General features: G+C 36.7%; 229 protein-coding genes and 1 tRNA gene (2 of these 230 only partly in view). 130 read left to right on the top strand and 100 right to left on the bottom strand.

All coding sequences use genetic code 11. The features are described 5' to 3' along the window. Both M902_RS02595 and M902_RS02600 read left to right on the top strand, forming a co-directional pair. Positions 1-585, top strand: the 3' portion of a protein-coding gene (locus M902_RS02595) for an ATP-grasp domain-containing protein (protein WP_021265896.1). 450 nt of this gene lie to the left of the window's left edge; the window shows 585 of its 1035 coding nt (coding positions 451-1035); its start codon lies beyond the left edge, outside the window; it ends in the stop codon at positions 583-585. Between the two features lie 7 nt (positions 586-592). Continuing rightward, positions 593-1435, top strand: a complete 843-nt coding sequence (locus tag M902_RS02600; protein WP_021265724.1) for a LysR family transcriptional regulator — start codon at positions 593-595, stop codon at positions 1433-1435. On the opposite strand, the gene rlmN (M902_RS02605) is transcribed toward M902_RS02600, so the two are convergent. Continuing rightward, positions 1432-2472 carry a 23S rRNA (adenine(2503)-C(2))-methyltransferase RlmN gene (gene rlmN, locus M902_RS02605; protein ID WP_021266430.1) on the bottom strand — a complete coding sequence of 347 codons (1041 nt, stop codon included), beginning with the start codon at positions 2470-2472 and terminating at the stop codon, positions 1432-1434. The genes M902_RS02600 and rlmN (M902_RS02605) overlap by 4 nt on opposite strands. Before the next feature lie 51 nt (positions 2473-2523). On the opposite strand from rlmN (M902_RS02605), the gene M902_RS02610 reads away from it, so the two are divergent. Next, a complete protein-coding gene (locus M902_RS02610; protein ID WP_021265837.1) occupies positions 2524-3297 on the top strand; it encodes a dienelactone hydrolase family protein in 774 nt (257 codons plus the stop codon). A gap of 52 nt (positions 3298-3349) precedes the next feature. Here the strand turns inward: M902_RS02610 and M902_RS02615 are convergent, their stop codons facing one another. Beyond that, complete coding sequence (locus M902_RS02615; protein ID WP_021266288.1) at positions 3350-4603, bottom strand: hypothetical protein; 1254 nt, start codon at positions 4601-4603, stop codon at positions 3350-3352. Positions 4604-4725: 122 nt separating this feature from the next. Between M902_RS02615 and M902_RS02620 the strand changes: the two genes are divergently transcribed. Further along, positions 4726-5103, top strand: a complete 378-nt coding sequence (locus M902_RS02620) for a thiol-disulfide oxidoreductase DCC family protein (protein ID WP_021266306.1) — start codon at positions 4726-4728, stop codon at positions 5101-5103. Here M902_RS02620 and rlmN (M902_RS02625) read toward each other — a convergent pair. Continuing rightward, on the bottom strand, positions 5098-6135 hold the full coding sequence (gene rlmN, locus M902_RS02625; protein ID WP_040313780.1) for a 23S rRNA (adenine(2503)-C(2))-methyltransferase RlmN: 1038 nt from the start codon (positions 6133-6135) through the stop codon (positions 5098-5100). The genes M902_RS02620 and rlmN (M902_RS02625) overlap by 6 nt on opposite strands. Beyond that, a complete protein-coding gene (locus M902_RS02630) occupies positions 6135-6494 on the bottom strand; it encodes a hypothetical protein (protein WP_021266200.1) in 360 nt (119 codons plus the stop codon). The genes rlmN (M902_RS02625) and M902_RS02630 overlap by 1 nt, the downstream gene beginning before the upstream one ends. A gap of 52 nt (positions 6495-6546) precedes the next feature. Between M902_RS02630 and M902_RS02635 the strand changes: the two genes are divergently transcribed. From M902_RS02635 to M902_RS02645, 3 genes are all read left to right on the top strand, one after another. Further along, complete coding sequence (locus tag M902_RS02635) at positions 6547-7419, top strand: RsmB/NOP family class I SAM-dependent RNA methyltransferase (RefSeq protein ID WP_040314045.1); 873 nt, start codon at positions 6547-6549, stop codon at positions 7417-7419. 6 nt (positions 7420-7425) lie between these two features. Then, positions 7426-7803: a Kazal-type serine protease inhibitor domain-containing protein gene (locus M902_RS02640; RefSeq protein ID WP_021266036.1), complete on the top strand. Its 378-nt coding sequence runs from the start codon at positions 7426-7428 to the stop codon at positions 7801-7803. A 107-nt stretch (positions 7804-7910) separates the two neighbouring features. Beyond that, on the top strand, positions 7911-9500 hold the full coding sequence (locus tag M902_RS02645; protein ID WP_021266091.1) for a methyl-accepting chemotaxis protein: 1590 nt from the start codon (positions 7911-7913) through the stop codon (positions 9498-9500). 8 nt (positions 9501-9508) lie between these two features. Here the strand turns inward: M902_RS02645 and M902_RS02650 are convergent, their stop codons facing one another. The 4 genes from M902_RS02650 to M902_RS02665 are packed head-to-tail and all read right to left on the bottom strand — an operon-like array spanning position 9509 to position 12620. After that, the gene (locus tag M902_RS02650; RefSeq protein ID WP_021265800.1) at positions 9509-10309 is read right to left on the bottom strand and encodes an ABC transporter permease; all 801 of its coding nucleotides are present in this window, start codon (positions 10307-10309) and stop codon (positions 9509-9511) included. Next, entirely contained in the window at positions 10309-11106 is a 798-nt protein-coding gene (locus M902_RS02655; protein WP_021266163.1) for an ABC-2 family transporter protein, read from the bottom strand. Before M902_RS02655 ends, M902_RS02650 begins: the two co-directional genes overlap by 1 nt. Further along, on the bottom strand, positions 11099-12091 hold the full coding sequence (locus tag M902_RS02660; protein ID WP_021266434.1) for an ATP-binding cassette domain-containing protein: 993 nt from the start codon (positions 12089-12091) through the stop codon (positions 11099-11101). The genes M902_RS02655 and M902_RS02660 overlap by 8 nt, the downstream gene beginning before the upstream one ends. Positions 12092-12098: 7 nt before the next feature. After that, complete coding sequence (locus M902_RS02665; RefSeq protein WP_021265969.1) at positions 12099-12620, bottom strand: TrmH family RNA methyltransferase; 522 nt, start codon at positions 12618-12620, stop codon at positions 12099-12101. A gap of 37 nt (positions 12621-12657) precedes the next feature. Between M902_RS02665 and msrA the strand changes: the two genes are divergently transcribed. Continuing rightward, entirely contained in the window at positions 12658-13137 is a 480-nt protein-coding gene (gene msrA, locus M902_RS02670) for a peptide-methionine (S)-S-oxide reductase MsrA (protein ID WP_021266203.1), read from the top strand. Between the two features lie 237 nt (positions 13138-13374). Continuing rightward, complete coding sequence (locus M902_RS02675) at positions 13375-13629, top strand: hypothetical protein (RefSeq protein ID WP_021265950.1); 255 nt, start codon at positions 13375-13377, stop codon at positions 13627-13629. A 13-nt stretch (positions 13630-13642) separates the two neighbouring features. Here M902_RS02675 and M902_RS02680 read toward each other — a convergent pair whose 3' ends face one another. Further along, complete coding sequence (locus M902_RS02680; protein ID WP_021266046.1) at positions 13643-14599, bottom strand: DMT family transporter; 957 nt, start codon at positions 14597-14599, stop codon at positions 13643-13645. A gap of 254 nt (positions 14600-14853) precedes the next feature. Between M902_RS02680 and M902_RS02685 the strand changes: the two genes are divergently transcribed. Then, the gene (locus M902_RS02685; protein ID WP_021265744.1) at positions 14854-15108 is read left to right on the top strand and encodes a hypothetical protein; all 255 of its coding nucleotides are present in this window, start codon (positions 14854-14856) and stop codon (positions 15106-15108) included. Positions 15109-15141: 33 nt separating this feature from the next. Here the strand turns inward: M902_RS02685 and M902_RS02690 are convergent, their stop codons facing one another. Then, positions 15142-17145: a urocanate hydratase gene (locus tag M902_RS02690; RefSeq protein ID WP_021265819.1), complete on the bottom strand. Its 2004-nt coding sequence runs from the start codon at positions 17143-17145 to the stop codon at positions 15142-15144. Positions 17146-17308: 163 nt separating this feature from the next. Here M902_RS02690 and M902_RS02695 point away from each other — a divergent pair, with 163 nt between their 5' ends. Beyond that, positions 17309-17782 (top strand): CarD family transcriptional regulator, encoded by a 474-nt coding sequence (locus tag M902_RS02695; RefSeq protein ID WP_021266253.1) that lies wholly within the window; start codon positions 17309-17311, stop codon positions 17780-17782. Positions 17783-17789: 7 nt separating this feature from the next. On the opposite strand, the gene M902_RS02700 is transcribed toward M902_RS02695, so the two are convergent. Beyond that, a complete protein-coding gene (locus M902_RS02700) occupies positions 17790-18659 on the bottom strand; it encodes a serine protease (RefSeq protein WP_021266237.1) in 870 nt (289 codons plus the stop codon). A 190-nt stretch (positions 18660-18849) separates the two neighbouring features. Between M902_RS02700 and M902_RS02705 the strand changes: the two genes are divergently transcribed. Together M902_RS02705 and M902_RS02710 are read left to right on the top strand one after the other, a co-directional pair. After that, positions 18850-20139: a hypothetical protein gene (locus M902_RS02705; RefSeq protein WP_021265795.1), complete on the top strand. Its 1290-nt coding sequence runs from the start codon at positions 18850-18852 to the stop codon at positions 20137-20139. Next, positions 20132-20602 (top strand): hypothetical protein, encoded by a 471-nt coding sequence (locus M902_RS02710; RefSeq protein ID WP_021266348.1) that lies wholly within the window; start codon positions 20132-20134, stop codon positions 20600-20602. Before M902_RS02705 ends, M902_RS02710 begins: the two co-directional genes overlap by 8 nt. A 36-nt stretch (positions 20603-20638) precedes the next feature. Here M902_RS02710 and M902_RS02715 read toward each other — a convergent pair whose 3' ends face one another. The 6 genes from M902_RS02715 to M902_RS02740 all read right to left on the bottom strand — a co-directional run bounded on the left by M902_RS02715 (position 20639) and on the right by M902_RS02740 (position 25315). After that, on the bottom strand, positions 20639-21142 hold the full coding sequence (locus M902_RS02715; RefSeq protein ID WP_021266008.1) for an NADPH-dependent FMN reductase: 504 nt from the start codon (positions 21140-21142) through the stop codon (positions 20639-20641). A 16-nt stretch (positions 21143-21158) separates the two neighbouring features. Next, positions 21159-22142, bottom strand: a complete 984-nt coding sequence (locus tag M902_RS02720; protein ID WP_021266130.1) for a succinylglutamate desuccinylase — start codon at positions 22140-22142, stop codon at positions 21159-21161. Between the two features lie 9 nt (positions 22143-22151). After that, positions 22152-23372 (bottom strand): threonine ammonia-lyase, encoded by a 1221-nt coding sequence (gene ilvA / locus M902_RS02725; RefSeq protein ID WP_021265765.1) that lies wholly within the window; start codon positions 23370-23372, stop codon positions 22152-22154. Positions 23373-23381: 9 nt separating this feature from the next. Next, entirely contained in the window at positions 23382-23900 is a 519-nt protein-coding gene (locus tag M902_RS02730; protein ID WP_021266128.1) for an FxsA family protein, read from the bottom strand. Positions 23901-24003: 103 nt separating this feature from the next. Beyond that, positions 24004-24747, bottom strand: coding sequence for an SH3 domain-containing protein (locus tag M902_RS02735; protein WP_021266389.1), 744 nt, complete (start codon positions 24745-24747; stop codon positions 24004-24006). Between the two features lie 52 nt (positions 24748-24799). Beyond that, complete coding sequence (locus tag M902_RS02740) at positions 24800-25315, bottom strand: TerB family tellurite resistance protein (protein WP_021265884.1); 516 nt, start codon at positions 25313-25315, stop codon at positions 24800-24802. Positions 25316-25421: 106 nt separating this feature from the next. On the opposite strand from M902_RS02740, the gene clpS reads away from it, so the two are divergent. From clpS to M902_RS02775, 7 genes are all read left to right on the top strand, one after another. Beyond that, a complete protein-coding gene (clpS, locus tag M902_RS02745; protein ID WP_021266523.1) occupies positions 25422-25778 on the top strand; it encodes an ATP-dependent Clp protease adapter ClpS in 357 nt (118 codons plus the stop codon). Positions 25779-25796: 18 nt separating this feature from the next. Beyond that, positions 25797-28133 (top strand): ATP-dependent Clp protease ATP-binding subunit ClpA, encoded by a 2337-nt coding sequence (gene clpA / locus M902_RS02750; RefSeq protein WP_021266344.1) that lies wholly within the window; start codon positions 25797-25799, stop codon positions 28131-28133. A gap of 379 nt (positions 28134-28512) precedes the next feature. Continuing rightward, positions 28513-29031 carry a hypothetical protein gene (locus M902_RS02755; RefSeq protein ID WP_021266390.1) on the top strand — a complete coding sequence of 173 codons (519 nt, stop codon included), beginning with the start codon at positions 28513-28515 and terminating at the stop codon, positions 29029-29031. Positions 29032-29324: 293 nt separating this feature from the next. Beyond that, on the top strand, positions 29325-30800 hold the full coding sequence (gene miaB, locus M902_RS02760) for a tRNA (N6-isopentenyl adenosine(37)-C2)-methylthiotransferase MiaB (RefSeq protein WP_021266179.1): 1476 nt from the start codon (positions 29325-29327) through the stop codon (positions 30798-30800). 94 nt (positions 30801-30894) lie between these two features. Beyond that, positions 30895-31521 carry a hypothetical protein gene (locus tag M902_RS02765; RefSeq protein ID WP_156979696.1) on the top strand — a complete coding sequence of 209 codons (627 nt, stop codon included), beginning with the start codon at positions 30895-30897 and terminating at the stop codon, positions 31519-31521. Beyond that, positions 31509-32552, top strand: a complete 1044-nt coding sequence (locus tag M902_RS15675; protein ID WP_021265937.1) for an aminopeptidase — start codon at positions 31509-31511, stop codon at positions 32550-32552. Before M902_RS02765 ends, M902_RS15675 begins: the two co-directional genes overlap by 13 nt. Before the next feature lie 16 nt (positions 32553-32568). After that, the gene (locus M902_RS02775; protein WP_021266316.1) at positions 32569-33519 is read left to right on the top strand and encodes a RimK family alpha-L-glutamate ligase; all 951 of its coding nucleotides are present in this window, start codon (positions 32569-32571) and stop codon (positions 33517-33519) included. On the opposite strand, the gene M902_RS02780 is transcribed toward M902_RS02775, so the two are convergent. After that, positions 33520-34344 carry a hypothetical protein gene (locus M902_RS02780; RefSeq protein ID WP_040313788.1) on the bottom strand — a complete coding sequence of 275 codons (825 nt, stop codon included), beginning with the start codon at positions 34342-34344 and terminating at the stop codon, positions 33520-33522. Between the two features lie 121 nt (positions 34345-34465). Here M902_RS02780 and M902_RS02785 point away from each other — a divergent pair, with 121 nt between their 5' ends. Next, the gene (locus M902_RS02785; RefSeq protein ID WP_156979697.1) at positions 34466-34888 is read left to right on the top strand and encodes a hypothetical protein; all 423 of its coding nucleotides are present in this window, start codon (positions 34466-34468) and stop codon (positions 34886-34888) included. Beyond that, positions 34869-35267: a hypothetical protein gene (locus tag M902_RS02790; protein WP_021265730.1), complete on the top strand. Its 399-nt coding sequence runs from the start codon at positions 34869-34871 to the stop codon at positions 35265-35267. The genes M902_RS02785 and M902_RS02790 overlap by 20 nt, the downstream gene beginning before the upstream one ends. On the opposite strand, the gene M902_RS02795 is transcribed toward M902_RS02790, so the two are convergent. Then, the gene (locus M902_RS02795) at positions 35247-36044 is read right to left on the bottom strand and encodes a hypothetical protein (RefSeq protein ID WP_021265757.1); all 798 of its coding nucleotides are present in this window, start codon (positions 36042-36044) and stop codon (positions 35247-35249) included. The two genes, M902_RS02790 and M902_RS02795, sit on opposite strands and share 21 nt — an antisense overlap. Before the next feature lie 179 nt (positions 36045-36223). On the opposite strand from M902_RS02795, the gene M902_RS02800 reads away from it, so the two are divergent. After that, entirely contained in the window at positions 36224-37684 is a 1461-nt protein-coding gene (locus M902_RS02800; protein ID WP_021265993.1) for a hypothetical protein, read from the top strand. Here the strand turns inward: M902_RS02800 and M902_RS02805 are convergent, their stop codons facing one another. Beyond that, a complete protein-coding gene (locus M902_RS02805; RefSeq protein ID WP_021266208.1) occupies positions 37685-39313 on the bottom strand; it encodes a ChaN family lipoprotein in 1629 nt (542 codons plus the stop codon). It abuts the gene before it with no gap. A 15-nt stretch (positions 39314-39328) separates the two neighbouring features. Beyond that, on the bottom strand, positions 39329-42157 hold the full coding sequence (locus tag M902_RS02810) for a hypothetical protein (protein ID WP_021266468.1): 2829 nt from the start codon (positions 42155-42157) through the stop codon (positions 39329-39331). 266 nt (positions 42158-42423) lie between these two features. On the opposite strand from M902_RS02810, the gene M902_RS02815 reads away from it, so the two are divergent. The 9 genes from M902_RS02815 to M902_RS02855 all read left to right on the top strand — a co-directional run bounded on the left by M902_RS02815 (position 42424) and on the right by M902_RS02855 (position 59806). Continuing rightward, positions 42424-43182 carry a hypothetical protein gene (locus tag M902_RS02815; protein WP_021266227.1) on the top strand — a complete coding sequence of 253 codons (759 nt, stop codon included), beginning with the start codon at positions 42424-42426 and terminating at the stop codon, positions 43180-43182. Positions 43183-43210: 28 nt separating this feature from the next. Next, entirely contained in the window at positions 43211-43792 is a 582-nt protein-coding gene (locus M902_RS02820) for an RsmD family RNA methyltransferase (RefSeq protein ID WP_021265926.1), read from the top strand. A gap of 51 nt (positions 43793-43843) precedes the next feature. Beyond that, positions 43844-44323, top strand: a complete 480-nt coding sequence (gene coaD, locus M902_RS02825; protein WP_021265952.1) for a pantetheine-phosphate adenylyltransferase — start codon at positions 43844-43846, stop codon at positions 44321-44323. Beyond that, positions 44323-45549, top strand: coding sequence for a pyridoxal phosphate-dependent aminotransferase (locus M902_RS02830; RefSeq protein ID WP_021266287.1), 1227 nt, complete (start codon positions 44323-44325; stop codon positions 45547-45549). Before coaD ends, M902_RS02830 begins: the two co-directional genes overlap by 1 nt. A gap of 64 nt (positions 45550-45613) precedes the next feature. Then, complete coding sequence (locus M902_RS02835; RefSeq protein ID WP_021266197.1) at positions 45614-46615, top strand: hypothetical protein; 1002 nt, start codon at positions 45614-45616, stop codon at positions 46613-46615. A 3-nt stretch (positions 46616-46618) separates the two neighbouring features. Continuing rightward, positions 46619-47752, top strand: a complete 1134-nt coding sequence (locus M902_RS02840; protein WP_021266513.1) for a hypothetical protein — start codon at positions 46619-46621, stop codon at positions 47750-47752. A gap of 115 nt (positions 47753-47867) precedes the next feature. Beyond that, entirely contained in the window at positions 47868-49193 is a 1326-nt protein-coding gene (locus M902_RS02845) for a PhoH family protein (RefSeq protein ID WP_040313793.1), read from the top strand. Positions 49194-49207: 14 nt separating this feature from the next. Beyond that, the gene (locus M902_RS02850; RefSeq protein WP_021265777.1) at positions 49208-49771 is read left to right on the top strand and encodes a PilZ domain-containing protein; all 564 of its coding nucleotides are present in this window, start codon (positions 49208-49210) and stop codon (positions 49769-49771) included. A gap of 237 nt (positions 49772-50008) precedes the next feature. Next, on the top strand, positions 50009-59806 hold the full coding sequence (locus tag M902_RS02855; RefSeq protein WP_021266120.1) for an Ig-like domain repeat protein: 9798 nt from the start codon (positions 50009-50011) through the stop codon (positions 59804-59806). A 75-nt stretch (positions 59807-59881) separates the two neighbouring features. Here M902_RS02855 and M902_RS02860 read toward each other — a convergent pair whose 3' ends face one another. Together M902_RS02860 and M902_RS02865 are read right to left on the bottom strand one after the other, a co-directional pair. Then, positions 59882-60193, bottom strand: a complete 312-nt coding sequence (locus M902_RS02860) for a hypothetical protein (RefSeq protein WP_021265784.1) — start codon at positions 60191-60193, stop codon at positions 59882-59884. A gap of 135 nt (positions 60194-60328) precedes the next feature. After that, complete coding sequence (locus tag M902_RS02865; RefSeq protein ID WP_021266118.1) at positions 60329-60940, bottom strand: DedA family protein; 612 nt, start codon at positions 60938-60940, stop codon at positions 60329-60331. 127 nt (positions 60941-61067) lie between these two features. Between M902_RS02865 and M902_RS02870 the strand changes: the two genes are divergently transcribed. Beyond that, positions 61068-61808: a hypothetical protein gene (locus M902_RS02870; RefSeq protein WP_156979698.1), complete on the top strand. Its 741-nt coding sequence runs from the start codon at positions 61068-61070 to the stop codon at positions 61806-61808. 39 nt (positions 61809-61847) lie between these two features. On the opposite strand, the gene M902_RS02875 is transcribed toward M902_RS02870, so the two are convergent. Then, entirely contained in the window at positions 61848-62450 is a 603-nt protein-coding gene (locus tag M902_RS02875; RefSeq protein ID WP_021266305.1) for a peroxiredoxin, read from the bottom strand. 285 nt (positions 62451-62735) lie between these two features. On the opposite strand from M902_RS02875, the gene M902_RS02880 reads away from it, so the two are divergent. The 4 genes from M902_RS02880 (at position 62736) to M902_RS02895 (ending at position 67794) form a co-directional block, all read left to right on the top strand. After that, positions 62736-63347, top strand: coding sequence for an ATP-dependent Clp protease proteolytic subunit (locus M902_RS02880; protein ID WP_021266245.1), 612 nt, complete (start codon positions 62736-62738; stop codon positions 63345-63347). 40 nt (positions 63348-63387) lie between these two features. Then, entirely contained in the window at positions 63388-64695 is a 1308-nt protein-coding gene (gene clpX / locus M902_RS02885) for an ATP-dependent Clp protease ATP-binding subunit ClpX (RefSeq protein WP_021266518.1), read from the top strand. A 337-nt stretch (positions 64696-65032) separates the two neighbouring features. Then, positions 65033-67441 (top strand): endopeptidase La, encoded by a 2409-nt coding sequence (gene lon, locus M902_RS02890; RefSeq protein ID WP_021265812.1) that lies wholly within the window; start codon positions 65033-65035, stop codon positions 67439-67441. 128 nt (positions 67442-67569) lie between these two features. Then, positions 67570-67794 carry a hypothetical protein gene (locus M902_RS02895; RefSeq protein ID WP_021265707.1) on the top strand — a complete coding sequence of 75 codons (225 nt, stop codon included), beginning with the start codon at positions 67570-67572 and terminating at the stop codon, positions 67792-67794. Between the two features lie 23 nt (positions 67795-67817). Here the strand turns inward: M902_RS02895 and asnB are convergent, their stop codons facing one another. Then, a complete protein-coding gene (gene asnB / locus M902_RS02900) occupies positions 67818-69398 on the bottom strand; it encodes an asparagine synthase B (RefSeq protein ID WP_021265810.1) in 1581 nt (526 codons plus the stop codon). A gap of 128 nt (positions 69399-69526) precedes the next feature. On the opposite strand from asnB, the gene M902_RS02905 reads away from it, so the two are divergent. Further along, positions 69527-69988, top strand: coding sequence for an Lrp/AsnC ligand binding domain-containing protein (locus tag M902_RS02905; RefSeq protein WP_021266003.1), 462 nt, complete (start codon positions 69527-69529; stop codon positions 69986-69988). Here the strand turns inward: M902_RS02905 and M902_RS02910 are convergent. After that, the gene (locus tag M902_RS02910) at positions 69985-70779 is read right to left on the bottom strand and encodes a sulfite exporter TauE/SafE family protein (protein WP_021266345.1); all 795 of its coding nucleotides are present in this window, start codon (positions 70777-70779) and stop codon (positions 69985-69987) included. The genes M902_RS02905 and M902_RS02910 overlap by 4 nt on opposite strands. Before the next feature lie 133 nt (positions 70780-70912). Between M902_RS02910 and M902_RS02915 the strand changes: the two genes are divergently transcribed. Then, positions 70913-74434 carry a hypothetical protein gene (locus M902_RS02915; RefSeq protein WP_021266291.1) on the top strand — a complete coding sequence of 1174 codons (3522 nt, stop codon included), beginning with the start codon at positions 70913-70915 and terminating at the stop codon, positions 74432-74434. A 10-nt stretch (positions 74435-74444) separates the two neighbouring features. Here the strand turns inward: M902_RS02915 and M902_RS02920 are convergent, their stop codons facing one another. From M902_RS02920 to folE2, 9 genes are all read right to left on the bottom strand, one after another. Further along, positions 74445-75026 carry a hypothetical protein gene (locus M902_RS02920; RefSeq protein ID WP_021265776.1) on the bottom strand — a complete coding sequence of 194 codons (582 nt, stop codon included), beginning with the start codon at positions 75024-75026 and terminating at the stop codon, positions 74445-74447. Positions 75027-75035: 9 nt separating this feature from the next. Beyond that, on the bottom strand, positions 75036-75839 hold the full coding sequence (locus M902_RS02925; protein ID WP_021266139.1) for a hypothetical protein: 804 nt from the start codon (positions 75837-75839) through the stop codon (positions 75036-75038). 156 nt (positions 75840-75995) lie between these two features. After that, positions 75996-76493, bottom strand: coding sequence for a hypothetical protein (locus M902_RS02935; RefSeq protein WP_021265805.1), 498 nt, complete (start codon positions 76491-76493; stop codon positions 75996-75998). A gap of 242 nt (positions 76494-76735) precedes the next feature. After that, positions 76736-77296, bottom strand: a complete 561-nt coding sequence (locus M902_RS02940) for a hypothetical protein (protein ID WP_021266467.1) — start codon at positions 77294-77296, stop codon at positions 76736-76738. 1 nt (position 77297) lies between these two features. Then, positions 77298-78083 (bottom strand): hypothetical protein, encoded by a 786-nt coding sequence (locus tag M902_RS02945; RefSeq protein WP_156979699.1) that lies wholly within the window; start codon positions 78081-78083, stop codon positions 77298-77300. 98 nt (positions 78084-78181) lie between these two features. Further along, on the bottom strand, positions 78182-78682 hold the full coding sequence (locus tag M902_RS02950; protein ID WP_021265981.1) for a hypothetical protein: 501 nt from the start codon (positions 78680-78682) through the stop codon (positions 78182-78184). A gap of 241 nt (positions 78683-78923) precedes the next feature. Next, positions 78924-79421, bottom strand: coding sequence for a hypothetical protein (locus tag M902_RS02955; RefSeq protein WP_021265805.1), 498 nt, complete (start codon positions 79419-79421; stop codon positions 78924-78926). Between the two features lie 352 nt (positions 79422-79773). Then, positions 79774-79849: transfer RNA gene (locus M902_RS02960), tRNA-Val, on the bottom strand. Between the two features lie 119 nt (positions 79850-79968). Next, a complete protein-coding gene (gene folE2 / locus M902_RS02965; protein WP_021265930.1) occupies positions 79969-80907 on the bottom strand; it encodes a GTP cyclohydrolase FolE2 in 939 nt (312 codons plus the stop codon). A gap of 241 nt (positions 80908-81148) precedes the next feature. Between folE2 and M902_RS02970 the strand changes: the two genes are divergently transcribed. Beyond that, the gene (locus tag M902_RS02970; RefSeq protein WP_021266029.1) at positions 81149-81358 is read left to right on the top strand and encodes a hypothetical protein; all 210 of its coding nucleotides are present in this window, start codon (positions 81149-81151) and stop codon (positions 81356-81358) included. A 14-nt stretch (positions 81359-81372) separates the two neighbouring features. Further along, a complete protein-coding gene (locus tag M902_RS02975; RefSeq protein ID WP_021265858.1) occupies positions 81373-82206 on the top strand; it encodes a hypothetical protein in 834 nt (277 codons plus the stop codon). On the opposite strand, the gene arsH is transcribed toward M902_RS02975, so the two are convergent. From arsH to M902_RS03000, 5 genes are all read right to left on the bottom strand, one after another. Beyond that, positions 82203-82853, bottom strand: a complete 651-nt coding sequence (arsH, locus tag M902_RS02980) for an arsenical resistance protein ArsH (protein WP_021265729.1) — start codon at positions 82851-82853, stop codon at positions 82203-82205. The genes M902_RS02975 and arsH overlap by 4 nt on opposite strands. After that, a complete protein-coding gene (gene arsB, locus M902_RS02985; RefSeq protein ID WP_021266437.1) occupies positions 82853-83863 on the bottom strand; it encodes an ACR3 family arsenite efflux transporter in 1011 nt (336 codons plus the stop codon). Before arsB ends, arsH begins: the two co-directional genes overlap by 1 nt. A 1-nt stretch (position 83864) precedes the next feature. Then, entirely contained in the window at positions 83865-84281 is a 417-nt protein-coding gene (locus tag M902_RS02990) for an arsenate reductase ArsC (RefSeq protein WP_021266512.1), read from the bottom strand. Beyond that, on the bottom strand, positions 84278-84694 hold the full coding sequence (locus M902_RS02995; protein WP_040314060.1) for a MerR family DNA-binding protein: 417 nt from the start codon (positions 84692-84694) through the stop codon (positions 84278-84280). The genes M902_RS02990 and M902_RS02995 overlap by 4 nt, the downstream gene beginning before the upstream one ends. Before the next feature lie 248 nt (positions 84695-84942). Continuing rightward, positions 84943-86268 (bottom strand): dihydroorotase, encoded by a 1326-nt coding sequence (locus M902_RS03000; RefSeq protein WP_021266153.1) that lies wholly within the window; start codon positions 86266-86268, stop codon positions 84943-84945. Positions 86269-86324: 56 nt separating this feature from the next. Here M902_RS03000 and cysS point away from each other — a divergent pair, with 56 nt between their 5' ends. The 3 genes from cysS (at position 86325) to M902_RS03015 (ending at position 90554) form a co-directional block, all read left to right on the top strand. Further along, positions 86325-87785: a cysteine--tRNA ligase gene (gene cysS / locus M902_RS03005; RefSeq protein WP_021266386.1), complete on the top strand. Its 1461-nt coding sequence runs from the start codon at positions 86325-86327 to the stop codon at positions 87783-87785. Between the two features lie 99 nt (positions 87786-87884). After that, positions 87885-88385 (top strand): hypothetical protein, encoded by a 501-nt coding sequence (locus M902_RS03010; RefSeq protein ID WP_021266215.1) that lies wholly within the window; start codon positions 87885-87887, stop codon positions 88383-88385. A gap of 48 nt (positions 88386-88433) precedes the next feature. Continuing rightward, positions 88434-90554: a patatin-like phospholipase family protein gene (locus M902_RS03015; RefSeq protein WP_021265718.1), complete on the top strand. Its 2121-nt coding sequence runs from the start codon at positions 88434-88436 to the stop codon at positions 90552-90554. On the opposite strand, the gene lgt (M902_RS03020) is transcribed toward M902_RS03015, so the two are convergent. Beyond that, positions 90544-91323 carry a prolipoprotein diacylglyceryl transferase gene (lgt, locus tag M902_RS03020; RefSeq protein ID WP_021265906.1) on the bottom strand — a complete coding sequence of 260 codons (780 nt, stop codon included), beginning with the start codon at positions 91321-91323 and terminating at the stop codon, positions 90544-90546. The genes M902_RS03015 and lgt (M902_RS03020) overlap by 11 nt on opposite strands. Before the next feature lie 57 nt (positions 91324-91380). On the opposite strand from lgt (M902_RS03020), the gene priA reads away from it, so the two are divergent. From priA to M902_RS03040, 4 genes are all read left to right on the top strand, one after another. After that, positions 91381-93417 carry a primosomal protein N' gene (gene priA / locus M902_RS03025; RefSeq protein ID WP_021266099.1) on the top strand — a complete coding sequence of 679 codons (2037 nt, stop codon included), beginning with the start codon at positions 91381-91383 and terminating at the stop codon, positions 93415-93417. A gap of 3 nt (positions 93418-93420) precedes the next feature. Beyond that, positions 93421-94014 carry a LysE family translocator gene (locus M902_RS03030; protein ID WP_021266033.1) on the top strand — a complete coding sequence of 198 codons (594 nt, stop codon included), beginning with the start codon at positions 93421-93423 and terminating at the stop codon, positions 94012-94014. Between the two features lie 103 nt (positions 94015-94117). After that, positions 94118-95584, top strand: a complete 1467-nt coding sequence (locus tag M902_RS03035) for a sensor histidine kinase (RefSeq protein ID WP_021266257.1) — start codon at positions 94118-94120, stop codon at positions 95582-95584. Continuing rightward, entirely contained in the window at positions 95568-96299 is a 732-nt protein-coding gene (locus tag M902_RS03040; RefSeq protein WP_021266119.1) for an ABC transporter substrate-binding protein, read from the top strand. The genes M902_RS03035 and M902_RS03040 overlap by 17 nt, the downstream gene beginning before the upstream one ends. Here M902_RS03040 and M902_RS03045 read toward each other — a convergent pair. After that, entirely contained in the window at positions 96296-97642 is a 1347-nt protein-coding gene (locus M902_RS03045; protein ID WP_021266353.1) for a D-alanyl-D-alanine carboxypeptidase, read from the bottom strand. The two genes, M902_RS03040 and M902_RS03045, sit on opposite strands and share 4 nt — an antisense overlap. Beyond that, the gene (yidD, locus tag M902_RS16295) at positions 97639-97878 is read right to left on the bottom strand and encodes a membrane protein insertion efficiency factor YidD (protein ID WP_084710427.1); all 240 of its coding nucleotides are present in this window, start codon (positions 97876-97878) and stop codon (positions 97639-97641) included. Before yidD ends, M902_RS03045 begins: the two co-directional genes overlap by 4 nt. 69 nt (positions 97879-97947) lie before the next feature. Between yidD and nth the strand changes: the two genes are divergently transcribed. The 3 genes from nth to M902_RS03065 are packed head-to-tail and all read left to right on the top strand — an operon-like array spanning position 97948 to position 100080. After that, positions 97948-98598, top strand: a complete 651-nt coding sequence (gene nth, locus M902_RS03055) for an endonuclease III (protein WP_021265802.1) — start codon at positions 97948-97950, stop codon at positions 98596-98598. Further along, positions 98595-99272 carry an alpha/beta hydrolase gene (locus M902_RS03060; protein ID WP_021265905.1) on the top strand — a complete coding sequence of 226 codons (678 nt, stop codon included), beginning with the start codon at positions 98595-98597 and terminating at the stop codon, positions 99270-99272. Before nth ends, M902_RS03060 begins: the two co-directional genes overlap by 4 nt. Before the next feature lie 4 nt (positions 99273-99276). Then, positions 99277-100080: a DUF2797 domain-containing protein gene (locus M902_RS03065; protein WP_021265871.1), complete on the top strand. Its 804-nt coding sequence runs from the start codon at positions 99277-99279 to the stop codon at positions 100078-100080. Here M902_RS03065 and M902_RS03070 read toward each other — a convergent pair. Further along, on the bottom strand, positions 100057-100425 hold the full coding sequence (locus M902_RS03070) for a hypothetical protein (RefSeq protein ID WP_021265728.1): 369 nt from the start codon (positions 100423-100425) through the stop codon (positions 100057-100059). The two genes, M902_RS03065 and M902_RS03070, sit on opposite strands and share 24 nt — an antisense overlap. A 63-nt stretch (positions 100426-100488) precedes the next feature. Between M902_RS03070 and M902_RS03075 the strand changes: the two genes are divergently transcribed. Further along, positions 100489-101340 (top strand): alpha/beta fold hydrolase, encoded by an 852-nt coding sequence (locus M902_RS03075; protein WP_021266516.1) that lies wholly within the window; start codon positions 100489-100491, stop codon positions 101338-101340. Here the strand turns inward: M902_RS03075 and M902_RS15680 are convergent. Then, positions 101337-102002: a type 1 glutamine amidotransferase gene (locus M902_RS15680; RefSeq protein WP_021266366.1), complete on the bottom strand. Its 666-nt coding sequence runs from the start codon at positions 102000-102002 to the stop codon at positions 101337-101339. The two genes, M902_RS03075 and M902_RS15680, sit on opposite strands and share 4 nt — an antisense overlap. Positions 102003-102415: 413 nt before the next feature. On the opposite strand from M902_RS15680, the gene M902_RS03085 reads away from it, so the two are divergent. Further along, positions 102416-102889 (top strand): hypothetical protein, encoded by a 474-nt coding sequence (locus M902_RS03085; protein WP_021266172.1) that lies wholly within the window; start codon positions 102416-102418, stop codon positions 102887-102889. A gap of 8 nt (positions 102890-102897) precedes the next feature. On the opposite strand, the gene M902_RS03090 is transcribed toward M902_RS03085, so the two are convergent. Together M902_RS03090 and M902_RS03095 are read right to left on the bottom strand one after the other, a co-directional pair. Further along, positions 102898-103086 carry a hypothetical protein gene (locus M902_RS03090; RefSeq protein ID WP_021266057.1) on the bottom strand — a complete coding sequence of 63 codons (189 nt, stop codon included), beginning with the start codon at positions 103084-103086 and terminating at the stop codon, positions 102898-102900. A gap of 181 nt (positions 103087-103267) precedes the next feature. Beyond that, positions 103268-104524 (bottom strand): M48 family metallopeptidase, encoded by a 1257-nt coding sequence (locus tag M902_RS03095; protein WP_021265999.1) that lies wholly within the window; start codon positions 104522-104524, stop codon positions 103268-103270. A 70-nt stretch (positions 104525-104594) separates the two neighbouring features. On the opposite strand from M902_RS03095, the gene M902_RS03100 reads away from it, so the two are divergent. Genes M902_RS03100 through M902_RS03110 form a run of 3 tightly spaced genes read left to right on the top strand, consistent with a single transcriptional unit; the run spans position 104595 to position 106976 of the window. Beyond that, on the top strand, positions 104595-105314 hold the full coding sequence (locus M902_RS03100; protein ID WP_021265889.1) for an MBL fold metallo-hydrolase: 720 nt from the start codon (positions 104595-104597) through the stop codon (positions 105312-105314). Between the two features lie 25 nt (positions 105315-105339). After that, positions 105340-105813: a thioredoxin-dependent thiol peroxidase gene (bcp, locus tag M902_RS03105; protein WP_021266377.1), complete on the top strand. Its 474-nt coding sequence runs from the start codon at positions 105340-105342 to the stop codon at positions 105811-105813. Positions 105814-105845: 32 nt separating this feature from the next. Beyond that, positions 105846-106976: an endonuclease/exonuclease/phosphatase gene (locus M902_RS03110; RefSeq protein WP_021265881.1), complete on the top strand. Its 1131-nt coding sequence runs from the start codon at positions 105846-105848 to the stop codon at positions 106974-106976. A 40-nt stretch (positions 106977-107016) separates the two neighbouring features. On the opposite strand, the gene M902_RS03115 is transcribed toward M902_RS03110, so the two are convergent. Then, complete coding sequence (locus M902_RS03115; protein ID WP_021265870.1) at positions 107017-108024, bottom strand: phosphatase PAP2 family protein; 1008 nt, start codon at positions 108022-108024, stop codon at positions 107017-107019. Positions 108025-108187: 163 nt separating this feature from the next. Between M902_RS03115 and M902_RS03120 the strand changes: the two genes are divergently transcribed. Beyond that, the gene (locus tag M902_RS03120; protein WP_021265774.1) at positions 108188-109285 is read left to right on the top strand and encodes a hypothetical protein; all 1098 of its coding nucleotides are present in this window, start codon (positions 108188-108190) and stop codon (positions 109283-109285) included. After that, complete coding sequence (locus tag M902_RS03125) at positions 109273-109866, top strand: hypothetical protein (RefSeq protein ID WP_021266266.1); 594 nt, start codon at positions 109273-109275, stop codon at positions 109864-109866. Before M902_RS03120 ends, M902_RS03125 begins: the two co-directional genes overlap by 13 nt. Here the strand turns inward: M902_RS03125 and M902_RS03130 are convergent. The 3 genes from M902_RS03130 to M902_RS03140 all read right to left on the bottom strand — a co-directional run bounded on the left by M902_RS03130 (position 109856) and on the right by M902_RS03140 (position 112608). Next, on the bottom strand, positions 109856-110881 hold the full coding sequence (locus M902_RS03130) for a thrombospondin type 3 repeat-containing protein (RefSeq protein WP_156979700.1): 1026 nt from the start codon (positions 110879-110881) through the stop codon (positions 109856-109858). The genes M902_RS03125 and M902_RS03130 overlap by 11 nt on opposite strands. 32 nt (positions 110882-110913) lie before the next feature. Further along, positions 110914-112284: a hypothetical protein gene (locus M902_RS03135; RefSeq protein WP_021266277.1), complete on the bottom strand. Its 1371-nt coding sequence runs from the start codon at positions 112282-112284 to the stop codon at positions 110914-110916. 96 nt (positions 112285-112380) lie between these two features. Further along, positions 112381-112608, bottom strand: a complete 228-nt coding sequence (locus M902_RS03140) for a DUF4911 domain-containing protein (protein ID WP_021266189.1) — start codon at positions 112606-112608, stop codon at positions 112381-112383. A 142-nt stretch (positions 112609-112750) separates the two neighbouring features. On the opposite strand from M902_RS03140, the gene M902_RS03145 reads away from it, so the two are divergent. From M902_RS03145 to M902_RS03175, 7 genes are all read left to right on the top strand, one after another. Next, entirely contained in the window at positions 112751-113479 is a 729-nt protein-coding gene (locus M902_RS03145; protein ID WP_021266107.1) for a tetratricopeptide repeat protein, read from the top strand. An 8-nt stretch (positions 113480-113487) separates the two neighbouring features. Then, positions 113488-115698 (top strand): LysM peptidoglycan-binding domain-containing protein, encoded by a 2211-nt coding sequence (locus M902_RS03150; protein WP_021265785.1) that lies wholly within the window; start codon positions 113488-113490, stop codon positions 115696-115698. Positions 115699-115785: 87 nt separating this feature from the next. After that, positions 115786-118323: a type I DNA topoisomerase gene (gene topA / locus M902_RS03155; RefSeq protein WP_021266484.1), complete on the top strand. Its 2538-nt coding sequence runs from the start codon at positions 115786-115788 to the stop codon at positions 118321-118323. 6 nt (positions 118324-118329) lie between these two features. After that, positions 118330-119250: a DUF368 domain-containing protein gene (locus M902_RS03160; protein ID WP_021265753.1), complete on the top strand. Its 921-nt coding sequence runs from the start codon at positions 118330-118332 to the stop codon at positions 119248-119250. A 91-nt stretch (positions 119251-119341) separates the two neighbouring features. After that, the gene (locus M902_RS03165) at positions 119342-120442 is read left to right on the top strand and encodes a hypothetical protein (RefSeq protein ID WP_021266234.1); all 1101 of its coding nucleotides are present in this window, start codon (positions 119342-119344) and stop codon (positions 120440-120442) included. Next, positions 120430-120954 (top strand): FMN-binding protein, encoded by a 525-nt coding sequence (locus M902_RS03170; RefSeq protein WP_021266334.1) that lies wholly within the window; start codon positions 120430-120432, stop codon positions 120952-120954. The genes M902_RS03165 and M902_RS03170 overlap by 13 nt, the downstream gene beginning before the upstream one ends. Before the next feature lie 8 nt (positions 120955-120962). Continuing rightward, positions 120963-121379, top strand: coding sequence for a hypothetical protein (locus M902_RS03175; protein WP_021265977.1), 417 nt, complete (start codon positions 120963-120965; stop codon positions 121377-121379). Here M902_RS03175 and M902_RS03180 read toward each other — a convergent pair. Genes M902_RS03180 through M902_RS03190 form a run of 3 tightly spaced genes read right to left on the bottom strand, consistent with a single transcriptional unit; the run spans position 121376 to position 123217 of the window. Beyond that, positions 121376-121867 carry a DUF501 domain-containing protein gene (locus M902_RS03180; RefSeq protein ID WP_021265853.1) on the bottom strand — a complete coding sequence of 164 codons (492 nt, stop codon included), beginning with the start codon at positions 121865-121867 and terminating at the stop codon, positions 121376-121378. The two genes, M902_RS03175 and M902_RS03180, sit on opposite strands and share 4 nt — an antisense overlap. Continuing rightward, positions 121864-122595 (bottom strand): hypothetical protein, encoded by a 732-nt coding sequence (locus M902_RS03185; protein WP_021265721.1) that lies wholly within the window; start codon positions 122593-122595, stop codon positions 121864-121866. Before M902_RS03185 ends, M902_RS03180 begins: the two co-directional genes overlap by 4 nt. Further along, on the bottom strand, positions 122582-123217 hold the full coding sequence (locus M902_RS03190; protein WP_052607383.1) for a DUF3943 domain-containing protein: 636 nt from the start codon (positions 123215-123217) through the stop codon (positions 122582-122584). Before M902_RS03190 ends, M902_RS03185 begins: the two co-directional genes overlap by 14 nt. Positions 123218-123292: 75 nt before the next feature. Here M902_RS03190 and M902_RS03195 point away from each other — a divergent pair, with 75 nt between their 5' ends. After that, a complete protein-coding gene (locus M902_RS03195) occupies positions 123293-124303 on the top strand; it encodes a hypothetical protein (protein WP_021266382.1) in 1011 nt (336 codons plus the stop codon). A gap of 64 nt (positions 124304-124367) precedes the next feature. Further along, positions 124368-125957 carry a glutamate--cysteine ligase gene (gshA, locus tag M902_RS03200; protein ID WP_021265919.1) on the top strand — a complete coding sequence of 530 codons (1590 nt, stop codon included), beginning with the start codon at positions 124368-124370 and terminating at the stop codon, positions 125955-125957. Here the strand turns inward: gshA and M902_RS03205 are convergent. Both M902_RS03205 and M902_RS03210 read right to left on the bottom strand, forming a co-directional pair. Next, on the bottom strand, positions 125949-126866 hold the full coding sequence (locus tag M902_RS03205; protein ID WP_021266480.1) for an aspartyl/asparaginyl beta-hydroxylase domain-containing protein: 918 nt from the start codon (positions 126864-126866) through the stop codon (positions 125949-125951). The genes gshA and M902_RS03205 overlap by 9 nt on opposite strands. 174 nt (positions 126867-127040) lie before the next feature. Continuing rightward, on the bottom strand, positions 127041-128072 hold the full coding sequence (locus M902_RS03210) for a hypothetical protein (protein ID WP_156979701.1): 1032 nt from the start codon (positions 128070-128072) through the stop codon (positions 127041-127043). 213 nt (positions 128073-128285) lie between these two features. Here M902_RS03210 and M902_RS15685 point away from each other — a divergent pair, with 213 nt between their 5' ends. From M902_RS15685 to M902_RS03240, 6 genes are all read left to right on the top strand, one after another. After that, entirely contained in the window at positions 128286-128927 is a 642-nt protein-coding gene (locus tag M902_RS15685; RefSeq protein WP_021266493.1) for a GNAT family N-acetyltransferase, read from the top strand. Beyond that, positions 128914-130161: a diaminopimelate decarboxylase gene (gene lysA, locus M902_RS03220; RefSeq protein ID WP_021265852.1), complete on the top strand. Its 1248-nt coding sequence runs from the start codon at positions 128914-128916 to the stop codon at positions 130159-130161. The genes M902_RS15685 and lysA overlap by 14 nt, the downstream gene beginning before the upstream one ends. 9 nt (positions 130162-130170) lie before the next feature. After that, complete coding sequence (locus M902_RS03225) at positions 130171-130725, top strand: hypothetical protein (protein ID WP_021266328.1); 555 nt, start codon at positions 130171-130173, stop codon at positions 130723-130725. A 92-nt stretch (positions 130726-130817) separates the two neighbouring features. Next, positions 130818-131096, top strand: coding sequence for a metal/formaldehyde-sensitive transcriptional repressor (locus tag M902_RS03230; RefSeq protein ID WP_021266199.1), 279 nt, complete (start codon positions 130818-130820; stop codon positions 131094-131096). A 2-nt stretch (positions 131097-131098) separates the two neighbouring features. Continuing rightward, the gene (gene dmeF / locus M902_RS03235; RefSeq protein WP_021265931.1) at positions 131099-132025 is read left to right on the top strand and encodes a CDF family Co(II)/Ni(II) efflux transporter DmeF; all 927 of its coding nucleotides are present in this window, start codon (positions 131099-131101) and stop codon (positions 132023-132025) included. Positions 132026-132179: 154 nt separating this feature from the next. Further along, positions 132180-136250 carry a tail fiber domain-containing protein gene (locus tag M902_RS03240; protein ID WP_040313815.1) on the top strand — a complete coding sequence of 1357 codons (4071 nt, stop codon included), beginning with the start codon at positions 132180-132182 and terminating at the stop codon, positions 136248-136250. Between the two features lie 166 nt (positions 136251-136416). Here the strand turns inward: M902_RS03240 and acnB are convergent, their stop codons facing one another. Further along, complete coding sequence (acnB, locus tag M902_RS03245) at positions 136417-138978, bottom strand: bifunctional aconitate hydratase 2/2-methylisocitrate dehydratase (protein ID WP_021265813.1); 2562 nt, start codon at positions 138976-138978, stop codon at positions 136417-136419. A 166-nt stretch (positions 138979-139144) separates the two neighbouring features. Here acnB and M902_RS03250 point away from each other — a divergent pair, with 166 nt between their 5' ends. The 4 genes from M902_RS03250 to M902_RS03265 all read left to right on the top strand — a co-directional run bounded on the left by M902_RS03250 (position 139145) and on the right by M902_RS03265 (position 144072). Continuing rightward, positions 139145-140038, top strand: coding sequence for a hypothetical protein (locus M902_RS03250; RefSeq protein WP_021266064.1), 894 nt, complete (start codon positions 139145-139147; stop codon positions 140036-140038). 67 nt (positions 140039-140105) lie between these two features. Continuing rightward, positions 140106-141536: a beta-Ala-His dipeptidase gene (gene pepD, locus M902_RS03255; protein WP_021266146.1), complete on the top strand. Its 1431-nt coding sequence runs from the start codon at positions 140106-140108 to the stop codon at positions 141534-141536. Beyond that, entirely contained in the window at positions 141536-141889 is a 354-nt protein-coding gene (locus M902_RS03260) for a hypothetical protein (RefSeq protein ID WP_021266436.1), read from the top strand. The genes pepD and M902_RS03260 overlap by 1 nt, the downstream gene beginning before the upstream one ends. Before the next feature lie 35 nt (positions 141890-141924). Then, a complete protein-coding gene (locus M902_RS03265; protein ID WP_021266411.1) occupies positions 141925-144072 on the top strand; it encodes a hypothetical protein in 2148 nt (715 codons plus the stop codon). Between the two features lie 36 nt (positions 144073-144108). Here M902_RS03265 and M902_RS03270 read toward each other — a convergent pair whose 3' ends face one another. Next, positions 144109-145002 carry a 1,4-dihydroxy-2-naphthoyl-CoA synthase gene (locus M902_RS03270; protein ID WP_021266380.1) on the bottom strand — a complete coding sequence of 298 codons (894 nt, stop codon included), beginning with the start codon at positions 145000-145002 and terminating at the stop codon, positions 144109-144111. 111 nt (positions 145003-145113) lie between these two features. Here M902_RS03270 and M902_RS03275 point away from each other — a divergent pair, with 111 nt between their 5' ends. Beyond that, complete coding sequence (locus tag M902_RS03275) at positions 145114-145410, top strand: hypothetical protein (RefSeq protein WP_021265849.1); 297 nt, start codon at positions 145114-145116, stop codon at positions 145408-145410. Between the two features lie 7 nt (positions 145411-145417). Here M902_RS03275 and M902_RS03280 read toward each other — a convergent pair whose 3' ends face one another. Beyond that, positions 145418-145768: a lipoprotein gene (locus M902_RS03280; protein WP_021265733.1), complete on the bottom strand. Its 351-nt coding sequence runs from the start codon at positions 145766-145768 to the stop codon at positions 145418-145420. A 64-nt stretch (positions 145769-145832) separates the two neighbouring features. Between M902_RS03280 and M902_RS03285 the strand changes: the two genes are divergently transcribed. Continuing rightward, positions 145833-146243: a hypothetical protein gene (locus M902_RS03285; RefSeq protein WP_021265709.1), complete on the top strand. Its 411-nt coding sequence runs from the start codon at positions 145833-145835 to the stop codon at positions 146241-146243. On the opposite strand, the gene M902_RS03290 is transcribed toward M902_RS03285, so the two are convergent. Further along, positions 146244-146723: a globin domain-containing protein gene (locus tag M902_RS03290; protein ID WP_021266065.1), complete on the bottom strand. Its 480-nt coding sequence runs from the start codon at positions 146721-146723 to the stop codon at positions 146244-146246. Positions 146724-146847: 124 nt separating this feature from the next. Here M902_RS03290 and M902_RS03295 point away from each other — a divergent pair, with 124 nt between their 5' ends. The 3 genes from M902_RS03295 to M902_RS03305 all read left to right on the top strand — a co-directional run bounded on the left by M902_RS03295 (position 146848) and on the right by M902_RS03305 (position 148774). After that, positions 146848-147867 carry an ABC transporter ATP-binding protein gene (locus M902_RS03295; RefSeq protein ID WP_021265946.1) on the top strand — a complete coding sequence of 340 codons (1020 nt, stop codon included), beginning with the start codon at positions 146848-146850 and terminating at the stop codon, positions 147865-147867. Positions 147868-147960: 93 nt separating this feature from the next. After that, a complete protein-coding gene (locus tag M902_RS03300; RefSeq protein ID WP_021266319.1) occupies positions 147961-148506 on the top strand; it encodes a YceI family protein in 546 nt (181 codons plus the stop codon). An 85-nt stretch (positions 148507-148591) separates the two neighbouring features. Then, positions 148592-148774, top strand: a complete 183-nt coding sequence (locus M902_RS03305) for a hypothetical protein (protein WP_040313820.1) — start codon at positions 148592-148594, stop codon at positions 148772-148774. On the opposite strand, the gene M902_RS03310 is transcribed toward M902_RS03305, so the two are convergent. Both M902_RS03310 and M902_RS03315 read right to left on the bottom strand, forming a co-directional pair. Further along, complete coding sequence (locus M902_RS03310) at positions 148771-149595, bottom strand: RluA family pseudouridine synthase (protein WP_021266078.1); 825 nt, start codon at positions 149593-149595, stop codon at positions 148771-148773. The genes M902_RS03305 and M902_RS03310 overlap by 4 nt on opposite strands. A gap of 6 nt (positions 149596-149601) precedes the next feature. Then, entirely contained in the window at positions 149602-149904 is a 303-nt protein-coding gene (locus M902_RS03315; RefSeq protein ID WP_021266297.1) for a hypothetical protein, read from the bottom strand. 29 nt (positions 149905-149933) lie between these two features. Here M902_RS03315 and M902_RS03320 point away from each other — a divergent pair, with 29 nt between their 5' ends. From M902_RS03320 to lgt (M902_RS03330), 3 genes are read left to right on the top strand one after another with little or no spacing between them, the layout of a single operon-like run. Next, positions 149934-150833: a radical SAM protein gene (locus M902_RS03320; protein ID WP_021266180.1), complete on the top strand. Its 900-nt coding sequence runs from the start codon at positions 149934-149936 to the stop codon at positions 150831-150833. A 22-nt stretch (positions 150834-150855) separates the two neighbouring features. Further along, on the top strand, positions 150856-151323 hold the full coding sequence (locus tag M902_RS03325; protein WP_040313822.1) for a DUF2489 domain-containing protein: 468 nt from the start codon (positions 150856-150858) through the stop codon (positions 151321-151323). Next, positions 151323-152120 carry a prolipoprotein diacylglyceryl transferase gene (gene lgt, locus M902_RS03330; RefSeq protein ID WP_021266225.1) on the top strand — a complete coding sequence of 266 codons (798 nt, stop codon included), beginning with the start codon at positions 151323-151325 and terminating at the stop codon, positions 152118-152120. The genes M902_RS03325 and lgt (M902_RS03330) overlap by 1 nt, the downstream gene beginning before the upstream one ends. Here lgt (M902_RS03330) and M902_RS03335 read toward each other — a convergent pair. Next, positions 152077-152283 (bottom strand): hypothetical protein, encoded by a 207-nt coding sequence (locus M902_RS03335; protein ID WP_021266340.1) that lies wholly within the window; start codon positions 152281-152283, stop codon positions 152077-152079. The genes lgt (M902_RS03330) and M902_RS03335 overlap by 44 nt on opposite strands. A 91-nt stretch (positions 152284-152374) precedes the next feature. Between M902_RS03335 and serS the strand changes: the two genes are divergently transcribed. Beyond that, entirely contained in the window at positions 152375-153655 is a 1281-nt protein-coding gene (gene serS / locus M902_RS03340; protein ID WP_021266488.1) for a serine--tRNA ligase, read from the top strand. 6 nt (positions 153656-153661) lie between these two features. Here serS and M902_RS03345 read toward each other — a convergent pair whose 3' ends face one another. Next, on the bottom strand, positions 153662-154198 hold the full coding sequence (locus tag M902_RS03345; protein ID WP_021266371.1) for a GNAT family N-acetyltransferase: 537 nt from the start codon (positions 154196-154198) through the stop codon (positions 153662-153664). Between the two features lie 104 nt (positions 154199-154302). Between M902_RS03345 and M902_RS03350 the strand changes: the two genes are divergently transcribed. Together M902_RS03350 and M902_RS03355 are read left to right on the top strand one after the other, a co-directional pair. Then, positions 154303-155412, top strand: a complete 1110-nt coding sequence (locus M902_RS03350; RefSeq protein ID WP_021265826.1) for a ParA family protein — start codon at positions 154303-154305, stop codon at positions 155410-155412. A 2-nt stretch (positions 155413-155414) separates the two neighbouring features. After that, positions 155415-155822: a hypothetical protein gene (locus M902_RS03355; RefSeq protein ID WP_021265962.1), complete on the top strand. Its 408-nt coding sequence runs from the start codon at positions 155415-155417 to the stop codon at positions 155820-155822. On the opposite strand, the gene M902_RS03360 is transcribed toward M902_RS03355, so the two are convergent. From M902_RS03360 to M902_RS03370, 3 genes are all read right to left on the bottom strand, one after another. After that, positions 155805-156125, bottom strand: a complete 321-nt coding sequence (locus M902_RS03360) for a hypothetical protein (RefSeq protein WP_021266444.1) — start codon at positions 156123-156125, stop codon at positions 155805-155807. The two genes, M902_RS03355 and M902_RS03360, sit on opposite strands and share 18 nt — an antisense overlap. Further along, on the bottom strand, positions 156109-157047 hold the full coding sequence (locus M902_RS03365; protein WP_021266077.1) for an HD-GYP domain-containing protein: 939 nt from the start codon (positions 157045-157047) through the stop codon (positions 156109-156111). Before M902_RS03365 ends, M902_RS03360 begins: the two co-directional genes overlap by 17 nt. An 88-nt stretch (positions 157048-157135) precedes the next feature. After that, positions 157136-159016 carry a sensor histidine kinase gene (locus M902_RS03370; RefSeq protein ID WP_021266452.1) on the bottom strand — a complete coding sequence of 627 codons (1881 nt, stop codon included), beginning with the start codon at positions 159014-159016 and terminating at the stop codon, positions 157136-157138. 53 nt (positions 159017-159069) lie between these two features. On the opposite strand from M902_RS03370, the gene M902_RS03375 reads away from it, so the two are divergent. From M902_RS03375 to M902_RS15690, 4 genes are all read left to right on the top strand, one after another. After that, the gene (locus tag M902_RS03375; RefSeq protein WP_021266242.1) at positions 159070-159717 is read left to right on the top strand and encodes a 2-hydroxychromene-2-carboxylate isomerase; all 648 of its coding nucleotides are present in this window, start codon (positions 159070-159072) and stop codon (positions 159715-159717) included. Next, a complete protein-coding gene (locus M902_RS03380; RefSeq protein ID WP_021266367.1) occupies positions 159714-160277 on the top strand; it encodes a peptidylprolyl isomerase in 564 nt (187 codons plus the stop codon). Before M902_RS03375 ends, M902_RS03380 begins: the two co-directional genes overlap by 4 nt. Before the next feature lie 98 nt (positions 160278-160375). Continuing rightward, positions 160376-162235 (top strand): hypothetical protein, encoded by a 1860-nt coding sequence (locus tag M902_RS03385; protein ID WP_021266406.1) that lies wholly within the window; start codon positions 160376-160378, stop codon positions 162233-162235. A 3-nt stretch (positions 162236-162238) separates the two neighbouring features. Next, positions 162239-162898, top strand: a complete 660-nt coding sequence (locus M902_RS15690) for a Type 1 glutamine amidotransferase-like domain-containing protein (RefSeq protein ID WP_021265883.1) — start codon at positions 162239-162241, stop codon at positions 162896-162898. On the opposite strand, the gene M902_RS03395 is transcribed toward M902_RS15690, so the two are convergent. The 3 genes from M902_RS03395 to cmoA are packed head-to-tail and all read right to left on the bottom strand — an operon-like array spanning position 162893 to position 164962. Continuing rightward, positions 162893-163273: a YbaN family protein gene (locus M902_RS03395; protein ID WP_021265761.1), complete on the bottom strand. Its 381-nt coding sequence runs from the start codon at positions 163271-163273 to the stop codon at positions 162893-162895. The genes M902_RS15690 and M902_RS03395 overlap by 6 nt on opposite strands. Further along, positions 163273-164202 carry a tRNA 5-methoxyuridine(34)/uridine 5-oxyacetic acid(34) synthase CmoB gene (gene cmoB / locus M902_RS03400; protein ID WP_021265961.1) on the bottom strand — a complete coding sequence of 310 codons (930 nt, stop codon included), beginning with the start codon at positions 164200-164202 and terminating at the stop codon, positions 163273-163275. Before cmoB ends, M902_RS03395 begins: the two co-directional genes overlap by 1 nt. Before the next feature lie 7 nt (positions 164203-164209). Beyond that, complete coding sequence (gene cmoA / locus M902_RS03405) at positions 164210-164962, bottom strand: carboxy-S-adenosyl-L-methionine synthase CmoA (RefSeq protein WP_021265954.1); 753 nt, start codon at positions 164960-164962, stop codon at positions 164210-164212. A gap of 169 nt (positions 164963-165131) precedes the next feature. Here cmoA and M902_RS03410 point away from each other — a divergent pair, with 169 nt between their 5' ends. From M902_RS03410 to M902_RS03420, 3 genes are all read left to right on the top strand, one after another. Next, entirely contained in the window at positions 165132-165776 is a 645-nt protein-coding gene (locus M902_RS03410) for a hypothetical protein (RefSeq protein WP_021265887.1), read from the top strand. Beyond that, positions 165773-166525 carry a response regulator transcription factor gene (locus tag M902_RS03415; protein WP_021265752.1) on the top strand — a complete coding sequence of 251 codons (753 nt, stop codon included), beginning with the start codon at positions 165773-165775 and terminating at the stop codon, positions 166523-166525. The genes M902_RS03410 and M902_RS03415 overlap by 4 nt, the downstream gene beginning before the upstream one ends. A gap of 106 nt (positions 166526-166631) precedes the next feature. Next, positions 166632-168086, top strand: coding sequence for a nitrogen regulation protein NR(II) (locus M902_RS03420; RefSeq protein WP_198011852.1), 1455 nt, complete (start codon positions 166632-166634; stop codon positions 168084-168086). 7 nt (positions 168087-168093) lie between these two features. On the opposite strand, the gene grxD is transcribed toward M902_RS03420, so the two are convergent. Continuing rightward, positions 168094-168483, bottom strand: coding sequence for a Grx4 family monothiol glutaredoxin (grxD, locus tag M902_RS03425; RefSeq protein WP_021266492.1), 390 nt, complete (start codon positions 168481-168483; stop codon positions 168094-168096). A gap of 88 nt (positions 168484-168571) precedes the next feature. Beyond that, positions 168572-169225, bottom strand: a complete 654-nt coding sequence (locus tag M902_RS03430; RefSeq protein WP_021265909.1) for an alpha/beta hydrolase — start codon at positions 169223-169225, stop codon at positions 168572-168574. Between the two features lie 109 nt (positions 169226-169334). On the opposite strand from M902_RS03430, the gene M902_RS03435 reads away from it, so the two are divergent. Then, entirely contained in the window at positions 169335-169970 is a 636-nt protein-coding gene (locus tag M902_RS03435; RefSeq protein WP_021265766.1) for a 50S ribosomal protein L25, read from the top strand. Positions 169971-170045: 75 nt separating this feature from the next. Here the strand turns inward: M902_RS03435 and grxB are convergent, their stop codons facing one another. After that, the gene (gene grxB, locus M902_RS15695) at positions 170046-170693 is read right to left on the bottom strand and encodes a glutaredoxin 2 (protein WP_021266138.1); all 648 of its coding nucleotides are present in this window, start codon (positions 170691-170693) and stop codon (positions 170046-170048) included. Between the two features lie 82 nt (positions 170694-170775). Here grxB and M902_RS03445 point away from each other — a divergent pair, with 82 nt between their 5' ends. Further along, on the top strand, positions 170776-172662 hold the full coding sequence (locus M902_RS03445) for an MFS transporter (protein WP_021266040.1): 1887 nt from the start codon (positions 170776-170778) through the stop codon (positions 172660-172662). Between the two features lie 16 nt (positions 172663-172678). Here the strand turns inward: M902_RS03445 and M902_RS03450 are convergent, their stop codons facing one another. Next, on the bottom strand, positions 172679-174679 hold the full coding sequence (locus M902_RS03450; protein WP_021266352.1) for an alkyl/aryl-sulfatase: 2001 nt from the start codon (positions 174677-174679) through the stop codon (positions 172679-172681). Between the two features lie 114 nt (positions 174680-174793). Beyond that, entirely contained in the window at positions 174794-176785 is a 1992-nt protein-coding gene (locus M902_RS03455; protein ID WP_021266278.1) for a transketolase C-terminal domain-containing protein, read from the bottom strand. A gap of 242 nt (positions 176786-177027) precedes the next feature. Here M902_RS03455 and M902_RS03460 point away from each other — a divergent pair, with 242 nt between their 5' ends. From M902_RS03460 to M902_RS03485, 6 genes are all read left to right on the top strand, one after another. After that, positions 177028-177267: a hypothetical protein gene (locus M902_RS03460; RefSeq protein ID WP_021266157.1), complete on the top strand. Its 240-nt coding sequence runs from the start codon at positions 177028-177030 to the stop codon at positions 177265-177267. Positions 177268-177333: 66 nt separating this feature from the next. Beyond that, on the top strand, positions 177334-178764 hold the full coding sequence (locus tag M902_RS03465) for an aldehyde dehydrogenase family protein (protein WP_021266397.1): 1431 nt from the start codon (positions 177334-177336) through the stop codon (positions 178762-178764). A gap of 18 nt (positions 178765-178782) precedes the next feature. Next, positions 178783-180453: a hypothetical protein gene (locus tag M902_RS03470; RefSeq protein ID WP_021266527.1), complete on the top strand. Its 1671-nt coding sequence runs from the start codon at positions 178783-178785 to the stop codon at positions 180451-180453. Then, entirely contained in the window at positions 180453-181172 is a 720-nt protein-coding gene (locus tag M902_RS03475; protein ID WP_021266356.1) for a glycerophosphodiester phosphodiesterase family protein, read from the top strand. Before M902_RS03470 ends, M902_RS03475 begins: the two co-directional genes overlap by 1 nt. 8 nt (positions 181173-181180) lie before the next feature. Then, entirely contained in the window at positions 181181-181837 is a 657-nt protein-coding gene (locus M902_RS03480) for a hypothetical protein (RefSeq protein WP_021265918.1), read from the top strand. Between the two features lie 8 nt (positions 181838-181845). Further along, positions 181846-182376: an NUDIX hydrolase gene (locus M902_RS03485; RefSeq protein WP_021266281.1), complete on the top strand. Its 531-nt coding sequence runs from the start codon at positions 181846-181848 to the stop codon at positions 182374-182376. Between the two features lies 1 nt (position 182377). Here M902_RS03485 and M902_RS15700 read toward each other — a convergent pair whose 3' ends face one another. Next, positions 182378-182899 (bottom strand): NYN domain-containing protein, encoded by a 522-nt coding sequence (locus M902_RS15700; RefSeq protein ID WP_021265982.1) that lies wholly within the window; start codon positions 182897-182899, stop codon positions 182378-182380. After that, complete coding sequence (locus M902_RS03495; RefSeq protein ID WP_021266097.1) at positions 182883-186839, bottom strand: hypothetical protein; 3957 nt, start codon at positions 186837-186839, stop codon at positions 182883-182885. The genes M902_RS15700 and M902_RS03495 overlap by 17 nt, the downstream gene beginning before the upstream one ends. Before the next feature lie 203 nt (positions 186840-187042). Between M902_RS03495 and M902_RS03500 the strand changes: the two genes are divergently transcribed. After that, complete coding sequence (locus M902_RS03500) at positions 187043-188395, top strand: hypothetical protein (RefSeq protein WP_156979702.1); 1353 nt, start codon at positions 187043-187045, stop codon at positions 188393-188395. Between the two features lies 1 nt (position 188396). Here M902_RS03500 and M902_RS03505 read toward each other — a convergent pair whose 3' ends face one another. Both M902_RS03505 and M902_RS03510 read right to left on the bottom strand, forming a co-directional pair. Further along, positions 188397-190160, bottom strand: coding sequence for an ABC transporter ATP-binding protein (locus tag M902_RS03505; RefSeq protein WP_021266462.1), 1764 nt, complete (start codon positions 190158-190160; stop codon positions 188397-188399). Between the two features lie 144 nt (positions 190161-190304). Next, positions 190305-190682: a hypothetical protein gene (locus M902_RS03510; protein WP_021265940.1), complete on the bottom strand. Its 378-nt coding sequence runs from the start codon at positions 190680-190682 to the stop codon at positions 190305-190307. Between the two features lie 103 nt (positions 190683-190785). On the opposite strand from M902_RS03510, the gene M902_RS03515 reads away from it, so the two are divergent. Both M902_RS03515 and M902_RS03520 read left to right on the top strand, forming a co-directional pair. Further along, positions 190786-191400, top strand: a complete 615-nt coding sequence (locus M902_RS03515; protein WP_021266238.1) for a winged helix-turn-helix domain-containing protein — start codon at positions 190786-190788, stop codon at positions 191398-191400. A 44-nt stretch (positions 191401-191444) separates the two neighbouring features. Beyond that, the gene (locus tag M902_RS03520; RefSeq protein WP_021266055.1) at positions 191445-192050 is read left to right on the top strand and encodes a helix-turn-helix domain-containing protein; all 606 of its coding nucleotides are present in this window, start codon (positions 191445-191447) and stop codon (positions 192048-192050) included. 2 nt (positions 192051-192052) lie between these two features. On the opposite strand, the gene M902_RS03525 is transcribed toward M902_RS03520, so the two are convergent. From M902_RS03525 to M902_RS03570, 10 genes are all read right to left on the bottom strand, one after another. Continuing rightward, positions 192053-192880, bottom strand: a complete 828-nt coding sequence (locus M902_RS03525; protein WP_021265924.1) for an Fpg/Nei family DNA glycosylase — start codon at positions 192878-192880, stop codon at positions 192053-192055. A gap of 66 nt (positions 192881-192946) precedes the next feature. After that, a complete protein-coding gene (gene xerC / locus M902_RS03530; RefSeq protein WP_021265894.1) occupies positions 192947-194233 on the bottom strand; it encodes a tyrosine recombinase XerC in 1287 nt (428 codons plus the stop codon). A 2-nt stretch (positions 194234-194235) separates the two neighbouring features. Beyond that, complete coding sequence (locus tag M902_RS03535) at positions 194236-194502, bottom strand: hypothetical protein (RefSeq protein ID WP_021265801.1); 267 nt, start codon at positions 194500-194502, stop codon at positions 194236-194238. Continuing rightward, positions 194486-194782: a hypothetical protein gene (locus M902_RS03540; protein WP_021266521.1), complete on the bottom strand. Its 297-nt coding sequence runs from the start codon at positions 194780-194782 to the stop codon at positions 194486-194488. The genes M902_RS03535 and M902_RS03540 overlap by 17 nt, the downstream gene beginning before the upstream one ends. Beyond that, the gene (locus M902_RS03545; RefSeq protein ID WP_021266220.1) at positions 194779-195999 is read right to left on the bottom strand and encodes a hypothetical protein; all 1221 of its coding nucleotides are present in this window, start codon (positions 195997-195999) and stop codon (positions 194779-194781) included. Before M902_RS03545 ends, M902_RS03540 begins: the two co-directional genes overlap by 4 nt. Positions 196000-196175: 176 nt before the next feature. Beyond that, positions 196176-197015, bottom strand: coding sequence for a hypothetical protein (locus tag M902_RS03550; protein ID WP_040313834.1), 840 nt, complete (start codon positions 197013-197015; stop codon positions 196176-196178). 130 nt (positions 197016-197145) lie between these two features. Continuing rightward, positions 197146-197523 carry a hypothetical protein gene (locus M902_RS03555; RefSeq protein WP_021266024.1) on the bottom strand — a complete coding sequence of 126 codons (378 nt, stop codon included), beginning with the start codon at positions 197521-197523 and terminating at the stop codon, positions 197146-197148. Beyond that, on the bottom strand, positions 197524-198066 hold the full coding sequence (locus M902_RS03560; protein ID WP_021266343.1) for a hypothetical protein: 543 nt from the start codon (positions 198064-198066) through the stop codon (positions 197524-197526). A 37-nt stretch (positions 198067-198103) separates the two neighbouring features. Then, positions 198104-198397 (bottom strand): helix-turn-helix transcriptional regulator, encoded by a 294-nt coding sequence (locus tag M902_RS03565; protein ID WP_156979703.1) that lies wholly within the window; start codon positions 198395-198397, stop codon positions 198104-198106. Between the two features lie 61 nt (positions 198398-198458). Then, positions 198459-199064, bottom strand: coding sequence for a recombinase family protein (locus tag M902_RS03570; protein ID WP_021266241.1), 606 nt, complete (start codon positions 199062-199064; stop codon positions 198459-198461). A 79-nt stretch (positions 199065-199143) separates the two neighbouring features. On the opposite strand from M902_RS03570, the gene M902_RS16300 reads away from it, so the two are divergent. After that, on the top strand, positions 199144-199317 hold the full coding sequence (locus tag M902_RS16300) for a toxin-antitoxin system HicB family antitoxin (protein WP_021266126.1): 174 nt from the start codon (positions 199144-199146) through the stop codon (positions 199315-199317). Here M902_RS16300 and M902_RS03575 read toward each other — a convergent pair. The 4 genes from M902_RS03575 to M902_RS03590 are packed head-to-tail and all read right to left on the bottom strand — an operon-like array spanning position 199304 to position 202018. Next, positions 199304-199927 (bottom strand): hypothetical protein, encoded by a 624-nt coding sequence (locus M902_RS03575; RefSeq protein ID WP_021266206.1) that lies wholly within the window; start codon positions 199925-199927, stop codon positions 199304-199306. The two genes, M902_RS16300 and M902_RS03575, sit on opposite strands and share 14 nt — an antisense overlap. Beyond that, positions 199920-200489 (bottom strand): hypothetical protein, encoded by a 570-nt coding sequence (locus tag M902_RS03580; protein WP_021265935.1) that lies wholly within the window; start codon positions 200487-200489, stop codon positions 199920-199922. The genes M902_RS03575 and M902_RS03580 overlap by 8 nt, the downstream gene beginning before the upstream one ends. Continuing rightward, positions 200486-200899: a 4-fold beta flower protein gene (locus M902_RS03585; RefSeq protein WP_040313837.1), complete on the bottom strand. Its 414-nt coding sequence runs from the start codon at positions 200897-200899 to the stop codon at positions 200486-200488. Before M902_RS03585 ends, M902_RS03580 begins: the two co-directional genes overlap by 4 nt. Positions 200900-200947: 48 nt before the next feature. Next, positions 200948-202018, bottom strand: coding sequence for an RES domain-containing protein (locus M902_RS03590; RefSeq protein ID WP_021265779.1), 1071 nt, complete (start codon positions 202016-202018; stop codon positions 200948-200950). Positions 202019-202107: 89 nt separating this feature from the next. Between M902_RS03590 and M902_RS03595 the strand changes: the two genes are divergently transcribed. The 9 genes from M902_RS03595 to M902_RS03635 all read left to right on the top strand — a co-directional run bounded on the left by M902_RS03595 (position 202108) and on the right by M902_RS03635 (position 210923). After that, positions 202108-203562, top strand: coding sequence for a potassium channel family protein (locus M902_RS03595; RefSeq protein WP_021266425.1), 1455 nt, complete (start codon positions 202108-202110; stop codon positions 203560-203562). A 16-nt stretch (positions 203563-203578) separates the two neighbouring features. Further along, positions 203579-204562, top strand: a complete 984-nt coding sequence (locus tag M902_RS03600; protein WP_021266124.1) for a hypothetical protein — start codon at positions 203579-203581, stop codon at positions 204560-204562. Further along, entirely contained in the window at positions 204559-205554 is a 996-nt protein-coding gene (locus M902_RS03605; RefSeq protein ID WP_021265809.1) for a hypothetical protein, read from the top strand. The genes M902_RS03600 and M902_RS03605 overlap by 4 nt, the downstream gene beginning before the upstream one ends. Positions 205555-205951: 397 nt before the next feature. Continuing rightward, positions 205952-206248 carry a YHYH domain-containing protein gene (locus tag M902_RS16305; RefSeq protein ID WP_084710433.1) on the top strand — a complete coding sequence of 99 codons (297 nt, stop codon included), beginning with the start codon at positions 205952-205954 and terminating at the stop codon, positions 206246-206248. 114 nt (positions 206249-206362) lie between these two features. Further along, positions 206363-206956, top strand: coding sequence for a hypothetical protein (locus M902_RS03615; RefSeq protein WP_021265875.1), 594 nt, complete (start codon positions 206363-206365; stop codon positions 206954-206956). Beyond that, positions 206949-208679, top strand: coding sequence for a hypothetical protein (locus M902_RS03620; RefSeq protein ID WP_021265965.1), 1731 nt, complete (start codon positions 206949-206951; stop codon positions 208677-208679). Before M902_RS03615 ends, M902_RS03620 begins: the two co-directional genes overlap by 8 nt. 11 nt (positions 208680-208690) lie before the next feature. Beyond that, positions 208691-209239: a hypothetical protein gene (locus M902_RS03625; RefSeq protein WP_021265771.1), complete on the top strand. Its 549-nt coding sequence runs from the start codon at positions 208691-208693 to the stop codon at positions 209237-209239. Positions 209240-209570: 331 nt separating this feature from the next. Next, complete coding sequence (locus M902_RS03630) at positions 209571-210005, top strand: hypothetical protein (RefSeq protein WP_021266094.1); 435 nt, start codon at positions 209571-209573, stop codon at positions 210003-210005. Between the two features lie 198 nt (positions 210006-210203). Next, positions 210204-210923, top strand: coding sequence for a hypothetical protein (locus M902_RS03635; RefSeq protein ID WP_021265949.1), 720 nt, complete (start codon positions 210204-210206; stop codon positions 210921-210923). A gap of 166 nt (positions 210924-211089) precedes the next feature. Here the strand turns inward: M902_RS03635 and M902_RS03640 are convergent, their stop codons facing one another. Continuing rightward, positions 211090-211383, bottom strand: coding sequence for a HigA family addiction module antitoxin (locus M902_RS03640; RefSeq protein WP_021266243.1), 294 nt, complete (start codon positions 211381-211383; stop codon positions 211090-211092). 8 nt (positions 211384-211391) lie between these two features. After that, on the bottom strand, positions 211392-211685 hold the full coding sequence (locus M902_RS03645; RefSeq protein ID WP_021266192.1) for a type II toxin-antitoxin system RelE/ParE family toxin: 294 nt from the start codon (positions 211683-211685) through the stop codon (positions 211392-211394). Between the two features lie 634 nt (positions 211686-212319). Between M902_RS03645 and M902_RS03650 the strand changes: the two genes are divergently transcribed. The 3 genes from M902_RS03650 (at position 212320) to M902_RS15705 (ending at position 214619) form a co-directional block, all read left to right on the top strand. Then, entirely contained in the window at positions 212320-213069 is a 750-nt protein-coding gene (locus M902_RS03650; protein ID WP_040313842.1) for a hypothetical protein, read from the top strand. A gap of 209 nt (positions 213070-213278) precedes the next feature. Continuing rightward, a complete protein-coding gene (locus tag M902_RS16420; RefSeq protein ID WP_021265978.1) occupies positions 213279-213434 on the top strand; it encodes a hypothetical protein in 156 nt (51 codons plus the stop codon). Positions 213435-213653: 219 nt separating this feature from the next. Next, the gene (locus tag M902_RS15705; RefSeq protein WP_021266182.1) at positions 213654-214619 is read left to right on the top strand and encodes a cupin domain-containing protein; all 966 of its coding nucleotides are present in this window, start codon (positions 213654-213656) and stop codon (positions 214617-214619) included. Positions 214620-214635: 16 nt separating this feature from the next. Here M902_RS15705 and M902_RS03660 read toward each other — a convergent pair whose 3' ends face one another. Then, positions 214636-215592, bottom strand: a complete 957-nt coding sequence (locus tag M902_RS03660) for a hypothetical protein (RefSeq protein WP_021266507.1) — start codon at positions 215590-215592, stop codon at positions 214636-214638. A gap of 225 nt (positions 215593-215817) precedes the next feature. Here M902_RS03660 and M902_RS03665 point away from each other — a divergent pair, with 225 nt between their 5' ends. Then, complete coding sequence (locus M902_RS03665; RefSeq protein WP_021266405.1) at positions 215818-216327, top strand: hypothetical protein; 510 nt, start codon at positions 215818-215820, stop codon at positions 216325-216327. Positions 216328-216336: 9 nt separating this feature from the next. Here the strand turns inward: M902_RS03665 and M902_RS03670 are convergent, their stop codons facing one another. Next, positions 216337-217302 (bottom strand): tRNA-dihydrouridine synthase family protein, encoded by a 966-nt coding sequence (locus M902_RS03670; RefSeq protein WP_021265751.1) that lies wholly within the window; start codon positions 217300-217302, stop codon positions 216337-216339. A gap of 359 nt (positions 217303-217661) precedes the next feature. On the opposite strand from M902_RS03670, the gene M902_RS03675 reads away from it, so the two are divergent. The 5 genes from M902_RS03675 (at position 217662) to M902_RS03695 (ending at position 222341) form a co-directional block, all read left to right on the top strand. Then, positions 217662-218219 carry a hypothetical protein gene (locus M902_RS03675; RefSeq protein WP_021265892.1) on the top strand — a complete coding sequence of 186 codons (558 nt, stop codon included), beginning with the start codon at positions 217662-217664 and terminating at the stop codon, positions 218217-218219. A gap of 352 nt (positions 218220-218571) precedes the next feature. Continuing rightward, positions 218572-219027, top strand: a complete 456-nt coding sequence (locus tag M902_RS03680; RefSeq protein WP_021265864.1) for a hypothetical protein — start codon at positions 218572-218574, stop codon at positions 219025-219027. Between the two features lie 162 nt (positions 219028-219189). Continuing rightward, entirely contained in the window at positions 219190-220320 is a 1131-nt protein-coding gene (locus M902_RS03685; RefSeq protein WP_021265956.1) for a DUF1624 domain-containing protein, read from the top strand. 11 nt (positions 220321-220331) lie between these two features. Next, the gene (locus M902_RS03690) at positions 220332-221291 is read left to right on the top strand and encodes a calcium/sodium antiporter (RefSeq protein ID WP_021266045.1); all 960 of its coding nucleotides are present in this window, start codon (positions 220332-220334) and stop codon (positions 221289-221291) included. A 129-nt stretch (positions 221292-221420) separates the two neighbouring features. Next, positions 221421-222341, top strand: a complete 921-nt coding sequence (locus M902_RS03695; RefSeq protein WP_021266255.1) for a glutaminase — start codon at positions 221421-221423, stop codon at positions 222339-222341. Between the two features lie 126 nt (positions 222342-222467). Here M902_RS03695 and M902_RS03700 read toward each other — a convergent pair whose 3' ends face one another. Continuing rightward, on the bottom strand, positions 222468-223517 hold the full coding sequence (locus M902_RS03700; RefSeq protein WP_021265923.1) for a peptidase MA: 1050 nt from the start codon (positions 223515-223517) through the stop codon (positions 222468-222470). Between the two features lie 489 nt (positions 223518-224006). On the opposite strand from M902_RS03700, the gene M902_RS03705 reads away from it, so the two are divergent. Then, entirely contained in the window at positions 224007-225374 is a 1368-nt protein-coding gene (locus tag M902_RS03705) for a HAMP domain-containing sensor histidine kinase (protein ID WP_156979704.1), read from the top strand. Here the strand turns inward: M902_RS03705 and M902_RS03710 are convergent. Further along, positions 225354-226190, bottom strand: coding sequence for a protein-L-isoaspartate O-methyltransferase (locus M902_RS03710; RefSeq protein ID WP_021265732.1), 837 nt, complete (start codon positions 226188-226190; stop codon positions 225354-225356). The genes M902_RS03705 and M902_RS03710 overlap by 21 nt on opposite strands. Before the next feature lie 166 nt (positions 226191-226356). Between M902_RS03710 and M902_RS03715 the strand changes: the two genes are divergently transcribed. The 3 genes from M902_RS03715 to M902_RS03725 all read left to right on the top strand — a co-directional run bounded on the left by M902_RS03715 (position 226357) and on the right by M902_RS03725 (position 229133). Continuing rightward, complete coding sequence (locus M902_RS03715; protein ID WP_040313845.1) at positions 226357-226968, top strand: hypothetical protein; 612 nt, start codon at positions 226357-226359, stop codon at positions 226966-226968. After that, positions 226969-228162, top strand: coding sequence for a DEAD/DEAH box helicase (locus tag M902_RS03720; RefSeq protein ID WP_021265998.1), 1194 nt, complete (start codon positions 226969-226971; stop codon positions 228160-228162). A 131-nt stretch (positions 228163-228293) separates the two neighbouring features. Then, a complete protein-coding gene (locus M902_RS03725) occupies positions 228294-229133 on the top strand; it encodes a class I SAM-dependent methyltransferase (protein ID WP_021266326.1) in 840 nt (279 codons plus the stop codon). On the opposite strand, the gene M902_RS03730 is transcribed toward M902_RS03725, so the two are convergent. Beyond that, the gene (locus tag M902_RS03730; RefSeq protein WP_156979705.1) at positions 229130-230494 is read right to left on the bottom strand and encodes a hypothetical protein; all 1365 of its coding nucleotides are present in this window, start codon (positions 230492-230494) and stop codon (positions 229130-229132) included. The two genes, M902_RS03725 and M902_RS03730, sit on opposite strands and share 4 nt — an antisense overlap. Before the next feature lie 152 nt (positions 230495-230646). Here M902_RS03730 and M902_RS03735 point away from each other — a divergent pair, with 152 nt between their 5' ends. Beyond that, positions 230647-230686: the beginning of a universal stress protein gene (locus M902_RS03735; RefSeq protein WP_021266464.1), read on the top strand. 875 nt of this gene lie beyond the right edge of the window; only the first 40 of its 915 coding nucleotides appear in the window; the start codon lies at positions 230647-230649; its stop codon lies beyond the right edge, outside the window.

Here is a 230686-nt window from a genome sequence, read left to right on the forward strand (position 1 = left end):
AAGGCCAAGGTGACAAAGATATCGAAGAAGTTAAAATTTCCACTTATTGTAAAATGTCTTTATCAAGATGCTTCTTTGGGAATTAGTTCTGCTTCAATCGTAAAAACACCGGAGAAGGCAATTGAAAGAATTATTTATCTCATGGATAAGTACGATGAAGATGTGATCATTGAGGAATTTATTGAAGGACGTGAGTTCTTTGTTGGAGTTATGGGAACAAAGAGATTGAAGGTACTACCGATTTTGGAACTCTCTTTTAATAATATAGAAAATCCGCTCGCTCAGCTCTACTCTGAAAAAGCAAAATGGAGCATGAAGTATCGTCAAGAAAAAGGGATCGAAACTGGCCGGGCATTAATTTCAAAAGAGTTGGAAGATAAAATTATAAAAATATGTAAAAGAGCTTATAAGGTTTTAGAGCTGACAGGTTATGCTCGTGTTGACTTAAGAGTTTGTCCAGCGGGGGAACCTTATATTATTGAGGCCAATCCGAATCCTAATGTGGCCACTAAAGACGAGTTTGCCATGGCCGCAAAACTTGCTGGATTGGATTATAAGAAACTCATAAGTGAAATTATAAAGTAGGTGTGAGATGTCATTGAAATTAGATGATTTGAAGAACTTTATTGTGGTTTCTGAGTTAAAGAATGTCACACGAGCTTCTGAGCAGCTAGGTTTAACTCAGCCAGCTCTAAGTTATTCGATCAAGAGGCTAGAGGAAGAGCTTGGAGCGCCAGTTTTTATTCGTCTAAAAAGTGGTATTGAACTTACAAAGTTTGGAGAAGAATTTCATCATCGTGCTAATAAGCTTTTACAAGACTGGCAAGATGCTAAAAATATTTTCAATAAAGAGGGGGAAGATATTGTTGGTGAGTTTAAAGTTGGAATTCACCCTTCTGTTGCAATTTACTCTCTCCCAATTGTATTACCTTTAATTTATAAAAATTTTCCGCGCTTAAATTTCAGGCTCATTCACGACTCTTCTCGCGTGATTACTGGTAAGGTAATCAATTTTGAAGCTGATTTTGGTATTGTAGTTAATCCTATAAAGCATCCAGATTTAATTATTAATGAAATGGGAGTTGATGAAGTTAAGCTATTTGAATCAGATCGTCCAAAGAGAGAGAATAATAAATTAATATATAACCCTCAATTGGCCCAAAGTCAGGACTTACTTAGAAAGTTAAAAGATAATTCAATCTTAATTGATGGACATATCGAAAGTGACAATTTGGAAGTCATTGCAAAGCTTACAAGCGAAGGTGTGGGGATAGGCCTTCTTCCAAGTCGAGTGGCCTCTAATTATAAGAACCTTGTTCCGATTAATGATTCTCCAATTGTTAAAGATCAAATCTCATTGGTTTATCGTGTCGAGATGAAGAATTCTTTATTAGTTAAGGATATCTTAGAGATTGTAAAAGACTCTTTAATTTAAGAAGGCAAATTAAGCTTTTCGTATTGTGTTTTTAACTGGCCACAAGCTGCTAAGATATCATCACCTTTAGTTTCTCTAACGGTACAAGTAAGTCCTGCTGCTTGTAGAGATCTTTGAAACCATTCAATATGCTCATCACTTGGGCGCTTAAATTTACTTTCAGGGTATTCATTAAAAGGAATAATATTAATCTTTGATTCCTTCTTAGGAAGGTTTTCAATCAATCCATCAATATCTTCTTGAGTATCATTAAGATCTTTAATTAAGAGGTACTCATACATGATTCGTCGAGAGTTCTTAACAGGAATTGATCTCAGGGCCTCAAGAAGGTCATCAACTTGGTAGCGCTTATTAATTGGCATCAGCTCTGAGCGTAGATTATTTCTAATAGCATGAAGAGAGATGGCCACATTGACGTCAGGTAGCTCTTCCCATTGCTTGATCTTCGGGACAAGTCCTGAAGTGGAAATCGTAACCTTATGTTTACTTAGAGCGATTCCAAGAGGATCTGTTAAAAGGTAGCAGGCCTTCTTAACATTTTCGAAGTTATGAAGTGGTTCACCTTGACCCATAAAAACAATATTTGAAATCTGATACTTCGGGTCGACATTATCTTGCATCCATTTAGAGACAGTTAGGTACTGACCGACAATTTCAGATGTTTGTAGGTGTCTTGTAAGCCCCTGAGTGGCCGTGTGACAAAAAGTACAACCAATGGCACAGCCGACTTGTGACGAAATACACAGAGTCGATCTTAGGCGCTTATCATTTTCACTTTCAATAAGGACTGCCTCAATTGAGTTCTTATCATCTAAACCAAGCAGAAATTTTCGCGTTCCATCTTTGGAAAGGCCCTGCCAAAGAATCTTTAGTAGCGATAGGTCATATTCCTTTGCCTTTTCTCTAACAACGCGTGGGGCATTTTCCCATGTGTCAGGATTAAAATTTAACTTTTTATAGACCCACTTTCCCATGATTTTTGCTTCATCATATGGGAAACTTTCTAAAGTTAAATTATATAGGCTTGTTTTTGTCATAATGCATAATTATCTGATTGCGTTGTGGCAGTCAATATTTTAGGAGGAAAAATGAGAATTTTACTGCCAATTTTGATGGCGATGGGCTTTGTAAGCTGTTCTTCTGTGACAACGAAGGATGTTGACTACAAAGTAGGGGATAAGAGTTATCGAGGTTATATGGCCCTAACTGGAGATCAGGATAATAAGAAGCCAGGAGTTGTCGTTGTTCACGAGTGGTGGGGTCATAATGATTATGCGAGAAAGCGTACAGACCAGCTTGCTGATCTTGGTTACAATGCTATTGCCCTAGATATGTATGGAGATGGAAAAACGGCAGATCACCCAAAAGATGCAATGAAATTTTCATCTGAAGCCTTTAAGAACCCTACGCTTCTTAAAGCAAAATTTAATAAGGCCGTAGAGCTTTTAAAAGATCAGCCAAGTGTCGATGCTGATCGCATTGGTGCTATCGGATACTGCTTTGGTGGTGCTGTTGTCCTCTTCAACGCAACTCAGGGCGCAGACCTAAAAGGAGTGGTTTCATTCCACGGGTCTTTATCGGGTATTAAAAAAGTTACGAAAAACTCTAAAGCAAAGCTTTTGGTTATTAATGGGGCCGATGATCCGTTAGTAACTAAAGATGATATCACCAATTTCAAAAAGGTCATTAGAAGGTCGCAACTGCCAATGAGGTTTGTGAACCTTCCAGGTGCTACTCATGCCTTCACAAATCCAAAGGCAACGGAGAATGGAAAGAAATTTAATCTTCCTTTGGCCTATAATGAAAAGGCTGATAAAGAGTCTTGGGATTTAATGCGAGAGTTTCTACAAAATACACTTTAAATAAAAAAGGCCGCTAATTGAGCGGCCTTTATATATTTTTTCTTTTTACTATTTATTCACAAGCTGGAACTTCTACCCAAAATCTATCTGCATGGTAACCATCTAGCGTATAATCTTCAAAGCTAAATTGTCTTGTCAACTTCTCATCAACTTTGATTGTTTTCCAATTTGTTGTCACGGCGTTGTCACAATCAAGAGCGATATTTGCAAGATCAAGAGTTGCTAGGAATTTGTTCTTAAGTGGTAAGTTTACCTTACAAGCTTGGAAGCTTCCTTTTTCACCTTCTGTTGCACAAGTTGTTGCTTTATTTGTAGTAAGAACCATTAGGTTAGAATCTTTTCTAAAGATTGTAATATCTTGAGTGTCAGCATCAAAAGCAGTTCCATTGTTAACTAGTGCTGTCTTAATTGTTTCTTTTAGTTTTTCAATTTTATGACCTGTCTTGTGAAGGCCACAATCTGCTGGAGTGTTAGCATTGAACTTTGTCTGACATGCAAAGTTTTCAGCTAGTGCAACACCATCTCTGTCACTTACTTTAGTTCCAAAGTCCGCATCACCTTCAATTTTTCCGTGTAGCATACCTGCAACTTTTCCATCAACTAGTACCGGAGATCCCGTTGAGTTCCAGTCGATTGCACAGTTAGAAAGAACAAAGTTCTTTGAATCTTTTGATCCGTTAATTGTAGTTAGTAGTGAATCCGTTAGACCGTTACACTTCTTCTTTGCTCTTGTGTATTTACCTTCAGAAACAGCGTAGTTAACTTCATACCCTTTTTTAAAACTTGTTAGTTCAAAAATCTTATTCTCTCCACCGAAGTTGATACCTTGGTTAGTTGTTTCAAGGAATCCTACTTTTGATTTCTGCTTTGTCGAAACAAGAACAATTTCTGAATATTTTTGGTTTTCAATTGAAGAGCAAGTATATGTAAAGCCTTTAAGGTCTTTGAAAGCAACTTCTGAACAAGCTGAATCTAGCCAGTCTGAGTATGATTGATCTTTTTGTCTACTTGGAAGACATTTCTTAGCTGTTGCAATTAGGTTATCGCCTACAAAGAATGCCGCACATGTTTGAAGCTTTCCACGATTAAGTTTACCCATTAATAAAACTTGGTCGATACAACCATCTCTTGAGAAACGGTCACATACGAAATTAGCTCCTGCAACTTCTGATGCAATAGCGTCACCTTTTAGTCCTTGGCTATTAATAGTTGGCCCCTTGTCCTCATAAATACTTGAACGGTTACCACATGAAGTTAGGTTTAAAAGGGTTATGGCACTAACACCAAGAAGTAGAATTTTCTTCATAGATTGCTCTCTCGATAATAGGGTAAAAGTTGGCAAAATCTAGCATAATAAATATGAACAATGTAGTTCTAACTCAGCAAATATAATTTTTACAATTTGTCAGATGGTGTAGAATAGATAGTATGAATATTATCTTTATCGACGGTAAGTGCTTAATATGTAATGGCCTTGTCAAGATTATTTATCGAATCGATCACAAGAAGAGGGTTAAATTCTGTCACCTGCAGGACCCTAAAGCGCTAGATTATCTTCAACAAGATTTTGTTAAGAATCTCTCCACAGTTGTTTTCTATCAAAATGGTGAGGTTTCAACGAAGTCAGATGCCGCGATTGCGGTAATGGTAGAATTAGGCCATCGCTATTTTAGGGTTTTTAAAATAATTCCGAGGCCACTAAGAGACTGGCTCTATGAAGTCGTTGCGAAAAATCGCTACAGACTTGGTAAGGAGTTAGAGACTTGTCCAGTTCCTGATAAGGATTTAGCAAGTCGCTTTCTATGAGTCTTGTGATGTCAATTGTCCACAGGCCGCTAAAATATCATCGCCCTTTGTTGTGCGAACCATGGCGTGAAAGCCGAGCTCTATTAGGCCTTTTTTAAATTCTTCGACGGCCGCCATTTCTGGCCTCCTGTAAGGAGCTCCTGGAAATTCATTAAATGGAATGAGATTAAAAATAACGGGCATCCCTTTTAAGAGTCGACCAATTTCTTCCACATGCTTCTTTGTGTGGTTTAAGTCGCGAATAATTAAGTATTCAAAAGTTAGGAATTGGCGCTTCATTAACTTGATCGTCTTAAGCTCATCTATTAATTTATCAATAGGGTAGGCTTTATTAAGTGGTATGAGCTCATTTCTTTCTTCATTAAATGGAGAGTGGAAGCTGAGAGCAAAGTTAACGCTTCCTAGCTCACTGAATCTTTTTATGCCTGGTAAGTATCCGGCCGTTGAAAGAGTAATTTGTCTTGGACCTAATCCCATGCCTTCTTTTGTCTTTAGGATTTCAATGGCATCCGCAACATTATCTATATTATGGAGAGGCTCACCTTGTCCCATAAAGACAATATTAGGAGCAGCTTGATGGCCTTGAAACTTCTCTTTGATATAGGCATAAGCTTGTAAATATTGAAGAATAATTTCTTTCTTCTCTAGCGAACGTGTTAACCCCTGCGTTCCTGTAAAACAGAATGAGCATTTCATAGCACACCCAACTTGAGAAGAAAGGCAAAGTGTATATTTCTTTTGAAAGGGAACACAGACTGTTTCCACTGTTCGTCCATCACTAAGTTTAAATAAAAGCTTAACAGTCTTATCATCAACTGATTCTTGAATCTTAGCGATTTCAAGTAGGTCAAAAGAATATTTTTCTTCTAATAGCGAGTAGAGTTTTTGAGGTAGACCAGTAATCTCTTTAAAGGATACTGCCCCATGCTTATAAACTTGGGTATAGATTGTTTGAGCATGGACTCCGGTAAATCCATGCTCAGTGATGAAGTCTTCAAGACTCGAAAGTGGGGTTGAAAAGAATGACTCTATTAGATCATCCCCATTTTCTTTGCTTGCTCCATCATTTGCTCGCGCTGCTCTGGAGACATATTCTGTAACATATCTTGCATTTTTTGTAGCTCTTCTGGCGACATTTGAGACATCATCTCTTGTGCCTTAGCATACATATCTTGCTGATTTTCAAATTTCTTCATCGTAAAAATGATTTTTTCTGGGCCAATTTCACTGTCGATCATTTTCTTTTCTCTTAGTTCTTCGAGAACCTTATTTAGGCTTAGGCCTTTACTATCTGCAACTTCATACATCTTTTCAGTAGGAAGAGATACCTTCTTTTCAGGGAAGCCATTGGCGCTTAAATTCTTGATAATTTGATCAATAAATTTTTCCATTTCATCATCCTTTTCTTTGCTCGATTAGGTCATATTTAGTAACATGATGCGCATGAAAAACCAAGCTGTAGCAACGAAAGGCCCTGAGGGCTTTGAATATTTTTACTCACAAATGTGGGGACCCCGATGGAATTCACTTAAAGATTCTTTTACTAAGAAAGAAGAGAAGGCCTATCGTCGCAATAAATGGTTTTCAGGAGAATTTATTGATTCTGAAGAACTAATTGCTGGGGTGTATGCCAAGGGAAAAGTAACGGAGTCTAAAGATCTTAAGTCTCATTACGTGATGGATGCTGCCAGTGTTATTGTTGCTCGTAACCTCAAACCAACTCCTGGCTCCAAAGTTCTTGATATGTGTGCGGCACCTGGAGGGAAGAGCTTAGTCCTATTTGAAGAAATGGAAGGTAGGGGACACCTGGTTCTAAATGAACTTTCACGTAACCGAAAAGAGCGTTTACGACGAGTTGTTTCAGAATATATTCCAGAAGAAATGAGAGATATTATTGATATCCGTGGTTTTGATGGCAATAAGTATGGGCTTAATTTAAAAGATGAATTTGACTTTGTTCTACTAGACGCCCCTTGCTCTGGAGAACGTCATACTTTAAACGATCAAAAATATCTTAATATGTGGTCAAAAAAGAGAACTAAAAATCTTGCTGGCCTTCAATATTCCCTACTTTGCTCTGCCCTTTTAACACTGAAAAGTGGCGGAGAGGTTCTCTACTCGACATGCTCTATTTCTAGTCTAGAAAATGATGAAGTGATTGCTAAAGTCTTAAAAAAGAGGGGCGATCAAGTTGAGCTTGTTCATGACTTAGATACTTTTGGTTTTGGAGAAAAAACTGAATATGGTATAATTTTTCTACCTGATAAAGAGGGGGCCATTGGTCCACTCTATATGTGTAAACTTCGAAAAAAGTAGGTTGGTATGAAATTTTTCTTGGCCCTAGTTCTTACTATAAATAGTTATGCATTTAAATGTACAAAGGAATACCGTCCAGTTTGTGCAAATGGAAAAACTTTTGCGAATCGTTGCATGGCCCAAATGGTCGACGCCGCGAATATTAAAGAAGGCCCTTGTTCTAAAGAGGGAAATAAAGCCGAAAATAAAAAACAATTAAGGCCACAATCAACTTCACCTATGAAGCCTCATCGTCCACAAGTAGAAGCTCCTTGTATCTGTACAATGATTTGGATGCCTGTGTGTGGAGTGGACGGTAAAACTTATGGTAGCGCTTGTAATGCTAATTGTGAAAAAGTGGAAATAAAACATCAAGGTGAATGTGAAAAGATTGAAACACACTAAAATTACTACAGATTTCCTTTAGACTTTCTCACGCTTTAGACTAACTTATGTTGTTTTTCTTAAGTTATTAAAATTCTGACCGAAAATATCTACTGGTTGGAGGATTAATGAAAAACACGAATTTCAAAGTTAAGCTAATTTTATTATGTGTCTTTTTATCTGTTGTTAGTATTGTAATTAGTACTGTTTCATATTTTGGCGTAAGTGATTTAAACGGCCAATCAAATTTTTTTAGCGAAAATATCATTCCTAGAAATTTATTATTAAGTGAAATGGATGTGAGTTATCAAAAAACACGAATTCAAGTCAGAACACTAGGGCTTAGTGACATAGATAGCGAAAATAGAAAAATAGCGATTTCGAATACAATGGAAATGATTGAGAATTACGAACTCGCTGCAAGTAAATTACAAAAAAAAATTACAAATGCCGAAGAACAAAAAATCTTTGATGATCTTCAAGATCAGTGGGTGGACTTTAAGAAGGTTGGTGCCAGAGCGCTAGAGCTTGCACAAATTAATAATTCCGCAGCTAAAGCTGAACTACAAGAAATCTTCTTGGTTCATTGTCCTGAGGCTGCAGAAAATTATCAAAGAGTTTTAGATAAGTACAATAGCCGCTTATCGAAAGAAGTAACTTCTTCAGCTGCAGTTGTAAGTTCAACGGCAAGTCGCTTACAGTTAACAATTGTTATCGTTTCATTAGTTGGTATATTACTAGGTTTCTCTATTGGCGTAATATACGCTTCAAGTATATCTAGAAAGATTAAAGCTACAATCTCTGCGCTTACTAATACATCTATCTCTCTTACGAAAAGTGCCAAGAGTATTGCTACAACTTCAAATGAACTTTCTTTGTCAAGTGAAAGACAAGATTCATCTCTTCAAGAGTCTTCAAGTTCTTTAGAAGAAATAAGCTCAATGGTGAGAATGACTGCTGATAATGCAAAGAAGTCTAATAATCTAGCTGAAGAGAGTTTAGACAAAGCCGCTGTCGGTAAAAAGATTGTAAAGAATATGATAGATTCAATGGGCAATATTGATGGAAATATCGATGTAATGGTTGGGGAATTTTCTGAAAATAACAAGAAGATGCTTCATATAGTAGAGTTAATAAATCAAATTGAAGAAAGAACTCAAGTGATTAATGATATTGTATTTCAAACAAAGCTACTTTCGTTTAATGCTTCTGTTGAAGCCGCACGAGCAGGTGATGCCGGAAAGGGGTTTGCAGTTGTTGCGGAAGAAGTTGGTAAATTGGCCCAAATGAGTGGTAATGCTTCAATTGAAATTTCGGAAATGGTTAGTACGAGTGTTCACGAAGTTAATTCAATTGTAGAAGAATCAAATATGAAACTTTCTGGACTTGTTCAAAAAGTTAAAACTAGTGTTACTTCGGGTTCTGAAGTGGCCAGTCAATGTGGACAAATTCTTGAAGAAATTGTTTCAAGTGTAGAAAACGTTACCAACTCTATAACTGAGATAACATCTGCAACTTTTGAGCAGTCTAAGGGAATAACTGAACTTCAAGGCTCGATATCAAGTATAGATGTATCTTCAAAATCAAATACTGGTATTGCAAAGGGAGCGTCAAATATTGCAGATCAATTATTAAATGAAGTTAGCTTTGTAAATCGCTCTATTGGAGAGATTGAGCTTGTTTTCTTAGGTGAAGAAGAAAGAAAACAAGCCGCTTAACTCAGAGGCTACGAAGAGGCCGAGTCATAGACTTGTAGTCCTCGCTCCCAAAGTTTTAATAAGATAAACCAAAATACACCGGTGGCAACTACCATGATAAGAAGGTAGTGCCACTTATTCATATCTAATAAGAAATGAATAGGAGCAGAACCAACTAGAAGTATTGGAATAAGTGTCGAAAATACTCTCTTTGTCGTGACTCCATAAATAAGGTCCGGCCAGCGCGAAAGTTGCTGCATCTGCATCCTAAAAAAGTTAATTCCAACACCTTCAACAAGCCAAAACATTGCACAGCTGATGACGAATTCAACGACAGAAAGCAGTGCAAGTGATAGGACTAACAGAATAGGAATAAGTGCCCATTGAAATATGTTAAAGCCGTTAATGTTTGCATAGTAACTGAAAACCGCAATTGCAGGAACTAGTGTAGGAATTGATGAAGGTCTTATATTGCGAAAGAAGACACTGAAGATCGAGCTAAGAGGTCTTAAAATTGTATAATCTAATTGACCTGACTTTAGATCATCACTGAAGCGCCAAAAATTCTGACTTAATATAATCATATGAAAACCATCAACAAGTAAGACATAAGATAGAAATAGCATGAACTGATTTCTATTCCATCCCATAACCATATCCACGTGATCAAAGATAAAATCAACAGTAAAGTATGCTGAACCAAAGAACATTAGATCCATCATAACCATCAAAACAAAACTTGTACGAAAACTCATCGCAACTGCCGTACTTGTTGAGATAAACTTCTTATATACTGATAAGTAATGCTTTACTTCTGAACCAATACTCATTACATCCCCGCCGCTGTATAAAGTCTAATTCCACGCTTCCATGTTAGAGTACAAATGACGCTGACAAGAAGTAACCAAGGTCCTAAGACACTAAAGAAAGATGTATAACTCACGGCCTCTCCCATAAAGACTTTAATTGGATAGTAGGTTAAATATGGAAAGGGTGTATACATTAGGATCTCTCTAAAGAAGTCCGGATAAAGCTCTAAAGGAATAATTGCGCCTGAAAGAAATACTGTAATCATTTGTAGCATTACTCTTAAGATCCATGTCTCTTCTAACCAAAAGGCCATCACTCCCGTTAAGTATTGAAGGGAGAACCAAAAGAGGCTGACAAAGAGACAGACACCAACACCGTTTAGGAGTGTAGGGAGTTCGACACTTGGTAAAATACCAATTATTGAAAACAAGAATATTGCAAACCCTGTTACAAAGAGTTGAATAACTTGAAAGCCTATAAATGAAGCCGTGTGAAACTCCCAGAAGTTAAATGGATAGATGAGATAAGTAGAGATTCTTCCCATTCTAATATCAAGGGCCAGATTAAGTGCAGTGTGACCTTGGGCAAGTTGAGACACAACGAAGGCCCAAACATGGTAAGTTAGCATGGCCTTAAGTGTATAGCCTTTAATTGTATCACTACCGGTACTTTCAAAAATGGCCGTCCATAGATTGTACTTAATAAAAAGAAATACTAGTGCTGGTCCAATAATTTGAAGGAAGAAGTTAAGCCGATAGGCCGTGTACTTTACAATGGATATCTTAATGGTTTGCCACCATTTTATAAGATTAGACATTACTTAGAATCTCCGGGTTCTCCATGATCTTCTTCATCACTTTCTCAATAGGAAGTTTTTCAGTATGAAAATCAATAACTGGATACTTTGATAAGATGGCCGTAGAGATTTCAGAGAGTTTTTCTTTATCAACTCTTAACTCAACACTTAATCCATTATCTAGAAAATCACAATCAAGATTCGACCAAAAGTCTTCATTGGTATCAATTTCTTTATCAAAGCTGAAGTAAACAGATTTTTTATCACCAAGAATCTTTTCTAAATTTTGAAGTGGCCCATCATATGCTTTTTGTCCTTTTGAAATAAGAACAAGATCTTTACAGAGGGCCTGAACATCCGCCATATAGTGAGATGTAAGAATAATCGAGAGTTCATTCTTAGCATGATATTCTTTTAAGAAGTTTCTCATATTTTCTTGGGCAACTAGGTCGAGTCCAATTGTAGGCTCATCTAAGAAGAGAACTTCTGGTTCGTGTAAGAGTGAGGCCATGAGTTCTAGCTTCATTCTTTCACCAAGGGAAAGTTTTCTTACATGAATATGAAATAACTCAGTCACATCTAAGAGTTCACCCATATAACCAAGTTTCTTTTTAAATTGATCATCTGGGATTTCATAATATTTTTGAAGTAATTGGAATGAGTCCATTGCTGGGATATCCCACCACAACTGTGATTTTTGCCCCATAACTAGCGCAATCTTCTTTCTAAACTCTTTATCACGTTGCCAAGGTTTGTATCCTGCAATTGTGACCTCTCCACTTGAAGGAACAATAATTCCTGTCAGCATTTTCATGAGGGTAGTTTTTCCTGCTCCGTTAGGACCTAATAAACCTTTAATTTCACCTTTTTCTACTTTAAAGCTAAAATCGTTTACAGCATATTTGGTAATTGGATTACGATTGAAGAATGACTTAATACTTCCTTTAAATCCTTCTTCTTTCTTATAACTTGTGAATTTCTTTGTGAGGTTATTTGTTTCAATCATTTTAATCTTACTCGCTAGCGTGTTGGTTAGTGTATTCGTACATGACAATACTTGCCGCAATGGAAACGTTTAATGATTCAGTCATTCCGTATTGCTTAATCTTAAGTCTTTCGATTCCTGGCATCTCTTTAAGTGGGCCAAACTCTTCATGGCCAAAAATAAAGGCCGATTTTTTAGGAAGCTCACTCTTATTTAAATAAGTTTTTGCATTTGAGTCTAGAGTTAGGGGAGTGTAGCCTAGTTCTTTAATACGCTTAATTGAATCTTCGATATCCTCATAGAAGAAAGTCTTAACTCTTTTTAGAGCACCTTTTGCAATTGTGACATCAAAGAATTTTGTTCCAACAATATGGACTTCGTGAACACTGTAGATTTCACATGACCTCAATATTTTACCAATATTAAAACCACCCTTAAGATGATCTAAGATAATGATTATTTCGTGTTGCCCATGAACGGCTTTTTCTTTAGCTATCTCTAGTTCTTTTTCAAATTTCTTTTCTAAGAATTTTCTTGTTTTCTTGCTCATATGTCGGTTAAATTACGAAATAAATCGGAGGTTTGCAATGAACAATATCGAAGTTGCAGTATTTGGAGCAGGGTGTTTTTGGGGTGTCGAAGAGACCTTTCGAAAGCTTGCGGGTGTTATTGAAACCGAAGTTGGCTATGCTGGTGGAAATAGTGATCAGACGACTTACGAAGAAGTTTGTACTGATACGACTGGACACGCTGAAGTAGTTAAAATTACTTACGATCCATCCATAATTAAATTTGAAAATCTTTTAGATGTCTTCTTTAATAACCATAATCCTACAACGCTTAATCGTCAGGGAGTTGATGTTGGCTCGCAATATCGAAGTGTGATCTTCTATGGTAACGAGGAGCAAAAGGAAGCTGGAGTAAAGGCCATAAAAGAGCTTGAAGAAAGTGGTTGCTTTAAAAATCCTATAGTAACTAAACTTGAATTATTGAATAATTACATCAAAGCTGAAGAGTATCATCAGAAGTACTTGAAAAAGAAGGGCCTTACGAGTTGCTCGCTATAAATTTTAATGAATTTATAAGTCCATGTTTTTATTATTACTGACATAGGAAGATGGCACTTTTAAATTATCTAAATCAATAAAATAGCTACGATTTATCTCTTTGTTCATAATTTAACTATCTGTAATTAGATAAAATAAAATTTCTCGTTAGATTTAACCAAAACCTTTGCATAATAGCTAAATAGCCAAAGCGGCTCCAGGGGGTTGCCGTTTTGTAAAGTGACGAGGAGAGCACAAATGAATATTGAGAACTTTAGAGAGACTTTTATTGCCCATGCTAGAGATGAGATTAAATCAATTATTTCTCAATCAAAAATTAAAGGTGAGTTTAATAGTAGTGTCTTTAATGAAAAGCTTGAAATAATTTGGTCAGAGGCGCAAATAAATGGTCTGACAGAGTATGAGTTCGCAACAATTGTTGAAGAAGTCATCCCTACTCAAATCGACAATATTATCTTTCCATTTAATAACGATATACCATTAGCAGCTTAGAGCTGTTTTATAGTTATACTCGGGTATCGTTGACAACAGACGATGCCCCGGTATTTTCTATTAACTCACTATCTTCGCTTTCATCTTTTTTAATATTAGTAAATCTTGGAACAAGTGCTACTGATATAATAATGACGATTGAACCAGCAATGGCTGTTGGATCTAGCGTCTCTCCAAATAAGATATAGCCAAATAATGCTGCAAAGATTGATTCACTTAAGAAGACTAGTCCAACAATATGGGCCGGAATACTTCTTTGTGCCGTAATCTGAAGGGAGAAGGCAATAAGTGAAGAGAAGATTGATAGAATTAGAAATCCCCACAGAGGAGAAGGAAAGTTTAAAGGGGAGTTCGTGTAAAGAGCTGTTAAGCTCGTTGGCCCTTCATAAAGTAGAGCAAAAACTAAACCCATGATTCCCATAAAGATACATTGAAGGAAGTTAAAGCGAACGGCTTCGACATTATTGGCATAACGATCCGTTGCAATAATGTGTAGAGAGAAGAAAATTGCTGATGCAATTACAAAGATATCTCCCATATTAAAATTACTAAAATCCATTCCATTCATCATCATAATTCCAAGCATTGATGTTGAAAGTAGAAGCCAGAATGTTTTACTTACTCTCTGCCCAAAGAATATTACAGAGATTATTGGAGTAATAATAGCGTAGAAGACGGTAAAGAATCCGGCCTTCGCCATTGTCGTCATGGCAATACCAACAGTTTGAAGCTGCAGGGCCATCATTAGAAGTGCGGAGCAAACTAGCCCCCCTAGAATTTCATCTTTTTTACTGATAATTTTTTTAAATTCATTTCTAAAAAGTAGAATGAGAAAAGCGAATGATCCCGCAAAGATATAGCGTAGTGAATTTGACCACACTGGTGAATAGTCCGTTAGTGTAAATCGAGTTCCGGCAAAGCCGAGCCCCCAGATTGCACAAGCAATACTTAATAAGATAATACCTTTCATGGCCACAATATAAATCGATATTAAAAAGAAAACAATGAAGAGTTTAGACTAATGGACAAGTTCATTAGTTTTTGTTTATTGCCAAGGAAACCTGACAAAAAATCCCGATATCCTCACGAAGTTTTATTCATTAGGGTATAGGTAAGTTATCGAATTCATTGAATTGTATGAATTAATTCTTAGAAATTAAAAATTGCTGCAAAATGAATGAGTAGAAATGAAGTACACGTACTTTTTTTACGGGGGACGTTCGAATGCAAAAAGACAATTTTAAACAAACTTTTTTAAATGAAACAAGAAATGAGGTGCAGGGAATTTACTTAGAAACAACAACAGACGGAGATTTTAATGCAGACCTTTTTTCTGAAAAACTAACACCTGTTTGGACAGCAGCTTCATTAAATGGCCTAGACGAATTTGAATTTATATCCTTGGTCGAGGATATTATTAATAAAGATGCCCAGGAAATATACTACCCCTTTAGTTTAAATTACAAAACTGCGGCATAAGAGTAAGCTCCCATAGTGGGAGCTTTTCTTTTTTTAAAGTAATTTATCATCAACTAAGTTTGGAAGCGTTACCTTTAAAAGAGGCTCTTTTTCCATCGCTCTCTTAATCGCAAAGGTCGCACCTTCATTGCGGGCCCAACTACGACGATTAATTCCGTTATTTACATCCCAAAAAAGCATCGACTTGATACGACGATCACAGTCTTCACTTCCATCAAGAACCATTCCAAAGCCACCATTCATAACTTCACCCCATCCGACACCTCCGCCGTTATGAAGTGAGATCCAAGTCGCTCCTCTAAATGAGTCTCCAACAAAGTTTTGCACGGCCATATCTGCTGTGAAGCGAGAACCGTCATAGATATTAGAAGTCTCTCTAAATGGAGAGTCTGTTCCAGAAACATCGTGGTGGTCGCGACCTAAAACGACTGGTGCCTTTAGCTTTCCTTCACGAAGTGCTTTGTTAAAGGCAAGAGCAATTTCAATTCTTCCATCACTATCTGCATAGAGGATACGAGCTTTTGATCCAACAACTAGATCGTTCTCTTTTGCACCTTTAATCCAAGTGATATTATCCTGCATCTGCTGAGTAATCTCTTTTGGTGACTCTTGCATTAGTCTCTCCAGAACTTCTGTTGCCAGTTGATCTGTAAGATCAAGATCCTCTTGTGTGCTTGAAGTACAAACCCATCTAAAAGGCCCAAACCCGTAGTCAAAACACATTGGCCCCATAATGTCTTGGACGTATGAAGGATACTTGAAATCTTCTGTTGATCCTTGTTTCATAATATCAGCACCAGCGCGAGATGCTTCAAGTAAGAATGCATTTCCATAATCAAAGAAGTACATTCCTTTATCTGCAAGCTTATTAACAGCATTTACATGTCTAACCAAACTCTTTTGTACCTCAACCTTAAATTGCTCTGGGTTATTTGCCATCATCTCATTTGCTTCTTCAAATGAAAGATCGGCAGGGTAGTAACCACCTGCCCACGGGTTATGGAGAGAAGTTTGGTCGGAACCAATGTCAATATGAATATCACTGTCAGCGATCTTCTCCCAAAGATTAATAATATTTCCTTGGTAGGCAAGAGAGACGGCTTCTTTATTTTCTTGAGCTTTTTTAATACGTGCAATGATTTCATCTAGGTCAGTGAAAACTTCATCAACCCATCCTTGCTCGTGTCTTGTTTTAACGGCCTTAGGATTTACTTCTGCAACAACACCAATACATCCGGCTATTACAGCGGCCTTTGGTTGTGCTCCAGACATTCCACCAAGTCCTGCTGTGACAAATACTTTTCCAGCTGTTTCTGTCACAGTTTCTTTTGAAATTTTTCTAAGAGCATTTAGAACTGTAATTGTTGTTCCGTGAACAATTCCTTGTGGCCCAATATACATGAAAGAGCCCGCCGTCATTTGTCCGTATTGTGTTACACCTAGTGCATTGAATTTTTCCCAGTCGTCTGGCTTTGAGTAGTTTGGAATCATCATTCCATTTGTCACGACTACTCTTGGTGCATCTTTGTGTGATGGAAATAAGCCAGCAGGGTGACCAGAGTAGAGAACAAGTGTTTGCTCATCAGTCATTGTTGCAAGATATTGCATTGTTAAAAGATACTGGGCCCAGTTTGAGAAAACAGCACCGTTTCCACCGTAAGTAATTAACTCATGGGGGTGTTGTGCAACAGCGTAGTCTAGATTATTTGAAAGCATCAGCATGATGGCCGCTGCTTGCTTTGATTTGTGTGGGTACTCATCAATTGAGCGTGCATGAATTTTATAATCAGGACGATAACGGTACATATAGATTCGTCCATACTTCTCTAATTCCTCTTTGAATTCTGGAAGTAGTTCAGCATGAAGATCACTTGGGAAGTAGCGAAGAGCATTTCTTAATGCTAGCTTCTCTTCTTCTTGAGATAGAATTTGTTTACGTTTTGGAGCGTGGTTAATATCCTCTTCATATTTCTTATAATTTGGTAAAATCTTAGGAATACCCTCTAATATAGCTTCTTTAAAACTATCCGTACTCATTCTTAAATCCCCTTAAAATAAAGTATATTAGAAGACATATATCACTTTTGGGATGAAGTAAAAAGGATTGAGCGTCAATTGACGCTACCTATTAAAGAATAGATTGCCTTCGAGAAATTCTAATTCACTTGTGTTATAATACTTATCTAACGAAAGGGGATTTATGCCAAAATTAGAAATAGGACAAGAGGTAGTATCGATTAACTTTGGAGTTGGCGTAATTACTGAAATAAAAGATATGAGTGGAGCGGAGTTCTACATTATTGAATCTTCACAAGGGCGCTCGACAACGATGATTCCAACAGTAAAGGAAGATGCGTTTAGACCTTTAAGTAGTCCTACTGAATTAGAAGAAACTCTCGATAGGCTTTCGCAAGATAGAGAACTTAGGCAGTTCGATTCTAAAAAAGATCGTATCAATTTTTTTAAATCAAATATTCAAAAACAAGATATCGATACATTTGTTGATAATATTCAGCAGTTACTTCAAATTACTGACAAGGGCTCGGCCGAGTCAAAGTATTTAGAAATGCTTTTAGAAAATTTATCTGTGGAAGTTGGTGCAGTCTTTAATGAAGATATAAACCAAGCAAAAGAACGTGTGAACTCTTGCTTGGATGGTAAGTTTAGTTTCTAACTATTTTTTAGTCTCTAAGGTAGTGGATTCTATTGATGCGGAAAACATCTTCACCGCCACAACTATCCATATTACAAATATTTGGTTCGTAGCAGTTTTTCTTTGTGTTGTAACGGTAGTCTCGGTCTCCACGAACAAGAATACCTTCTACAATACCTGTGTTTTGGTTGAAAACTGCTGAACCAGAGTTTCCTGAGAATGTATCTAGATTTGTTTCAAAGCTCCAAAAGTCACTTGCATCTCTAACGTAAGCATCGGCCGCTACTTTTGATGGAAGGCCAGAAGGGTGACCAATAACAAAGATCTCTTCACCTTTCATGATATCTGATTTTTGTCTATATTCTAGAGGCTTACGGTCCTCAACTCGACGATCAAGTTCAATAAGAGCAAAATCAGTTCCATTGGAGCTATTTAAGCTTTGAACAGCAATCTTTTTACAGCTGTAAATATTACTTTCTTGAATTGTTCTTGCATCGTCATTTGGAGATTTTTTAGCGTAGTCAAAAACCCAATAGTTATCGTAGCAATCAGACTTTGAAGTTGCACAGTGGCCCGCTGTTACAACGTATTGCTTGTTATTCTTTTCAATTAAAAACCCTGAACATTCAGCAACATCAACTTGATTGTTAAACCTTGCATCATCACATAGGCCAATCTTTGAATCGATCGTCTTAAAACTTCCACTATTATTCATATCTCTCTTGAGTTTTGATTTTGGAATCATTGCCAGTGTTGATCTTTGAAGGTCTAGTATATTTTGATCAGTTATTTCGAATTGATCCAGACGGTTATCTTCACCATAAACAACTTTATCAATGGCCATCGACGAAAGATTAAGAGTGAAAACAACAGCTAGCAGGGCAAGTGAAAAGTTCATTTATTCATCCTTATTTTGTGAGTGGCGCATTAAAACAATGAGATGTTGAAAAGTACAGAAAAGGGCCTTTAATAAAAAATTACAAATCCTTACATTCTATGTAAATTATTTACGCGAGAGCATAAGTATAGATAATCACGTCTAAAGTAATATGAAGCATTAGCCGATAAGTCTTTGAGATGAGAGACTTATGAAGAAAAATACAATTTTAACTTTTATATTTTTGGCCGTGATTAACACGTCTTGCCAGTTAACGAGTGGTGATTTCTTAAGCGGAAAGGCCCAGGGAATGGCCAAGCGAGTTTCACGTGAAAGTGATATTCTTGATATAGTAGATGATGTTGTGCGTGAAGAAGAAGGGCAAGGCGTTAATGAGGATTTGCGCGACCTAACTGATAACTACTCAAACTTTCCAACATCATACGATATTACAGATTATATTAACGGTAATGTTGCGGCAATGGGAACACAATGTGCAATGACTGATCAGGAACGTGAATGGTCTTTTGTTAAAAACGTTGGTACTGGCTCTTTTGGTGCTCGTAAGGTTTTGGCCACAATCTATCAGTCATGTATGCCAATTAATACAATCATTGACTCAAGCACTCCAAGTTTAAGTGGAGTTTCAACTAGGGAAGCAACTTTGAGTGATGGAACAGACTTTAGACAAAGAATTGTTCATGATCGTGTTGCCATGGTGAGATCTCATGAAGTTTTAAGAAAGCTAGATCAGGATCCTGGCTACCCTGGTGAGGGATGTATAGATGCAACTAAGATTCCACCTGTTTATGGCTACGGATCTCGTAAGGGGCTACGAAGCAATGAGGTTAACTTATTCACTCGTGGACAAGGTGTTTCAAAAAGTGGTGCAAGGGCGTCGGGGATTGATTGTTCTGAATTTATTTCAGCTGCCTATGCAGCTGAAGGTTTAAAGTTTACAACTAGAGATCAAGACTACCGTTCACTAACGACAACTTCTCTTCATAATACTGTAAAGAGTAAGAATTCCTGTGTTAAACCGGTGAAGTTTGGCCTACCTTATTCTCTTCAATCAGGTGATATCATCAATCTAAAAGGAAGTCATGTTGTGATGGTTGATACTATTGGTGAAGATCCTCTGGCGATAAGAAAGTTTTCAGAGCTTGGGCGTTGTGACGATATAACAATTAGTGATTTTAATTTTACTTATATCCATAGCGGAGCTCTTAAGAATTACGGTCCAGCAAGAGTTGATGCAAGAACGCACGCAAAGAATCGTTCTACAATGTTTAATACACTAAGGGCCCAAGCTGTTTCTTCATGTAAGGCGATTGTAGCTAAAAAAGAGTATTCTAATGAAATGATGTCTGGTCGCTTTAGTATCTTAAGACATGACTCTTCAAACTCTGCATGTTTTTATGATGAGCCTGCAAAACTTAAGGGTGAAAGTTGTATCAATCAATGTCTTCAAGAAGAAATAAAAGGGGCAAAGAATGTATAAACTATTAATTGCTACTATTTTATTTTCTCAATTTAGCTACGCTAAAGAAATTTGTCCTGATAATAAGGATATTAAAAAAGTAGCTGCTCAATTGGCCGAAATTGAAATGAGTGGCATTAGGCTTATTAATGGTGCAAAGGATGATTGCTTAAAAGAAAAATATCAAAAGTATTATCGATTCAATAAAGATCCTGATTATGATGCGCCAAAGTCGTTGCAATATATTGCAGCATCAGAGAAGGCAATTAAAATATCGGAAGTAAAGCTTATTAATAAAGATATTCATTCTTATGAAGCGAAGTACACTGTGAATGTGGAAGACTTAAAAGGGAAGAAGAGTGTGGTAAATGATAGTCTACGCTTCTATCTCAATGTTTCTGAAAGGGCCCAGAAAGGTGACGGATGTGCATCTGTAATTGGTCCACCAAAGAAACTAATATTATTAAAATCATGTAAGAAATAAAAAAGCTCCTTTCGGAGCTTTTTCTTTATTTGAAACTTATGCAAGTTTTATTAAACTATTTAGTGCATCTCTTGCACCTTCTTCATTTAACTGCTTGCTGTAATTCGTTATAAGTTTACGGCCAACAATATGAAGTCCAATGAAAGAAAGTTGATTTTGCATTGCTTGGATAACGTATTGTCCGCCTCCTCCAGAGTGCGTTCCAAGAACAGCTGGCTTATCAACAAATGCTTCGCGCCAAGATTCTCCACCTGAGCGAGATATCCAAGCAATGGCATTGATAAATGATGGAGTTACTGATCCATTGTATTCCGGTGTTAAGAAAACAAAGCCTTTTGCAGCAATAAACTTATCTGTTAGTTTTACACCATCTTCTGGAATTCCATTCTTTTCTTCTTCTGCTGTATATAGTGGAAGTTTATAATCGCTAATTTTTACGATTTCAAAAGATCTTCCTGATTCTTGTGCTAATTCAAGAATCTTGTCTGCCATTTTTAGATTCATTCCGTCACTTGAAGTAACGATTAAAAAATCACTCATTTTCTCTCCTGATTTGTTATTCTAATTCTTTAATAAGTAGCAATGCTCTTTGTCCTAAAATGACTTTAGAGTTTGGAAAAATCATACGTAAATTATCTTCCGGAGCGAGGTACTTTTCGTTATTTTGCGTGAAAATATGATCACCTTTTTTAAAGAGAGTAAAGTTTGCGCTTTCTTCCTCCTCAAAAGTAAAACTAAAGTCATCATATTCTTTATTGATTGAAGCATAGATTGTAAATGCTTTTGCAAGAACCTCATTTTTTAACAACTTAGAGCTTAAAAGTGATTCTATAGTTTCTTGCGCTGCTTTGAACTTTCCTTGTGGGTTATGTCCAAAAGGATAGACCTTACCAAGCTCAACTGTGGCACTATAGGCATTTAGCTTTTTAAAGCTAAACGAACTAAATACTGTTGATTCTTGATGAGAAAATAAAGAAGCTTGAACCCCCATATTTGCAAGGGCCAAGTTGAAATGATGATCTCTTTGTCGATCAGTTGTCTTTGGTACAAGTGCAAAGCGCTCCATTTCACTTTTCTTTAAGGCGCAATGAAGATCAAAGTGAAAGAGTTGTTTGTCATCGTATTTATCAACAAAGTCATAGCATTGTTTCTCAATAACACTTGCTCTTTTAACCTCATAGTTTTCAGGTAACTCTTTATAAGCTCCATTAAAGCAACGATTTAAATTGTATTCACTAAAGCGCTTACCAATATTCATGGCCTTTGGATTACCAAAGATAAAGAGAGTAGGAGAGTTGATGATAAGTTCATCACGATAAATCTTCTCGAGTGTTTCATTTGTAAATTCAATCGGTGCAGTTTCATTGCCGTGAATTCCACAAGAGATTATGTAGATATCATCTGTTGTTATTGAATTAGGTGTGACTTCCACAATACCAGTATCATGAACTTGAAAGTGACAATTTTTTCGTTCAAAAGTAACTGGTGCTAAAGCATTTTCATTATTTCTTGTTGTTTTCAAAAAGTTAAATTCACTCATTAGTAAAACCTAGACTCTTTTGGCGCTAAGGCCCATTGAATTGAGTTCATCAACAATTTCTTTAATATGAAGATGTCCTCTCGTCTCAAGTGAGAATTCGACCTCTGTTTCACCGAGGACACTTGTTGTGAAGGCCCTATTATGGTGAATCTCTAAAATATTGGCCTGTTTAGAGCCGATAATATTTGAAATTCTTGCAATTGTGCCAGGTGTATCTGGAACATTAACTATAATTGAGCAAGAGCGACCAGAAGTAATGAGACCTCTTTCGATGATACGGTCAAGAATATTTAAGTCTATATTTCCACCGCTTACGACTAGGACAACAGTCTTTCCTTTTATATCCTTGAACTGATCATATAAGAGTGCCGCAACAGAAGTTGCTCCAGCACCTTCACAAAGGACCTTCTCATACTCAAGAAGAGTCACTATTGCGTGTGATATCTCAGTTTCTTTTACTGTGACAATTTCATCAACATATTTTTTTACAGTATTAAATGTATTATCAAGAACAGTAGTGACAGCAATACCATCTGCAATTGTTTTTTTCTTATCCACGGTAACAATTTTGTTTTGTTCGATAGATGTCTTCATTGCAGGCATTTCGACTGCTTCGACTCCAACGATCTTCGCTCTACTTCCACTTTCTTTGATGGCCGTTGAAATACCTGAGATGAGGCCGCCGCCTCCAATAGGAATAGCAACAAGATCGACATCAGGTAGCTCATCAATAATTTCTAAACCAATTGTTCCTTGGCCTGCAATTATATCTTTATCGTTAAAAGGATGAATAAATACTTGACCTGATTCTCTTTGGATCTCTAGTGCTTTTTGATAGGCATCATCATAGAAATTTCCATGAAGGATGACTTCTGCACCAAATTTCTTTGTTCCTTGGATTTTTGCTAGAGGAGTTGATTCAGGCATAACAATTGTTGCCTGAATGCCAAGTTGTTTAGCTGCAAGAGCAACACCTTGAGCATGATTTCCAGCAGATGATGCAATAACACCCTTATCTTTTTCTTCTTTTGTTAGTTTAGAAAGACGATTAAGTGCCCCTCTTATTTTATAGGCTCCAGTTAACTGTAGATTCTCAAGTTTTAAATAAACTTGGCAGTTAAACTTCTCACTCAATGTTGTTGAGTAAGTTAATGGTGTTTTAATAATACGATTTTCAATAGCAAGCCTTGCATCTTGAATATCACTTAGCTTTACGTTAGTTGTTGTCATAATGAGATCTTACTTCTTTTCGTAATCAACTTCAAATGTGTTCTCATCCACTTGGATCGGGCCATTTTGATTTCCTTCGTGACGGGCCTGTGAATTATAGGCATTTCCAGAATAAGAAGAGAAACCACCACCATTTTTAAATGAATAAAATTGCATATTGCCACTTTCAATTGAGCTCATAAAGAATTTTTTCATGTAAATAAGCCAAATGTGACGAGTTAGTGGAAGAACCATCGAGAGTCCAAGGACATCTGTAAGAAAGCCTGGAGTTAAGAGAAGAAGACCTCCACCAAAAACAAGAAGTCCATGGATAAAACTATTTGCAGGAACACGTCCTTGAGTAAGTTCTCCTTGGATCTTGGTTAGCAGTGCTGCTCCTTGCGATTTTGCTAGGGCCGCACCGATTACACCAGTAATTAGAACGAGTAGAAAGGTATTCCCTCCTCCAATTTGGCCACCAATTGAAAAGAGTAAGTAGATCTCAATTGCAGGAATAACTGTGAATAACATAACTAATATTGGAAACATGGTACCTCATTTATTTTTGTGTACCTATAAGATGGGATGAGATTTAGTGATGTCAAGGTAGGGAATTTCGAAGAATCGAAATTCCCATTGTATGTTACTGATATTAAATAGATTTTAAGTTCTTAGAGTCGTAAACCCAACCTTCATGAGTTGATCCTTTCAAATAATTCTTATACTTAATTTGAACCCAGTCACCATCTGTTTTTAAGATTTCAACACGAGTATTTGGAGCAACAACTTCAAGCTTTTGACCCTTTGTACTTGGGATCGCTCTTAAGTTAAGATACTTAACTGGAGTATGGAATGATTTTTGGACTGCTGCGACAGCAGGCTTAACGATTTCTTTCGTTACGACTTGAGCCTTTGGTTCAGATTTGAAAATCATTGCACTTACTATAAGTGAAATTGCTACAATTGAGGCAGCAATATAAAGTGGCTTTTGGTCTTTTGACTCTATAGGTGATGGAGAAGATTTCGGGGCAGACTTAAGTTCGATCTGCTCTCGAACATTCTTTTGATTAATGATTATTGATTGTAGAAGTGATTCGAGTCTTTCAAATTTCTCGTTTACTTCTTTCGTTTCAAATCTTCTCTCAAGATCTTCGATCTTTTTATATAAGTTGTCCTTTTTCTCTTCTCTTTCTATATGTGTTTCAACATCTGATGCGACGACTGTCTGAGTTGTTGATTGGAGTAAGTTTGAAATAGGACTTTTAGAGGCTTTTTTTTCATTTTTTTCGAGTAGATTTGAAAAATTGAAATTACCTTGAAAATCGTCATTCATAAATTGTGCGGCTTTCTTTAATGAGTTCTCTAGATTCTTGCTAGAGTCAACACTCTCTTTCATTAAACTTCCTTGTCATAAATTTTAATTACTTATAAGAGTGTAGAGAATAGTTTTAGACTTGAAAAGTTTTTAAATACTCTTTCACATCGGCCTGTGCACTTAAGAAGTACTTCTTCTCGAGAACAAGAGCATTAGCAATATAACTAATCTCATTAGATTCGACATTGTCGACTTCTCCATCGGCAGCGGCAATTGCAAAAAGTGCCTTTAAAATTTGATAGCGCTCGTGTTGAGACATGATCTCAACTAGTGGCTTGCAGTAACTTCTGGTATCAAGTCCAGAAAGCTCTTTCATTTTCTCAATAGAATACTCTGTAATTAACTCGGCTTCCTCGGCATTTAATTGTGTCATACCCGTGATTATTTTTTGCATCTTTGACTTTTCGTTTTGGCTGACATGAAAGTCTGAATACGCGATACGGGCAAGAAGTCCACAGACGCATGAGATGATTACTTTTCTTTCATCGTTCATATTTGGAAATTTCTTATTTAAGTATGCGTGTATCTGATTAATAGAGCTTGATTGATGATCGGCCTTCAGTGATTTGAAAAATTCGAAGAAGTTCATTATGGACCTTTTTTAGAGATTTTCAGTCGTATATACCTTGAAAAGAGTAACACAGATGGGCGATAATGGAAAAAAAGAAAAAAATTAGCAAAGTAGAGGAAGTAAATTGAATAAGTTTGAAGTTGGCGATATTGACATTAAAAAAATGAATACCATCTTAAGTACAGAAGAGGATGGTGATGTAGCACTAGAAGATAAAGTAAGGGTTAAAAAGCCTTCTAAATATCATGTCATCCTACATAATGATGACTATACGACAATGGAGTTTGTCATTTGGGTGTTGATGCATATCTTTAATAGAGGTCAAGAAGAGGCCATGAAGATTATGCTCGATGTCCATAATAATGGACGAGGGGTATGTGGTACCTACTCATATGAAGTTGCAGAAACAAAGATGAATAAGGTTATGTCTGAAGCAAAGAAAGAAGGACACCCACTACTTTGTACTGTTGAGCCTGAATAGGCACAGGAGAAATATAGAATGATGTCAAAAAAATTAGAAACCATCATTAATGAGTCAATACAAAGAGCTAATACTTTAAAGCACGAATATTTGACTCTTGAAAATGTCCTTTTGTCTTTACTTGCAGATGATAATGTAAGAGAGATAATTGAATATTGTGGTGGCGATCTTGAAGAAATTGAAAATGAGCTTAACGAGTTTATTCATGATGAATCTAACTTTAGTATTTTATCTGATGATCAAATCGAATCTCTTTCTAAACAACAATTCGTTAATGATGAGTTAAGAGAGTTGGCTCGAGAAAACGGTATTGTTTATCAGCCTGAAATTTCAATGTCTTTACAAAGAGTCATTCAAAGGGCCGCAATTCATGTGCAATCAAGTGGAAAAAGTCAGATACTAGGAATCAACTTACTAGTTTCTCTATTCCAAGAGAAAGAAAGCTTTGCTTTATATTCTCTGCAGAAGCAGGGGATCGAAAGGTTCGATATTGTTAAGGCCATTTCCCATGGACTTGGGCCTGATCAAGATGAAGAAGAAGTTCCTCGTATTGAATATGTAGAGGGCGAAGAACCTCAATCTCGTTCTAAAAAGGGAGATTCTTTCTTAGCTAAGTTCACTGTTAACTTAAATGAACTAGCTAGAGAGAATCGAATTGATCCTCTTGTTGGCAGAGAAGAAGAGGCCCTACGAATTGTTCAAATTCTTTGTCGTCGCCGTAAAAATAACCCTCTCTTGGTCGGTGAGGCCGGTGTTGGAAAGACAGCGATCGTAGAAGGACTTGCACAGAGAATTGTAGAAGAGAAAGTTCCTGACATCTTAAAAGGTACAACTATTTTCAATCTTGATATGGCCGCACTTGTTGCTGGAGCAAAGTTTAGAGGTGACTTCGAGCAAAGAGTTAAGGGAGTCATTAAAGATCTAGAAAAACTCGATAAAGATGGTAAAAAGGCAATTTTATTTATCGATGAAATGCATACCGTAATGGGGGCGGGGGCAACCTCTGGTGGAAGCATGGATGCCTCTAACTTATTAAAGCCTGCCTTAAGCCGTGGAGTTGTTCGTATCATTGGTTCAACGACATATGCTGAACATAGAAAGTTCATTGAAAAAGATCCAGCATTTAATCGTCGATTCCAAAAAATTGATGTAGATGAACCTTCAAATGAAGATACAATTGCTATTTTAAAAGGATTGCGACCTAAGTTTGAATCATATCATAGTGTTAAGATCTCTGATAATGTTATAAAGGAAGCCGTAGCTCTAACTTCTCGCTACCTAATGGATCGTAAAAATCCAGATAAATCAATTGATGCAATTGATGAAGCAGGTGCTTTAAATCAAATTAGGCCTGAAAGTAAGAAGAAATCTTCGATAACTAAGAAAGATATTGAAGATGTTGTTGCAAAAATGGCCAATATTCCAAAGATTACAGTTGAAACTACTGAGAAAGATAAGCTTAAGGATTTAAATAAGAATCTTAAAATGCTTATTTTTGGACAAGACCATGCAGTAAATGAAGTGTCTCAGGCCATTTATATGTCTAAATCTGGCCTTGGCGATGAAGGAAAGCCTATTGCTAGCTTCCTTTTTGCTGGTCCAACGGGAGTAGGGAAGACAGAGCTAGCTAAACAACTTTCCATCCAGTTAGGTTGTCATCTTGAGCGCTTTGATATGTCTGAGTACATGGAAAAACACTCAGTCAGTAAGCTAATTGGCTCACCTCCTGGTTATGTTGGCCACGATCAAGGTGGTTTATTAACAGATGCTGTTAAGAAAAACCCACATTCTGTTCTACTTCTAGATGAAATCGAAAAAGCACATGTGGATATCTATAATATTCTTCTTCAGGTAATGGATCATGGGTCTCTAACAGACTCTCAAGGAAGAACAACAGACTTTACAAACACAGTGATAATCATGACGACGAACGCTGGAGCTAAGGAAATGGATAGTGGGTCTATTGGCCTAGCAAAGTCATCTTCAAAGAATACTGGCAAGAGAGATCAGACCATTAAGAACTTTTTTAGCCCTGAATTCCGTAATCGTTTGGATGGAATTGTGCACTTTGAGAAACTTTCTACTGAATACATTGTTAAAATTGTTGAAAAATTCGTTTCGCAACTTGAAATTAAGTTAGCGGCTAAAAATATAGAGATCGTTTTAAATGAAGAAGCAAAAATTTGGCTTGCAAAAAATGGTTTTGATGAAAAAATGGGAGCTAGACCAATCGCTCGAATCATCGATCAGAAGCTTAAAAAGCCAATTTCTACTGAGGTTTTATTTGGTTGTCTAACTCACGGTGGAAAAATTGAAGTTGTCGTTGAAAACAATGATCTAAAATTGAATTTTTAAAATATTTCTAAGTCAAATTACAATCAAACTAACATTTTTTAAATGCTGAAACTGCCCTGAAAGGGCAGTTTTTGCTTATTCTTTTGAAAAAAAATGAAAAAAAAATTCGCTTAATTTTTTTATAAGAGTAAGTACGAAACCAACGTCTATCAGGAAGATTAGAAAGTTTTGTACTTTTTGGAAAAGCCTTGCTGTCGGCTTGTTTCGAGGTTTTCTTTAAAAATAATGTAAAGTAATTTCAAAATTAATCCGAAGTTAAAAAGGAACATAGGGAAATAAAAAAGATGCTTATGCTTATCAAAAAGTAATTTTTTATTTGCACACAAATAAAATTATGTTTACCATAAACATAAGTATTGAAAAAACCAGGAGGATGTCAATGGCAGTTAAGAAAACTACTAAAAAGACAACTAAGAAAAAAGTAGCTAAAAAAGCTACAAAAAAAGTAGCTAAGAAAGCAGCAAAGAAAACTGCAAAAAAAGCTACTAAGAAAAAAGTAGCTAAAAAAGCTACTAAGAAAGTTGCAAAGAAAGCTACAAAGAAAAAAGTAGCAAAGAAAGCAACTAAGAAAGTTGCAAAGAAGGCAACTAAGAAAAAAGTAGCAAAGAAAGCAACAAAGAAAAAAGTTGCAAAGAAAGCTACAAAGAAAAAAGTAGCAAAAAAAGCAACTAAGAAAGTAGCAAAGAAAGCAACAAAGAAAAAAGTTGCTAAAAAAGCTACAAAGAAAGTAGCTAAGAAAGCTACTAAGAAAAAAGTTGCAAAGAAAGCTACTAAAAAAGTAGCTAAGAAAGCAACTGCAAAGAAAGCAACTAAGAAAGTAGCAAAAAAAGCTACAAAAAAAGTAGCAGCTAAGAAAACAGCTAAAAAAGCTACGAAAAAAGTTGCTAAAAAGAAATAAGAAGCACAATTCTTAATTCAATAATGAGTCGGCCCGCTATTAGCGGGCCTTCTTATTTTCAAATCTATTTACATTCCACCCAAAAACATCTAAAAAAAGACCATATTATCGCCAGATTTTATAGCTGATACGGTAAGAAAAATTCAATGATTTCAGATAGTTATGGTCCTGGGTACTGTAGTTATCTCCTTGGTTTTCTCGTTATTTCAGTTAGTTATAAGCTTTTCATCTCTTAATTCTGCCCGTAGGTTGGTCAGGGGAAATGAAAAGAAAGGCGTTAGAAGGAAAAGTTCATGGCAATAGATATTTCTCCAACGGGTCTAGGTGTAAGTAAGCAAAATCACGTAGCTTCATCATTTATTGATGAAAAGTCAGGTGACCGCATCGTCCAATTGGGTGATGTGACATTCCCTCCTCGAAAAGTTTGGATGAAAACTTACGGTTGTCAGATGAATTATCATGATACTGAACGTATTCTTTCACATCTAAAAAATTTGAACTTCTCCCATACTGAAGATTTAGAAGAAGCGAGTCTAGTTCTTTTTAATACTTGTGCGGTAAGAGAGCTTGCTAATAATAAATTTTATTCACAGTTAGGTGAGTTAAAACACTTGAAGCAAGAAAAAGGTGATGATCTTGTTATCGGTGTTGGTGGATGTGTGGCCCAAACGGAAGGGAAGGATCTTGTTAAAAAATTCAAGCATCTTAATTTTGCCTTCGGTCCGGACACTATTGATACAATTAACGACATGGTTTACCGCACATATGCTGGAGATGATAAATTCTCTGTTAATACTTGGGACCGTTCTAGTAACTTTTCGATTGAAACAAAAATCAATCACGGAACACCTCAAGCATTCGTTAATATTATCAAAGGTTGTGATAAGTATTGTACTTATTGTATCGTTCCTTACACTCGTGGCCGTGAGCGTTCAAGAAGTCAGGCCGAGATTGTTGAGGATGTAAGAAGACTAGTTGAGTATCAAGGTGTTCAAGAAGTTATGTTACTTGGGCAAAATGTTAACTCTTTTGGAAAAGAAAATGGGGAGAGATTAAGTGATCTAATCATGGATCTCGACCAAATTAACGGCCTAGAGATTTTAAGATACACAACTTCACATCCGTATGATGTGTCGGATGACTTAATTGCAGCTCACGGAGCGGCCAAAAAGTTATCAAAACACTTACACCTTCCAGTTCAATCTGGATCAAATACAGTTCTCCAAAGAATGAATCGTGAGTACACAAAAGAACACTATCTAGGACTTCTAGAAAAACTTCGTGCTGCCAGGCCTGATATCGTTCTTTCAACTGATATTATCTGTGGTTTCGTTAATGAAACTGACGAAGAACACAAAGAAACACTTGATCTACTTGAAAAAGCTCAATTTGACTTCATTTATTCATATGTTTACTCACAAAGAAGTAAAACTCGAGCTGCGAAAATGGAAGATTTTCTGACTCAGGAAATTAGAAAATCACGCCTTCATGAAGTCCAGGCCTTTCAATTAGCTATCCAAGAAAAGATACGTGCTAAGATGGTTGGTAATGAATACCGCGTGCTAGTCGAGGGTTCGAATACTATGAAGGGTGAAACGAAGTGGAAGGGGAGAACAAATTGTAATCGCCTTATTCACTTTAAGGGACCGGAAGACAACGAGGATTTAAATCTTAAATGGCACTGGGTCGATGTTAAGTGTATTTCGACAACTGCTCTTTCTTGTCAGGGTGAACTCCTTCAAGATCATGGACGTCGCTTAAATAAATAGCTGTAATGACAAAGAAGAATGGAGTTCTTTGCCTAAATAGGCATTGATGAGTTGGTAAGTTGTAAAATATCCCTGAGTATACTTTGAGGATATTATGAAATTACGCTTACCCTTACTTTGTAAAATTATATTATTTGGCTTTTTGTCTTTGAATTCATTGGCCCTTACAGAACTTGATCTCGACTTTAATTACAATAAGAATATCTTTGGGGTTGATCGCCAGTCTTATGAAACAAAGAGGACATATGCTGGATCGGTTACTTTCTATTTTCTTTCTAAAACGGGAATTGAGTTTAATATTTCACAATCTGAGAATGAAATTATTGGAAAATATGACAATTCTGACCTTTCGACGGGTCTAGTGATTGAAAATGAATATACTAATATTAAAACTCAAAGCTTTGGGATAGGTATTAGGCAGGCGCTCTCAAGCCGTAAATCATTTCTTCAACCGCTCATTTCATTAGGTTGGAGTAGACAACAGTATACTCTTTATTCAACAACTTTAGTTAAGGACTTAGATACTTCAACCGAATATCTCATTAGGTCCGGAGAAGAGAAGTCGAGTTACGATGCAATGTTTGGTGCTTTTGCGCTGAAAATGATGCTAACAAAAACTTTCTCTATTAAGGGCTCAGTAAGAACGGTCTTTCGTGCATTCAAATTTGAAGAGGCGAGGGATCAGCTAAGTTATAGCGCTGGGATCTCATGGTTATTCTAAAAAGAATCTTTCAATTCTCTCTTTTATTAAGCTGTCTATCATGTGCCAAAATTAGCTATCTTACAGAACAGAGTATTGGCCAAGTGGACATTCTTTGGAGTGCTAGAAAGAACCATGAAGTTCTAGAAGATCCAAAAGTCAGTGAAGAGTATAAGGCGAAAATTAAGCAAATCGAAACCTATAAGAATTATTTCTATAATTATTGGCAAAGGCCATCGACAGATATTTATTCTAAGACGACTCTTTTGAAATCTCGTGCAGTTACTTATCTCGTTATCGCTTCAAGGCCAAATGAAATTAAGGCCCGTAAAGAATGCTTCGTTTTCTATGGCTGTTTTCCTTATTTGGGTTTTTTTAAAGAAGAGTCTGCAAGAAAGTTTGCGATTGAACTAGAAAGGGAAGGGTATGATACCTATACAAGAGATGTTCTTGCTTACTCGACGCTCGGTAATTTTAACGATCCCATTCTTTCTTCTTTTTTCGAATATGGAAAATATAGTTTAACAGAAACTATCTTTCATGAACTATTTCACACTATCTTCTTTGCAAAGAATGAGGTTGATCTCAATGAGAATCTGGCCAACTACTTTGGTGAACAGATGCTCATCGAATATTATAAAGATGATCAAGAGTTGGCGGGATACTTCAAAAACTTAGAACTAAACTCTAAGCTTAAAATGGCGGTCACAGCTCATGCCCAAAAGCTTAAGGATATTCTTAAACAAGATGATTGGAAGGGGGCCAAGAAAGATTATCTTTCTAAGACGATGCCTGCGGAGCTTGCCAAACTTTGTGCTCAACTTGAGGTGACTAATTGTTGGCCTGCAAAAATGGAGTGGAATACGGCATCTCTAGCTGCATTTATGACTTATGAGAAAAACCAGTCTCATATGACTGAGTATGCAAAGCAATTTAATGGTGATCTTAAAGCTCTTTTTGCAAATATAGAACAGCGCTACGAAAAGTACCTTAACGAAGACGTCGAAGGTAGTTTTGAGGACTATCTTTTTAATTCCAAATCGCTAAATTAGTGATATCTTTCTTGTTATGAAAAGCAAGAAACACTTATTCTTTATTGATCCAATTGAAAAACTTGTCACAAAGAAAGATTCGACAATCTTAATTGCTTTAACAATGCAAGAAAGAGGAGAAGATGTTTACGTTCTTTTTGAGAAGGACTTCTTTGTGCAAAATGCTAACGGTATTCAGTTTGACTGCTACCGAATTAGTGGAAAGATTAATGAAAGCTTCTATATTGAGGACTTCAAAGTAGAAGATTCTCCAGAAGTTGTTTCGATTGATGCAAACACGACGATTCACATGAGAATCGACCCGCCATATGATTCGCGCTACCAACGCTATCTTTGGATGCTTAACTTTCTTACTGATATGTATGGTGTTCAAGTTTTAAATAACCCTCTAGGTATTATGAAACATAATGAAAAACTTGCGGCCTATACGAGAGAGTTAAGTCTTGAGAGTTATGTTGGAACTTCTTTATCGGGGGCAAAGAAATTTATCTCTAAACTTGAGGCCCGTGGCGTTCAAGAATTGATTTTAAAGCCCTTAGACCTTTTTCAGGGCATTGGTGTTCAAAAAGTGAGCTTGAACGAATTTGAGGGGCATTTTAAGGCCAAGTGCGATGAGTTTAAAGGACCTGTTGTTGTTCAGGAATTTGATAACTCAGTAGTTGAGGGTGAAATTCGTACGATCTTCTACCGCGCCAAGGAGTTGGGAACAATTCTCAAGGTTCCAAAAGAAGGAGAGTTCCTTGCCAATATTGCACAAGGTGCAAAGTACTCGGCAGTAGAATTAGATGCTCAGGTAAAAGCAGAATGTCTGAATATTTGCGAAAAGCTAATGGTAGATGGAGTTGATTTAATTGCTTTTGATATTTTGGGTGGAAAAATTTCTGAAGTAAATGTGACGTGTCCAGGACTCATAGTGGAGGTTTCTTCTGCTATGAAAAGAAACCTCGCACTCGAATTATTTAAGTAATTACATTCTTGGAGCTGAAGCTGGGAAGTCCTTTGTCGAGTCAGTTGAAAACTGAAGATCAAAGGCGACACAGTCATTTGGCCACACAGATGCCATAGGGCAATAACCATTTGTTACGGCGTCACTTTGGCTATAATCTTGGTTTAAGTAGTATTGACAAGACCAATCCCATTGAACATCAAGAATATCAATAATCATAGGCCCGTAAGTTGATGGCAATGTTGAGCCAGAAAATTCCTTCACTTTCGAAACTTCTTCGTTTGCAATATCGCCAAATGTTACAGTTCTTGTTAGGTTACAGGCTTGTCCTTCGGCCCTAATACAAAGCTTAATTTTTAGCTTCTTATATTGTTGTGGATTGTAGTGACACTTTACTCCGTAGTCGTCGTACGTTCCTTGAGAAGGAGCAGTTCTTGGACGGACTCGAATATTAAAACGAGAGTCTGTATAGAGCATTGCTTGACCTGTTCCAAGTGATGTTGAGGACCATCTGACATTAGAACCTGATGAAGTACGTGAGTTTCCGTGAATAACAATACTTCCTACTGTGTAGAAGTTTTGCGTCTGACCACCGTCAGCATTACCTTCTTCATTTCCGTCACCATAACCGTCACCTGGATCTGTTTGTTCATTATTACTGTCATCACCGCTGTCACCGCTACCGTTACCCCAGTCCCAGCCACCACCATTGCCTGTTCCTGTGTTACCATTGTTACCCCAATTGCTTCCATTAGAGTTATTATAACTTGCTCTAGAGTTGGTCGGCTGAGTACAGCTTGTTAATGTCATGAGTACTAAAGTTCCCAATAATAAAATTTTTCTCATGTAATCCTCGTTCTTACATTTCCTCACTATTTTATCGGTAATCTATTGAATATACTTTAATCTTCACTTAAGTGTTTAAAATCTCAGTAGCATTTTTTTAAAAGCTTGTTAGAATTATCCTGTGATGGTTAAAAAAGAACTTATTCGAAAATTAGTGGATGAATTTTATCAAGTTGCCAATTATTTGATTCAAGATCAGTTGCAGGCGATGCAGTTGATTATTGATGTGGCAACTGGCTTCGTTGCCCAAGATAGTCAGACTCTCTATAAGATTGATAATGAATACTTTGAGCGTAAATTCTTGTTGAAGTTAGTATCGTTGGCCAAACAAAGAAGTGAACAAATTCTAAATAGCAGAAGTGGTAATATAAATACGGTTGAGCAAAGGGCATGCATTTACCTTTTCGAGTTTAAGGGGGAGGCAGTCGATAATATCTCAGAGATCTTAAGAATCTCACAACAACAAGTCTTATCTTATATCGACCAACTACCGCATAAGAGTATTAATCTAAATGAGAGCTTCGATGGAAGAACAATTAATTAATAATAATCTGAATAAATGTTTCTTTTCAAAACAGATGACCTACCTAGAAAGTCGTGACTTTGTAAAAAATGAACAACACATTACTCAATGTCTGGATTGTCGTCAAAAATTACTGGAGTATGAGCTTAAAAAGCAAGAACTCGTTAATGATTTTGATTCGTATCAGGCCAATACTGAAGTTAAAGAGATTCTTCTACGTGAGCTAGATGAATTAATTCCGGATCTTGAAGAGGCTCAAATAAAGGGGAGTCCAGTTATAAGAAAGCGTCAGTACAATCTGGCCTTAAGGGACTTCGTTGTTTTCATTACTTTTGGAATTTCACGTAAGTTACAATTAATTATTGTTGCCACGCTAATCTTAGCGGCGTGTATTTACTGAGAGAGTGAAGATTGCATAGTACTTACCATCTTCATCTTTTAGGTCTTTGACAATATTAGGAATCTTATTCATCTTAGCAAGGGCCGTTTCAAAGATCTTGTGTATATCATCGTCTTCAGATGACTTTAGAATCTTTACAATTTCTGCATTCCCTTCTTCGTCATAGCGAACAACCGCCCTTAGCTCTTGAGCTGATGCTGAACGTAAGCTTTCTTGAACATAGGGTCTTTCGTTAACTCGGTTTCTCACTGAAATTTGAACGGAGTTGATATATTGAACGGCCACACGCTTATAGAATGCATAGAATACTTTTTCAAATTCATTTAGCTTATCTGGGCTAATTCCTTTTGGAGGAAGAAAGCTTACAGTGGCATCTTGAACGTGAGATAACTCGTTAGTCCAATTAGCGTCTTTAAAGCTATCCTTGGAAATTTTCTTTTGAAGAATCTGATTCTTTTGTACAGATTCTTTTTTTGCCACTTTGATAATTCTTTGTTCTTCTTTCTTTGATAGGGCCGAAGAGCGACTTTTTACTTCTTGGTCCACGCGCTTAATTTCTTTTTCGCTATATGATGGCTTAGAGTAGGCGAGTTGACCAAATAGGTTTTGATTATCCTGGGCCTTATCAAGTCCAATCTTTCTTACTTCAACTTGTTTAAATTTGAGTTTTATTGCTTCTTCTTGGGCCAGCTTTTTAGAATCGCCAGTATCAAATACTAGACTTAGTATCAATGCATGCAAAACGAGGGAAAATAGGATTGTTATATAGTTGATCATTTTTCTCCGGCCGGATTATCCTTTAAAAATTGTACCATTTTACTTGGTTAGGGACAAAGGAATCTCCTTTAAACTGGTAAAATTTGTCTACTCTTTATTCTAGCGCAATGAATAGGTAGAATTAAAGTGTGCTAGTTGGCGCAATAGTAAATGAATTACGCAATTTTAAGGACTTATGGATGAGTAAACCAGTTCAATACAAATTTTCAAAGGTGAGATTAGGAATATTAGGTCTATCTTCTGTCTCAATTTTAGTCATTGCTTATATGCTAAGTGGTGTATCAAATAGCTATAAACTGGTCTCAACAATTCAAAACGGAATTCAAATTTGTAGTACACGTGTTCAGCAGACCTACACGGCCGCAGTTGCAGGGGATATGAACTCTACATACCTTGATAGTAACTTTACGGCGCAAACTGGAGAGTGTTTCGCACAAGTCTCTGACCTTATGACTGAGTATGGAAAATTCTCATCAGCTATTGTTAAAAAATTTAATACTGTTAGTTCAAATGTTCACTGGTTTCATGAGAGCTTAAGAAGTACAGGGAAAGGGTTCTCTGTTACTGATAAAAACTTTTCCAGTAACGTTGACGAAAAATTCTCTCAATTTGAAGATGCTGCCGATGCGGGGTCAATTCTTATTGAGAATCACTTTGAAACAATTTCTAATTCTCTTTCAAATATAAAAGTTTCTCTTGTTCTTGTGGCAGGTGTTTTTCTATTTACTTTTGCATGGGAATTAATTTTTAAGAAAGTTGTTATGCAAAGAAGAAAGGAACTTGAAGACGAAGCCTTAAGTTTACTAATGCTTAATCAAGAAGAGAATTTTGATGAGATTGAAAGTGTTATTATTAATGCTCTAGAACTTAACGAAATGAAGCATTGCTCAAGACTTTACTCAGTACAAAAACAAAGTTTCAAAAAAGAGAAGAGAAAGGCAACGATTTCTTCTAATGAAAATAAAACTTTCGGTATGGTTCTTTCTGGTGATGACCAAGATGCAAAGCAAGTTGCAGATCAAATTTGGTCAATGAGTGAGTCAAATGAAAGTGGTGATAATGAAACAAATGTACCTATGGTACAAAGTTGTGAAATCTCATCTGTAAATCGTTTCATTGCTTGTAAAGTACAAGATCAGTACAAAGAGCAGGGAGTCGAATTTAAAATTGATACTAATGAAAAAGAAATCATTGGTGAGAGAGAAACAATTGAGCAAATTCAATATAATATTCTTTTAGATGCAGCTAAGAACTCAATTAATGCAGAGGAAGATAAGAGAACAATTGAAGTTCAAGGTAAGACTCTTGGAGCAATTTACTATCTAAGTATTTCATCATATGGGGAGAGTAAAAACTCAACTGAGCTTGAAACATCTGTTCAAATTGTGAGAGAACTACTTAAAGACATTTCAGGACGTCTAGAGCTTGCAAATCTTTATAATGACGATCTTCAGCCTGTTGGTCGTAAGTATAAGCTAATCTTTAAGACAAAAGATGTTGTTAGCGCTGCTCCTGCCGTTGAAGCAGAGAGTGTGGAGCAGGGAGCTGAAGACTTTACAGAAGTTAAGGAAGATAATTCTAAGAATGTAACTCGTATTGAAAAGGGTACTAAACGCGAAATTATGCAAAGACTAATGTAATTAGAATTCACGTTTTTTAAGTTTTTTAATTTCTACTAAATTCCCAATTTCATTTAACAGGCTTTGATAGTTTTCATTTGAGTAATCATCTGATGCTACAAGCCTGTATACATCTTTATACTCAATTCTATTTGGCGCAAAGTAGTAGTCGAAGATAATGTCTGCCAACATATGGGATACTTTCCGCGAAGTCTTGTGAAGCTGATAGAGGTTAAGTCCTTTAAGTTCTTCATTCACATTGACTCTTTTATTACATAGCTTTAAACATGCCTTAAAGACCATCTTATCTGTCTTCTTTACCTGTTTATTGTGACGGGCCATATATTGAAAGTCTTTATACATATTACATTTTCGATACGGATTAAAGAGTTTAGAACAAAAATACGCACTTATATAATTGTGGACGAGATAGACGAATAAATTTGTACGATCTCTTTTGTTAAAGAAGCCAACAATTTCCTTTTCTGGAATCTTTAACTTTGACTGGTGAATATGAATTCCTGCTAAGTATGAAATACGATTTATGGAGTAACTTGAGCAGTAGTAGGCTTTCTTACATGGAAGCTTAAAAGTTTTTCCATGTTCAAGTAGCTTGTTATAAAAGCCGACGGCCTTCTTAGACTTAAGTTTACTAATAGTATTCTTTACTCTCTTTAGGCTTTGTTGATCAAAGATCCTAAAATCTTCAATCTCTCCAATTGGAATATCAAGGTTAAGGGTATTATTAATCTCATGGCAGAAGTAAGCAAAGTTATCAATGATATTATCCGAAAACTTTAGTGTTCCAGTTTCAATAATATACTCGTGAATATCAAACTCCGGATCATCGGCCAAGTGTTCATACCAGTAAATTTGAGACTCATACTTAAGCCAAGGTGGTGAGTTTACAAGAACGAACTCACGCATATTATATTTAACAATCTGGTCTGATCTAAGTTTATTAGTTTCAACAAGTTTCCAGTAAACCTCGTCAGTATTTTGATGAATTATGGTTTGAACGATGTCTTTATTGGCCAGGTCAAAAACTTTTTGCGGCAGCTTATTCGGAACGATGTGAAGTTCACCAAAGAGAATAAGCAGTTTCTGTTCTGGATTTTCCTTGTGATAGGATGCAATTTTCTTTGCGGCCTTCTTATCTCTATTTTCAAGATTTCCTTTTGTGTTAAGAGCAATAATTGAAATATTATGTTCCTTAGCAAGATCAAAGAAGATCTTGTAGAAGGTCCAAGGAAAACGCCAGGAGTTCTTGTAGTTGATAGATTCCAAGAACTCGAGCTCTGTAATTGCCCCTTTTAGGTAAGAGTCAATATAGAATTGGTGATTAATGTGAATGAACTCCACACCGATGGCAAATTGATAGTCGCTCTTTGCTAAGATGCGAATGATACGCTCGAGGTTTCTCGTGCTTTGATCAAAAGTGTGAAAGTCGCCAAGGTAGATAATATCAGAAGAATCAATAGAGTCGTATAATTGACTTACGCTTGATTTTTGAAATTCACGGCGTGCATAGCGCTGTTGATCTTGTCGATATTTCTTTAGTAGAGGCGTGGGCTCTCCTTCAAGAGAGTTGGCCTTATTTTTAAAATAGCGGTAGATACTCCTGTGAGTCTCATCGGCTTTCAATTGCATAAGTCTATGATATCACTAATTATTTATTTGACCAATAATGATATTATTTAGAGTGTTATTAATAAGAGCAAATGTTTCATTTACGTTTTGAGCAACTTGATCTTGCTCAGTTAGTAATGAGTTAAGCTCGGCGGCAGCAGGCACTTCAAGTGATTGAATAATTGTTGATATTGGAGTTCCAACAGCGCTAGTAAGAATGAATTGAATAAATTGCAGAAGTTGAATTTCACCGTGTAGGTTAAGAACTTCAGTATCATTAGAGATTAGTCTAAGCTTTGTTGTGTGTTCAGACTTTTCAAAGATTGCACTCGTTAGCGGAAGGTGAATATCGCTTCTTTCACTAATTAGGGTTTCAAGATAAATGTCTTGATTGTTTGGATAGATTGGGGTCTTTGGTAGAGCGACAATCTTACTAATTAGAGTATTTGAAGAATAGTCGTACTTCATCTGAACCTTTCCACTATTTACTTGATCACGATAGTTACCAATGATGATTTTTAGATGAGAAAGGATACAGCTTGTATGCCAAGGCCAGCGCTTAGCAAGTAGATTGATATTATCAACCTTAGATGCAAGTTTTTGCGTATATACTGAGAAGTCTGTTTTCAGGATATCTTCTTTTGAAAGAGTGATATCTTGTAGAGACTCAATATGGTGAGTTGGTAAGAATTCTGTCTTTTCTAGGAACTTTGGAATTAACATGGCATTTAGTTTTGCCTTGGTCTTCTTTAGCCCACCATTGAAAGTAAGTTGAGTAATTTGTTTACCAATTGTTGTCTTAAAAAACTCTCTAAATAGATTGATATTTAGATTTGAGATCTTAGGAAGAAGTCCAAAATATTGGAAGTAAGCATTTCCGTACTCTTCAATCTTCGCCTTTAGAGAATCAATTGTCGTAAGCTCAAGCTTAATATCATTCTCATTCGTGAAATCAACAATTAGTAGATATGGGTAGCGCTCTTGTGGGTTTAAATTGAAACCTAAAAGATCGTAATTCTCATCTTCACGATAATTTGAAAGAGACTCAACACTGAAGAACTGGTCAAAAGGAATACAGCTCTTAGTTAGGTTTTTGAAGTATTGTGGGTGAGTGATCTTGTCACTCTCACTATTATTACTTAAAAGCTTCCCGTTTAGGATAGCATCCTGATGGAATTCAAATGATAGTCCACACTTTGTTTCATTTGAGAAAAGTGGAGCATCAATGGCCTTCTTATTTGCGAATAACTTGTCAATTTCTTCAACGAAGAAATCAAACTTAGAAAAGTGAGTGAGGTCACCATTCATATTTACAGATAGGCATGACTCTTTTAGTAAAGTGGAATTTACATCCGGGTTACCAAAGATATCTAATTTATTTTCAACAACACGTTTTGAGAAGATATAGAAGTAGCGAGGAATTTCTCCCTTGCCCTTAAGTCCTTCTAGATTAAAGCGCATTAGTAGCTTGTACTGTTTAAATAGTGCTTCGTTCTTTGCTGCATGTGAAGGAACGAAAAGCTTCTGGTTAGAGAAGACATACATATAACCACTATTAGAAAGATGCTCCCCATTTTGCATAATATTTGTAATGAGGTAGTGGTGTGGGTTTTTCTTAGGAATATTTACTAAGTTAACAAGTATTCTATCGTAGATACTTTGCTGAACTTCTGTTGCATCTAGTAGCGCAAATTGTCCGCTTGCAGTGATTCTCGACTTATTCGACTTTTGCTTAAAGAGTGAAACGATTAAAGAAATAGGATCTTTATTTTGTTTTGGAGCAAGGTTAACTAAGAAAGTCATAAATTGAATTTCTTGGAATATCTTTAAATATTGCCCGTTTACATAGTTGTCGCCTCTAAACTCCGGACAGATGATTTCTTGCCATGCTTCTGTCGAGTTATTTTCTTGAGCAATCCAGTGAGAGATAGTCAGAGAATTAAGGAAGTTTCCTGTAAATAGAGTACTTAAGCACTGTGGTTGTGCATTAAAGTTGAAGTATCCACCATGGTTTTCAATCCACTTTGGAAAATTGATTAAGAGGTTATTAATCATTAGACCAGAGTTACGATTACTAAAAGCGTGAGAGTACTTATCCGTTTCATTGTGGAATAGAACTACTGATAGCTCGTTTGGAATTTCATGATTTAAAACTTTAAAGAACTCTATTGGGTTAAGGTCTTTAAGAATTGAGCTAAGCTCTAGAATACTGTCACCAAAATTTTCATTCGGTCTAAACCAGCTGTACTCATTAGTTCCAAGAGCACGACTCGACAATTCACGAGAGCTTGAAACTTTAAAGATCTTACTTAGTGTTGAGTTTGGATTTAAAATCTCATTTTTAGTAAGAGTCTTTGAGTAGAAAGAGCTCAGTTGAGTTAGAAAGCGAACCTTTAAGATATAGACGCTAATAGAACGAAGGCAGTAAACTTTTAAAAAGTCCTGGATGCACTCGTGACTTGGGCCGCTCTTGTCATCAAGTTGTGCCCAAAATTGGTTAAAGTCGCTAACTCCCTCAGGGTGAATACCATTGTGAGTCGTATATTCTATAAATTCTTGAAAAAGTGATTGTTTAAGACTGCGGTTGCGGTTTTTAAAAGACTTAACTTGTGTCTTAGCTTCAGTAAAAAGTTCGAAAACGATCTTTTTGAACTTCATACTTCCCTTAGTTAATAAACTTTCACCACGCCATTTAGGAATGATGTGATCACTAACAAGGAATTCTCCACTTTGGATAGAAGGAACAGGTGTAGGTCCGCCTGCAGTTGCTGCATGCTTTTGTACCTCAAGGCTTTCTGCCTCGGCACTAGGTTCAGGAATATTGTTAATCAGCCAGTTCTTAGCTGAAAACGATGAATCTTTCACTTCGCCTGTTGTTCCATATAATAATTAGACAATCCTCAAAACTTTAAGATGGTTAACATTCTAAACTATGTAAGGAAAGTCGTGTGTTGCGTCTTTAATTTGGTAGTAAAATATAACGATGGGCATTCATCTTGTCATGCTTAAAAATAGAAATTCTCGACTTAAGTACCTTAAGGGGTTGATTTTATTACGGTGTTTATTTCTTAAAGTTTCTGTCATCTGTGTCGAAAAGCACAAGTGATATTAGATCAATAGACGGAGTTTATATGGTTGGAAATAAACCACAAGATGCAGCAGCAAAAAGTGTAGAAACTGGATTTTCTGAAAATGAATTAGATGACATCATGGCAGAATTCGCAAGTCTCGACAAAGAACTAACTGGACAGCTTGACCAGGTACCTGTTGAAGAAGTTGTTGCGGAAGTAAATCCTCTAGATGAAATGATGGCAGAGGCAAACCCACTAGACGAGATGGTAGCCGAAGTAAGTCCCGTTGACGAAAGCGAAGAAGGACCTGCACAAATCGTTGCTCAAGAAGATATTGAAGAAGTTGTTGCTGGTGACTCTAACCCAACTCTTGAAGAGGTTTTTTCTGAAGGGTTTGATGAGGAAGAAATGGATGCCATCATGAGGGATCTTGAAGAAATCGACGCTACATCACCTGAGACAACTCTTGAAATGGAAGAAACTGCTGAAACAACAATGATAAAAGATGAAGACAATGAAAATGTTCTTGTGATAAATCAAGCGCATAAAGAAACTCCTGCTCCTGCTTTTACTCAAGTACCAACAGGTGCAGACAGTGGAGAAGTTGCATTTAGTGCAGCAGGTAATATGAATTTTAATGTAAACTTGACGATTGCTGGATCGCAAGCAACATTAAGTGTGGTTGACGGCCACTTTACTCTAACAATGAATGGTGTGGACGTCTCAATCACGGAAGAAGGCTTTAAGGCCTGTATCGAAGGTGGGGCCAATTTTAATATTCCTCTTCCGTCGGCCGATGAAGCGAAGAAAGTCGCTTAATATTTTATTAATGATTAAAAGGTTATAAATGGCCATAAATATACTTGGTGGGCATGCTCGAGGGCATGCCCTTTTTGTTCCCCCTGAATCTATTACTCGTCCAACGAGTGTAATGCTTCGTCGTAAATTTTTTGATGCTCACCAAGACTTAACAAATTGTCTCTTTGTGGATCTATTTGCAGGTAGTGGAGCAATGGGGTTTGAAGCCTTATCAAGAGGTGCAAAAAAAGTCGTATTAGTTGACGATCATCCAAAAGTTCTTAATGTTTTAAAAAAGAACAAGGCACAAATTTCAAAAAAATTAGATACCGCTGATTTGTCGATAATTAAGCAAAAGGCACAAGCGTACCTTAAAACAAGTTTGTCTTACTTAGAGTCAACCTCAGATGAATTCGATGAAAGTTATATTTTCATCGATCCGCCATACGAATTAAAAGATGTCTACTTAGAATGTCTCAAAATGCTTAAAGAATCTTCATTTTCTGGAGAAATTTGGATCGAGTCTGATCGCCAAAAAGGAATTCTTGAAGCTGACTTAAAAAAACATTCTCTTACATTTTCGAAAGTCTACAAGCAAGGTACGAGTTATATCGCAAAAATTGCATTGTAATCCGGTGTCGTATAAAATTGATTTAAATTTATAAGAGGAATTAGGTACTCAATGAAAAGAGCAATTTACCCAGGAACATTTGATCCTTTCACAAATGGTCACAAAGATATCTTAATGAGGTCATTAACTGTATTTGATGAAGTCATTATTCTTGTTGCCCATAATCGTAATAAGAAACCTCTTTTTACGGCAGAAGAGCGAGTTGAAATGTTAAAAGAAACATTTCAACAAGAGTCTCGAATCAAGGCAGACAAGTGGGAAGGTTTAATCGTCGACTATGCCAAAGCAAACGACATAGGCTCGATCATTAGAGGATTAAGACCAACTGGTGATTTTGAAGCAGAATTTCAAATGGCCTCGATGAATAAAAGACTATATCCGGAAATCGAAACAGTTTTCTTTATTACTGAAAGAGACAATTACTATGTTTCAAGCTCTCTCGTAAAAGAGATTCACAAACATGGAAAAGTTATCAAGGAATTTGTTCCTGACACAATTTATAATTGGATTGCTAAAAAAGGGAAAATCTAATGAATGTTTCTAAACGTTCTCAAGAAATTAACGAAAGTATTACTTTAAAACTTAATGCTAAGGCCGTTGCCATGGCACAAGAAGGGAAGAAAGTTTATAACTTAACAGCTGGCCAGCTCCCTTATCGTCCACCGAGAGAGCTAGTTGAGTCAATTAGGGGAGAGTTAGATTTTCTTAAAAGTTTTCAATATAGCCCTGTTGCAGGTGATAGTGAGTTACTAGAGAAAATTATTGATTACGTTGAAACTTCTCGCGGAATTAGCTTTGATGAGTTTGATCATAACTTTAAAGCAGTTGTTGGAAACGGTGGTAAACATGTGCTTGCTAATATCTTTGCGAGTATTGTAGATCCTGGTGATGAAGTTATTGTCTTTGCACCATATTGGATATCTTACCCACAAATGATTTCTCTTAACGGGGGAGTTCTTAAAGTAGTTAAAGCATCTGTCTTTAACGCGTTTGAGCCAGATCTTGAAGAGTTAAAAGAATTAATTAATGATAAGACTAAGGCGATTGTTTTAAATAGCCCTAACAATCCTTCGGGGATTTTTTATAATGAAAAGTGGATGAAGAAATTTGCTGAAATAGTAAAGCCTTTTGAAAATACTTTTATAATCTCTGATGAAATTTACTACGAGTTAAATTATTACGACCCTAAACCAAGATACTTCTATCAGTATGATCGCGAGCTTTTATCACGTACAATCATTGTCGATGGAATTTCGAAAAGTTTGGCCGCAACTGGTTTAAGACTTGGCTATTGTATTGCTCACGAAGAAATTATTGATGCGATAAAAAAAATACAGGGACATACTGCTTCGGGCTCTTGTTCACTTATTCAACGTGCTCTTCTTCGCTATAATATGAATCATGTTGATGAATATTTAACTCCTGTTAAAAAACATCTTCGTGAAAATGCGCAAGTTTTAAGAGAAGTTCTTAGAGAGTATAAATTAGAGAAATGTTGGTATCAGGTTTCTGCCGCATTCTACTTTCTTTTTGACTTCTCTAGTGCTCCGGTAATTAACAGGTTCAAGGAGTCAGACACAGATTTGACCGATTACTCTGTTGAAATTTGTGAGCAGATTCTTGAGCAAAAAGGTGTGGCAATGGTTCCAAGTGGAGACTTTGGTTTGCCAAATTGTGCAAGAATCTCTCTCGTTCTGCCAAAAGAGGACTTTAGAGACGCCATTGTGACTTTAGCCGAGTTTTTAACTCAGGAATAGAGCACAAAGATTGGTATCTGATTCCCACTATTAATTAAAGACTAAGTTAAGAGATAATTAAGCTGTGAATAAGCTAATTGTTTTCAGTATTTATCTCTTAATATCTCTTACGATCTTCACCTCATGTGGTGCTGACGATGATGTCGAGTTAGAAAGAAGTTATCTTTCTGTCGAAGATTATTTGTCATCAGGGGATTGCGATAAGGCATTATCAAAGATGCTTTCCATAAAAGAGCAAAGTGGAGATGCCAATTACTATAAGCTTCTTGCTTCATCTTACGCCTGTAAAGCTGGCTTTTCTGTTACTGATTTCTTTCTAAATGAAATTACAAAAATCACAACTGGAGCTGATCTTCTAAGCTCAATGTCAACTTTTACAATGGCACAGTCCATGACTGATATTGATGACCTTTCCTATTATTATTTAGGACTGGCAATCGAAGTTCTCACATATTCAGGGGGAATGGGACCTGCGACTAAAGACCCTTCGGCCACTCTTCGAGAAGCAACTTTTGGAAGCTATGGAGCAGCTGATATAAATTCATTTCTTATGTATATGCTATTTGTTCGAAATGGTATGAGTATGGCATTTTTTGGTAATTCTGATGTGGCAGGAACGAAAGGGGCAGGTGCGATTGGAACAAATGAATGCCTCTTCGCTTATTCATATTTCGGTGATGGTGATCTTGATGCTTACATTCAAGCGGGCGGGGTAACTGGAGCATGTGATGATGGAGCTGATACTGGGAGTGTGGCCTTAACAAATGGAGACTCAAGCCTTCATCTTAATCGTGCATGTGGTTTGGTAACGGACTTTAATAATTTATTAGATGTTCTTGAAAATATCTCGCTAGGAGATATTACAGATGTAGATTTAGCAACATTATTAGCTGATATCAGTGCTGTCAGACAGGACTTTGTTGATAATGTAATAACACCTAAAGGTTTTTCTAATAGTCTTGTGACTGTAAAAAATCAATCTCAATGTGTAACAGATTTTACAGGAAGTGAACTTCAAATTGCTTATTATATGGCAGCATTACTTGAAACACTTCACTCAAGGTAGATAATGAAGAGTTTGCTTAAGGTTCTATTCATCACTATCTTGACGATTCAGACAATGGGGTTTGAGAAGTTTTTCTTAGGACAGAGTCCTCGGGCATTGCTAATGGGGAATGCATGGATGGGACTTGCCAATCAAGATTCATTTACAATCTTCTATAATCCAGCAAGCCTTGGGGCGAATTATGATATCGACTTATCGCCAATTAATCTCACTCTTGCAGGGCCTAATGCAATTGATGATATGGATCGTTTCACAGACCTGCCAAGTGATGCGGCAGGAATTGCAAATCAGTTAATGGGATATCCTCTTTACTTAGAGGCATCAAATATTTCAACTATTAAAGCACATCACTTTTCATTTTCATATTTTACTAAGAACCGTGCCAATGTTGTTTTGAAAAATCGTGTTAATCCTGCTTTCAATGTTGATTATTCGTATGATCGAGGATTTATTACAGGATTTGCTTTTAACATTATTGGAGGCAGTAGAAATAAACAGAAAAAGAAAATCATGACTGGTCAGCGTCTTTCTGTTGGGTATTCATTTAAATATCTAACAAGAGAGGGGACACGTGATAGGTTTGATATTTTCTCTACGAATATCATCACAAAAATTGAAAATGGCCTAGGCTCGATTGATGAAATTAAGGATACATTTGGTTTCTCTAAAGGCTCAGGATCTGGACATGATATTGGTATTGAATACGCCAACGGATGGGGAAATACTGAGCTTGTAGCATCCATGGCAATCTTAGATATTGGTGATACCTATTTTAAAAAGACAGAAGGTGATGGAGAAGTCCCTCGCATCGCAATGGCCGTTAATACTGGGCTTGCGCTAAAACAAGACTGGAAAGTATTTGATTACTCGCTGGCACTAGATATAAAGCCAATTAATCAAGGTCATGAGTTCGGCCGTATGATTCACTTTGGGGCCCAGTTAAATATTCCTTTCTTTGGCTTCTTTGCTGGCCTTGGAGAAGGTTATCTCAATTATGGAGCCGAGTTACGTCTATGGCCTGTTACGATTACTGCTGGATTTAACAATGTTGAAATTGGTTCTAGTTATCAAGAGACAAAAGGTGATCGCCTTTTCGTCTTTATTTCTTTATTTGATACATCTATGGATATTTTTTAGGCTTTTGGTTGAGTTTCATGACGCGTAAAGGTGAACGGCCCTTTTTCTTTGACATCCCTTTTTACCATAACTTAAAATTTAATTAAGAGAGGATTCCTCCCATAATCTTAATGTCATGGAGGGCATTTTGACACGTAAAACCTTTGTTCTCGATACTAACGTATTACTATTTGATCCTAATGCTATTAACAAATTTGGTCCTAACGACGTCTTTATTCCACTAGTTGTTGTGGAAGAAGTAGACCGTTTTAAGAAAGATCAAAATGAGAATGGGCGTAACGCTCGCTACTTCTCAAGAATCATTGATGACCTTCGCAAGAAGGGCTCACTTATGGATGGTGTTGAGCTAGACAATGGTGGAACTCTAATTATCTCTGTCGATAAAACGATTGAAAATCAACATGAGACAATTGACTTAACAATTAATGATAATTTAATTCTTGCTTCTGCAATTTTCTTAAAAGAGCAGGGTGAAGATGTTGTTCTGATTACGAAGGACATTAATTTAAGAATTAAATCTGATATCTTAGGCATCAATGCTGAAGACTATGGAATGAAAGATATTAAGCTTGAGGAAATCTACTCGGGTTACCGCTTTCTTCCTCTAGCAAAAGATAAGCTTGAAGAATATGAAAAGAATCGCTTCTTACAACTTGAAAATTGGGAAGAGCTTGAGATTTTTCCAAATGAATATTTAGTTGTTCACGAAGAAGGAAATGATAGAAGAAGACTTCTAGGGCGATTTTCAAAAAGTAAACTAGGAATCGTTCCTCTAATCCCAATGAGAGAAGGGGTTTGGGGAATCTATCCAAAAAATATGGAACAACAATTTGCACTTGATGCTCTTCTTAACGATGATATCAAGTTAGTGTCACTTGTTGGTAAGGCCGGTACAGGTAAAACACTTTTGGCAATTGCCGCAGGTCTTGAAATGACAATTAATCAAGAAAAGTATTCAAGACTTCTTGTCTCTCGTCCGATTCAACCAATGGGGAAAGATCTTGGTTATCTTCCAGGTGATGTTAACGATAAGCTAGGTCCTTGGATGCAACCAATCTTTGATAATATGGATTTTCTATTTGATCAAAGAAGAGCAGGAACAAGTTCTTCTTATGTTGATTTAATGGATCACGGACTTCTTCATATTGAACCACTAACTTATATTCGTGGTCGTTCTATTCCTGGTCAGTACCTAATCGTTGATGAGGCACAAAACCTTTCTCCACACGAAGTTAAAACAATTGTAACTCGTGCCGGTGAGGGAACTAAAATCATCCTCACAGGTGATCCTCAACAGATCGATAGTCCATACCTTGATGAAATTAACAACGGGCTAAGCTATGTTGTTGAAAGACTAAAAACAGAAGAGATCATCTCTCATACGAAGTTAACTGTTGGCGAGCGTTCAGCGCTTTCTGAAACAGCTTCAAAATTACTTTAATAGAGGAATAGCGAGTGTCGAGAGCTAATCGTCAACATTTAAGAGCACCTGTAAATCAAGAGATGCTCTATCTTTGCGATGACTATGTTTTAAAAGGCCGCTGTTCTAATATTTCCGAAGGTGGAATGTTAATTACCGATATGGGGCGCGTACCAACAAGTACGCGCTTTCATACTATGGTATCACTTATACAATATCCAGAATTTTCAAAATTGAGTTCTCAAAAGTTAATTAGCATAGATCACAGTGCCTTTGAAATCGAAGTCATTCGCTGTGAAGTTGATATTGTTCGCTCATTTGATGGGCTATCAGAAGTTGAAAAAATCTTGCTACCATCAATTGGTGCTAAATTCTCGCACGTATCTTCTGGGAATATGGCACTTATTCGCTCTTATGTGACTACATTCTCAAAGAATATGATCTATCTTTTAACTCAATTTGAAAATTCATCAAAAAAAAATGGAAATATTGTTCACCTCAGAAAGACGGCCTCTCTTCTTGGTTATGATTCACAGATAAAGCTGCCACTTCTAAGGGCCAAGGTGCTTCATGATTACCAATCTTTAGAATCTCTTTAGAATTTCTTACTGATTGTCTAACCTAAATGACTAATATTACACAGTTTATTTTATTCATAAATAAAGTTCTTATAATTTAAATAGTTTTTACCGATAACTCTTATATGACCATGTGTAATCAATAGATTACAGCTGAATGACAATAATTATTGACGACTATTTTAAGTTGAAACTTACTTTCGTCTATAAGTGGTTGTTATTTATTTGGATAAAAATATCAGGGTATGATTTTCTGAGATGAATTTTATTAATTTAGTAAACATTTTCTGTGTCTTCTTAGTGGTGTTGGCCACTAGTTCTTGTAATTCTAAGATTATTTTGAGCATTGATGAAGACTTATTCGTTTCTGAGTTAATGTTAACCAGTGATGATGGCGGTGATGAGATTCTCTCTGAAGAAATCGTTGTAACCAGAGGCGCTGCCTTTAATATGTATTCATTTGTTGGTAATCAGCACTCGAAGGAAAAGAAGCTAGTAAGTTGGGAACTAGAGTCAGGAAGTGCTCTTCTTGCAGAGGATGATACTCAGAAAGCAGTTGCAATTACAGCTCTTACTAATGGACAAGTTAGGGTTAAAGCACGCCTTAATAATTCTCTTTCTAAGTCTGTTGTAATTAATTTTATAGATAATCAAGTCTCGTTAAAGAGATTATCACTTGAAACATTTAATGGTGCTTTAGATATTAATGCTTCTTATGTAGGCGATCTAAATGATAATTCAGTGGCAACTGCTTATCTTTGTAATGAAACTAATTCGACAAATTGTGATCCTTTGAGTGGGAATAGTTTTGCACTTAATAAAGCTGCTCCAAATTTTGGTGAGACTTTAATTAACTTATCGCCTACATATAACCCAGGTGATTTAGTACGTGTAAGGGTTGTTGCAAGTGATCCTGATGGTGAAATTGTGGATACCCTAGAGTCTGTTGTAGAGTTATCTGCGCAACCTTCAAGTTATTCTATTCCATCTTTTGATATTGAGTCGATTAGCTTTTCTCAACTTTATACTAATATTTCTGATGCAAATAATACTATTGTGAATATTTCAGATGCAGATGATATTCTTAAATATTGTTTGATTGAAAATGATTCTACAAAGCCAAATTCAACTGCCAGTGGTAGCTGTGGTGGCCAAGATTGGTCTACTAGCATGCCAGTATCCCTAGTTATGAGTGGTGTTGAAGGAGATAGGGATATTTACTTATGGGTTGCTGATAAATTTGATTCAATAAATACGACTACAATTACTGATTCTATTATCGTTGACAATACTATCCCTGGTCTAGTTTCAAATATTAGTCTAGGTGCCGTTAATAATGACTTATCTATTTCTCCAAGCTTGACTTGGGCGACTGATGCTATTGATTTACATAGTGGCATTCAAAAATATCAGGTTCGTCTATTAAGAAATAGTGACTCGGTTGAGATTGTTGCTTGGACTGACTTTATAAATGGTGAGAACTTTACGGGCCTTAGCTTAGCAATGGATACACAGTATGATTATGAAATTCGTGCAATTGATAATGCTGGAAATATTGGAAACTCGACGGTTGCCTCCTTTGTTACAGCATCTCAAATCGGTGATCCGACATTAAGTATACAGGGTTCTAATAGTGGCTCTTCAGTTTATGTAAATTTAAGTGACTCGCAAAATGTAGATTTAACTATTGGTAATATTTCTGATGCTGATAAATTTTGTCTTGTCGAAGACAGCTCCACTAAGCCAAGTAGTGTATCTAATTCGAGCTGTAACGGAGGAGCTTGGTTATCGACAGCTCCTGTTGGACATACCTTCTCTCTAGGCGATGGAAGTCGTAGTTTATATCTTTGGGTTGCAAATTCTTTTAATGTTATAAATTTAAATCCTGTAAGTGATTCAATTATTATAGATACATCTGTACCAACATCTATTTCAGGATTGAGTTTAACTTCTGTACCTACTAATTTGACTGAATCTCCAATTATTTCCTGGTCATCAGACTCGAATGATACAACTTCAGGTTTATCTCATTATGAAGTTAGATTAGAAAAAAGTAGTGATAATAATACTGTTGTAGATTGGACTGCTTTTACTAAAGGAAATCGATTATCGGGCCTATCATTAGAGAATTTTACTAATTATCGAATATTAATTAGATCAATTGATAATGCTGGAAATTACTCTTTAACTGTAAGTGATACATTTACAACAAACTCAACTATTTCCACTCCTACTTTAGAGTTAACTGCCTTAAACTCACTATCTAATGATTATGTGAATATTGGTGATAGTTATCAAGTATCACTAAATATATCAAATAACTCAGATGCTGTAGATTATTGTATATCAGAGGGGCAGACAACACGACCAAGCTCAACGGCAAATGGAACTTGTGATGGTGGGAACTGGCAAACAATTACTCCTACAAATTATACATTTTCAGCTGGTGAGGGGAGTCGTGAGCTTTATTTATGGGTAGCAAATAGTGATGACGTAATAAGTACAGTCGTGGCAAGTGATGCTATCTTTGTCGATAATATAGCTCCCGTTAACATTACAGGTACAACACTAGGTGCAGTTGGTACTGACTTAAGTGTTAGTCCAACAGTTTCATGGACGACTGATGGAAGTGATTCTGGTTCAGGTGTTGAACATACCATTTTCCGATTAATTCGTGATTCTGATTCATTTGAGATGGTTACATGGCAGGAGCTAACTAATGGAAGCTCTTTTTCTGGTCTATCTCTTGCGGGGAGTACAACTTATAGTATTGAGTATAAAACAGTTGATCAGGCAAGTAATGAAAGTAGTGTTGAGAGCTTAACTTTTACAACTCCTTCAATGATGGGGAACCCAAGTATATTATTAAGTTCTCCAAGTACTGCATCCACTAATTTTATAAATGGTAGTGACCTAGGGGTTGCTAATGTAGTATTAGGATCAATTGAAGATGCGGTGAAGTTTTGTCTTTCACAGGCCCAGGACTCAGCTCCTGCTTCTACAGCAAATGGTACATGTGACGGAGGGAATTGGTCGATAGCTGAACCTTCAAGTATTTCTTTATCTGCTGGAGATGGTAATAAAACTGTTTATATTTGGGTTGCAAATTCTGGGGATGAGATAAACCCTAATGTTACTTCTAGCTCAATTACAAGAGATGATACAGGGCCTACGAGTGTCTCAGGTTTAAGTGTAGGGGGAGTTGGAGCTACTCTGACTTCAACACCAGTAATATCTTGGACGACTGATTCTACAGACTTAACAAGTGGAGTATCACATTACGAAGCAAGACTCATATTGACTAGTAATTCAAGTGTTGTTTCTGATTGGGCAACCTTTTCAAATAATTCTACGATAGATTCATTATCTCTTTCATATAATACAGAGTATACGGTTGAAGTTAGGTCCCATGATAATGCTGGAAATATTGGTACCAGTTCAAGTGTTAATTTTACGACTGCGGATACAATTGCTGATCCAACAATGTCACTTTCGTCTGCAGATACCTCTTCAACAAATTTCATAAACTTTGTTGATGCTAATACTGCTCAGCTCTTAATCGGAAATGACTCAGATGCTAGCTTATATTGTATTTCTGAGGGACAGACTACTGCTCCAGTTTCAACATCAAGTGGAACATGTGATGGTGGCGATTGGAGTGGAACGAAACCTGTTTCATACACATTCTCTTCAACACAAGGTGTTCGAACTCTTTATATTTGGGTTGCAAATAGTTTCGGTGTTATTAACTCTGGTGTAATTAGTGACACTATTTCAAATGATACTGTTTCTCCGACACCTATTTCAGGTTTATCTTTAGGAGCTATTCCAAATACTCTAACACAGTCACCAGATATTTCTTGGAGTGGAAATGGGACTGATGTGACATCTGGCATTGCGGCACATGAAGTACGACTCGTTCGAGTCTCTGATAGCGCTACAATTGTTGATTGGGTAGACATTGTCAATGGGGATTCTCTTACTAGCTTATCATTAGATAATAATACTCAATACTCGGTTCAAATTCGTCCACGAGATAATGCCGGAAATAAAGGTTCTTTTGAAAATATTAATTTTACGACGAACGCAACTCTAGTTGATCCAACGCTTTCTTTAGATGCATCAAACACAGGCTCTACTGATTATGTAAATTCAACAGACTCTAATTTAGTTGATGTCGTAATAGGAAATAACTCAGATGTAGTAAAGTACTGCTTAAGTGAGTCTAATACAACAAAGCCTAGTAGTACTGTAAGTGGAAGTTGTGATGGTGGAGATTGGTCGATTTCTGTCCCAACACAATTCACTTTTGATGCAACAGAAGGTAATCGAGTACTATATCTTTGGGTCGCCAACTCCGAAGATATTATAAATGATGGGCCTGTTAGTAATAGTATTATCGTGGATAGAGTTATCCCTACTGACTTAAGTGGTTTAAGCACTGGACCTGTTGGAGCAAGCTTTTCTGAAACTCCAACTATCAATTGGGTTACAAATGCGACTGATGCAACTTCTGGCCTAAGCCATTATGAAGCGAGAGTTATCGAACTACCAAATACAAGTATTAGTAGTTGGCAGACAATTCTAAATGGTGGCTCTATTAGTGGCCTGAGTTTATCTAGTGATACAAATTATCGCATTGAGATACGAGCTCATGATCTTGCTGGAAATATTGGAAATGTACTTTTTACTGATTTTACATCGGCCGATACAATTAATGATCCTAGTTTAGATCTTAGCTCGGGGGATACATTATCTACTGCTTACTTAAATATTTCTGACTCAAATACAGCACAAGTTCTAATTGGTAATGATACAGATGCTACTAGCTATTGTTTAAGTGAATCAAACTCAACTAAACCTAGCTCAATTGCAAATGGTACTTGTGATGGAGGTAACTGGAGCTCAAGCGCACCAACTTCAAAATCATTATCAATAGGAGAAGGAACAAAGACATTATACCTTTGGGTCGCTAATAGTTATGGTGTAATTAATAATGGCCCAATAAGTGATTCAATAATTGTTGATAATACAGTTCCAACGAATATTTCGGGAATGTCTCTTGGAACAGGTACTGGTAACTTAACTACTACACCAACTGTTTCATGGACAACGGACTCGACAGATGGAATTTCTGGCCTATCTCATTATGAATTGAGGTTAGTGAAGGATGATGACTCTACTGAGGTTGTATCTTGGCTAACTTTCGTAAAAGGAAATAACTTATCAGGACTGAGTCTTGATAATATGGAGACCTATCGTTTTGAAGTCCGTTCAGTAGATAATTCAGGTAATAAAACGACTGTGACATCAGCTACCTTTACAACTAATTCAACAATTACTGATCCTACTTTTAGTATAACAGCTTCCAATACTTCTTCTACTTCGTACTTGAATACGACGGATAGTATGCAAGTGAATGTGTCTTTATCTAATATTTCAGATGCTGTTAAATTTTGCTTAAGTGAGTCCGATTCAACACCTCCTTTGAGTACAAATTCTGGTAGTTGTGATGGCGGTGATTGGCTTGTTTCTGCTCCTACAAATTATACCTTTTCTTCAGGAGAGGGAAATCGCACAATTTATGCATGGGTAGCAAATAGTGATGATGTTATTAATACAGGTAGCGTTAGTGATACGATTTATATTGATACTATTGCTCCTTCAAATATTTCAGGTACTACTTTAGGTGCGATTCCAAATAATCTATCTGAAACACCTAGTCTTTCATGGACTGGTGACGGTGTCGATTCAGGAAGTGGCCTTGCCTCTACTTCTGTTCGTTTAGTTGACTCTAGTGACACTGAGATTGTTCCTTGGACAAGCTTTACGACAGGGAGTAATTTTACTGGTTTAAGTCTTAGTGGTAATTCCGATTATACTTATGAATATAAAACAATTGATAATGCTGGTAACGAATCAATAATATCAAGTGTTCAGTTTACGACAATATCTCCAATTGCAGATCCTACATTAGAACTCTTCTCTTCTTTAACTACGTCGACTGTATATATTAATATTAACGATAGTAAAGTTGCAGATTTAAATTTAACTAATATAGATGATGCAACAAAGTATTGCCTAAGTGAGACGCAGTCATCTAAGCCTGCTTCTACAAACTCTGGTACATGTGGTGGAGGGGATTGGCTCCTTTCTACTCCGTCAACTTACACCTTATCTGGTGGAGATGGGACGAAGGTCGTTTATATTTGGGTTGCTAATGCAACAGATGAAATAAATAATGGAGTATCTAGTGATTCAATAATTTTGGATGAAACAATTCCAACTACAACGTCTTCTCTTATCTTAGGAAGTGTTGAAAATCGTCTAGATCGTACTCCAATTGTAAACTGGACGACAAATGCGATAGATGATAATGGAATTGATTATTATCAATCTCGTATAGTGAAAACAAGTGATTCAAGTACCTTTCAAGACTGGTCTAATTTCACAAAAAATACTCATATCTCAGGTCTCTCTCTTGAGAATCATACTGAGTATAGAGTTGAAATTCGTGCAGTGGATAATGCTGGTAATATCGGCGCTTCAGTTTCTTCAAATTTTACGACAAATGTAACAATAGATGACCCAACAAATTTTAAATTATCATCTTCTGGTGGAAATGATTTCTGGCTAAATGCTACTCATAGTAATACAGCAGTTGTTTCTTTTACTGAGCCTTCTGGAGTTGATCTTTATTGTCTTAGTGAGACTCAAAGCTCTAAACCAGTTAGTACTGCAAACGGCACTTGTGGAGGAGGCAATTGGCAAAGTCTCAAACCAACGTCAATTAGTTTAGTTGCTAGTGAAGGTTTACATACTGCATACCTTTGGATTGCGAATTCTTCAGGAATTATTAATTCAAATCAAGTTTCAGCTTCAATTAGTATCGATAACACTTCTCCTGTAAATGTTTCGTCACTATCAATTGGTGCTGTGACTGAGGTTTACGCAACTCCTGACTTTAATTGGGGGACCGGCCCTAGTGATGCTACTTCTGGTGTTAGTGAAGTTCAAATTAAAGTTACGAACTCTGGATCAGATGTCATTGCTTGGACTACTGCTACAAATGGAATTTCATTAGCATTTCCGAGTGCTGAAGAGAATACGGATTATACAATTTGGGCAAGAACGATAGATGTTGCGGGTAATATAAGTAGCTCAAGTGGAGTTTCATACACAACTCCTTTCTTTGTTAAGGATATAAGTTTATCAACAACATCGATATCAAATATGGATGTTGATACAAGTGGTCCTGGGGCAACACATACAGTTACAGTCACAAATACTGGGAATATCGAATTTAGTGGTATTACTTCTCGCCTTGAAAGTGATTTTATGATTTTTGAAATCGTTTCAGATAACTGTGATGGAGTAACTGTTTCCGTAGGTGGAACGTGTACAATTGATGTAAGGGCGAATCCATATCGAAATGGTGCTTATAGTGGAACTCTTTATGTAGCAATCGAGAATAATGAATACTCTGTTGCTTTAAGTGGAGAGGCAACTAATATGCCTGATTTTTATGGGCCACTTGCAATTAATAATGATCAATCGGATTCTTCAACTTCAACAGTCGCTAGTCCTGGTCAAAGTTATCAATATATTCATAATGTAAAAGACGGACCGAACAGAATTATTATTGTAAGCGCGACTTCCGATTGGATGAGTACTCCAAATGCTAAGTTCAATGGAACAACTATGACTTTAATTAGTTCTGTTTCTAGTGGATTTGGAAATAAAGTTAGATTATTTTACACTATTAACCCTCCTGTGGGTGACGGTGTTATTGAAATTACTGGTACAAATAGTACAAGTGGTGCCTCTCAAGCTTATACCTTTTATAACGTTGATCAATCAAATCCTGTTAGTTCTGTACAATCAGATACAGCATCAAACGGTTCTGGGCAGGTAACTATTCCTTTACTTGATCATAAAGTCTCTGTTGTTGCCGTTGGTGGTAGTGATAGAACGGCATCTTCAGACATTACTCCTGAGATTGAATCTCATTATACTGAAGGTGAGTATATTGGAATGTTTGTATATCGTGGCCCTTCATCAATTTCGCCAACTTTCTCATATGGTTCAAGTGATGATATCGCCATTGCATCAGTGGTTTTAAATGGGCTTGAAAATTCAGCATCTTTAAACTCAAGCCCTAAGACTATTACTGATTTTGATATTCTTACTGGCTCAAGTTATGGACCAACACATACGATTACTATTTCAAATTTAGGGGGAGCTGCTAGTAGTGTAATTCAATCTCCGGTTATCTCTGGTGATGATACATTCGTAGAAGTTGTCGCGGATAATTGTGTAGGTAATACAATAGCTTCTGGTAGTAGCTGTACTATTGATGTTAGACCTAAATCATTTGGAAACACAAGTTATGGTGCACATATATTATTTTCAGATAGTAACTTGGAGACCAGTACTAAAATATTGGGAGAAGCATCTGGATTTGAAGCAGATATTAATGTTAAGTTAGATAACTCAACTACGACTACGGCAAGTTACACATCAGGATCACAATCTTCATTTTCTCATACTGTTGGAGATTTTAATAATCGCCTTTTAGTTGTTTCGCTAAATCAGGTCTCAAACTCATCTATCAATGCTGTTACATTTATGGGGATAAATTTAACACAACTCGATAAACAAAGTTTTCAACCAACTTCTAATTATGCGCGCTCGGAGACATGGTATCTTGTTAATCCACCAGTAGGAGCGGGAACTATTAATGTAACATCTTCGATGTCTGCAAATACCTCTATTGTTGCCAGAAATTTCTATTCAGTCGATCTAGATAACCCGATCGAATTAATTGAAGGAAAAGTTGATAATACAAGTCCAACTAGCCTTGATGAAACCTTGGAGTCTTCTGCAACAGATTTTATGATGTTTAATCTTGCGTCGAATAGTTCTAGTATATCTTTTTCTTCAAATCTTATACCGGTAGACAGCAGATTTGTTTCTTGGAATTCACAAATAGGACTCACTCAATTACTATTTCAAAAGGGTGGGCTTAATTCTTATCAATTTACTCCAAGCTCTACTGCCTCTTCTATTGCTTATCAAGCGATTAGAATTAATAGTGCTTTAAATACTACTTCTCTTAGAATTTCTGCGACAAGTAGTTTTGATCTTTCAGGTGGAAACACTAGTAGTACGATTCAATACTCAGTAAGAAATAATGGTGGTGTTACTTCATCAATTCTTAATGCAGCAACTATTGATAGTGGAATGTCTTATTATAATATTATAACAGATAATTGTAGTGGTATTTCCCTTGCTGCTGGCGAGTCTTGTATTCTTGATGTTGAAGCGTCGACAGTGGCAAATGGAACGTTAAATGGTCAAATCTCTATTGATGATGGTGTATTTTCATCAAGTAGAGCCTTAAGTACTGTTGCATCAGGACACGCAAATGATTTATTTCCATCTTATGATGATTTAAATTTTACTAAGGCCAACTTTTCTTCTAGTTCAACATCTTATACTCAGTCTCATACAATCGCGGCAGGTAATAATCGATTATTAGTTGTGAATGTAGTAGGACACTTTAATATATTAAATTTTACAAGTATTACTTATGGTGGAGTCCCACTAACTCGACTTGATACAAGAACGCAGAGTTCAGGGGCAAAAACTGAAATATGGTATCTTATTAATCCAAGTGTTGGGACTGATGATATTGTAATAAATGTTAACAATTCTTCTTTTGATATTGCAATGATGGCCTCTAATTTTACAAATGTTCATCAATCAACACCATTTGATCTAACTACAAAAGGTGGAGGACAGAGTAATCTTTCTGTATCAGTTAATAACTCAGAAATGCAGTATTCATTTATATCAATTGGTAGAGGAGACAATATTGATGTTATAGAATCTCATACTCCATTAGCTCGTGACTTTATTGAGACTGATAATTCAGATAATGGCCTAACAATGTTGATTTATCCAGATAACTTTGTTGAGAATGTTGACGTGGATCTTGATTTTGATTACGGTGCGTATATAAAAACTTCCATTAATAGTATTTACTATCCATAAAGTTAAAGTCAAAAAGGCCCATCTTTGGATGGGCCTTAAAACAAAAATAAAAAGAGAAGAATATAAAGAACAAAACTATAGTTTTGCTTTTATGGAATATTTTAAATCCTTGATAGTTGCTAGAAGATACTTATCAATAGGTGATTCATTATCAAGGATGCGGCTTTTGAATTCAGCTGTTAGCTGGTCAACTTTAATAAGCAGATCGTTATTAATTACATCATCATTGTTGATTTCTGCCACAAGAGAATTCGTCTCATTGATTAGGGCAGAGAAGTCTAGCTTAGAGAAATAGTCTCTTTGAACAGCACTTTCACAACGGTTAACTTTGTCATTCTTAAATGCGTTGAAACTGATAACTTTATTCTGTGTGATTGAATTTAACATTTAGCGGTACTCCAATAATCAATTACTGTTCATTTATTTTCACAAGTTTTGTGAACAGGCTGGATTATGGAGGAACTGGCCCGTGCTGTAAACTCAAATTGACGGGCCTTGTAATTTTTTCTGAGTATAATGATTTTAGACGTTTACGTCTCTTTTCTTCCACTTTGAGACGATGACTCCAAGAATTACAGCAAGTGCGACTGCACCAATCACGTAATTACTCTTCTTAATATATTCAATGGCCGTCTCACCAAATTTATAATAAACCGTGAAGTAGACCACACATGAAATCGACGCGGCCAAGAGGTCTGAGAGCGCAAATTTCCAAGCATTCATTCGCCCTAGCCCTGCTGATAAGAAAAGCGCATTCCTAAATCCAAATGGAACAAAGCGACCAAAGATTAGAGTAAAAACTCCATACTTCTTAAAGAAGGCGTTCACCGTATCAAGGCGCTCCGGTGTTACCATTGATGCGAAAAACTTTATACCAAATATTTTAGGGCCAAGGTAGCGTCCAATAAATCCGTAGCAAATTAAATCCGATAGGTAGGCTCCAAGGAATACACCGATAAAAAGTGGGTAGAGATATTCTGGGTTCTTTGCGGCTAGAATGGCCGAAGTAAATAACATGAGATCTTCTGAAATAGGAATATTAAATCCCGCTAAGAGAAGTAAACCAAAAATTATGAACGGTGCCATGTGAACGTGAGTGTTGATATAGAGCATGATCTGATCAATGAATTCCATTTTATCTCCTAGCATAATTTTTAAAAAAATTAGATTAAGAATATCCTAATTTGATTCAATATGCATTAGTTATCAGCGCATTTTTCCTCCCTCATATTACTACTACTTCTCTGGTATTATGAGTCCCGTGAAAAAGAGAATATTGAGATCACTCATTATTTTTTATATTGGTTTAAATACAAATCAAGTATATGGAAAAAACTTGGACTTCTTTCTAAAGTCTAAAGGGGATAACCATAATTACTTTATTCAAACCTCTGCTTCTCTTGGTATGTTTAAAGAAAAGACGTCTAACCAAGTTTTAAAAACTCAAAAAAATTCTCCAATGACATTAACTGCGGGACTTTCTTACTTTCCATCGTCAATAGAAAAACTTTCAATTGTTGCCTTAGGTAGTATTTCCTACCTTGTAGGCTCAGAGGTTGAAAGCGATAGTGGTAGTACTTTCTCAAATAACTTAAAGCTAAAGCCAGAGCTGGGAGCGAGCCTTTACGCACATAAGTCTTATACTCATCGTAATTCCACTGGTTTCTTCGGTGGAGTGGATTACGAATTATTTAATGTTTATAAATCAAATGAACTCTTAAACGGAGGAAATCTTGATTTTGAAACGAAGCGCATCTACTATGGAACGATAGGCTTAACTTTTGCACAAAAATTGATTACACCATTTGTTTTTAATTTAAGCTTTTCTCAATCGATAAATTCGCAAAGAGGGCTAAGTGGCCAGCGTTATCAAATCAATTATAGTCAAAAATATAGTGAGAATATGTGGTATCACATCTTTACTAAGCGACATGAATTAAAAAATGATTATCGACAACTAAGTATCACTCGCTTGGGAATCGGAGTAGGATTTTATTATTAAAAAAGGCCCTCATTAGAGGGCCTTCATATTTCTCGCTAATTATAGCTTGTTGAAATATTCTTGTGATCCTTTTGGATCTGGCTTCATTGTATCAGCACCTTTTGTCCAACCAGCAGGACAAACTTCTCCGTGCTTAGCTGTAAATTGGTATCCATCTACAAGTCTTGCAACTTCTTCAACATTTCTACCAACTGAAAGATTGTTGATTGAAACGTGTTGAACGATGTTATTGTCATCGATGATATAAGTTGCTCTAAATGCAACGTCACCTGATGGCATAAGTGCACCGTATGACTTAGAAACTTCTTTAGTTAGGTCTTCTAAGATTGGGAAGTTGATATCACCAAGTCCACCTTCGTTTCTTGATTGCTTAGTCCAAGCCAGGTGAGAGAAAGCTGAGTCAACAGAACAAGCGATAACTTCACAGTTAAGGTCTTTGAAAAGTTGAACTTTATCAGAAAATGCTGTGATTTCTGTTGGACATACAAATGTAAAGTCTAGTGGGTAAAAGAAAAGAACTTTCCACTTTCCTTTGAAGTCTGAAAGTGAAATTTCTTTGATTTCACCATTTACTACTGCGTTACCTTTGAATTCTGGTGCCGCTTTTGAAACTAATGATGTTGGGTAAACTGTTTCAGTCATAATATTCTCCTGTTTTCTGCTCGTATAACTATTGAATAGTTTATAAATTCTTGCGCTAAATTAAACCGCAGGGCCAGGGGAAATTCAAGACCTGCAATGTTAAAATTCATTCATCTTTTTGTAAAAAAGAGAAGAAATGAGTAAATAATTTCAGTTGCTTAAGCTGGAATTTAATCACAAAATCGCAAATATTTATCTAAAGATATAGTCCCAACCCACCGAAATGCTGAATGCAATAGACAAATTTATTGGAAAAGAGTCCAAATATATATCTAGGGAGAAAAAATGATGGATCCAAAGGCACATATACCTAACCCAATTGTTATTGAGCAAACGGCTAGAGGTGAGAGACAATATGACATTTATTCAAGACTACTTCTTGATCGTATTGTTTTTTTAGGTACACAAGTTAATGACACGGTTGCCAACCTACTTATTGCTCAGATGATGTTTCTAGAGCAGAGTAATCCAGAAGATCCAATTCATTTCTATATCAATTCACCTGGTGGTAGTGTTTATGCTGGACTCGGTATTTATGATATTATGCAGCACGTTTCTTGCCCAGTTTATACATACTGTGTAGGTCTTGCGGCATCAATGGGCTCACTGCTTCTAACAGCAGGGGAGAAGGGACACCGTTATTCTCTACCACACTCTAGAATCATGATTCACCAACCTCTTGGTGGAGCTCAAGGTCAGTGTTCTGATATTCAGATTCAGGCAAATGAAATTCAAACATTAAAAGACCAACTAAATGGTATCTACATTAAGCACTCGTCAGTTGATATGACGATGGAGAAGATTGTTGCAGCAACTGATCGTGACAACTACCTATCTCCACAGGATGCAATTGAGCTAGGTATTATTGATGGTGTTATTGAATCTAATAAGAAGTAAGATATAATTCTATTTTAGAATTAAAACTAAAGGACAATGAATGACTAAAAAAGATGGATCATACAATAGTTCACTTTCTTGTAACTTCTGTGGGAAGTCTCAAAAAGAAGTTAAAAAGCTAATTGCAGGACCTGGTGTTTATATCTGTGATGAGTGTATTGAATTGTGTAATGAAATCATTTATGAAGATACGGTTAAGTCTGTTTCTAAGGCCGCTCTCGATAATGTACCAAAGCCACATGAGATTAAGCTTCATTTAGATCAGTATGTAATTGGTCAAGACAGAGCAAAGAAAATTATCTCAGTAGCCGTTCATAATCACTATAAGAGAATTGCCCACGGTGATACGAAGAGAAAAGATGATTCAGTAGAGCTTGCAAAGTCAAATATTCTACTAGCCGGGCCAACTGGTTCCGGTAAGACTCTTATTGCTCAATCACTGGCAAAGTTCTTAAATGTACCATTTGCAATTGCTGATGCGACTTCACTAACTGAAGCGGGTTATGTAGGGGAGGACGTTGAGAATATTATTCTTAATCTCCTTCAAGCATGTGACTACGATGTTGAAAGAGCTGAGCGCGGTATCGTTTATATTGATGAGATCGATAAGATTGCACGTAAGTCAGAAAACCCATCGATTACAAGAGACGTTTCTGGTGAAGGTGTACAGCAAGCACTTCTAAAACTAGTTGAAGGTACTGTTGCTTCTGTTCCTCCAAAAGGTGGACGTAAGCATCCTCAACAAGAATTTATCCAAGTTAACACAAAGAATATTCTCTTCGTAGTTGCTGGTGCTTTCGTAGGGCTTGATAAAATTATTGAAAAACGTATGACGAAAAGGCCAATGGGACTTGTTGCAAAACAAACTGTTGACGCTGAAGAGTCTGTTATTCAAAAGCTTGGTGGTATTGAAGCAGAAGACTTAACGAAGTTTGGACTAATTCCTGAATTTATCGGACGTCTTCCTGTAAACGCACTTCTTGAAGAGTTAGATGAAGACGCACTTGTGTCGATTCTAACTGAACCGAAGAATGCGATTACTAAACAATATCAAAAACTATTTGAGTTTGATGGAATTGAGCTAGAATTCGAAGAAGAAGCTCTTAAAGCTATTGCACAAACAGCACTTACTAGAAAGACTGGTGCTCGTGGACTTCGTGCCATTATCGAGCAAACAATGCTTGAAGTAATGTATGATGTTCCTGCAAACGATAAGGCAAATAAAGTTGTGATCACTGCTGCTTCAATTGCAGGTAAGGAATCACCACGTGTTGAAGAGGGCCCTAGAAAAGAGAAAACTTCAGCGAGCTCAACTTTAGAAGCTAAGAAAGATATCGAATCTGCTTAAGAGTTAATTATTAAAAAACTAATAAATAGAATAAGAGGGCCAGGCATTTCGCTTGGCCCTTGTTCGTTTAAGCGGTGTAGAAATTACACTACATCTCAAATGTCAGTTTTTTTTAGCTAACCGGCCTATACTTATCGGATACCTTAAGTGCTTGTAAATATAGGCCTATGCACTGTGAATTTATTGAGGGGCATAAGATTCCGACCAAAAAAAGTTTCAAAATATTTATAGGTTCTTGATACAATTTATAAAAGGGTTAGAGATTAGACATGAAGTCTTCCCATCTTTACCTTTTCCCAGAATTTTTTTGACAAGTATTAATAGTGCAGGAGGTGCTATGTCAGACAAGAAGTCAACTGAGTCGAAGAGCCTACCGTTACTTCCGCTAAGAGACATGATTATTTTTCCACACATGGTTGTTCCACTATTTGTAGGAAGAGAGAAGTCAATCAACGCCCTTGAGGAAGCATCAAAAAATGGTAACGAGCTTTTTCTAGTTACACAAAAGGATGCGAGTATCCTAAACCCAGATCGTGAAGATGTTTACAACGTAGGAACTGTTGTAAATATTATTCAAATGCTACGTCTTCCAGATAATACAGTAAAAGTACTTATCGAAGGGAAGTACAGAGCAACAATCGAGGAATTTGAAGCAAGAACAGAAGGTTACTGGGCAGAAGTAACTAAGTGTGTTCCAGCTGTTCCTGAACAAGTAAAGATTGAAGCTACGGTAAGATCGATTAAAAATGTATTCGAACAATACGTGAAGCTTAATAAGAGAATTCCACCAGAATTACTTATGAGCATTTCATCAATCACTGATCCATCAAGATTAGCTGATATTATTGTTGCACACCTTTCAATGAAGATTCCTGAGAAGCAGGAGATCTTAGAAGCGGTGGATATTGAAGCACGTCTTCAACTTCTTCTTGAAAAAATGCAAGGAGAGATCGAGATTATTAACGTTGAGAGAAGAATAAGAACTCGCGTTAAATCTCAAATGGAAAAATCTCAAAAAGAGTACTACTTAAATGAGCAAATGAACGCTATTCAAAAAGAGCTTGGACAAAAAGATGAGAAATCTGAAGTTCAAGAAATGGAAGAGCGTCTAGCTAAGAAAGTAATGCCTGAAGAAGCTGTTACTAAAGTACAAAAAGAGATTAAGAAACTTAAGTCAATGTCTCCAATGTCAGCTGAGTCTGCGGTTGTGAGAAACTATATTGATTGGATGCTTTCTCTTCCATGGGGAGAGTATACAGAAGATAACAATGATGTAACTCATGCAAGAACAGTTCTTGATGATCATCACTTTGGAATGAAAGATGTTAAAGAAAGAATTCTTGAGCATCTTGCAGTAAGAAGTCTTGTTGGTTCAGAAGGAAAGGGAACGATCCTTTGTCTAGCAGGTCCTCCAGGTGTTGGTAAAACATCAATTTGTCAGTCACTTGCTGAATCACTAGGAAGAAAGTTTGAAAGAGTTTCTCTTGGTGGTGTTAGAGATGAATCTGAAATTCGTGGTCACCGTCGTACATACGTAGGTGCAATGCCAGGGAAGATCATCACTGCACTTAAGAAAGCAGGGACATCAAATCCAGTTATCCTTTTAGATGAAATCGATAAGATGACATCTGATATGAGAGGGGACCCCGCTGCAGCAATGTTAGAGGTACTAGACCCAGCTCAAAATAAGAACTTCGGTGATCACTATATTGAAGTTGAGTACGATCTATCAAAAGTAATGTTTGTTATGACAGCAAACGATCTAGGACAAATTCCTGGTCCACTAAGAGATAGAATGGAGATCATTAACCTTGCTGGTTACACTCCAATTGAAAAAACTCAGATTGCTAAGAAGTACCTTGCACCACGTGCATGGAAAGACAATGGACTAAACGATTACGAATACTCAATCTCTGAAAATACAATCATGGAAGTTGTTCGTGGTTATACGAAAGAAGCTGGTGTTCGTGGACTTGAAAGACAGTTCAATACTATCGCAAGAAAGATTGCAACTGATGTTGTGACGAAGAATGTTGAGAAAGGTAAGAAGTTCTCAATCTCTTCAAAGCAAGTTCAGAAATATCTTGGTCCAGTTAAGTTTGATGACAATGTAATTGAAGAACAACCAGAAGTAGGATTAGTTAATGGTCTAGCGTATACTTCAGTTGGTGGTTGTCTTCTACATATTGAAGTTATCGCAGTTCCTGGTAAGGGTGGTATCCAAATCACTGGTAAGTTAGGTGAGGTAATGACTGAATCTGCTAAAGCAGCAATGAGCTATGTTCGCTCAATCGCTGGCCGTCTTGGTATTGATCAAGAGTGGTTTGAAAAGCATGATATTCATATTCATGCACCTGAAGGGGCAACGCCAAAAGATGGCCCTTCTGCAGGGATCACAATGGTTACAGCGATTACTTCAGCAATCTCTGGAATCCCTGTAAGGCAAGATGTTGCCATGACAGGTGAGGTGACAATTAGAGGTCGTGTTCTTCCAATTGGTGGCCTAAAAGAGAAAATGCTTGCAGCTAAGCAAGCAGGAGTAAAAACAGTTGTTATTCCTGAAAAGAATAGAAAAGATCTTCTTGAGATCCCACCGGAAATCAAGCAAGGATTATCAATTCATCCTGTTTCACATGTTGAAGATGTACTGAAACTAGCTCTAAACTTAACAGAGCCAGAGAAGTTCATGCAGCATGTAGGGCTGAAGGTTATTGACTCTGGGAAAGGGATGGAAGTGGCTAACTAAGCTGCTTGCCTCCTATTATAAAATTAATACTTGTTAAATCAGGCCCTGCATATGCGGGGCCTTTTTTATTTCAAGAGGTTATAAAAATATCAATTTATGACGTATAATAGATAGAAATAGGAGTTGATATGTCCAAGAAGTTTCTAATTATCCCTTTATTACTAATGACAAGTAATGCATTCAGCTTACCTAAGAACTTTGGGTATCGTTCAAGACTAAAGGCCTGCATCGACAAGGCCGTAAATTCTGATTGTGACTATCAAGTAAAGGGGAAGTCTATAAGCGGTGAGTGCCGTGAGGCAAAGAAAGGTAAGAGGCTTATTTGTGTTAATTTAGATAAGCTCGAAAAATAAAAACACCTCTTTCGAAGTGTTTTTTATTCTCCTGAAGCACCGTAATTAGGTAAAACTCGCGCTGATGGATCATCAACCTGACAGTTTTCCCACTCTTTATTAGGCATCCAAAAGTCTGTAATAAGGCCTGAAAGCCCTGGAAAGTGCTCTTCAAAGAGATCACGATACATAAGAGATTCTTTCGTAAATGGAGTCGCATACGGATATTTTTCACTCGCTTTAGATAGCTCCTCTTCGCTATATTTCTCTCCTGCAAGTGCCTTAAGCCAATCAACCATATCGTGCCCAACAGCGTCTGAGAAGGCCGCTTTTTCACGCCATAGAATTTCATTAGGAAGATAACCACTATGATCAAAAGCTTTTCTAAGAAGAAATTTCCCTTCTCCTGACCAATTCATTTTAAGCTCTGGTGCAATTCCCATAACGTACTCGATAAAGGCCTTGTCACTAAAAGGGACACGCGCTTCAAGCGAGTGAGAACTTATCGAGCGATCTGCTCTTAGTACATCATAGAGATATAATTCGTGAACACGTTTTTGAGCTTCCTTTTGGAACTCAAGAGGACTAGGTGCAAAGTCAGTGTACTTATAGCCAAATAGTTCATCACTAACTTCTCCTGTTAGAACAACCTTAACATCAGTTTTTTCACGTATGTACTTACATACAAGTGACATACCCATTGAAGCTCGAATTGTAGTGATATCCCATGTTTCAAGCTTATGAACAAGCTCCCTTAAGTGTTCAAATGCTTCCTCTTTTGTGAAGATGACTTCATGGTGCTCACTACCGAGGTAGTCAGCAACAATTCGTGCATATTTTAAATCAATTGGATTTGTATCAATTCCAACGGCAAATGTTTTAATTGGGCGATCACTAAGTTTTGCTGCAATGGCACATACTAGCGATGAATCAAGACCACCTGAAAGGAGGAAGCCTACCGGAGCATCAGCATCAAGCCGCTTTCTCACTCCTTCAACTAAGTGATCGTGAATCCCCTGATAAACGGCCTCTAAATCTTCTTTTTCACGAGGTTTAATCTCTCGAACATCAAAGTATGGTGTAAATTCACCATCGGCATAATAGTGTCCTGGTGGAAATGGTTTGATATCTTTACATAGACCTTGTAGCGCCTTTACTTCACTGGCAAAAGCAATTTTTCCATCTTCAGGCCCATATCCATAAAAGAGGGGACGAATACCAATTGGGTCTCGTCCTGCATAGTATTTACCTTCGCGTTCAATAACAAAAGCGAACTCCCCATCAAGAGACATAAGAAGTTTTTTAATACCGTACTCTTCAAAGATTGGAATAATGACTTCACAGTCTGAATCTGATTTAAACTCATAACGATCAATATAGTCAGTTTTTAAAATACGGTGGTTGTAGATTTCGCCGTTGCAGACTAGGTGTGTTTGAGACTTTGAGATAAAAGGTTGAGAGCCGGCTTCACTTAGATCCATGATGGCCAGGCGGTGAAAGCCCATCGTTCCTTGCGCTAATTGATGGATGGCCCTTTGATCTGGCCCGCGGTGAGAGATAAGATCAAACTTCTCTTCAAACTCTTTTTCTTCAACTTTTCCGGTAAAAACACTAAAACCACACATGAGAACCTCCATATTATTAGTTATGTTCGGATTTTTTTAATAATTTCTCAATATTGAACACTAATAACTATGAGTTATTTAATAAATGACCTAAAATAGTGACAGATTAATAATTTAAGGGGTGGGTTGTGGCCGATAACTACGAAATTGATAGTATTGATAAGAAGATCATTAAGCTTATGGAAAAGGATGCCCGTATGCCATTTCTTGAAATGGCCCGAAAAATAGGGGTTTCTGGCGGAACAATCCATCAGCGAGTTGAAAAACTAAGAGAGGCCGGTGTTATAATTGGAAGCACAATCAAAGTCGACTATTCTAAGCTAGGTCATAATGTTGTGGTTCTCTTGGGTCTTCACTTAGTTAATGCACGCGATATCCACAAGGTTATCGATAAGCTTGAGAAGATGGATGAGATCGTTGAAGCTTATTATACTACTGGTGACTACGCTCTTATTGTAAAAATCATTGTTAAAGACATTAATCATTTTCACGAATTTCTTATTGGAAAAATTCAAATGATTAAAGAGATTCAATCAACTGAATCTTTTATTAGCTTAAAACAAGTTATAAACAAGAGTTTAAATGTTTAGTGCCCTAAGTATGTAAGAGTCTTCTTTACAGCTATCCCAATTAATAGAAGAGCAAAAAGTTTTTTAAGAATAGCTTGATTGGCAACACTTGATATCCTTGCTCCAAACTTAGTAAAAAAGAAGCTTGCGATAGAAATTCCTAAGAATGCCGGTAAGTAGATATATCCAAGGGAATACTCTGGCGTGGCCTTGTCTAGGCCATTATAAACATAGAATGAACTACTGAAAAGTGCAATTGGAATTCCTAGAGAAGCTGAAATGGCCACAGCATTTTTCATCTGATAACCACGCCATGTAAGAAAAGGAACGCTAATTGTTCCTCCGCCAATCCCAAGAACTGATGACTTAAGGCCTATGATAAAGCCTGTGAAATTAAATAAGAAATTTGAAGTTTCTTTTGGTTCTTCAACCTTGGATTTGTAAAAAATCATCTTTAATGAAACGAGATAGAGATAGCAAATAAAGATAAACTCTAGGGTTTGGGCCTTTACTATATTAACGAGATAGGCACCAAAACTTATTCCGACAATCATTGGCACTAAGAATTTCTTTGTAATATCAAAGAGAAGATTTCCCATATTATAATGTCTGAGAGTTGAAGCGCTTGCGGTAATAACAATTGTAGCAAGGGAAGTCCCTAGGGCCATATACATTCTAATATCTGGTGAGAAACCTTGTTTTTGAAATAAGAATAATAGGGTTGGAACAATGACAACACCTCCTCCAATGCCAAAAAGGCCAGAGAGTGTTCCAACAAATGCACCAACGAGTAAGTATAGTAAGAAAATCATGCTAACAATATGCACCCATAAATGAGCTTAGACAAGAAGTATACTTGTTCATTATTGTCGGAAATCGACCTGAAATCATTGATTACTCGAGGAATATTCTCTCTTAGGTCTGCGTCAACGCAAAAGTTGCCATATGCTTATTTTAAAGGCTTTTAATGAGAAAATAGAGGGTAGTGAGGACCTTATGAATCTATTTAAAAATAAAACAAAAAAGAATCAGCCTGAAACAAAATCTATCGTCGAAATTGAAATGAGTCAGGCCAACTTAGAACTTCAAATTAGTGAAGAAAGACAGCTAATTGGAGAATATGAAGAGATAAATAAATCACTAAGAAAAGAAGTTGAGTTACAAAAGATCAAGCTTCAAAAAACCGAAATTGAATTATCGAGATTGCAAAGTACTCTTACTGATGAGTATGCAGATAAGGAGATTCTTGAAAAGAGAATTGAAAAGATCCAACAGCTAAATAGTGAACAAGAAGGACAGCTAAAGGAGTTGTTAGAAGAAAAGCAATTGATTATAAGCTCCATTGTCCAGCTGAAGAAACAAGTTGAAGAGATCAACAATTCACATCGTTCAAACTTAGATGAATTAGGTCGCATCAGAGTTGAGCTAGGAAATTTAAAAGGTGAGGAACTCTCTCTTAAAAATAAGGCATCTGTTTTAAATGGAGATAAGGCCTTTAATATGGATACACGTTCTCACTTACAAGTAGAAATAAATGAAGCTAAGAAGAGAATTTCTAAATTAAGATTAGTAATTGAAGAAGATAATAACACGCTTAAAAAATGTGATTCAAATATCGTAGAACTTGAAAATGAAAGACTTAAGTTAGATGCTGAGATTTCTGAACTTATTGAAAAAACACAAGAGGTTGTCGAAAAAAAGCATAATGAGAATATAAAACTTGAGAAACTAACGTTGCAAGTTCAAGACGTTAGAAGTGAGAAGTTGAATTTAGAAAAGCATCTCGAGTTACAACTTTTAGATTTAAAGGTTGTTGCTTCAAAACAGGCCAAATTAAATCAAGATATTATCTCTGTTGAAACATCGATTAAGAAGCTAGAGAGAGAGTCTGAATCACTACGTACACAAGAAATGAGTGAGCTTGAAATAGTATCAGGACTTGAATCTGAAATTTCTTCTAGAGAAAAGAAGAAACAGGAGCTATTACAGGATATTCAGCTGTTAAAAATTGAGTCTCAAAATTTCAAAGACAAGATCGAAGAAAACAATATTAATTCGGAAAATTTAGAAAAACAAATCAGTGAGCTAAAAGAGACAGAGAGTGTTTCTCTTATTGAAATTGATCGTCTCGATAGAGAATATAAGAAAACGAAGAAGGAATATGACACTGTCTTAGCACAATCACTTTCTCTTGAAAAAATTGTTCAAAACTATCAAAGTGAAGTTGAACGACTAGATTCTAGTGTTGAAGAACTTTTAACAAAGAAGCATAAGGCTATTTTAAATAATGAAAATCGTGAAGTGAAGATAACTTCTTTGCAAAAACAAATTGAAGAGGGAAGTCATCGAATTAGCGAAATTCGACTTGAACTACAAGATTTAAAAGGCCGTGATGTTGAAGCAAGACAAACACTGATTGACCTCGGACTCGAACATAAGAATGTTGAATACCAAAAACTAGTACTTCAAGATCAAGCCGAAAATTTAAGAAAAAGTATCGAATTACTAAATACTAAAATTGAAAAGTCGCAAACTGCGTTTGAGCTACTAAATTCTGATTGTGAGTCTCAAAATAACTTAATTAAACAATTAGCTGATGATGAAAATGCACTGAGTGAAACTAATAATGAGTTACTTTTAAAGATTGGAAGTCTAAAGGGGCGCATTCAAATTGGTGACAATCGTATTGAAGTCAAAGGTTTAGAAATCGAGGAACTTGCTAAGGAGAATCAACGTCTTAACAACATTTCAGAGAGCTTATGTGACAAACTGAATAAGACAGTTCGTATGATTGAATCTTTAGACGCTAAGATATCAACATTTGAGGGACAAATTAAGGCCCTTGATTTTGAAATTAATGCAAATCAAGTTTCATATGATGAGGCGCTATTAAAGATTAAAGAAATGGACTCAAAAACTCTTAATCTTAAGGATAAAGTTCTACGTAAGTCAGATGAACTTAAAAGTCTTACTTCATTACGCAAGAAATTTGAAAGACTGGCCAATAAGAAGACCTCTTCGGTTGAAAATATGAAGACTGAGCTAGATGAATTAAATAAGGGGATAGAATCTGAGTCGAGACTTTATACAGAAACACTTTCTAGGAAAAGGGAACTCGATGATGAGCTAACTTCTCTAAGTCTTGAGGTATCACAGCGACAAGAAAAATCTAAAAAACTACAATCTGAAATCTCTTCAATTGAGGCAATGATAGAAAGCGATGAAAGAACTATTCTACAATTAGAAGATTCTATTGTTAATCAAGGAGAAGTTCTAGAAAGACTAGAAAGCTCTCGTTTAAGCCTATTAGAGCAACATAAGGATTTAAATAATCAACAAATCGTCAGCAACGAAGAACTTACTAAAGTTGAAAATGATTGTTACTCTCTTAGGGTATCACTTTCTGATCTTGAAAAAGAAATGAATGATATTGAAACAAATTTAGAAGCAAATATTCTTCGTAAGATTCAATTAAATGAAGAAGCAAAGAAGCTAGAAAAGGATATACGATTTGCTAAGGCCGATATCGTTAAGTTAAATAGTGAAAATGAGAAAAGTGTAAGTGAGCTAAAGACTGTTGAAGAATTTCATAAAGAAAAGCTAGAGCTCCTGCAAATTGAGCTTGACGAAAAAGAACTGGTTTCGAATGAGCATCTAACTCGCCAAGGTATGCTTACTGAAGCAAAGAACTTATTAAGTTCAGTTGAAGGTGAACTAAGTGATGTTCTTTCAGAAAAAGAACTTCTAACAACTGGAATTACTAATTCAAAAAAATTAAAAGGTGAGGTACTTCTAAGAAAAGATGAGTTAGAAGAAGAGATTTCTAGTATAAAAGATGAAAATAGAGAAAACCGTCATATCCTTTCTGGTCTATCTCTTGAAATATCTAGTTTAAAGAATGAATGTAGTCATCTTGAAATAAGCTACAATGAAGAATTAGAGAAGTCTAAATCAATTGTTAAGTCTATTGATATATTAAGAAACCAAGCTAGAGATCTAAAGACTAAGCAAATAAACGAACAGAAGCAATTAGATACTTTAAAGGAAAATATTCAACCAGCAGTTGATGAATTGGCATTTGTTGAAAGACAAGTAGAAGCAGGGGCTCTTTTAAATAAACTGGAAGTTGCACTTTCTCGTGTTGAATTTGATGCAAATCTCTATGCTGAGGATGATGCTTTAATTCTTATTCGCGAAGAGAATATTCTTTTAAATATTTCAAACTATCTCGAATCTCTTCCATTTGTTTTCTCTAAGATTAATGAAGTGAAGGTTAATTTAACATCTGAGGAAGCGATTGCAATTACTGCTCGAGGTGAATTGCGTTGTGATACTGAGCTAACAAAAGAGTTATTAAGAGATAATGTAAAAGGGAAGTTTAAAAAAGGGCTTCGTTTTAAAATTTCTAATGAACAGATAAAAGTTGAGATTTTAACAAAAGAAAAAAGCCTAGGCGCAAGGGCCTAGGCTTATAATACTATCGACAATAAGGGATATCGTATTTCTTTGTGAAAACTTGTTTGTACTCTCTGTCTCCACGTCTTCTGTTGCGGATAACTTCTTTTTTTAGAGTGATTTCTGATGTTTGGTTTTGTCGATAAACTGTTTTAACCATTCGACAGTTTCTATCTTTTCTCCCAAAACAAACTTTTTCTTCTTTTTCTACCTCTATTGGATATGTAAGAATTTTAGAACCAACGACGATGTCTTTATAACGATTACCATCCTTGCTACCACCAAGCCATACTCTCTTATAGACTGGATACTCTGAAATCGATTGGATTTGATCATTATTAATACAAACGTCAAAGATAGAAATATGTCTACCTAGGTAAGCAACATCTCCATCTAGTTTTAAATCGTAGTTTTTCTTTACATACTTTCTAATAGTCTTCCAGTCGTACTGTTTTAACTCTGTAAGATCGTCGACACCGCCGACAATTCCACCAGTACCGGCATCAACGCCACCATTATTTCTATTTAATGCACTAATTCCACCTGTTCCTGCGACTGTGTTTAATGCAATTCCTAGAAATAATATTGCAATTATTGACTTCATTATAAAACCTTATTCCTTTCTCATTGTGTCAGTGGCCATGAATGTGAATGTTTTTATATCACCTAACATGCCTTCTTTTTTAGTTACTTCAATCTTTTTGTAAAATGCTTCCTGATCGATTTTTAGCCATGCTCGGTAACCTTCTGGACTTAGTCCTTCAGCATAGAATGCAATTAGGTTTTTTTCGGCGAGATCAACATCTTGAGTCTTTACATATTTCTCAACTAAGTTGAGTCCAAGCCTTTTTACAAGCTTCGGTGAAAACTCTATTTGCTTGTCACCAGTTGTGTACATATTTGTCTTAGTTAGCTTAAGGACGCCAAGGTCTAGCATACGATCTGCAGTTTCTGCTCCGCTCATTCCATAACGATATTGAATATACTCATTCGTAATAGGGGACATTGAAGCGAGACAGTAAATCTCTGCAAAAACCTTATCGTAGAACATTTCCTTATTAGCTTCTTCGCTATATTCAAGATTTCCTACTGTTGAAATAGGAGATTTCTTTTGAATTTCATTTGCAACTTTTTCAGGAAGATTCTTTAAAAGTAGGCCACCGTTTGGGCTATCAATTAAGCAAGTATATAGTCTTACAAGAGTTTGATAACCTGGCCTATTTTCTTGAGCTAATAGACGCTTTAGCGTTCTTTGGTGAATACCAGACTTTTCTGAAAGTTTACGAAGTCCAATAGATTCACTTCTAAATTGCTTTAGGTGTGATTCTAAATCTAGAGCAACTTGCTCTTTGAGCCCTAGTGAAGGAATGGCCTTCTCTTGCAACTCATTGATTATATTGGAGTTTTCTTCTCTCATTTTGCCTCAAGTATTTTTGGCGATCTTACCACTTTTCATAATTTTATTCATTTAAGCAGTAAAAATTACAAAGGCCGAAGCAGTGCCTCGGCCAATAGTTTTATTTATAGTGAGCGCCTCTTAGGGAAAGGCGCTCACCTAGGCCCAAGCTTATAACTAGTTACAAGCTGGGATTTCGAAAGACTTAGCGAAAAGTACTTCTACTTTGTCATCGTGATCACGTCCACCACGACGAGTAACTTCTGAAACAGTGATATCTCTAACAACTGGTTGAGTTTCCATTTTAGTTACAGTTTTACAGTTTCTGTCTTCTTTACCAAAACAGATCTTTCTTGTTACTTCTCTTGAGATTGGGAAAGTTAGTGTTTCGTAACCAACAACGATATCTTCGTATCTGTCACCACCATTACGGCTTCCACCGATCCACTTTCTTTCATAGATTGGGTACTGGCTTAGAGTAACAAAGTTATCACCTTCAACACAAACGTCAAATGCAGTAACGATACGGCCAACAAATACTGAGTACCCTGAAGAAATCTCTAGGCTTGGGTTAGCTTTAACTTCAGCTCTAATTGTATCCCATGAGTCATTTGCAGATAGTGCAAAAGATGAAACGCTTAGTAGTGCAGCAGCAAGTGCGATAATTTTTTTCATAAATTCCTCCGATTTGTTTGTTATCAAAAATTGATTTATTAATTTCTATATTTTTAAAGTTGCTTTGATGAAATGAAATTAATTTGATTGATATAAGGTGACAATCTCTTTAACGGAAATGGGCATTTTTATCAGACATTGTCCTTATTCTTTATTTTTGTCATGACAAATGGACAAATCAGTATAGTTTAATACAAAAAAAGGGCCGCTTGTGCGGCCCTTTGATTTATTTTGTTTGAATTTTATTGGCAGTATGGAATGATGTATTCCTTCTTAAAGTGGTCTTGCTCGACTTCTCTAGGTCTATCACTATTTGGTCTATAAACAATAACTTTCTTCACTTTAACGTTTTTAATTGTTTCTGTTGATACCTCTTTCTTAACTTCACGACATCGCTTTCCGTTATTATTACAAACCTTTTGGCGTGTTGTGTAGTTTATTGGATATGTTAAATACTTGCTTCCAACAATTTCAGTTTTAAAACCATCTTTGTCAGCACCGTAATGACTTTTCCCAACATATCTTGTTTTATAGATAGGAAACTTTCTTGTCGTTTGAATTTCGTCACCATTTAAACAAGTTTCAAAAATACTTACAGGTCTTGATACAAAGACAGTTGTACCCTCAAGCTTAACGTCAAAATTTCTCTTTGTTACATCGAGAATTCTTTGCCAAGAAGTTTGCGGCCCAAGCTTTGAGAAATCATCCTTAGTAGGTTTAGGGCCTCCTGAGACGCCACCAACGCCAGCATATATCGACATTGTCGAAATGATAGCTATTAATTTTATTATATTATTCTTCATATTACTTCTCATTCAAAGTGTCTGTTACCATAAAAGTAAAAGCTCTCTTTGCTCCTTTTGATTTGTCTTCATTTGCAATTGCAATTTTTTCCTCAAATGCCTTTGCATCTACTTGCAGCCATCGATCATAAGCTTCTTCACTTAACCCATCAGCGAAAAAGGCGATGATATTTTCTCCGAATGACTCCGCATTTTGTACTTTGCTGTACTTTTCAATTAATGATAGTCCTAAACGCTTTAAGGTTTTAGCACTAAAATTTGCTTGGTTTTCACCTAGGCTATAGTGACCACTTTTCGTGACTCTGAGGGCCTTCATTTCAATCATTTTTTCTACTGTTAGCATTCCACTCATTCCGTAACGATATTGTATTAACTCGTTAGTTATAGGCGCGCATGCCGCTAGTATATATATCTCAGCAAAAGTACGATCGTAACTCATCTGAGTTTCGATATCTTGATGATATTGTATTTTTTCTGAGACTTTATTTGGATTGCATTTCTTTATTTCATTTCGAATGACTTCTGGGACAAGTTCTAAGAGTAGGGACTCGTTGCTTGTATTAAAAATGACTCGATAGATTTTATAAAGTGTTTGATATGTAGGCTTATTCTCTTTTGCCAGGATTCGATAAAGTGTTCTTTCACTAACTCCTGTTTTTTCAGAAAAAAGACGAACACCAATTTTTACGCTCTTATACTCATCTAGTTTTTTTGCTAGATCTAAGCTAACTTGCTCAATAAGTGCTAGGGGCGCATGAGATAATTGTGGGGTGTTCATTTTATCCATAGAAAGCTTGAATAGCATGAGTCGAATCTGTTATCTACTCATGCTATAAAAAGTATAGCTTAAGTACCTTAGGGAAAATACTTAAGCTATTGAATTTATTAGTTACAAGCTGGGATTACGTATTCTTTAGTGAATAATGTTTTCTTGATCGTACGATCGTTTGATCCAACATTTCTTCTAACTACTTCTTTTACAGATACGTTCTTAGTAAGGTTTTGGTTAACTGTGTAAGCAACTCTTTTACAGTTCTTGTCACGGTTATTACATACTTGCTTGTATGAAGTATAAGTAGTTGGGTAAGAAAGGATTTCGTAACCAACGATTACTGATGCGTATCCATCTTCGTCAGCTTCTGGGTGAGTTTTTCCAACTTTAACGATTTCGTAGATTGGGAATTCTCTAGTAGTAACAAATTGGTCACCGTCTAGACATACGTCAAATGAACTTACTGGACGACCAACAAATACAGTTGTTCCTGAAATCGATAGATCATAATCAGCAGAAACTTCAGCTCTGATTGTATCCCATGAATCATTTGCAGATAGTGCAAAAGATGAAACGCTTAGTAGTGCAGCAGCAAGTGCGATAATTTTTTTCATAAATTCCTCCGGTTTATTAGACATTCATTTAATATTTGAAGCCTTTAATTAATTAAGTTGTTTTGATGTAGAGGTTATATTTTTGACGAAAGAAGATGTCTAAAAAACACAAAGAATATTTAAATTTTCTCGGACAACGGCAGTAGAGCGGGGAATTTTAACTGTCATGAGTAGGAAGATGACAGTAGAAAAAGAAAAGGCCGAGCATAAACTCGGCCTCAACTTTTATATGTACTTGATATTAGTTACAAGCTGGGATTTCGAAAGACTTAGCGAAAAGTACTTCTACTTTGTCATCGTGATCACGTCCACCACGACGAGTAACTTCTGAAACAGTGATATCTCTAACAACTGGTTGAGTTTCCATTTTAGTTACAGTTTTACAGTTTCTGTCTTCTTTACCAAAACAGATCTTTCTTGTTACTTCTCTTGAGATTGGGAAAGTTAGTGTTTCGTAACCAACAACGATATCTTCGTATCTGTCACCACCATTACGGCTTCCACCGATCCACTTTCTTTCATAGATTGGGTACTGGCTTAGAGTAACAAAGTTATCACCTTCAACACAAACGTCAAATGCAGTAACGATACGGCCAACAAATACTGAGTACCCTGAAGAAATCTCTAGGCTTGGGTTAGCTTTAACTTCAGCTCTAATTGTATCCCATGAGTCATTTGCAGATAGTGCAAAAGATGAAACGCTTAGTAGTGCAGCAGCAAGTGCGATAATTTTTTTCATAAATTCCTCCGATTTGTTTGTTATCAAAAATTGATTTATCAATTTCTATATTTTTTAGTTGTTTTGATAAGGAGAAATTAATCTAGTTGAAATAGGCCGTAAATTTTTTCTCTGTTTGAACACTAATTCGTCCGACATTGTCCAATTGTAACAAGTTCTTCAGGACAAATTGGTTAGAAATAGGACAAATGGATTGTATTGAGAATCTAAATTTAAAAAGTATTATTAATACAGAGTATATTGAAGAACTAATTTTAATGATGCTGATTTTAAAAGTAGGTAGATTTTAGACAAAAAAAAAGAACTCTTTAGAGTTCCGATTTTTTCTTTTGAATTTATACCACAAAAAAAGTGGTGGGCGATGACAGGATCGAACTGCCGACATCTACCTTGTAAGGGTAGCGCTCTCCCAGCTGAGCTAATCGCCCTCCGATTTGAAGTGGAGTTAGAATAAGGATTTCACTCTCACTTGTCAATACTATTTTTAAAAAAAGTTTAATTTTTTTAAAACAAAAAAGGCCTCTAAATAAGAGGCCTTTATACTTGTTTAAATTTTTGGATTTTCTTTTCTGATGTATCCAACAGCATTGTGACTGTGAAGACTTTCTAAGTGCTCAACCTTAGCTTGCCAGTCTAGAATCTCTTCAGCAGAGTTTAAAACCTCAGAGATTCGTCTCGTTGAGTGCTCAACGAACATTGGGTTATCACCATTAAGGATAGCGAATGCCTGCTCATCAAGTCTCTTAACTAGAGATTGAGTTTCTGTTGGAAGAGCAATTCTCATAAGATCAACTAGATCTTCAAGATGGAAGTTAGACTCCGCCTTATAAGTTGCAGTGATTGTCGCAACAGATCTTTGAGAGTGAGCAGAAGCAATACCACTTCCTTCAGTTGTCTCTCCATTTCTATACTGTTCTTCGTACTGCTTCGACATTGAAAGAGAACATGGACAAGTTGATGAATATTCGTATTCCATTGTTAGGTTGATTAGAGGAATCCCATCACGTCCTTCAACACCTTCCATTGATACTTTATAGTATTGCCATCCCCAGTTTCCTGACTTTAATGACTGTTGCTTAACAGGGTAGTTAAAGTCCAGCGTTAGGTGAGCTTGAGGAATTAAAGGTTCAGTATCGTAGTCACGAAGATCTGTACGATATCTTCTAAGTACTGTTGCAAAGAATTGATTGTTTACATTCTTTTCTAATCCTTCGGCCTGAAGGATATTACAGAAGCGAGACATATTTGCACCTGTCTTGTGTGCTTCTAAGAATACGAACATAGATGCTTGTGCGTCTGTTGATCTAACAGTTCCGTCTCTGTGTTCAAAATTTAAAGGGATTCGAAATCTTTCAATACCAACTTTTGGAATGGCGATATGAACTTCATTAGCTGTCTTTTGAAAGTCATTTAAACCTGTTTCATCTTTGATTTGGCAATTTAGGATATCTTCGCGGCTATTTCTTAGCGCTTCGATGTTTTTCATAGTGTGTCCTTTTGTTCCTTATGCAGAGGTAGGTGTGGTCCAACCTTTGGTTTTATTAATAATAGCACGTTTTAACGTGTTCAAGCACTTTTGGCAAACGACCTCCGTAGTAATTATAAGACTATACAGTGTTTGTATAGGTTCTTTATGAACGTAAGTTACTGAATTTTGGGAAATTACCTCATTTAATAAGCTTATTTTTTCTAAATAAGGTAAAATAGAATGTGACGAGGAGCTTGATATGAAGGAAAGATCCCTAAGAGTCGAGAATTTCATCAGATATTTTGGTGAAATTGAGGACGTCAAAAAACAGATTGAGTGTTGCCCTAAATGTGGGGCCAAGTTCACTGTGACTCATTTGGCCGATCATGACAACCTCTACATCCATGAAGAGGTGACTTGTGAGAATTGTACTTATGGTACAGAGGAAACACTTCATATCCTAAATTAGTTTAAGGAAGAATAGTGAAGCCAACATTAATTATTGCTGTCATCGCCAGCCTAGGAGCTGGTTTTCTTATTGGAAAATCTCAAATACCAAAACCTAAAATTCAAATCAAAGAAGTCGAAGTTATTAAAGAAAAGAAAGTTGAAGTGATTAAGGAAGTTCCCGTCATTGATAAAACCGGGGACGAAGCTTTAGCAAAGGCCTTTACATTATTCTTAGCGGCCCTTGGACTTGAGAAAGTAAAGGTTCAAGAAGATGAAGTTAAAGAGATCATGAAAGACCCAACGGACTTTATTGCTCGAAACTCGTTAAAAGAAAAACTGACTCCACAAAAAGATGAGCGCAATGAAGAAAGTCGCTGGGGGATGCCTCGTCAGGCGTCTGGCATGAGTATTTCTAAGAATGAGAGCGCGTATAAAAAGGTCAGATTTTCTCCTATTCCTGCTATATCTGAACCAACTGTTTTTATAGCAAAGTCGAAAGTCATTAATGATGCGAAAGAGCTACAAAAAATTAATGGATCTTATTCAGGTCAGATTAATTTTTTTGATGGAAAGTACAAAGGTCAAAGACATCGCCTTGTTTTAAATGTCGACTATTTCGCCTCTGATGATGGTAAGGGGACTGACGGGCAGTCTGAAATTCTCTTATATGATGAGAGTGGAAAGAATTATTCTCACTCTCGTGGAACTGGTGGTAATCGTAATATTTTAAATGGTGAAGACGGCTCTTTTATTATCAAAATTGTCGACAATAATTTCATTCACTTTGTGACAAAGTATGGAATGAAGATGGCAAATTATTACGACGATGGAAAGCTTGTTGGAATTGCCAAACTTAGCGAAAATTAATTCTTACGTTCACTATAGCGATCAACTAGAAAATCAGCTTGATCTCTTGTCAGGTAGGTAAAGCGCATAAGCTCTTCCATGACATCGACGACACGGTCACGAAAACTTGATTCTTTCATGGCACCATCTTCTTCAAATTCTTGATAGGCCTTAGCTACAGAGGATTGGTTTGGAATGGTAATCATACGCATCCATCGGCCAAGAATTCTCATATTATTAACAGCATTAAAACTTTGTGAGCCACCGCTAACTTGCATGACGGCCAGAGTCCTTCCTTGTGTCGGGCGAACAGCGCCAATTGATAGAGGAATCCAATCAATTTGTGTCTTCATTAGCCCCGACATATTTCCATGTAGCTCAGGAGATGACCAAACTTGTCCTTCAGACCAAAGGCTAAGCTCTCTTAACTCTTTTACTTTTGGATGCTCAACTGAGCGGTCATAGTCATAAACTGGAAGGCCATCAGGGTTAAAGAACCTCACTTCAGCTCCCATATGCTCAAGGATTTTTCCGGCTTCTTCAGCAAGTAGCCTTGAGTATGAGCGCTCTCTTAGTGAACCATAGAGAATAAGGATACGTGGTTTATGCTCAGATGGTTTCGTCTCTGGTGCTTTTAAATTAAATTTTTCGCTTTCTAAATACTTCATTAGTATCTCCACTTATTTGCAATCTTAACGAGGCTTAACATGACGGGGACCTCAATTAGTACCCCCACTACAGTTGTTAGGGCCGCTCCTGAATTAAGTCCAAATAGTGCAATGGCAACGGCCACGGCAAGTTCAAAGAAATTACTGGCCCCAATCATTGAACCAGGGGATAAAATATTATGTGGTAAGCACATCTTACGACCAATTCCCCAGCTCACAAAGAAGATAAAGTAAGTCTGAATTGTTAGAGGAATGGCAATGAGAAGAATATGCATTGGGTTCGCTAGAATTTTTTCTCCCTGAAAGGCAAAAAGAAGAATAAGTGTTGTTAAAAGTGCAACAATGGAAATAGGCTTAAGTCTTGCCATAAAGACTTCGCTAAACCATTTCATACCAAATCTTTTGATTAGGACTTTATTTGCGATATAGCCAGCAAGTAGTGGAATCACTACGAAGATTACAACTGAGCTAATGAGAGTGTCGTATGGAATTGAAATACTTGTGACACCTAATAGGAATTGAACAATTGGTATGAAGGCCACAAGGAGAATTAAGTCATTTATGGCAACTTGAACGAGAGTGTATTCTGGATCGCCCTTTGTTAAATATGACCAAACAAAGACCATTGCCGTACAAGGTGCGGCTCCTAGAAGAATGGCACCTGCGATATATTCTTGTGCAAGCTCTGGACTTAAATAAGCTGCATAAATTTTTGAGAAGAATAACCATGCAAAGAAGGCCATGGTAAAAGGTTTTATAAGCCAGTTGATAATCACTGTTAGACTTAGGCCTTTTGGGTTCTTTCCAACATCTGCGATGGAGTTGAAATCAATTTGGACCATCATAGGAAAAATCATAAGCCACACAAGAATAGCAACAGGTATATTTACTGTGGCAATATTCATGTCACTTAAAACAGTTATTGATGTTCCAAGAAACTTGCCTAGAACGATTCCAGCTACAATACAGATTGTTACCCAAATACTTAAATAGCGTTCAAAAAATCCCATCTTATATTCTCTCTTCTAAAGTTAAAATTGTCTCTTTTATTTCATCTCTCACACGACGATAGACTTTAAGTATTTCTTCTTCGTCACTAAGGTCCTTTGTTAGGCGAGGAGGATCATCAAAACCGATATGAATGATCTTGCCACCTGGAAAGTAGGGACAATTCTCATTGGCGTCACTACAAACTGTGATAACGATATCCATTTTTACGTCTAGTTCGTCAGTTGTATTTGATGTGTGAGTTGAAATATCAACACCAACTTCTTTCATCACTTTGATGGCATAGGGATTGAGTCCGTGTTTTTTTGTTCCTGCCGAATAGAAGTTATACTTGTCGCCTTTTAGGGCCTTGCCCCAGCCTTCGGCCATTTGAGATCGACAAGAATTTCCAGTGCAAAGAAATAGGATATTCTTTTTCATTTTCTTTTCTTTGTTGATAGAAAGCAGTCAAGAATTGGGCAGTCACTAAGCGGCTGACTTTCATCAACACAGCAAGTGGCAAGTCCTTGAAGGGACTTCTTCATCTTCTTTAGGTCTTTTATCTTTTCATTTATTTCATTAATTTTAGCTTCTGTTTTGGAGAGAACGTCACTGCACTTTGCGTGATTCTTTATCCTAAGGTCTAAGAGCTCCTTTGTTTCACTTAATGTGAAGCCAAGCTCTTGTGACCTTTTAATAAATTTAATTCTAGTGATGTACTCATCAGGGTAGTACCTGAAAGCACCTTGCTTTTTAGGTTGAATAAGAATGCCTTTTCGCTCATAAAAGCGAATGGTTTCAAGATTAACACCGGAGGCATCGGCCAGTTTTCCTATGGTCAGTTGTGTTTTCATTTTCATAATATACAGTCTGTACTATAGTACGGAGTCAAGTACGTCGATACTTTTGGCACTTTCAATGACTTAGAAGTCAAATTTTAATAAAATTCACCAAATCTATTCAAAAGTGGGATCCATACAGCTTGAAAATGACGTTTTGATGCTAAAAATGCAGATATCGCACGAAAAAATACTCATTTTGATTATCTCGGCTTTCTAAGTATCTGAAAGTGCTAAAAGTATCGACGTACCAAATACAATATTTACTTTCCACGTACAATTGGTTGGGCCTGAACCTTAAAAGCCTTTCCATGCTCCATTGCAACTTGTCCGCTAACAATTGTATAAGTCGGCGTTCCTTGAACTTCCATTCCATTAAATGGAGTCCATCCAACTTTCGATGCCTGATCTTCATTTTTAATTGTGAATTTTTTATTCATATCAAGGATTGTGAGGTCTCCGTCCAAACCTTCTTTAATAAAACCTTTATTGAGTTTGAAAAGACTCGCTGGATTTTCTGCAAGGTAAGTTACGATATCAGAAAGATTTAAGCGGCCTGCTTCAACGTGAGTTAGCATCACTGGCAGCATCGTTTGGACTCCTGGCATACCTGAAGGAGATGCTGGGTACGGTTGATCCTTTTCTTCTAAAGTGTGAGGAGCGTGATCACTACCAAAGACATCGATGACACCATTTTTTAGTCCTTCCCAAAGTCCATCTGTATGATCCTTGGTACGGATTGGTGGATTCATCTGAGCAAGAGTTCCAAGCTTGTCATAGATATCTGGAGCAAAGAGAGTCAGGTGTTGAGGTGTGACCTCTATTGTACAATGTTCTTTTTGGTCTTTTAAAAATTCAATTTCATCTTTTGTTGTAAGGTGAAGGATGTGAACCTTTCGTCCTGCTTTTTTTGCAACTTCGATAATCATCTTTGTTGATTCAAGGGCCGTCTGGGCATCACGCCATTTATAGTGAGCGTGAACGTCACCATTGGCATTGTCACGAATGGCAACATTGGCGTGAAGTCTTTCTTCACTTTCACTGTGAACTGAAATATGACAATCAAGAGTTTTAAAGATCTCAACTAATTTATCTGTATCATAGAGAAGAAGATCCCCTGTAGAGCTTCCTAGAAAGATTTTTACTCCAGAACAGCCAACCATATCTTGAGACTTTATAAGTTCATCTAAATTCTTTCCACTTGCTCCAATGAAGAAGCCAAAGTTGGCGTAAGATGTTTCTTTGGCGATATCAACTTTAACTTGAGTTGCCTCAACACTTGTTGTTGCAGGCTTGGTATTTGGCATCTCAAAGAAGGTGCAAATTCCACCAAGAACAGCAGCTTTTGAGCCATGGGCTATATCTTCTTTATGAGTGAGACCTGGCTCTCTAAAATGAACTTGTGAGTCGATAAGCCCAGGTAGGATATCGAGTCCTTGTGCGTCAATTACTCTAGTCGCATTTGAGAGCTCATCTTCATTAAATTTAGCTAATTTTACTATCTTACCGTCTTTAATCCCGATATCTTCTTGCCAGCTTTTTTGTGAAGAGTGTAGAGTGCCGTTTTTGATGATGAGGTCGAATTTCATGACAGTTTTCCCTTTTTCGGTTATTCTATCTGCATAAAAAAATAGAGGAGTTGATAGTGTCACTAGTAGTTTACAATACTTTAACAAAGAAGAAAGAAACTTTTACGCCGTTAGAAGAAGGCAAAGTTAAGCTTTATCTTTGTGGGCCAACAGTTTATGGGCCACTCCATATTGGAAACTTTAGAGGGCCGATCTTTTTCAACTTCGCAAGAAACTGGATGGAGCATATCGGATACGATGTTAACTTCGTTTATAACTATACTGATGTTGATGACAAGATCATTAATAAGGCCAATGAGGAAGGTGTTGATTCACTTGAAATTTCAGAGCGCTATATAAAATACTTTCAAGAAGACTTTGGACGTCTAGGGCTTCGTCCTCATACACATAATCCAAAAGTAACAGATTATATCCCTCAAATCATTGAGTACGTTCAAGGCATTATTGATAATGGTATGGCCTATGTTGTTGACGGAGAAGTTTTCTACGAGACAACAAAGCTTGATTCATATGGAGAGTTATCGGGCGTAAATCTAGACGAATTAAATTCGGGAGAGCGAGTCGAAGTCGACGAGCGAAAGAAAGACCCAAAGGACTTCGTTCTTTGGAAGCCTGCTAAACCAGGTGAGCCGTCATGGGATTCACCATGGGGGAAAGGTCGCCCAGGTTGGCATATTGAATGTTCGGCCATGATTAAATCAATTCTTGGAAAATCAATTGATATTCACGGTGGTGGTATTGATTTAATCTTCCCACATCATGAAAACGAAATTGCTCAAGGTGTAGGATGTAATTCATGTAAGTACGTAAATTATTGGATGCATAATAACTTCATCAATATGAGTGGTGAGAAGATGAGTAAGTCCCTTGGGAATATCATCACAGCTCGCGCATTCATGGATGAGTATCACCCAGAAGTTTTAAAATACATTATGCTTTCAACTCACTATCGTTCGATGCTTGATGTAACAGATGAAAAAATTGATCAGGCCTTTAGTGGAGCGATTAGAGTTTATCGCGCTCTTCAAGTGGCAAAGCATGTTGCGACTTTTACAACTAATGAAAGTGCAAAAGTTAATAAGAAACTTGCAGAAGATCTAAAGCGTCTGGATGCTAAAATTCTAAAAGCATGTAATGATGATTTTAATACAAGTGAGATGATGTCGGCTATCTATGAAGCAGTTAAGACATTTAATGCTCTTAATCTTGAAAAGAAAGCAAAGGATGTGAACTCGGCACCTACAGCTATCGCATTTGGCAAATGGATTGCTAAGTATGGAAAGATGAGTGCTCTATTTGCTATGGATCCAGAGCAATTCTTAAATGAGATTAAAGAAGTTCAAATCAGAAGAAAGGGAATTGCACTTGATAAAGTGGAAGAGCTTCTTGCAAAGCGTGCGGATGCTCGTGCTGCAAAAGACTGGGACGCTGCTGATGCTGCCCGCGATGAATTAAACGCTCTCGGGATTGATTTCCAAGAAAGTGGTGATGAGGTTACTTGGTCAGTACGTGTCTAATGGCCGAACACCAATTGTAATTGTTTCTTAAAAGACCTTAATATCCTCTCCTTGTGGTAATTTTATTTAAATACACGACTAACACGAGGAGAGATTCTTATGAAAAATCTAGTGATTTCAATATCTTTAGTGCTTTTATCATCAAGTTCGATGGCCCAGATTAACTCAAAGCAATTTGTGGACTGCTTTGTTAAGGCCACAAATGAAGTAATTGCTGACCTTCATGTAAATGGTTCTAAGAGTAAGAAGAAGAGGCTTTGTAACGAGCTTTCGCAAGAGATGATTGATCGCCTTATCGAAAAATTCACAGTGATTGAAGGTGGGGAACTTAAGTATTACTCGGCAGATAGTATGGGTAAAGAGCGTATGATTGATATTTATGACTATATTAAAGATGATATGAGTTGCTATGGAGATGCTGTCGAAGGACAGGGAGGATCTTTATTTGGTGCACTTGCTAATTCATTTTCTTATAATAAGAATTTAAAATTAACCGATATGGCCCTTGATAAAATGGCCGGTCAAGATCTATGGGATAAGGCATTTAGCCCAAGTATCTACAGAAACTTGAATGATTTAGATTTATCATACTGCAAGTAAGCTTAAGCTTTACTTGGCACAAATAGAGGAAGCAAATACAATACTAGAATGAATCGATTTATCCTACTATTGAGCTTCCTCTTTTGTTTTCAATCTTTTGCAAAACAAGTTAATACTGCCCTAGTCGTTAGTGGTGGTGTCTCCCTTGGTTCTTATGAGGGTGGATTTCTAAGTTACCTAACTGAATTTGAAAAATTAAATTATCAAGCACAACGTACTCCGCAAATTTACGCAGGAGCATCTGCTGGTAGTATAAATGCTCTTATTACTTTTCTTGAAGCTGGGAGAGCTAGTGGGGGAGAGTATATCGTTAAGGATTCGCTATTTTGGCGACTTTGGGTTCCACTAGGAATTGATCGATTGGCCGATTATAAACAAATGTCCATGACAAATTTCTTATCTAAGAAACCTATTCAAGCAATGTATCAAGATGCTCGTAATATTTGGAATGAAGGATTACGAGCTGATATCGATATTGTTTTTGGAGTAACTCTTACTCAGAAGAAGCCTGAAATTATTGAAGTTTATAAAGGTGGAAGAAAGTTTCCTCAAATGTTAAATGAGGCCATCTTTCGTATTCGTGGACGTGGACAAGGGAAAGCTCCCATTATTGAAAATTATCCAATAGCGACAAACTCTACGAGACAAATTTACTTACCATTTACTAAGAATCAAAATGAAAATTTATCAAAACTTCTACAAGTTATTGAAGCATCTGGTGCCTTCCCTTTGGCCTTCAAGCCTGTCGATATAGAGTATTGTAAGTATAAAGACTTTAAAAGAAAAAAGTCTTGTCCAAAGAAATCGATTAAGAAGAGAACTTTTATCGATGGTGGTATGTTTAATAATATCCCACTAACCATTGTAAATAAGGTATCAAAACACAAAGTCGCCAAGGATAATTTACTTCTAATCATTGATCCAAGTGATGAGCACTTACTTTATGAAACACGAGAATTTCAGGGGAATGGCAAAGAAGTTGCAAAGTATGTTCTTGATATTTTTGACAGCTTCATTGGGACGGCCCGTTCTCGTGAGACTATCGCTTTTTATGAGTCACCGAGTTTCTCTAATTCGATGAGCTCCACAGTCTCTCTACCGTTGGCCTCTTCTCCTATGTATGCTTTCTTTGGATTTTTTGAAGAAGACTTTAGACGTTTCGATTTTTTAATTGGTTATGCTGATTCTAAAAAATTCACGAGTGACTATATTAAGAAGAATCACTTTGGACGAAGTTTTAAGATGCCTTCTCATATTCAGTTTGACCAAGATGAAACGTGTATTGTGAATATCGTTGAATCAAAGGACTTTGATCACATTTGTCTTAATAAACTGAATAAGAATTTAAAAACAATTCTTAGGGTTTCAGTCGCGAAGGTTATTGAAAATTGTGAGCAAGGACTAGAGCTAAAACTATGTAATAGGAAAGAGTCGTTGAAGCAGAGTCGTTTATTTGAAGGCCGTTATGAAGAATTTAAATTCAAAGAAAATGAAAATGTTACACAATACACTTTAAGAAAACTTAAGGATGAGCGCTTCCTTTTTAACGAGCTACATAAAACAGAAAAGCGGATTAATCGAAGTGATGCTCCTTATTTAGTGATAAACAAATTACATACTGCAATCGAGTCATATACTGACAAGCTAAGTAGCACTGAAAAATTTGTTGCTAAACTTGGTTCGAAAGCCTACCTCGACTCCATTTTTTATATTCCCTACGATTCTTACCTTTCTATTGATTTGGGAACACTTACAGAAATTTCATACTCTCGCGCTTTTGATGACTACTCTCGTGAGATAAAGAGTTGGCGCTGGAGTGTTGGCTTTATGTTAAATTCGGTAATGGACTTTCAAGAATCTAAGGATGATGACAATGTGTTTATCCCCAATATCGGAATCGAAAAAACGATGTTGAGTTGGTCAGATGAAGGTTTACAAGTTTCATTAGGGCTACGTGGCGGTTATATGTTTTCAAGCGCTGATAAATACGGTTCATCTTATTGTGAGACGGCCCGTGCAAACTTTAAGGCCTGCTCTGGAATTTACGGCCAGTTCTATCCACTTTTTACGATTTATGAAAAAGTAAGAATTAAGCCATTCGTACACTATATTCAGGCGAAAGAGAATAAAGAATTTGGAACAGGTCTTGAGCTAGGGCTTAACCTTTAGTCACAGGCTTATAAAGAACTAAGATAAGTCCAACAATAATAAGTGGGATACTTAGTATTTGTCCCATATTAAGTGCCATGCCTTGTTCAAATGCAACTTGGTTTTCTTTAAAGAATTCCACAAAAAAGCGCCAAGAGAATCCTCCAATAAAAATGATTCCTAGGAAGCGCCCAGATTGCCACTTATTGTGATACTTTGAATAGAGGTAGTAAACAAGTCCGGAAATGGCAAAGAAGCCAAGTGCTTCATAGAGCTGAGTTGGGTGGCGAGCAATATTATCTGCGCGAACAAATTTAAATGCCCATGGAAGATTTGTTGGATGTCCAAAGATCTCAGAATTCATGAGGTTTCCAAGTCTAATAAATCCACCGGTCATAAGGGCCGGCGCCGCAACGAGATCAAGAAGCCACATTAGAGGAACATCTTTAACTCTTTTTTTGAAGGCATAAATTGAAGCGATAACACCAAGGAAGCCTCCGTGGCTTGCTAGTCCACCTTTCCATACATAGAGAATCTCTAGTGGATTATTTAAATAATAACCTGGCTCATAAAAGAGACAGTGACCTAGACGAGCGCCTACGACGCAGCCAACGATCATATAATTTAAAAGTGAGCTAACTTCGTCTGTTGTAAAGTTTTTTTCTTTGATAAGGTAGCGGCGACAATAGCGCTCACCAATAAAGAAACCAACGATAAACATTAGTGAGTAATAACGAACAGCAATCGGTCCGATTCTAAATATTTCTGGATCAACATTCCATGTAATCATATACTTATTGTATGATGATAGTGTAGGTTTTACACTTACTTTTTATTTTTAATTCTTATGCAAGACGTTAATACACTAAACGCTAAACATTATTGCCAAGTAGCAGTTGATTATCCAAAACTTCCAAGTGTCCTAACATATAAGACACTTGGTGAGGAAATTCCTGTTGGTACCCTCGTGGAAGTCCCTCTCGGCCGAAGAAAGGCCAAGGGTGTTGTTGTGCCATTTACGATCTCACAAAAAGAATTAGAAGAGACGATTTCTAAGTATAAGCTTAGGCCAATAAATGAAGTTCTTGCTCCAGAGTTTTCTTTATCTGAAAGTGAGATGAAGCTTTATGATTGGATGTCTCGTTACTATCACTATAATCTTGGACGACTTGCTTGGGATTGCTTACCTAAAATCTTAAAACGGCCACGTGAAGTCGAAACTCAATTTGGAGATAATCAAGACTTTGAGCATGAATTATCTCCGCTACAAAAACCTATTTATGAAAGTATCAATGCAAAGCTTGATCTTGGTTTTGATCGCTTTCTCGTTCATGGTGTGACCGGATCTGGTAAAACTTTAATCTATCTTCACTTGATTAAGAATGTGTTAAAGAAAGGAAAAAGTGTTCTTTTCTTGCTTCCTGAAATTAATTTAACGCCTCAATTTATGGAGACGTTTAAAAAATACTTAGACTGTCCTATTCTTCCTTACCATTCTGGAGTAACACCTTCTCACAAAAATGCAATTTGGAAATTTCTAAAGAAATCAGACCGGCCAGTGTTGTTAATGGGAGTACGTTCAAGTGTATTTCTACCAGTTGAAAATCTCGGTCTTGTTATTGTTGATGAGGAGCACGATAGTTCATTTAAACAAACAGATCGTTGTCCATATAATGGGCGTGATGTGGCAATTAAGAAAGCACAGCTTTTTAATGCTCCAGTTGTTCTTGGAAGTGCAACACCTTCTCTTGAAAATTATTATACTTTTTCAAAACTTAAGCCGGAGAATTACTTCTCTCTTGAAAAAAGAGTTGCAGGAAGTTTTCCTGAAATTGAACTATTGGATTCTCGCTCACACGGAGCAAAGAAAGATATGGATGCATTATCAATTTGGCCTTTTGAAAAGAGGTCAATTGATATGATTAGTGAGGCCATAGATAGAAAGGAGCAAGTACTTGTCTTTGTTAATCGTCTTGGTTTCTCTAACTATCTTCAATGTCGTAGTTGTGGTTATAAATTTGAAGACCCCAATACAGGTGTTCCACTAAGATATTTTAAAAATAAAAATATACTCTCAAGTTCTCATTCAGATTATCAAATTCCGCGACCTGAGATTTGTCCTGAATGTGGAAATATGAATCTTCTGCAAAAAGGCTTTGGTACAGAAAGACTGCAAGAGGTCTTACAAGATTTTTTTCCGACTAAGAAAATTGAGAGGTTTGATCGCGATGAGATCACAAATCTTGATAAACTTGAAGATAAGCTTACGCGCTTTCATAAAGGTGAAATTGATATTTTTGTTGGAACCCAAATGCTCTCTAAAGGTCACAACTTCAAGAAGGTTAATCTCGTTTTGATATTGGGAACAGATTCAATGTTAAACTTCCCTGATTTTAGGGCCATGGAAAAAGCTTACCAGATGATTGTGCAAATCCTTGGACGGGCCGGACGCTATTCAAATCACGCTAAGGTTGCTATTCAAACGATGCTTCCTGATAATACAATGTTTGACTTTATCAAGTCACATAGCTTCTCTGGCTTTTATGATTTTGAATTAACGACGCGAGAATTCGGTCTTTTTCCTCCGTTTACAAAGATGGCCAATATTCATGTTTCAGGTAGAAATCGTGATAAGATTATTGCCAATCTCTCAAGTGAGATTCATAAGCTACGTGCTCTCATGGACCAACTTGGTATTGATGGCCAGGTTTGGGGCCCTACTCCTGCTATGATTGAAAGGCGTGCGAATATGTTCACGTGGAGTATGTCTTTGATGTGTAAGAATGGGGGAGAGCTCAATAAGGTCTTGCAGATTTTTCGCGCCCAAAATAAGATCGACTATTCTTTTTCGGTGAAAATTGATGTGGATCCAATAGATACTTAATTTATGGTTACAAAAATATTAACTAGTTTCGTCTTTATTATTGCACCACTTTGTTATTCTCCTGGGCCAGCAAATGTAACTTTGGCCGGACTTGGTGGCACTTATAGCTTTAAGAAAACACTGCCTTTTATCCTTGGACTTTGGTTTTCGACAATTTCCGGTCTTTTGATTTGTCTCTATGGTGCGACTGATTTCATCATGAAGCATGAGAAGATAATGGCATACTTACCAATCTTTGGTGCTTTATACCTTTTCTATATGGCCTACAAGAGTCTTAGGAGTGTGAAGAAAGTAAAGGTTAATACCGAAGAAGAAAACTCGAAAGGTCCATCCTTTTTGGAGGGAGTAATTTTTCAGGCCCTCAATCCTAAGTTCTTAGTTTTCACAATCAGTGTTTACTCACCTTTTTTAAATGAAGGAAAGCTCTTTCTTACTCTTTTTAGTGCAGTCCTATTTTTTGGCGGGGCCAGTGCTCATTTACTGTGGTTCTTTATGGGCAATCGCTTGGCGCATATTCTTGGTGGTAAGAAGGCCCAATTCTTCTTTAGTTTTTTACTCGTTGCAGTAGGGCTATGGATGATCTCAACTACTTTTTAACATACTGATATTACAAAAGTTTCTAGTTTAGATTTATAACTTGGAAATTTATTTTATTTATAAAATGCTTGCTAAATCTAAATAACGCAAGTAGATATAGGGCATGGACAAAACACCTGCTCGCTTTTCATTTATTATTCCAATCGTTATGGGGGTCGTGCTTACTTCAAGCTTTTTTGTCTTAGGGATTGCTGCTTATCGTATCCATAGTAATCAAGAAAAAGTGCGTTTTGAAAACGATCGAGAAATTATCTCAAGACAAATCGTCGACTCTTTAAAGCTTCCAATTTGGAATCTAAATAAAGAGTATATTCAAAAAATCTCAAATGTTTTTGTAAACTCTAGTGATCAAACTGTTACATCAATTACTGTAAAAGATGAGGGGAGTAATCTTTTAAGTCATATCTCGCTTGTAGAAGCAGCGGCCCCTAAATTTGTTAATCCTGAAGTTAGTATCGAACGATTTGATGTATTATATGAAGGTAGAATGATAGGTAGTGTTGAGATTATATTCTCAAATCGTTTAAATGCTATTTATGTCCATAATATAATGAAGATGATTGTAATGTGGTTTCTTTCCGGTTTAATCTTATCTTTGATTGTTACTTCAATTGCATATTATTACTTTTTCTTTAATCCTTTAAAACACTTTGTAAATCGAATTAGCCTTATAACGAGTGGGGACTTTCGACCTATCCGAGAAAAGTTTGCACTTAATGAATTATCTTTTTTTGCAAAGACTTTAAATAAGACTCTAAAAGAAATTATTCTTAGAGATGAGAAGCTAAAGAACTACAATGTGGAACTTGAAGCTACAGTTAGTAAACGCACACAAGAGCTATATGAACAAAGAGAGAGAAGTCATGAATCTGAAAGACTTGCGGCCCTAGGGCAAATGGCCGCAGGTATTGCTCATGAAATTAATAATCCTTTATTTGTTATTCTAGGTAATCTTAATCGTCTGAAAAAGTGTGTTAGTGGGGATAAGTGTGAATACGTCCTTGAAAAAGTAGAAGTCGCAGCAGATCGAATCACTGAAATTGTAAAAAGTATGTCGACCATGTCAAGAGATGGACAGAAAGACTTAAAAACAGTCATTCGATGCGAGGAACTCGAGTCAATTGTCTTAGCTATTTGTAAAGGGCGTTTGGCCGAAAAAGAAATTGGCCTAAGTTTTCATTATGACAAGAGTTCGCAAGGAAACCTTATTTATGCAAATAAAACACAGATTAGTCAGGTTCTTGTAAACTTAATCAATAATTCTATTGATGCAGTTGAAGACCTTATTGAGCGCCATATAAAAGTTGAAATTAAACAAGATTTTGAAAATCTATATATTGAAGTTATCGATAGTGGAAAAGGGATAGACCCTCGTATTGAAAGTCGAATCATGGAACCTTTTTATACAACAAAAGATGTCAATAAGGGAACTGGCCTGGGGCTGAGCCTATCCTATGAAATGATGTTAAATAATGATGGCTATTTAAAATATGATCCAAAAGCAGAGAATACAAAATTTATTATCTCTCTACCAAGATATAGTGGAGGTATGAGTGAACTCCTTCATTAAGTTTCTAATTGCTTTCTCCTTTTCAATTTCTATTTTTGCGATAAAAGATATTCTCGTCGGAGCCTATCATTTCCCACCTTTTTACATAAAAAAACATGGGGCACAAAGTGGAGTTTTATTTGAAATAATTGAAGAACTTAATAAAGTTCAAAATAAGTACCGTTTTAAAATTATCGAAACATCTGCCAGGCGTCGCTATCGAGACTTTACATCAAATCAGTTTGATATGATTCTCTTTGAAAGCCCTAAGTGGGGCTGGAGAGAGCGTCATATTGATTATGTGATGACTCCTCCTTTCTCATTTGGTGGTGAAAAAGTTATTGCGTTGAAAGAAGGTCGAAATCAGACTTACCTAAAGCAGCTAGAGAAGAAAACGATTTTGTTATTTGATGGTTACCATTATGGTTTTCTCGATTATAAAATAAATAAAAAATTTGATGCTAAGATAATTTATACTAACTCTCATGAGGGTAATATTCTCAGCCTACTTAAAGGTAGAGGTGATATTGCCATTGTTACGGAATCATATTTAAATATTTTCTTTGAAAAAAATAGTGAAGTTAGGGAAAAACTCATTATCTCTGAGCATTATGATCAAAAATATGATCACCGTGTCCTTCTAACAAAATCTTCAAGAATCTCTAAAGATATGGTGATGAGCCTTTTAAGACAAATAAAAGATAGGTCTTGTTGTCGTAAATTATTTAAATTTTAATTTAATTCATACATTAGCAACTCACTAAAGCGCTCTTTCGAGCGTCTCCATGCTTTAGCATCTTTACGAAGTTGTTCATTCTTTAGGGAGTTTTCCCCCATAAGTAATTTACGTTTTTTTGGACTATTGATCATAATACAAAATGTTACGGGGTCTGCTTCAAAGCTTCTTCCACAAATATTGTAGACATAGTCAAGGCTTCCTGTTTTATAACGATACTTTTCAAAACCTGATTTTGTTAAGTACTTCCTGTGAAGAGAGCCACTATGACCAGTAATTGAAAGTAGGTTTATAAAGTAGTGATTACCAAATTTCTTATATGCATTTTTGCTAATAAAATTTACGACGTCCTGTGCTCGCATTTCAATGTCAACACTTAGACCAGAGCTATTAGTAATATCTCCCTTAACTGGTAGTTTTAAATCCTTAACCATTTTTTGGGCAGCATCTTTCAGGTTATCTTTCTTAGTGGCTTTTAAAACTAAGGTTTCGATAAAGAGATTATTTGAGTACTCAAGAGAGAGCTTCACCATATCCAAAGATGTAACAGAGTAGATTGAATTTAATATTTTTGACTTAGTAAATTTATCTTCAAAAGCAATACCGTTTGTTTCTATTCCCGCCGTCTTAAGGTGATTGTGGAAGTAATGGGCATTAAATAGAAGCGAATTTCTCAAAGGAACTTCTAGAAAGTAATTATCTGTTTTTGAATAGATCCATTCTTCTTTTTTACTATTGTTAAGATGACGAAAACCTTCTCCTGGACCTAGTTTCTCAGTCGCTTTGGTTACACTGAGGCCATCGTGAATTGGAAAAAACTCTTTATTGTCACGGCCAATAGACTTGAAGCGATTAAAGTTAATATTTAGGCCTGAAATACTTTGGTTATAAGGCTGATCGTCAAGGCCAACATTTCCGATGCGACTTAAATTGACAAAGTTATTGATGATAACGAGTCTTCCTTGAATCTTTTTTATACCCGCCGCTTTCACGGCGTCAATAAGATCAAAAACTTGGGCCGTAAGCAAGTAGGGATCACCTGAAGTACTTAGGATAAGATCGCCTTTGAGTACTCCATTTGTGATGTGGCCACGAGTAGCGATTGTCGTTTTAAAACGGTAGTCTGTTCCTAGTTTATCGAGGATATAGAAGGCTGAGAAAATTTTGAAAATAGATGCGGGAATGAATGTATTCTTTGTATCAAATGATCTTGACTTGCCGCTATCCCATTCTAAAAAATAGCTTAATTCGTCACCTTTATCTAAAAATTCTTTCTTTAATTTATCAACTGAGTTTGTAGCAATAGCAGCTAGAGAAAATATAAATAGAACCAAGTACTTCATTTATGTCCATCCTTATGACTGTAGTCTGGAGTTACGGGATCATATCCACCCTTGGCCCATGGGTGACAACTAAGAATGCGTTTAGTCGTTTTCCAAAAAGCGATATGCAAAGGCAATTTACTGAAGGCCTCTATGCCATATTGAGAGCATGTTGGCGTATAGCGACAATTAGACCCGAGAAATGGGGAGATTGCCAGTTGGTAAAAGCGGATTAATTTGACGAAAACGTATCTCATTACGCGTTATTTTAGCATTTTCATGGATAATTTGCTAAATTTTTGTGGTTCAAATTAATAGGAAAGAAGATGTTAAAACAAGAAAGAGCAAACTATATTGTTGAGGCGCTTGAGAAGCTTTATCCAGAAACTCCAACGCCCCTAGATCATACGAATGAGTTCACACTGCTAATTGCTGTTCTATTGTCAGCACAGTGTACTGATGAACGAGTTAACCAAGTAACACCGGCCCTTTTTACAAAGGCCGACAATGCACGTGATATGATGAAATTAACACAAGAAGAGATCAAGGAAATCATTAAGCCTTGTGGACTTTCTCCTCGAAAATCGAAGGCGATTTATGATCTTTCTCGCATACTTGTTAATGAACATGAGGGAGAGGTTCCTGCAAGCTTTGAGGAGCTTGAGAAGCTTCCTGGGGTTGGGCATAAAACTGCTTCTGTTGTTATGGCACAGGCCTTTGATGTTCCAGCGTTTCCAGTTGATACTCATATTCATAGACTTGCTCAGCGTTGGGGCCTAACTAAGGGCAAGAACGTTGATCAGACAGAGGCTGACTGTAAAAAGCTATTTCCAAGAGACCTTTGGAACAAACTTCATTTGCAAATCATCTTCTATGGACGCGAGTATTGTAAGGCAAGATCATGTTTTGGACTTGAATGTCCAATTTGCCGCCATGTTTATCCAAACCGTAAATCAAAAGTTGAGACTAAAAAATGAGAGTTACACGAATTAATGACTTCGATATTTTATTACAAGAGGGGAGCACTAAAAAATCTATTATTGTTCTCCATGGCTATGGGGCAAGCTTTCAAGACTTAGCACCTCTTTATCAGTATCTTGATCCTAAGGATGAATTCAATTGGTACTTTGTTGATGGACCAATGAAAGTCGATATTGGTATGGGGATGAAGGGAAGCGCATGGTTTCCAATTGATATGGTAGGACTTCAGCAGGCATCAATGGAGGGTCGTATCGAGGATTTCTTCTCTCAAAGTGTTCCAGATGGGATTGAAGATATGCGTGAGCGACTTATTCATCTTATTAAGGAAATTAAGAAAAATAGTCATGAAGTGTACTTAGGGGGATTCTCTCAAGGATCAATGATGAGTCTTGCGATTGCTTATAAAGAACCAGAGTTGATTGAGCGTTTATTTCTTTTATCATCAACTCTATTTGATGAAGGGCATGTCGCGGAGAATACGAAACACATCAGGCATATTCCAATTTTTCAATCCCATGGAAGTGTAGACCCTGTTCTGCCATTTTTCTTGAGCGAGAAACTTAAGACTTATCTTGAGAAGGTTGATGAATATGAGTTTCATCCATTTCAAGGTGGGCATGAGATTCCAATGCCTGTGATTCAAAAGTTAAAAACATTCTTGGAGAAATAGAATTATGTTAAGCGGAAATATACGCAAGATGAAAACATCTCTTGAAGATGGTTTAGCTCATTATCACCTACCTTTAGGGGATGAGCTACTTTATATGAATGATCTTTTAGGAAAGAAAATCAAGCTAAGCTTTGATGGTCAGATTAACTCCGTTTATTCTGGAGAGTTAATTAAGAAGTCTTACTCTCAAGGCTACTCTTATAAGGAAATGATCACTCTTGCACAATGTGATACTTGTATTGTTAAGCCAGAGCTTTGCCACTATCACAAAGGAACTTGCCGTGAACCGAAGTGGGGAGAAGAGCATTGTATGATTCCACACTATGTGTACCTTGCGGTTTCTAGTCATGTAAAAGTGGGAATTACAAGACACACACAGATTCCTACTCGTTGGATCGATCAGGGCGCATCATATGCTCTACCAATTTTAGAAGTTCCAGATCGAAAGACTTCGGGGGAAATCGAAGTGGAGATTGCTAAGGCATTCTCAGATAAGACTAATTGGCGAAAGATGCTAATGAATGAAGTTGCAGATGAAGATCTCGAAATGCTACGAGATCAAATCTATGATGACTTTGCAGATATTATAGATAGCTTTGGCCTTGATGATATAGAAGAAGATATTACTCATATTGATTACCCTGTGATCGAATACCCAACTAAAGTTAAATCTATAGGCTTTGATAAGAATCCTGTCATTGAGGGGACTTTAATGGGAATTAAAGGTCAGTATTTAATTTTAGATACTGGATGTGTAAATATGAGAAAGCACGGTGGTTACTTTTTAAATGTCGAGCTCGACGTCTAATCCACATTCTTTTGCATGTACTAGAACCATGCTCTTTACTTCTCTAGTCGAAACAATATAGTCAAGTAAGGAGAATTTTTGAGCTAAAGGAAGTGCACAACCATTATCGCATTTTGCGTCGGAGGTAATGATATTTACGTTCTCAACTGGTTTTGTATTTTGGAAACTTGCGATCCACTTAAAGTGCTCAAGTATTTTATTAGAAATATTCTGAGTGATCTCAGGACGACTTTCTAAACTGAAAAGAAAACGACCTGTATCTTTTTGGCGGCCATTTACTAATATATGAATGACGCCTTTTTCTTTTAGATGTAGACTATTACTTAAACATTTTGGACAAAACATTACTTTTCCTTAAATTTAAGTATAATTATAAAAGCTAAATAAAAATTAATCAAAGGGTAAAATATGGAGCCAATTAAGAGAGCGATTCCTATGCGTGATGGTGTAAAGCTATACACTGAAGTGGTTGAGCACGGGGCAAAGTACTGGCTAATAGCGACTCATGGGATAGGGGAGCATTTAGGGCGACATAAATACCTGCAAGAAATTTTTGGCTTTGATGTTAATATCTTCCAATATGATCTACGTGGCCATGGACGAAGTGGTGGTGAGAAAGCTTATATCGACCCATTTGAGCAGTATATGCTAGACCTTGAGGACTGTCTTAAGTATTTAAGAGAGAATTATAAAATGGAAGACTATATTCTCTATGGCCACTCGATGGGGGCCCTTATTACATGTGGCTTTACACAAAATAATTTAAAAGAAGATTTTTACCCAAGAGCAATTATAGTCAATGCTCCACCTGTTGGTGTTGGTGGCCCATTTGCTGTTGCCGTTAATAAGGTTAAGGGGAATATTTTTAATAAATTAGCTTCTATAAAAATGTCGATACCGCTAGGTGGCCTTGTGGATTTAAATACTCTTTCTCATCGAAATAAGGTGATAGAGGAATTTAAAAATGATCCTTTTAATCTCCAAAAGCTGCACACAAAACTCCTATTAGAAATGGTTGCTTGCAGTAAGAGAGTTTTTTCAAAGCCAATTAATAGTAAAGTTGAAAAGCATATTTCTTATGGAACAGCAGACAAATTAATTAGTGTTCCCGAGCTTGAAAAGTATTTAGCAGAAATTGATACAAGTTTTGCAGTGACTAAAATTGAAGGTGCACGACACGAACAATACCAAGAAATTGAAAAGTATCGAACTCCATACTTTAACTACCTTAGGGATCTCGTTAAAAAAATAATATTTTAGTGATCGTTAACATAGTCGATAAAGTTCTTTATAACTTTATGTCCACCTTCATAAGCGTCCTTTAGTTCTTGCTCTGTTAAGTTCATTTCGATATGGCCTTCAACAAAGTCCTGAGATGCTTCAGGGTGACCTTGGAAGCTAAAGAAGGGAAGTGTTTCATGAGCAATTCCATCAAGAAAACAGTCATCAGATGTTGCAAGATGAATAAAGCCTCTTGGTAGCTCCTTGACTTCATAGTGGTGAGTGATGAAGAGACTGAACTCTTCGTCTTTTTTGAAACCAAATTTGTCAGTAAGCACTTTCGATTTTCTTATTCCTTCAAATAGTTGGTTATCTGGTTTTACCATGTCGACCTTTGAACCAAAAATATCCGCTATAAGCTGATGTCCAAAACAGATTCCCATAATTGGAATATTCTTTTCTAGTTTTTCTTTCATGCGTTTTGCTAGATCAACTTGCCAATCAAGTCTTTGATAAACATTTGAGTCTGAACCGAAGATGATATAGCCACTGGCATCTTCAATCTTATCGAGTGAACTACATCCAAATTGTGATACCCAGTGATATGTCGTAGGTATATTGAAGTTTTGAATCATTTGATTCATGCAGTTATATGATGGTTTTGCAATTGCGCAGTCGATTATTGCTATTGGCCTCTTCATGGGGAATCCTTAAAAACTGGTCAAAATAGTGTCAATTTGGAATGCTTAATTTATCAAAATTGTTAAAAAGCTAAAAGAGCTTTATCGTAAAAAGAAGTCGTGTTTAGTTGGTTTTGATAGAGCGAAACTTCCACAGGAATTTGGCACTTTTATATTAATTCTTCTAAGTATCAGTATTTTCTAAGTTTAAAGAATTAGAATTAGATAATATTTGGAAAATTTCTAAGTTGCTAAGAGTTCGTCAGTATCAAACGTGAATTCAATATCTTTCGATTATATAAAGAATCCACAAGAAAGACTCTTTGTTGACTTGGGCCAAAAGTCTAATTTTATATAAAATCTAATTAAAAACAGGTTAAAGTTAAGGCAAGATTTTACCGATAAATAAATTAAGATTAATTTGGGGGGATATCTTGTCAACTGCCAAGAAATTAGATCAAGACAATATTGAGAAGCCAGTTGCTTCTGCTGAAGTGCCGCAGGTTTCAAGTTCTAATGATGAAGGCCCATCTAATATTTTAGAGTTCTCAATTACTAAGCAGATTAAGGATGTTGATTTATCAAAGTTAGGAGAAAACTCTGAGGAGAGTACTAGTAGCTTGAACAATCTTGATCTTGCAGCAAAGCCGGTTGGTGAGATTACTCATACTCAAATTCTAAACCTTGCAAAGAGTTCAACTGAAGTGGACGTGCTTGAAGCACAAGTGAAGCTTATTGCTCTTTTTGTATCTGAGGCCAGATTGCTTGAGGGCGAGCTGAATAAGTATATTCACGCTATTCACAAACAAAGTCCACAATCAAAGAAGTATCTTCTTCAAATGAGAAAAGTGGTAAAAGACTTCTCTAATATTGAAAAGATTCTCGAGAAGGCCAGATCTGTAAAATAAGCCGAAAGTTAGCGACTAGCTATCTGAAGTAGCTTCTCTTCTTTTGATTTCTTAGAGTCTTTGTCTTTCTTTGACTCTTTTTCGTCTTTTTCAGGACCTTGGTCTTCAACTGGGATACTTTTTAGGATCTCTGTTGCAGATACATTCATGCTAAGTCCAAGACATGCGATAACGGCCATTGCTAGTACAAGTTTCATAAATTCCCTCACGTATATAATTACACTTAGAATAGAAAGGATTAGTGGCTTAGACAAAGAGAATCGGTTAGGGGTTGTAATTTTTTTAAATATGTAAGATTGAGGCAAGTTTCTTACCGTAGAATAGCTTTTGAAGAAGCAGGGTAAGATTGGGCGGTGCCAAACTTACCCTGAATATTTGTTATTTCTTAATAAATGTTTCTAGGAACTTCACTCTCGTTAATGCTGGAGGGTGAGAGTGGTAGAAAGAGCTATAAATTGGATCTGGAGTTAGAGTGCTCGCATTATCCTTGTACATCTTTACTAGTGCATTGATTAGCTCTTGTGGGTCTGAGTGAACCGAAGCAAACTCATCCGCCTCAAATTCGTACTTTCGTGATGCCCATGACGAAATAGGTGTAATAAAGAAAGTATAAATTCCGCTAACTAGAAGAAAGAGCGTTAGTGCTATATATGTCTGTGTCGTATGGACTCCATGCATTTCAAAGAACCATGATGTTTGCATTAGCTGTCCTAAAATAAATAGGCCAATAAAGCTAAAAACAAAGGCCTTGATCATCATCTTAAGGATATGCTTGCGCTTAAAGTGGCCTAGCTCGTGAGCAAGTACCGCCTCAACTTCCGAAGCACTTAATGTGTTAATTAGAGTGTCAAAGAAGACAATGCGCTTATTCTTTCCAAAGCCTGTGAAGTAAGCATTTCCATGGCCACTTCTACGTGAAGCATCCATCACAAATAGGCCTTTGCTTTCAAAATCAACACGCTTTAATAGGTCGAGAATGCGATCCTTAACTTCTCCTTCTTCAAGCTCTGTAAACTTATTGAAAATTGGAGCAATGAAAGTAGGGTAGATCCACATAAGTAGTAGTTGGAATGTACTTAGGAATGCCCAAGCATAGGCCCACCAGTATTGTCCTAGAGATTCCATGATCCAAAGGATTCCGTAAATAAGTGGGGTTCCAATTATAAGCCCTAAAAGCGAGCCTTTGATCATATCAGTAATGAAAGTTTTAAAAGTTGTTTTATTAAAGCCGTACTTTTCTTCGATAACGAAAGTCGTATAAAGAGATTCAGGAAGACCTAGGATTGAGTTAATAAAACTAAAGGCCAGAATGAAGATTGTTCCTGTAAAAAGTGGTGATAGCTCTAGAGCTAGGATGGACTTATTTAAAGCATCTAATCCTCCGCCAAGTGTCCAAATCACAAGAATGATATAGCCAATAAAATTGAAGAGTTGGCCCTTATTAAGTTTCTCCATTGTATAGCGAGCAGCTTTCTGGTGGTCTTCAAGAGTGATTTTATCTGCAAACTCTTCTGGAACTTTATTAAAATTCTTGCCTATATGCTTGATATTTCTCTTGTCTAGATAGGCTTCAACTAACCCTTTTATACATAAGACTGAAATAAATATTTTTGATGCCATCGTAAGATTGACCATATGCTTCCTTTTTTTAACTTCAATATTTGTTATGACCTTTATATCATGTCAAAAAAAAAGGTATTTGCCTATGAATGTTCATCAAATTTATACCGATTCACCTTTACGCAACTATAACTATATTGTCGAAATGGGCAATGCAGAAGTTGCTGTGGTTGATCCTATCTATCCTCAATTAATCAATGAGTGGCTAGTCGCTAATGAACGCCAACTTGCCGTGGTCTTGCTCTCGCATGGACACTATGATCATGTGGCGGGAGTTGATGCGTTAGTAAGTGAGCATGGTGCTCAAGTTTGGGGACATAAGGACAGCTTTAAAAATGTTGATCGTGTGCTTGTTGACGGAGAAAAGATTTCTACTTCTTTGGGAGAATTCGAAGTCATTGAAACTCCAGGTCATACGATGGATCACTTGTGCTTTTTATTCTTTGAATCAGGTAAGCAGGTTGAAATTATCACGATGGATACGATCTTTAATGCTGGAATCGGAAACTGTAAGAACGGTGGAAATCTTGAAGTATTCGTTGACACGATTCTTGCATTAAATGAAAGAGTCGAGGATCAAGTTGTTCTTTGGCCGGGACACGACTATATAATTAATAATTTAAATTTCACATTGGCCAATGATCCAGATAATGAAGCCGCTAGTAAATTACTTGAACGAGTACAATCAGAAGGTAGTATTGGATTTCAAACCAATTTTGAAACAGAGAGGGAAGTTAATCTCTTTTTGATGACGAAGAATAAAGAAAGAATTAAAGACTTAAGACATAAACGAGATAACTGGTAAATAAAAAACGATGAAAGGAGTTGATATGAGTTTTCCAAAAGTAGGAAATATGGCGCCAGCATTTACAATGCTTAATCAAGACGAGCAAAAAGTAAGCCTAAAGGATTTCAAAGGTGAGAAGAACGTTGTTCTTTATTTCTATCCTAAGGCCATGACGCCAGGGTGTACAACTCAAGCTTGTGGTATTCGTGACTATAAGAAGGAGTTTGCTAAGGCCGATACAGTAGTTTTAGGGGTATCTCCTGATGAACCAGCACGACTTGTTAAATTCATCGATAAGCAAAAACTAAATTTTGATCTTCTTTCAGATCCTGAGCATAAAATTATGGATAAGTATGGGGTTTGGGGACTTAAGAAATTCATGGGTAAAGAATACATGGGTGTTATTAGAACGACTTTTATTATTGGCAAAGACGGTCGTCTGAAATATGTAATGGATAAGGTGAAAACTAAGTCACACCATGATGACGTACTGAATTGGATTAAAGAGAATTTATAGTCCTTTCTTTAATTAATTAGCTGAGGAAGTTTATGAAGGCCCTAATTTTATTTTTACTATTTTCAACGACTTATGCAGCAACTTTAGAAGTGATGTCTTATAACGTTGAAAACCTATTTGACACACAAAAGGATGAAGGAAAGAACGACTGGGCTTACCTTCCAAAGAACACTAAGGGAAAGAAAGAAGCTTGTAAGAAAGTTTCTTCAAAGTATCGTCGTGATGAGTGTTTCTCGGCGGACTGGACTCAAGAGAAGTTAAATTTAAAACTATCGCAAATTAAAGATGTGGTTTTAAAAGAAAGAAAGAAGCTTCCTGACTTATTAGTTGTTTCTGAAATTGAAAATGAGAATGTTATCGGACAACTTGCAAAAGTTCTGGGTTATAAGAAATTTTATACTTCAAATTCACCAGACTACCGTGGAGTTGATCTTGCGGTACTTTTTAATGAAACAAAAGACTTTAAATACGTCTCAAAGAAAGAGCATGTTCTTAAAAGTGATTACCTAAAAAAGAGACCTTCTCGAAATATCTTTGAAGTGCAATTCAAACTAGGGAAGAATGACCTTTATGTTTTTGCTAATCACTGGCCAAGTTTAGGAAACCCTGACGAAGCAAGAGTAACTGCCGCAACGACTCTAAAGGCAAGAATTGACGAAATCATGAAAAAGAATACGAAGGCATCTGTACTTGCTGTAGGTGACTTCAATACAATTCCAGATTTAAAGAAAGCTGGTAATAAGCACCCAATGAGAGATGTTCTCTTAAAAGATGGATCAATTGTTGATGTCGAAAAAGTATTTAGATCTGAAAAGTCTAATTCAAAGAAAATAAGTTCAATGCCTCCTGGGACTTACTACTATGCAAGAAATTCTCAATGGAACCACCTAGACCGCGTCTTCGTTCCAAGAGTTATGCTAGGTGAGAAACATCCAGTTAGAATTGATTTAAAGTCATATCAGATCTATGCTCCAGATTTTATTCGTCAACCACAACCACAAAGTGTTTTTGATGAAGATGTTGAAGAGATGAGAAATCGTGGATTTAAGATTGAAACGAAGAAGGTGCAAACAGCTCCAAATCGTTATGATCACTTAGCTACTAAGAAGGCCAAGGCGGGATACTCTGATCACTTCCCACTTGTTTTCGAATTAAATTACTAAAAAAATATTGGCCCTTTAAAAAGAAAAGGGCCTTTTTTCTCTAATCAAGAACACTAAGAAAGTATAATCTAGTACATTCTCTAACAGGATAAAGTTCGTCCGTATTTTCTTTATAAAATTTCTTACACTTTGCCATAAAGTCTTTCGCGTAAGTATCGTTGTTCTTTTTTCCACGAAATTCAAAATGAAAACCTACATAGTCTGGTGCAACTACAGGGTGAATCGACATATCCCATTTTTCATTTTTACTTGGGTTGTACTCACTTGCATAAATAAGCTTTCCAGTTAAGTGACCAATTAATGCTCCAATGGCTACGTCACTTGCCCAGTGTGCACGATCATGAACACGGGACCAACCACCTATGGCCGCCGCAGTGTAAGCAAGTATAGGAATGTATGTAGATTGATCTTTGTAGTGTTCTGCAATGACTGTTGCAAAAGTAAATGCCGTAGTTGTGTGCCCAGATGGGAAGGAAACATTATCGTTATCCCAATTGAAGCCCGTAAAATCATTCTTATCTTCTGTTTTATTTGGTCTTACACGACTAAAAGTCATTTTTGCTGCTCTTGTTATTAGTCCTGAGAGAACTGTTGCCTTAAGAGCGACTTTAGAAACCCTTTTAATTTCGTCATTTTGAATAACAACACCTAGAGCGTAACCGGCAGCAGAAAGTTGAATAGGGTAACTTCCGGCTTTCTCTCCCCAAAAAGCAATCTCTTCAGAAACTTCTGTACGATTGTCTTGGGCAAATTGCATAAGTTCTTCATCGTTATTAAAGAGAAGAATTGCGGTACCTGCTGTTGCTCCAATTAGTGCAAGCTCATTATTGGTAAGGCCAATAGGAAGGGTTTGATAAGAAGGAGCAAAAGTATATTCCCCATAGCGGTTAATAATACCATCTTCTTCGTAACGAGGCCGCAGGACACTATCTTCACCCATACCAGGGCAGAAGCCATCTCTTAAGAAGTCTTCGACTAGACATTGCGCCTGTGCATTAATGACGAATACTAGGCATGCTATTATGCTTAGAAATCTACTTCCTTTCATGTGACCTACCTTAATAAAATTATGTTTATGCCATTATATCTTGATAGCTATATTCGTAATTAGATTTTGTTGTATTTACACAGGGCCTATAAATTTTAGACAGTTAGGTGGCGGTAATATATTTCCTCAATTTTTAAAGATAAAATTAAGTTAAAATAATTGAATGAGAGGAATTTTATTTCTAATTTTAACTATTTACGGCCTATGTGCATATTCATCAACTGACTTCAAATACCATGATCGTTCGAATGATTTTCAAGAGTTAGCAAAAGCGCTAATTGCTAAATACCAATATCAAGACTTTGATGGCTTCTATCAAAACTATTCTGAGCACTTCCTAGCAAATCAAGTATTTGTAAAGGGCGCTGAGAGATTCTTTGTTAAACTTGGCCTTGCGACCGATGCTGGCCAGCTTAACAAATTCATTCCACTGGCGGCCGGTGAGGTCGTAAACTTCAAAGTTGGAAAGACTCCTGTTTCTATCTATTTTGAAAATATCGCAAAGGTTGAAAAGTATAAGATTGTTAAAAGCGTGAAAGGCTTTGTGGCAAATCAAATGAGAAAGGGAAGTTTTAAAAAGTACACCCTTATCGACCTCTTTATCCCAAAGGCCCATGCTGATGAATGTAATAATCAATTAGAAGAAATCGTCAATATTGATGAGCTGAAGGCGCCCATTGAAAAATTTAATAAAGACTATCTTATGGCACAAGCAAGTGGTTGTGTTCAAAAGGCCCTGAGCGCTGCTTGGGCAAAGACTGGTGGACTCGCTCAAGATGCAGGAAGTGGAATCTGGAACTTTATTAAGTCTCCCGTGAAGTCAGCAAAGAAGTTTTGGAATAGTGCTGTTGATACATATGAGACAACAAAGAAATTCATTACTCAAATCGATCAAAATCTAGCTAGTCTTGGTGAAGCATTAGGTGCTTTATCTCTTGAGTCTCAAATTCAATTAGTTTGTTCACTAGTAGGAAGCCTCGGACCAAATGTCTTAGTAAACGTGATTATGAAGGGACCACTTGGACTAGGAAATGCTCTGACATCCCTTGCGGATCTATCAAAGAGAGTGACATCATCGGCCAAATTTTTACAGCTACTTGACCAGCTAAAAAGTGCGGGAAAATTAGGGAAAGATAAAGTTGGTGAGCTCATTAATAAAGTACTAACTACGAAGAACAATGATGGCCTTGAAAAAGTTAACAACCTTTCTTCTGGTAATTATGTGAACTTAACAGTGGAGTATGCGGCATGCGCACTTTAGTTATATCGCTATTGCTAATTTCTAACTTATTTGTTTTCGCTGCAGGTAAGAAGTGCAAGGACCTTGATGCTAAGGTGATAAGGGCAATTGAGTCACAAAAGATTATGAGCCAAAGAGGAATAAAGGGTGAAATTAGGCAAGAGATGACAAGTCTTCTCGACCGCGGGGTAGAGATAGATCCAATGTTTTTTCAACATATGATTTATCGAAAGGGATTTAAGACAACAGGTTTTAAAGATAAAAACCTTCTTGTTGGGCACGCGAAAAAACATGGTGATGAATTTAACTTTGCTAGTGACAGGCAGTACTTAAGAAATGCTGAGAAATTTGCTCGATCTAGTGATGATAATATTATTTCTTTTAGAAGTAAGAATGATATTTATCGCTACAACCCTGTTTCAAATGAGTTTCAAGTAATTGAACGCTCCGGAAAGGTAATTGGAACTTATTATCGACCAGACCTAAGAAAACTGAATGCTGCTAGAAAAAGAGAAAACCTTCCTCCATTTAAGAGTGTAACTGAATGGTTCATTAAGAATAAGTGGGAGCGCTTTGTTTTAAATAGTGACTTTAAAAAATAGAGAATAAGTCATTAAATATTTTAAAGGCCTGGCTTTTTACAAATTCTTCAAAATTAGTAAAACGATTAACGAAATCTCTTTGTGTCGACTTTTCTTGGTATAAGTAAGCCGTCGCAGCTTCTGCAAACATTTCTTCTGGTGATACTGTGGCGTATTTCGAAGGGAAATTATCATAGACGATTAATTCATTTGTATTAGTTAACCTAAGCTTTGCTTCTGATAAGCTAATCTTTGGATAATGGTGATCATTATTGTGTTGGTATGTGAATTGCCTCTCATTGTCATTTGAAGACCAACCAACAGAGTTAATGAAGCCTTGGTATAGCTCTGGGTTTTCTTTTTGGACAAAGTGAAAGAACTCGTGAGTCAGAGTCAAATTGATTTCTTCATCGTTTATTAATTGATCTTTGTAGATGACGATTTGTTTCCATTCTTCATCATACTTTCCTTTTGTCAGCCAACTCGTTGGATGTGTTGTCTCAAAAATAACAAACTTTAAGTGATTCGTTGTATCTGTAAATCCTATGTCGAGTAACTCTTTGACCAGTCGAACCTGTTTTAAGTTTATTTCTACAGCGGGGATAATAAGGATATTATAATCTTCATACACCTGTACCTGTAGGGCACTTGCCTTAGCTCTTTCTTTTTCAGTAATATTCTCACTGTACTCAAAATCCACAAAATCGACGATGCCATTATTATTTAGATCAGATCCAAATCTTGTTTTGTCTTCAGGGAACTCATCTGTGATATTGTCGTAACCATCACCATCAATATCATTATCCATAGCATCTGGAATACCGTCAAAGTCTTGGTCGAGGAAGATGAAGTAGTTATCATTTCTAATTACATCCTTTTCAATAAAGGTTTCATTTATTGTATAGCGTAGTTTTTCATTGATGGGTGGAAGATTGAATGGGGCGGCCAAGACCACTTGTGAGATTACCATTGAAATGGCAAGACTCTCTATGGACCAAGAGCGGTCCATTAGAGAGTTTTTAAATATGTTCTTCATTTTGAAAACCATTTAGCTATTTTATCCAATTCTTAGTGGTAGTGAGCTGACCAAATATCTGCCCATGCTTCTATAAAGCCACCGTGTCCACCAACAAGAGCGTATGATAGAATCGCCGCTGGGAAGTATAGTGGGCCAAGAAGTGCTGACTGTTTCGCGTGACCTGCTTCGTGTCCAGAAGCAAAGCGGTAACCTGAGCAGAAGTCTAGCTCAAATAGTCCTGCAGACATCTTTCCTGGAACAATTCCAAGTCCACATACATCAGCATAGATTTGCATCCTTGAAGCTGCAATTCTGATACGAGGTAGATCAAATTCAATCATTCTCATATAACTATATGGAGTAACGGCTTCAAGAAAATTGATAAATAAGTTAACGCCACGACTAACTGGTGCAAGAATTACCTTTGTCCCAATAAAAGCAGCTCCTACCATTGTATTGATTAATCCCCACGATAGATTAGAAGCAATCACAAATAGGTGCATAAGTGGGTGATCTGGGTTTGCTGGATCAAATAAAAGTGATTTTTTCCCAAATACGCTTTCATAAGTTGTTAGGGCCTTATCAAATTCTGCTCTTTGTTGCTGAGTTAGAGCTTCTTGCTTATATTCTTTGAATTTTTCTAATTTCTCAGAGTTTTCTTTCTTTCCAGTATTAAGGAGGTTGTTGATATTTTCACTTAATTCTGGTGAAAGAATATTTGCATCTCTCATTGCCTTAAGTTTTGTAAGAGTTTTCTTAGCATCTTGATCGATGATCTTCATCATTCCAATATAGGCCATATGCTGTTGTAGAACTTCAAGCTTGAATGCTTCATCATTCTCAGTAAATCGTTGCATCTTGTCTGAAGAGATCTCTTCGATATAACCAATTGAGCGCTTTGTATAACCTTCACTTAGGTTTCGCATATAAGTCAGAGAGTAGAGAGCAAGGACTTCATTTTGTGCAATTTGTTCTGGTGTGTTGATGAGACGCTTCATCTCATCCTTACGATAAGAGTCTTTTCCTGCGTCAAATGTAATTGCGTGGATGTCGAGAGTTAGATCTTTAACCTGCTTCATCCAGTTGCGAATTTTCTCTTTGCTTTCGTTATATTTTTCAACAGTACGCACTCTTCTTCTACGATCATTAGATCCATAAGTACGTTCCGAGTCTGTCCAGGTTTCAAATTGAGGAGCACTATTGATTAATTTGGCAATTTGTTCTGATTTTAGTTGTAGTTCATTGGCCATCATCAGTTTTGATTCTGATAGATTCGACTTTTCAGAGCTTTCAAGACTTAACTTGAAGTTATTGAAGTGACTGTTGATACCTTTGTTGGTGACAACTTTACAAGATGCCATTTGAAGGCAGGCAAATACACACAAGGTTGTATTTGCAACTTTTTTAATTGCTGGTGACATAATCTCTCCGTTTTGGGTTTACGGTATTTTGCGAGTTATATCATTTAATTTGATTGAGTCGGTCGGATTTGTAATCTACTCTTAGGTGTACAAAATTTAGTCAATAAACTGTAGATCGATTTCTTGAGCTAATTTATTCAGTAAGTATTTAACTTCAGGCTCTAGGCTAGGGTGGGCCTGAACGATAATGTCGCGATGGCCTTCGTGCTTGTCACCTTCGATTGTTGAGTAGAAACATAGGCCTTCATTTGCTTCAAGTTGAAAGTAGAAATATGCTGATTCTTTCTTAGGTACTCTTACAATTGTTTTAAATATCTCACTCATAAAATACTCGACAAGTTTGTTTTTTATTTAGTTATTTGGCTTGGCAGTCTTTGCCTATCCACGAAATTTCATTGACTTAAACGCTTTGTAACCTAAAATATTATTAAAGGCCACTCTTTTATCAAGTCATGGAGGACTACAAGTGAAAGATTTCAGGAAGAGATTTCCACTCACTTCAGTATTAATTTTAGCATTGGCAACGACTTCTTGTTCGTGGTCAAAAAGAAAAACTCTTTTTGATGAAGAAGGCTACCCAATCGAAGAAGCGAAGCAGGCCGAAGCTAAACAACAAATGGTTCCTAAGGCCCAGTACGATCAACTTCTTGAGAAATATGACAAGCTTTTAAAGGATACTAAAGCTCCAAGCTTGGCCGAGCAATACAAAGGCAAGGAAGGAAAGGCATCTGTTGAGCAAGTACAGCTTAGTATGATTGATGATCTTCAAGGAGCCAAGAGTAGTAGTGTTGCTGAAACAGTAGACGTTTTTGCTAATGAAGTGGTTGCACAAAAACAGCAAGAACAATCGGATGATATTCTTTTGCAAAAAGAGTTAAACCTTCTAAAACAGGCCGAAGGTCTAATGGCACAAAACCGCTTGGACCAATCTCTAACAATCCTAAAAGATCTTGAAGGTTCAAGACATAATCAAATTAAAGTAAGAGCAAAGTTCTACTTAGCAGAAATGCTCTTTTCTCAACAAGAGTTTGATCTAGCGATGCAGTTGTATGAAGAGATTCTTAGGCAACATGCTTTCTCTGGACTTGTTATTAAGAGTTTAGGAAGACTTATTGTTTGTACTGATAAATTAAAATTAGCAAAGAAGAAAGAGAAGTATTATTCAATCCTTCACGATTTCTTCGGTGAAGCATAGGGCATAGTTTGAAGAAGAAAAGTCTAAGCTTATTATTTTGTATCGTATCTATTCTCATGAGCATGGGACAGGTTCGTGCGCAAGATGATCTTAAGGATCTAGAGCTCTTAGATGATAAAGACCTTCTTATGCTTTTAGAGGAAGAGACTGATAGCCCGCAGCAAACTGATGTATCGGACGAAGTTCTTGCTGATGAACTAAATTCTATCAAGAGCGATCAAAAGAAAGCCCTACCTGGTGAAGAAATTCTAACTGATGAAAACTTAGAAAAGATTAATGCCAATAATTTAGAGAATGCAGACAATCTCGAAGAGATAGATATTCTTGCAAAAGATGTTGATTCAAAGTCTCAGGCTACTAATGTGGAGATTGTTGAGCCAGAGAAGGGTAAAGAGTCTAGCGCGAGTGACCAGAAAGTTTCGATTAATAAAAATCTATTCAATGTGGGAAAAGAGGAGAAAGAACTTCTTGATCTTGCAAAATTCGTTGAAAAGAAAATTCCTGAAGAAGAGTGGAACGAACTTGCAACATCTGCAAAGGTTGATAAGTATGTTGTACAAGAAGGTGACTGGTTATGGAAGATTTCTCAGAATCTTTTTGGGTCAGGATTTTATTATTCTAAGATATGGTCAATGAATCCTCAAATCACAAACCCACATGAAATTGAGCCGGGACAAGTTCTCGTTTTTTCAACGGGAAGCGAAAGCTCTTTTCCTAAGGTTGCATTTGGTACGTTTGAAGATGACGGTTCACAAACACGTCGTTCTGAAAATGTTAAGGTTGCCTCTTCTGGTGCCTTTTCAGCATACGGTGATGATATAAAGTCTAATTGGCTAAAAGAGAGAAGAAAGCTTGTTAATAAAGGTGCGTTCTTTCAATCATTAACAGAGTCTTCGTATGATGATGTTTTATCAATGACTGAGATTGAATTAAATACTGACTATAAGAAATATGCTCCGCCTATTTCTCGCATAATTATTGAGGAGCCAGATAATCAATATGATAAGAACGGTATCTCTTCTATTGAAAGACAAGAGATCACAGTTTCTCATGGTTTCTATTTAAATACGTTTCTTTCGACTAACCATCTTCAAGATTTAGGATATATCTCTGATAAGCAAGATGAGTCTGTACTTATTCTTCGCAATCAACATGTCTATGTTAAGTTTGATAAGAGTGTGCAGGTAAGGCCTGGTGATAAATTTTCAATCTATCAACCGGATGGAAAAGTTTCTCATCGTATTTCTGATCGAGAAGGCTTGCGCTATACAATCTTAGGTCAAGTAAAGGCGATAAGAGAGTTAGAAGATAATAAGTGGGAAGTCGCTGTTGATGAAATCGTTGAAACGATTGAGCGCGGTGCTAGAGTTACTGTTTATACACCTAAGATTGCTAAGATCTTTAAAACTTATAATCCTCGCCGAATTGAAGCGGCTATTATTGGTTCATATAAGCAACAAGAGCGTGGACTAGCTCTTGGAAGTGTTGTTTACCTCGATCGTGGTCGAGTTGATGGTGTTGAGCTAGGGAATGTTTTTGAAGTTTACTCATTCATGGATAGAGGAACAGGGAAACAAATTAGTTCTCAACCAACATATGTAAAAGGTGAGGCAACAGTTATCACTGTTACTGATAATTTTGCGACGGCCGTTATTTCTTATAGTAATTCAGGTTTGGATCTTGGTGATATCGCTCTGACAAAGTCTGAGGCTACTGCAAAGATGGCAGAACAATTGCGTAATAATACACGGGCAAAGAATCTTGGTAAGCAAGAAAACCTTGCTCTTGAGGAGCTTGATGTTGAGCTAAATTTAGACAATCTTGGAGAGGATCTTCTTAAGCAGGTTGATGAAATTCGCCTTGAAGAAGATGAACTTGAAGAACTTGAGCGTCAAGAAAGAGAGAAGTCGATCATTAAAGAACAAGCTCGTGATCTTAAGGAACTCGAAAAGCTTGAGAAAGAATTGATTGATGCAGAAACAAAATTAAATGAGCAGAAGATTGACGAAGATACTTACTTGGAGCGTCAAGATCTGAATTTAATTGAGAAAGGTGTGAAGGCAAAAGATCCTAACGCACTACCTTCAATGAATGAAATCGAATCACAAGAAGGTCTTAAGTATATGGATGAAGATCTGAACAGTAAGGAGAACCCTTACGGATTGACTCCATATGACATCGAAGAAATTGAAGAACTATTGAATAGTGACTCAAATTAATCTATGCTAGCGAAAAATATGTTAAGATAATCTTGGTGCGTTCTGGTAACGCACCTTGTTCTTTTATGATAGGAGAAAGTGAACATCATGACACAATCAGAAGTTGTGAGTGAAGCTGCAACAAATGCTGCCTCTAAAAAGGCCTCGAAAAAAGCAGCAAAAAAAACAACAAAGAAGAAAACAGCTAAAAAAACTGCCAAAAAAACAGCTAAGAAAAAAGTAGCTAAAAAGGCAGCCAAAAAGACTGCAAAGAAAACTGCTAAGAAGACAACAAAGAAAAAGGCAGCCTCAGTTAAAGACAAAGACTACAAACTAGTCATTGTGGAGTCACCTTCAAAGGCCAAAACGATTAAAAAGTATCTAGGTCGTGGCTTTCAAGTTGTTGCCTCAAATGGACACATTAAAGACCTTCCAAAATCAAAACTAGGTGTTGATATCAAAGAAAATTTTGAAATCGACCTCGTACCGATAGCTGGTAAAGCAGCAAAGATCGAAAGAATTCAAGAATTAGCAAAAGATGCAAACGAAATCTTCCTCGCACCCGACTTAGACCGCGAAGGAGAGGCCATTGCATTCCACCTTGCTGAGGAGATTGGAAAGCGTAAGAAGATTAGAAGAGTTATCTTCAATGCCGTTACAAAGAATGCTGTAACGAATGCCGTTGAAAACCCAGTTGATCTAAACGTTAATATGTATGATGCCCAAAAGACACGTCGTGTACTTGACCGTCTTGTGGGATATAAGATTTCGCCAATTCTTTGGGACAAAGTTCAGCGTGGTATCTCTGCGGGACGTGTACAATCGGTTGCCCTCAGAATCATTGTTGAAAGAGAAGATGAGATTAAGGCCTTTATTCCTGAGCAGTGGTTTTCAATACACGGTGAGATGGAAAAAGATGGAACACTATTTGAGTTTAAATACTATGGTGAAGAGGCCAAGAAGAAAACTGAATTAACAGACGAAGAGTTTACAAAACAAATCGTTAAAGATGTTAATGGGAAAGAGTTTGAAGTTATTGACGTTAAAAAACGTGAAAGAAAACAAAACCCAACGCCTCCTTTTACAACGTCAAAGCTTCAGCAGGAAGCAGCTAATAAGTTAGGTTTTACGGCCAAGAGAACAATGATGGTTGCGCAAAAACTTTATGAAGGGATTGCAACAACTGACTTTGGAACTGTCGGTCTTATTACATATATGAGAACGGACTCTGTTAGAACTGAGCCTGAATCATTAAATGCTCTACGTGAATATGTTAAGGGCCAATATGGTGAGAAATTCTTATCACCTGAACCAATTGAATATAAGAAGAAGGGAAGTAGTAAGGTTCAAGATGCCCACGAGGCCATCAGACCGACTTCTCTTGAATATACTCCTAGTCAACTAAGAGGCGATCTAGAGCCAGATGAGCAAAAATTATATGAGCTAATCTGGAATAAGTTTATTTCTTCTCAAATGAGTCAAGCGATTATCGACCAAACAGCGGTAACCTTTGAATGTGAAGGCCACTTCTTTAAAGCAAATGGATCGATCATAAAGTTTCCAGGTTTTAGAACTGTTTATATGGAAGCAGCTGCTGAAAAAGCTTCACGTCGTGGAGGCAATGACGAAGAGGATGAAAATGACACACCAAAGGCAACAGGAGAGTTACCTGTAATTGAAGTAGGTGAGCAAATGCCAGCGAAGAATGGACCTGCTGAGCAGGAGCACTGGACTTCACCACCTCCTCGCTATAACGAAGCTTCACTAGTTAAGACTCTTGAAGAGAAGGGGATTGGACGTCCATCAACTTATGCTTCAATTATTTCTAACATCCAAGACCGCGGTTATGTAGAAAAGGTTGAAAACCGTTTCATGTCAACAGAGCTTGGAACTGTTGTTTGTAAGATGCTTATTGAATCTTTTCCAGATGTAATGGATGTTGCCTTTACGGCCAATGTTGAAAAGCTTCTGGATAAAATTGAAGACGGTGAAATTAAGTGGAAGAAAGTTCTTAAGGAATTCTGGCAAGGTTTTGAAAAGACTCTTGAAAAAGCAAAAGAGGAAATGAAGAACCTTAAGAAACAAGAGATACCAACTGGTATTGACTGTCATAAATGTGAAGACGGAGAGTACCTTATTAAGTGGGGACGTAATGGTCAGTTCCTTGCTTGTCGTAACTACCCAGATTGTACTTCGACTCATGACTTTAAAAAGCATCTAGATGGAAAGATTGAAATTCTTCCTAAGGACTGGTTTAGAGACCCGTGCCCAGAGTGTGGAAAGCGTTTAGAAGTTAAAAAAGGGAAGTATGGACGTTTCGTTAGATGTGAAGAATATCCAAAGTGTGAAACAACACTTCCATATACTATTGATGTCACTTGTCCAAAGTGTAAGGTTGGTAAATTTGCAGAGAAGAAGTCTCGCTACGGGAAGATCTTCTATGGTTGTACGAATTATCCAGAATGTGAAACTGCACTATGGAATGAACCAAAGATAATGGACTGTCCTGCTTGTGGATTTGGCGTTATGGGCGTTAAGGAAACTAAGAGATGGGGAAAACAGCTTCAATGTCCTGAGTGTAAGCACTCGGTAGATTGGGAAGATACCCCATTTGCTAAAGAAGAAGCACAAGAGAATAAAGAGTAATTAATTATGATCAATAAAAATATGGCCCTTGTTTTTTGCAAGGGCTTTCTTATGGGCATTGCCGACTTAATCCCTGGCGTTTCGGGCGGAACTATTGCATTTATTACTGGAATCTATGATAAGTTACTGGCCACAGTAGCGGCTATTGATAAAGGCCTTATTAAGGATGCGCTAACTTTTAATATAAAGAATATTTCTGAGAAGGTTGATTTAAAATTCATCATTCCTTTAGGGATAGGAATTCTCGGGGCCATGCTTTCGCTTGCAAGGTTAATGCATTATCTCATTAATTATCACCCTGTCCCAACATGGGGTCTATTTTTGGGCTTGATATCGGCCTCTATTATTGTCATTGCTAGAGACTTAAAGGATCGTAAGAGTCTAATGGCCCTTACTATGGTGGCCTTAGGTGCTGCAATCGGCTTTGTTATTACGCAACTTGTACCAGTAACAACTCCAACAGACTTATGGTTTATCTATATTTGTGGGCTCATAGGAATTACGGCCATGATTCTTCCTGGAATCTCAGGTTCTTTTATTCTTCTAATTTTAGGAAAGTATGAGTATGTAACAGGGGCCTTAAAGAATCCATTTCAAGAGGGGGCCCTGGTTATCATAGGCGTCTTTGCACTTGGTTGTTTAACGGGACTTGTGAGCTTTTCAAAAGTTTTAAACTTCTTTATGAAGAATTTTCGTGAACGTACGATGGCCTTCCTTGTTGGGATTCTTCTTGGTACATTGTCTAAGGTGTGGCCTTGGAGAGAAGTGACAAAGTCAGTGGTTATCCGTGGCAAAACAAAAGTCCTTTCTGAGAGTCTCTACTTTCCAACTTCTTTTACGTCAGAAGATATCCTTGCTGTTATGCTTGTTGTCATCGGTTTTTTCTTTGTCTTCTTTTTAGAGCGTAGTGCTAACAGAAGCAACTAAAAACATTGTATAGTTCAGTGACTTGACCTTTTATTTAATTCTCATTAACATTCGTTTGGTTATCCAAACTAAATATTCAATGGGAGAATAAATGAAAAAGTTGTTTATCGCTTTAATTGCAGCTACGACAGTTAGTGCTGCGACAACACAAGAGCTAGAAAGAAGAATCGACATTCTTTCTAAAGAAGTACAGAGCATGCAGTCAAAAGGCCTTTCATCTAAGGTAAGTCTTGGTGGTTATGGTGAGGTTATCTACACTGATAATAGTGAAGGTACATCTCAGTGGGATACTTTAAGAAATGTTCTTTATGTAGGTTATCAATTCAGTGAGAAATGGTCATTTATGACTGAAATCGAAATCGAGCACGCTGATGAAATCTATACTGAATTTGCAGAGATTCGCTATGCTCACTCTGATCTACTAAACTTCAAAGCTGGTCTTTTACTTACTCCAATCGGTATTGTTAACACTGAGCACGAGCCAACTCGTTTTATTGGTGTTAAGCGTCCAAGACTTGAAAATGCAATCATTCCAACGACTATGCGTGAAAACGGTGCAGGAGTTTATGGTACATGGAATAATCTTGAATATAAGTACTACATCATGAACTCACTTAAATCAGATGGTTTTTCTGAAGGTGGTGTACGTGGTGGACGTCAAAAAGGTGCTAAAGCTGATGCAGGTCATTGGTCACATGTTGCTAGAGTTGATTACGGATTTGACTTTGGTCTAGATCTAGGAACATCAATCTACGTAGGTACATCTAATGGAACAGCTCAAGGTGAGCACAATATCTACGATGTTCACTTAACATATAATTACAAAGGCCTAATGGTGAAGGCATTATATGTTTACTCAACTCTTGATGGTAAAGAATTCTCAGCAGCAACAGGAAATGTTGTAGCAGACGTAATGCAAGGTTACTATGTTGATCTAGCTTACAATATTACTCATGGTAAAACATATTCGATTATGCCATATGTAAGATACGAAAGTTACAACACTCAAGATGATGTTGATTCATCTGTTGGTGTAGCTGATAAAGCAAATGATAAAGAGCATATCACAGCTGGTATTATGTTTAAGCCACTTGATAAGATTTCTTTTAAAGCTGACTTCACAAAATTAAATAATGCATCTAATGCAGGTGAGTCAGAAGAAGTTAACTTTGGGATCGGATGGGAATACTAAAATTTTCAATTCTATTCAATATTAGGGCAGTAAAGGGGATTTTCCTCTTTACTGTTTTCTTGTTTTTTACACAAGTTCAAGTTCATGCAGGAATTAAGGAAACTCTTTCTAAGAAGTATCCTGATTGCTCGTTTGTTGAGAAGTCTAAGTTTTTAACTGATAATGAGTTTGAAACAATTAAATCAAAATACCCAACTCGAAATATTCGTCGCTTTTATTCTTTCTATAAGAGAGAGTGTAAGAATAAGATATCATACGATTTTATCTTTACCGATACAGTTCGTACAAAGAATCAAGTTCTTCACGTCCACATAGTAAAGAATAATATTGAAAGTTTAGCAATTGTTAAATTTGAAGAACCTTCTGAATATAAGGTTAAGAAAAGTTGGCTTTCTCGCTTTAAATCACAGAGGCCAGATTCAATAGATATCGTTTCCGGAGCGACTCTTTCTTCAAATAGTACAAAATTCCTAGTGTGGTTGTCGCTATATCTACAAAAAGATATACTCTAGTCTAAGTTATGACACCCTCGGAAAAAAATAATCTATTTATCTCAAATTACTTCATTGTTGCAACAGGGACAATATACTTTGTGGCCAAGTATTTTATGGCCATTGAAGGTGACTGGGGAGTCGAAACTCATCCACTTTCAATTTGGATGCAAAAGCTTCACATTTTATCTGTGCCTTTTCTTCTTTTCTTTGTCGGGACAATTTTTTCAAATCATATCTACAAGAGAGTAGTAAGTGGCTACAAGAAGTCACGCACATCGGGAATTTTTCTAATTGGGCTCTTTGTCGTTATGAGCTTATCTGGATATTTAATTCAGGTTAGTGATAATGATCTCCTAAGACAGTGGTCTGCCTATATTCACCTTGGAGTGTCTCTTGTGTGGAGCCTAGGCTTCACTTACCATCACGTGATGGCCAATCGCTAAACTTGTTGTAGCTTCTTATCAACTAGCTCTCCAATAGCATGAGGGCGAACTAGGTGAAAAGCATAGAACATATGAAGACATCTTAAGTGATAAAAGTCTCTTAGGCCTCCTATTCCAGTATCTGTAATCATCGGCATCATATTGTCTGGTAATTCAAGATTCATCTCTTTAAATAATTTCACTCTTTCATCGCGATATGACTCATGAATAGCTTTAACTTTTTCTTTTAGTTCTTCATCATTATCAATCATGGCCTGAAGCTCTTTGGTAAATCCCTGGCCCTCGATTTGGCTAATGGCCTTATAGACGACAGGATCTACTAACCAATAGATCGTTGGAAATGGAACCTTATCAACAACTGGAGTTACTTTGATTGAAGCTGGTCTACCGTCATCTGTTCTTGCTGAAACTTCAATAATACCTCTGGCCTCTCTTTTTAAAAAAGCTTCAATCTGTTCAATATCATTTTGCGTAGCTTGTGTGCTCAAAATAGAGATGCTCCTATAGTATAAAAAATTGAAAATGAATTTATATCTTCTCTTGCACTTTGTTCTTTAAGAATTTCAACTTTAGTTCGATCTGTTCGATCAACTAAAGTGGCCTTGTAAGAACGATAGGCTGCGACCGTAACTTCGGCAAAGAATGGAAAACGATAGACTTCTTTAACTTGCTCAATACCAACAGAGAGCGAGCCTCCGAATGAGTCATAGTTTAGTTTTAACTCTTTACCATTTGTATCAATGTTGAAGTCATCAAGGTCTAGAGAGTTAAGAAGCCAGCTTGGACCAAACTTAACGTAGAGTTTAAATCTTTTAAATCCAATATGACGTAAAAAATCAATTTCATAAATATCACTATTAATACGTATAGTGGGTGTTATATTGAAGGATCTAAAGTTTCCTCGCCCTTCTAAAACATTATTATCGTAGGCGAAGCGAAGATCACGTGCGCGCCCAAAAGTCGTATGGGACTCTAGCCCAATTTCAACTCTTTCAAGTCGAAATGAAAATTGTGTATAAATACCAAAAGCTTTTGATTCTTCACGGTCTTCGATATCGTATTTATTTTCAAATTGATCGTCGTCTAATTCGTTAAAAACAGTGTTTTGTATAGTGAAACCAGCTCTTAGGTAGAACTCATATGGCCCAGAAGCACTTCTTACATTTAAAGAAGCAAGAGAGGTTATAAATATGAGAATCAGTTTAAAATTCTGCATGAAAAAAATATCCAATTGATTTCTTGTCTAAGTCCGGGGCGATGATTGCATATGCTGTTCCTTCAAAGATTGAAGGAAATAGTGTCATTGGGTTTATTAAGTGGCCAAAAAAGCGCCCAACCTTGCTATCTCCATTTAGTAGAGACATTGATAGCTTTTCAAAGCCGTAGCCCATAACTGCACCAAGTACAGGCGTTTGATAGAGGTCTTGAACTGAGGCAGGCTCTGTATAAACTTCAATAAGAAACTCAAAGATGGTACTTGAGACAAAAGTTAATGCGAGGGCATCTGAATATCGATAACTTCGAGCACGATAGTAGAGAAACATTTGTGAACCAGTATATGGGTGAACCATATAGTTCCAAAACGGCTCATCGCGATCAAAAACAATTTTCCCAAAATTCTTGCGGTAGGTATCCCATGAACCTTCATTTTTTACCGTATCCCATTGAGTTAGAGGGTAGGCAATGAGAGAGATTCCAAAAACAAAACCAACGTCTTTATAAATTTCTTCTTTTGTGTGATCTCGATCTTGGTAAAAATACTTTTTTTGTGCAAAAGAAGTACTTTGCATGCACAGAGTAATTATTGTAAAAGATAGGCTAATAATAAAATTTTTCACGATGTAATCTTATATAAAGTTCGCCACATTCTGGCCAATAATACATTGCGATAATTAAGTCAGTTCACTATTAATATGAAAAAAACAATCTATTTTTTACTAATTTTATTTACTTCATTACAAGTCGCTGCTCAAAGTTCTAATTATCTTGTTTTTGATGAGAGAGAAGATGGGCCATGGTTTCCGGTACAGTTATATATCAATGGTTCATTTGACGTTATTCAAAACCCTTATTGGTTTGATCAGAAGGACTACTTTGAAAAGCATAAGATTGTTTGGAACAAGGTAAAAGACCCCATTCATTCGATTAAAAAGAATGGTGGATTTGATACATTTCTAAAAGAAGAGTTCCTAAGTAGCCGCGTGCTACCAAATATTTTCCTTCATACATTTGGTGGGGCATATGAGACGAAGAAGCTCATGGAGTACTCAGACTTCTACGATATAAAGTGGGCCAAGACTTTTACGTTTCTTGTAACCTTTGCCATGCACTTTGGAAATGAGGCCAATGAAACAACTCAGCCAGAAGTGTCTGCACTTGATCATATTGCAGACCTTTACATCTTTGATGTTGCGGCATTCTTCTTGGGTTTAAATGATCCCTTTATGAATTTTATGGTTGATGAAATAGGTATGACGACTTGGCATTTTATGCCAGTCTATGATGTTGAACATGAAGACTTTTTTAACGTTGGACTGAATTATATCATGCGCCCGAAGTTTCTTCACTTCGATAAGTTTAGGCCACTTCTTTATATGGGGATGATGAATATGCTAGGTTTAACTTATGATCATGGTGACCTCTCTCATTCAATTACGGCCGGGATGGCGTTTACAAATCCTCTTGAGCAGAAAGGCCGCTTTGTTTATGGTTATTTCTTAGAAACCATGGGGAGACAAGCTGCGTCACTGCTTATGAATAGTTCTGAGGACTTTAGAGTCCGTCTAAATCTTTATCCTGCACTATTCCATTTTTATGCTGATAGCGTTTCTAATTTTGCACTTATGCTTGGTCAAACGAAGAACGAAGACTTTGCCTTTGGGATCAATTATGAACTTCCTATTAGTATCGGGAATCTAAACTAGGATAAGATTAGCTTGCTTGCATATTACTGAAAGCGTACTATAGATGCGAAATATAGGACAATTTATGGTTAAGATTAATAAGCAAGCACTTGAAAATTATCAAACAAAATACGGAAGTGATTCAATTCTAAATGTTAATAAGGGAATTGAAAAAGAAGGCCTTCGCGTACAGGTTGATAGTGGAAAACTTGCTAGTTCGGATCATGACACAAAATTTGGTTCAAAGCTTCTTCATAAGTGGATCACAACTGACTTCGCTGAGGGCCTTCTTGAGTTTATCACTCCCGTTTCAAAATCTAATCGTGAAACATTAAGCACCCTCGGCAATCTTCAGCACTATGTATTAGAGCAAGATTCAAATGAAATAATATGGCCATCATCAATGCCTTGTATTTTACCGGAAGATAAAGATATTAAACTTGCATATTATGGTGAGAGTAATTCTGGCCGACTAAAGACCCTCTACCGTTCAGGGCTGGGGCTTCGTTACGGTCGGTCAATGCAGGCCATTGCTGGCCTTCACTATAATTTTTCAATGACTGAAGAGTTTTGGAAGAATTGGCATGAACTAAGTGGTAGCGATCTTTCCTTACAATTATTTATTAATGAAGAATATCTCAATCTTTGTCGTAATTTTAGAAGTTACTCAAATGTCCTGCTCTATTTATTTGGAAATTCTGTTTCTGTTCACGAGTCGTTTCTTAATGGTAAGAAGCATAACCTCGAAGTTATTCATGACGATGAAATTCATGGAAAAACTTATGGTACAAAAGAGGGGACTTGTTTAAGAATGGGAGGACTTGGTTATACGGGCGCATCTCAGAATGGGATTCGTATTTGTTATAACGGCCTTGATAGTTATTGTGATAGTTTAGAAGAGGCGCTGCAAATGAACTTTGCAGACTTTGATAAGATTGGCTTAAGAAATGAAAAAGGTGAGCTTCAGCAAATTAGCACTCATATTCTTCAAATCGAAAATGAGTTTTATTCTATAATTAGGCCAAAGCGAATTGCTCCTCCTGGAAAAAGTGCTCTCGCTAGCTTAAGAAGCAAGGGGATTGAATATATTGAAGTAAGGCTTCTTGATTTAAACCCATTTGCAAAGAATGGGATTACTAAAACTCAGGCAGACTTCCTAGATGCATTTCTTTTGACATGTCTATTCATGCAGGCCGATAAGTGTAATCGAGAAATCTATAATGAGATTGAAGATAATAATCAACTCATTGTTAAACAGGGAAGAAGTGCTGGATTAGAAATTAGTCTAAATGGTTCAAAGATTAATTATCAAGAGTATCTAGCAAAATTCTTTAATCAAATGACTGAGGTAATTCATGCTATTTCAGATGGGGAGCGTAAGGAAGAATTACTCTTTGCCATTGAAGAGCAACGTAAGTTAATTGATCCTGCAAACTCTTTATCGCAGAAGGTATTTGATCTCGTCTCACAAAAGGGACATATCCAAGCAATGAAAGAACTTGCTCTTGAGCATCGTAAAGAGTTGGCATCTACAGATGTAAATCAAATTTTTCAAGAAGAGTTGGCACTTGAAAAGAACTCATCAATACAGCGCCAGGTGGAGTTTGAAAAACTCGACGACGTAGACTTTGAAGAATACGTCGCCGCATATGTTGCTTCTAGTTTTTCAAAATAGAGATTGAATAAAAGTAAGTACTAAGTAAATTAAACCAAATGCGATCGCAAGTAGTGTTAAATTAACTGTGTGCTTAATAATCTTATAAAGAACAATATTCGTTTGCTTAAGTGTTCTTACCTTTAAAAGAGCTGGAGTAACGGCACCAAAGATTGCATTTACTAGTCCTCTTTGGTCACCTGGAACATTTGGAACCAGAGTGATTCTCATAATTTGCTTAAAAATAAAATTGATTATCTTTCCAACGATATTCGTTGGGCGATCAACTTCAAGCATAAGAATAATTCTTTCATTTTCAGAATTATTGAATGCAAAATGAAGATATGTTTCATCAAAAAGTAAGGCCTCTCCATCTCGCCAAGAATAATCAGTACCATCAATATTGATGTAACAACGGTCATCATTAGGAGTTTTAAGACCTAGGTGATAGCGAAGAGAAGTGGCAACAGGGTCTAAGTGCTTTGTTAGCTTTGATCCTACTGGAAGGATTGAGTACATGGCACCATTGACACCAGGAACCTTTGAAACAAGTTCAACAGTTTTAGGACATAACTCTTTTGCCGATTTAAGAGTTGTTCCATACCAAGTAAGGTAGAACTTTGACCAACCGTACTTGTAGAAAGTTCTAAAACCAATATCGTAATATGCACTTGAAGTAGGATCTTTTACCTTATCGAAATATCCATTCTCTCTTAAATTTACGGCCTCATTGCGAATTGTTTCCCAATTATCCTGAACTAATTTAAGTTCTGGAAAGTCAGCAAGGTTCATAATGGGTTTTGCCGCGCGCTTCTTTGTGAACATATAGAGTAGACAATTTAAAGGTGCAAAGATTGGCCAACCCTTACGTAGATAGAAATTTAAACTCTCGTATCTTTCGGTTCCACGGTACGCGTAGACATAGCCCATAGAGGCAATTCCAAAAAGAAAGAGAAAAATGAGTACAGATATAACGCTAATAGTCTTATCCTCGTTTAAGTTTTAACAATTAGGATCAAATATACATCAAGCGTTTGCTTTCCTCCATGATTTTTCTCAGTATGTGTAATGTGTCATTTTTTATAGGTAAGTTGATGAAAGGGTTCAGTCTAGCTCTGGATGCTTTACTACACCTTTATATATTGGGCTACATTTCTCAACGCCAACAAATTGAAATGTCGAACTCTTCACACTAGACACTGGGGCAGTTGCCGTTTCGAGGAAGGCCTTGGTTTTGGAAATTTCTGGTTTCGTAAATGTTCCCTTGATGACTTGTTGTAGTTCAGGGCAATACTTCTCATCAACAATAGAAACAATAAAGTCTTTAAAATTCTGCTTTTTTAAATTGGCGGCCCCTTGAGCAATAATTAGATGCTCTTGTGTTGCTACAGCGACATCATTAAATATTAGTAGGTCTCCGGCAAGTGTTACCCCTGCATTAACCTGCTTCAGGTTTGTGTCCCCGCCCCGAAAGCCACCAACTGTTTGCCCTAGGCTTGCAGCACTTGTGTAGAGAAGTCCGATAGGGCCAAGTGCCACAACTGCTGCGGCATCGATAAGCCCAATACTTCGAGTATCGAGAAAGTTAGAAATAACGTCATCGACTCTAAATCCTGTTAGAATTAAGTTCTTGCCTGATAGGTTTGTAAAGATATGATCATTTGCTTTTACCTCAATATTTATAAGGCCAGATAGCCCTAGGCCAGCATCAAAGTATTTAATGATATGGTTAATATCTAGGTTGTTATAACTTAAGTCAATATCTTTAAGTGTAGGAAGGTTCAGTGTTAGGACGCCTCGATTCTTAGTTCCAAAGTCTGGAATATGAATCTGTCCTATCTCAATTGTTGTGCCTTCTTTCTTATGAACAAAACAGCTCATACTCTTAAGTTTGAAATTCTGAAGTTGAATACCGACTGCTTTGACTTTTATTTTGGAATTAAGGGCCTGGATGAAGCGATCAATTTTTTTTGCATTAACATCAATTTCTAAAAAACTAATATTAATTGAATCAACTTTAAGTTCACTTCTTTCATCTAACTGATACTTTAGATTATGGAGAGTCCACTGACCGATACTGACTTTTTCAACACGTTCAATCTTTACGTCAACCATGGAAAGAGATTTCTTTATCACCCACTTATAATTCAATATAAGAAGAAGTAGAGTAGTGATGAATATGAGCAAAGTGCCTAGAAGTATCTTTTTCATGAGTAAAATGATCGGTTACATGTCAATATTATATATTTATCACAATTAAAGCATATAAGCAGAAAATCTAAAATAAAAACTATATTAATTGAATTAATTTATTCATCGCTTTTATGATGCGCTATAATAGATTAAATTATGTTTAAAAAGCTAATCCCTCAAACATTACAGACACTGTCTAAGGCCAGTAAAGAGTATAATTCCTACTGTCCTTTTGTCTTAGATCACAAGTCAAGGCCCGTACCTGAGGGGATAAAGACTCGTTATGCTAGGTATGACGATGCTCAAGCAATTGCTCGTATCATCAGTGAAAATAATATTGATTCAAATCTCGACTACTCCTTCTTTTTTGAAAGAACAAAAAAGGAGTTGGCCCGTGGTGGGAATTTAAAAGGCTTTCATCTGATCGTTGCCATTCTTGATGAAGAAGTTGTTGGCTATGGTAGATCAATCTTATACACGCAGGAAATGGTGGATCGCTACAAATACAAGGCTCCTATTGGTTGGTACCTTATGGGCCTTACTGTTTTACCTGAATATCGAGGGTGCGGCATAGGAGATCTTCTAACTCAAGAGCGACTAAGACATATTGGCCAGATCTCTACAAAAGCCTACTATGTTGTTAACGAAAAAAATAAGACTTCAATTAAAATGCATGAAAAGTATGGTTTTAAAATAAAAGAAAAAGGGCCAGGCTTTTTAAAGATAGCATTTAATGACGGGCTAGGAATTCTATATGAATGTAGCTTAATCAATAGGGAATCGAATGGACTTCTTTAATTATAGAAATCATGAGTTATTTGCAGAAGAAAATAAAGTTTCAGATCTCGTTCAAAAGTATGGAACACCACTTTATATTTATTCTTTAAAAACATTCAAAAGGCACTTCCTCGCTTTTCAAGAGCCTTTAAGAGAGCATCGCCATTTAATTTGTTATGCAGTTAAAGCAAATTCAAATATTAATATCTTAAAAGAGCTCGCTGCGATGGGAAGTGGTTTTGATATTGTTTCTCGCGGAGAACTTGAAAGAGTTTTGGCCGCAGGTGGACTTGCATCAAAGACCGTTTTTTCTGGAGTTGGAAAGTCTTACGATGAAATTGAATTTGCACTTGAGAAAGGTATTAAGTGTTTAAACGTCGAATCTATTGCAGAACTTCGAAGAATTAATGAAGTTGCAAAAAAAATAAATAAGAAAGCACCTGTTTCTATTAGAGTTAATCCCGATGTTGATGCCAAGACACATCCTTATATTGCAACAGGACTGAAAGAAAATAAATTTGGAATTTCATTTCAAAAGGCACAAGAGGTTTATGAAATTGCTCATTCGTTGGAGCATATTAGTGTTGAGGGAATTGATTGTCATATCGGTTCACAGCTCACGAATGTGGGCCCTTTTTTAGAAGCGCTAGAAAGGCTAAAGCAATTAGTTGATACCTTAAGAAAAAATGGAACACCTCTTAAACATATCGATTTAGGCGGTGGCCTCGGGGTAAAGTACCGTGATGAAATACCTCCTCATCCGAGTGAGTACCTTGCTGAAGTTATTAAAAGCCTTGAAGATTATCCTGAGTTAGAACTCATTTTTGAGCCAGGAAGGGCCATTGCGGCCAACGCAGGAATTCTTGTCACAAAGCTTGAATATATTAAAGAGAATGAAGGTAAGTACTTTGCCATTGTTGATGCGGCCATGAATGATCTAATGCGGCCAGCTCTGTATCAGGCATGGCAAGAGGTCATTAAGGTGGATCAGTCGATTAAAGGAACAAAAGAAAACTTTGATATCGTTGGCCCTGTTTGTGAAACAGGGGACTACCTTGCAAAAGAAAGGGAACTTGAACTTTGTGAAGGGGAGCTTCTCGTAATCCGATCATGCGGGGCGTATGGTTTTACCATGTCTAGTAATTATAACTCCAGACCTAGAGCATGTGAGTTGCTCGTTGATGGTGCTGACGCTCGTTTAATAAGAAAGCGAGAAACTTATCAAGACCTTTACTACTTGGAACAATGTGATTAGGATCCAAATATGAATTCAAAAACTATAACACTAACACCACTTTTTCCAACAACTGAATGGGCCTGGGATATTTCAAAAGACCATGGCAGTACTGTTCGTATCCTACACCCATCTGGTAATGTCTTTATTTCACAAGTTATATTAAATCGTCAGTCTCGTTTAGAAGGTAACGAACAAAAAATTTATGACCTCAACTTAAAAGATGTAGACCTTATCGCTTATATTATGGATTACTTCATCAATAAGGCGACAACAAAACTTAATCGTGGAAACGCCATGATTGTTGCGGGAAATCTTGTTAGTAGTTATCGCTTTCGTCTACCTCTTGGCCCAGAAACACTTCCTTTAGAGGATCAAAAAACTTCTTTTGGTGAATACCGAAAATTTGGTGAACATAAGTTATTCATGGAAGGCCAAGAAATTAATGTCTTTGTCATTGGGAAAGAAGGCAAGAATGAATTCTATGCAGTTACCCTTAATGATACCAAAATAGGGGATTTCAATATTCCAAAGCTTGAACTTTTAAAATTTCCACGCTCTTACTTTAAACAAAGTTTTGATTAGAAAAGCCGTTTAACGTATTGAATTTACAGTGGATTTCTTTACACTATCTTTGTTTACTATACTGGTGTATAGTATATAGGTGGAGGTCATAGATGGCACATATTCAACAAAATAAGAAGAAGATTATAACTCGTATAAGGCGTATCAAGGGTCAGCTCGAAGCCGTTGAGCGTGCCCTTCAAGAAGATAAGGATTGCTATAGTATTCTACAAACACTGGCCGCATGTCGTGGTGGGCTTAATGGACTAACTGGTGAGTTAATTGAAGAACATGTGAAGAATCACGTTATGGTCTCTCCTCTTGATCCGAAGACACCTCAAGATGAAGCTGCAATTGAATTGGTAAATTTAATTAAAACTTATTGGAAGTAGATATGAAACATGAAGAACATTTGGAATCACATAATTTTGTATTGGATGATGCACGACTAGGTTCAAATGAGAGGAAGACGATTCTCGTTATTATTCTTACATTTGTAACCATGGTTGTGGAAATTGGTTATGGATACTTTACTGGATCGATGGCCTTACTTGCAGATGGCTGGCATATGAGTTCACACGTTGGTGCACTTGGTATTACTGTTATTGTTTATCGACTTGCACGATCTGAAAAAATAAATAAAAAGCTAAGTTTTGGTGCAGGTAAAATGATTCCTCTAGGAGGCTATACGAGTGCCCTCATGTTAGGAATTGTCGCCGTTGTAATGGGGGTAGAGTCGATAGGAAGATTTTTAAATCCAATGGATATTAAGTTTGAAACGGCCATTATCGTTGCAATAATTGGTCTTATTGTAAATATACTGAGTGCAATACTGCTATGGGACTCACAGGGTCAGCAACATGGCCATGGACAGGATCAAGCTATTAATCATGTTCACGATCACAACCATCGTTCGGCCTTATTACATGTTATTGCAGACGCTCTAACTTCTGTAATGGCCATTGCGGCCTTGTTCACTGGGAAGTATTTTGGATGGCTATGGGCCGATCCAATTATAGGAATTCTTGGGGCAATCGTAATCTTAAAGTGGGCATGGGGGCTGGCCAAAGATACTGTCTGGGAACTTCTTGATGGTAATTCGAAATTATTTGATGAAGAAGAAATTAGAAAGCTTTTTGCGCACGATGAAGATATTGAAATAGCAGACCTTCACTTGTGGAGAATTGCTCCAAATGCTCATGCGTGTGAAGTGATGATTTATAACTGTAACTTAAAGGGAAGTGAGTATTACCGTGAAAAAATACTAGCGAAGTACGATATTTCTCACCTTATCGTTGAAGAAAGACTTTGTAGCAAGTGATAATTTGATAAGTATTTAAAATGCCGTCTTTTTGGGGCAGTAATGCCCCTGCTTTTTTCTCCATCTTTTATTATTTCAGTACCTTATTTGCCGATTTTTAAATTGTATTAATATTTTATATGAATTTAGTTGAGTTCGTCGATAAAGAAGCGAAATGAAGAAGATATTTAAAAAGTCTTATATTCATATTTTATGCTTACAGCTGTTAATTTCGAGTTGTGTACCTGAAATTCAACGTCGTGAAAATAGTCGCGGAGAGGTTCATGTAAGTAATATTAGTGTGCAAGGTGACAAGCTAAGAATCTTAGGTTCGAGTCTTCATAAGGTTGAAAATATTCGCATCACTGATAAGAGTGGAGCGACTTCAAATTTTTCAATTGGTTCGCAAAATGAAGGGGAGATCATAGCAGATGCACTTTCCAATACTCTTCTACCTCTTAATCAAATTCTTACTATGACATTAGAGAGTGCAAGTGGTGCAAGTACATTTTCAATCAATGTTGACCTTCCTGATCTTGGAGCATCTCACGGACAGATTCTTCAATATAATGCCATCACTAGAAAGTGGGCGCCGGCCAATCAGCCAACATCTAGTGTGACTTCTGTTAATGGGAAATTAGGTGCAGTTAATCTTACGGTAGATGATCTGTATGATGCAGACACAAGTGGTGCAATCTCTGGTTCAATCTTAAAATTCAACGGAACAAGTTGGGTTATTGGAACGGATGAAGGCGGTTCATCAACAAATGCAACATCAATTCACAATCGATTAGTTTCAAATATTTCACCAACTGATGGTCAGGCCCTTGTTTGGAGCAGTAGTAACTCATCTTGGGTTCCTTCGACAATCGCAAGTGGCGGTGGCGGCGGATCTGGTGAAGCTAATACCGTTTATACAACAGGTGGAACTTCTATTTTTAAACAAAAGGTTGGTAGTCAACTCCAGTTTAAAGGTCTCTCTCCATCATCTGATATCAATATTACTGAAGGGTCAAACTCACTTGGACTTCAAATAAATACAGGTAATGGTGCAAACCAACTTCTAAGACTGGACTCTCTTGGAAGACTTCCTGCTATCGATGGTTCACAGCTTACAGGCATCTCTGGCGGAGGTGGTGGAAGCGGTGAAACCAATACAATGTCAACGGCCGCAGGTGCTTCTATTTTCAAACAGAAGTCTGGGGTAGACTTTGTAATGCGAGGTATTTTAGGTTCATCTGACTTTGTTGTTAATGAAAGTACTAATACAGTTGATCTACAAATTAATACAGCAAATGGTGCAAATCAACTCTTAAGACTTGATTCAAGTGGGCGCTTACCTGCTATTGATGGTTCTCAGTTGACAGGAATTGCTGCTGGTGGGGGAGACTCAACATTACAATCACGTGATGTATCGGCCGCAGCACCATCCAACGGTCAAGCTCTTCTTTGGAATGATGTAAGTCAGCATTGGGAACCTGCTACAATCACTGCTGGTGGGGCCGGAGGAGAAATTAATACTGCCTCAAGTGCTGGTGGTGAAGCAATTTATCAAAATAAAGTAGGTTCAAATTTAGTCTTTAAGGGACTTACTAATACATCAGATATTTCCTTAACTGGAAATGCAAATGATATTCAAATTGGAATAAATACTTCGAATGGAGCAGGACAAATTCTTCGCCTTGATTCTTTTGGAAGACTTCCGGCATTAGATGGATCGCTTCTTACTGGTATCTCATCATCATCTTCAGGGGATGCTGTTAGCTTACAAACAAGAGATATCTCTTTAACAGCGCCAACTGATGGACAGGTTTTAACTTGGAATAATACTTCTTCTGAGTGGGAGCCGCAAAGCCTTGCAGCAGCAAGCTCTGATGCCACAACTCTTCAAACGAGATCTATTTCAACAACAGCACCTGCTGATGGGCAGGCCCTCGTTTGGAATAATGCAACAACTCAATGGGAGCCTCAGACAATCGTTTCTGGTGGCGGCTCAGGTGAGAATAATACGATTTCAAGTGCTGGTGGAGTTTCTCTTTTTAAACAGAAATCTGGAGTTGATTTAATTCTAAAGGGCCTTCAAGGCTCAACTGACTTTGCGATCTCTGGTAGTACTAACACTGTTGATCTTCAAATTAATACATCAAATGGTGCAAACCAACTTTTAAGATTAGATGCTTCTGGGCGTCTTCCTGCACTAGATGGTTCTCTTCTAACTGGAATTGCAGGTGGAAGCTCTGATGCTACGGCCATTCAGTCTCGTACTGTTTCTTCTGTTGCTCCTTCAAACGGACAGGCACTTTTATGGAATAGTACCAGTTCTCAGTGGGAACCAACAACAATCGTTACAGGTGGAGCTGGTGGGGAGGCCAATACTGCTTCTAGCGCCGGTGGAGAAGGGCTATTTCAAGCAAAGGTTGGAACAAATCTCGTTTTTAAAGGCCTTAGTGGCGGTGCGGACATTACATTAACTGGAAATACTAATGATGTACAAATTGATGTGACAACGACTAATACGGCAAATCAGCTGTTAAGGCTTGATGCTTTTGGGCGTCTACCTGTGGTTGACGGATCTCAGTTAACAGGAATTGTTACTTCTGATAATACAATTCAATCACGTGCTGTAGCTTCAACTGCGCCAACTGATGGCCAGGCCCTTGTGTGGAATAACACCGCTTCACAATGGGAGCCGCAAACGATTAGTGCTGGAGGAAGTGGAGAAGTTAATACAATTTCAAGCGCTGGTGGTGCGACTTTATTCAAACAAAAAACAGGAAGTGATCTTGAGTTAAAAGGTCTAACTGTAACAACTGATCTTGCGATAACTGAAAATGTAAATGATGTACAAATTGGAGTGAATACTTCTAATGGGGCCAATGAACTTCTTCGCCTTGATGGCTCTGGCCGTCTACCTGCAATCGATGGTTCTCAGCTGACAGGAATTTCTGCCGCTGGAGAAACGAATACAGCAAGTAATAGAGGTGGGGACTACGGGTTATATTCTCAAAAAGTTGCAAGTGATCTTCAATTTAAGGGCCTAACTTTTAGTTCTGATTTTTCAGTAATTGACGCTGGGACATACTTAGATATCTCTGTTGGAAATACAAATGTTGGTGATGGACTTCTTCGTCTCGAATCAGATGGAAGCTTGCCATCTCTAGATGCAACGAATCTTTACAACCTTCCTGCAAGTGATACAACCTTACAGTCTCGTGCGGTTTCGGCAAGTGCTCCAACGAATGGACAGGTATTAACTTGGAATAGTTCATTTTCTGAATGGGAGCCAGGCGACCTCGTTGCTCCTGGTGATGATCTTGGAAATCATACAGCTACTCAAAACTTTCAAATTGGTGCCAACTATATTTCTTACTCAGGACTTGATGAAGGTCTTTATGTAAACCTAGGTGGTAATGTTGGTATTGGAACAAATATACCAGCTGCGGATCTTCACATTGTCGACTCTCATGCAGAAGTAAAAATTCAAGATAGTAATACAGGTATCTCATCTGAGGTAAATTTCACATTTCTTGCCGATGGTTCGGAAGCCGGCTTTGCTCTTTTAAATTCAAATTACGACTGGGCCGCTGACTTTCCAGATTCCTCTTGGTCAGATGTGATGTTATTCCACTCAGCTCCTGAGACTGCTAATGGAATGCGTATGCATGCCTTTGCTGGTGATATAAATCTTTCTGTTGGAGATGCAATATTAACTGATGTTGTAAATGTAAACGGAACAAATGCCAACGTAGGTATTTTAACGACTTCACCTAGTGCTTCTTTCGCCCTTGATGTAAATGGATCTGTTCGTGGGACTGCTGCATTTGATTCAACATCAGATGAGCGTCTTAAAAAGAAAGTAATGACAATTTCAAGTGAGATTTCTATTCTCGACAAAATTTCGCTTCTTGATGGTGTGTACTTCGAGTGGAGAAAGGATGAGTTTCCACAAAAGAATTTTAAAGAGGGCAGAGATATTGGTGTCATTGCCCAGAATGTAGAGAAGGTCTTTCCTGAGGCCATTTCAAAAGATGAAAACGGATATTTAAGTGTTGCTTACGCAAAATTAGTAGCTCCACTTATTGAAGGTGTTAAGAGTTTATTTTCAATTTCAAAGGAACAAGGAAGAAATATTGCTTCCCTTGAGGCCCGTACAAAACAACTTGAAGAAGAGAATCAGATGCTTAAAGAAGCTCTTTGTGAAATGAATCCAAAAGCGAAGATCTGCCTCGCTAAAAAACCTAAGTAGTTAGAATTACAAGTGTTTTCACTATAGTAGATGGTATGGAGAGTTTGCTCCTTATGCTGGAAGAAAATTAGAAATCAGTAGGGTAAAAAGAGTCATTAAAAAATTCTGTGAATAAAAAAAGGGAGCTATTAAGCTCCCTTTCTTTTTATATCTCTATTGCTTTAAATTAAGCTTCGTCGATACTGAAGTTTTCCATCTGATCGAAGTTTAGGTAACGATAGATTGAATCATCTTTACCTTCAAGTGGCTTCATCATTGATAGATATTCATCAACTTTTGGAATGTATCCAAGCTTTGCACAGATTGCAGCAAGTTCTGCTGAACCTAAGTAAACCTGAGCACCTTTACCAAGTCTGTTGTTGAAGTTACGAGTTGAAGTAGAGAATACTGTTACACCGTCTTTAACACGTGCTTGGTTACCCATACATAGTGAACAACCTGGCATTTCAAGTCTTGCACCAGCAGCAGCGAATTTCGAATAGTAACCTTCTCTTGTCAATTGGTCTTTATCCATCTTTGTTGGAGGACAAACCCATAGTCTAGCATCAGCTTGACCTTGACCATCTAGAACAGTCGCAGCAGCTCTGAAGTGACCAATATTTGTCATACATGAACCGATGAATACTTCATCAATCTTATCACCTTGTACGTCACTCATTTTCTTAACGTCATCAGGATCGTTTGGACAAGCAACAATTGGCTCTTTCATTTCATCAAGATCGATTTCGATAACAGCAGCGTACTCAGCATTTTTATCTGCTTCCATTAGCTCGCCACTTTCAATCCATTTTTCAACTTCAGCGATACGTCTCTCTAAAGTTCCAACGTGACCAAAACCATTTGCGATCATTGACTTCATAAGTGCAACGTTTGAGCTTAAGTACTCAACAACTGTTTCACGACTTAGCTTAATCGTTGAACCAGCAGCACTTCTTTCTGCAGTAGCATCAGTAAGCTCGAAAGCTTGCTCAAGTTTAAGATCTGGAAGACCTTCCATCTCAAGGATACGACCTGCGAAAATATTTTTCTTATTCTTCTTTTCTACTGTTAGTAGTCCGTCTTGAATTGCTTGGTAAGGGATCATATTTACAACGTCACGTAGAGTGATTCCTGGTTGTAATTTTCCTTTGAATTTAACAAGAACTGACTCTGGCATATCAAGTGGCATAACACCTAGAGCAGCTGCAAAAGCAACAAGCCCAGAACCTGCTGGGAATGAAATTCCAAGAGGGAAACGAGTGTGTGAGTCACCACCAGTACCAACTGTATCTGGGATAAGAAGACGGTTTAGCCATGAGTGGATAATTCCATCACCTGGTCTAAGAGCAACACCTTCTCTGTCATGGATATAAGTTGGAAGAGTAGCGTGAGTAATAACATCACTTGGCTTTGGATAAGCAGCTGTGTGACAGAATGACTGCATTACAAGGTCAGCGTTGAACTTAAGACATGCAAGTTCAGTCATCTCATCTCTTGTCATTGGCCCTGTTGTATCTTGTGAACCAACAGTAGTCATTTTTGGAAGACATGAAGTTCCTGGAAGGATTCCTTCAACTCCGCATGCTTTCCCAACCATTTTCTGTGCAAGAGTGTAACCTTGGTTTTCGTGAGCTTCAGTAGTGTGAGGCTTAGCGAAGATTCCTGAGTCATTTGCAGTCCCTTGTCCAAGTTCTGCTCTTGCTTTATCTGTAAGCATTTTACCAATGATTAGAGGAACACGGCCACCAGCTCTAAATTCGTCTAGAATTGTTTCTGGAGCGATTTCGTATTTTGCAAGTTCTTCACCTTTGTCATCAAGGATTTTTCCTTCTAGAGGACGAACTTCAATAATTGTTCCTGTTGTCAGTGCTGATACGTCAATTCCTTGAATTGGAAGAGCACCTGAATCTTCTGCAGTGTTGAAGAAAATTGGAGCAATAGTTGAACCAATGATTACACCACCACGTCTCTTGTTTGGTACGAATGGGATATCTTCACCAATGTGCCATAGAAGAGAGTTACAAGCTGACTTTCTTGAAGAACCTGTACCAACAACGTCTCCTACGAAAGTTACAGGAAGGTTAAACTTTTCTTTTAGGTCAGAAATTTGTTTTGGACCTTCTGGGAAAAGAGCTCCACCCATAACATTTGCGTGAAGAGGGATATCTGCTCTTGTGAATGCAAATGGAGCAGGAGAGAAGTCATCTGTATTGATTTCACCGTCAACTTTGTAAACGACAGTTTTGATTGATTCATCAACTTGTGGTTTATTTGTAAACCACTCAGCATTTGCCCAAGACTCGATGATTTCTTTTGCAATTGCATTTCCACCATCTGCAAGTTTTTTTACGTCATCAAAAACGTTAACTGCAAGAGGAAGGTTCTTTAGTTCTTTAGCAGCAAGTTTTGCAAGAGCATCATCATTTCCTGCAACAATATCAACTAGACCTTGAAGGTTGAAACCACCAACCATTGTCCCTAGTAATTCAACCGCATATTCTTTTGAAATTAGTGAACAAGTTTGTGCACCTTTTGTGATCCCAACTAGGAAGCTTGCTTTTACTTGAGCAGCTGGATCAACTCCTGGGTTGATACGATCTTTAAGTAGATCAAGTAGCTCTTGTGTTGGTGCAGCTTCAAGAAGTTTAACAACTTCAGTAGCTTGTTCTTTTGTTAGTGCTAATGGAGGAATACCTTCTTTGGCCCTTTCCTCAACATGTGCGTGATAATCTTCTAGAAAATTAGACATAGATCCTCGACTTTTTGAGTTAAATTCAGTTTTTTGTATTTGATTTATACATGCATTTTTACCACCTTTTAGGCCGTTTTACTAGTCGTTATCAGCTTTAAGAGGCCCTGACTAAATTAACTTTTTTTAACTCACTGCATATCTAATGAGAGTCGATAGGCAAACTATGAAAAAGCAAGAATTCGAATTGGAATTGGAAAAAATGTGTGAACAAATCTTCTTTAAAGAGGAGCTCTTGGAGTATATCAACGTCCGAAAGTCTTATATTCAACACTTTTCAAAGGCGCTGATGAAAGAATTGGGTTGTAACGTTCTAATGGGTGGACCCGACTCTGGTATCTTTGGCAATATCCCACTACAAACGAGAAAGCAGGTGAATTGGATAGAGGTCTATGCTGGCACAAAGGCCATCGTTGAGCTTAAGAATATCTACGGTCAAAAGCGTTACCTGTCTGTGAGCACTTCTAAGCTTTCGCATATGGTGGCCATGTCAGATGAAAGCGATTTTACATTACTGCTCAATGACGTTCTTCGCCCTGGTTTTGTGGCCGGTATTGATTTTGACTTTTTGCGATATAAAGGAGCAGCTTCAATTACGATTTCTAAGTCTCGAGCGCGTGCCGCCCAAAAGCACGGAGGCGCGATCTTTGAAAATGTTCTACTCATCCACAACCTAGGAACAAGCGACTGTAAGAGTTATGACTATAGGCCAGACTTAAAGTGTAATTCAATTAACCTTGCTGTGGACTACCGCCACTATAATATTATTTTAAATATTGAATCTTCGGGAGAAGAGTCGACTGTACGTAAGCTCTATCTTTCTCGCGGTGCGAATCTTAGAAATTATTTCGAGAAAGAGGGCAGTATCGATATTTATCATATGGATATTAAGCGTAGTCCCCATTATGATGAAAACCTCTCTCTTGATAAGTTTGATGGCGTTTACTTAAGTTGGCGGCCTCATATTGTAGACAAGTATCTAATTGAAGAAGCACAGAATCATCCTAAATTTCCTCATTTTCCTAGTTATGAAGATGACGGTGGTGAAGAAGCCGCATAGCATTTAGGCTTTTCTAAAATTGATCTTCATAGTAGATTGTTTAAAAACATAACAAGTAGGTTATTTTATGAATCAATCACGTGTCGAACAATTAAGTCCAAAATATGTTTGGTCTAACTTTCAAAAACTTCTAGATACTCCAAGACCTAGTTATCACGAAGAGGCCGTACAAACTCTACTTCTCTTATTTGGAAAGAGCTTAGGCTTAGAAACTTATCGTGATGAGGTAAATAATGTCATTATTAAGAAGCCGGGCCAATTGGGTGGCGAAAACTCTGCACCGGTAATCCTTCAAGGGCACCTTGATATGGTTGCACAAAAGAACGAAGGTAACGCTCATGATTTTAAAAAGGATCCTATCACAACCTTTATCGATGGTGATTGGGTGCGTGCTAACGGGACAACGCTTGGTGCGGACAATGGTATCGGCTGTGCATTTGCGATGGGACTTCTAGAAAGCAAAGATATTGCGCACCCACCATTAGAGTGTGTTTTTACGGCCTGTGAAGAAGCTGGAATGCATGGAGCAATTGGCCTTAAGGGTGACCACTTTGATGGAAAGATTATGCTAAACCTCGATACAGAAGAGGAAGATGAGCTTATCATTGGTTGTGCCGGTGGTGTTGATCTTATCTTTGAAAAAGAGTTTAGCGAGGGCCAAGCAAATGGTGTCCATCAAAGAGTTGCTATTAAAGGTTTAAAAGGTGGCCACTCGGGAATTGATATTCACCGTGGACGCTTAAATGCAAATAAACTTATTCCACAGGTTTTTGCTGGAGTTGATGATATTCAACTTGTTTCGATCAAAGGTGGATCATTAAGAAACGCTATTGCTAGGGAAGCCTTTGTTGATTTTTATACAAGTGAAGAAAGCCTTCTTAAGATTCGTTCAAATTTTGAATCTCTATGGGAAAAGAATCAAGAGGCCGAAGCTGGTTTAAAATTTGAGTTATCATCAATGAGTGAAGAGGTAAGGGCCCTTTCATTAAAAGATTCAAAACTTGTGCTATCTGCAATTAATAATTGCCACCACGGCGTTAAAGCATGGGACGAGCACTTTGAGGGTGTTGTTGAAACTTCGACAAACTTAGGTGTGATCACTCTTGAAGGTGGTAAGTTTAGTATGGCCAATCTTATTCGTAGTGCTAGTGAAGATGCGAGAGATAGCTTTGCACAAGAAATGATCTCTGCTCAAAGCGAACTAAGCTCTAATGCCATTCTTGAAGGTGCCTACCCTGGTTGGAAGCCAAATCCAGAATCTAAAATTCTATCAGTTACTGGTGAAGCCTTTAAAGATTTGAGAGGCCATGCGCCAAAGATTTCTTCAATCCACGCAGGACTTGAATGTGGAATTCTTTCTAAAGCTATGCCAGATGTTGATATTATTAGTTTTGGTCCGACAATTACAGGGGCCCATTCCCCGGATGAACAAGTTTCAATTTCATCAGTGGAAAAGACATGGCTACTATTTTTAGAAGTTATTAAGAGGCTTATATAATGCTAGTGATTGGCCTACAAAATAATATCCCAACTCTCTTTGTCTACTTGATAGTTGTTCAAATTCCAATGATTATCACATATCTCTTTGCTAAGGACTTAGGAGTATCTAACCTTTGGCTATACTTTGTATGTCTTATTATTGGACTAAGAGTTGCATTCTTTAAGGATGATCACTTTAAAAAGAAGGTGGAGTCAAAACTCTTTAAACAACTTCAAATGAAGAATGGGAAGTCTCCTTCAAAGAGTGAAATTGTTAAAGCGTTAAATCTGACTGTTGGGCTTAGAGATATTATCTTTTTTGCTAACTTAATTATCGTTTTAGTTTTAACGGCATTTTTTAATCAATTTTAACTGCGTAAAAATATCTTAATCACGATAAGAATGGTGTGGAGTATAAATATATTTACACCATTCTTATCTTCATCTTAGTTCTCGAAGGTTGTCAAAAACGCAGTCGAACTATTAGCTCTGTAGGCACAAATCTGCAAGTTACCAAAGGTGACTTAACAGCACATCTTGTCTCAAGAAGATTAAATGGACAAAGGGTTGTGATTGAAGGGCAGTGTTCAAATGATATCCCGGTTTACTTTATTTCAAATAATCTTGTAAGTAACCAAAGTACATACACTCAATGTCTGGACGGTGAGTATAGAAAGACATTATTCTTCCAATCAAATATCGTTGGCAATCAAGATGTATTTGTCACACAAGATGGCCTTTCTATTGTTGTTAAGATTCCCAATGTCGTTACTCGTCGACCGGACAAGGTTATTGTTGACACTCCTATGGAAGGCTACTTCTATGGACGAACTATTTATGTCTCTGGACGTTGCCAACCAAGTGGGACTATTTTTATTCGCGGAAGCTATATTGAGGACTATGTTAAAACTGCCGGATGTCCAAATGGGCTTTTTCTAACTCCAATATATTTTTCTAAGATTAATGCTGAAGCAATAGAGACCCACCTTTTTATTAATCAAGTAGATGCTTACGGTAATAGTTCAGACGTTATAATTAAGACGATTAAGTTTAGAAATGATGACCATTCGATCTTCTTAAGTGAGTCAATTGTTGGTGTTCTTGATGATACATTAGAGGTCAAAGGCAGCTGTAAGGGGTTTGAACGAGTTAGTGTCGATGGGAATGTTGTAAATTGTTATAATGATCGTTTCACTTATAACCTCAACTTATTACCACGAAAAAAAACAGGACGCATACTTTACCAGATTCCAGTAGAGGGACTGAAGGGGGACTTTCGATCAAATCTACGAATGCTTTTCTATTATTATAAAGTTGTTGAAAGCTCACCGCACTTTTTTTCTCCACGAGGAAAGTATGATGAAAGTGCTAAGGGGAGGCATATTATAAGTGGTACTTGTGGAATTACTTATACAAATGGAAATGTACGTCTCTATACAAAAAAGTCTGAAAATATATTACGAGATGGTCACAATATTCCTCTAAGACAAATTGATGGTGTCTTTATTGTTTTCCCTGATGAATATGACTTAGATGGAGAGACAACAGTCTTTGCGGAATGTAATGATTTTTATATCGATTATAAAACTAATCATTTTTCAACCACTTTCGATTATATTCCCTCAAGTGAAAAGAGACTCGCTCCAAATGAAGTAGATGTGTATCGCATGGGCCATAAGATTGAAGGAAGATGTTCGCAAGGAAGTTCGGTACGATTACTAGATATAGTTAACGAGAATGTTGAACAGGCCAAGTGTATAAATGGCAATTTCTCAATTGATGTAATATCCTCACAAATATCCGGTAAAAACCAATATGAAATCTTTGAAGTTAATTTGTTTGATAACTATCAAGGGGCCAAAGAACTAATTGATATTAACTATAATCACTCAGTTGCCTTTCCTTATCGTTTTATTCAAGAGTCACCTGTTCCTGGGTGGGGGTCTAAGGTATCGCCTATTCGTTTTTATTGGAATTATCCCTATAAATCAGAGGTTAATGATATTTATTATGGCTATTATTCCAAGAATAGCTACATTCAGGTCGAATGGATGAAATTACCACAAAATACCAATCAGTTGCTTCTCGATGGGCATGAACTGCATAAGCTAGGCTATAATGAATGTGATGAAGTTCAGGTCTATTTTCAAACTGTTGATAAGAAAAATAGGAAATCATTTATTATTGAAACAAACCCAATTCGTTTTGACTTTACTCCACCTGATGAAGTCGAAGTCGAGAAGATCGATTATTCACCATTATTTAGAAAACAATTACCCAAATTTCATTTTAAAGATACCGATGATAATTGCGTAAACGATGAAAATTTATTTTATAAATATACTCTCTATCAGGTTGTCTTTTCTAAAGAGAATGAAGAGGAAATTGTAGATCGAGTAACAATTGATGAATTTACTGTTTCTAAACTGCTGAAAGCGAGTTTATTCAATAAAAAGTATGACCTGGAAGGGAATTATCAGGTAGGCGTGACAGTATTAGATCGCGGTCAAAATGCAACGAAAGAATATTTATCAGTTATTTTCTCATGGAAGTAGAGCGAACGAGGGGGCATGGATGCCCCCGTTATATAATTAGTAATGCCAAGGAAATTGAGAGAAGTCTTTTTCACGCTTTTCAACAAAAGCATCACGTCCTTCTTGCGCTTCAGGAGTTCCATAAGCAAGCCTTGTAGCTTCACCTGCAAAGAGCTGTTGGCCTACTAGGCCGTCATCAAGAAGATTGAATCCAAACTTAAGCATACGCATGGCCGTAGGTGACTTTGAGTTCATCTCTTTTGCCCACTCAAGAGCAACCTTTTCAAGGTCAGCGTGTGGTACAACTTTATTTACCATTCCCATTTGAAATGCTTCTTCTGCACTGTAGTTGAAACCACAGAAGAAAATTTCACGAGCACGTTTTTGACCACATTGGCGCGCAAGGTATGCTGAACCATATCCTGAGTCAAAAGAAGCAACATCAGGGTCTGTTTGTTTAAAGATAGCATGTTCTTTTGAAGCAATGGTCATATCGCAAACAACGTGAAGTGAGTGTCCTCCTCCAACGGCCCAACCTGGAACAACAGCAACAACAACTTTAGGCATAAAGCGAATTAAACGCTGTACTTCAAGAATATGCAATCGTCCAAGTTTTGCTGGATCAGGAGTTCCATCACCATCAACATACTTATATCCATCTTTTCCACGAATTCTTTGGTCTCCACCTGAACAGAACGCCCATCCACCGTCTTTTGGTGATGGCCCATTTCCTGTGATAAGAACAACACCAACATCACTCCACATTCTAGCGTGATCAAGAGCGCGATAGAGTTCATCAACTGTTTGAGGTCTGAATGCGTTACGACACTCTGGACGGTTAAATGCAATTCTAACTGTTCCTTGGTCGACAGCGCGGTGGTATGTAATGTCCTTGAAGTCAAAGCCTTCTACTTCTTTCCAAGCACTTGGGTCAAAAATATCTGAAACCATGGGATCTCCTTATTGTTTTGCTCAATATAAAATGCCTGAGTTAAAGTGTCATTCATAACTTTGTATGCGGCCTGTCTAAACAAAATGGTGAGAGTGTGAGTTAATGATGATATGAAAAATCTATTACTTTTTACATTCTTATTCTTTCTAGGACTTAGTGTTAACGCAGAGGTAACTGTTGTCATCGATGGGACTCGTTATTTCTGTAGTGAAGATGGCAGGCCTCCTCAAGATCGCCAGTGGCAATGTGTTGCTCATTGTGACTCAAGATCATCAGATGGTGAGTGTCGTAGGTATAGGGAAGATTTCTGCGGTATTAATGCAGTGTGTATTCCTTATTGTGAAACTCGAACTTCAAATGGAGTATGTCGTCGTTACGGAGATGATATTTGTCGATCAGAAGACTAGATGTCGGCTAAGGCTTAAAGAGCTCAAGCTCTTCTATCTCTACATAGAAGTGCTTTGACTCATTATCTGTTTCACCTTTCATAAGAAAAAGGGTCTGGTAATTATAGTCTGAATCAAGCCCAAGAAGGCTTGAGCGAATTTTGACGAGAATGAGTCCTTGCTCATCTTTAACAAGGTAGAAGTTATTCTTTAGTTTCTTATGGATTCGGGCCTTAAGTGTTACTTCTTTACCATCACTTGGGTTTCTCTTTAAGATTTCGGAAGAGTAGATACTACCTTGCTCTTGCCCTAGAAACTTTTTTTGGCCACCACAAGCACACAATAATATCGAAAAAGAAATAATGAAAAATTTATTCATAGAAGTCATTATATTTAACTTGTGGGTTTTTGACTATAGGGCAAGTAGCGAAGATAATTAAACCATGAAATTAATCTCACTTATATTATTTACTCAATTATCTTTTGCTAGTATTGGTGGCAAGTGGTTAGGCACAGGAGCTGTTAAAACTCCTAAAGCAACTCAAGAATGTTCTGAAGTTTATTTTAGATTATTCTATGATGGTAAGAAATTTAAAATTCAAGAAGGTGGTTACAATTGCAATGGCCTAAGTGCAGAATATCCATTTTCTGTATTTGATGTTAGAGGCCCACTTCTTTACTATAAAGGAGAGGTTTCAGGACTAATCAATAATGACGAGTTAACGATTTATTCTAAAGAAGATGGCTTTTCTCTTCGTTTTTACTTTGTCGCTGAAGACGAAGTTGAGGTTACTGAGTCTTGGCAAGAGGGGAGTGATTACTTAGTCATTAAGTCTAAATTGAATCGAAAATAATTAGGCTGCCTTTTTAAAGGAATCTACTCGCTCTTTATTCTCTAAAAAATCTTCAAACTCCCTGCGTAGTGTTGCATCCATCATTCCGTCAGATATATATTCAGCTACATAGTAGAAGCACTCACGCCAGGCCTTTTCTAACCTGGGGCTCCAGGTGTTCATATGAAAGAGCATTAATGTTTGAATAAATGCTTCTTCAAATATAGGAAAGTAAGTCTCAGACATTTCATACTTGATTTGATTATTTCCTAGTCCCTGGAGGTAGTATTTTAAATACTGCGGATTTTTTAAGTTATTGATTGTTATACTAAGGGCCCTGATAAAAGATGCCTTTAAGTGTTCGCGGTCCGTGTGAGCAAAAACCTTTTGCATTCCTGGCTCGAGAATAATGACATTATCAAAGAAGGCATTAGTAAAGTTATTAAGATTAGGCTCAATTCTTCTAAATGATTCAGTAATTTGATGCTTATCAAAGCTCATATAGTCTCCTGTGCGCTACAACTTACTTATCGTTGGCAACATAATTTCTTTTGAATTAAGATTTCTTAAATTCTCTCCAAACCCTGTATTTACAGATTGTCCTACTTAGGAGAGTCTAGTGGTAATGAAAGTTTTAGCAGTAAAAAATTTAACTTATAATTTTGATCAAAAATCAATTTGTCAGTTTGATAAGATCTCTTTTGATCTTAAAAAGGGGGAGGTCTTAACTCTTCTTGGCCCTTCTGGAACGGGGAAAACGACTTTATTTAATATCCTCACAGGAAAATTACAACCACTTAGTGGTGAGGTTGAAAAATCTGAGGGACTCAAAATTGAAATGGTTTCTGGTGTTAATAATCTAAACTGGGACTTAACGGTTTTTGAAAATATTGAAAGTCATTTACTTGCTCATGAGCCAAATGCCGATACGAATCGTGTTCGTGATATGATTGAAATTTTTGGCCTAGAGTACAAGGATCACAAAAAGCTCGATCAATTATCGGCCGGACAATTACAAAGACTTCTCTTTGCTCGCTCAATGGTCGTTGCACCAGATGTACTTTTATTGGATGAGCCTTTTTCGAATATCGATGAGTTTCTTAAGGCAACCTTATGCCATGAAATCTTTGAAATTTTTAAAGAGAACGAAATTTCATTAGTATTTGTCACTCATAATTTAAAAGAAGCTTACTCTTTAAGTGATCGAATTATGTATCTTAGTGGTGCTAAACTTCAAACTTATCAAAGGCCACAAGACTTCTATGATAGGCCTTTGTCAATTGATGCTGCTCGTTTTGGTGGGATGATTAACCTCGTTGCTGGCCCAATTGTTGAGAGAAATGGTGACAAAGTTGTTGTAAAAAACGATTTTGGACAATTTGAAGTTAAAGATAATCTCAAAACAAATAACCAATTTGTTTATTTGGCCTTTCGTCCAAAGTATTTAAAGTTGGCCGATGACAATGGTCATTTAAAAGGGCGAGTGAAGGCAATTATTAGACATGGTGAATATGACTTCGTTGAAGTAGCAACCATGAATGCTAAGGTTCTAAGGTTTCAATTGGCCGACTCATCTCAGGTGAGTGTTGGTACACAAGTTAAACTTACCATCGACTTTGAGAATGCTTTCCTACTGCCTGTTTAACTATTTTTTACCAAAACTTAATTATTAGCACATCATGTTTTCTCTTAGAATACTTACAACTATTGTCGTTGTGGTATCGTTGGAGGAAAGAAGATGAAATTATTAATTATCGGTTTTTGTATTTTACTTTCAATTCTTGCATTCGCTAGAGAGATTGATACCGATAAGAGTTTTCTAAAATGGCACGCAAGTAAAGTTGGTGGCCAACACTGGGGCCATGTCAAATTCTTAAAAGGAACAATTGAACACGATGATAAGGGTGAGCCTGTGAAAGGAAAATTCACTGTTCAGATGAATACTATTGATGTTCGTGATCTTGAAGGAGAGTGGAAGGATAAGTTACAAAACCATCTTCGTCAAAGTGACTTCTTTGAAATCGAAAAGTATCCAACAGCGACGATGGTAACGAAATCAATTACAAAAATTGCAAAAAATAAATATAAGGTTGTAGCAGACTTTAAGATAAAGCAAGTAACACGTCCTCTAACTTTTACTATGAATTACGATGGCAAGAATGCCACAGGAAAAGTTAGCTTCGATCGAACAAAATTTGGTATCAAGTATCGTTCAACTTTATTGGGCACTGTGGCAGATAAGGTTATTCACGACAAAGTTGATTTAGAATTTAATGTTCAATAAGCTGAAATAACATATTGAACTTGAACACATAGCGCAAGACTAAGTAATAGATGCACGTAAGTTTATTCTATGTTAAGTTTTGCGTATGAAAGCCGGAAAAATCGAAATCGCATTCTTTGAAAAAGATAAGTACTTATTCCCGATAAATCGTCGTAGCAAGAATCCTATTGTTGACTACAAGAATGAGCTAATTAAGAAGTCTATTGCGAAAGAATTAAATCTTAAGGTTAAAACAATCGATCTCAAAGACTATAAGAAGCCTAATTAGAATAGCCTTTTATCTTGGGGTACTTCAATAGTAACAAGATTACCACTTCGCCAAGGATCATCAAAAACAAGTTTAGATGCGATAAGGGCAAGACCTGTATCGTTCACATTTCCTTTTCCATAACGAGGATCACCCATTACTGGAAAACCTAGCTCTGTGAATTGAATTCTAATCTGGTGCTTACGCCCCGTGATTAGGTTGACTTCGACAAGGGCCGTCTTTTCAAGATACTTCTTAACTTCGTATTCTAAAATTGCGTTCTTCCCATCGATTACACTTTCAAGACGCTTGGCCTTCTCTGGCTTTCCTTTTACTTCTGCTTGATATGTTTTTTGAATTTTATGGTTTTTTATCTGTTGCGAAAAAGCACGTGCCGCTTTCTTAGTATAAGCAATCATCATAACACCGGCCGTTTCTTTATCAAGGCGGTGGATGAGAAATGGTTCACGTCCAGTGCGTTTGTGAATTTCTCTTATGATTGTGTATTCATCACCATACTTCGTACCTTGGCACAAAAGACCTGCTGGTTTGTAGTAAACTCCATAGTGGTGAGTTTCATGAAGACACTCAACAGTGCTCATGTCAAATTCTGCAATATTTGGATCAACGTAGAGCTTGATAGTTTGACCGCGCTTGATTTCATATTTGGCCTTTCTAATTCGCTCTGGCTTAGCGGACTTTGTCCAACAAGCACCTTGTTTCATAAGATTTTTGATTTTAATCTTTGATAGCTCTATTCCTGCTTTTGCACACTTTTCTGCAAGTAGGTCTGCTGCCGTTGTATCTGAATAGGCCTTTGCCGTTACACTAAATTTTTTCATAAGTTACTATCCATTAAAATAAGGACAACCGCTGCATCCACTTTGGCAACAGTCATTAATATCGGCTTCTTCATCAACTCTTAAGTTTGGTGAAACAAGTGATAGGGTGTAAGTCTTTACGCCGCGAACATTTCCAATTAGAGTGAAAAGTTCAGGACTTTGAATTGGTGTCTCCATTGTTCCTAAATTTAGAGATAGGGCCAAATGGTGAGCTATCGAGCGAGAATCACATAGAATATTGAACTGTGCCTCATTATTTAGAGTCACAAGGTATTTCTCTGCATATGATTCAATGATATATTCTTTCATAAATAATCCAAATCAACTAAGGTAGCGCCATGTTTTATGATTTCCCGATAAAATATCACGAACCTGTTTTTCGTCCTCCTTCTGAAGGGCGTTCTCTCCTTATACAACAAACCATTGGTTGCTCCAATAATAAATGTACATATTGCAATATGTATCGTTCTAAGACTTATAAAGAGAGAAACAGCGTTGAGGTTATCGAGGATATCAAGAAAGCGGCCGCTTATTATCGCCGCTTTGAAATGCGTCCCTCTAAAGTATTTTTATGTGATGGAGACGCGCTTGGTGCTCCAACCGAAGACCTTTATAGGAGTCTTTTGGCGATTCGTGAGGAGTTTGGAGATATTCGCGTGGGAGTCTACGCAACAGCTCAGAATATGCTAGATAAAACAGCAGAAGAGCTTCGCTACCTAAAAGAGGCAGGTCTTGGGATCGCATATCTTGGAATGGAATCAGGTTGTGACAAAGTTCTTCATATGACTGTTAAGGGAAATAGCGCCCAAGATATGATTGATGGCTCCAGAAGAGTGATGGATGCGGGGATGAAATTATCCATTATCGCCATGCTTGGACTAGGTGGTAAGAAGCATACTGAAACTCATGTAAGAGAGACGGCCCGAGTTCTATCTGAAATCTCACCGGATTATTTGTCATTTCTTACGACAATGGCGATTGAAGGGACTCCGTATTACCGAATGGTACAGCGTGGTCTTGAAATGCTGACTACGAAAGAGATTCTAGGGGAGATGCACGATATTTTATCTGGTGTTCAAACTTCTCGAGAAATTTTACTTAGGATTAATCACGTTTCGAATATGTACCCAATTGGAGGGAGCCTTCCTCAGGATCAGGCCACGATAATTCAACAGGTTAAGCAGTGGTTTGATGAAGCTCCTGAAGGAACATATCCACCAAAACCTTCACATATGTAGGAATTCGCAGTATAAATTGGCCATGACTCAACAACAATATAATATTGCATTTATCATTTTATCAGTTTTAGTATTTATCCTTTCAATGGGAGTGGGCTTCTTCTATATCAAGCTTAAGCAAGAGACGAAAAAGCGTATCGCGGAACATGACAAGATGGAAGCAAGGGAAAAAGAAAGACAGGCCTTTGTTCGCGACAGCCTTATCACAATTGCACGTGCTTTTGTCCAAAAACAATGTGAAGCAAGTGAGGCTTGTATTCGCTTAAGAATGCTTATTGATCGTGTAGACTTTGTTGAGAATGAAGAATACCCAATTATCTTTTCGATGTATGAGGAAATTAAGCACTTCCCAACTCATCAGGCCCGTAAAGAGTTATCAAAGCAAGAGCGCTTCTCGCAAGATAAGGAGCGATTTGCAATTGAAGATAAACACATGGATAATTTAACTATTGAATGCAATAAGCTAATAACAAATCTAATGGTTAATTAATGCAATACTATGTCCACAATCTTAATCCAATTGCTATCGACTTTTTGGGGATCAAGATTGCGTGGTATTGGCTGGCCTACTTCTTTGGCTATTTCTGGACACTCTATTTAGGAAAATATCTCATTAAAAGAGAAGAGCTAAGTGTCTCTTTTCTCCATTATTTAAATTACCTTTTTACTGGCTTCTTTGTCATGCTTGCCGGTGGAAAACTCTTTTATATCTTCTTCTATAACTTTAATTACTATGCTGCGGATTTAAAGCGCGTTCTGTATTTTTGGCAGGGTGGAATGAGCTTTCACGGTGCCCTTATTGGAGGCGCTCTTTGGACTTATTATTATGCTAGAAAACATGATCTTAAGTTCTTTGTCTTAACGGATATTATTCTTACAAGTGTTGGGCCAGCTATCATGTTTGGCCGCATTGCTAATTTTATAAATGGTGAGCTCGCTGGAAGAGTTTCTGATGTGCCTTGGGCCGTTATCTTTCCAAAATTATATGATTCTAATCCTCGCCATCCTTCACAGCTCTATGAAGCCGTTTTAGAAGGATTCGTTTTATTTCTTATTTTATTTACTTTGAAAAAGAATTTAAAAAGACCAGGTTTAAACTCTGGCCTTTTTCTTATCATTTATGGAATTGGTCGCTTCATTGTTGAATTCTTTCGAACTCCTGATCCTCAAATTGGGCTTTTCTTTAACCTCTTTTCCGTGGGGCAATTCTACTGTTTTGCGATGATACTCATTGGGCTGGCCATTATTTTTTTGCCTTCTCGTTTATCGCATTCTCGTACTGCTTAAGTAATTCTGGATCAACTTCTGTTGGTGTAATCTTACGAAAACTCTTGCGAGCATTAATCATATTCTCACACTTATGTACGGCACCGTCTCCTTCAACTGGAACGTTTTTACGCCCATCTTTCATCCAAGTAATTTCTTTTCCACAATAACGACATGATGCCATGAGTAACTCCCTGATTTTAAAGCAATTTAGAGTGTCAATTTTAGTGGTTTTGGGTTATTCTAACAACTATAAAAATAAACTGGAGTGCATAGTGTTAGATATCAAATTTATCAGAGAAAATGTTGATTTAATGAAGGATGTAATTGCGAACAAGCGAATTGGTCTTGATCTTGATGAGCTTCTTTCAATTGACTCTAAACTCTCTGAGTTAAAGACGAAACAACAGGATTTACAAGAGAAGAGGAATGCTCACTCGAAATTAATCCCAAAAGCATCTAACGAAGATAGACCAAAGCTTATTGCTGAAGGTAAAGAAATTGCCAACGAGCTTAAGGAAATGAATCCAGAAATTAGTGAACTTGAAGAAAAATTTAAGGCACTTATGTATGTTGTCCCAATGGTACCGTCTAAAGATGCACCAGTTGGAAAAGACGATAGTGAAAACGTTGTCAGTCGTGTTGAAGGTGAGAAACCAAATTTCTCATTTACGCCAAGACACCACGTTGAAATTTTAGAAATGAATGAATGGGCGGAGTTTAAGAATATCGCAAAAGTTTGTGGCTCACGCTCTTATTCTCTTAGAAATGATATGGTTCTTTTAGAGATGGCCATGCACCGTCTCGCTCTTGATATGCTAACGGAAAAAGGTTTCACATTAGTTTCATCGCCATCGATGGCAAGAGAGGATGCTCTTTATGGTACAGGTCACTTCCCAACAGGAAGAGAGGATGCTTACTATATTCCAGAGCATGATATCTATCTTTCAGGAACGGCAGAGGTTCAATTAAATAGTCTTCACGGCGGTGAGATCATTAATGAATCTGACCTTCCAATTCTATACGCAGGTTTCTCTCCATGTTTTAGAGGTGAAGCAGGAAGTTACGGTAAGGATGTAAAAGGCCTTATTCGAGTTCACCAATTTCAAAAAACAGAACAATTTGTTATTTGTAAAGGTGATGAAGCAGAGTCTGAAAAATGGCACAAGTCACTTCTAGAGGCTGCTGAAGAATTCTGTAAGGCGCTTGAACTTCCATATCAAATTCTTGAAGTATGTACAGGAGATATGGGTGCTGGAAAGTTTAGAATGTACGATATTGAGTGTTGGGTTCCAAGTGAAGAGAAGTATCGTGAAACTCACTCATGTTCAGCACTTCACGACTGGCAAGCTAGAAGAACAAATACTCGCTACAGAGACGCAGATGGAAATGTTAAGCACGTTTTCACTTTAAATAACACGATGGTTGCAACTCCAAGAATTCTTGTTCCTTTCATTGAGAATCATCAGCAAGAAGATGGCTCAATTTATGTTCCTGAGAAATTAAGATCATATATGGGTGGAAAAGAAGTTCTTAAAGGACGTAATCGCCAGTAGGCGATTTTAACAGGGAAGAATTAGGCTTATAGTCTGAACTCCCTGTTCACTACGTGATAACTTGAGCTCACATCCATGTGTCTTTGTCATGGATTGGGCCAAGCCTATCATCTGGGTATTCGTACTAAGCATCTCTCCTTTAAGGATCTTAACTCCTCGAGATCTCGCCTCAAGAATTAATAAACTTAGTAATTCCTTACCAACCCCAATACCTTGGTATTTATCAATGATAGTGATGGCAAACTCTGCAGTATTTGGGTTGTCCCGATGAATATCAAATCTCGCAACACCCATTGGTTGAGTTGGCCCCGCGGCCGTTGCAACACCGATTGCGTAGTGAAATCTCTTATCATATTCAGTAAGATTAATTAGTTCTTTTGCTGTTAAGCCTTTCTTTGCACCAAAGAAGCGGTGATAAATAGACTTTCGCTCCATTTCATGGATGCCCTTAAGAAGCAGCTTTTTATCGAGAGGGCCGACTTCACGAATCTGTGCTTTATGGCCTGCAAAATCGTAAATATGGTCTAGAGCTAGAGCTTCCACACCGAAATAGTATCACAGCTTTATTTGAGAGTATGATTTTTTTGACACAGCCTCCACTAAATGCGTAAAATTATAGGTAAAGTACTTATGGAGGAGACTTAATAATGGATAATTTCTACCCACTTAAAAAAGTGGCCGATATATATGGTGACCCAAATTTAAAATTTGAAATTCAAGACCTTGAATCTGCAGGACAAATTCCTGCTTCTCGTAAGTACAGAAGTGGTGCAATCTTTAGAAAAGGTTGGCCCGTAAATTTACTTCCAAAAATTGGCGAACAAGTTGGGTATTTCAAGAAATTTGAGAAATCGACTTCTGTTTGTGTTTTTACAACTAAAGGTGGAGTTCTTAAGTCTACTCTTGCTCTTAATCTCGCTCGTACAGCTGCTCTTCATGGACAGCGAGTGTGTGTGGTAGGGCTTGATATTCAAGGAGATGTGACGACATCACTAGGTTACGATACTGAGTCTGATGACAGTGGAAATCTTGATGAGCTAATTCAAAAATTAGATCAAACGAAGGGACTATGTGACTACTTCTCTGGTGAGGCAACTCTTGATGAAGTGATCGTTCAACTAGGAATGCCTAATTTATTTATTATTCCGGAAACACCTGAGCTTGTTGCGCTTAATGACTCATTAAATAATATTAACCGCCGTGAGTTTTGGCTAAAAGAAAGGGTGATCGATCCTCTTAAAGAACACTTTGATCTTGTGATTATGGATTGTTCTCCAAACTGGAATAAGCTAACAACTAATGCCTTAGTGGCAAGCGATGCGCTTATCTCACCGCTAGAGTGCAAGATTAATAATTTTAGAAACTTTAGAGTATTCTCTCATTTCTTAAAAGAATTTAAGGATGAAATGAGATTAGACTTTGAGTCAATCTTTGTTCCTACAAAATATTCAACGAATAAGAAATTAAGCAATGATATCTTAAATTGGTACTATCAAAATGTTACAGGTTGTACGACTGTTGGAATTAAAGAATCAGTAAGTGCTGAAGAGGCAATGGCCCTTAATCTTTCAATTGCAGAGCATGCTGCAGGAAAGCCTATTGCAAAGGACACTGTCGAGTTATTCAAACAAATTCATCAGGCCATCTCAAATTATCATGTAAGAAAGTCTGAACAAAATCAACTTCCAGGTCACCAGGCGCGAGTTTTCGGCGGACTTGGGCAAGCGAATTTTGGAAACTTAAGTAATAGGTTTTAATTATGGCCATTGGTTTAAATGACTTAGCAGCTAAGAAGCAGACTAAAAAAGTTGAAGCTCACCCTGCTGTTGTTGCTATTGAAAATACTGATATTGTGACGACCGAAGAAGTCATGGAAAAGCAACAAAGGCCTTGGGAAGGAAAGCTACAGGCCCAAAAAAGTTCTGTGGCAAGTCTGGCCGTTAAAAGGGCCAGAGAGATTTCCGCTAAGAACGAGCTTCATGCAAAAGAGCTTAGAAAGAATTTTACTAGTGCACAGAAAGAATTAGAAGTTAATCAATATATTGAAAATCGTGAAAAAGAGTTCATGGACTTAGATTCATCGAAGCAAATGCTTAAGACAAAGAATCGTATAAGAACACAGCGCTCTTTGTTTAAGAGATTAAGAGATTCAATCTTTAGGTCTTAATTTCTTATCAATATTAAAGTTATGAAATTCTTTCTCATTAAAGCAATGAAGAATTTTAGGGGAGTACTTCTCGATTACTTCTTTCGACTTCGCTCCTCTAAAAAGCTCATTGAAAGCATTTGAGCATACTTGCTTTGTAAATTTATGTTTGATCCCACTACATTGCTTAATGAAATCACAAGAATAAGGGTAGCCTCGATAACATTTCATTGATTCAATATCACATGCATTTTCATCTACTGTCTTTGTGTTGCAGGAAGTGAGTAGAAAAATAAGAACTGCTAAGCTAGACAATATTTTCATCGATTAATATATCCTTAAACTTGTTAATGACATCATGTTCGTAATGATCAAGTTGATTCATTGTTAAATCAGTTAGAGCATCTCTCACATTCATCTTATGGACGGTGACCATTTTATCGTAAGTATTTACTAGTGAGATAATCATTATAGGTAGGCTTAACTCTTTTAAACGATTTGGGCCTGAACCACCTATGACCTCTTCATGATTGACGATGAGTTCGAGAACTTCCTTTGTTACCCATGGCTTATCTTTAAGAGCGCTGACAGCATCTTTAACGTGTAGGCCATAAACTCTTTGCTCATCTTCACTCAACTCTTCTTTCGTCCTTTTAAAAAGCTCTTGATCTTGGCTATTTAAACGTGTGATTCCAACATCGTGGAGTAGGCTTGCCGTTGCAATATTTGAGATCTCGCTGTCGTTACAACCTGCTCTTATAGCAAGTCTCGTGGCAAGTGTTGCAACATTCATTGAGTGTTCTATTATTAAGTTTGTATCGACAGTTTTTTTGTTAAAGAATTGTTTTAAGGCATCTGGCCCTGAAGAGAGAACTTTTTTTAACTGAGCAGCAGCAAGTTCTGTCATTTGATAATTCTCTTCTTTGTCCGGGGCTTCCATTGATTGTTCGATGGCCGTTTTACAAGCTCCATCTACGACTTTAACCTTATCTTCAAGAGATATGTCTATATTCTGAAGTTTTGAATCAAGAAGGTCTTTAATGTATTGCTGATACTTTTTTACATCTGCTTCGAGAATATAGAACTTAGCAACTTGTTGCTTATTGAGCTTTTCAAGTTTTTCATGTGAGATAGCACTGCCTGCCTCTTGATACTTAAGATAGGTCTCTTTAAAGTAAATATATAAATCAAACGTTATGATGCTTTCAGCTTCAATTGTTGTGATTCTTAGCGGGTAGTAATTCATAAATCCTAATTCATTAAAACTAATAATAAAGTCTATTAATTTAATTCTATTGTGAATTTAGAATTTACACAACTATAGAGACTTAGCACTATTTGTGTTCATTGAGAGGAATATAAAGTGCCACAAGAGTTCCAACGGGTTTTCGCTCAATTGTGAACTTTATCTTAAGTAATTCGCAATAAGAGCGAATAATAAAATAGCCAAAACCGGAACCTTTTTCTCCTAAGGTACCAAAACTAATGCCCGTATCGGTCTTCTTATAGATTTGATCTAACTTCTTTTTAGTAATTCCAATACCATTGTCATACACTTCGAGTTTAAGTGTTTGATCCACTTGTGTGCACGAGATTTTAATAAGTCCGCTATTGGGAGTAAATTTTATTGAGTTTGAGATGATATTACCTAGTATCTGGTGAGTTAGGATTGGAAGGTTAGAGTATACCTGTAGGTCTTCAGGGGTCTCTGGGATTTCAATTTTTATTTTCTTTCTTTCACACTGAGGAGTGAAGATAGTGACAATATTATCAAGTAAGGTTTTTACCTTCATATATTCAAGTTGGGGTTCATTATTGATTAACTCTTGTTCGGCCTTAACATTATCTAAGATATCTTTGATATGCATGCAGGCCGAGTAAACCTTAGGCCATGCCCTCGTTTCTTCAACATAACCTCGACGAAGATAACGACTTGAATAACCGACAATAACAAAGAGAGAATTTGCAATATCATGCGAGAGAACTCTTAGGAGGCGAATATACTTTTGCTGATCTAGGTTTTTTATGAAGTTAATTTCGTTCTCTTTATGAAGTCTATTGATCTTTAGGCTAAGGGCAATTGATAAGGTGAATGACTCCACCATATTTCCTAGGAGGATTGAGTTTTGTGTAAATTCATTGTCTGTAAAGTGGCCGTAGATTGTCGCAAAATAGGCGAAGATACCAAAGTTCATTATAAGCCATGAAAGTAGATAAACTTTTGATTCAATCGTGGGTTGCTTTACGTTCGTATAGATTGAAATATAAATGATAAAGACAACTAGTGATAAGATATAAATATCGACGAGAGGCCCAATAATAAAATTATACGATTCAAAGAATGGGATGAGAATTGTGATTATGAGGACCATTGATATGACTGCAGAAGCCTTTTCTAGTCTCTTTATGGCCGGCCTCTCAAAGAAGTTGATACTCAAAAGCTTCTTTGTAAACTTATAGAGGTAATTACACGAGATTATTGCAAAAGTACCTAGGTAATTCATATGGTTATCTAAAGAAAGAATACTTTGTGTGAATCCAGATATAGACAGAACAGTATTAATCATAAAGAAGATAAAGACTGAGTATACGATATAGATCGACTCTCTATTAATAAGGCCGAGAATTAGATTATAAATGAGTAGGGTACACATAAAGCCAAGATAAATAGATAGGCTTATGATTTTGGTCTGTTCTTCTTTTTGAATATACTCAGTGTCTGCTAGTAATACTTTTGTATCAAACTTGTTTAGACTACGAGTTTTGATAACTATTGTTTGTTGCTCTCCCGGAGCTAGCTCTATCCTTAGTGACTTGTGCAGAGTTGTATTCGCATTTATTTTCTTAAGAGGAAACTTCGAGAGCTTTTGAGATTCTAAATTTTTAAGGAAGACTTCATTTAATTTAAAAGTATGGGAATTGAAATAAAGCTCTTTGTGAACAGGCCGGTCTAATGTATTTCTAATGTTAAAACGAAGATAAATATATTTATTTGTATAATTAATATTTACAACAGTGTTACCGTTAACTTTGAAACCATCTGGTGTGTAGTTCTTCTCATTCGTAAGTTTGTATTCGACAAAATTTGAGATATTTTGATTTTGATCTTTGAAAGTCTCATTATTAATCTGTACAATTGTCTGCGTTGCGATAATTTCTTTTGCTGGAATGAAAAGAAATAGTAATAATAAGAGTCGAAAAATAAAATTAATCACTAAGAGAGTATAGTTTTAATTAAACAAATTTTAAATAACAATTGTGTAGATAGATGAAAAAAAATCTGAATTTCTATTTTGACTTCACGTCTCCTTATTCATACCTCAGTATGATGCAGCTAGACGCAGGCCTTCTGGCCGAAAAGTATGAGATTAATTATTGCCCAGTGATGGTGGGGAGGCTTTTTGCCTTAAATGAAATGAGTGCGCCTGCTCAAGTAAAGAATAAGGCCTTGTACTTATTTAAAGAGGCCTTGAGGGCAGCTGAGTACTTGGGGGTAAGACTAACTTCTCCAAAAATGCTACCATTTAACTCTTTACCTTACTTAAGAATGGCCCTAGGTCTTAAGAATGATAAGTTGAAGCAAGCAGCATTTATTCTTGAGACATTTCATTATGGTTGGAAGTATGGCCACGATTTTAATGATTATAATCAGTTTAAAGAGTATATTACGAAAAAATGTTTGACAGCAGAGGAGTACGATTCTTTAGATAGTGATCGAAACTTAAAGAAAGAATTAAAGCTTGAGATTAATCGAGCTTTTGATAAAGGTATCTTTGGTGTTCCAACATTTGAAGTTGACGATGATTTTTATTGGGGTAATCACAATATTGACTTTCTCGCAAAAAATAAATTTTTAGACTATAATGAACACGAAGAATTTATTAACTTTAAAAAATTCTTCGAGGAAGCAAAATGAAATTGAAATTAAAATTAAAACTACTTTTTATTCTACTGATTGGTCTTAGTGTACATGCAAACACTAAGGTTATGATGAAAACTAACTATGGTGATATCACAATTAAACTCTATGATAAAAAGGCACCAGAGACAGTAAAAAACTTTTTAAGCTATGTTAACTCTGGTTTCTATAATGGAACAATTTTTCACCGTGTTATTGATGGATTCATGATTCAAGGTGGGGGATACGATACAAGCCTTAAAAAGAAGAAAACAGAAAAGCCAATTAAAAACGAAGCGACTAATGGCCTAAGTAATGTTCTTGGAACAATTGCGATGGCAAGAACTTCTGTTATTAATTCAGCAACGTCACAATTCTTTGTAAACGTAAAAGATAATACTTTTCTGGATCATTTAGGGCCAACACCATCTCAATACGGTTACGCTGTATTTGGAAAAGTTATTAGCGGTATGGCCGTTGTAAACCGAATCAAAAAATCAAAGACTGGAAGAAACGGCCCATTTCAAAACCTTCCGGTTTCAAATATTGAAATTAAGAAGGTTTACGTCCTTCCTTAATTTTAAAACCGCTCAAAAGGCTCAAGTATATATAACTCATAAATAGCAAATTCTTCGTAGGGAAGAATTTGCTATTTTAGTTAAGATATAATCTGTGTATGGGCTCATTAAAGATAAGTAGCAAAACAAATAATAAATCAACTAGCAAATCGAATTTAAATTATTCTAAATTTAATCAAATTAATGGTAAACATCCACTCCAAGAGAGTTGCCAAGATTCCTTTATTACTTACCAGGTTAGAAAGAGGGATGGGGGAAGTGTTGCTTACTTTAACTTTGAGTTAGCAAAGGAGATGGGCCTAATCGCTAAGGAACATCAAAATACCCTTACTAAAGAGCTTGCTCAAAAAATTCTCGATACATTTTCTATCGTGATCATAAATGAATATGATATTGAAAACGGTGTAGAATATCCAAAAGATGAAATCTTACCGAATCGTTATATGGCAACACGCTATCTTCAGCTACAACACCCGAATAAGCAAGGAAAGACCTCAGGTGATGGACGCTCAATATGGAATGGAACAGTCAAACACAATGGCCTTACTTGGGATATTTCAAGTCAGGGCACAGGGGCAACGAAACTTTCTCCTGCAACTCATATCCAAAATAAGTTCTTTAAAACCGGAGACCCGTCAATTTCATACGGTTGTGGCTACTCAGAGTTTGATGAAGGGCTTGCAACTCTTATGTTTTCAGAGGTTATGCAAAAGAATAATTATGAGACTGAGAGGTGTCTTGCCATTATTAAATTTAAAGATAATATCTCAATCAACGTTAGGGCCAATAGTAACTTAATTAGGCCTTCACATATGTTCAATCATCTAAAGCAGGCCAATTATGACGCTTTAAAAGATATTGTGAATTATTATATTGATCGCCAGAAAATGAATAATGAATGGCAGAAGGTACCTAAAACAACTAAGGCGAGATACCGCTACTTCTTAAAGAAGCAAGTTGAGGTCTTTGCAAAGCTTGCTGCCAATTTTGAAGATGACTATATCTTTTGTTGGCTGGATTGGGATGGAGATAATATCCTTATGAATGGGGGAATTATCGACTATGGTTCAATTAGGCAGTTTGGGCTCTACCACCATGAATATCGCTTTGACGATGTTCAACGCTATTCCACAACAATTAAAGAACAAAAGGATAAGGCCAAGTATATTGTTCAGACCTTTGTGCAGATTGTGGATTTTTTAGAAACGAAAGAAAAGAAACCTATTGCTGAATTTGCAGCAAGTGAGTATCTTGAACAATTTGATGAAATTTTTGAGACTCAAAAGAAATATAATCTAATTTCAAAAATAGGGATTTCTCCGAAATATCATGATTGGTTAATTCAAAAAAAATCTCAAGAAATTGAAGAGCTACAAAGATCCTTCTATTATTTCGAAAAAGCGAAATCAAGCTTCGGCCTCTACGAAGTTAGTGATGGAATTTGTTGGGATGCAATTTTTAGTATGCGCGATATTCTTCGAGAGTATCCTCAAATGATATTGAGTCGAGGAGAGTGGATTACTCGTGAGGAGTTTATTAATATCGCTAAGTCTAGTTATGCAAGTAAGGCCGATTTAGAGATCAATTCATATCGTGCGAATAAAATCGATACTTTTCAAGATTCTTATATTAAGTTGCTTCACTTGGTCTCAAAGAAATCAAAGAAGAGATTTGATGATGTACTATTAGAAGTTGTTATGCGCTCTTCAATTATTAATAAATATGAAAGAGTAACAGGGGATAGTATTGCACGAATTGTTGAATCAATGATGAAGAAGTATAAGAAATTTGATCCGCAAACGATTTTCAATGTGGTTCATGACTTTAGGGAGCATCAAACATTCGACCCTGATAATATCAGTCCGAAGAGTGAGCGAGTTGCGAATGAGAAGAAGCATCTAAAACCTATCGTAAAAGAGCTTTTAAAAATTGTAAGAGATTACAGAGAAGGCATCTAGCAAATGAAAATTGGACTATATGGTGGCGGCGACTTTAGTGATAATGTCGAAATCGACGAGCATATACTTGAGTTATGTAATAGCGATTCACCGAGCATAACTTATATACCTGCAGGATCTTATGAATCTGAATTAGAATTCATTGACTTAATAATGGCCTATAAGAAAATAGGCTTTAAAAGGTTTATTCATTTTCCTGTTGATCATGAATTTGATCGAACTCTAAAAGAAGAGGCCCTTCAAAGTGATGTAATACATCTTGGTGGAGGCAATACCTTTTACTTTTTAAAGCATCTCAAAGAAAGTGGAATGTTTGAAGAGCTGATTGATTATGTAGGGCGGGGAGGAGTTCTAACAGGACTTTCTGCTGGCGCAATTATTACAACTCCTAATATATTAACGGCATCTTTCCCACCTTGGGATCGTGATGATAATGAAGATAATGTAACTGATTTTGAGGCCATGAATATTGTCGACTTTGAATTCTTCCCACATTATCGAAAATCTAAGCGATATGACGATGAATTAAAGAGACATTCAATTTTATCTCTCTATCCAATATATGCATGTCCAGATGGAAGTGGACTCGTGGTTACAGATGAAGAAATTGTTGTTCACGGAGAGTGCTATATTTTTGAAAATGGTCAGAAGTTTAAATTATAACTTTCTTTTACTAGGTCTTGTAAGTAAGAAAACAATAACCCCAACTCCAATTAGAGAAACGATCACTTTAATGGTTGGATTAACTTCAACATAAATGAGAGTGTAGGAAAAGAGTGCCACGATCATTGAGATGGCCATTATCTTCGATTTTACACTAACAACTCCATACTTATTCCAATCTGTGATTATTTGCCCAAATACCTTATGGTCAAGGAGCCACTGGTAGTACTTCTCATTACTTTGAGAAAAGAAGTATGCACTTAGTAGGAGAAAAGGAGTAGTCGGTATAAGAGGAAGAAAAATACCAATAAAGGCAAGAATCACAAATGCAATTCCAAAGCTTAGGTAAATGGCCTTTTTACTCTTATTTATCATTAAAAAGTCTTTATTGGTGAATGAGCCTTCTTCTTCGCTTTAATACAAAATCTTACCGGAGCAGGGTAGCCTTCAACTGTTTTAGTATTATCTTTTGGGTCCAGAAAATCTTGAAGGGATTGATGTGGAGGCGGACACCACTTTGTTTGTCTCTGCTCTTCAAAGTTAGTCGTTGAAACAGAAACAACTTCCATATCAACAAAGCCTGTACGATTTATCCAATTCTTTAGACAGTTAAGAGTTGGTAGAAACCATACATTTCTCATCTTTGAATAACGATCTTCAGGGAAGAGGCAAATCGTTTCTTCACCCGGAATACCGATTGTTTCCATAATCATCTCTCCTCCAGGGACAAGAGATTCTCTAATTGAGATTAACTGCTCAAGTGGATGGCGGTGATGATATAGAACACCCATTGAGAACACTACATCAAAGAATGATCTAAAATTTGGAAGGTCTTCAATTCCAAATAATTCAAATTTTAAATTATCGTATTTTTTAAAATGATTGATAAACTCAAACTGCGCCTGATTGTGTAGGACTGGGTCAATTCCAAGTACTAACTTTGGATCTTGTTTGGCCATCTCAAACATATAGTATCCGTTATTGCAGCCTACATCTAAGACAACCTTATCCTTTAAGTTTGGTAGAGATTCTTTTAATCTTTGCCACTTCTTATCTGAGCGCCATTCTGCATCGATATCGAGTTCGCCAACTTGAAAAGGACCCTTACGCCAAGGAATAAGTTTTGTTGCTGTTTCTAGAGTTTCATTTGAATCTTCTTTAAGAGAAGGGATGATATCAAATATCTCTTTATATTCTTTTTGGTACTTTGTACGAAACATTTGTACCTTATCGGCTTTAAGCTTTCTTAAAGATTCAATATCAACTCGATTACCAAATTTTTCTAAGTATTCTAAATTATCCATTCTCTTCCTATTTGATACATAGGTAACAAGCAAAATTATACCATCTGAAAATCATTTCTGATTTCTTAAACCCAGCTTCTTCAAGCATTCTAAGTTGTTGTTGAGGAGTAAGTGGCCTTAGAACATTTTCAAGGGCCTCTCGCTTTTGGGCAATTTCCATCTCACTATAGCCATTTCTACGTTTAAAATCGTAATAAAGGTCAATGAGTAGGTTATCAATTTGCTCGTCTTGGCAGATGATTTTTTCAGCTAAGATAAAGCACCCATTATCATTAAGGCCATTGTAGATATTTTTGAGAACATCTAAGCGTTCTTCGACAGGTAGAAATTGAAGAGTATAATTCATAATGGCCATACCTGCGTTTTCAATCTCTACATCAGTAATCGACTCTTCTAGTAACTTTACATTTTCCTGTAGTCCGTGGGATCTAAGTTTCTGTCCCGCTTTTTCAAGCATCGGTCTTGAAGTATCAATCCCAACAAACTGTGGTAGCTCCTTATCATTTTGGCGAAAGTAGTCGGCCATTAAAAGCATTGTTGTTCCTGTTGAACAACCAAAGTCATAGACCGTTCCTGTTTCATAAAAGCGTCTTGTTAGGTCGATGATAATTTTATGAATTTCATGATAATTAGGAATACTACGTGAGACCATGTCATCAAATACTGAGGCCACATCTTGATTGAATTCAAAATCTGAGATTTTTTCAATTTTCTTTGCAAAAACTTGGTCTTTACCAGAGTTTAAAAATTTATTTTCCATGAGCCGAAACTAGAATATCTTTTCGATATTGTCCAATCGACTATAAAAAATACTCCGTATTTTCTCTTTAATTTCAGTAGTTTACTGATACGCGTGATTTTTTTCTTTGAATAAGTAATTTTTATTGGTATGTAAACAAAATATATATTGAAATAACAGTGCAGGTTCTATGAATAACGAATTGGATAGAGGGGAAGCTTTTAACGAAACACTAAGAGTTTTATCCCATGATTACTCGGGGCATATGCATTTGATTCGATTCTGTATTGATGAGTTAATGCAAGATCAGGATCAAGATAACCCTTTTGTGAAAAAGTTAAACCAAGGTCTTGAACGCTTTGAAAATGATTTAAACCTTCTTAAGCAGTCGACGCCTTATTTTTTAGATGAAGAAATTCCATTAAGTAAAATTGTCGCAAGGGCCTTCGGCCAAGCACGTATCTACTTAAAGAAACACTTTGCCGATCTTACATGGACTATTGAGAATGACTCAACTGTAAAAGGGTCACAGGCCAATGATTTATGTGAACTACTGTTCTCTTTTGCCCACTTATTTTCGACTCTCGCAAAAAAAGAAGGCCGAGAGACATTTCATATCACCCTAGAAATTAAAGACGAGTTAAGAAAATTAATTTTTATTAAGTCAGAATTAAACAAATACTTAAGACAAGAGTTAGATTCCATCTTAAACTTAGGTGACGAAAACGAAAAATCATTAAGAAGATACATCGGCATTCATAACTTTCTAGCGAAGGGAAAGGATTACGAAATTCTTGATGGGGACAACAATTTATCGGTGAGGTTTGAATTATGACAATGGCAACAGACAAGGAAATTTGGATTTTAGAGGATGATGAGGGATGTCGTTTTGTTTACGAACAAACACTCGTTCACCGCTACAACAATTTAAGATTCTTTACTTCAATAGAAGAGTTTCAAAAATCTCTTTCTAATACAGAAAAGAATCCTGCTCTAATAATTGCGGATCTTATGCTTGATGATGGTAATTTTATGACATACCTAAATCACTCTAAAGATCGACGCCTAATGGTAATCCCATTTATTATTGTTTCAAGTATTGATGATATCGATGCTCTGAGATTTTGTTTTATGGAAGGTGCTCTAGATTACTTAACGAAACCTTTTAAGAAAAACGAATTAATCGTTAAGATCGAGAATGTATTTAATGGTAGCCCAAGAAGAATGGTACAGCCAATTGCCCACAAATCGATGCTTCTAGATGGTAAAGAAGTTGAACACTTAACAAGTAAGCAAAAACAACTTCTAGGACTATTTATTAATTCTCCACATCGCATTGTAAGTCGCGATGACATCTTAGATAATGTTTGGGGCGATACAACTGTTCACCCAAAAACTGTAGATGTTCACTTATATAATCTAAGAAGAAAACTTCATGACTATGGTTATATCATTCGTTCAGAAGGTGGTGGTAAGTGGTCATTAATTCCTGATACCTATGAAAAAACTGCAAGTACAGATGAATCAAATGTTTCATCTAGTGGTAAAGATAGTGAAAACTCAGTATCAGAAAACTCATTGTAATTTTTAATTTTTATAAATCGCCTCTACTTCTAATAGAGGCGATTTTATATTTAGAAGAAGTTGATTTAAAGCAATTATAGTCAATATGATTGAGAAGAGACGCCAAGTGAATAAGCCGAATAGTAGCTTCAGCAAGGAGTTATTAAATTCGAATATCCATTATTGTCACATCGATTTTGATGGGGTGTGTATCTATGTCAATGATCTTTATCTTGGTTATGGCCTAAGTATTGGAACAAATATTTTTAAATATACTCCTGACGACAAAATGGAGTTCTTCCTTAGTCAAGTTGAAAAAGCAAAGAAAGGAGAAGCCTGCCACTTTTTTTCTGAATGTATAAATTTACTAGGGGAGAGAGATCTGTGGGAAGTATGGCTTCAACCTGGCTATTCAGCGACTGGAAGTGAAGCTTCTTATATCGAAGTTTATAGCAGAAATACAAATGCTGGCCCGGAAAACTTTATTTCTACTTTATTTAAAAACTTCTATACCGCAACTGATGATGACTTATTTATTTTAAATAATCAGCTTGTTATTTTAGATATTAATAAGGTGACAAAACAGGCCCTTGTGGGATCAAAGTTTTCAGAAGTTATTTTTGATGATGAAGAATATCTTTTCTTTTTGAATACATTTGAGCAAGCAAAACGACTTGATGGTGTAGCACTTAAGGTCACTCATCCTATTAATCGAAAGCGTCGTTCAAAAAAACGCTTTTGTCGCATCAGTGTAACCTATATTGTTATTCAAGGTGTTGGACGCTATATGGTTCAGATTCGTGATGTTCATCAAGAACATACCAATCGCGTCACCTTGAAAATGCAAGAAAAGCAAATTGAAGAATTTGAAAGATGGCGATCTCTTGGACAAATGTCTGCTGGTATCGCTCACGAAATAAATAATCCATTATGTATTATTCGCATTCAGGCCGAACAACTAAAAGATCGTTATGCAGGTAAGATCAAGGATTCTGACCCTGGCTATTTAAAGAAATTAGAAAGTATTATTAAGCAAGTTGATCGCATTGAAAATATTGCAAATAGTTTGAAAATTTATTCTCGCTCATCAAATTCAATTTCAAAAGAAGTTCATAATCTTGATAATTTAATTCAAGACTCTTTAGGGCTCTTTCAGGCCCAAACTGGGCGTGAAATTTATATCGATTTTAAAAATCCATATCGTGGAGTAGAGATTGCTTGCAAGAAGAATGAATTCTATCAAGTCGTTTTAAGTCTTCTTACAAATTCATATCAGGCAGTTCATAAATTTGATAGTCTGGAAAAATGTTGGATTAAAATTTGGGTAGAGGAAACAATGCTTGATCACTACACTATTTTTATTCAAGATGGTGGTGATGGAATTAAGGACAAAGACGTTAAGGATATTTTTACGCCTTTCTTTACAACAAAAGATGTAGGAGAGGGAACTGGGCTTGGATTAAGTATTTCGAAAAAGTTAGCGCTTGAAAATAATATGATTCTTGATTTTGAAAAAGAATTTGAATATACAACGTTTTCAATATCACTAGGCCAAAACGTAGTAAGGCCTAGCGATTCTTAAAAACAAATTAGCTATTTAGAATTTCTTGTAATTGTCCTGATTGGAACATTTCAGTGATAATATCGTTACCACCAACTAGCTCTCCCTTGAAGTAAAGTTGTGGGTAAGTTGGCCAGTTAGAGTAAGCTTTTAATCCTTCTCTGATATCCATATCTTCTAAAATATTGAATGTCTTATATGGTTTACCTACTGAGTTTAACATTGCAATTGTGTTTGCAGAGAAACCACACATTGGCATATCAGGTGTTCCTTTCATGAATAAGAAGAGGTCAGCTGATTTAATTAGTGTTTCGATTTGAATATTAAGTTCTTGTGACTTATCAGCACCAGAAACAGCTTCCCCTTGATTAATTGGAGTTGATTCTTTACCAAGAATGTTGAATGGATTATCGCTCATATTGATTCCTTTATTTCCTGAGTTTCAATTTCTTCTATCTTACCTAATAATGGAGGTTTTGGAAATAGCTTAGGGTAAGTGTCGAAAATTAAAGACGTTGATTCAACCAGTTACGTAGTTGAATTACTTCATCGATATCAATTTCATGCTCCATTTCATAGGCATGGAATTGTGCATTAGCTCCTAGGCCCACCAAATGCTCAATTCCTGCTCTTGTTTGATTAATATCAATAACGGGATCAAGACTTCCATGAGCACAGAATATATCTGTTTTCTTTAGACAATTTGAAAGCTCTTGAGGGCGCCTTTCCGGGTAGATTCTTGGTGACATAAGTACTATCCCTCCAAGCTTATGTTGAAGAAGGTAGGCCGTCTCAAGACTAATACAACCACCTTGTGAGAATCCTCCAATAAAGATATCGCTATAATCAATATGCTCATTATTGGCCACGATCTCATCAATGATCTTTGTTAAAATTCTGACACTATTTTCTATTCCTGGAACAGGATTACTAGGTGGAATATCGTACCAACTATGGCCAAAGTAATACTTCTTTGGGGCATTAAGCAGTAGGTAGCTAAGGCCTGTGACATTAATTTCCTGAGTGAATACTTTGTAGGATTCTAAGCTATCTCCTAGGCCGTGCAGGATAATCATGACCTTTTGTGAACTGGTTGGAGTGATATCGCTTGCGGGTATATAGAAAGAGTCGAGTAACTGTGTTTTTAAGTCGGTTTTCATAAGGAAAAAATATGTGATTGTGTGTTTTTATTCAAGTTTTATCTAAATTTTTTTTATGAACGGTCGATATAATACTATCTATTGAATCCACGGAACACAGGAGGAAAATGTGTCAACAACTAGTATTTTAAAAGTTGAAACAAGAAAACCGGGAAGATCAACAACTCAAATGAGAAAAAACGGATATATTCCAGGAACTATTTACGGAAAAGGTTTTGCAGGAGCTCAATTCATGGTTCCAAAGCATGGTCTTTCAAAGTTTCTACATACTTCAGGAAAAGTATTTGAAGTAGAGTTCGAAGGTAAGAAACACCTTGTAACTCTAGCAGATGTACAAAGAGGACACCTAGGTACGGATTTTGTTCATTGCTCATTCCACAAAGTATCAGCAAAAGAGAAAGTTGTTATTTCTCTTCCAATTCACTTTGTTGGTGAAGCAGTTGGAACAAAAGCTGGTGGTCTAGTTAACTTCAATATGCATGAAGTTGAAGTAGAAGGTCTACCTAAAGATATGCCAGAATCACTAGAATTCGATATCACTGGTCTTGAGCTTGATGGACACTGGTCACTAGAGCACTTTACTCTACCAACTGGTCTAACTTGGGCACATGAGCCAACTTCATCAGTTGTTTCTTGCCACCTACCAAAAGTAGTTGTTGAGCCAGAAGTTGAAGAAACTGAAATGGTTGTTGAAACTCACGCTGACGCTGAAGCGGCAGAAAAGAAAGAAGAAGCAGCTTCATAATTTTTTTCAAAATGATTATTCAATAATGAGGGAGGCCGTATGGTCTCCCTTTTTTTTTAGCAAATGATCTTTTGCTTATTTAATCCAGAAGTCTTCGTGATAATTAAATTTCGTTAGCTCTTTCACTTTCTGAAGGTAGATGTGAATTTGTGGAGGGAATTGGTACTCTGGAAAGATATACATTCCCCACAAATGAGAAGCTAGAAGAATATCTAAGATCGTAAATTTATCACTTTCGTAAAAAGGTAGAAGCTTTGGTGGAAGTTGAGAAAGTGTTTGATCAAGGCCATATAAGTACTCTGCCTTATTCTGTACTAGTAAATGAAATGGGCCACGCTTGGCCGATTTCTTTTTGATAAAGTACTCTCTTGCTTCAGGAGTAAACTCTTTTGACCACGCCCAGTAAGGCATACATAGGTTATGAACATCTTTTCCGAGTTGATCAAGATAGTCGCTGAGGAGCTTGTAGCTTTCACTATCAAGCTTTGAAAGATTTAGGTCTTTATCACTGTGACTTGCAAGGGCCTTAATTATATCAAGGGACTCGTTCATGACTTCGCCATCAATTTCCATTATTGGCAACATCTTTGTTCCAGTAAGCTCGACAGGTATCTGCTCATCGTTGTAATCTAGTACAACTGATTCATATTTGATTCCAAAAAAACCAAGTGCCATGCGAACTCTTACACAGAATGGACAATGGATATAGTGATAAAGTTTCATATAGATTCCTTTCGGGTTTATGCGTCATTACGTATCAGTAAATAATAGTACAATATTGTTAAGAAATATTTAAGGAAAAACAATGTCATTAGCAATGCTCTATAAAGAAAGAAAGTTCTGGCCTCTATTTTGGACGATGTTCCTGGGTGCCGCAAACGATAACGTATTTAAAAATGCTTTAATTATCTTAATTACATATAAGAATGTTTCATTATTTGGACTTGGTGCAGAGTCACTAGTTGCCTTTGCAGGCGGTGCGTTTATTCTGCCGTATGTTTTATTCTCTGCAACATCTGGTCAGATATCAGACCACTATGACAAAGCGCAGGTAATTAAGGTTACTAAATATACAGAACTTGCTTTCATGATTATTGGTGCAATTGGGCTTCTGCTAGAAAATTACGGCGTCTTAATGTTGACATTATTTCTCATGGGTGGACAGTCCTCATTCTTTTCTCCAGTAAAATTCTCCTCTCTTAGAACAATTTTAAAAGATGAGGAGCTAACGACGGGAACAGCGCTTATTGGTGGGGGAACTTTCGTTGCTATTCTTATCGGAACAATTATTGGTGGGCTTGCGGCTTCTGCGCCTGATGCAACCGGTACCGCGGCTTTTGCTATCTTGGCCTTTTCTGTCCTAGGTATTATCTCAGCGCGTTTTCAAAATAAGATTAATGATATCAATGAAGATGTAAAAATAGATTACACTTTTGTAAAGCCGACTTTTAAACTTCTTAGAGACTCTTTAAGAGAGAGAAACTCGTTTCGTGCCATGATGGGAGTTTCTTGGTTTTGGTTCTTAGGATCATTTGTTCTTTCAGTTATGCCCGCTATTATAAAAAATGTTTTCTACGGTAGTGAAATGGTAACTAATATTTTTATGGCAACATTTACGGTAGGAATGGGATTAGGTTCTTGGATTTGCTCAAAACTATCGGGGAAGAGAATTGAAGTGGGGATGGTTCCTGTTGCAGCAGTCGGGATGTCTCTTGCTGTTTTTGACCTCTATTATATTTCGACTCAATGGCCGATGTCTGTTACAGGGGCACTAATGCCGCCTGGAGAGTTTTTTGCGCAACCACTTGCTCTAAGGGCCATTATTGATCTACTTTTAATTACTATTTTTGGCGGTAACTTCTATATTTCGCAATTAACTTTTATGCAGCATAGTGCTCCTTTAGAGAAGCTTGCTCGTACAATAGCGGCCAATAATATTTGGAATGCTATTTTTATGGTTGTTGCGGCCGTATCAATTATTATCCTAAACAAGATGGGCTCAAGTGCCCTTGATAACCTCCTTATCCTTGGGGGCTTGAATTTAATTTATGCCGGGATCAGCTACTACTTCTTTCATGAGGAAATGTGGCGTTTTGTTGTACAGCTTTTAACAACTTTTCTCTACGACATTCAGATAGAAGGTGAGGATAATATCCCTAAAGAGGGCAGACTTGTAATTGCTGCAAATCATACATCTTTTGTTGACTGGGGTGTGGTAATGAGTCTTTCTCCAAGACCTATTCGTTGGGTAATAGACCATCGCTATTATAATATTCCGGGGCTTAAGCAATTCTTTATGCAAGGACACCTAATTCCAATTGCAACGAGAAGAGAAGATCCTAGGGTACTTGATGAAGCGTATACAAAGCTAAATATGACTCTAAATGAAGAGCGTTGTGTAGGCTTCTTTCCAGAAGGGTGGATCACTCGTGATGGTGAGCCAAGAAGATATCAGCCTGGGATTAAGAAGGTCGTTGAGCAAACAAACGCACAGGTTGTACCAATTATTATTAAAGGCCTTTGGGGAAGCTTTTATTCATTTTCAGGAAAAGGCGTTTTTAAAGGAATTCGTTGGAATTTTTTAAAACGTAGAAAAATAAAAGTAGTTATACTGCCATCAATTCCACCAGAGAGATTTTGTTATAAAGACTTGGAAGACAAAATGGTTGTTGAATATAAAAAGCCTCTGTAGAACAGAGGCTTTTTTTTTAAGGTGTCACGATATTAAAGGTACTAGGGAAGGTGTCCAGAGTTTCGTTGAGATTTTCAAATACTTTCTTATCTCCACTGTAGTTAATATTTTTTTCATCAAGTTCAGCAAAGGAAGTCATTCCCATTGCTAGTTTTACAAATTGGCCATGCTTTAATGAAATACTTGCTATATCGTTAGAGGCCAGTTGACGATTTTGCTCTTGAGGTTTTTTCATTGAATAATTAAGAACACTATTTCTTAATGTTAAGTAATACTTTTCATTTCTGTCTGTAATATTTAGTTCAAGTGTTATGTCTGTACTATTGGCCTTTTCTGAATTAACTCTTACAGATAAATAATCTAGTAACAACTCTGTATTCATTTGAGAAAGAATAGCAGGAGATGCTGTTGGTGGTGCAGGCATACCAACACCGTAGCGTAGCTCTTGGGCCCCTTGCACATAGAAGTTTCTCCACGTGGCATTTTCTGCTTGATAGGCCAATTGTTCATATGTGTCCGCGAGTAACTGTTTGGCCTTTACGTTCTTAGGCTGAGCGAAGACAAGTTTATTTAAAACTTCAGCGACAAAGCGATATTCTCCAGCTTTATAGTCTTTAATGGCCATCTCCAATACATCACCAGCTCCACCCATATACGCAATAGTTTTCTTTGCTGACTGGACATCTGGTAGTGGATTAAGATGTGCAGGATTTCCATCGAAGAACCCTAGATACTTATCATAGACCGCTCGCGTGTTATGACTAAGACTTCCGTAGTAACCACGAGAAGAGAAGTTCTTAGCTAGATTCTTATTAAGTTCAATACTATCTGCGAGCTCTGTCCCTGAGAGTCCTTTGTTTAATCGATTTACAGATTGGTCGTGAATGAATTTATAGAGATCTCTTTGGGATACCATATGAGAAACGACTCGATCATTTCCAAAAGTCGGCCAATGGTGTGAGCTAAAGAGAACATCGGCCTTGCTATACTTTTCTAGTGCTCTTTGAATATGTTTAGACCACATGAGACTATCTCTAACTTGGGCACCTCTTAGTGTTTGGATATTATGCATAGTGTGGCCTAAAATCTCTGCACCACAAAGCGCATTATCTCTTGGAAAGTAGGCCATCATCTCTGTGGGGGCTTCTGCTCCTGGAGTAAACATAAAGTCAATATTGACACCATCTACTCTTAGCCTTCTATCCTTATCAATCGTAATTGTGGGCCTTGCAATAGCATATTCACCACTAGGGGTATAGCTTCCTAGTCCCGTTCCAACTGAGCCATTAGGGCCAAAGTCTAGTGTTCGCGCATACATGTATTCAGCACGACGGCTCATCGCTGTGCCGGCTATAACATTCTCACTTACTGATTCATAGACAAAGTCTTTTGGTGCAATAATTTGAATTTTACCGCTTTCTAGCTCTTGCTTACTTGCCATTCCATAGACACCGCCAAAGTGATCAATATGTGAGTGGGTAAAAATAATTGCAGTAACTGGAAGATTTTCAACATTCTTTCTCACAAGTTCCAATGCTGTTTTGGCAGTTTCTGTTGTCATAAGTGGATCAATAATAATCCATCCCTTCTTTCCTCGAATAAAAGAAACGTTAGCAAGATCAATTCCCCTTACTTGGTAGATATGATCTGAGACGCGAAAAAGTCCATTAATCGCTGTTAATTGAGATTGACGCCAAAGACTAGGATTGACTGTTTCGGGTGGCTTCCCTTGGGTGAGAGAAGGGTATTTAGTTGGATCAAAAATCTCCTTCATTCCATCTTTAGATTTGATAGGCCCTTCAAGTTTTGCGATGAAACCTTTTTGAGAGTCTTTAAAATCTTGATCATCGTCAAAGTTTAACTCTTGAGTAATTTCTTTATGAACATCAAGAGTGTAGCGAGAAGCAGGCTTTGAGTTATTTGAAAAAGTGTACCTTGAAGCACGAGTACAACTTAGTAATGAACTAAGAGTTAAAATAGGGACAATGAGATAGAATACCTTCTTGGAATAAAACACGATTCCTCCTTATTATTTATTATATTTTCTTAAGGGGGATATCGGCTTAAGGTTAGTTATTGTGGGCCTAAAAAAAGTTATAAAAAAGGCCTCATTTCTGAGGCCTTCGTTAAATTAGAATTGATTGATCATTGCTTGTGCATCAAAGCCAAATTTCTTATAGAGCTCAAGTGCAGTGTATGAAGACTGACCGAAGTGGCCATCATTTCCAAGAGACTTCATTTCAAACTCAAGTCCTTCTTGCTTTAGAGCGTGACATAATATCGCACCAGCACCAGCTGTTAATTGGTGATCTTCAACAGTTACAATTTTATTACCATTCTTTGTTAGTTGATCTTTAAATGTTTCAACATCAATCTTGTTAATGAATGGATTATTGATAACAGTAATATTCTTACCTTTTGATTCAAGTTCTGTCGCGGCCTTAAGTGCCTGTTGAACAAGTGGCCCGTGAGTTACAATAATCCCATCTGTCCCTTGTCTTAGTACTTGTGCTTTTGCCCAGTTGTAGCTTCCACCTTCTATATATGATACTGGGTGCTTTTCACGGCCAAAGAAGAATACAGTTGTCTCTGGTGTTTCACCTTTGTTAATAGCTTCTTCGTATCTCTTAATCGCTTGATACATTAGACTTTCAGCTTCTTCTTTTGTTGAAAGGGCGATTACTGTTGTATTTGGAATACCTGCGACTGCTGAGAAATAAGTTGTTGCTTGGTGAGAAGCACCATCAGCAGCATCTTGAAAGCCTGTATGCGAGAATAAACAAATCACTGCACCTTGTGAAAGTTGAGACATAATTAAAGGAAGATTCCCTTTTGTGACACCAAATTGTGCAAATGTATCGACAACTGGAATGAAGCCTTGTTTTGCCATTCCTACCGCAGTCGAAACCATATTAGATTCTGCAATACCAATGTCAACATAGTGACCTGGAAATTCTTTATGGAACCCCGCAACTCCTGTAGAGCCAGCAAGGTCAGACGTTACAGAAAATACTGGAAGCCCTTCCTTTGTCGCTTTAATCATTGCATTGGCAAGACCTGGTTGAACCTTATCTGAAGGTACAGAACTCTTTGGGCCTTCTTTAGGTGCCGGTTTTGAAGCTAGGATTTCATTTGCCCAATTTGTAAATTCTTCTGGACAAGATTCACCGCTATAAATTTCTTCAAGGAAAGAGACAAGTTTGTCGTCATATGCCCCAAGTGGATAGCCGTGCCCACCAGATTTAGCTTCTTCAGTTGCTTTTACTCCATATCCTTTGACTGTCTTGATAACAAGAGCAACAGGCTTGAGTTCATTAGATTTTGCTTTTGCAATATTTTCTTCGATTGCTTGATAAACTCTTTCTAGATCGTGTCCTTCTTCTACTCTTACAACGTCCCACCCCATTTCTCTTAGGGCCAAAAAGCTTCCTTTCATATCAAAGCTATCTTCAGTAATACGTCCACCAAGTTTAGTATTATTATCACTGATGATCATAACAAATGGATTCATCTTTCCTTTCTGTGCAAGACCAGGAATTGCGGCCATGGCCTCACGTGCTTCACCTTCCATACAGCCGCCATCTGAGATTGTACAAATTGTTACACGATCGTTTCCAATCGCTCTATCCGCAAGAGCAAGACCTTGAGCTTGAGGAAGCCCTGAACCAAGTGGCCCGTTAGAAATGAAAACACCTTCTGGATTTAAGTGAGCCTCACCGTGACCAGTAAGTTTAGAAGTTATTGAACGAAAACCTCTTAGGCTTTCAAATGTAAGGCCATCAAAACCTAGGTTTGCACGAAGAGCGTAGATCCCGTTTTCAGCGTGGCCAGCATCGTTTACAAAATTAAATTTCTCAAACCAATTTGGTCCTTGTGAGAACATAATTGAGTGTAAGGCACTCATCATCTCAGCGAAAGCCGCAGGGCCTCCCCAGTGGCAAGCAGCTCCACCAATTACAGCGTGTTGATTCATTAGGGCAACAAGAGCTCTCGTGGCCTTTGGGTCAGCAAGAGTGATTTCTTCTCCAGCTAAATTATGAATTTTGGTTGCGAAAATTGGGGCCGTTGTCGGTGCCGATGCAAGATGATTTTTTACTTTTAATGGGCTGATTGTTGCAGTCATTAACTTCTCCGAATTCTTTGATTTTCAATAACTTATAAAAGGTATCACGAGGGAATTTTTTCTGGCCAGAGAATATTTACTGACCAAATAGTTTGGCAGTTTGGCCAGAATCTGTAAAACGTAAATATCTGAAAATACAGTAGCTATAAATTTATTAAGTTTTATTTTAGAATGACGATAAAATCTATAGAAACTATTGTTAAAGACAATTTATCTATCTGAAATAATAAGGGGTTGTAGTAATGTGTGATGCATGTTCAGCTGCAGGGCGTAACTGGTCATTGGCCAACGGACCTCGCAGAAGCAAGATGATTAAAGCTAGGTTGTACTCAAGCTTTAATGGAAGAGAAGTTAAAATTAAGCTTTGCTATCTATGTTCTATTAAATTATTTATGGGAGGAGAAGACCTCTTCTTAAAAGATAATCCCTCCTTGAATTATGAATTGACTACTCAGCATGCTGGAAGTGAGTTCGATTTTTAAGCAATATTAATTGACCCATGATTTTCACAATAGATACAATACCACCTTAAGCAAGGTGGTTTTTTTATGCAAAATTTTTCGCAATTTCGTTCCTCATTTGTGGACGATGAATTTCTTTACGGTGAAAACTCAATAGAAGTTTTAAATAAATACGATCAAAGTATTTTAAACGAAGTGGATCTCTTAGCTTCTTACCAGTATGAAAAAGTTATGCAGTCGTCACTTAATGCATTTGAGGAGTTTCAAGATTTTGATAGCGCACAAAGAAGTAAGTTACTTTTTAAACTTGCTGACTTCTTAGAGGAAGAGGCTTCATTCTTTTCTCATTTAATATGCTTAGAAGCAGGAAAACCAATTAGCTATGCGAAGGGTGAGATTAGACGTTGTGTGGAAACTATTAGACTTGCTGCGGAGAAGGCCCGTCATCACAGTAGCGAAACTCCTGATCTCTCTTATGGAGCAGGATCAGATAAGATGGCCATGGTTCGACACGAACCAGAAGGGATCATTTTTGGTATCTCACCATTTAACTTTCCACTCAATCTAGCTCTTCATAAGATTGCACCAGCTCTTGCTGTTGGTTGTAGTATTATCGTTAAGCCTTCACCGCAAACTCCAATTACTTTACTGGCCTTTGCTAAATTACTTTCACGTGTTGGATTTCCAAAGGGTGTTGTAAATATTGTGATCTGTGAAGACGAACTTGCACAAAGATTCTTAGAAGATGACAGAATTAATGTCTTCTCGTTTACGGGAAGTGCTAAAGTTGGTTGGGCCCTTAAGGCCTTAAGTGGAAAGAAGAAGTGTCTTTTAGAGCTTGGTGGAAACGCCGCCGTTATTGTTAATGACGTTGAGGATATGGAGGCCGTTACGTCACAGATTATTACCGGCTCATTTCTATACTCAGGACAAATTTGTATTTCAACCCAGAGAGTTTTTATCTCCAGTGAGATCTTTGAGGAGTTTGTAGAACAATTTCTTGAGCAAGTGGAGACTATTGGCTCAGGTGACCCTAGAGATGAGAGTGTTATCAATGGGCCTGTGATTAACGAGGCGTCTCTTGAGAGAATTCATCAGTGGGTGCAAGAGGCCATCTCAAATGGGGCCGAGTTACTATGTGGCGGCCATATTATTGATGAAGATCATCATATCTATGCGCCAACAGTCCTAACGAATACAGACTTGGATATGAAGGTGGTTTCAGAGGAAATCTTTGGCCCTGTTGTAATTCTAGAACCTTATGACTCATTCTCGGAGGCCATTGAGCTTGTAAATGATTCAAAATATGGACTCCAAGCTGGTGTTTTTACGAACAGCTTAGTAAATATGAAGGAAGCTAGCCGAAGAATTGATGTTGGAGGAATTATCTTCAATAACGTCCCTGGATTTCGCATGGATGCTATGCCTTATGGAGGGATTAAAGATTCTGGACTTGGCCGTGAGGGGATCGCGTATGCGATGGAAGATTATACTCGTAAGAAGCTAATCTTATTTTAAATTTTAGAGGGAGAGAGGATGAAATCACTACTTTTACTGCTAATTAGTTTACAGGCTTTTTCATACGCACCTAATTGGGGCCGTGATGCTAAAATTGAAAAGGGTGAGAATCGCGAAAACCTCTACCAACTCTCTCAAGAAGAATATGAACAAGTCACCCAAGATGGGCTTAAACATGCTCTCGTTTGGCCAGTAAGTGTTACGGGACTTCTAATTCCATATGAAGCTTTTAATAATTTCTTTGAACTTCGTGATGAAAAATTTGTTAATTTTGTTTTAACAACTCTTGGTGAAAAGAAATTTGGCGTTAATAGTGTTGAATCTTTTTATCAGTGGCTTGGACTTAACCCTTATAATGACGAAGATGCGAACGGGATTTATCGTATCCCTTATCCTGATGGTTATAAGCCAGACTACTATATGGGTGCTAGTATTGTTGATACGAAGTGGGGGAAAGGACTTACTTTTAGTTGTGCTACTTGCCACTCTGCAAGCCTCTTTGGAACATCTGTTATGGGGCTTACAAATAAAACAGTTAAGGCAAATGAGCTCTTTGTAAAAGCTAAGAAGCTACTACCATTTATTCCAACTAAGACCTTCCAAAAAGTTACGAATGCTACTGATGATGAAGTAGCAATGCTTAAGAGAACAAAGAAGAATATTCATTCTGTTGGAGCGGCATCTCCAATGGTTCTAGGACTTGATACTTCTCTTCCTCAAGTAGCTCTTTCTCTTGCACACAGAAAGCAAGATGCGTATGCATCAAAGTCGAAATTAAATGAAGTCTTTCCAAGGTTTAATCCGCTTAAGTCAACAGTTGCTGACTCTAAGCCTATGCCTTGGTGGACGCTGAAATATAAAACTCGTTGGTTATCTGATGGATCAATTGTTGAAGGAAACCCAATCTTTACAAATTTTCTTTGGAATGAACTTGGGCGTGGTACTGATTTATATGAGCTAGAAAAATGGTTACAAGATAATCCTGAAATTATTAAGGAATTAACTGCTGCAGCATTCTCAACAAAAGCGCCTCGCATTGATGACTTCTTTGATGTTTCAAGGATTGATATTGATGCTGCAAAAAGAGGTCAAAAGCATTTTGAAAACCGTTGTCAAAAATGTCACGGAGAATATCAAAAGAATTGGGATCTTCCATTCTCTGGGCTGATGTCTAAGAGTGAGCAGATTAAAACAAGAAAGCTCATATATCACGAAAAGACTCCTGTTAAGGATGTTGGAACTGATCCACTTCGCTACCAAGGAACGGCCTACTTTGCTGATGCTTTAAATGAACTTGCGATATCTAAGTGGATGAAGACAGTAGTTGAGCCACAAAAGGGTTACGTACCACCTCCATTAAATGGAATTTGGGCGCGTTGGCCATATATGCACAATAACTCTATTCCAAACCTTTGTGAGCTTATGACTCCGCCATCAAAACGAGTGAAGGAATTCTACCAGATTCCGGCAGTTGATCCTATGCTAGACTTCGATTTTGATTGTAATGGTTTTCCTGTTGGGATGGATATACCTGAAGAGAGACGAATTAGAGAAGCATATTACAATACAAAGTTACCTGGACTTTCAAATTCGGGTCACTATAATCGAATCTTTACGGATAAAGAGGGGAACGAACTACTTAGTGAAGAGGACAAATCAGATCTTCGTATGTTCTTAAGAACATTATAATGGCATTCTATCTCGATACATATATTGCCCATCGTGGTTTGCACGACGACAAAAAACCTGAAAATACAATGGCCGCTTTCAAGGCGGCCATTAAATATAATTACGCTATTGAATTAGACGTCCACTTATCAAGTGATGGCCATGTGGTGGTCTTTCATGATGAAACTCTTGAGCGTCTAACTGGTAGCAACGGAAAGGTCTCTCAGTACACGCTTGATAGCCTAAAGCAACTCTATATCAAAGAAACAAAAGAGAAGATTCCAACGCTTAAGGAAGTTTTGGAGTTAGTAAACGGGCAAGTTCCACTTATTATTGAACTTAAGGTTTTTGAGCATACAGGAGAGCTTGAGTCAGAAGTGATGAAGGTCCTTCAAGGATATGAAGGGGATTATACAATTCAATCCTTTAATCCATTTACCTTAAAGTGGTTTCGCAAGCACTATCCGGCCGTGATCTTAGGCCTTCTTGTCACAAGAGACTTTAGTGACACGACTCTAAACCCTCTCAAGCAGAAGCTCTTAGAAAATATGACTTTCATTCCTGTTATCAGGCCTGACTATATTGGCCTTGATATCGACACATACTCAAAGGTACAGCTTAGTATCATCAAACATTTTACTTTTAATAAAATTGTCTTTTGGACAGTAAGAACTAAAGAACAAATGAGGACAGCTAAGCGTTTAGGTGCTAATATAATATTTGAAAATATTAAACCTTGAGTTAATTTATGAAAAAAATCGTAATTGCAATAATCATACTTGCCATCGCAGCCGGTGGTGCCTACTTCTTTAATTCTCAACAATCAAATTTAAAAACAGCTAAAGACAATGAGGCCAAGGATATTATGACCTCTAAAATTCAAGTTGTTGAATTTGAGGATATGCCAGCTAAGAAGATTACTGCTGGCAATGATGATAGTGCTGAGGCCGTTGAAGCTAATGATGATGGGACAAAGTTAGAGCTGGACGTCGTTGACGATGAGGATCTTGAGAGAAGGCTAGAGGCCAAAGAGGAAGAGTTTGATCGTCTTGAAGAAGAATGGCTGAAAAATGTAAAAGAGCTCTTCATTTCTGAACTTGGCCTTACTGAGAGAGAATATAAAGACTATTTGAATATGAGAGAAGGTCTCTTTAACGATAAGGTATCGGCGTTTGAAGAAATGCATGAACAGTTAGAAGAGAAGTACGGTGAAAACTACACTTACAATCCGACTGAAGAAGAGATGGCCTTTGATCGCGAAATTCAAAAGAAATATGATGACCTTCTGTTAGAAAAAGTCGGAAAGGATGCCTTTATAAAATATCTTGAATTAAGAGATCGCACTAATGAGAGAATCTTAGAGTCAACAAAGGCAAATGATGCTGCGATGCTAATGGAGTTCTAGGAGTTTAGATGGAAAAGTGGATTATTAAAGAGAGAAAGAATGTCTATCGTGGCAATATCTTTTTATATGAAACCATTATTGCAACTCATCCAACAAAGCCAATTGGCGCAGGCCCTTATGATATTATCCGTCTTGCCGACTGGGTAAATATTGTCGCCATTACCGAAGATGATAAAGTCGTTCTTGTTAAGCAGTACCGCTTTGGTAAGGATGTTATCACAATAGAGACTCCGGCCGGAGCTGTTGAGCGCGGTGAAGATCCACTTGCTGCTGCAAAGAGAGAGCTGGAGGAAGAGACTGGCTATATCAGTGATGAGTGGGAGAGTCTTGGTCCGGTAAGTGTTAACCCTGCTTTCTTGAGCAACACTGCTCACTTCTACCTTGCTAAAAATTGTCGTCCTGATGGAAAACAAAATTTTGATGAAGACGAGGATATCGAATTAGAATTTGTTCCTGTCGCTGAACTCAAAGAGAAGCTAAAGGAAGTCGATCACTCTTTATCTGAGCTTTGTCTAAGTCGATATCTCCTTCAGTCTTGAGTTAGTTACGCTTATTCTTACTATACTTCTTTGGCCTTGCCTGTCTTGATTGACCTTGCAGTTCAAACCAATCACTTTCATCAATTTCATGATAATAATCGGCTTCTTCCACAAGAAGGCTAGAAGTCGTTTCTGGGATCGAGGCGATTTCAACACGAACACCTTCTGATCTTAAGTGGCGAACAAGCTCGATATAGTCAGAGTCTCCTGAAAGGATGATAATTGTATCAACTTTTGAGGCCAGCTGTGTCGCTTTAATAGTCAGAGGGATATCAGCACTCTTGTGGCAAGGGATAACCGAACCGTAGTAGTGATTATGTAATCGCTCAGTAAGTTTAGAAGAGATATTCTTACCCTCTCTAAAATAGATCAGGCGGTTCAGACCGCGATTATCTAGGAGTTTTGGGATGAGCGTATCAAAATTAACCATCGTATTTGAGTTATTTGTTACGCTGTGAATACTTCTTTCGATATTGTTGCCATCGATTAGGATGGCAACAGTTTGATTAATGAAAATTTCCATAAAATGCTTCACTTCCGTTTGATTGAACGTAGTCAGCGTGACATTGCTTAATTTGCGCTTCGATCATTTCAATACTTAGTCCCTTGAAAATCTCGTTTAGCTCATCTTCATCAACATCAGATCTACCGAGTGCACAAGCTGCCAATTCTTCCTTAAACATAATTGAAGGATCCTCTGGCTTTCGCTTGTCTACTAAGAATCTTAGTAGCTCACTGATATCAAGACGCTTGGCCTCAAAATCATTAAAGTATTTCTTAAACCACACATGAGTCCAGGCGATATTAATCGCACCCGGGTCTTTGTGGTACTTTAATAGGTAGAAGAATGCTGTACGTCCAAAGGTCTTTAATTTACCTTTTAGTTTAGCAATACTAATGATTGCGTTTTTATATGCATTCTTGTAACCGCGATCTAGTTCACCACGGTCCAATTTATTATCTGCGTTTCTATCAAAACGAATATAAGTCGATTCGATATTTAACATTGCTCCAAGTACAAGTGTGAAGTCTTTCTTTCTCCACCAAATTTTATCAACGTCTTCAACACTTCTTGAGAAGATCTCAACACCTTTGATAAACTCAACAACGTGTTCTCTGCTATTGTTGTTTACGTATTCTTTAAGACGAGGGAAGTACTTAGAAAGGTTTAGCTCTCTCTCTCCAAATAACTTATCAAAGAATTTTGTACGAATACACTTTGAGTCCATCACTGAGAAGCCTGCTTCATCAATTCTAGTATCACATTCTTTTTCTTCGTATAGATTCTCTTCGATCAGAGTTGTAATCTTTGCTGCTGTAAAGATCAGTTCAATGAACTCACTCACTTCATCAAGGTTGATGAAAAGGTCACCACCAGAAGTTGCCTGGAAGAGATCTGATAGAAGAAGAATATTCTCACCAAAAGTCTTAAAATCTTCTGTCCACAGTCCCATCTCTTCAAGAGCGGCCTTTAGTCCAACTAGGGCATTGTTAAGTTGGTTATCAGATAGGCCCTTCGATAGTCTTGGAGGAGTTGTGTCGCCTTCTGTCTTGTAGCCCTCAAGCACATGCGGAAGCACATTTCTAAAGAGCATGATTGAGTTGAATCCTGTTTTGTTTCTAACGATATCTGCTTGATAAGTTGGGAAGCCATCTTTATTTCTAAAGTAGCGGTAGTCGCGCGCAACTTTCGTAAACTCTTCAATTAGAACGACATATGATCTCTTCGTTATTAGCTTATACTCTGGAACTTCTTTTTCCGTTGGGTACTCTCGACGATCAATATATAACGGCTTAGGGGTATTCATTCTTTTGTTAAAGAATTGGAAAGTCGAATCTGAGAATAGAAGTGTTTCAAATGCGCTATCTGCAATATCAAGAATGCGATTAACAGCATCACTTGTAATCATAAGGTCAAAATTTTCACTTCCCGGAGGATCGATTTCTGTACAAATCCACTTAGAACTACCTTGCTTATCTGCATCGTAAGCAGGGTTTGGCTTACATGGAATTGGATACATAAGCTCCGAGCGTGGGATTGGATCAAAAATACGCTGAGTAAAGTCAATTAGTGTGCGCTTAAAGTTTGAAAGCTTTAGTAGCTCACTTTCATCTTTAGGAGTATCTGACTTGCGATTAATTTCTTTAATTAGCTCATCACCAAATGAAAGAATCTCTTTTGCTGTAAAGTAATTCTTCTTTTCAGTTATAGGGTGGAAGATTGAGCGAGTCTTACGTAGAAGCTCAAGAACCTTCGCCGTATTCTGTACTGACTGAGTCTCATCTGAGAAGTCTGTGAAGAATGCATCATAAAGAACTTCTGCAAGAGTTTGTGACTTTTCAGTTAGGTGATAAAGATCATCACGATTTAAAATAAGGTTATTGCCACCAAGAACTAGGCCTTTAAGGGCCATGGCCTCTGAGTAAAGCTTCCAGTTAAATGGTTCCTTAAACATTCCACCTGACTCTTTAAGGCGAGCGATTAGTGATTTAATAAGTCCATCTTGATTAATAAAGTCCTTATCAAGAAGGTAATTTGCTAATTCAGTTTTAATTGAAAGGAATTGGTTTACATATTCCTTACGCGAGATAACTTTTCTGGCCGTTTTTGAACCGTCATCTTTAAAAAGCTTAACATTCTCAATATGCATATCAAGGAATGCTAGGTAGCGATAAACAATAGCAACTACATTTACTGTCGATTTAAATTGTTTAAATGAAAGATAATCAACTTCTGGCGGAAGTCTTAAAATATTATCTTTATAATTAAGAACAAGGTTCTTAATAGCGATCCCTTTATCAAGATCTTCAGGCTTATTAAAGAATTGTTCAATCAGCTTATTAATATCTGTAATTGTAATAACTTGATCATTTTCAAGCTCATTTAGAATAAGGTCTTGAACAGATCTAACCTGAGCTAGGAAGAAGTTATTCTTCTCTAGTGGAGTCTTTTCTAGGTATTCCTTAGCTAGATATTTCAGGTCAAAGAATAGGGCCGCAAGAGGATCTGTCTTTGATAGAAGCGTCATAAGCTCCGGGAAAAGAAGTGTTTCGCGGCTACCACCTGTTGTAACAACTTTGAGTGCCATAAATGACTTAACAACGTCTTCGATAAGATCAATATCATAAAGCTTGATTGTGTCATTAGCGAATTTAAGAACATTCATTTCGTGATTACGAGGAATCGAGATATCCTCGTCTAAAAGCTTCTTTGCATTCTCACTTAGGCGTCCAACTTCTGCACGGAATTGCTTCTTAATTTCAATTTTACTATTAAAATCCTTGTCTTCGATCTCCTTAACAAGATCATTTAAGATGTTTACTGATTCAAAAGATCTTAGTGCAACGTTAACGACACCAAGTGATAGCTCAACATCAGCATAAGAGAAGACTTCTGGATTTCCACGAATTAGGTCTCTTTTTGCATAACGAATAAGTGACTTAAGTTTAACGTTAGTATCTTTATTAGTACCAAGAATTGTCGAAATAAAGTCATCATCTTCGTTAAAGAATTCATCAATGATATTGTTGATATCGGCAATCGTAATAATATTTTCTTCTTTCTGGTGCTCGTAAACAAAGAGCTTCAGCTCTTCAAGATTATTTGCAAGCTTGTTAAAGTATTCAGAACCATCTTCAAAGTATTCCTTCTTAAGGAAGAAGATATCAATTGTGTTTTGTAAGAAAACTGGGAAGAAAGTGAATAGCTGGGCAAACTCATCAGAGTCAACGTAGATACGTGAACCACCAAGAAATAGCTTCTTAGCAAATAGTAGTGAGTTTAGAAGTTCCTTACCAAGTTTGAAGTCTTTAAGGTCTCTCGTAATATCGAGAATTAGACTTTGAATATCAATGGCCTGTGCAGGGCCAGGAATTTGTTGAAGGATTTCATTTAGGTTTGCAGAAAAAGCATCGGCCTGTGCTCTAAGGATCGCCGAAGTCTTATAATAATCTTCTTTTGATTTTACATCTTGTAGCTCTTTTACTGTGGCTACAATCTTAACTGCTGAGCGGTTAAATTCTTTTAGGATTTGAAAGAATGAATCAATCTTTGTTCGAGACATTTGTCCCGGGATATCTCTTTGTAGAAGAGTGTTCAGTTTGAAAAGAAGGTCTAAGCCTTCAATAATATCGTCAGCAGAACCAGCTGGATTATTCATATATTTACGAGCAAATTTCACGATATCTTCACGGAAGAAGAAACGATTATCTCTGGACTCAACATATTTGAATTTATTCAGAGTATCTTGGACGCAATTAAGATCTTTTTCGATATTAATTTCGAATAGCTTTTTGATACGATCCGTGTCAATTTTGCAACTAGCTGAAATTCCGTCATACTCAGCGATATCTGCACCCTCGACAGGGTCATCATTGATGAAACCACAAGACGAAACTAGTAGCGCTACCAGAAGGTAGGCAATGAAATCTCGTAATTTCAGTAACTTAGTGTGTTTGGTCATAATTCCCTCACCCAAATTCTAGAAAATTTCTAGTTAAATGAAAAGGAATAACCGAATATTTTGAAATGTTTTTACAGACTGCGTTAAAAGTGTACACAATTCCTAACGGTATACTGTCAAAAGTGTTAACACCTAAGGTAATAGCTACCAAATCCGAGTTAAAAGCTTCTATTTACGAATCTTTTCTGATTTAATTAACTTTAATGAATAAATTCATCAAAAAAGTTACATTATTATGCGTGTCGTTATCTGGCCTTGCTGTCTACGCACAGCTTGATGGAAGCGTATCTTATGAGAAATTCCAGCGATTAAATGATCCAGCTAAGAAGTCAGAGTATGATGACTGGGCCCAGATTGAAGGAAGTTACGAGACAAGAGCATGGAATGGAAAAGTCTACGGTGAATTTGCAGCAAGGGCCTATGTGACAAAAGAGCCTGCCTTTAATTTCTCTATGCCGGAAGCCTATATCGAGTTCAAAGATGAGGACAATCGTATCTCACTTGGGCGACAGCTTCTAAAGTGGAATGAGAATGAGGATTACTGGCTACTTAGTACCCTAAACCCTAATCAAGGTTTCTACTTACTTTCTGAAAAGAAGGAAGGTGTAGTAGGTATTCAATACGACCGCAAATTTAATAAGAATCTAAATTTCTCAGTATTTTTCTCATACTTCTTTGTGCCAGGGATGAATCCAGGACTAGAGATTGAAAGTGGGAATGTATCGAGTAAGAGTGAGTGGGTAAGACTTCCTCCAAAGTACACGGTACTTGAAGGTAATGTTCTTCCTCTTTATTACACTATTGATATGCCTAATATCTATAATGACGTTGTAAAGAATAAGTCACTTGGATTTAGACTTTCTGGAACTAATGAAGAGAAGAGTTCTGAAATTTCGGCCTTCTTTATCTATAAGCCGCAAAATAGTCTGCAGATGAATGCTGATGCTCGTTTTGATCAAGATCGCGATGTCATTGCCGTTGATGCTTCACCAGTTGTTAACCACCATCTTTATTATGGGATTCAATACAAGCAACAATTAGGTGACGTGCAAATGGTTGCTGGTGTTGATATGAGTGACCCGACAGCTACTTTTGGAAATGACTTTAAGGTTGTAGATTTTAGTCGAGAAGAAAATAAGAAATTTGAATCAGAATATTTCAATATCGAGCCTAACTACGAAAAAGAGAGTTACGCTTCTATCTCATTTAACGTCAATCAAGGTTACTATATGTTTTCTTTAAACTATATCAACCTGCTTACTAATAATGAACGTGGATCAGATGATTTCTTCTCTGATACGGCGAAGTGGAGTAATGCTCTTGGTATGCGTGGCCGTTATTACTTTAATGACTTCATCAATGTGATGGGAGATTTAAAATATGACTTTGATCGCGATGATATTATCTTAAAAGCTGAAGCGACTTATGCTTTCTGGCGTGGTGCTGCTAGTTTAAATTTAGGTGCCGAGCTGATTAAGTCGCCAAATAAGAATTCTTATTGGTCAGCTTATCGAGCTAACGACACCATTTATTCTTCACTTAAATTTGCTTTCTAGTTTAGACTGCTCCTGTCTGAACATTCCAAAGAGCTTTATATAATCCTTCTTGAGCGATGAGTTCTTCATGAGTTCCACGTTGCTCAATTTTTCCTTCATTTAATACGCAGATTTGATCTGCATGAATAATTGTCGAAAGCCTGTGGGCCACCATGACTGTTGTGCGCCCTTTTGTGATTGTCTTAAGAGAGCGCTGAATGGCCGCTTCTGTTTCATTATCGATGGCACTTGTGGCCTCGTCGAAAATGAAAAGCTTCGGATCTTTTAAAATGGCACGAGCAATGGCAATACGCTGCCTTTGGCCTCCTGAAAGTTTTTGTCCTCGCTCACCAACAATTGTCTGGTAACCATTTGGTAGAAGCTCTATAAAATCGTGGGCCTCAGCAAGCTTTGCCGCTCTCATAGCATCAACTTCAGATGCACCTTGTGAGCCATAGATGATATTTTCTAATACGCTTCCGTGAAAGAGATATGTTTCTTGCGAGACAAATCCAATATGTGAGCGAAGAGAGTTCTGCTTTAGATCGCGAATATTGTGGCCATCAAAGTTTACGGCCCCTGTTTGAGGATCATAGAAGCGTTGGAGAAGCTTTAACATTGTGGACTTTCCTGAACCTGTAGGACCTACAAGGGCAATGGTTTGGCCTTCATCAATTTTTAGATTGATATCTTTCAGACCTGTATTATCTTCTTCGTCGTATTTAAAGTTAATGCCACTAAACTCAACAGCGCCTTTAAATTCTTGAAGCTCCTTACCACCATCAGTTACTTTAACTTCTGTTTCAATTAACTCCATCACTCGAGATGTTGAGGCCATTGATCTTTGGTAAAGATCAAAAGTTTCACCAAGTCTTGTTAGTGGCCAAAGAAGTCTTTGAACTAAGAAGATTAGAACAGAGTAAGAACCTACTTCTAACTTTCCATCAAGAACGTCGATACCACCAATGATGAGAGTAAAGAGGAATCCACATAGAACGGCCATTCTAATGATTGGGCTAAAAGAAGAAGAGACGCGAATGGCATCTTTATTGGCCTTAGCATATTGATTAGACTGCTTCTCTAGGCGATCGTACTCAAACTTTTGAGCAACGTAGGACTTAATCGTCATCATCCCTGCAATATTATTCACAAGCATGCTAGCAAGTAATCCAGCTTCGCTTCTAACATTTTGATAACGAGGTTGTACTTTCTTTTGAAAGTAGAAACTTCCCCAAAGAATAAATGGCACTGGTGTCAGTGAGAGCAGGGCAATTTGAGGCGAAAGGTAAAAGAAGATTCCACCGATTGAAACAACAGTTGTTAGCGTTTGAATAATATCATTGGCGCCAACATCTAAAAAGCGTTCGAGTTGGTTGATATCATCATTAAGAATTGTCGCTAAATTCCCAGAGTTATTATCTTGGTAGAAAGAAATATGTAGGTTTTGAAGATGGTCGTAGGCTTCCATTCGAAGATCATGTTGTACTTCTTGGGCCAACCCACGCCACCATAATTTAAGAAGGTATTCAAAGAGGGACTCAAGGGCCCAGATCACAAATGTGAGAAAACCTAGGATATAGATTTGCTCGACCTTATCACTTACTCCCATGCCAGCAAGAAATGAGTCTTCTTGTTTGACGACAGTGTCAACGGCAAGACCAATTAACAGGGGAGGAGCAATGTCGAATACTTTATTTAAGATTGAAAAGAACGAGGCCGTATAGATTTGGCCGCGTTTATTTTTGAAATGATTAATTAATTTATGTAATGGGGATTGAGTTTCCATTTAAACCTCGTGAGCGTGAACTTTGTAGTGGGAGCATTATGGCCTAAATTTCTTAATTTGAAAAAGTTCCTCAGGTGTACTCAAATTATATTGAATCGAAGTGCTTGTTGAGTACACCTGAGGGGAATCGAAGTCACCCTGTAATTAGATGACTAAACTGCTGGCAAATTCAAAATTACCCTTCAGTTCCTTGTCACTAGTTGCTGAAGCGTCCCTTGCTTCAACACTCGCGCTGGCCTGTTCTTGTAGGGCCGCTTCCGCGAAGTAGTTATCAATCGTTTGCTCGTAATCTTTAAGCAGTACTTCTTTAAGCTCTTCTTTCGATACTTTTAAAACACTACAAACAGTATTCAGTGAACGTAGTGGAACAGAGCATAGTCCGCGTTCAATATTACTTATAAATTGTCCGTTCTTATAACCTAGGCGGTACGACAATCCTTGTTGTGACACCTTAGGTGATAAAGAACGTCTTTTGACTTTTATTAATTCAGCGATGTTCTCAAACACTCTTCTTTCTTTCATCCATAACCTCCAGTTTTATTATTTACCAACTATTGTTATTGGTACAACATGATGATAATATGTTTAGGCAATATTATTTACTTACAAATACGTAAGGTTTACTATGTCAATAAAATTAAAAGCTTACACGTCTAATCATAAGAAAATCTTTAGGGAGTCGGAAATAGAGGCCCTCTATGGTGCCAAGTTTGAGTACTTAGACGAACTTCCATTTGAACTTCCTCCGGGCGAAATACTCATTTTAGATTTAGATGAGATCACTGATGAGTTCATTGAAAAGGTCCAGTATACAAGGGTTAAATTCGTGACGCTGGTTAGTACACTTAAGCAAAATAACCTTAATCGCCTCCTGCCAATTGGCGGTCATCTATTTGCAGTGAAGGGGATTCCGTTTGAAGACTTCATGGAGATTCTCACAAGTCGTATTCACCAAATGGAAATGTTCAAGATGCTCCACCTCGTTAGTCATACCGATACTGAATTATTTCGTTTTATCTTAAGGGCCGGAAACGGTCAGAAGTCAAAATTAAGTGAACTTATTTTTGGCTCCACAAGTGAGAGTACAATGGATGTTAACTTAAGCCGCTTAAGAAAGAAGTTACGCGATCCTGAAATTGGAGATGATTTCTTTCGTATTATCACAAAGAGTGGAAGACTCTATATTGTGAGTCGTTTAACGAATTACGAAATTCCAAAACATTTATTAGAAAAAAAATAAGATCTCATTGAAGTGCTTTCAAGTAAAATTACTTGGAGGTAGAGATGAAAATTTTGGCCTACACCACAGATAAGAGAAAGCTCTTTTATGCAGATGCTATTGAAGAGGCATTCGGTCTTCCTATTGAGTATCTCGATGAAATACCTTCTCAAACTGGAGTAGGTGAACTTCTTATTGTTGAACTTGATACCATTCCTGATGAATTAATCGAAGAAGTAAAATACACCACTCTTAAGTATGTCTATGTTGTCGATGACTTCACCCAAAGAAACCTAAATCGCTTCTTACCACTTGGTGGAAATCTTTGTGTCTTAAAGAGCATGGGAGTGGACGATTTTATCGAGGCCCTCTTTGGCCGTTTTCACTTGATGGAAATTTATAAACTCTTTCACATCATTAGTCGTACCGATATGGAACTCTTTCGCCTCATCAATCGCGCGGGTAATGGAGAAAAGGGAAAGCTCTCTGATATTCTCTTTGGTTCAACGAGTGAGAATACAATGGATGTAGGCCTTAGTCGTCTTAGAAAAAAACTTCGCGATCCGGAAATGGGAAATGACTTCTTTCGTATCATTACAAAGAAGGGCAGACTCTATTTGGTCAATCAAATTAACCACTATAAAATTGATAATTATCTCTTAGTTGAATAATTCTACTTCTGACACTTCGGACAGTAGTAGGTCCCTCTTTGAGCAAGTGTAATCTTCTTCACTTCACTCTTCTTACAGAGCTGACAAGTTTTCTGATAAAAGACCACTAGATTTTTAACGCCTTCACCTTTTTCACCAAAGGCATCTTGATAGCCCCCTGAAAAAGTCGTTCCACCAGTTGCGATAGAATCATCGAGAACAATTCTTATGGCCATGAAAACTTTTTCTAACTCAAGCTTTGTGAGTGTTTTCATTCGACGAGTTGGGCGAACTCCTGCGTGAGCACAAATCTCACTTGCCATATAATTACCAACACCCGAAAAAAAGTTCTGCTCCAAAAGAAATGGTTTTAAAACCTTATTAGGCCTTTCTTTTTTAAGCATCAAAAGATACTCAAGTGTGAACTCAGCCTTAGAAACATCAGGGCCTAGACGTGTTAACCAAGTCGCTTCATTAGGTGGAGAGTAGAGATGAAAAACACCAAAGCGTCTCGGGTCAATATAGCCCAAGTGCAGCGGGCCTTTGGCATTTGTACCAATGAGTTTTATATGAGTATGCTTTTCTGTAATTTCTTCAGTTGCAATTCGCCACGATCCCGACATTCCTAAACCTGAAATTGCACGCCACTCATTGCCGTGTGTATCGGTGAAAAAGAAGCGCAGAACTTTTCCTTGTCGCTCGACTCTTTGGAGAGTCATGCCTCGCGGATTGAAGTCCTTGTCTTTCACAATTGAGTCACTCACATCTGAGTAGACGACGTCTTGGATCTCCATTGGGAGAACGTTGGATAATTGTGATTTGATGGTCTCGACCTCCGGGAGCTCGGGCACTTGCTTTATAACCTCATGTTTTAATTAGATTTTACTCAGTGAGTTAGTTTAAGTAATCAGTGGTAATCAGTCAATTACCAACTGATTACCTTGATTAACTCTAAAGCTACTTAGTGGAATAACATTGTGATAATGATTTTGAATAGGTAAAGCTTCGTCTTTATACCCAAGTTCAATCATTTTCTTCTTAATCTCTTCAGTAACTTTTAAAGAAACTTCTTTATTGAGCTCCTCGTCAAGCTTTGAGTAGTGGTCTGCTAACTTAAAGTCCTTATGGCCAGTCATTGCTATAACCGCATCAAGTCCACCACCAATTTTACGAGCTAGTTTTGCCATTCCATGTCTCAATATATGAGTACCTGAGTGTGGAATACCTGCTCGTCTTTGAGCTTGGCGGTAGTTCTTCTGAATAGTGCCGTAATTTAGAGGCTTACCGTTAACATGAAAAACAAAGTTACTTCCTTCAAACCTATCTTCTTGTCTCCTTAAAAGTATAGCCTTTAAAATTGGTGTTAAATAGAAAGGTCGTGGTTCTTTGTTTTTAGGAGAATCGTTCAAAGATACAAAAGTTTTAGAGGAGTTATCCCAGTAACATGTCTCCATAATTGTTGCTTTGTTCCTTGAAAAATCAACTCTATGCCACTGAAGTCCTGCAATTTCACCAATCCTACTTGCTGTAAGATATTGAAACATAGCTAAATCTCTGTATAGAGGATTAAGATGTTCAAAGAATCTAAGACATTCTTCTACTGAAATATTCATATCCCTAACAGGCTTCGGTCTAATAATACCTAGCTTCTTATGTTCGGTTCTTACAGGATTAATTAAGAACTTTGCTTCTTGTTCATACAGCTCATGTTTCTGATACCAGTTGAAAATTGTGGTGAACAAGTTAAGCTCATTATCAAGATTACACCTTTTTGCTTTTCCACGAGAACTTCCTTCATAAAAGTCACTTTTGAAATACTCAACGTTTTCTTCAACCCAAGACCTTACTTTACTTCTCGTAATGAGGTTCATAGGTAGATGTTCAAGAGTTTTCAAAAGTTGATAGCGTCTTAACCAAATTGTCTTCGTACTTTTGGCGAGTGTTGGAAAGTGATGTTTCTGCATCGAGTCCCAGACTTCCTTAAGGGATGCATATTGCCTTTCTTGACTTTGGTCTTCGTCAACCCCATTAAAAGTAATTAGCCAGTTCTTAGCTTGTCTGAGACTTTCAAACGTTCTCCTCGTAGTCTTATTGCGTATCGTTTTAGTCGCTTGGTAGTTTCCTGTGTTTTTGTGCTTACATATCCCTCTACAGCTTGGTACAGGGATATACATGTTTTCACGCTTTTGTTGTTTTTTACTCATTCTTAATCTCCTTCTTCAATCCAATTAAGGATTTTTTCTGGGTCAAAGAATAATCTGCCACAACGCTTCATATAGGGAATAAAATTCCCTCGCTTACTTCTCGTCTTACGCTTCCTTTCAATGGAAATACGGTTTTGAATAGTTTTGGCCGACAATCCAGTGAATAAGGAAACATCTTTTAATTCCCATATCTTCTTTTTAAAGAGCTTTTCATGCAAATCATAATCAACGTTATTAAGTTTGTCCTCCAAATCAATTCTTTGATTCATTATTATCTCCTTTTTTTGTGCGAGTACTCTTTCTTTGCTTTCTATCTTTAATTTCCTTATCAATGGCATCTTTTTGATGCTTAAGGTAACTCACTGAGCTAAATACTGAGTAAGTACAATATTCTTCATAAAAACTTTCAATAAATTCACCATAAAAATTCTTTGATAATGGAATGCCTCTTGTTGCTTCTAGTGCATGTTTAAATGCATTGTGGTCAATGTCTTTTTCACCGTAAGCTTGTAGAGCAATAGCTCCGTGGAACTCTCTTGAGTTAATCATTTCTGTCCTCCGTAATTAAAATTGCGTGTGATTAATGCTGAATATTTTGGATTTAGCTCAAAGGTAGAACGAACCCCTCCCTTTGTTAAAATCCCTTTGTTAACGAGATTTAAAACATTTCTGTAACCTCGCTCTTTTGACTTTATAGTTATGGAGCCTGCATTTGAGGTAAGCTTTTGAATAAGCTTTTTAAAGTGTTTTCCACCGTGAGGAATAAAATCCTCGATGCACTCTTCATAAGTTAGACTTTCTTGATTTAAAGACCTATTTACAAGAATCCTTCTAAGTACTCGCTCTGTCTTTAGTCGAAGTTGTTCAAGAACATATCCAAGGCCTTCGTTCTTGTATTGTTTATTTTTGTGATATGAAAAATGTCTGTCAGAATAGACTATCTCGACTTTGATTAGGTCTTCAGTTTTTCGATAAACCTTAATATATGAGCCAATGTAATCCTTTGTATTAAAATGGTAGATAATTGGGCCTACGATATTACCTCTTGAATCCTTTTCAGACCTTGGTACACCAAACTCATCCCTTATCTTCTTTTCAAATATATTTAAGTCTTGGCTAGGTGAGTGAGTCTTAACCATTGTATAGAGTTCAAGATGAGAGAATTTTACATTAAAGTTAATACGAACATCGCTATGCTTTAAGATATGGTAGTAAATTTTTCCAAAAATCGAGCGTACATAGCTTTCAAATCCAACTAAGTGATTTTGAATATAGTCCCAATGACACTTACCATTTGTATAATTAATTTCATCTTCAAAAATATTATCATTCCCGTCGATAGATGTTTTTGATAGTGTTTCCTTCATCAATCTTTGAGATATAAGTTTAGTAAGGTTTCCAATTTTATGAAGAACACCAAAAGAGTATTGTTCAAAAACCTGCATAACGATAACACAGATAGAGTTATCGTCCCTTTTACGAAGTCTTCTAACGACATCTATATTCTGCTTAGATAAGTATCTAATTACTCTTCTACGCTTATAAATTCCATTGCTGAAAGTAGAACCTGTCGCTGAGCCTTTTGCATGATACTTATCAGCATTAGTGTAGCTAATGGATTCGAGCATCTTTCTATTTGGATTACTCCATTCTTTGAGTGTCCATGGCCCATTTTCCTTCTCTTCATCAATAATTAGATTGGTGTTTGTTTTGACGAGTTTTTCTGCTCTCTTAGATATACTTAAAGCTTGAGTTTCTCTTCTCACTTATCTCTCCTTTGTACTTACTAATATGGATGCAAGCGGGTGCATCGAATCTTTGTTAGAAACAATTCTTTATTGAAGGTATTTAAAGCATTTAATAGAGGTGTTTAGAAATGTAGAATAGATGGAGGTTATCGTAGAAGAGTTTAGCTTGTCGTAGAAAAAAGTTTTGCAAAGAGTTAGAGAATCACTCTGAAGTTTGGGGGAAGCTTAATTTTGTATGCTGTGTTTTTTCTTTCTCCCTTGATTTTAATTAAATGTGCCTCTGTTTTTCCAATAAGTTCCTTCTTAGATTTAAATATATCAGAAAGCCTTTGGATATTTGAGTAGCTAATATTTTCAATCTCAAATCCAGAGTTGTTATCAATTCTTGATAGTCCAAATCTATTCAATTCATTGCCTTCAGTTTGTCTATAAAGTTCCCATGCTTTTGTGATTATTTCTTTAGAAGTGAACTCATCAAGTTGTGAATTTTGTTTAAGAGATAGAAGAGAGTAAATGATGTATGCTTGTGATGAGCTTAGTTTAATAAGACTTTCATCATAGAATATATGAAGAGTTTTTAAGTTTAATGAAGGATGTGTGGTTCTATTTATAAGTTCTGTTAACTTGTTCTTGTCTTCTTTCTTTATATAAATGTTTGATAAAGATGCTTTGTTCGTTGGTTCATAGAAACAGTCACTCTCTGCTTCAATAAAACAAGGGAATTCCTCATCTAGAGTGAACAACCATCCTGCTTGTTTGGAAGCAGTTAGTATTTCGTTTTTATCAATCGTTAAAAACTTATAGCTTTCTAAAAGATTTTCCGATTCATTCTTATTTAAAAAACTATTTCCAGTTACTGGTATAATGATATCTGTTAGGTCTGGTCTTGGATTTCCAAATATTTTCTCAATATAAAAATGAATATTTTTAAAATCAATGTTTCTAGTGAGTGATTTAAAAATTGAACCATAGAATAAGTCCTCTGTGATAGAGAGTTCATCTAAAAGAATGGTAAGTGGTATGTAATATTTCATCTTTTGAATTTGTTTGAAGTCCGCTTTTTTCCGTTGAAAAAGCTATAGTTAATAAAATTCAATATTTATTTTATAAACTAGGTTTATTCAATATTTGACACGAAATGTAAACCTCTGAAATTTAGTAGAGTTAGAGTCTGGATTCAAAATCATCACCAAGAAAGTAAAATTTCCAGTACTTCTTACATTCCTTTGATGAAGCGTCCTTGGTGCCGTACTTTTTTTCGAGACTTTGAATTAATAGACGCTTTTTTGATAGTTTATCAGTTTCGACTTTAAACCACTGTTCGTATGACTTTTTCGTAGAGGAATTTCTTTTGTAATACTCTTGTTGTCGTGTATAGCTAATTCTTTCTTGTGTTCTAGTAATCCACTTTTGATTCTTAGCTTTCATATTAGCTACATAACAACTTTTGTACTCTTTAGTAGTCGGTGGAAGTGGCTTGTCTTCTCCGTACGCATTAGCACAGAGTAGTATTAAAAGAGGAAAGATGTGCTTAATAACCATTTATCTCTTAAGCCTTGTTAAGGCGTTATGCTCTAGGAATTGAGCCATCTCAACTTCGGAATACCACTTGTCCATACCATCAATAGTGAAGTTTTCATCTTTTACAGCTTCTCTAAAAATTTCTGCATACTTTTTTGAGTACTCTGATTCTGGTACTCCTTGCTTCATAGCATTCATAAGGTACTTGTCTTTTTTAAACATATTTGCACACCATTTCAGTTGTGCTTTATAAACATCTTCTTGAAATTTATAAGTTGGTTTAGGGAGATTATTGCAAAGCTTATTAAGCTCCGCCACAAGTGAGTCTTGTTCAGAAATAGTTGTAGGTTGTGATTCTCTTAGTTCCTGCATCTTAAAGAATGTTTTTGCGATAGCCTCTTTGTGATTTAAATAATTCTCAATATCACTTTTATAAGGGCCATTCATTGCTTTGTATTTTTTGTATTTGGGGACAGCTATAGCTACTCCAATAAGAAATAGTGCAAAATACTTTGGAATCTTCCAAATAGACGATTTTTTCTTTTTATTATTTTTATTTTCCATATTTTCCTCGATAGTTAGCCTTGTCGGTAAAAATTATTTATTCTTTAATTGGTCTTAGTACTACTTCAAATCTTCCTGCGTAGATTTCATCTTGAAACTGCTTGATAACTTCTTTTGACTTCTCCTCAATAGTACTAAAGCATAGGTCATCTAAGCTTACAGAGAGAGTATTTGCCACTAATTTGACTTGTCCTAAGTCTCTAGGAGATTGACCTTTAAGCCAGTTGTGAATTGTCTGAGTATTCACCCCTGATTCTTTTGCTAGCTTTGGAACAGACCAATCAAACTCTGATAATAAAGTTCTTAGATTTATAGATAGTTGCATCTTCATACCTTATTCATCGGGTCTAAATTTTAATTTGTAACATGCTGAGAGATAAATGATTTATCTCTCAGGATACGGCACTAGTCTCACCTAGCTTGTAAGCCTTGATAATTCTAGAGACAGAGGAGGGGCTTGCTTTCACTATTTTAGATATTTCAATGTTAGTTAATGATTTCTTGTGAAGACTTATTACAGTCTCTCTACAAATAACTCTTTCACGTCCAATCCTCTTTCCTTGAGCCTTTGCATGCTCAAGACCTCTCTTGACCCTGTCTGAAATTTGGTTCTTTTCAAGTTCCGCAATACTCCCTGTGACAGATAGAATCATTTTTCCAATAGGCGTAGAAAAATCAATTTGCTCATTTATTGAGATTAGTTTTACGGACATAGAGGCAAGCTCATTAGCGACATCAAGAAGGTGTCTAAGAGAGCGAGAAAGCCTTGATAAGGAAACAACTATAACAGTATCAATCAAGTCATTTCTACAGTCTTCTATTAGTTTATTAAGAGCAATTCTGTCTGATTTTGCTCCACTTATCTTGTCTTCATAGATGAGGTAGTCCTCAACTGAATAGCTCTGGGATTTACAATAGTTCTCTGCTCTTAGCCTTTGGGATGCTAAATCCTGCCTTTGGGTGGAGACTCTAAGGTAGATAGCTTTTTTTGACTTCATAATACATTATAACACGCAGTGTCTTTTTATGCAACTAAAAAATGGTATCATTAATAAGTGTCGTTAATGAGGAGAGAGTATGGCCAAGTTTAAACCCAAGAAAGAAAGTAGTGAGGATGTTGCTGTAACTTTGAGATTACCTAAAGAGTTACATTCTGTTTTAAAAGCTTATGCCGAGAATGAGGAGCTTAGCCTTAATAAAATGATTGTACAGATGATAGAGCATTGTCTAGAAGAAGCTAATCAACTGTAGGCCTCATTGTAAAGTCGAGACTATTGAAGTCTTTTCTTACGATTCTACTTCTATAGCTTGGAAGTATTTTCTCTTCTAGGTTTTCTTTTGCTTCAAAGTATTTCTTTTGTTCCATTTCTCTTTTGTGCCAATATAGGTGAGCAAAGCCTAACTCATCTTGATAAGTGAATCTACTCCTAGATTGATAATTCTTTCTTTTGGATAAGTATGTAAAATTTAAAAGTTTAGAGGGGAGAAAATTAAACTTAAATGGCTCTAAAAATAGCTTTCTACTAAATATCCCATTAGTATTGAAAAGAAGTGAGCCATCTTTTTGAATTTCAATGAGTATTTCTGTTTCAGGGCCATTCTCAAAAAAAAGCATTTCATCTAATTGAATGACTCTTTGTGGGACTCTTAATTTAATTCTTACCTGATTATTTCTCCAATCTCTCAGATATACCTCAAGAAGGAGTCTCTTCTCTGGGTAGATTAATGCTTCTCTCTGCTTCGACTCTATCAGTTCTCCCTCTGTATATAGATTATAGTCATTAAAAATACGGGTATATTCAAACTCTCTTATATCTAATTCAAGCATTGATTCTCTCATGAGCTTGTAGCTTTTACTCATTGAAGTACTCCTTGAAGAAATGTTCACTTTCAAATGGAGAAATCAGTTTTTGGAAAAGACCTGTCTTATCGTATTGAATTTTGGATTCTACTTCACCAAATACACCACAGACTAACATTTGCTGTACAAACTCTGGTTGAGAATTACTTTTATGTTTATCAAAAGACTTCATTATATTGGGCATTTCCACACCGTGAAGTTCTTTATAGGAGCATCTTAATATCTCTTCCTTTAATCGTAGTAATTTCATGCTTTCCTGTGCTTTAAGAATGCTATTTTCAAGAGAGGGGATAAGTAATTCTCTTAAATACTGTAGTCCTTTTTCACAATCACTTAGCGTCGAGATTCGTAGTCCTCGTGTAATGCGAGGAGCTAGCCACTTCTTACTTTTGTCCGTGATAAACTCTAGTTCCTCATAAAGGGAAGTTTTTGTTAAGTTTGAAATGATAGATGCAACTTGTATCGTGAAATAGTCTTCCCAGTTTTTAAAGTGTTCTATGGGAAGTTCGTGGGTCTTTCTTTGCTTAGCTCGCTTTCGAGTGCAGACGCTTGCATCCGTCAAATCTTACTCAAATCTATGAAATAGGATTTAAAAGTGAGCTGTGTCTCCCTGTCTGGGATTGGCTTTCTCGGTGGGCTTATAGGTTTAGGTGGTCTTGTCGAAGTTGCAGGGTCTTTAGTTACTCTCTTTTTTTTGAGTCTCTTAGATGGATTAAGAGTGAATACTATATCGCCATTTGTCCGATATACGCCGTCTCCATCAATCTTACCGACCCAAACCTTATCTTCCCAACGCCAAATATTGTTCTTCTTGACGTACATGATAGGATTCATTTCTTCGTCAAAGATATTTTCCCCAATAAACCATCCCGCAAAGAATCCATTCTTATCGAAGAGAGAAACGTGCTTTTGGTTCTCCATCATTATCTTGTGTATTGAATTGTTAATCTTGTCTAGATATGGCTTATTCATACTACTATTTTATCAGTAGAAACTAATGATGTGAGCACATTTTGTATTTTAACTGGAAACTTTTTGTTCTACCTTTATACAAGTAAAGTCATCTTCATTAAAGAAAACATAGTTTACACCATCTCCTAAAGAGCTTTTGAACATTAATCCGTCATATTTATTATGCTTAATTCTTTCACTTATATATTGAGTTGGTAGGTAATCAAAATATGGGTCGTGAGAATTTGTCTTACTAGACATCTCTTGAATGTACATCTTTAAGATTTCGAGGTCTTGTATATACGACTTCAGTTCTGGGCCTAGAGCAAATGGAGATGTGATGTAGTAATTACTCAGGTCAACTACTACTTTTGGTTCCTTTAAAGAAAATTCTCCTATGGAATATGTTTCGCCAGTTTTAATTTTGATTTCTTTTTCACAGATAGAGGTATTAGACCCCAAGTAGAAATAGGAAATACCCTTAGGATTTGCTCTACCCACAGAAGCGAACTTACAAGGAGGTGGCCCCATTTCATTTTTATTAAGTACTTTGTCAGAAGGTCTTGCTCGGTAGAAGACTGTATCAATACTAACAGTTCTTTTTCTTGTTTGAAATATTTTATCTAGATTATCTAATTGAATTTGGTTATCTGGAAAAAAACGATTTGAGTGCTTTAGTTCTTCTTTAAAGGATTCCCAGAAATCATACTCCATTTGACTATCTTCATCATGGATAAAACAATTATCAAATCTATAACATGGGTCTTCTGATAATGACTTTAGTTGCCAATTTTTCTCAATATTTGGGAATGCTCCAATAATTATATCTGTAATCATTCTATAATTATCTGAGTGGTAATAGTCATCGAATACACCAAAATCCTCTTGAATAAGTTCTGAAACGTGGGGGCCTTCATCTTCATGGCTTCCTCCTTCAAATAGTGATGAAGCCGAATATCTATCATAGGGAATATACAGCCCTAGCAATGGTTCAAATAAGGAAGTTAAATCACTGACCTCTATGCATTCTTCAGACTCTTCTTCTCCAATTTCACACTTTCCAGTCTTTAATTTAGCTTGAAGGTTTTCTAGTAAGTATGAGTCTTGGAAATATTTAATATCTATATATGTTTTTGTCATAAATTAGACCTCGTTTGTTCATTAGGGTTAAATAATTCTAGTTTTTATGATATACCCAGTCAAAAACAATTAGTATGAAGGTCAATAGAATGAAAAAGCTTGGTCGCTTTATAGAAGAACATGAAATATTTTTGAACTTTAAGTTTTATTTATTTCTTATCCCTTTAATAATACTTGGATTCACCTTTATTTTTATGAAGATGAATGAAAGTTTTGTAGTGAATTATACTGTAGGCAGTTCATTTGAGCAGAATGCAGTAGAAGAGTTTTTTGATGACTTTTGTAAAGAAAACTCGAAACTTTATATTTTAGAAAGGTCGTTGAATAAGTGTAAGTTTTCTTTTGCCCCACCTGTATCTTTCTCTTCGTATAAAGATAAGCCCAACTACGTTATTGAGGAAATTTCTATTTCGTATAATCGTTTTGAAGAAAATATATTAAAGTTATCATATTCAGTTAATTATTCACAGCATACAAATGAGAAGAAGGAAGACTCTGGAGTATTAGAGTTTAGATTTGAGAATTATAATAAAGACCATATTGAAAGATATATCCTCTTTAAGGCTGTTCCACACGTTTCTTACCCTAAGGGAAATCCTCTTTTTAAAATTGAACCAAAAAATGGTAGTCAAACTCAAGTTGCAGGGCCACACAAAGCGTTGGATTTTCTTTCTTTGGGTGTGATGAATATTAAGAAAACTGGTGGCTCAATTACTTCAGGTAAAGATTGGAGTTACTTTCATTTAAAGCCAAGTAACTCATTGACAAATATTTACATGTCCTTAGTCGAGGGGAAACCTATTCTAAATAAGGTTAGTAATTTGTTCCCACTGTTTATTTATTATAGTGGTATTACTTTTATGACGGTTGGATATGGGGATGTTACACCTGTAACAAATATAGCTAGAATCTTAGCTGTATTTGAGTCCTTTTTAGGGATTGTTTTTATGGGACTTTTATCAGGTAGTTTCTTTGCTCATGTTGTTAACTTATTTACTAAGCCGTGGAAGCAGTTTGAGAAACATTTAACGAAGCATGATGATTGGACTAGGTCAGAGGACCCTGAAACTGGTGTTGAAAGTTATTATTATATTCCTAATCCTGAATTTAAAATAATCGTTGGAAATAACTCTGTTAGTTACAATGAGCCATGGTCTCAAAATTTTACCGATAGAGATTCAAGAGCTTCTACCTATAGTTTAAAGTATAAGGATACTATTTTATATAACTTTAGGTTTGTTTACTGTGATGGTGCTCGTGGTATTCATATTCAACCTGAACAAAAGGTAATGTATGAAGGAAATGCGTATAGTTTACCTTTTAATCGTTATTATTACATGATTAGAAATTCATTTAAAGATAAACTCAACAAGTTAATACAGTCAAAGTCTATATCCGAGTTAAGGTTTCAAATTAATTACTTCGATAGTGAAGAGGATGCATTAATGAAAATTGAAGAATCTTTTAGTGGCAATGATGAAACTCTTACTTGTTATAGGATAGAAGTTTCTGGTGGAGAATATACTCTTATAAATCGTTTGTAAGTATAGTTAATCGTCTATGAATATATCATATTTCAAAACTCAAAACATAAAGACAACACCGAATAAAGTAACTCGAGAGTTAGCCAAATATATAATTAATACTTCATTGAATCAAAATTATAGTATTGGAAAGCTAAAAAAGTTAGGTACCCAAAGCTTTACTTGGCAAGGTAAGAATGGGACTCAATCGGGTCAAGTAGAATATAGATTCCTGTTAAATCATCTTCATTCAAGAAGAAGTCTTGATAATAAAAAATTTAATTTTCCACATGGGACTAATTACATTGATACTGGTGTTGAAATGTCTATGCCTCAGCCAATCAATGCATCAGATGGTTCAGTGAAAATAGGCTTACCTCTTTCTGAATTAGGAAAGACGTTTCCTATCTCACCTGTGCTAAATAGGGAAGGACTAGCAAGCTCAAACTTAGTAAATACAGTCTGTAAGAACATTGTATTTCTCTATAAACAGCTTGCTGTGAATAGCCATGATGCTGTGAAGATAAATAGCCAGTGGTTTCTTAATTTTAGAATGTTAATTAATGAGCTAGTATCCGTTGTTGATATGACTTTGAATAAAATGTATTTGCTTGCAGAGTATGGACAAGTCCCAAACTGGAAATTTGATAAGAGTGTTCTTGGCGAAAGGCATGGAAGAAGATTTGATGATAAATTGAAGTGGGTTTATCAAATTACTGGAGTGCATTTACCTCAATTTAAAAATGAATTAGATTCTTTAAAAATTGTGAAAGGCCTTCGTAATCACCTAAGTCATTTTGACCCACCTTGTTTATCAATCTCAGTGGAGGAGCTTGTAAAGTATGCGAATTATACTAGAGATATTGGACTTGTTATGTGGAATCTTAGGAGGATTTCTAATTTTAAACTTTCAGAACCTCTTATTGAAATGATACTTCTTCAGAATTACGACTTTAATTCTCCATATGCCAGACCAATTGATTCTAATCCAGATTGTTATGATACGAGTAAATGGCCATGAGTAAAGCTAAGCTAAATGAGTTCTATAGTAGCTATAGGCGATATAGTGAACATCATATTTCAGAGAAACAGCTTAATAAGCTTGTTCCTTGTTTGAAAAGGTGTGTTTCTTCATTATCTGAAAGAGATAATTCAGAAATACTTGAAGTTAGAGAGATTTATACAAAGCCTCTAATTGAATATTGTGGTGATAATTCATTTCTCGGCCTATATAATTGGGGGGGAGATGACAAGAGCTTTGTTATCGGTGTTAAAGGACCATTCTGGAAAAGAGGATGGAGAAAAGTAATAAATAATGAGGAGCTGTATGACCACGTCTCATGGTTCTTTCACTTTGCTAATCAATATGTAACTAGAGGTCGAGCTATTGAACCTCTTGGGGCACTGTCCTTAACTTTTGATGAAACTTTTGAATATATCGGAAGTCCTAGGATATCAGAAAGGTCTTTTTTAAACTCAATACCACTTAATTTTCCTTGTGATTTTGATAATGATAAATATACCATTTTTGACAACTGGATTAATAAGATAAACGGGATGGACCCTTTTATTCAGAGAGCATTATATTTCTATTTTCGCTTCATAGACTTAAGAAATCACGGATACTTTGATGAGGCAATTACAGCTTTAGATAAAGTAATAGATATTGGGCATAAGTTTTTACTTGAACGTAAGGTTGAGTGTAGAAGAGATGATTTTGTTAAATTTTATTCTCTCGAAAAGGATATTCAGACTTGGGTGAATCAAATTTATGAAGTACGCTCCTTGTTTGGGGGACACCCAAGTAATACGAAGTGGTGGGATAGTGAAGAGCTTTATGGCGAATGGTTAGATGAATCTACTCCATTTATAAAGCAATTCTTATCTGCTATGTTTGATTATGAAAATAATAATAGATTGATAGAGAAGAATCCTCTTCTGTGGTCAGAATGGTTTAAACAAAATTGTATGACAATTTATAACTCCGTTTGGTTTCATAAGCTTCCATTTTAGTAATCAACGTAATCAGAGTAATCAGTCGAATTAGGGAAAATCAGGAATATTCAGGAAAGAACAGGAAGTAAACGGAAACGTTGAAATACAGTCTATATCTTTAACTTAATGATTTAATTGAAGTTCTTTTGGTATGCCATTTAAACTCCGGGAGCTCCGGCATATTTTATTCCTTTTTTTGTGTGAAGAGTAGCTTAACATTTTCGAAAATTTATTTCGACTTTTTTATCTTTAGGTGCGGTTTAGGTTGAGGTCGTAAGGTGTTCATTTTGTTGTTGGGGCGGTTTGAGATGGTATGTATGTGGCTGGAATTGTTGGAGTTTTGGTGATGTGAGAGGGTTAAGTTTTGGGTGGTGAATGGCGATGGGGGATTATATTATTTTTCTCGGAGTTTAGTTTGTTTCGAAATTATATCGTATTCATTATTCTTATTTTTTCAATTGATGTCTTAGCACACTCTGGAAGAACAAACTCCTCAGGCTGTCATAACAATAGAAAGACTGGCCAGTATCATTGTCATAACTCAGGAACGTCTAGTTCTAGTCAGTATAAGAAGTCATACAAGAATTCTAATTTTAATAAAGTGAATAGTGCCTGTTGCAAAGTATGTCGTAAAGGTAAGGCGTGTGGGGATACTTGTATTTCTCGCTCGTATCAATGTTATCAGCCGAAGGGATGTGCTTGTGATGGGTAGTAAAATTGGTGCGTGTTTTTTATGTGTGGTCAACGAAAAAGCACCTGAACCAAGGTTTGAATCTAAATATGAGCTAAAGAAGATTGATATGGATTATTTTATAGAGGATTAATTATGGGAACATCTGTTTCGCAACCATCTCCTACAGCTAGTTCAGAAGGTGGGAATGAGTGGAATGACGTTAAAGATTCAATTAGGAATTTTACAAATATAGAAAATATAACTTCAAAACTTGTTGTTGCTTATGAATCTCAGTACGACGCTAGTGCTTCTGAGGTTATTGTCGACAGAGGTGTTGAAAGTGTAATCACATCTCTAGAAAGACAAATCTCAGCTAATACTTCAAGTGAAGAAAAAGTACTTAATATGATGCTGGCATCACGAAAGGAATTAGCCATAAATAACTGTAACTCTTTTTTTGCCGAAATCGCTTTATCAGCAGCATCTACAGCCTTAATGTCAAACAATGCAGATGTTATGAAGAAATTTGCATCAAATTACGCCAAAAGGATAATAGACTACATTGCCTCTCGAGACCTTCCTATGAATATTGGCACGAAGGGATTGACAAATTTAGGCTCTTTAGATCGCGTACTATCTAGTTCTGAACAATATTTTGAGAGTAAACTTAACCAATCACAGACTGGAACTATTACTGAAAAATTAAAAAGCATATTTACGCAGTCTGGAGAGGTCACGGATGAGTGAATATAATGTTTATGTAGACAGGTCAAAATTAGAGCTACAGATTAGCAATAATAATATTTATCTCCCTTATGCTAAAGATGGCAGATATTGGAATGATATTTGTCGATCAGTAAAGCTAACTTCTCAGGATGGAAATGCTACAGATGAGGTTCGGGATCTCGTGGATGTTTCTATTGCGATTTTCAACTTAGATAAATTGTGTCCAAGAGAGATGCGAGAAAGGTGGGTTAGGAGAATAAACTTACACATAGGTCTCAGAAATGCGGCTGCGTTCAGACAAATAAAAGATAAACTTGAGTGGGCACTTAGCGTTCTTGGTGCGGATAACATAAACTTTGTAATTAGTGATTATGTTGATCAAGAATTTACTTCATTCCGTCCTAACAAATTCTCAAGAAAAATAAGGAATGCTACTGATATTTGTCTACTCTCTGGTGGCCAAGATAGTCTTGTAGGAGCTGCAAAATTACTTGATGAAGATAAGAATCTTATTTTTGTCCGTATAAACACAAACGATCGTGCAAATTTATCCCAGATTCAAGGGCATCTTGGAGTCGTTGAGAATGGATCATTTAACTTCTTTTCTCAAACAGCTGTAAATCCTGGTGACACACCTTACGAGAAAGAAAGTAGTCAAAGACTTCGTTCATTTCATTTTTTGAGTATAGCAAGTGTAATTGCAAAATTAAATAATCTTGAAGATATATACATAAATGAGAATGGCATTATGGCAGTTCACTTGCCCCTCGATGTAGCACGTTCCTCATCATTCTCTACTAGAACCGCATATCCTTTATTTTTAAAATTATTTGGTGAAGTTGTTAGTACATGGTTAGATACGACTATTAATATTAAAAATAAGTTAGCACTGTACACGAAGGCAGAGGTTTTGGAACTTGGTTACAGTCTGAATATTGATGACGCAATAGATTGGACTGTTTCTTGTGCTCATTCAGGTACTATTCAACAAACTGTAAAAAAGCAGAGAAGCAAAGATTATTTAATGGCACCAACAGCAGATGAGTATCACTGTGGTTACTGCTTTCCTTGTGTGTTAAGACGATTGTCTATGTGGAAAAATGGCAAAGGTGATGATGATGTAATTTATGCAACGAATCCTTTTAAAGTAATAGTTGATGGCAGCGCAAAGGACTTCAAATTCGTTTATGAGGCTTCGACTGCAATTTTAGGCTTAATTAGATTTGTTAAGAAGTTTGAAGGGATGAGTAGAGCTGAAATAATTAGCGACTATCCTCAAGTGCTTGAGTGTGGATATGTATTAGGAGTAGGTTCGGTTGATGAAATTATTTTAATGCATGAGAGATTTAAAGATGATGTGTTTAACTATATCAATCAAGAAGCTAGTTATTTGCTTTTTCTACTAGATGATAATATTGCAAGTCAAATGGAAGAGCGTATGCAGAATATAGGAGTGGATGAACTTATGAACTCTGCTTTAAACAGAGCAAATGTAGAACTTACGGATGCATTTTATAAACAAGCTGAAAATATGTTCGATTTTCTAAGATTGAGAATTCAGGTTGCACTAGCTACCGGTCAAATGAATGAATCAGAAATGAAAACATTGGTTTCTAGAGTAATTGAGGAAATAGTGCCCAGTAATAGTAATGGAGTTACTAAATTAACAATGAGAGATAGTAGAGAATTTAAAGAGAAAGTGTGGGGCAAAATTACAGATCAGCCATGCCCTCCCTTTTGGTGATGAGGTATATTATGAAGGATAAGAAAGACATTGATATCTATTCAAATGGTATGAGTAGTATGATTACAATTGCGACAGCAGGATTAGCTGCAGCTACAGCCTTGATGCAACTTAGAGGAGAAGGAGCAGGTTCTTCATTTTTATATATTTTAGCAATCATACTTTTCTTTGTTGCATTATTAACATGTTTCTTAACAATATCTGGAATTATTGGGCAAGCAACAAAGGATGACTACGATATAAACGTCAAAAACATTAAACTTCCAGCACTTGGCTCATTCTTCTTAGTTCTTCTTGGTTTTGTATTCCTTGCTAAGGGAGCATATGATATTTCTGAAAAAAGTGTTACGACAGCTACATTAGAAGTGAGCCTAGTCGAAATATTAAAATGTGACTCTCTAGATGACACTAAAAAGCCTGCATGTTATGAGGCAATTATTTCTAATAACCTAAATAAGATATCTATAGATAAGCTTGATTATTCTAATATGAACAAGAGTGAGAAAACGTGGGTTAAAAGATTTCTTTTGAAAAGCACCCAAGTTAAAGTAAAAAAATAATTGAACATAAATATGAAGTAAGGTTCCAGGTGCTTTTTCTTTACTAACAAGAATTTTGAATTTGATGATGGGAATGATGTTGTTGTTATTGTTGCGGAGTTAGTTGGGTAGATTTGATTTATATTTTTCGTTGTTGTTTTTTACTGATGCAGAATCAACGAAAAGCACCAGAAACTCAAGTTTGGGTTCATAGAGTAACTTTTCAGGTTGTCCTTGCGTATGAAGACCTTGTTTTTACACCTTTGCACAAGATAAGGTTTATACTGTAAAAATTCAGAATCCTGATGGTTTCAGGTTCTTAGGGCAGAGAAAGTAGTAGATAGGAGATAATGTGTTAAAAATTATATTAGAGAAAATTGTCGGTAATAACGACTATTCTGAAGATCTATCTGATACAACTATTGAGCAATGGGTAACATCGAACAGATCAAGAGTAATGTCTTCTGGATCTTATCGTGACCTTTATCGTGTTCAAGGAGATCGTGACACGAGAAAGACCAAGTACTTATCATGCACGAAGGCAAGCAATGATGATGAATTAAAAAAGATTGCCGCGGGATTAGGATATTCAACGGAACCAGTGATTTATAAAGTTGTACCTAAAGCAAGTGTTCAGGGGAGCAATCATGTTTTTATTGATGTTGACTTATTGTCAAAGGATGAGAGTTTGGTTAGCAGTCTGCCTAATGATGCTTTTAAAAGAACGGTGAAGTTGGAAAGAGAGGTAATTGTTATTTCTGAAGAGGTCGAATTGATAGAGGTTTAGGTGACTCTTCTGAAGTAAGAGGAATTTGAAAATTATTATACTGAATGAAAAAGAGTGAAGTAAAAAAGCTCGAATCAATGTTAAAATAGTGCTCTAGGTGCTTTGGGCGACCATGCGTAGTGAAAAAGGCACCTAGGATGATTCTTTATATAACAAGATTTAATAATAATAGTAATAGTTGTTTTGTAGGAGTCAGATATGAAGAGTTTTGGTCTTGTCGAAAATAGAATTCTCGAATGTGATTACTTATTGAATCGTTTAATTGAAGTTGAGCAAAAACTAAATATCTTTCAAATGAGATGTTATTTAAATTCTTTTATAACGATGTCTAGAGGGTTAACATTTGTACTCAAGTCTTCGCTTAATGGACTTCCTAAATTAGAAGAGTGGTTTCAAATTCAGATGGAGCTTTTATCAGAAAATGAATTCTCTCGATCATTTGTCTTAGCAAGGAATGAAGTTGAAAAAGTTGGTATACCACATCTTAACTCTGGTCAGTTTATTGATGGGAAAAGCGTGACGTATATTGACCTTCCAATTACAAACTCTGGAAAGAATAGAATAAGGGTCAAGACTATCGATGCCTGCTGCTCATATTTTAAAACATTACTAGAAGTTATCCATAACTCATACGTTGATTATGGTGTTTATATTGACCCTGAACAATATTACTCTCTTAAAGGATTAGCATTTCATAATTTAACAATTGAAGATGTGGAGGAAGAGCATGGCATTCCTAGAGGGTATACCGAATATGGCCGTAACGAGAATAATTTACTTATTAAATTAACTGACGAAGAAAGACTCGATATGCTGTGGAGACATATACCAATGAATTTAGAGATAGCTCAGTTCTTGAAAAAAACTACAGGACGAATGAAAAACTCTACTGTAAATACCGACTGGTTAGATGCTTGATTTTAAGAATCTGGTCCTCGAGCAGAGCTAACGAATTAGCATTAAGAAACTAAGTTAATCTTTTGGAGTCGTAATGAATAATTGTGAATTAATGTTCCAGGTGCTTTTTCTTTACGCAAGGTCAACGAAAAGGTACCTGGCTGGAACCAAAGTTCGAGACATTGATTTAAGCTGAGATCTGCTTTGGAAGATTTATTTTCATGTTTTTCAGTTCCCATAGATCATTGGCCACTTGTAGATTCATCCAAAACTCAGGAGTAGTTCCAAGGGCCGAAGCCATTTTTAGGGCAAGGGGAGGAGTTACGGAAGTTTTACCGTTAACAAGTCTATTAATAGTCTTAACGTCTAAGCCTAAGTGTTCAGCAAATGCTTTTTGGGTTAATTCGAGTGGAATTAAAAACTCTTCACTTAGGATTTCTCCAACAGATGTTGGTTTACGTGTTCTTGTTCTCTTTTTCATAAATCACCTCAGTGGTAATCAGTTATTTCAACTTCTTCTAATTGATTATTACTATTGACCTTAAAGATAATTCTCCATTGGTCATTGATTCTTATAGAAGCAAAGCCTGTGAGATCACCCTTAAGCCATTTAAATTTATTATTTGGAGGAATCTTGAAATCTTCTACTGTGTGGCCATAAATGAGTATATCTAACTTACGTCTTGCTATCTTTTCAACATTGGCCCACTTACATCCTTTCTTCACTTTACCATCAAGGTCGAAGTTTTCCGTTTCCTTATTTCCGTAACTTACTATTTGCACAAAATCCCTTTTGTTAAAAAAATATACCATATATTGGTATACCTGTCAATGGTATATGTGTTGCTGTCGCTTATACGATCTCTCACGATATTTTTAGTGAGCAGATGTGAAAAATCGTGAAATGAAATGAGAATAAATGAAATGACGAAAGCGCGGGAAAGCCCATTAGGAGCGAAACTTATTGATTTTGTTCGTTTTTGAAAGAGGCTAAAGATAGATCGGCTAGTACTGGCATGCGACACGTCCTGAGTAAAGCTCAGGTCCAAAATGCGAGAGCATTTTGACGGTCGCTTTACTGTTGTGCAATCGCGACGGGAAAAGACTTCAAGTCAAAGTCGTTGTACGTCTGCGATGCATGGGCGGAGACCATCTCCGCCTGTAATTGCGTGCCATTTTACCTGGACGCATTGAAGTTCGCAATTACGAATTCGCACAAATCTTTTTTGAAAATATTTTGAATTTTTTTCGATTTTTTTATCTTTAGGTGCGGTTTAGGTTGAGGTTGTAAGGTGTTCATTTTGTTATTGGGGGTGTATGGATGCAGTTGTATATACTTATATCGTTGATGTTTTGGAGCTTGTTAAGGCTTAAATTTCTGGGGTTAGGTGGCGATGTGTGATTATAATAATCAACTATGTCAGGTCTTATGAATAAACTCATAAAAATTAATCACGTATTGCAATTTATTGTTTATGTCGTATTTATTATTTTTTTAAGCGTTATGACTTATTCAAGTCTTTCAGCCTTAAGAGGCAATTCAGCAGAAGAAGTAGATCTAAATAAGGGCGAGAGTGAAGATAAGCTTGGTGAGTATGTCTCTATTCCTGTAACAGCTTCTAATGATAAGTTTCTTGTTTCATATGTTGTTAACTTTGATAAGAATAGAAGTTCGTACAAGAGCTTCAAGTCATCTGCTAGTAATGAAAAATACACCTCTTTTTTAAGTTCCAACTTATGGGGATGTTATCGTTGTTCCATTTCAAATTTAAAAATAATTAATCGTAAGACTTCAAAGTCTAAAGACTTATTTGATGAAAGAGAAGTTATTGGTGGTTTTGCTGTACCAAGAAATAAAGATCAAAATGGTAAGCCCTCTAAAAATAAACTAGATCGAATATTCTTCTCAAAAATTGATTCTGATTACAATTCTGACGAAGTTTTAAGTTCAAAAGATGGATATCGACTTTATATATCTGATTTTGATGGGAAGAGTAAGGTGGCATTATCTCCTGAGGGAACAGATGTCGTTAGCTACCGTGTCGATTACGAATTTAAGAAGATATACATACAAGTAAAGAAAGATAGTAATAAGAATTTTGAGTTTGATGATGGTGATGATGTGGTTGTTCTGGATGTTAGCTTGAGTGAGTACTTTGAGGGTTGAGTGATGAACTTGATTATAAAGAATAAGTTCTTTTTCTTAATGCTAAATCAATGAAAAGGCGTATGGAGCTAAAACTCACAATATGATTAATATGGGTGGTTTCTAGTGCTTAAGAGAATTAGTAAAGTAGAATAGTATCCAGGTGCCTTTTCTTTACGCAAGGTCAATCAAAAGGTAGATTAAACCAAAGTTAATCTTTTGGAGTTGTAATGAATAACTGTATATTTTGTAAAATCTTAAAAGGTGAGGCTGATGCAAGATTTGAAGATGACGGTCATCGAATGGGCTTTTCTGGCACTGATCCTGATGAGTCATCAAGAGACAAGTTAAACAAAACAGCTAAGTTGATAGCTGATAAACTTTAAAATAGCATTCTAGAAATTTGTGTCTAGACTGAAATGTGACAATTATAGGATTTGAGTTATAATTTATCCATGGATATCAAATTCTTAGAAAACGGAAACCCTGAAATCTGCAACACAATTCTGCGCTCACTTCCAAAGTGGCCTGCGGGAAGAACCCTCATGTCTTTGTAAAAGGAAGTATCTCTACCGTTGGGTTAGTAGTCTTTGACTGGAGAAATATTGAAAATATATAATGAGCACTTTATCAAAACAGCTGAAATTCAAACTGAATTCTACAATGAAGAGTTAAAGATTGGTGGAAGTAATGCAAACTTTTCCAAACACTGTGGCCTAAAGAAGGTTGCGGCCCATTATTTTCAAATTCCTCCTGGGTATAGAACATCTGAACCACATGCAGAGAGTTTAGAAGAAGAGTTTGTCTATGTCATCTCTGGAGAAATTGATCTTTGGTTAAATGGCAAGGTTAAGAAAATGACAAAAGGTGATTGCATTGGCTTTCCTGCTGGAACTGGTGTTGGTCACTGCTTTATCAATAATTATGAGTACTCTTGTGAATTATTTGTCTCTGGTGATCGAACAAAGCCAGATAATCAATATCATTTTCATCTAGATCAAAGTCTTGAAAAAGAATGTGGTGATAGGTGGTGGAAGGATATGCCAACACAAGTTCTTGGTGGACATGATGGTTGGCCGGGGGAGTTTGATTCTTCACTCATAGATAATGAGATAGTAGTTTTAAATGCTTTTGATAAATTTACTGAAGATAGCTTTACTTATCCCGGAGATTCAGAAGAGTTTATTAATGCTGTCTATATGAGTCGTCATTTTGGCATGAAGGATATTGCGATAAACTTAGTTCGCATTCCTGTTGGAAGAAGAAGTTCTTGGCCACACGCTCATTCTAAAGAAGAAGAGTTTGTCTTTGTTCTAGAAGGGGCCCCTTTTGTTAGTCTTAATGGTGAAGAGTATGAGGCCAGGCCTTTTACTGGAATAGACTTTAAAGCTGGCTCAGGTGTTGCTCATACACTAATAAACAAATCGGATGATTATATTTACTATCTTTGTGTCGGGGAATGTGATGCAAAGGGGGATCAAATTTATTATCCCGAGCACCCTCACCGTAATGAGCAGGTACGTGAAGAAGGATGGCTCTGGGAAGAGATGGATATTTCTCTAAAAGCTTAGACGGTGCCAATGCCTATTATAAATGCTCAGTATCTTCCAGAAGCTTTAGCCATCTTTTGATCTCATCTAAGAGTTCATAGTAGTACTTATTATCTCTATTATCGAGCTTTTCTAAGTTGGCCATTAGTTGCAAGCGACTTGCTTTTGTAAAGGCATATAAATCATTTCTCAGTTGAAAGTGTTGTGTTCTTCTTGCTTCTGTTGTGACTTCGTAGGCTAGAAGTGTTTCATTAAAGAGATATGATACCTCTAGCGAATCTATCTTTTCTTGTGCTCTTTTTACACTGTAGTAGTCTTCATTTTTAAGTAGATCGTTTATTTCAATTTTTTCTTCTTCTAAGCGTGTGGAGAATCGATTAAAAGTTGGAGTAAAACGCCAATGTTCAACTTTTTGGGACTCTTCTAGACCCTCGACATAGTCCTTATTATTTATCATCCATTCAAACATTGACTCTTCTTCGGCCAAGATTTCATTAAGTTTTCTATTAGCAAGATCTACCAGTGAGGGGTCTCTGTCTAAGAATGCTGATTTTTCGACAACTTCTTTGTAAAGAGCATCAAGTTCTTCATCGACTTCTTTATCGAACACTTTTTCTGGTGTTGAGATATCGTTTATTGCATGAAACCAGGCCACTTTATGCTTGGCCATTAGAATTTTAGTTTTAACGACATTTAAGTCTCTAAGATAGACGATAGGATGTTCGAACTTATGATAGCGAAAACTTGGGATGTATTTTGCCTCGCTAATATCTCGTATGTTGGCATTCCAATAAGTCACAACATTATTAAGGTGATCAAACCTTGCCAGCATATTCTTTGCATATTTAGAATACCATTTCGTGTACTCATCAACTTGTTCAGTGAGTTCTTTTAATGTTTCTTTATCTAGTTTTACGAGATCCACTTTTTCAGGCGTAGTCTTGGAGCAAGATAAAATAAATAAGCATGTGATAGCGATATAAAATGTCTTCATAGATTTTATTTAATATATGTAGCGAACCTTTTTGAAAAGATAATCTATAAATATTTCAATAGGTTATATTGTATTTCGAGATCAGTGCCATAATTTCAGTAACTAAGCCACTTATTCTTAAGCTAAATATTATATAAAAAATATTGTTTAGAACTCGTTCAATAGCTCCGATACTTCATATACTTAGAGTAAACATCGTACTTTTATAAAGTGAATAGGATATCTGTGTATCGAATAATTTTACTTCTTTCTTTCTTGTTTTCTTTCTCTGCCCTCGCTTCAGGTGACGATTTTCTAAACCGCTTAACGATAGGAAATTTTGGTTTTTCAACAGGGGAGGGTTATCTCTATTCAGTTGATGCATTGAGAGTATTTAAAGATAAGCACAGTTTTATATTTCGAACTAATCAAGCTTCGGACTCAAGTCAGTCTGATTACTTGGCCGGCTATCGATATTATTGGGCCGATAAAGCATCACATGATTCATGGTTTTCAGAAGTAGGTTATCGATGGGGAAGGGATGTTGATTATTCAAAAGATTTCGATTTCGTTACAGGTACATTCTATGATGTAACTGAGATTGAGAAGAAAGAGTCTATTGATGTAACTTCAGGCTATCAATTTGTTTTCTTTGATCAAATGACCTTTGAGTATAGTGTAGGCTATGCTTTTAATATTAAAGATTCTGAGAGAGGTGGTGTTACAGGTACAATCTCTATTGGCTGCTTATTCTAAAATAAAACTCTAATCTAAAAAAGCCGGATTAAGATCCTGCTCAAGAATCCATTCAACGACGTCATTGTAGTGATCGATGGATTTTGCTTTCTTTACTTTCTTATAAACCTTATGTTCGTTTTCAAAGATATCTTTAAAATACAGCCAATGGCCACGCATCTTTTGTAGGTAGTCTGATTTAGCATTATCCATCGAAAGATATTCTTCTGTCATAAGCCTATGCATTTCAATGAATTTTGCCAGATAGGTTTGTTCATTAAATTTAGAGCCTTTGATCTGCGCCATAAGGGCCGGGTTTGAAAGGCCCGCACGTCCAACCATCCAGCGGTTAATCTGTGGGAACCTTGCCTTATAGGCCTTGAAGTCTTCTACCGTATTAATATCTCCGTTATAGCAAGGAGGTGTATTTAAAAGAGGCAAACACTCTTCAAAGGCATCGAGATCCACGCCACCAACATAAATCTGTTTTCCATAGCGAGCATGGATAGTGAAATCATTAATTTCTAATTTATTAATCATGGGAATGATCTCTTTAATTTCCGAGACATCCTCACGCCCAAGGCGAATCTTAACCGTAAATTCGATGGGACATTTTTCTTTTATACCCGTTAAAAGCTTTTCTACTTTTTGGGGATGAAGAAGAAGCCCTGAGCCTTTCGTTCGATTGGCCACCATTGGATACGGGCAGCCCATATTTAAATTCACTTTTTTAACACCAAAGTCTTTATAGATATTGGCCACATACAAGAATTGATCTATTTCCTTTGTGAGAATTTGGGCCGTTGTAGGAATAAGGTTCTTCTCTGGTATAACATCTTGAAGCTGACGTTGGTTGAGCTCATTTGATTCTTTCGTCACAATATAGGGAGCGATGGCACTATCAGCGCCAGAAAAAGTCTGCTCCAAGGCATTGCGATAAACATAGTTGGTTACGCCGCGAATGGGGGCGAGGACCAGGTGATCAGTAAAACTCATAGATCACTTTTTACACCAAAATAGCTCCTTTGGCATAGGAGAAACAAGGGGCCGTGTAACATATAAATCTATCTCATCGCAAATAATTGTTTTCCTAAAACGTGTAGTTTCTAAATCTATTGATTATTTCAAAAAAGCTCCCTTAAATAAGCTTCCATGTGATTTATCTTTGCAAAACACTCTTAACTCTTTCATTTAATTTAAGTATTTGAAATTAAAAGCTCATGACTAAGTTTTTTACAGATAAATAGTACATGTATTTCAACTTCGTCCTATATGCACTCAGAGATCATGGTACTTTTTATTTAGAAAAATGAATTTATGAAATAAGAAAAACAAGGTATCTAAAGGAGTATCTCATGAAAAAAATGCTATTAACTACTATGTTACTAATGTCAACTTCAGCATTTGCTGGGACAAATGACGTCGCTAGAACGTCATATAAGCCTCTTAAAAACGTAGTACCAACTGGAAAGGCATTTACATTTGAACGCAATATTACGTTAAAAGCGGGAACAAGTTCAAAGGTCATCGCTGGAGATAACTCAACATTTTGTAGACTACATTATACAAAAAATAATAATACAGATAGAGTCATAAGCGCTGGAAGTAAGCTTAATATTCATAAAGTTTCACAGAAACTCAATGAAGTTTTTAAAGATACAATGACTTCAACAATGGTAATCTCATTTAATATCCTAGAATATAGTGTGAAAATAGACCTGAGCAAATCTGGTAAGACTTATCTTAACTGTTTTAGAAATAGAAAAGAGAACTCTGTAGCAGGCTTTCATGAAGTAAGAAGTGATGCGGAAGCTTTTACTAATGATGAACTTAGAGATCTATTACTAGACACTGTAGTAGTTCCAAGATTTGAAAAAGTTGTAATTAAGCCAGTTGCTTTTGAGGCCGACTAGAATAGCCTCTAATTTTGAATGTTTTATATAAAGACTTAATATATTTTATGTGCTTTATCTTTGCATAACGCAAATTTAAAGCACATAGTTTCTTTTCAATTACAAATCAAAAAAACGAACTTCAGATCCATCCCATCCAACTTGAAAACTATGATCCTTCTTTCCAGTAAAAGTTACGTCAACAACTTTTGAATCACGCTTAGACGATATCCATCAAACAATCACTGAGCTTAGGGAAGAGATGCATTTGGAGTGCCTCAAGCATGAAAAATCTGCAAAGGGGCAATAAAAAAAGAGACGATACGAAATAATATGTTAAGTAACATAAAATACAAATTTTAAGGATTTACATATGAATAAGGCATTCTTCTTAATTGCTCTAGCGACAACTTTAAATGTAAGTGCGGCAATGGACTTCAATAAGGTTCGCAAAATGTTCAAAGAGGGAAGCTCCCTTAGCAGTCCACAAATGCTTAATGAGATTCAAGGTAGAGTCTGGAATGGCCGTTGTTATCAGCCAGATTCTGTTAATGAAAAATTAGGTAGTATTCTCTATGTAAGAAAAAGTAAATCATATGAGCTCTTAACAGTAGTTTCTAATTATGAAAACTACCTTGATTCCATGACAAGGTTTGAACTTCTAGACAAGTATGAGGATTCGTTTAATGAACTTAATCTTGATTCAGATCTTAGTATCTCTCACAACGACGGAAAGAAAACTGTTTATAGAGGAGCTGATGAGTATCTCGTTTCTAAGTATCGAAACTTCACTGGGAATTTAAGATACTGCATTTACTTTGAAAGATAATTAAATATAAAACATTTTTACTTCATCGCGGTTAAAACGCTAATTTTTTATTCATCATTTTCTATCATGGAATAATCCTTGAGCACTTATAGGACACGCGCTCACCATATACTTTTTGTAATTCTTCTGTATTATTCAATTGTTAATATTTTGTGAGATTTTATGAAAACAAAAAGAATTTACTCAATTGATGCGTTAAGAGGAATCGTTATGATGATCATGCTTTTTGATCATGTAAGAGAGCGCTTCTTTATGCATGAACAGGTCTTAGACCCGATGGATTTATCTGAAACATCTACGCTGCTTTTTTTGACACGTTTCATGGCACATTTCTGTGCACCTGTATTTGTTTGTTTAACAGGCCTATCTGCTTGGTTGTATGGGCAAAAAGAAGGGAATACAAAAAGGGATGTCTCTGAATTTCTTCTAAAGCGAGGTTTGTTTCTAATATTTCTTGAGTTAACATTAATTAACTTTTCTTGGGTAGGTAGCTTTGAGACAATATGGCTACAAGTAATTTGGGCGATTGGACTTAGTATGATCTTATTATCTGGCCTTATTCATTTACCTAAAAAAGCTCTTTTAGTATTAGCGCCAATCATTATATTTGGTCACAATTTACTAGATCCTATTCATTTTGATAAAGGAGAGTTTGGTTATACACTCTGGTCTATCTTACATGACAGAGGTCTAATCTTAGAAACAGATATTTTAAATATTAAGGCAAGTTATCCAATACTTCCTTGGATTGGTGTTATTACTTTAGGTTACTGCTTAGGTCCTATTTTTGCTAAGGAGTTTTCTCCTCAAAGAAGATGGAAGCTTCTTACATATCTTGGTTCAAGCGCATGGATGATATTTATTTGCCTTCGTCTTTTAAATATATATGGAGAAAAGCCTTGGGTGACTCATTCTAGCTATCTCAAGACATTTCTTTCTTTTATCAATGTTACAAAGTATCCGCCAAGTCTCGCGTTTTTGTTAATTACTTTAGGGACAATGTTTTTTGCACTTAAAGCATTAGAGAAGTTAGGCGAAAATAAGGCAAAGGTTTTGTCAGTTTTTGGTGCTGCTCCTATGTTCTTTTATATCGTTCACCTCTATGTTTTACTTCTTTCATATACAGTAGCGAGCTTATTTATGGAGCCAAATCATGGTGATTATATTGGCTTTAATTCTGTGTCTTTTGTCTGGTTAGTAGGAGTTTTACTAAATATCGCATTGTATTTTCCTACAAGGGCCTTTGCAAAATATAAACAGAAGAGTAATTCAAAAATACTGAAGTATTTTTAATGAGGTAATAAATGTTACTTTTTGGCATTGCTATTATAGTAGGACTTGCTTTAATGGTTTTAAGTGCTGACAAGTTTGTGGATGGGGCATCCACAATTGCAGGCCACTATGGCATGTCTCCACTTTTAATAGGAATGGTTGTTGTAGGCTTTGGAACTTCAGCACCTGAAATGGTCGTTTCGGTACTTTCATCAATTCAAGGGAACTCGGGTATTGCTCTTGGAAATGCTTACGGCTCGAATATTACTAATATTGGGCTAATTCTTGGTGTGGTATCTATCTATGTTCCAATTACTTTTCATACACAAGTGCTAAAGAAAGAGCTGCCTATTTTATTTTTTGCTACAATCGTTAGTGCTTGGATTTTATTTGATTTAAACCTATCACGCTCTGATGCCGTTATTTTACTTTTATTATTTATAATAATTGTTGGATGGACTATCAGGCAAGGTGTTAATAGTAAGGATGCTCTCACAAAAGAGATTCAAGTTGGAATTAATGAAACTAAAACTTCAGTTTTGGCATCTTGTATCATCGTTATTGGTAGTCTTGCTGTTCTTATTCTTAGCTCACGACTTCTTGTCTATGGTGCGGTCGGAATTTCAACGGCCCTTGGGGTTCCTGATATTCTCATTGGACTAAGTGTTGTTGCTGTCGGTACATCTCTGCCTGAGCTAGCATCTTCTATTATTGCGGCAAGAAAAGGGGAGCCAGATATTGCCCTTGGTAATATTTTAGGTTCTAATCTGTTTAATACGCTGGCTGTCATGGGGGCCTCCGGTCTCATAGATCCTATAACAATTGAAGAAAATGTATTCTATCGTGATATAGGTTTCATGACATTTCTAACAATGTTGTTGTTCTTATTCGGTTACGGTTTTAAAAGCAATGGAAAGATCAGTCGAGTTGAAGGGAGTCTTCTTTTGGTTGCATATATTGCTTACACATCTTATTTGGTTTTCAAGCACTGAGAAGCTTATTAAGGTCTTTGATAAGAATATGGCCATATTTTAAAAAAAATCGTTAAGTAGTAGGTAAGAGTTTCACTAAAATCAAAAATTGAATTAATAAATGAGGACTTTAAAGCTATATTAGTTCCCATGGAAGAGAATTATACGCAAATATTAGAAAGGATTTATACTGAAATCCTACCAATTATTGGCAAGGGAAATGTCGCTGACTATATCCCTGAACTAAGTAAAGTTGACCCTAACCAATTCGGTATGTCAATTTGTACCAATAATGGGCATGAGTATATTATTGGTAATGCCCAAAAATCATTTTCCATTCAATCAATCACTAAAGTCTTTTCATTAGTTCTGGCATATCAGAAGCTCGATTCAAAATTATGGTCGCGTGTAGGCCTTGAACCTTCAGGAAATCGTTTTGATTCACTTGTACTTCTTGAAAATGAAGCAGGGATACCTCGCAATCCATTCATCAATGCTGGTGCTATCGTTGTTGTGGATACACTTATTGATCTTTATGATGATCCTGTGGATGAGGTTTTAAGATTCGTTCGCGAATTAAGTGGTAACGAAAGTATTTACATTAATGAGTCTGTAAGGGCCTCTGAGCTTGATTGTGCTAATCGAAACTACGCTCTGACATACTTCATGAAAAGCTTTGGAAATATTAATAATGAAGTTTCAAAAGTCATTGATCTATATACAACAATTTGTTCTATCGAAATGTCATGCGTTGACTTAGCAAGATCCTTTAGACTTTTTAGTTCGAATGGACAAAACCCTTGGAATGGAAAGAAGATTTTAACGAAGAGTCAAAATAAGAGAATGAATGCTATTATGATGACATGTGGACTTTATAACTCTGTCGGAGACTTTGCTTACCGAGTTGGTATCCCGGCAAAGTCAGGAGTCGGTGGTGGAATCGTTGGTGTTATTCCAAATGAAATGTCGATTTCAACTTGGTCACCTTGCTTAGATGATACAGGTAATTCTTTAGCGGGAATTCAAGCACTAGAGCTTTTTACAACATATTCTGAGCAATCTATTTACTAATAAATTAAAATAGTATGTGATGTGGCATTCTTTTTTCATTAAATTGACCAAGTACATGATGGTTTTAGGTAAGCTAGACAGCATGACATGAAAGAAGAAGGCCCTTAATCTAGGGCCTTTTTAGAGTTATCTATTTTGCAACCAATTTAATACAAGATTATAATAATTTGTTTCAAACTCGCCATAGCTCGATAGGGGGGAAGTTGAGCTATTTAAGATATCATTGAATTGGTATTCAAAATTGTTCATCACATTGGCAGGGGCAACACATGCGCCAGTAAAGACTCGATCAGAAGGACAAGGACTTGTGTCGATTGTATCGAGGCCATGCCAACGATCCTTTTGGATAAATAATTTAAAGGCACTTGGCCCTAAGCCTTGAGACTGGAGGTATGCAACGATTGTTGTATATAAAGGATAAGCATTGTAACTCCCTGACTCTGCCTGGCCATCGGCGATGATATTGCGAGATGGTGCATACTTGTTATGGTAGCTTGCCCACTGTTTCGCACTTAGAATAGGAGCACCTGATGATAGCTCTGCTAAACCTTCAACCCACCAACCTGGGGTAACATTAAAGCCATGTTCGTTATGATTGAATTGAGAGTCTAAGATATGCATAAGCTCATGTTTATGGAGAGTATACTCATAGCTAAAGCCATTATCAGCATTACTATTATAAGCACTAATAACGAGTGCCGAACCATGACCTGACCCATGGGAAGAAGTTCTATTTAGTACACAAATTCCAATCCTACCACCAAAGGCAACAGTGATTAGATCTGTGTTATTTAAGTTGAGATGGCCAGCAAACATCTCAAGATTAACTTCTGCCATTGCTACAATCTTTTGTAGAATGCTTCGTGGAATACTATCGCTATCAGCTGCAATCTCAAAATGATCGGACCAGAAAGCTGGCCTTCCATGACATGCCGGTTCTTCATAATGTTGTGTTCTGGATATGTAGATCCCACCGTCAGTTGAACTAGGTTTTGTAATAATTGCTGGAACATTATTCATTTTACTTTTAACTTTCTCAATACTAAGGCCACTTGCGCCCCAACCGAAGTTGCCTCCATTGGCCTGAGGTCCATCATCCCCACCTGGCTCACACGAGGTAAGTAGTGAAGTGAGTATTAAGAGTAGAAATGTGAAGGTTGATACTTTTTTTAACATCAATATCCTTTTTTGACTGTATGTTATTGAATTTACTATTGTAGCACTAGAGGTGATCAGTGTTCACTAAGGGTATTTTCTATCTATCGATTGAATCTATTGGAGTAAGCTAATTGATATGAAGTGCAAATTCATGGCCCAAAGTATCGTTTAAGAAATAATCAATTAGTTAGCTGTAAGGATATTTGGTTTAAACTATAAGCTGAGACAAAGATATAAAAAAGCCCTATTCAGTGAAAAGGGCTTTTTTGTTATGCCGCACACGCAACGATGTGCTGTACGTAGAGTGGTCATTCTCAAACAAGAAATAACACTAACTACATATTACCAGTAAAACAAATTCATAGATTTAATTTTAGTTAAATTCTTCTAAACCCTACATGGCCTTGTCAGTGCTTAGTTTTAAGGATTCCTTGAGATAAGATTTCCTATGTCCTCTAGATTAAATAAGTCTTATAGGGTAACATCTTGCTCGATATTGAGGAAAATTTGAATATTAGTAATAAAGCAGTCCATGCATACATTAATTACATCGTCGAAAATAATGATGACCCAAGGTCTTTCTTTGAAGCTTTAGGTTATGACTATTCTATTGTTAGTGATGAAAAAAAGTATATGACATGGAATGATTACCGTCTCATTACAGAATCACTTAATGACAAATACGATAAGTTCTATGAAGGAATGACGAAGCACGGGCTGACAAATAAGTACGTCAAACGTGTCCTTGATATCCTCTCTAGAATGATTAGCTTTCGTTTTGTTGGTGACTTCATTTTAAAATATTCTTTTAAAACATTCTATACTGATGCTGTGAAGATTGAGCTCGTTGAAACAGGAAAGATTTCTTTTGATATCAAGCTCACTTTTGATCGACCTGAAGATATTTTCCCTGTCTTTGTGGATATGTATCGAACCGTCTTCTTGGCCCTACCAAAAATGGTTTCAGAATCAATGTCTTGGGATGTGGAGATATCTCAAAATGAGAATGTCTTGATATACCACGTTGATGAGTATTCAAGTGCACCGTCTATTTTTGCTACTATTCAGATATTTATTTTAAGACTATTTAAACTCGATAAATATTATAAGAATCTTATTATTGAAAACCTTCAGCATAATAACGAATTGGAACGAGCAAATCTTGAGCTAGAGATGGCCGAAAAAAAGATACGTGAGGCCCATAAAGAAGTTTTACTCGCCAATCGTATTATTAGCCATGATATCGCAAATAAGATGCTTATCGTTGAACATGTGAAAAGACTTATCGCTCGTGGCGAAATAGAAAAGGCCAATCAAAAATTGGATATCTACTATAAGTCTGTAAAGGCAATCATTGAAAATACGAGAAATGTTGTCGATGACAATTTAAATTCATTTAATATGACAGAGTTTCCTATCAAGGAAATGCTGGAAGAGCTTATTTTTGAATATCAGGATCAGGCATCAGAAAAGAATATCAAACTAGTTCTAGATTCAAATATTGATACACAATTTTCCATAAGAACAAATAAAGAAGCTCTAAAAGATAGTGTCTTAGGAAATATTCTTCAAAATGCGATTAAATTCTCTCCTGAAAACTCAGAAGTTAAATTCAAACTAGAAGTTACTGGAAATGAATTCTTCCTTTCTTGTAAAGACCACGGTATTGGTATTGAGGCAAGCTTAGTTAATGAAATCAATCGAAATGAAGATAAGATCTTTAAGAGTACGGTTGGAACACATGGTGAGAAGGGAAGAGGACTTGGCCTATTCATTATTAGAAAGGTTTGTCGTGAACTAGGACTAGATGTTCGCTTCGTTTCTGAACTCGGAAATGGAACAAAGGTCATTATCTCACAACCATACAAATGTTGATTCATTCTGTTTCATCATATGGCGACAGGGAATATCGATCTCTTTATTATTTGGATAAATTCTCAACGTGTTAGTTAGTGCCATTGGATGATTAAATTCAGTGATTTTATGCTTTGCTGTCGTTGACACTGGAACAAAACTACAGGAAACTGCCTTTGTCGAAATAAAACAGCCTTCTTCATCGCACTTCTTCAATACATATAAAATATCAGAATTGAGATCACCTTTGAGAACAAAGATTAGAATAGCTTCATCTTCAAGTTGCTTATGAAAGACGGCCGGAAGATCATAAGTACCTGCTGTAAAGATTGCTCTATCGTAAGGTGCTTCATCAATATATCCCTCTGTTCCATCTCCTTGTATAATCTTTACGTTCTTTATATGAAGTCTATCTAAGCAAGACTTGGCCCTATCTACGAGATCGGGAATAATTTCAATACTGATCACTCGTCCATACCTTCCTATGATATGACCCATCAGGGCCGCATTCCATCCACTACCTGAGCCTAGTTCAAAAACTTTGTGCCCTGGCTTAAGCTCTAGAAAATCCAGAATCGTTAAAACAAATGAAGGCTGAGAAATCGTGGAGATGACTTGTTCAACTCCAAAAATAGCAAGGGGATGATCAGCATAAAGTATGGATAGATATTCTTCCACATTATCTTCTGTAATGGTGATCCACTTATCAGGATAGTCTCTCAGGTATGGAACGAACATATGGCGTGGAACACTATAGTAGGCATCGATAACTTCTTTCGAAAACCCTGTGTTTTGAGCGATAAAACGGTCTTGAAGCTCTTTATATAGTTCCGTCATTTACTTAGAGTAATGACTATTAAGAGTTTTCACAAAGTAAGATTGGTAAAAAACAAAGCTTAAGAAAGTTAAGACCTAATGAATTTATTTCAATATTATTAGTGGGTTAGCTCTTTACTTGATAAAAATACTAAAGCATGGCGATGCCTTAACCGATAAGAAACTTATGAAAAAAGTAAGCATTCTTCTATTATTAGTAACTTCCACTGCAACCTATGGGCGAAATGAAGTTGATCATTATAAATACTCTCAAAAATGCCCAGATGGTTATCTCTATAAACTTACGGAAGTGAACGGTAAGAATAAAACAACTACCTTTAGTTGTGTGGCGGACTCTGGAAAGGTTCACCCTGGTTATTCGTTTAAAATCGCGAATTGGAAAAGTGGTGATTATCTACTGGAAGAAAATGTTGGAAAGATTAAAATGAAGTTTCAATATAATAACGAAGGAAAGGTTAAGTCTGTAACTCAATCAGTAAATGGTGTGGATTTTTCAAGTAAGTGTGATTTTTTCTACAAAGATGGGAAGCTTATGCCTTCTAAGATCGAACAATGTAAAGAAATTCAAAAAGAGTTCGGAAATATGACAACATCAATTAAGCATGAAGTTTTTTGTGAACCTAATGCTACTGAGTCCGCGTGTACGACAAGTGATGGCCGCGTCTTTAGGCCTTCAACAAAAGAAACTGGTGTCCTTAGGTACTTCTATGAAAACGGCCATGTTGTTGATGAAGTTGAGGTTAGGCCGTCTTCAAATAGTCGTGCAATTTCTAAATAAATGACCTGTTTTCGTTCATTAAATTTATCAGCTTCAACTCTTAATGCCCTTGAAAAAATTGGCTTCAAGGTCGCAACCCCAATTCAGGAAAAATCGATTCCGGCCTTACTAGAAGGTCGAGACTTACTAGGAATTGCTCAAACAGGAACAGGTAAAACAGCGGCCTTCTCCCTACCTATAATAGAAAGATTGAATAAGAATAGAAAAGAGATTGCACCTAATCATTGTCGCGCCATTATACTTGCTCCTACTAGAGAACTTGCCACTCAAATAAATGACAGTGTTGTATCATTCGCAAAAGGCACGAAGATAACTTCAGTTTTAATTATTGGAGGAGTAAGCAATGAACCACAAAAGAAATCAATGAGCTTAGGGGCCGATATTGTTATTGCAACTCCTGGGCGATTTATTGATCTTATGAATGATGGAATCATTAAAGTTTCACATGCGGAATTCTTTGTATTAGACGAGGCCGATATGATGCTTGATATGGGCTTTTATGAAGGAGTGAATGATATTGCAAATAAGGCACCTGATTCTCGCCAAACAATTCTTTTGTCGGCAACGATGCCAAAACAAATCGAAAAGCTCGCTAATTCAATTTTGAAGAATCCTATAAAGGTTGAAATTACACCGGAATCTTCTACTGTTGATAAGATTAAACAATCTGTTTATTTTACCTTGGCAGAGAATAAAAATTTTCTGCTCTTAAGTTTACTTGAGGACCAAACAAATTCTCGAATTCTTATTTTCTGTAAGGCCAAGTATGCTGTTGCAGAAATCGTCGAATTACTTAATCGTAGTGAAGTTAGCGTTGGCGAAATTCATAGTAATCTAACACAGGGACAGAGAAACCAGTCCATAGAAGACTTCACGAATGGCAAAATACGAGTCTTAGTTGCAACAGATATAGCCTCTCGAGGAATTGATATTGATGCTGTGGACATGGTCATAAATTATAATATGCCAGAAGATGCAACCTACTATGTTCACCGTATTGGGCGAACTGCAAGGGCGCAGAGAGAGGGGAGCGCCTTATCTCTATGTAGTGAAAAGGATCTACCATTTCTTAGGAATGTAGAGAAGTTGATTGGATTGAAAATTTCTCGAGTAACAGATCACCCTTTTCATCACGACTATCCGGTGTCTAAACCGAAATCAAAGAGACGATTTCGTGGACGTCGCCGGCGCTAAATAATTTGACTCAAAATACTCTTAAAGTCACTTGAACTCATATTAAATTTCTATCTTGAATTGGCCTAGAAAGCATTACACTATCCAATATTTTTAGTTACTTCATTTAGAAATAAGTGTTAGGTTGAAATATGTTCTTTCAAAATTCTGATAAAAAATGGAAAAAGGTTCTTGCAGCACCTATCGATAAACAAAGTAAGTTTTTAAATAAAATATGCAAGATTAATAAACGAGACTCACTTGTTCTTACAGAGCGATACTTTGATGGTATTGACTATCCGCTAATGGCCGAAATTTTTAAATCTGTGAAGACGATCATTTCTCGTGGAGAATTTGACCCTAGTTTTCGTGACTTAATTTATGATCGACTTCTTCGTATTATTAATATTGAGCACCTGTATCCTGAAGAATATGAAGAGGGTAATGAATGTAATGGTGATGATGATAATGTGATTTTTGGAGAAAATTATCATGTATACACTGCTTGTTATGATGATCTTGACCTACTTATAAGTTTTATTAATTCTAGAAACGATATTAAGAGCGTATGCGATCTCGGTTCTGGTACTGGACGTGCACTTCTTTATATGGCACTTATGATGGATAAGAAGCTGGACTACTTAGGGCTTGAATTAGTCGATGAAAGAGTTCAGTTTACAAATTCTGTCTCTAAACATTTCAAACTAGATCACGTTAAATTTCAAACATGTGACTTCTTAGAAAATCCTGAAGCCTTCGCAGGGTATGATGTTTACTACCTTTATGATTCCGTCGGCACAGAGAATGTTCCAAGGTTAGTTTCACATTTTAAAGAACTAATTGATTCTGGATCTAAATTCTACTTACTCTTTATTTCTGGTTGGGATGAGATTATGCTAAATTCACTCGATAATCTCCCTGGCCTAAAAAAGCTAGAGTCTCATACAAGTCGTAAACAGGAAGGTCGTGTTGTTAACTTCTACTGTACTTAGAAGCGATATTCAACACCTATACTAAAGCTTGTTTCATACTCATTATTCTCTTGTCCCGTAAGACTATATTGGTGTCTTCGTTGATTTAGAGTTCCATTATCAGCTTTTGCTTCAGCAAAAAAAGAGAAACCACTCGTTTTACCCACATTATACTTTGACTTTATTGAGATACCTCTACCATTTTGGTCATTGAAATATGTTTTTACTGATGTTTGCCACTCATCTGCTTTATATGTAAACCCTAGTCCTACTTCACTGATTGATTCTCCTAAAAGAGATGTCTCAAAAGAGAATTGATAAGTCATACGTGACTTTGTTAGTAAACTTGCCGAAATCTTTCCACTAACTCCCTTTTCATTTAGAAATGCTGCAAACTCTGGCCAAGTGATCTCACCAAGTGGAGTTTCGAATGTATAGGTATCAGTGTAATGTTTATTTAGCATTATCTCATCACTAAAAGCGTTCACGGCCTCCCATGTTCTTCCTGACAGGAGAGTGGCCAAGAGTGATATATTTGAAATAAATTTCTTAGTTGTATTGATTTCATCTTCTTCAATTAGGCCCTGTTGATGAAGTGCTCTGGCGTAGTTGGCCAAGTCGCTCATATTTGAGTTTGGGTCATATTGATAGTAAATAGTAGAGATCACTTTATTTAATATATAGTGAAGAGCGTCACTCTGATCAAATCTTTGATTGATGATACTTTCTTCTGCAATATCTTCTGCTAAACTAATTTGAGAATTAATTCCCGCTGCTGATATAACTGCTTCCTGTTGCGCAGAAGGTATTTCAATTGCATAGCTTATAGAACCACGATTGTAGGTTGACATAAATGCTAGATAGAAAGCACCTACACTATGATAGGCCTCGTCTCCAACCCATAATTGGATTTCTGTTCCGCCAAATTCCTTTACAGCTTGTGCATGGGCCACTTCGTGAACTAAAGTATAATTTGTACGAGTAATCCACCACGAGACTACTTGATGGGCCATATTCATCGAGGCCCTAACAGCAGTATGTTCGTTATAACGTTTATGGTTAGTAATGACGTTATAAAATACTTTACTTACATTTCTTATATTGTGGTACCACTCAACAGCACCATCACGGTTAAATCGATTCCTAGAGAAACTTAAAGTTGATATTTTTAAATTACCTACACTTTGTGCTAGTTCATCAAGATCTTGATTACTGAGGTCTATCCCAAAGTTATTTCCAGTTTCGTTAACAAGCACTTTAAACTCATGTAGCTCGCTATCTTTTTGAGATGCATAGATATCATCTTCAGCGGAGGAGTTTGTGTCCGAACAGTAAGTGGACTGCTGTCCAATAATTAGACAAAGCATTAGTGTGTGCATCATTATAACGATGTGATTTCTGGTGTTTTTCAACTTCATGAAGCTATATTTAGCAAGTCAAGTGCCAACTGATACTTCGGACTTCTTGGAATATATAGAGCTAATTTAAGTTTTATTAAATGCCTATGCCAAATATTATAGAGATTGGAGGCATCATGAAAAAATTGGTTATCTGTTCAGACCTTCATGAAGGTT

The sequence above is a fragment of the Bacteriovorax sp. BAL6_X genome, from assembly GCF_000443995.1.
Taxonomy (GTDB): domain Bacteria; phylum Bdellovibrionota; class Bacteriovoracia; order Bacteriovoracales; family Bacteriovoracaceae; genus Halobacteriovorax_A.

Coding starts and splice junctions, on each gene's coding strand:
- M902_RS03465 (WP_021266397.1), top strand. CDS start 177,334: ATGCAAAATTTTTCGCAATTTCGTTCCTCATTTGTGGACGATGAATTT.
- M902_RS02945 (WP_156979699.1), bottom strand. CDS start 78,083: ATGGATAAAATGAACACCCCACAATTATCTCATGCGCCCCTAGCACTT.
- M902_RS02665 (WP_021265969.1), bottom strand. CDS start 12,620: ATGAGCAAGAAAACAAGAAAATTCTTAGAAAAGAAATTTGAAAAAGAA.
- M902_RS02955 (WP_021265805.1), bottom strand. CDS start 79,421: ATGAAAAAAATTATCGCACTTGCTGCTGCACTACTAAGCGTTTCATCT.
- M902_RS03320 (WP_021266180.1), top strand. CDS start 149,934: ATGTTTTATGATTTCCCGATAAAATATCACGAACCTGTTTTTCGTCCT.
- M902_RS03355 (WP_021265962.1), top strand. CDS start 155,415: ATGGCCATTGGTTTAAATGACTTAGCAGCTAAGAAGCAGACTAAAAAA.
- miaB (WP_021266179.1), top strand. CDS start 29,325: ATGGCAATAGATATTTCTCCAACGGGTCTAGGTGTAAGTAAGCAAAAT.
- M902_RS03090 (WP_021266057.1), bottom strand. CDS start 103,086: ATGAAACTTGTACTAGCAATGGCCGTTATCGCATGTCTTGGACTTAGC.
- M902_RS02875 (WP_021266305.1), bottom strand. CDS start 62,450: ATGACTGAAACAGTTTACCCAACATCATTAGTTTCAAAAGCGGCACCA.
- M902_RS03670 (WP_021265751.1), bottom strand. CDS start 217,302: ATGAGTTTTACTGATCACCTGGTCCTCGCCCCCATTCGCGGCGTAACC.
- M902_RS03730 (WP_156979705.1), bottom strand. CDS start 230,494: ATGATGCACACACTAATGCTTTGTCTAATTATTGGACAGCAGTCCACT.
- M902_RS03300 (WP_021266319.1), top strand. CDS start 147,961: ATGAAATTATTAATTATCGGTTTTTGTATTTTACTTTCAATTCTTGCA.
- M902_RS02735 (WP_021266389.1), bottom strand. CDS start 24,747: ATGAAAGAGAGTGTTGACTCTAGCAAGAATCTAGAGAACTCATTAAAG.
- M902_RS02730 (WP_021266128.1), bottom strand. CDS start 23,900: ATGTTTCCAATATTAGTTATGTTATTCACAGTTATTCCTGCAATTGAG.
- M902_RS02755 (WP_021266390.1), top strand. CDS start 28,513: ATGGCAGTTAAGAAAACTACTAAAAAGACAACTAAGAAAAAAGTAGCT.
- M902_RS03455 (WP_021266278.1), bottom strand. CDS start 176,785: ATGACTGCAACAATCAGCCCATTAAAAGTAAAAAATCATCTTGCATCG.
- M902_RS03100 (WP_021265889.1), top strand. CDS start 104,595: ATGAATGTTCATCAAATTTATACCGATTCACCTTTACGCAACTATAAC.
- lysA (WP_021265852.1), top strand. CDS start 128,914: ATGGACTTCTTTAATTATAGAAATCATGAGTTATTTGCAGAAGAAAAT.
- M902_RS02660 (WP_021266434.1), bottom strand. CDS start 12,091: ATGATTGAAACAAATAACCTCACAAAGAAATTCACAAGTTATAAGAAA.
- M902_RS03165 (WP_021266234.1), top strand. CDS start 119,342: ATGAAAAAGTTGTTTATCGCTTTAATTGCAGCTACGACAGTTAGTGCT.
- dmeF (WP_021265931.1), top strand. CDS start 131,099: ATGAAACATGAAGAACATTTGGAATCACATAATTTTGTATTGGATGAT.
- M902_RS16420 (WP_021265978.1), top strand. CDS start 213,279: ATGAATAACTGTATATTTTGTAAAATCTTAAAAGGTGAGGCTGATGCA.
- M902_RS03505 (WP_021266462.1), bottom strand. CDS start 190,160: ATGGAAACTCAATCCCCATTACATAAATTAATTAATCATTTCAAAAAT.
- M902_RS15690 (WP_021265883.1), top strand. CDS start 162,239: ATGAAAATTGGACTATATGGTGGCGGCGACTTTAGTGATAATGTCGAA.
- arsH (WP_021265729.1), bottom strand. CDS start 82,853: ATGAAGTATTTAGAAAGCGAAAAATTTAATTTAAAAGCACCAGAGACG.
- M902_RS15685 (WP_021266493.1), top strand. CDS start 128,286: ATGTTTAAAAAGCTAATCCCTCAAACATTACAGACACTGTCTAAGGCC.
- M902_RS02680 (WP_021266046.1), bottom strand. CDS start 14,599: ATGAAAGGTATTATCTTATTAAGTATTGCTTGTGCAATCTGGGGGCTC.
- msrA (WP_021266203.1), top strand. CDS start 12,658: ATGAACAATATCGAAGTTGCAGTATTTGGAGCAGGGTGTTTTTGGGGT.
- bcp (WP_021266377.1), top strand. CDS start 105,340: ATGAGTTTTCCAAAAGTAGGAAATATGGCGCCAGCATTTACAATGCTT.
- M902_RS02855 (WP_021266120.1), top strand. CDS start 50,009: ATGAATTTTATTAATTTAGTAAACATTTTCTGTGTCTTCTTAGTGGTG.
- M902_RS03115 (WP_021265870.1), bottom strand. CDS start 108,024: ATGAAAGGAAGTAGATTTCTAAGCATAATAGCATGCCTAGTATTCGTC.
- M902_RS03540 (WP_021266521.1), bottom strand. CDS start 194,782: ATGATTAACTCAAGAGAGTTCCACGGAGCTATTGCTCTACAAGCTTAC.
- M902_RS02830 (WP_021266287.1), top strand. CDS start 44,323: ATGAATGTTTCTAAACGTTCTCAAGAAATTAACGAAAGTATTACTTTA.
- M902_RS03485 (WP_021266281.1), top strand. CDS start 181,846: ATGGAAAAGTGGATTATTAAAGAGAGAAAGAATGTCTATCGTGGCAAT.
- M902_RS03500 (WP_156979702.1), top strand. CDS start 187,043: ATGAATAAATTCATCAAAAAAGTTACATTATTATGCGTGTCGTTATCT.
- M902_RS03615 (WP_021265875.1), top strand. CDS start 206,363: ATGGGAACATCTGTTTCGCAACCATCTCCTACAGCTAGTTCAGAAGGT.
- M902_RS03240 (WP_040313815.1), top strand. CDS start 132,180: ATGAAGAAGATATTTAAAAAGTCTTATATTCATATTTTATGCTTACAG.
- M902_RS02640 (WP_021266036.1), top strand. CDS start 7,426: ATGAAATTTTTCTTGGCCCTAGTTCTTACTATAAATAGTTATGCATTT.
- M902_RS03675 (WP_021265892.1), top strand. CDS start 217,662: ATGAAAAAAATGCTATTAACTACTATGTTACTAATGTCAACTTCAGCA.
- M902_RS02940 (WP_021266467.1), bottom strand. CDS start 77,296: ATGAAGAATAATATAATAAAATTAATAGCTATCATTTCGACAATGTCG.
- M902_RS03720 (WP_021265998.1), top strand. CDS start 226,969: ATGACCTGTTTTCGTTCATTAAATTTATCAGCTTCAACTCTTAATGCC.
- ilvA (WP_021265765.1), bottom strand. CDS start 23,372: ATGACAACAACTAACGTAAAGCTAAGTGATATTCAAGATGCAAGGCTT.
- M902_RS03365 (WP_021266077.1), bottom strand. CDS start 157,047: ATGAATTACTACCCGCTAAGAATCACAACAATTGAAGCTGAAAGCATC.
- M902_RS02840 (WP_021266513.1), top strand. CDS start 46,619: ATGAAGAGTTTGCTTAAGGTTCTATTCATCACTATCTTGACGATTCAG.
- M902_RS03595 (WP_021266425.1), top strand. CDS start 202,108: ATGAAAAAGCTTGGTCGCTTTATAGAAGAACATGAAATATTTTTGAAC.
- M902_RS03510 (WP_021265940.1), bottom strand. CDS start 190,682: ATGAAAGAAAGAAGAGTGTTTGAGAACATCGCTGAATTAATAAAAGTC.
- M902_RS03515 (WP_021266238.1), top strand. CDS start 190,786: ATGTCAATAAAATTAAAAGCTTACACGTCTAATCATAAGAAAATCTTT.
- M902_RS03585 (WP_040313837.1), bottom strand. CDS start 200,899: ATGAATAAGCCATATCTAGACAAGATTAACAATTCAATACACAAGATA.
- grxB (WP_021266138.1), bottom strand. CDS start 170,693: ATGAAACTTTATCACTATATCCATTGTCCATTCTGTGTAAGAGTTCGC.
- M902_RS03685 (WP_021265956.1), top strand. CDS start 219,190: ATGAAAACAAAAAGAATTTACTCAATTGATGCGTTAAGAGGAATCGTT.
- priA (WP_021266099.1), top strand. CDS start 91,381: ATGCAAGACGTTAATACACTAAACGCTAAACATTATTGCCAAGTAGCA.
- M902_RS03160 (WP_021265753.1), top strand. CDS start 118,330: ATGATCAATAAAAATATGGCCCTTGTTTTTTGCAAGGGCTTTCTTATG.
- M902_RS02950 (WP_021265981.1), bottom strand. CDS start 78,682: ATGAAAAAAATTATCGCACTTGCTGCTGCACTACTAAGCGTTTCATCT.
- M902_RS03205 (WP_021266480.1), bottom strand. CDS start 126,866: ATGGGCTATGTCTACGCGTACCGTGGAACCGAAAGATACGAGAGTTTA.
- M902_RS03575 (WP_021266206.1), bottom strand. CDS start 199,927: ATGAGTAAAAGCTACAAGCTCATGAGAGAATCAATGCTTGAATTAGAT.
- M902_RS03360 (WP_021266444.1), bottom strand. CDS start 156,125: ATGAAAATATTGTCTAGCTTAGCAGTTCTTATTTTTCTACTCACTTCC.
- M902_RS03470 (WP_021266527.1), top strand. CDS start 178,783: ATGAAATCACTACTTTTACTGCTAATTAGTTTACAGGCTTTTTCATAC.
- M902_RS15700 (WP_021265982.1), bottom strand. CDS start 182,899: ATGGAAATTTTCATTAATCAAACTGTTGCCATCCTAATCGATGGCAAC.
- M902_RS03640 (WP_021266243.1), bottom strand. CDS start 211,383: ATGAAAAAGAGAACAAGAACACGTAAACCAACATCTGTTGGAGAAATC.
- M902_RS03130 (WP_156979700.1), bottom strand. CDS start 110,881: ATGAAGAACATATTTAAAAACTCTCTAATGGACCGCTCTTGGTCCATA.
- M902_RS03650 (WP_040313842.1), top strand. CDS start 212,320: ATGTCAGGTCTTATGAATAAACTCATAAAAATTAATCACGTATTGCAA.
- M902_RS03725 (WP_021266326.1), top strand. CDS start 228,294: ATGTTCTTTCAAAATTCTGATAAAAAATGGAAAAAGGTTCTTGCAGCA.
- topA (WP_021266484.1), top strand. CDS start 115,786: ATGACACAATCAGAAGTTGTGAGTGAAGCTGCAACAAATGCTGCCTCT.
- M902_RS03310 (WP_021266078.1), bottom strand. CDS start 149,595: ATGAAAAAATTTAGTGTAACGGCAAAGGCCTATTCAGATACAACGGCA.
- M902_RS03230 (WP_021266199.1), top strand. CDS start 130,818: ATGGCACATATTCAACAAAATAAGAAGAAGATTATAACTCGTATAAGG.
- M902_RS02720 (WP_021266130.1), bottom strand. CDS start 22,142: ATGAGTGAATTTAACTTTTTGAAAACAACAAGAAATAATGAAAATGCT.
- M902_RS02915 (WP_021266291.1), top strand. CDS start 70,913: ATGCTTATTTTAAAGGCTTTTAATGAGAAAATAGAGGGTAGTGAGGAC.
- M902_RS03185 (WP_021265721.1), bottom strand. CDS start 122,595: ATGCAGAATTTTAAACTGATTCTCATATTTATAACCTCTCTTGCTTCT.
- M902_RS03350 (WP_021265826.1), top strand. CDS start 154,303: ATGGATAATTTCTACCCACTTAAAAAAGTGGCCGATATATATGGTGAC.
- lon (WP_021265812.1), top strand. CDS start 65,033: ATGTCAGACAAGAAGTCAACTGAGTCGAAGAGCCTACCGTTACTTCCG.
- M902_RS02995 (WP_040314060.1), bottom strand. CDS start 84,694: ATGAAAACACAACTGACCATAGGAAAACTGGCCGATGCCTCCGGTGTT.
- M902_RS03030 (WP_021266033.1), top strand. CDS start 93,421: ATGGTTACAAAAATATTAACTAGTTTCGTCTTTATTATTGCACCACTT.
- M902_RS03495 (WP_021266097.1), bottom strand. CDS start 186,839: ATGACCAAACACACTAAGTTACTGAAATTACGAGATTTCATTGCCTAC.
- M902_RS03395 (WP_021265761.1), bottom strand. CDS start 163,273: ATGATAAATAAGAGTAAAAAGGCCATTTACCTAAGCTTTGGAATTGCA.
- M902_RS03375 (WP_021266242.1), top strand. CDS start 159,070: ATGAAAAAAAATCTGAATTTCTATTTTGACTTCACGTCTCCTTATTCA.
- M902_RS02805 (WP_021266208.1), bottom strand. CDS start 39,313: ATGCAATTGAAAGCCGATGAGACTCACAGGAGTATCTACCGCTATTTT.
- M902_RS02765 (WP_156979696.1), top strand. CDS start 30,895: ATGAAATTACGCTTACCCTTACTTTGTAAAATTATATTATTTGGCTTT.
- M902_RS03325 (WP_040313822.1), top strand. CDS start 150,856: ATGACTCAACAACAATATAATATTGCATTTATCATTTTATCAGTTTTA.
- folE2 (WP_021265930.1), bottom strand. CDS start 80,907: ATGAAAAACATCGAAGCGCTAAGAAATAGCCGCGAAGATATCCTAAAT.
- M902_RS03075 (WP_021266516.1), top strand. CDS start 100,489: ATGGAGCCAATTAAGAGAGCGATTCCTATGCGTGATGGTGTAAAGCTA.
- M902_RS02815 (WP_021266227.1), top strand. CDS start 42,424: ATGGTTGGAAATAAACCACAAGATGCAGCAGCAAAAAGTGTAGAAACT.
- M902_RS03290 (WP_021266065.1), bottom strand. CDS start 146,723: ATGAGCTTTGATAAGCATCAAATTACTGAATCATTTAGAAGAATTGAG.
- M902_RS02865 (WP_021266118.1), bottom strand. CDS start 60,940: ATGGAATTCATTGATCAGATCATGCTCTATATCAACACTCACGTTCAC.
- M902_RS03015 (WP_021265718.1), top strand. CDS start 88,434: ATGAATCGATTTATCCTACTATTGAGCTTCCTCTTTTGTTTTCAATCT.
- M902_RS03535 (WP_021265801.1), bottom strand. CDS start 194,502: ATGAATCAAAGAATTGATTTGGAGGACAAACTTAATAACGTTGATTAT.
- M902_RS03600 (WP_021266124.1), top strand. CDS start 203,579: ATGAATATATCATATTTCAAAACTCAAAACATAAAGACAACACCGAAT.
- cmoB (WP_021265961.1), bottom strand. CDS start 164,202: ATGGATAATTTAGAATACTTAGAAAAATTTGGTAATCGAGTTGATATT.
- M902_RS03680 (WP_021265864.1), top strand. CDS start 218,572: ATGAATAAGGCATTCTTCTTAATTGCTCTAGCGACAACTTTAAATGTA.
- M902_RS02820 (WP_021265926.1), top strand. CDS start 43,211: ATGGCCATAAATATACTTGGTGGGCATGCTCGAGGGCATGCCCTTTTT.
- yidD (WP_084710427.1), bottom strand. CDS start 97,878: ATGAGATACGTTTTCGTCAAATTAATCCGCTTTTACCAACTGGCAATC.
- M902_RS03715 (WP_040313845.1), top strand. CDS start 226,357: ATGAAAAAAGTAAGCATTCTTCTATTATTAGTAACTTCCACTGCAACC.
- M902_RS02795 (WP_021265757.1), bottom strand. CDS start 36,044: ATGATCAACTATATAACAATCCTATTTTCCCTCGTTTTGCATGCATTG.
- M902_RS03385 (WP_021266406.1), top strand. CDS start 160,376: ATGGGCTCATTAAAGATAAGTAGCAAAACAAATAATAAATCAACTAGC.
- M902_RS03635 (WP_021265949.1), top strand. CDS start 210,204: ATGAAGAGTTTTGGTCTTGTCGAAAATAGAATTCTCGAATGTGATTAC.
- M902_RS03270 (WP_021266380.1), bottom strand. CDS start 145,002: ATGGTTTCAGATATTTTTGACCCAAGTGCTTGGAAAGAAGTAGAAGGC.
- M902_RS03590 (WP_021265779.1), bottom strand. CDS start 202,018: ATGACAAAAACATATATAGATATTAAATATTTCCAAGACTCATACTTA.
- M902_RS03285 (WP_021265709.1), top strand. CDS start 145,833: ATGAAATTAATCTCACTTATATTATTTACTCAATTATCTTTTGCTAGT.
- M902_RS02790 (WP_021265730.1), top strand. CDS start 34,869: ATGGAAGAACAATTAATTAATAATAATCTGAATAAATGTTTCTTTTCA.
- M902_RS03520 (WP_021266055.1), top strand. CDS start 191,445: ATGAAAATTTTGGCCTACACCACAGATAAGAGAAAGCTCTTTTATGCA.
- coaD (WP_021265952.1), top strand. CDS start 43,844: ATGAAAAGAGCAATTTACCCAGGAACATTTGATCCTTTCACAAATGGT.
- M902_RS02845 (WP_040313793.1), top strand. CDS start 47,868: ATGGAGGGCATTTTGACACGTAAAACCTTTGTTCTCGATACTAACGTA.
- M902_RS02675 (WP_021265950.1), top strand. CDS start 13,375: ATGAATATTGAGAACTTTAGAGAGACTTTTATTGCCCATGCTAGAGAT.
- M902_RS03225 (WP_021266328.1), top strand. CDS start 130,171: ATGAATTCAAAAACTATAACACTAACACCACTTTTTCCAACAACTGAA.
- M902_RS02925 (WP_021266139.1), bottom strand. CDS start 75,839: ATGAGAGAAGAAAACTCCAATATAATCAATGAGTTGCAAGAGAAGGCC.
- M902_RS02775 (WP_021266316.1), top strand. CDS start 32,569: ATGAAAAGCAAGAAACACTTATTCTTTATTGATCCAATTGAAAAACTT.
- M902_RS03305 (WP_040313820.1), top strand. CDS start 148,592: ATGAAAGCCGGAAAAATCGAAATCGCATTCTTTGAAAAAGATAAGTAC.
- M902_RS03070 (WP_021265728.1), bottom strand. CDS start 100,425: ATGTTTTGTCCAAAATGTTTAAGTAATAGTCTACATCTAAAAGAAAAA.
- M902_RS02620 (WP_021266306.1), top strand. CDS start 4,726: ATGAATATTATCTTTATCGACGGTAAGTGCTTAATATGTAATGGCCTT.
- M902_RS03120 (WP_021265774.1), top strand. CDS start 108,188: ATGAGAGGAATTTTATTTCTAATTTTAACTATTTACGGCCTATGTGCA.
- M902_RS03460 (WP_021266157.1), top strand. CDS start 177,028: ATGTGTGATGCATGTTCAGCTGCAGGGCGTAACTGGTCATTGGCCAAC.
- M902_RS02740 (WP_021265884.1), bottom strand. CDS start 25,315: ATGAACTTCTTCGAATTTTTCAAATCACTGAAGGCCGATCATCAATCA.
- arsB (WP_021266437.1), bottom strand. CDS start 83,863: ATGGGATTTTTTGAACGCTATTTAAGTATTTGGGTAACAATCTGTATT.
- M902_RS16300 (WP_021266126.1), top strand. CDS start 199,144: ATGGCCAAGTTTAAACCCAAGAAAGAAAGTAGTGAGGATGTTGCTGTA.
- M902_RS03175 (WP_021265977.1), top strand. CDS start 120,963: ATGACACCCTCGGAAAAAAATAATCTATTTATCTCAAATTACTTCATT.
- M902_RS02715 (WP_021266008.1), bottom strand. CDS start 21,142: ATGAGTGATTTTTTAATCGTTACTTCAAGTGACGGAATGAATCTAAAA.
- M902_RS03445 (WP_021266040.1), top strand. CDS start 170,776: ATGTCATTAGCAATGCTCTATAAAGAAAGAAAGTTCTGGCCTCTATTT.
- M902_RS02990 (WP_021266512.1), bottom strand. CDS start 84,281: ATGAAAAAGAATATCCTATTTCTTTGCACTGGAAATTCTTGTCGATCT.
- M902_RS03605 (WP_021265809.1), top strand. CDS start 204,559: ATGAGTAAAGCTAAGCTAAATGAGTTCTATAGTAGCTATAGGCGATAT.
- M902_RS02910 (WP_021266345.1), bottom strand. CDS start 70,779: ATGATTTTCTTACTATACTTACTCGTTGGTGCATTTGTTGGAACACTC.
- M902_RS03125 (WP_021266266.1), top strand. CDS start 109,273: ATGCGCACTTTAGTTATATCGCTATTGCTAATTTCTAACTTATTTGTT.
- M902_RS03035 (WP_021266257.1), top strand. CDS start 94,118: ATGGACAAAACACCTGCTCGCTTTTCATTTATTATTCCAATCGTTATG.
- M902_RS02690 (WP_021265819.1), bottom strand. CDS start 17,145: ATGAGTACGGATAGTTTTAAAGAAGCTATATTAGAGGGTATTCCTAAG.
- M902_RS02695 (WP_021266253.1), top strand. CDS start 17,309: ATGCCAAAATTAGAAATAGGACAAGAGGTAGTATCGATTAACTTTGGA.
- M902_RS03140 (WP_021266189.1), bottom strand. CDS start 112,608: ATGAGTGAGATATTTAAAACAATTGTAAGAGTACCTAAGAAAGAATCA.
- M902_RS03415 (WP_021265752.1), top strand. CDS start 165,773: ATGACAATGGCAACAGACAAGGAAATTTGGATTTTAGAGGATGATGAG.
- M902_RS15675 (WP_021265937.1), top strand. CDS start 31,509: ATGGTTATTCTAAAAAGAATCTTTCAATTCTCTCTTTTATTAAGCTGT.
- M902_RS03250 (WP_021266064.1), top strand. CDS start 139,145: ATGAAAAAGCAAGAATTCGAATTGGAATTGGAAAAAATGTGTGAACAA.
- asnB (WP_021265810.1), bottom strand. CDS start 69,398: ATGTGTGGTTTTAGTGTTTTTACCGGAAAAGTTGAAGAAAAAGAGTTT.
- M902_RS03000 (WP_021266153.1), bottom strand. CDS start 86,268: ATGAAATTCGACCTCATCATCAAAAACGGCACTCTACACTCTTCACAA.
- M902_RS02710 (WP_021266348.1), top strand. CDS start 20,132: ATGTATAAACTATTAATTGCTACTATTTTATTTTCTCAATTTAGCTAC.
- M902_RS03010 (WP_021266215.1), top strand. CDS start 87,885: ATGAAAAATCTAGTGATTTCAATATCTTTAGTGCTTTTATCATCAAGT.
- M902_RS02685 (WP_021265744.1), top strand. CDS start 14,854: ATGCAAAAAGACAATTTTAAACAAACTTTTTTAAATGAAACAAGAAAT.
- M902_RS03570 (WP_021266241.1), bottom strand. CDS start 199,064: ATGAAGTCAAAAAAAGCTATCTACCTTAGAGTCTCCACCCAAAGGCAG.
- M902_RS02645 (WP_021266091.1), top strand. CDS start 7,911: ATGAAAAACACGAATTTCAAAGTTAAGCTAATTTTATTATGTGTCTTT.
- gshA (WP_021265919.1), top strand. CDS start 124,368: ATGGTTAAGATTAATAAGCAAGCACTTGAAAATTATCAAACAAAATAC.
- M902_RS03065 (WP_021265871.1), top strand. CDS start 99,277: ATGTTAAGCGGAAATATACGCAAGATGAAAACATCTCTTGAAGATGGT.
- M902_RS02800 (WP_021265993.1), top strand. CDS start 36,224: ATGAGTAAACCAGTTCAATACAAATTTTCAAAGGTGAGATTAGGAATA.
- cmoA (WP_021265954.1), bottom strand. CDS start 164,962: ATGGAAAATAAATTTTTAAACTCTGGTAAAGACCAAGTTTTTGCAAAG.
- M902_RS02970 (WP_021266029.1), top strand. CDS start 81,149: ATGAAGGAAAGATCCCTAAGAGTCGAGAATTTCATCAGATATTTTGGT.
- M902_RS03380 (WP_021266367.1), top strand. CDS start 159,714: ATGAAATTGAAATTAAAATTAAAACTACTTTTTATTCTACTGATTGGT.
- M902_RS03555 (WP_021266024.1), bottom strand. CDS start 197,523: ATGGTTATTAAGCACATCTTTCCTCTTTTAATACTACTCTGTGCTAAT.
- clpX (WP_021266518.1), top strand. CDS start 63,388: ATGACTAAAAAAGATGGATCATACAATAGTTCACTTTCTTGTAACTTC.
- xerC (WP_021265894.1), bottom strand. CDS start 194,233: ATGAGTAAAAAACAACAAAAGCGTGAAAACATGTATATCCCTGTACCA.
- M902_RS03560 (WP_021266343.1), bottom strand. CDS start 198,066: ATGGAAAATAAAAATAATAAAAAGAAAAAATCGTCTATTTGGAAGATT.
- M902_RS02615 (WP_021266288.1), bottom strand. CDS start 4,603: ATGAAGAAAATTCTACTTCTTGGTGTTAGTGCCATAACCCTTTTAAAC.
- M902_RS02880 (WP_021266245.1), top strand. CDS start 62,736: ATGATGGATCCAAAGGCACATATACCTAACCCAATTGTTATTGAGCAA.
- M902_RS02655 (WP_021266163.1), bottom strand. CDS start 11,106: ATGTCTAATCTTATAAAATGGTGGCAAACCATTAAGATATCCATTGTA.
- M902_RS03625 (WP_021265771.1), top strand. CDS start 208,691: ATGAAGGATAAGAAAGACATTGATATCTATTCAAATGGTATGAGTAGT.
- M902_RS03110 (WP_021265881.1), top strand. CDS start 105,846: ATGAAGGCCCTAATTTTATTTTTACTATTTTCAACGACTTATGCAGCA.
- M902_RS03480 (WP_021265918.1), top strand. CDS start 181,181: ATGAAAAAAATCGTAATTGCAATAATCATACTTGCCATCGCAGCCGGT.
- M902_RS03095 (WP_021265999.1), bottom strand. CDS start 104,524: ATGGTCAATCTTACGATGGCATCAAAAATATTTATTTCAGTCTTATGT.
- lgt (WP_021266225.1), top strand. CDS start 151,323: ATGCAATACTATGTCCACAATCTTAATCCAATTGCTATCGACTTTTTG.
- M902_RS02860 (WP_021265784.1), bottom strand. CDS start 60,193: ATGTTAAATTCAATCACACAGAATAAAGTTATCAGTTTCAACGCATTT.
- grxD (WP_021266492.1), bottom strand. CDS start 168,483: ATGAGCGATAATCCATTCAACATTCTTGGTAAAGAATCAACTCCAATT.
- M902_RS03710 (WP_021265732.1), bottom strand. CDS start 226,190: ATGACGGAACTATATAAAGAGCTTCAAGACCGTTTTATCGCTCAAAAC.
- acnB (WP_021265813.1), bottom strand. CDS start 138,978: ATGTCTAATTTTCTAGAAGATTATCACGCACATGTTGAGGAAAGGGCC.
- M902_RS02635 (WP_040314045.1), top strand. CDS start 6,547: ATGAAAAACCAAGCTGTAGCAACGAAAGGCCCTGAGGGCTTTGAATAT.
- M902_RS02780 (WP_040313788.1), bottom strand. CDS start 34,344: ATGAGAAAAATTTTATTATTGGGAACTTTAGTACTCATGACATTAACA.
- M902_RS03550 (WP_040313834.1), bottom strand. CDS start 197,015: ATGAAATATTACATACCACTTACCATTCTTTTAGATGAACTCTCTATC.
- M902_RS03335 (WP_021266340.1), bottom strand. CDS start 152,283: ATGGCATCATGTCGTTATTGTGGAAAAGAAATTACTTGGATGAAAGAT.
- M902_RS03690 (WP_021266045.1), top strand. CDS start 220,332: ATGTTACTTTTTGGCATTGCTATTATAGTAGGACTTGCTTTAATGGTT.
- M902_RS02920 (WP_021265776.1), bottom strand. CDS start 75,026: ATGAAGTCAATAATTGCAATATTATTTCTAGGAATTGCATTAAACACA.
- M902_RS03060 (WP_021265905.1), top strand. CDS start 98,595: ATGAGAGTTACACGAATTAATGACTTCGATATTTTATTACAAGAGGGG.
- M902_RS02935 (WP_021265805.1), bottom strand. CDS start 76,493: ATGAAAAAAATTATCGCACTTGCTGCTGCACTACTAAGCGTTTCATCT.
- M902_RS03565 (WP_156979703.1), bottom strand. CDS start 198,397: ATGAAGATGCAACTATCTATAAATCTAAGAACTTTATTATCAGAGTTT.
- M902_RS03475 (WP_021266356.1), top strand. CDS start 180,453: ATGGCATTCTATCTCGATACATATATTGCCCATCGTGGTTTGCACGAC.
- nth (WP_021265802.1), top strand. CDS start 97,948: ATGTTAAAACAAGAAAGAGCAAACTATATTGTTGAGGCGCTTGAGAAG.
- M902_RS02610 (WP_021265837.1), top strand. CDS start 2,524: ATGAGAATTTTACTGCCAATTTTGATGGCGATGGGCTTTGTAAGCTGT.
- M902_RS02705 (WP_021265795.1), top strand. CDS start 18,850: ATGAAGAAAAATACAATTTTAACTTTTATATTTTTGGCCGTGATTAAC.
- M902_RS03620 (WP_021265965.1), top strand. CDS start 206,949: ATGAGTGAATATAATGTTTATGTAGACAGGTCAAAATTAGAGCTACAG.
- M902_RS03410 (WP_021265887.1), top strand. CDS start 165,132: ATGAATAACGAATTGGATAGAGGGGAAGCTTTTAACGAAACACTAAGA.
- M902_RS03135 (WP_021266277.1), bottom strand. CDS start 112,284: ATGTCACCAGCAATTAAAAAAGTTGCAAATACAACCTTGTGTGTATTT.
- clpA (WP_021266344.1), top strand. CDS start 25,797: ATGATGTCAAAAAAATTAGAAACCATCATTAATGAGTCAATACAAAGA.
- M902_RS03275 (WP_021265849.1), top strand. CDS start 145,114: ATGAAAAATCTATTACTTTTTACATTCTTATTCTTTCTAGGACTTAGT.
- M902_RS02700 (WP_021266237.1), bottom strand. CDS start 18,659: ATGAACTTTTCACTTGCCCTGCTAGCTGTTGTTTTCACTCTTAATCTT.
- M902_RS03695 (WP_021266255.1), top strand. CDS start 221,421: ATGGAAGAGAATTATACGCAAATATTAGAAAGGATTTATACTGAAATC.
- M902_RS02895 (WP_021265707.1), top strand. CDS start 67,570: ATGTCCAAGAAGTTTCTAATTATCCCTTTATTACTAATGACAAGTAAT.
- M902_RS03430 (WP_021265909.1), bottom strand. CDS start 169,225: ATGAAAACCGACTTAAAAACACAGTTACTCGACTCTTTCTATATACCC.
- M902_RS03170 (WP_021266334.1), top strand. CDS start 120,430: ATGGGAATACTAAAATTTTCAATTCTATTCAATATTAGGGCAGTAAAG.
- M902_RS02630 (WP_021266200.1), bottom strand. CDS start 6,494: ATGGAAAAATTTATTGATCAAATTATCAAGAATTTAAGCGCCAATGGC.
- M902_RS15680 (WP_021266366.1), bottom strand. CDS start 102,002: ATGAAGAGGCCAATAGCAATAATCGACTGCGCAATTGCAAAACCATCA.
- pepD (WP_021266146.1), top strand. CDS start 140,106: ATGAATCAATCACGTGTCGAACAATTAAGTCCAAAATATGTTTGGTCT.
- M902_RS03045 (WP_021266353.1), bottom strand. CDS start 97,642: ATGAAGTACTTGGTTCTATTTATATTTTCTCTAGCTGCTATTGCTACA.
- M902_RS03195 (WP_021266382.1), top strand. CDS start 123,293: ATGAAAAAAACAATCTATTTTTTACTAATTTTATTTACTTCATTACAA.
- M902_RS03315 (WP_021266297.1), bottom strand. CDS start 149,904: ATGAAAGAATATATCATTGAATCATATGCAGAGAAATACCTTGTGACT.
- M902_RS02650 (WP_021265800.1), bottom strand. CDS start 10,309: ATGAGTATTGGTTCAGAAGTAAAGCATTACTTATCAGTATATAAGAAG.
- M902_RS02600 (WP_021265724.1), top strand. CDS start 593: ATGTCATTGAAATTAGATGATTTGAAGAACTTTATTGTGGTTTCTGAG.
- lgt (WP_021265906.1), bottom strand. CDS start 91,323: ATGATTACATGGAATGTTGATCCAGAAATATTTAGAATCGGACCGATT.
- M902_RS03660 (WP_021266507.1), bottom strand. CDS start 215,592: ATGAAGACATTTTATATCGCTATCACATGCTTATTTATTTTATCTTGC.
- rlmN (WP_021266430.1), bottom strand. CDS start 2,472: ATGACAAAAACAAGCCTATATAATTTAACTTTAGAAAGTTTCCCATAT.
- M902_RS03260 (WP_021266436.1), top strand. CDS start 141,536: ATGCTAGTGATTGGCCTACAAAATAATATCCCAACTCTCTTTGTCTAC.
- M902_RS03700 (WP_021265923.1), bottom strand. CDS start 223,517: ATGTTAAAAAAAGTATCAACCTTCACATTTCTACTCTTAATACTCACT.
- M902_RS03280 (WP_021265733.1), bottom strand. CDS start 145,768: ATGAATAAATTTTTCATTATTTCTTTTTCGATATTATTGTGTGCTTGT.
- M902_RS03295 (WP_021265946.1), top strand. CDS start 146,848: ATGAAAGTTTTAGCAGTAAAAAATTTAACTTATAATTTTGATCAAAAA.